At 35.4% G+C, this 230686-nt stretch carries 256 protein-coding genes, 1 tRNA gene, 2 pseudogenes, 6 riboswitches and 3 other annotated features (2 of these 268 cut by a window edge); of the genes and pseudogenes, 64 read left to right on the top strand and 195 right to left on the bottom strand.

Translation table 11 applies throughout. The annotated features are described in order from the left end of the window. On the bottom strand, window positions 1-668 hold the 5' portion of the coding sequence (locus tag ACSG5Z_RS20280; protein WP_193671426.1) for a response regulator aspartate phosphatase. Its footprint begins 427 nt before the window's first position; 668 of the gene's 1095 nt are visible here — the first part of the coding sequence; its start codon is at window positions 666-668; the stop codon falls past the left edge of the window. A gap of 238 nt (window positions 669-906) precedes the next feature. Here ACSG5Z_RS20280 and ACSG5Z_RS20275 point away from each other — a divergent pair. Continuing rightward, window positions 907-1059: pseudogene (locus ACSG5Z_RS20275) on the top strand (IS3 family transposase); the annotation flags it as partial. Between the two features lie 60 nt (window positions 1060-1119). Here ACSG5Z_RS20275 and qcrC read toward each other — a convergent pair. The 24 genes from qcrC to ACSG5Z_RS20155 all read right to left on the bottom strand — a co-directional run bounded on the left by qcrC (window position 1120) and on the right by ACSG5Z_RS20155 (window position 21907). After that, complete coding sequence (gene qcrC / locus ACSG5Z_RS20270) at window positions 1120-1887, bottom strand: menaquinol-cytochrome c reductase cytochrome b/c subunit (protein ID WP_000554601.1); 768 nt, start codon at window positions 1885-1887, stop codon at window positions 1120-1122. A gap of 43 nt (window positions 1888-1930) precedes the next feature. Then, window positions 1931-2605 (bottom strand): menaquinol-cytochrome c reductase cytochrome b subunit, encoded by a 675-nt coding sequence (gene qcrB, locus ACSG5Z_RS20265; protein WP_000932700.1) that lies wholly within the window; start codon window positions 2603-2605, stop codon window positions 1931-1933. After that, window positions 2606-3118, bottom strand: a complete 513-nt coding sequence (gene qcrA / locus ACSG5Z_RS20260; RefSeq protein WP_001290419.1) for a menaquinol-cytochrome c reductase iron-sulfur subunit — start codon at window positions 3116-3118, stop codon at window positions 2606-2608. A 143-nt stretch (window positions 3119-3261) separates the two neighbouring features. Further along, window positions 3262-3717, bottom strand: coding sequence for a YpiF family protein (locus ACSG5Z_RS20255; RefSeq protein ID WP_048543535.1), 456 nt, complete (start codon window positions 3715-3717; stop codon window positions 3262-3264). Between the two features lie 155 nt (window positions 3718-3872). After that, complete coding sequence (locus ACSG5Z_RS20250) at window positions 3873-4409, bottom strand: ReoY family proteolytic degradation factor (protein WP_001095922.1); 537 nt, start codon at window positions 4407-4409, stop codon at window positions 3873-3875. Window positions 4410-4482: 73 nt separating this feature from the next. Then, window positions 4483-5745, bottom strand: coding sequence for a tetratricopeptide repeat protein (locus ACSG5Z_RS20245; RefSeq protein WP_088062701.1), 1263 nt, complete (start codon window positions 5743-5745; stop codon window positions 4483-4485). Between the two features lie 350 nt (window positions 5746-6095). Next, on the bottom strand, window positions 6096-7208 hold the full coding sequence (gene hisC / locus ACSG5Z_RS20240; protein WP_147787258.1) for a histidinol-phosphate transaminase: 1113 nt from the start codon (window positions 7206-7208) through the stop codon (window positions 6096-6098). Between the two features lie 120 nt (window positions 7209-7328). Then, window positions 7329-8414, bottom strand: a complete 1086-nt coding sequence (gene aroB, locus ACSG5Z_RS20235; RefSeq protein WP_435712021.1) for a 3-dehydroquinate synthase — start codon at window positions 8412-8414, stop codon at window positions 7329-7331. Then, window positions 8414-9586 (bottom strand): chorismate synthase, encoded by a 1173-nt coding sequence (aroC, locus tag ACSG5Z_RS20230; RefSeq protein WP_087985544.1) that lies wholly within the window; start codon window positions 9584-9586, stop codon window positions 8414-8416. Before aroC ends, aroB begins: the two co-directional genes overlap by 1 nt. A gap of 273 nt (window positions 9587-9859) precedes the next feature. Continuing rightward, window positions 9860-10306: a nucleoside-diphosphate kinase gene (gene ndk / locus ACSG5Z_RS20225; RefSeq protein WP_000415885.1), complete on the bottom strand. Its 447-nt coding sequence runs from the start codon at window positions 10304-10306 to the stop codon at window positions 9860-9862. Window positions 10307-10430: 124 nt separating this feature from the next. Continuing rightward, window positions 10431-11393: a heptaprenyl diphosphate synthase component II gene (gene hepT / locus ACSG5Z_RS20220; RefSeq protein WP_000776075.1), complete on the bottom strand. Its 963-nt coding sequence runs from the start codon at window positions 11391-11393 to the stop codon at window positions 10431-10433. A 51-nt stretch (window positions 11394-11444) separates the two neighbouring features. Further along, window positions 11445-12158 (bottom strand): 2-heptaprenyl-1,4-naphthoquinone methyltransferase, encoded by a 714-nt coding sequence (menG, locus tag ACSG5Z_RS20215; RefSeq protein ID WP_098857580.1) that lies wholly within the window; start codon window positions 12156-12158, stop codon window positions 11445-11447. Window positions 12159-12187: 29 nt separating this feature from the next. Further along, window positions 12188-12937, bottom strand: a complete 750-nt coding sequence (locus tag ACSG5Z_RS20210) for a heptaprenyl diphosphate synthase component 1 (RefSeq protein ID WP_435712020.1) — start codon at window positions 12935-12937, stop codon at window positions 12188-12190. Window positions 12938-13154: 217 nt separating this feature from the next. Beyond that, the gene (gene folE / locus ACSG5Z_RS20205; protein ID WP_001151478.1) at window positions 13155-13724 is read right to left on the bottom strand and encodes a GTP cyclohydrolase I FolE; all 570 of its coding nucleotides are present in this window, start codon (window positions 13722-13724) and stop codon (window positions 13155-13157) included. 120 nt (window positions 13725-13844) lie between these two features. Next, window positions 13845-14117, bottom strand: a complete 273-nt coding sequence (gene hbs, locus ACSG5Z_RS20200; RefSeq protein ID WP_001043860.1) for a non-specific DNA-binding protein Hbs — start codon at window positions 14115-14117, stop codon at window positions 13845-13847. Window positions 14118-14415: 298 nt separating this feature from the next. Then, a complete protein-coding gene (gene spoIVA, locus ACSG5Z_RS20195) occupies window positions 14416-15894 on the bottom strand; it encodes a stage IV sporulation protein A (RefSeq protein WP_000416519.1) in 1479 nt (492 codons plus the stop codon). A gap of 242 nt (window positions 15895-16136) precedes the next feature. Beyond that, window positions 16137-16850, bottom strand: a complete 714-nt coding sequence (locus ACSG5Z_RS20190; protein ID WP_000755483.1) for a YphF family lipoprotein — start codon at window positions 16848-16850, stop codon at window positions 16137-16139. A gap of 64 nt (window positions 16851-16914) precedes the next feature. After that, entirely contained in the window at window positions 16915-17118 is a 204-nt protein-coding gene (locus tag ACSG5Z_RS20185; RefSeq protein WP_001288995.1) for a DUF2768 domain-containing protein, read from the bottom strand. Between the two features lie 266 nt (window positions 17119-17384). Next, window positions 17385-17636, bottom strand: a complete 252-nt coding sequence (locus ACSG5Z_RS20180) for a stage VI sporulation protein F (RefSeq protein WP_000369753.1) — start codon at window positions 17634-17636, stop codon at window positions 17385-17387. 115 nt (window positions 17637-17751) lie between these two features. Beyond that, window positions 17752-18774, bottom strand: coding sequence for an NAD(P)H-dependent glycerol-3-phosphate dehydrogenase (locus ACSG5Z_RS20175; protein WP_088062692.1), 1023 nt, complete (start codon window positions 18772-18774; stop codon window positions 17752-17754). A gap of 18 nt (window positions 18775-18792) precedes the next feature. Further along, on the bottom strand, window positions 18793-20103 hold the full coding sequence (gene der, locus ACSG5Z_RS20170; protein WP_001125888.1) for a ribosome biogenesis GTPase Der: 1311 nt from the start codon (window positions 20101-20103) through the stop codon (window positions 18793-18795). Between the two features lie 124 nt (window positions 20104-20227). Then, window positions 20228-20413: a capping complex subunit for YIEGIA gene (locus ACSG5Z_RS20165; protein WP_000979052.1), complete on the bottom strand. Its 186-nt coding sequence runs from the start codon at window positions 20411-20413 to the stop codon at window positions 20228-20230. Next, entirely contained in the window at window positions 20410-21303 is an 894-nt protein-coding gene (locus ACSG5Z_RS20160; RefSeq protein ID WP_000141603.1) for a YIEGIA family protein, read from the bottom strand. The genes ACSG5Z_RS20165 and ACSG5Z_RS20160 overlap by 4 nt, the downstream gene beginning before the upstream one ends. Further along, window positions 21296-21907, bottom strand: a complete 612-nt coding sequence (locus ACSG5Z_RS20155) for a YphA family membrane protein (protein ID WP_046955225.1) — start codon at window positions 21905-21907, stop codon at window positions 21296-21298. Before ACSG5Z_RS20155 ends, ACSG5Z_RS20160 begins: the two co-directional genes overlap by 8 nt. A gap of 116 nt (window positions 21908-22023) precedes the next feature. Between ACSG5Z_RS20155 and ACSG5Z_RS20150 the strand changes: the two genes are divergently transcribed. Next, complete coding sequence (locus ACSG5Z_RS20150; protein WP_000513900.1) at window positions 22024-22158, top strand: YpzI family protein; 135 nt, start codon at window positions 22024-22026, stop codon at window positions 22156-22158. 331 nt (window positions 22159-22489) lie between these two features. Here the strand turns inward: ACSG5Z_RS20150 and ACSG5Z_RS20145 are convergent, their stop codons facing one another. The 4 genes from ACSG5Z_RS20145 to ACSG5Z_RS20130 all read right to left on the bottom strand — a co-directional run bounded on the left by ACSG5Z_RS20145 (window position 22490) and on the right by ACSG5Z_RS20130 (window position 26014). Continuing rightward, complete coding sequence (locus ACSG5Z_RS20145; RefSeq protein WP_087985539.1) at window positions 22490-23539, bottom strand: type 2 isopentenyl-diphosphate Delta-isomerase; 1050 nt, start codon at window positions 23537-23539, stop codon at window positions 22490-22492. A 12-nt stretch (window positions 23540-23551) separates the two neighbouring features. Beyond that, a complete protein-coding gene (gene rpsA / locus ACSG5Z_RS20140; RefSeq protein ID WP_087985538.1) occupies window positions 23552-24700 on the bottom strand; it encodes a 30S ribosomal protein S1 in 1149 nt (382 codons plus the stop codon). Window positions 24701-25034: 334 nt separating this feature from the next. After that, the gene (gene cmk / locus ACSG5Z_RS20135; protein ID WP_000361262.1) at window positions 25035-25712 is read right to left on the bottom strand and encodes a (d)CMP kinase; all 678 of its coding nucleotides are present in this window, start codon (window positions 25710-25712) and stop codon (window positions 25035-25037) included. A 128-nt stretch (window positions 25713-25840) separates the two neighbouring features. Further along, window positions 25841-26014 carry a YpfB family protein gene (locus ACSG5Z_RS20130; RefSeq protein ID WP_000738047.1) on the bottom strand — a complete coding sequence of 58 codons (174 nt, stop codon included), beginning with the start codon at window positions 26012-26014 and terminating at the stop codon, window positions 25841-25843. A gap of 180 nt (window positions 26015-26194) precedes the next feature. Here ACSG5Z_RS20130 and ansA point away from each other — a divergent pair, with 180 nt between their 5' ends. After that, on the top strand, window positions 26195-27169 hold the full coding sequence (gene ansA / locus ACSG5Z_RS20125; RefSeq protein ID WP_087985537.1) for an asparaginase: 975 nt from the start codon (window positions 26195-26197) through the stop codon (window positions 27167-27169). A gap of 36 nt (window positions 27170-27205) precedes the next feature. Here the strand turns inward: ansA and ACSG5Z_RS20120 are convergent, their stop codons facing one another. From ACSG5Z_RS20120 to ACSG5Z_RS20065, 12 genes are all read right to left on the bottom strand, one after another. After that, window positions 27206-28186 (bottom strand): YpdA family putative bacillithiol disulfide reductase, encoded by a 981-nt coding sequence (locus tag ACSG5Z_RS20120; RefSeq protein WP_088608749.1) that lies wholly within the window; start codon window positions 28184-28186, stop codon window positions 27206-27208. Window positions 28187-28295: 109 nt separating this feature from the next. Continuing rightward, on the bottom strand, window positions 28296-28826 hold the full coding sequence (locus tag ACSG5Z_RS20115; RefSeq protein WP_001240648.1) for a peptidoglycan recognition protein family protein: 531 nt from the start codon (window positions 28824-28826) through the stop codon (window positions 28296-28298). Between the two features lie 79 nt (window positions 28827-28905). Beyond that, entirely contained in the window at window positions 28906-29142 is a 237-nt protein-coding gene (locus tag ACSG5Z_RS20110) for a DUF3961 domain-containing protein (RefSeq protein WP_001983018.1), read from the bottom strand. Between the two features lie 93 nt (window positions 29143-29235). Then, window positions 29236-29445 (bottom strand): hypothetical protein, encoded by a 210-nt coding sequence (locus ACSG5Z_RS20105; protein ID WP_000426773.1) that lies wholly within the window; start codon window positions 29443-29445, stop codon window positions 29236-29238. Window positions 29446-29523: 78 nt separating this feature from the next. Next, entirely contained in the window at window positions 29524-30810 is a 1287-nt protein-coding gene (gene gudB / locus ACSG5Z_RS20100) for an NAD-specific glutamate dehydrogenase (RefSeq protein ID WP_000225171.1), read from the bottom strand. 351 nt (window positions 30811-31161) lie between these two features. Further along, window positions 31162-31770 (bottom strand): genetic competence negative regulator, encoded by a 609-nt coding sequence (locus ACSG5Z_RS20095; RefSeq protein WP_001235391.1) that lies wholly within the window; start codon window positions 31768-31770, stop codon window positions 31162-31164. 77 nt (window positions 31771-31847) lie between these two features. Then, window positions 31848-32723, bottom strand: coding sequence for a MerR family transcriptional regulator (locus tag ACSG5Z_RS20090; RefSeq protein WP_435712019.1), 876 nt, complete (start codon window positions 32721-32723; stop codon window positions 31848-31850). Next, window positions 32723-33499, bottom strand: a complete 777-nt coding sequence (locus ACSG5Z_RS20085) for a metallophosphoesterase (protein WP_000637808.1) — start codon at window positions 33497-33499, stop codon at window positions 32723-32725. Before ACSG5Z_RS20085 ends, ACSG5Z_RS20090 begins: the two co-directional genes overlap by 1 nt. A gap of 58 nt (window positions 33500-33557) precedes the next feature. Beyond that, complete coding sequence (locus ACSG5Z_RS20080; protein ID WP_001231546.1) at window positions 33558-34037, bottom strand: LysM peptidoglycan-binding domain-containing protein; 480 nt, start codon at window positions 34035-34037, stop codon at window positions 33558-33560. Window positions 34038-34059: 22 nt separating this feature from the next. After that, window positions 34060-34623 (bottom strand): CPBP family intramembrane glutamic endopeptidase, encoded by a 564-nt coding sequence (locus ACSG5Z_RS20075; RefSeq protein WP_001025770.1) that lies wholly within the window; start codon window positions 34621-34623, stop codon window positions 34060-34062. After that, on the bottom strand, window positions 34623-36152 hold the full coding sequence (locus ACSG5Z_RS20070; protein WP_087985533.1) for a RecQ family ATP-dependent DNA helicase: 1530 nt from the start codon (window positions 36150-36152) through the stop codon (window positions 34623-34625). Before ACSG5Z_RS20070 ends, ACSG5Z_RS20075 begins: the two co-directional genes overlap by 1 nt. Beyond that, window positions 36142-37203, bottom strand: a complete 1062-nt coding sequence (locus ACSG5Z_RS20065; protein ID WP_435712018.1) for a YpbB family protein — start codon at window positions 37201-37203, stop codon at window positions 36142-36144. The genes ACSG5Z_RS20070 and ACSG5Z_RS20065 overlap by 11 nt, the downstream gene beginning before the upstream one ends. A 289-nt stretch (window positions 37204-37492) precedes the next feature. Here ACSG5Z_RS20065 and ACSG5Z_RS20060 point away from each other — a divergent pair, with 289 nt between their 5' ends. After that, window positions 37493-37741: a ferredoxin gene (locus ACSG5Z_RS20060; RefSeq protein WP_001151994.1), complete on the top strand. Its 249-nt coding sequence runs from the start codon at window positions 37493-37495 to the stop codon at window positions 37739-37741. 123 nt (window positions 37742-37864) lie between these two features. On the opposite strand, the gene ACSG5Z_RS20055 is transcribed toward ACSG5Z_RS20060, so the two are convergent. Beyond that, window positions 37865-38443, bottom strand: coding sequence for an ECF transporter S component (locus ACSG5Z_RS20055; protein WP_000810851.1), 579 nt, complete (start codon window positions 38441-38443; stop codon window positions 37865-37867). Between the two features lie 162 nt (window positions 38444-38605). Beyond that, window positions 38606-38745, bottom strand: a riboswitch (FMN riboswitch). A 245-nt stretch (window positions 38746-38990) separates the two neighbouring features. Here ACSG5Z_RS20055 and ACSG5Z_RS20050 point away from each other — a divergent pair. Further along, the gene (locus ACSG5Z_RS20050; RefSeq protein WP_000711800.1) at window positions 38991-39677 is read left to right on the top strand and encodes a hypothetical protein; all 687 of its coding nucleotides are present in this window, start codon (window positions 38991-38993) and stop codon (window positions 39675-39677) included. 29 nt (window positions 39678-39706) lie between these two features. Here the strand turns inward: ACSG5Z_RS20050 and ACSG5Z_RS20045 are convergent, their stop codons facing one another. The 14 genes from ACSG5Z_RS20045 to ACSG5Z_RS19980 form a co-directional block, all read right to left on the bottom strand. Next, window positions 39707-40321 (bottom strand): peptidoglycan DD-metalloendopeptidase family protein, encoded by a 615-nt coding sequence (locus ACSG5Z_RS20045; protein WP_088062685.1) that lies wholly within the window; start codon window positions 40319-40321, stop codon window positions 39707-39709. Window positions 40322-40406: 85 nt separating this feature from the next. Further along, window positions 40407-40988 (bottom strand): cob(I)yrinic acid a,c-diamide adenosyltransferase, encoded by a 582-nt coding sequence (locus tag ACSG5Z_RS20040; protein ID WP_087985531.1) that lies wholly within the window; start codon window positions 40986-40988, stop codon window positions 40407-40409. A gap of 137 nt (window positions 40989-41125) precedes the next feature. After that, window positions 41126-42901: a sensor histidine kinase ResE gene (resE, locus tag ACSG5Z_RS20035; protein ID WP_000964666.1), complete on the bottom strand. Its 1776-nt coding sequence runs from the start codon at window positions 42899-42901 to the stop codon at window positions 41126-41128. Then, complete coding sequence (gene resD / locus ACSG5Z_RS20030) at window positions 42901-43617, bottom strand: DNA-binding response regulator ResD (protein ID WP_000426862.1); 717 nt, start codon at window positions 43615-43617, stop codon at window positions 42901-42903. The genes resE and resD overlap by 1 nt, the downstream gene beginning before the upstream one ends. Window positions 43618-43919: 302 nt before the next feature. Then, window positions 43920-45077 (bottom strand): cytochrome c biogenesis protein ResC, encoded by a 1158-nt coding sequence (resC, locus tag ACSG5Z_RS20025; RefSeq protein ID WP_087985530.1) that lies wholly within the window; start codon window positions 45075-45077, stop codon window positions 43920-43922. 14 nt (window positions 45078-45091) lie between these two features. Continuing rightward, on the bottom strand, window positions 45092-46717 hold the full coding sequence (resB, locus tag ACSG5Z_RS20020; protein WP_000910540.1) for a cytochrome c biogenesis protein ResB: 1626 nt from the start codon (window positions 46715-46717) through the stop codon (window positions 45092-45094). 121 nt (window positions 46718-46838) lie between these two features. Continuing rightward, a complete protein-coding gene (gene resA / locus ACSG5Z_RS20015) occupies window positions 46839-47360 on the bottom strand; it encodes a thiol-disulfide oxidoreductase ResA (RefSeq protein WP_435712017.1) in 522 nt (173 codons plus the stop codon). Window positions 47361-47454: 94 nt separating this feature from the next. Further along, a complete protein-coding gene (gene rluB / locus ACSG5Z_RS20010; RefSeq protein WP_000440552.1) occupies window positions 47455-48183 on the bottom strand; it encodes a 23S rRNA pseudouridine(2605) synthase RluB in 729 nt (242 codons plus the stop codon). A gap of 293 nt (window positions 48184-48476) precedes the next feature. Further along, the gene (spmB, locus tag ACSG5Z_RS20005; RefSeq protein ID WP_000029511.1) at window positions 48477-49007 is read right to left on the bottom strand and encodes a spore maturation protein SpmB; all 531 of its coding nucleotides are present in this window, start codon (window positions 49005-49007) and stop codon (window positions 48477-48479) included. Then, on the bottom strand, window positions 49004-49600 hold the full coding sequence (gene spmA / locus ACSG5Z_RS20000) for a spore maturation protein SpmA (RefSeq protein WP_000247806.1): 597 nt from the start codon (window positions 49598-49600) through the stop codon (window positions 49004-49006). The genes spmB and spmA overlap by 4 nt, the downstream gene beginning before the upstream one ends. Continuing rightward, entirely contained in the window at window positions 49593-50717 is a 1125-nt protein-coding gene (locus tag ACSG5Z_RS19995) for a D-alanyl-D-alanine carboxypeptidase family protein (RefSeq protein WP_435712016.1), read from the bottom strand. The genes spmA and ACSG5Z_RS19995 overlap by 8 nt, the downstream gene beginning before the upstream one ends. A 111-nt stretch (window positions 50718-50828) precedes the next feature. Further along, window positions 50829-51743, bottom strand: a complete 915-nt coding sequence (locus tag ACSG5Z_RS19990; RefSeq protein ID WP_000082674.1) for a superoxide dismutase — start codon at window positions 51741-51743, stop codon at window positions 50829-50831. 105 nt (window positions 51744-51848) lie between these two features. Continuing rightward, entirely contained in the window at window positions 51849-52340 is a 492-nt protein-coding gene (locus ACSG5Z_RS19985; protein ID WP_000067570.1) for a YpuI family protein, read from the bottom strand. 22 nt (window positions 52341-52362) lie between these two features. Beyond that, window positions 52363-52752 carry a hypothetical protein gene (locus ACSG5Z_RS19980; protein ID WP_000583791.1) on the bottom strand — a complete coding sequence of 130 codons (390 nt, stop codon included), beginning with the start codon at window positions 52750-52752 and terminating at the stop codon, window positions 52363-52365. A 186-nt stretch (window positions 52753-52938) separates the two neighbouring features. Here ACSG5Z_RS19980 and mprF point away from each other — a divergent pair, with 186 nt between their 5' ends. Further along, window positions 52939-55524 (top strand): bifunctional lysylphosphatidylglycerol flippase/synthetase MprF, encoded by a 2586-nt coding sequence (mprF, locus tag ACSG5Z_RS19975; RefSeq protein WP_087985525.1) that lies wholly within the window; start codon window positions 52939-52941, stop codon window positions 55522-55524. 4 nt (window positions 55525-55528) lie between these two features. Here the strand turns inward: mprF and ACSG5Z_RS19970 are convergent, their stop codons facing one another. Further along, window positions 55529-56317 (bottom strand): DUF8832 domain-containing protein, encoded by a 789-nt coding sequence (locus tag ACSG5Z_RS19970; RefSeq protein ID WP_435712015.1) that lies wholly within the window; start codon window positions 56315-56317, stop codon window positions 55529-55531. Window positions 56318-56492: 175 nt separating this feature from the next. On the opposite strand from ACSG5Z_RS19970, the gene deoD reads away from it, so the two are divergent. From deoD to ACSG5Z_RS19950, 4 genes are all read left to right on the top strand, one after another. Then, the gene (gene deoD, locus ACSG5Z_RS19965) at window positions 56493-57200 is read left to right on the top strand and encodes a purine-nucleoside phosphorylase (protein ID WP_000110707.1); all 708 of its coding nucleotides are present in this window, start codon (window positions 56493-56495) and stop codon (window positions 57198-57200) included. 156 nt (window positions 57201-57356) lie between these two features. Continuing rightward, a complete protein-coding gene (locus ACSG5Z_RS19960; RefSeq protein ID WP_435712014.1) occupies window positions 57357-59168 on the top strand; it encodes a sensor histidine kinase in 1812 nt (603 codons plus the stop codon). 107 nt (window positions 59169-59275) lie between these two features. Beyond that, entirely contained in the window at window positions 59276-59806 is a 531-nt protein-coding gene (locus ACSG5Z_RS19955) for a tyrosine-type recombinase/integrase (RefSeq protein ID WP_000806236.1), read from the top strand. Window positions 59807-59925: 119 nt separating this feature from the next. Continuing rightward, window positions 59926-60120: a DUF3924 domain-containing protein gene (locus tag ACSG5Z_RS19950; protein WP_001094861.1), complete on the top strand. Its 195-nt coding sequence runs from the start codon at window positions 59926-59928 to the stop codon at window positions 60118-60120. A gap of 297 nt (window positions 60121-60417) precedes the next feature. Here the strand turns inward: ACSG5Z_RS19950 and ACSG5Z_RS19945 are convergent, their stop codons facing one another. Next, a complete protein-coding gene (locus ACSG5Z_RS19945; RefSeq protein WP_435712013.1) occupies window positions 60418-61263 on the bottom strand; it encodes a DUF72 domain-containing protein in 846 nt (281 codons plus the stop codon). 160 nt (window positions 61264-61423) lie between these two features. Between ACSG5Z_RS19945 and ACSG5Z_RS19940 the strand changes: the two genes are divergently transcribed. The 3 genes from ACSG5Z_RS19940 to ACSG5Z_RS19930 all read left to right on the top strand — a co-directional run bounded on the left by ACSG5Z_RS19940 (window position 61424) and on the right by ACSG5Z_RS19930 (window position 64654). Next, the gene (locus ACSG5Z_RS19940; RefSeq protein WP_000937261.1) at window positions 61424-62695 is read left to right on the top strand and encodes an ATP-binding protein; all 1272 of its coding nucleotides are present in this window, start codon (window positions 61424-61426) and stop codon (window positions 62693-62695) included. 222 nt (window positions 62696-62917) lie between these two features. Continuing rightward, window positions 62918-64030, top strand: coding sequence for a Gly-Xaa-Xaa repeat protein (locus tag ACSG5Z_RS19935; RefSeq protein ID WP_435712012.1), 1113 nt, complete (start codon window positions 62918-62920; stop codon window positions 64028-64030). Between the two features lie 195 nt (window positions 64031-64225). Then, on the top strand, window positions 64226-64654 hold the full coding sequence (locus ACSG5Z_RS19930; RefSeq protein ID WP_435712011.1) for a hypothetical protein: 429 nt from the start codon (window positions 64226-64228) through the stop codon (window positions 64652-64654). A gap of 126 nt (window positions 64655-64780) precedes the next feature. Here ACSG5Z_RS19930 and ACSG5Z_RS19925 read toward each other — a convergent pair whose 3' ends face one another. After that, window positions 64781-66823: a transglycosylase domain-containing protein gene (locus ACSG5Z_RS19925; protein WP_088062680.1), complete on the bottom strand. Its 2043-nt coding sequence runs from the start codon at window positions 66821-66823 to the stop codon at window positions 64781-64783. Between the two features lie 312 nt (window positions 66824-67135). Between ACSG5Z_RS19925 and ACSG5Z_RS19920 the strand changes: the two genes are divergently transcribed. The 3 genes from ACSG5Z_RS19920 to ACSG5Z_RS19910 all read left to right on the top strand — a co-directional run bounded on the left by ACSG5Z_RS19920 (window position 67136) and on the right by ACSG5Z_RS19910 (window position 69684). After that, window positions 67136-67756 carry a DUF47 domain-containing protein gene (locus tag ACSG5Z_RS19920; RefSeq protein WP_000231446.1) on the top strand — a complete coding sequence of 207 codons (621 nt, stop codon included), beginning with the start codon at window positions 67136-67138 and terminating at the stop codon, window positions 67754-67756. An 11-nt stretch (window positions 67757-67767) separates the two neighbouring features. Beyond that, window positions 67768-68766: an inorganic phosphate transporter gene (locus tag ACSG5Z_RS19915; protein ID WP_048544857.1), complete on the top strand. Its 999-nt coding sequence runs from the start codon at window positions 67768-67770 to the stop codon at window positions 68764-68766. Window positions 68767-68883: 117 nt separating this feature from the next. Then, window positions 68884-69684 carry a sulfite exporter TauE/SafE family protein gene (locus tag ACSG5Z_RS19910; protein ID WP_000455764.1) on the top strand — a complete coding sequence of 267 codons (801 nt, stop codon included), beginning with the start codon at window positions 68884-68886 and terminating at the stop codon, window positions 69682-69684. Between the two features lie 293 nt (window positions 69685-69977). Here the strand turns inward: ACSG5Z_RS19910 and ACSG5Z_RS19905 are convergent, their stop codons facing one another. Further along, on the bottom strand, window positions 69978-70205 hold the full coding sequence (locus ACSG5Z_RS19905) for a hypothetical protein (protein ID WP_000882907.1): 228 nt from the start codon (window positions 70203-70205) through the stop codon (window positions 69978-69980). Between the two features lie 169 nt (window positions 70206-70374). Between ACSG5Z_RS19905 and ACSG5Z_RS19900 the strand changes: the two genes are divergently transcribed. After that, window positions 70375-70887: a Crp/Fnr family transcriptional regulator gene (locus tag ACSG5Z_RS19900; RefSeq protein ID WP_000600574.1), complete on the top strand. Its 513-nt coding sequence runs from the start codon at window positions 70375-70377 to the stop codon at window positions 70885-70887. A 31-nt stretch (window positions 70888-70918) separates the two neighbouring features. Here the strand turns inward: ACSG5Z_RS19900 and hmpA are convergent, their stop codons facing one another. From hmpA to ACSG5Z_RS19885, 3 genes are all read right to left on the bottom strand, one after another. Then, on the bottom strand, window positions 70919-72127 hold the full coding sequence (gene hmpA / locus ACSG5Z_RS19895) for an NO-inducible flavohemoprotein (RefSeq protein WP_088062679.1): 1209 nt from the start codon (window positions 72125-72127) through the stop codon (window positions 70919-70921). Window positions 72128-72286: 159 nt separating this feature from the next. Then, window positions 72287-72805, bottom strand: coding sequence for a hypothetical protein (locus ACSG5Z_RS19890; RefSeq protein WP_000734814.1), 519 nt, complete (start codon window positions 72803-72805; stop codon window positions 72287-72289). A gap of 114 nt (window positions 72806-72919) precedes the next feature. Beyond that, window positions 72920-74017 (bottom strand): site-2 protease family protein, encoded by a 1098-nt coding sequence (locus ACSG5Z_RS19885; protein ID WP_435712010.1) that lies wholly within the window; start codon window positions 74015-74017, stop codon window positions 72920-72922. A 156-nt stretch (window positions 74018-74173) separates the two neighbouring features. Here ACSG5Z_RS19885 and ACSG5Z_RS19880 point away from each other — a divergent pair, with 156 nt between their 5' ends. After that, on the top strand, window positions 74174-74371 hold the full coding sequence (locus ACSG5Z_RS19880; RefSeq protein ID WP_001053356.1) for a hypothetical protein: 198 nt from the start codon (window positions 74174-74176) through the stop codon (window positions 74369-74371). Between the two features lie 107 nt (window positions 74372-74478). Here the strand turns inward: ACSG5Z_RS19880 and ACSG5Z_RS19875 are convergent, their stop codons facing one another. Next, complete coding sequence (locus ACSG5Z_RS19875) at window positions 74479-75330, bottom strand: YhfM domain-containing protein (protein ID WP_106101393.1); 852 nt, start codon at window positions 75328-75330, stop codon at window positions 74479-74481. 108 nt (window positions 75331-75438) lie between these two features. Between ACSG5Z_RS19875 and ACSG5Z_RS19870 the strand changes: the two genes are divergently transcribed. Next, complete coding sequence (locus tag ACSG5Z_RS19870) at window positions 75439-76215, top strand: class I SAM-dependent methyltransferase (RefSeq protein WP_088083032.1); 777 nt, start codon at window positions 75439-75441, stop codon at window positions 76213-76215. Between the two features lie 39 nt (window positions 76216-76254). Here ACSG5Z_RS19870 and ACSG5Z_RS19865 read toward each other — a convergent pair whose 3' ends face one another. Then, window positions 76255-76464 carry a hypothetical protein gene (locus tag ACSG5Z_RS19865; protein WP_000880630.1) on the bottom strand — a complete coding sequence of 70 codons (210 nt, stop codon included), beginning with the start codon at window positions 76462-76464 and terminating at the stop codon, window positions 76255-76257. Between the two features lie 271 nt (window positions 76465-76735). After that, window positions 76736-76994 (top strand) — a binding site (T-box leader). Window positions 76995-77050: 56 nt separating this feature from the next. Between ACSG5Z_RS19865 and brnQ3 the strand changes: the two genes are divergently transcribed. Then, on the top strand, window positions 77051-78406 hold the full coding sequence (gene brnQ3, locus ACSG5Z_RS19860; protein ID WP_435712009.1) for a branched-chain amino acid transport system II carrier protein BrnQ3: 1356 nt from the start codon (window positions 77051-77053) through the stop codon (window positions 78404-78406). A 23-nt stretch (window positions 78407-78429) separates the two neighbouring features. Here the strand turns inward: brnQ3 and ACSG5Z_RS19855 are convergent, their stop codons facing one another. From ACSG5Z_RS19855 to gltP, 9 genes are all read right to left on the bottom strand, one after another. Beyond that, on the bottom strand, window positions 78430-78726 hold the full coding sequence (locus ACSG5Z_RS19855) for a DUF3922 domain-containing protein (RefSeq protein WP_131932946.1): 297 nt from the start codon (window positions 78724-78726) through the stop codon (window positions 78430-78432). A 99-nt stretch (window positions 78727-78825) separates the two neighbouring features. Then, complete coding sequence (locus ACSG5Z_RS19850) at window positions 78826-79458, bottom strand: response regulator (protein WP_000598709.1); 633 nt, start codon at window positions 79456-79458, stop codon at window positions 78826-78828. After that, a complete protein-coding gene (locus tag ACSG5Z_RS19845; RefSeq protein WP_064476649.1) occupies window positions 79455-80510 on the bottom strand; it encodes a sensor histidine kinase in 1056 nt (351 codons plus the stop codon). The genes ACSG5Z_RS19850 and ACSG5Z_RS19845 overlap by 4 nt, the downstream gene beginning before the upstream one ends. Continuing rightward, window positions 80510-81250 (bottom strand): cell wall-active antibiotics response protein LiaF, encoded by a 741-nt coding sequence (gene liaF, locus ACSG5Z_RS19840; protein ID WP_435712008.1) that lies wholly within the window; start codon window positions 81248-81250, stop codon window positions 80510-80512. Before liaF ends, ACSG5Z_RS19845 begins: the two co-directional genes overlap by 1 nt. Window positions 81251-81356: 106 nt before the next feature. Further along, window positions 81357-82019: a PspA/IM30 family protein gene (locus tag ACSG5Z_RS19835; RefSeq protein WP_075308722.1), complete on the bottom strand. Its 663-nt coding sequence runs from the start codon at window positions 82017-82019 to the stop codon at window positions 81357-81359. Between the two features lie 56 nt (window positions 82020-82075). Then, a complete protein-coding gene (locus ACSG5Z_RS19830) occupies window positions 82076-82432 on the bottom strand; it encodes a lmo0954 family membrane protein (protein WP_000808634.1) in 357 nt (118 codons plus the stop codon). 229 nt (window positions 82433-82661) lie between these two features. Beyond that, window positions 82662-83978 carry a Na+/H+ antiporter NhaC family protein gene (locus ACSG5Z_RS19825; RefSeq protein WP_033659650.1) on the bottom strand — a complete coding sequence of 439 codons (1317 nt, stop codon included), beginning with the start codon at window positions 83976-83978 and terminating at the stop codon, window positions 82662-82664. 93 nt (window positions 83979-84071) lie between these two features. Beyond that, a riboswitch (SAM riboswitch) is annotated at window positions 84072-84177 on the bottom strand. A 120-nt stretch (window positions 84178-84297) separates the two neighbouring features. Continuing rightward, a complete protein-coding gene (locus ACSG5Z_RS19820; protein ID WP_435712007.1) occupies window positions 84298-84816 on the bottom strand; it encodes a ribonuclease FAU-1 family protein in 519 nt (172 codons plus the stop codon). Window positions 84817-84882: 66 nt separating this feature from the next. Beyond that, window positions 84883-86157: a glutamate/aspartate:proton symporter GltP gene (gene gltP, locus ACSG5Z_RS19815; protein ID WP_137012671.1), complete on the bottom strand. Its 1275-nt coding sequence runs from the start codon at window positions 86155-86157 to the stop codon at window positions 84883-84885. Window positions 86158-86650: 493 nt separating this feature from the next. Between gltP and ACSG5Z_RS19810 the strand changes: the two genes are divergently transcribed. Beyond that, the gene (locus tag ACSG5Z_RS19810) at window positions 86651-87922 is read left to right on the top strand and encodes a murein hydrolase activator EnvC family protein (RefSeq protein ID WP_087985513.1); all 1272 of its coding nucleotides are present in this window, start codon (window positions 86651-86653) and stop codon (window positions 87920-87922) included. A 102-nt stretch (window positions 87923-88024) separates the two neighbouring features. Continuing rightward, on the top strand, window positions 88025-88186 hold the full coding sequence (locus ACSG5Z_RS19805) for a hypothetical protein (protein WP_001096003.1): 162 nt from the start codon (window positions 88025-88027) through the stop codon (window positions 88184-88186). Window positions 88187-88216: 30 nt separating this feature from the next. On the opposite strand, the gene ACSG5Z_RS19800 is transcribed toward ACSG5Z_RS19805, so the two are convergent. From ACSG5Z_RS19800 to ACSG5Z_RS19745, 12 genes are all read right to left on the bottom strand, one after another. Next, window positions 88217-89572 (bottom strand): sodium-dependent transporter, encoded by a 1356-nt coding sequence (locus tag ACSG5Z_RS19800; protein WP_137012669.1) that lies wholly within the window; start codon window positions 89570-89572, stop codon window positions 88217-88219. Window positions 89573-89683: 111 nt separating this feature from the next. Further along, window positions 89684-89931 (bottom strand) — a binding site (T-box leader). A gap of 61 nt (window positions 89932-89992) precedes the next feature. Further along, window positions 89993-90610, bottom strand: a complete 618-nt coding sequence (locus tag ACSG5Z_RS19795; protein ID WP_098147979.1) for an NAD(P)-binding protein — start codon at window positions 90608-90610, stop codon at window positions 89993-89995. Continuing rightward, complete coding sequence (locus ACSG5Z_RS19790; RefSeq protein ID WP_098199249.1) at window positions 90585-91340, bottom strand: sirohydrochlorin chelatase; 756 nt, start codon at window positions 91338-91340, stop codon at window positions 90585-90587. Before ACSG5Z_RS19790 ends, ACSG5Z_RS19795 begins: the two co-directional genes overlap by 26 nt. A gap of 1 nt (window position 91341) precedes the next feature. Further along, the gene (cobA, locus tag ACSG5Z_RS19785) at window positions 91342-92115 is read right to left on the bottom strand and encodes a uroporphyrinogen-III C-methyltransferase (protein ID WP_435712006.1); all 774 of its coding nucleotides are present in this window, start codon (window positions 92113-92115) and stop codon (window positions 91342-91344) included. 85 nt (window positions 92116-92200) lie between these two features. Beyond that, window positions 92201-92401: a DUF3906 family protein gene (locus ACSG5Z_RS19780; protein WP_000366913.1), complete on the bottom strand. Its 201-nt coding sequence runs from the start codon at window positions 92399-92401 to the stop codon at window positions 92201-92203. Between the two features lie 10 nt (window positions 92402-92411). Then, window positions 92412-94034, bottom strand: coding sequence for a nitrite/sulfite reductase (locus ACSG5Z_RS19775; RefSeq protein ID WP_087985508.1), 1623 nt, complete (start codon window positions 94032-94034; stop codon window positions 92412-92414). A gap of 156 nt (window positions 94035-94190) precedes the next feature. Beyond that, window positions 94191-94790, bottom strand: a complete 600-nt coding sequence (gene cysC, locus ACSG5Z_RS19770; protein ID WP_097917507.1) for an adenylyl-sulfate kinase — start codon at window positions 94788-94790, stop codon at window positions 94191-94193. A 12-nt stretch (window positions 94791-94802) separates the two neighbouring features. Further along, complete coding sequence (sat, locus tag ACSG5Z_RS19765) at window positions 94803-95939, bottom strand: sulfate adenylyltransferase (protein ID WP_046955252.1); 1137 nt, start codon at window positions 95937-95939, stop codon at window positions 94803-94805. 38 nt (window positions 95940-95977) lie between these two features. Next, entirely contained in the window at window positions 95978-96682 is a 705-nt protein-coding gene (locus tag ACSG5Z_RS19760; protein ID WP_435712005.1) for a phosphoadenylyl-sulfate reductase, read from the bottom strand. 86 nt (window positions 96683-96768) lie between these two features. Beyond that, window positions 96769-96912 carry a YezD family protein gene (locus tag ACSG5Z_RS19755; RefSeq protein WP_000116163.1) on the bottom strand — a complete coding sequence of 48 codons (144 nt, stop codon included), beginning with the start codon at window positions 96910-96912 and terminating at the stop codon, window positions 96769-96771. Window positions 96913-96984: 72 nt separating this feature from the next. Next, window positions 96985-97093, bottom strand: a riboswitch (SAM riboswitch). A gap of 116 nt (window positions 97094-97209) precedes the next feature. Further along, complete coding sequence (lysA, locus tag ACSG5Z_RS19750) at window positions 97210-98526, bottom strand: diaminopimelate decarboxylase (protein WP_048544900.1); 1317 nt, start codon at window positions 98524-98526, stop codon at window positions 97210-97212. Window positions 98527-98706: 180 nt separating this feature from the next. Continuing rightward, a riboswitch (Lysine riboswitch) is annotated at window positions 98707-98888 on the bottom strand. 89 nt (window positions 98889-98977) lie between these two features. Beyond that, entirely contained in the window at window positions 98978-99373 is a 396-nt protein-coding gene (locus ACSG5Z_RS19745; protein WP_001228833.1) for a DUF3888 domain-containing protein, read from the bottom strand. A gap of 254 nt (window positions 99374-99627) precedes the next feature. Here ACSG5Z_RS19745 and ACSG5Z_RS19740 point away from each other — a divergent pair, with 254 nt between their 5' ends. Further along, window positions 99628-101514, top strand: a complete 1887-nt coding sequence (locus ACSG5Z_RS19740; RefSeq protein WP_046955254.1) for an LTA synthase family protein — start codon at window positions 99628-99630, stop codon at window positions 101512-101514. Between the two features lie 182 nt (window positions 101515-101696). After that, a complete protein-coding gene (gene pssA / locus ACSG5Z_RS19735) occupies window positions 101697-102398 on the top strand; it encodes a CDP-diacylglycerol--serine O-phosphatidyltransferase (protein ID WP_060489528.1) in 702 nt (233 codons plus the stop codon). Between the two features lie 29 nt (window positions 102399-102427). Here pssA and ACSG5Z_RS19730 read toward each other — a convergent pair whose 3' ends face one another. The 21 genes from ACSG5Z_RS19730 to ACSG5Z_RS19630 all read right to left on the bottom strand — a co-directional run bounded on the left by ACSG5Z_RS19730 (window position 102428) and on the right by ACSG5Z_RS19630 (window position 121014). Continuing rightward, window positions 102428-103399, bottom strand: coding sequence for a 2-hydroxyacid dehydrogenase family protein (locus tag ACSG5Z_RS19730; RefSeq protein WP_097889755.1), 972 nt, complete (start codon window positions 103397-103399; stop codon window positions 102428-102430). Window positions 103400-103544: 145 nt separating this feature from the next. Continuing rightward, window positions 103545-103712, bottom strand: a complete 168-nt coding sequence (locus ACSG5Z_RS19725; RefSeq protein WP_087985505.1) for a YozQ family protein — start codon at window positions 103710-103712, stop codon at window positions 103545-103547. Window positions 103713-103779: 67 nt separating this feature from the next. Continuing rightward, window positions 103780-104799, bottom strand: coding sequence for a histidinol phosphate phosphatase domain-containing protein (locus tag ACSG5Z_RS19720; protein ID WP_087985504.1), 1020 nt, complete (start codon window positions 104797-104799; stop codon window positions 103780-103782). Window positions 104800-104812: 13 nt separating this feature from the next. Next, window positions 104813-105136: a phosphoribosyl-ATP pyrophosphatase gene (gene hisI / locus ACSG5Z_RS19715; protein ID WP_000426349.1), complete on the bottom strand. Its 324-nt coding sequence runs from the start codon at window positions 105134-105136 to the stop codon at window positions 104813-104815. Window positions 105137-105146: 10 nt separating this feature from the next. Then, window positions 105147-105452 carry a phosphoribosyl-AMP cyclohydrolase gene (hisI, locus tag ACSG5Z_RS19710; protein ID WP_435712004.1) on the bottom strand — a complete coding sequence of 102 codons (306 nt, stop codon included), beginning with the start codon at window positions 105450-105452 and terminating at the stop codon, window positions 105147-105149. Further along, complete coding sequence (gene hisF, locus ACSG5Z_RS19705; RefSeq protein ID WP_088121710.1) at window positions 105449-106207, bottom strand: imidazoleglycerol phosphate synthase cyclase subunit; 759 nt, start codon at window positions 106205-106207, stop codon at window positions 105449-105451. The genes hisI (ACSG5Z_RS19710) and hisF overlap by 4 nt, the downstream gene beginning before the upstream one ends. Next, window positions 106201-106920, bottom strand: a complete 720-nt coding sequence (gene hisA, locus ACSG5Z_RS19700; RefSeq protein ID WP_098147973.1) for a 1-(5-phosphoribosyl)-5-[(5-phosphoribosylamino)methylideneamino]imidazole-4-carboxamide isomerase — start codon at window positions 106918-106920, stop codon at window positions 106201-106203. Before hisA ends, hisF begins: the two co-directional genes overlap by 7 nt. Beyond that, window positions 106893-107522 (bottom strand): imidazole glycerol phosphate synthase subunit HisH, encoded by a 630-nt coding sequence (gene hisH / locus ACSG5Z_RS19695; RefSeq protein WP_000560363.1) that lies wholly within the window; start codon window positions 107520-107522, stop codon window positions 106893-106895. The genes hisA and hisH overlap by 28 nt, the downstream gene beginning before the upstream one ends. Continuing rightward, window positions 107523-108107 (bottom strand): imidazoleglycerol-phosphate dehydratase HisB, encoded by a 585-nt coding sequence (gene hisB, locus ACSG5Z_RS19690; protein WP_435712003.1) that lies wholly within the window; start codon window positions 108105-108107, stop codon window positions 107523-107525. Continuing rightward, window positions 108107-109396 carry a histidinol dehydrogenase gene (gene hisD, locus ACSG5Z_RS19685; RefSeq protein ID WP_435712002.1) on the bottom strand — a complete coding sequence of 430 codons (1290 nt, stop codon included), beginning with the start codon at window positions 109394-109396 and terminating at the stop codon, window positions 108107-108109. The genes hisB and hisD overlap by 1 nt, the downstream gene beginning before the upstream one ends. Before the next feature lie 11 nt (window positions 109397-109407). Beyond that, entirely contained in the window at window positions 109408-110043 is a 636-nt protein-coding gene (hisG, locus tag ACSG5Z_RS19680) for an ATP phosphoribosyltransferase (RefSeq protein ID WP_131932830.1), read from the bottom strand. Continuing rightward, the gene (gene hisZ, locus ACSG5Z_RS19675) at window positions 110019-111281 is read right to left on the bottom strand and encodes an ATP phosphoribosyltransferase regulatory subunit (RefSeq protein WP_435712001.1); all 1263 of its coding nucleotides are present in this window, start codon (window positions 111279-111281) and stop codon (window positions 110019-110021) included. The genes hisG and hisZ overlap by 25 nt, the downstream gene beginning before the upstream one ends. Window positions 111282-111589: 308 nt before the next feature. Continuing rightward, on the bottom strand, window positions 111590-112171 hold the full coding sequence (leuD, locus tag ACSG5Z_RS19670; RefSeq protein ID WP_087985499.1) for a 3-isopropylmalate dehydratase small subunit: 582 nt from the start codon (window positions 112169-112171) through the stop codon (window positions 111590-111592). Then, window positions 112149-113543 carry a 3-isopropylmalate dehydratase large subunit gene (gene leuC / locus ACSG5Z_RS19665; RefSeq protein ID WP_435712000.1) on the bottom strand — a complete coding sequence of 465 codons (1395 nt, stop codon included), beginning with the start codon at window positions 113541-113543 and terminating at the stop codon, window positions 112149-112151. The genes leuD and leuC overlap by 23 nt, the downstream gene beginning before the upstream one ends. Further along, a complete protein-coding gene (leuB, locus tag ACSG5Z_RS19660; protein WP_048544933.1) occupies window positions 113543-114607 on the bottom strand; it encodes a 3-isopropylmalate dehydrogenase in 1065 nt (354 codons plus the stop codon). The genes leuC and leuB overlap by 1 nt, the downstream gene beginning before the upstream one ends. 78 nt (window positions 114608-114685) lie before the next feature. Further along, entirely contained in the window at window positions 114686-116206 is a 1521-nt protein-coding gene (leuA, locus tag ACSG5Z_RS19655) for a 2-isopropylmalate synthase (RefSeq protein ID WP_087985496.1), read from the bottom strand. 1 nt (window position 116207) lies between these two features. Next, window positions 116208-117224 (bottom strand): ketol-acid reductoisomerase, encoded by a 1017-nt coding sequence (gene ilvC, locus ACSG5Z_RS19650; RefSeq protein WP_097889760.1) that lies wholly within the window; start codon window positions 117222-117224, stop codon window positions 116208-116210. Window positions 117225-117244: 20 nt separating this feature from the next. Continuing rightward, complete coding sequence (gene ilvN, locus ACSG5Z_RS19645; protein WP_000822948.1) at window positions 117245-117754, bottom strand: acetolactate synthase small subunit; 510 nt, start codon at window positions 117752-117754, stop codon at window positions 117245-117247. Further along, a complete protein-coding gene (ilvB, locus tag ACSG5Z_RS19640; protein ID WP_435711999.1) occupies window positions 117751-119451 on the bottom strand; it encodes an acetolactate synthase large subunit in 1701 nt (566 codons plus the stop codon). The genes ilvN and ilvB overlap by 4 nt, the downstream gene beginning before the upstream one ends. 73 nt (window positions 119452-119524) lie before the next feature. Continuing rightward, window positions 119525-119752 (bottom strand) — a binding site (T-box leader). A gap of 17 nt (window positions 119753-119769) precedes the next feature. Continuing rightward, window positions 119770-120666: a branched-chain-amino-acid transaminase gene (ilvE, locus tag ACSG5Z_RS19635; protein ID WP_087985494.1), complete on the bottom strand. Its 897-nt coding sequence runs from the start codon at window positions 120664-120666 to the stop codon at window positions 119770-119772. A gap of 141 nt (window positions 120667-120807) precedes the next feature. After that, complete coding sequence (locus ACSG5Z_RS19630; protein ID WP_137036230.1) at window positions 120808-121014, bottom strand: hypothetical protein; 207 nt, start codon at window positions 121012-121014, stop codon at window positions 120808-120810. Between the two features lie 68 nt (window positions 121015-121082). Here ACSG5Z_RS19630 and ACSG5Z_RS19625 point away from each other — a divergent pair, with 68 nt between their 5' ends. Further along, a complete protein-coding gene (locus ACSG5Z_RS19625) occupies window positions 121083-121322 on the top strand; it encodes a DUF3911 family protein (RefSeq protein WP_000752504.1) in 240 nt (79 codons plus the stop codon). Window positions 121323-121408: 86 nt separating this feature from the next. Further along, window positions 121409-121648 (top strand): YkuS family protein, encoded by a 240-nt coding sequence (locus ACSG5Z_RS19620; protein ID WP_435711998.1) that lies wholly within the window; start codon window positions 121409-121411, stop codon window positions 121646-121648. A 363-nt stretch (window positions 121649-122011) separates the two neighbouring features. On the opposite strand, the gene ACSG5Z_RS19615 is transcribed toward ACSG5Z_RS19620, so the two are convergent. Together ACSG5Z_RS19615 and ytfJ are read right to left on the bottom strand one after the other, a co-directional pair. After that, window positions 122012-122101 (bottom strand): hypothetical protein, encoded by a 90-nt coding sequence (locus ACSG5Z_RS19615; RefSeq protein WP_000608225.1) that lies wholly within the window; start codon window positions 122099-122101, stop codon window positions 122012-122014. 108 nt (window positions 122102-122209) lie between these two features. Beyond that, complete coding sequence (ytfJ, locus tag ACSG5Z_RS19610; protein WP_053078521.1) at window positions 122210-122677, bottom strand: GerW family sporulation protein; 468 nt, start codon at window positions 122675-122677, stop codon at window positions 122210-122212. 202 nt (window positions 122678-122879) lie between these two features. Here ytfJ and ACSG5Z_RS19605 point away from each other — a divergent pair, with 202 nt between their 5' ends. Continuing rightward, window positions 122880-123272: an imidazole glycerol phosphate synthase gene (locus tag ACSG5Z_RS19605; protein WP_137012683.1), complete on the top strand. Its 393-nt coding sequence runs from the start codon at window positions 122880-122882 to the stop codon at window positions 123270-123272. Between the two features lie 33 nt (window positions 123273-123305). On the opposite strand, the gene ACSG5Z_RS19600 is transcribed toward ACSG5Z_RS19605, so the two are convergent. Further along, entirely contained in the window at window positions 123306-124649 is a 1344-nt protein-coding gene (locus ACSG5Z_RS19600; RefSeq protein WP_435711997.1) for a TrkH family potassium uptake protein, read from the bottom strand. Between the two features lie 1217 nt (window positions 124650-125866). Here ACSG5Z_RS19600 and ACSG5Z_RS19595 point away from each other — a divergent pair. Further along, a complete protein-coding gene (locus ACSG5Z_RS19595) occupies window positions 125867-127102 on the top strand; it encodes a dicarboxylate/amino acid:cation symporter (protein WP_000814822.1) in 1236 nt (411 codons plus the stop codon). A gap of 22 nt (window positions 127103-127124) precedes the next feature. Here the strand turns inward: ACSG5Z_RS19595 and ACSG5Z_RS19590 are convergent, their stop codons facing one another. Together ACSG5Z_RS19590 and ACSG5Z_RS19585 are read right to left on the bottom strand one after the other, a co-directional pair. Beyond that, a complete protein-coding gene (locus ACSG5Z_RS19590) occupies window positions 127125-127280 on the bottom strand; it encodes a hypothetical protein (protein WP_000184933.1) in 156 nt (51 codons plus the stop codon). Window positions 127281-127416: 136 nt separating this feature from the next. Further along, complete coding sequence (locus tag ACSG5Z_RS19585; RefSeq protein ID WP_000081442.1) at window positions 127417-127836, bottom strand: MarR family winged helix-turn-helix transcriptional regulator; 420 nt, start codon at window positions 127834-127836, stop codon at window positions 127417-127419. 162 nt (window positions 127837-127998) lie between these two features. On the opposite strand from ACSG5Z_RS19585, the gene ACSG5Z_RS19580 reads away from it, so the two are divergent. Beyond that, the gene (locus ACSG5Z_RS19580; protein WP_060489505.1) at window positions 127999-128430 is read left to right on the top strand and encodes a YrvL family regulatory protein; all 432 of its coding nucleotides are present in this window, start codon (window positions 127999-128001) and stop codon (window positions 128428-128430) included. A gap of 33 nt (window positions 128431-128463) precedes the next feature. Continuing rightward, window positions 128464-129051: a thioredoxin family protein gene (locus ACSG5Z_RS19575; RefSeq protein ID WP_097908378.1), complete on the top strand. Its 588-nt coding sequence runs from the start codon at window positions 128464-128466 to the stop codon at window positions 129049-129051. A 29-nt stretch (window positions 129052-129080) separates the two neighbouring features. Here the strand turns inward: ACSG5Z_RS19575 and uppP are convergent, their stop codons facing one another. Continuing rightward, window positions 129081-129872 carry a bacitracin resistance undecaprenyl-diphosphatase gene (uppP, locus tag ACSG5Z_RS19570; protein ID WP_060489503.1) on the bottom strand — a complete coding sequence of 264 codons (792 nt, stop codon included), beginning with the start codon at window positions 129870-129872 and terminating at the stop codon, window positions 129081-129083. A gap of 181 nt (window positions 129873-130053) precedes the next feature. Between uppP and ACSG5Z_RS19565 the strand changes: the two genes are divergently transcribed. From ACSG5Z_RS19565 to ACSG5Z_RS19555, 3 genes are all read left to right on the top strand, one after another. Next, window positions 130054-131418, top strand: coding sequence for an MATE family efflux transporter (locus ACSG5Z_RS19565; RefSeq protein ID WP_087984834.1), 1365 nt, complete (start codon window positions 130054-130056; stop codon window positions 131416-131418). Between the two features lie 70 nt (window positions 131419-131488). Further along, window positions 131489-131662, top strand: coding sequence for a hypothetical protein (locus ACSG5Z_RS19560; RefSeq protein ID WP_000343559.1), 174 nt, complete (start codon window positions 131489-131491; stop codon window positions 131660-131662). A gap of 20 nt (window positions 131663-131682) precedes the next feature. Beyond that, window positions 131683-131832 carry a hypothetical protein gene (locus ACSG5Z_RS19555; protein WP_435711996.1) on the top strand — a complete coding sequence of 50 codons (150 nt, stop codon included), beginning with the start codon at window positions 131683-131685 and terminating at the stop codon, window positions 131830-131832. Window positions 131833-131895: 63 nt separating this feature from the next. Here the strand turns inward: ACSG5Z_RS19555 and ACSG5Z_RS19550 are convergent, their stop codons facing one another. Beyond that, on the bottom strand, window positions 131896-132414 hold the full coding sequence (locus tag ACSG5Z_RS19550) for a biotin transporter BioY (RefSeq protein ID WP_435711995.1): 519 nt from the start codon (window positions 132412-132414) through the stop codon (window positions 131896-131898). An 83-nt stretch (window positions 132415-132497) separates the two neighbouring features. Here ACSG5Z_RS19550 and ACSG5Z_RS19545 point away from each other — a divergent pair, with 83 nt between their 5' ends. Next, entirely contained in the window at window positions 132498-133406 is a 909-nt protein-coding gene (locus ACSG5Z_RS19545) for an aminoglycoside phosphotransferase family protein (RefSeq protein ID WP_435711994.1), read from the top strand. On the opposite strand, the gene ACSG5Z_RS19540 is transcribed toward ACSG5Z_RS19545, so the two are convergent. The 5 genes from ACSG5Z_RS19540 to amaA form a co-directional block, all read right to left on the bottom strand. Continuing rightward, complete coding sequence (locus tag ACSG5Z_RS19540; RefSeq protein WP_046958209.1) at window positions 133403-133564, bottom strand: hypothetical protein; 162 nt, start codon at window positions 133562-133564, stop codon at window positions 133403-133405. The two genes, ACSG5Z_RS19545 and ACSG5Z_RS19540, sit on opposite strands and share 4 nt — an antisense overlap. Before the next feature lie 98 nt (window positions 133565-133662). Further along, window positions 133663-134436 carry a hypothetical protein gene (locus tag ACSG5Z_RS19535; RefSeq protein ID WP_088062612.1) on the bottom strand — a complete coding sequence of 258 codons (774 nt, stop codon included), beginning with the start codon at window positions 134434-134436 and terminating at the stop codon, window positions 133663-133665. A 24-nt stretch (window positions 134437-134460) separates the two neighbouring features. Next, window positions 134461-134907 (bottom strand): flavodoxin, encoded by a 447-nt coding sequence (locus ACSG5Z_RS19530; protein WP_098857381.1) that lies wholly within the window; start codon window positions 134905-134907, stop codon window positions 134461-134463. Beyond that, window positions 134900-135076, bottom strand: a complete 177-nt coding sequence (locus ACSG5Z_RS19525) for a hypothetical protein (RefSeq protein ID WP_016088748.1) — start codon at window positions 135074-135076, stop codon at window positions 134900-134902. Before ACSG5Z_RS19525 ends, ACSG5Z_RS19530 begins: the two co-directional genes overlap by 8 nt. 226 nt (window positions 135077-135302) lie before the next feature. Continuing rightward, window positions 135303-136472 carry an N-acyl-aliphatic-L-amino acid amidohydrolase gene (amaA, locus tag ACSG5Z_RS19520; RefSeq protein ID WP_087984828.1) on the bottom strand — a complete coding sequence of 390 codons (1170 nt, stop codon included), beginning with the start codon at window positions 136470-136472 and terminating at the stop codon, window positions 135303-135305. Window positions 136473-136800: 328 nt separating this feature from the next. Between amaA and ACSG5Z_RS19515 the strand changes: the two genes are divergently transcribed. The 5 genes from ACSG5Z_RS19515 (at window position 136801) to dltD (ending at window position 141117) form a co-directional block, all read left to right on the top strand. Next, window positions 136801-136947 (top strand): teichoic acid D-Ala incorporation-associated protein DltX, encoded by a 147-nt coding sequence (locus ACSG5Z_RS19515; RefSeq protein WP_000440293.1) that lies wholly within the window; start codon window positions 136801-136803, stop codon window positions 136945-136947. A gap of 12 nt (window positions 136948-136959) precedes the next feature. Further along, window positions 136960-138474, top strand: a complete 1515-nt coding sequence (gene dltA / locus ACSG5Z_RS19510) for a D-alanine--poly(phosphoribitol) ligase subunit DltA (RefSeq protein WP_000770525.1) — start codon at window positions 136960-136962, stop codon at window positions 138472-138474. Further along, window positions 138471-139637: a D-alanyl-lipoteichoic acid biosynthesis protein DltB gene (dltB, locus tag ACSG5Z_RS19505; RefSeq protein WP_098199230.1), complete on the top strand. Its 1167-nt coding sequence runs from the start codon at window positions 138471-138473 to the stop codon at window positions 139635-139637. Before dltA ends, dltB begins: the two co-directional genes overlap by 4 nt. A 68-nt stretch (window positions 139638-139705) precedes the next feature. Then, complete coding sequence (gene dltC / locus ACSG5Z_RS19500) at window positions 139706-139945, top strand: D-alanine--poly(phosphoribitol) ligase subunit DltC (RefSeq protein WP_000807310.1); 240 nt, start codon at window positions 139706-139708, stop codon at window positions 139943-139945. After that, window positions 139942-141117, top strand: coding sequence for a D-alanyl-lipoteichoic acid biosynthesis protein DltD (gene dltD / locus ACSG5Z_RS19495; RefSeq protein ID WP_435711993.1), 1176 nt, complete (start codon window positions 139942-139944; stop codon window positions 141115-141117). Before dltC ends, dltD begins: the two co-directional genes overlap by 4 nt. Before the next feature lie 17 nt (window positions 141118-141134). Here dltD and ACSG5Z_RS19490 read toward each other — a convergent pair whose 3' ends face one another. Continuing rightward, a complete protein-coding gene (locus ACSG5Z_RS19490) occupies window positions 141135-142229 on the bottom strand; it encodes an NAD(P)H-dependent flavin oxidoreductase (protein WP_435711992.1) in 1095 nt (364 codons plus the stop codon). Window positions 142230-142344: 115 nt separating this feature from the next. Between ACSG5Z_RS19490 and ACSG5Z_RS19485 the strand changes: the two genes are divergently transcribed. Further along, a complete protein-coding gene (locus tag ACSG5Z_RS19485) occupies window positions 142345-143265 on the top strand; it encodes a S66 peptidase family protein (protein WP_087984824.1) in 921 nt (306 codons plus the stop codon). A 27-nt stretch (window positions 143266-143292) separates the two neighbouring features. Here ACSG5Z_RS19485 and ACSG5Z_RS19480 read toward each other — a convergent pair whose 3' ends face one another. The 3 genes from ACSG5Z_RS19480 to ACSG5Z_RS19470 form a co-directional block, all read right to left on the bottom strand. Then, entirely contained in the window at window positions 143293-143691 is a 399-nt protein-coding gene (locus ACSG5Z_RS19480; protein ID WP_000435201.1) for an SseB family protein, read from the bottom strand. 85 nt (window positions 143692-143776) lie between these two features. Continuing rightward, complete coding sequence (locus ACSG5Z_RS19475; protein ID WP_435711991.1) at window positions 143777-144331, bottom strand: cysteine hydrolase family protein; 555 nt, start codon at window positions 144329-144331, stop codon at window positions 143777-143779. 10 nt (window positions 144332-144341) lie between these two features. Then, complete coding sequence (locus tag ACSG5Z_RS19470; protein ID WP_000439757.1) at window positions 144342-144752, bottom strand: carboxymuconolactone decarboxylase family protein; 411 nt, start codon at window positions 144750-144752, stop codon at window positions 144342-144344. Window positions 144753-144878: 126 nt separating this feature from the next. Between ACSG5Z_RS19470 and ACSG5Z_RS19465 the strand changes: the two genes are divergently transcribed. After that, window positions 144879-145331 carry an Lrp/AsnC family transcriptional regulator gene (locus tag ACSG5Z_RS19465; protein ID WP_001175492.1) on the top strand — a complete coding sequence of 151 codons (453 nt, stop codon included), beginning with the start codon at window positions 144879-144881 and terminating at the stop codon, window positions 145329-145331. A gap of 100 nt (window positions 145332-145431) precedes the next feature. Then, a complete protein-coding gene (locus ACSG5Z_RS19460; RefSeq protein WP_000707104.1) occupies window positions 145432-145614 on the top strand; it encodes a DUF3913 family protein in 183 nt (60 codons plus the stop codon). 29 nt (window positions 145615-145643) lie between these two features. On the opposite strand, the gene ACSG5Z_RS19455 is transcribed toward ACSG5Z_RS19460, so the two are convergent. From ACSG5Z_RS19455 to ykzS, 12 genes and pseudogenes are all read right to left on the bottom strand, one after another. Further along, complete coding sequence (locus ACSG5Z_RS19455) at window positions 145644-146657, bottom strand: CPBP family glutamic-type intramembrane protease (protein WP_435711990.1); 1014 nt, start codon at window positions 146655-146657, stop codon at window positions 145644-145646. Window positions 146658-146852: 195 nt separating this feature from the next. Then, complete coding sequence (locus tag ACSG5Z_RS19450) at window positions 146853-147629, bottom strand: ABC transporter permease (protein ID WP_435711989.1); 777 nt, start codon at window positions 147627-147629, stop codon at window positions 146853-146855. Beyond that, on the bottom strand, window positions 147629-148531 hold the full coding sequence (locus tag ACSG5Z_RS19445; RefSeq protein WP_435711988.1) for an ABC transporter ATP-binding protein: 903 nt from the start codon (window positions 148529-148531) through the stop codon (window positions 147629-147631). The genes ACSG5Z_RS19450 and ACSG5Z_RS19445 overlap by 1 nt, the downstream gene beginning before the upstream one ends. A 14-nt stretch (window positions 148532-148545) precedes the next feature. Next, window positions 148546-149340 (bottom strand): ABC transporter permease, encoded by a 795-nt coding sequence (locus tag ACSG5Z_RS19440; RefSeq protein WP_087984819.1) that lies wholly within the window; start codon window positions 149338-149340, stop codon window positions 148546-148548. Then, window positions 149337-150035 (bottom strand): ABC transporter ATP-binding protein, encoded by a 699-nt coding sequence (locus tag ACSG5Z_RS19435; protein WP_048544987.1) that lies wholly within the window; start codon window positions 150033-150035, stop codon window positions 149337-149339. The genes ACSG5Z_RS19440 and ACSG5Z_RS19435 overlap by 4 nt, the downstream gene beginning before the upstream one ends. Beyond that, window positions 150032-150412: a GntR family transcriptional regulator gene (locus ACSG5Z_RS19430; RefSeq protein ID WP_000687513.1), complete on the bottom strand. Its 381-nt coding sequence runs from the start codon at window positions 150410-150412 to the stop codon at window positions 150032-150034. Before ACSG5Z_RS19430 ends, ACSG5Z_RS19435 begins: the two co-directional genes overlap by 4 nt. Before the next feature lie 216 nt (window positions 150413-150628). Then, a complete protein-coding gene (gene nrdF, locus ACSG5Z_RS19425; protein WP_048544989.1) occupies window positions 150629-151597 on the bottom strand; it encodes a class 1b ribonucleoside-diphosphate reductase subunit beta in 969 nt (322 codons plus the stop codon). 93 nt (window positions 151598-151690) lie between these two features. Continuing rightward, window positions 151691-152641, bottom strand: coding sequence for a ribonucleotide reductase barrel domain-containing protein (locus ACSG5Z_RS19420; RefSeq protein ID WP_306295567.1), 951 nt, complete (start codon window positions 152639-152641; stop codon window positions 151691-151693). A 383-nt stretch (window positions 152642-153024) separates the two neighbouring features. After that, window positions 153025-154152, bottom strand: a pseudogene (locus ACSG5Z_RS19415) (ribonucleotide reductase barrel domain-containing protein); the annotation flags it as partial. Further along, window positions 154139-154498, bottom strand: coding sequence for a class Ib ribonucleoside-diphosphate reductase assembly flavoprotein NrdI (gene nrdI / locus ACSG5Z_RS19410; protein ID WP_000634376.1), 360 nt, complete (start codon window positions 154496-154498; stop codon window positions 154139-154141). The pseudogene ACSG5Z_RS19415 and the gene nrdI, both read right to left, overlap by 14 nt. Before the next feature lie 476 nt (window positions 154499-154974). Next, window positions 154975-155292, bottom strand: a complete 318-nt coding sequence (locus ACSG5Z_RS19405) for a hypothetical protein (protein WP_000502198.1) — start codon at window positions 155290-155292, stop codon at window positions 154975-154977. Window positions 155293-155317: 25 nt separating this feature from the next. Further along, window positions 155318-155512: a protein YkzS gene (gene ykzS, locus ACSG5Z_RS19400; RefSeq protein WP_000356682.1), complete on the bottom strand. Its 195-nt coding sequence runs from the start codon at window positions 155510-155512 to the stop codon at window positions 155318-155320. 245 nt (window positions 155513-155757) lie between these two features. Here ykzS and ACSG5Z_RS19395 point away from each other — a divergent pair, with 245 nt between their 5' ends. Further along, window positions 155758-156336: a GNAT family N-acetyltransferase gene (locus ACSG5Z_RS19395; protein WP_137011045.1), complete on the top strand. Its 579-nt coding sequence runs from the start codon at window positions 155758-155760 to the stop codon at window positions 156334-156336. Window positions 156337-156373: 37 nt separating this feature from the next. Here the strand turns inward: ACSG5Z_RS19395 and ACSG5Z_RS19390 are convergent, their stop codons facing one another. Together ACSG5Z_RS19390 and ACSG5Z_RS19385 are read right to left on the bottom strand one after the other, a co-directional pair. Continuing rightward, entirely contained in the window at window positions 156374-156976 is a 603-nt protein-coding gene (locus ACSG5Z_RS19390; protein ID WP_075308623.1) for a histidine phosphatase family protein, read from the bottom strand. Between the two features lie 88 nt (window positions 156977-157064). Next, window positions 157065-157220 carry a hypothetical protein gene (locus ACSG5Z_RS19385; RefSeq protein WP_002096778.1) on the bottom strand — a complete coding sequence of 52 codons (156 nt, stop codon included), beginning with the start codon at window positions 157218-157220 and terminating at the stop codon, window positions 157065-157067. A 263-nt stretch (window positions 157221-157483) separates the two neighbouring features. Between ACSG5Z_RS19385 and ACSG5Z_RS19380 the strand changes: the two genes are divergently transcribed. Beyond that, complete coding sequence (locus tag ACSG5Z_RS19380) at window positions 157484-157669, top strand: YkvS family protein (protein ID WP_001165081.1); 186 nt, start codon at window positions 157484-157486, stop codon at window positions 157667-157669. Window positions 157670-157724: 55 nt separating this feature from the next. Here ACSG5Z_RS19380 and queF read toward each other — a convergent pair whose 3' ends face one another. Genes queF through queC form a run of 4 tightly spaced genes read right to left on the bottom strand, consistent with a single transcriptional unit; the run spans window position 157725 to window position 160103 of the window. Beyond that, the gene (gene queF, locus ACSG5Z_RS19375) at window positions 157725-158222 is read right to left on the bottom strand and encodes a preQ(1) synthase (RefSeq protein ID WP_000918895.1); all 498 of its coding nucleotides are present in this window, start codon (window positions 158220-158222) and stop codon (window positions 157725-157727) included. An 18-nt stretch (window positions 158223-158240) separates the two neighbouring features. Beyond that, window positions 158241-158957 carry a 7-carboxy-7-deazaguanine synthase QueE gene (gene queE / locus ACSG5Z_RS19370; RefSeq protein WP_000036302.1) on the bottom strand — a complete coding sequence of 239 codons (717 nt, stop codon included), beginning with the start codon at window positions 158955-158957 and terminating at the stop codon, window positions 158241-158243. Then, entirely contained in the window at window positions 158950-159441 is a 492-nt protein-coding gene (gene queD / locus ACSG5Z_RS19365) for a 6-carboxytetrahydropterin synthase QueD (RefSeq protein WP_087984816.1), read from the bottom strand. The genes queE and queD overlap by 8 nt, the downstream gene beginning before the upstream one ends. Continuing rightward, a complete protein-coding gene (gene queC / locus ACSG5Z_RS19360; protein WP_000711595.1) occupies window positions 159441-160103 on the bottom strand; it encodes a 7-cyano-7-deazaguanine synthase QueC in 663 nt (220 codons plus the stop codon). The genes queD and queC overlap by 1 nt, the downstream gene beginning before the upstream one ends. Window positions 160104-160196: 93 nt before the next feature. Further along, window positions 160197-160240: riboswitch (PreQ1 riboswitch) on the bottom strand. Window positions 160241-160447: 207 nt separating this feature from the next. On the opposite strand from queC, the gene ACSG5Z_RS19355 reads away from it, so the two are divergent. Next, window positions 160448-161656 (top strand): ATP-binding protein, encoded by a 1209-nt coding sequence (locus ACSG5Z_RS19355; RefSeq protein ID WP_088062582.1) that lies wholly within the window; start codon window positions 160448-160450, stop codon window positions 161654-161656. Window positions 161657-161667: 11 nt separating this feature from the next. Here the strand turns inward: ACSG5Z_RS19355 and ACSG5Z_RS19350 are convergent, their stop codons facing one another. The 4 genes from ACSG5Z_RS19350 to ACSG5Z_RS19335 all read right to left on the bottom strand — a co-directional run bounded on the left by ACSG5Z_RS19350 (window position 161668) and on the right by ACSG5Z_RS19335 (window position 164859). After that, window positions 161668-161784, bottom strand: coding sequence for a DUF6254 family protein (locus ACSG5Z_RS19350; RefSeq protein ID WP_000038254.1), 117 nt, complete (start codon window positions 161782-161784; stop codon window positions 161668-161670). 100 nt (window positions 161785-161884) lie between these two features. Beyond that, complete coding sequence (locus ACSG5Z_RS19345; protein WP_435711987.1) at window positions 161885-162418, bottom strand: DinB family protein; 534 nt, start codon at window positions 162416-162418, stop codon at window positions 161885-161887. Window positions 162419-162557: 139 nt separating this feature from the next. After that, a complete protein-coding gene (locus ACSG5Z_RS19340; RefSeq protein WP_087984813.1) occupies window positions 162558-164252 on the bottom strand; it encodes a M3 family oligoendopeptidase in 1695 nt (564 codons plus the stop codon). A 160-nt stretch (window positions 164253-164412) separates the two neighbouring features. Then, on the bottom strand, window positions 164413-164859 hold the full coding sequence (locus ACSG5Z_RS19335) for a MarR family winged helix-turn-helix transcriptional regulator (RefSeq protein ID WP_087984812.1): 447 nt from the start codon (window positions 164857-164859) through the stop codon (window positions 164413-164415). 194 nt (window positions 164860-165053) lie between these two features. Here ACSG5Z_RS19335 and ACSG5Z_RS19330 point away from each other — a divergent pair, with 194 nt between their 5' ends. Beyond that, window positions 165054-166550 (top strand): sensor histidine kinase, encoded by a 1497-nt coding sequence (locus ACSG5Z_RS19330; protein ID WP_435711986.1) that lies wholly within the window; start codon window positions 165054-165056, stop codon window positions 166548-166550. A gap of 29 nt (window positions 166551-166579) precedes the next feature. Here ACSG5Z_RS19330 and ACSG5Z_RS19325 read toward each other — a convergent pair whose 3' ends face one another. Continuing rightward, window positions 166580-166861 (bottom strand): Spo0E family sporulation regulatory protein-aspartic acid phosphatase, encoded by a 282-nt coding sequence (locus tag ACSG5Z_RS19325; protein ID WP_435711985.1) that lies wholly within the window; start codon window positions 166859-166861, stop codon window positions 166580-166582. Window positions 166862-167258: 397 nt separating this feature from the next. Here ACSG5Z_RS19325 and ACSG5Z_RS19320 point away from each other — a divergent pair, with 397 nt between their 5' ends. After that, window positions 167259-168029 (top strand): divergent polysaccharide deacetylase family protein, encoded by a 771-nt coding sequence (locus ACSG5Z_RS19320; RefSeq protein WP_046958227.1) that lies wholly within the window; start codon window positions 167259-167261, stop codon window positions 168027-168029. A gap of 66 nt (window positions 168030-168095) precedes the next feature. Here the strand turns inward: ACSG5Z_RS19320 and cbpA are convergent, their stop codons facing one another. The 11 genes from cbpA to ykzP all read right to left on the bottom strand — a co-directional run bounded on the left by cbpA (window position 168096) and on the right by ykzP (window position 180622). Further along, window positions 168096-168719 carry a cyclic di-AMP binding protein CbpA gene (gene cbpA / locus ACSG5Z_RS19315; protein ID WP_048545012.1) on the bottom strand — a complete coding sequence of 208 codons (624 nt, stop codon included), beginning with the start codon at window positions 168717-168719 and terminating at the stop codon, window positions 168096-168098. A gap of 124 nt (window positions 168720-168843) precedes the next feature. Next, window positions 168844-169473, bottom strand: coding sequence for a class II aldolase/adducin family protein (locus ACSG5Z_RS19310; RefSeq protein ID WP_048545015.1), 630 nt, complete (start codon window positions 169471-169473; stop codon window positions 168844-168846). 248 nt (window positions 169474-169721) lie between these two features. Next, the gene (locus ACSG5Z_RS19305) at window positions 169722-172022 is read right to left on the bottom strand and encodes an NEAT domain-containing leucine-rich repeat protein (RefSeq protein ID WP_435711984.1); all 2301 of its coding nucleotides are present in this window, start codon (window positions 172020-172022) and stop codon (window positions 169722-169724) included. A 429-nt stretch (window positions 172023-172451) separates the two neighbouring features. Continuing rightward, on the bottom strand, window positions 172452-173234 hold the full coding sequence (locus ACSG5Z_RS19300; protein WP_435711983.1) for a DeoR/GlpR family DNA-binding transcription regulator: 783 nt from the start codon (window positions 173232-173234) through the stop codon (window positions 172452-172454). Window positions 173235-173286: 52 nt separating this feature from the next. After that, the gene (locus ACSG5Z_RS19295) at window positions 173287-174459 is read right to left on the bottom strand and encodes a saccharopine dehydrogenase family protein (RefSeq protein ID WP_435711982.1); all 1173 of its coding nucleotides are present in this window, start codon (window positions 174457-174459) and stop codon (window positions 173287-173289) included. After that, entirely contained in the window at window positions 174456-175553 is a 1098-nt protein-coding gene (gene phnW, locus ACSG5Z_RS19290; RefSeq protein WP_435711981.1) for a 2-aminoethylphosphonate--pyruvate transaminase, read from the bottom strand. Before phnW ends, ACSG5Z_RS19295 begins: the two co-directional genes overlap by 4 nt. 15 nt (window positions 175554-175568) lie before the next feature. After that, window positions 175569-176363 carry a phosphonoacetaldehyde hydrolase gene (gene phnX, locus ACSG5Z_RS19285; RefSeq protein ID WP_088062571.1) on the bottom strand — a complete coding sequence of 265 codons (795 nt, stop codon included), beginning with the start codon at window positions 176361-176363 and terminating at the stop codon, window positions 175569-175571. A gap of 21 nt (window positions 176364-176384) precedes the next feature. Continuing rightward, window positions 176385-178142 carry a putative 2-aminoethylphosphonate ABC transporter permease subunit gene (locus tag ACSG5Z_RS19280; RefSeq protein ID WP_060489478.1) on the bottom strand — a complete coding sequence of 586 codons (1758 nt, stop codon included), beginning with the start codon at window positions 178140-178142 and terminating at the stop codon, window positions 176385-176387. Next, window positions 178143-179144, bottom strand: a complete 1002-nt coding sequence (locus tag ACSG5Z_RS19275) for a putative 2-aminoethylphosphonate ABC transporter ATP-binding protein (protein ID WP_137034923.1) — start codon at window positions 179142-179144, stop codon at window positions 178143-178145. 20 nt (window positions 179145-179164) lie between these two features. Next, complete coding sequence (locus ACSG5Z_RS19270) at window positions 179165-180241, bottom strand: putative 2-aminoethylphosphonate ABC transporter substrate-binding protein (protein ID WP_000750887.1); 1077 nt, start codon at window positions 180239-180241, stop codon at window positions 179165-179167. 228 nt (window positions 180242-180469) lie between these two features. Beyond that, on the bottom strand, window positions 180470-180622 hold the full coding sequence (ykzP, locus tag ACSG5Z_RS19265; protein ID WP_435711980.1) for a protein YkzP: 153 nt from the start codon (window positions 180620-180622) through the stop codon (window positions 180470-180472). Between the two features lie 145 nt (window positions 180623-180767). Between ykzP and ACSG5Z_RS19260 the strand changes: the two genes are divergently transcribed. Then, window positions 180768-181103, top strand: a complete 336-nt coding sequence (locus ACSG5Z_RS19260; protein WP_000725963.1) for a DUF3905 domain-containing protein — start codon at window positions 180768-180770, stop codon at window positions 181101-181103. Between the two features lie 38 nt (window positions 181104-181141). On the opposite strand, the gene ACSG5Z_RS19255 is transcribed toward ACSG5Z_RS19260, so the two are convergent. The 5 genes from ACSG5Z_RS19255 to phaR all read right to left on the bottom strand — a co-directional run bounded on the left by ACSG5Z_RS19255 (window position 181142) and on the right by phaR (window position 186350). Continuing rightward, window positions 181142-182491 carry a TrkH family potassium uptake protein gene (locus tag ACSG5Z_RS19255; protein WP_001204694.1) on the bottom strand — a complete coding sequence of 450 codons (1350 nt, stop codon included), beginning with the start codon at window positions 182489-182491 and terminating at the stop codon, window positions 181142-181144. Between the two features lie 23 nt (window positions 182492-182514). Next, window positions 182515-183708, bottom strand: a complete 1194-nt coding sequence (locus ACSG5Z_RS19250; protein ID WP_060489471.1) for an NAD(P)/FAD-dependent oxidoreductase — start codon at window positions 183706-183708, stop codon at window positions 182515-182517. A 94-nt stretch (window positions 183709-183802) separates the two neighbouring features. Beyond that, complete coding sequence (gene phaC / locus ACSG5Z_RS19245; RefSeq protein ID WP_000206842.1) at window positions 183803-184888, bottom strand: class III poly(R)-hydroxyalkanoic acid synthase subunit PhaC; 1086 nt, start codon at window positions 184886-184888, stop codon at window positions 183803-183805. An 82-nt stretch (window positions 184889-184970) separates the two neighbouring features. Then, window positions 184971-185714: an acetoacetyl-CoA reductase gene (locus ACSG5Z_RS19240; protein ID WP_435711979.1), complete on the bottom strand. Its 744-nt coding sequence runs from the start codon at window positions 185712-185714 to the stop codon at window positions 184971-184973. Between the two features lie 153 nt (window positions 185715-185867). Then, a complete protein-coding gene (gene phaR, locus ACSG5Z_RS19235) occupies window positions 185868-186350 on the bottom strand; it encodes a polyhydroxyalkanoic acid synthase subunit PhaR (RefSeq protein ID WP_000566954.1) in 483 nt (160 codons plus the stop codon). A gap of 199 nt (window positions 186351-186549) precedes the next feature. On the opposite strand from phaR, the gene phaQ reads away from it, so the two are divergent. The 7 genes from phaQ (at window position 186550) to ACSG5Z_RS19200 (ending at window position 192023) form a co-directional block, all read left to right on the top strand. Next, window positions 186550-187002 carry a poly-beta-hydroxybutyrate-responsive repressor gene (phaQ, locus tag ACSG5Z_RS19230; protein WP_000903018.1) on the top strand — a complete coding sequence of 151 codons (453 nt, stop codon included), beginning with the start codon at window positions 186550-186552 and terminating at the stop codon, window positions 187000-187002. 42 nt (window positions 187003-187044) lie between these two features. Continuing rightward, window positions 187045-187569, top strand: a complete 525-nt coding sequence (phaP, locus tag ACSG5Z_RS19225; RefSeq protein ID WP_435711978.1) for a polyhydroxyalkanoic acid inclusion protein PhaP — start codon at window positions 187045-187047, stop codon at window positions 187567-187569. Window positions 187570-187670: 101 nt separating this feature from the next. Beyond that, entirely contained in the window at window positions 187671-188114 is a 444-nt protein-coding gene (locus ACSG5Z_RS19220) for a MaoC family dehydratase (RefSeq protein WP_001067917.1), read from the top strand. Window positions 188115-188261: 147 nt separating this feature from the next. Next, on the top strand, window positions 188262-188447 hold the full coding sequence (locus ACSG5Z_RS19215; protein WP_000241212.1) for an alpha/beta-type small acid-soluble spore protein: 186 nt from the start codon (window positions 188262-188264) through the stop codon (window positions 188445-188447). 114 nt (window positions 188448-188561) lie between these two features. Next, a complete protein-coding gene (locus tag ACSG5Z_RS19210) occupies window positions 188562-189881 on the top strand; it encodes a TrkH family potassium uptake protein (protein ID WP_435711977.1) in 1320 nt (439 codons plus the stop codon). 38 nt (window positions 189882-189919) lie between these two features. After that, window positions 189920-190085: riboswitch (yybP-ykoY riboswitch) on the top strand. 90 nt (window positions 190086-190175) lie between these two features. Then, entirely contained in the window at window positions 190176-190970 is a 795-nt protein-coding gene (locus ACSG5Z_RS19205) for a TerC family protein (protein WP_000383317.1), read from the top strand. 201 nt (window positions 190971-191171) lie between these two features. Then, a complete protein-coding gene (locus ACSG5Z_RS19200) occupies window positions 191172-192023 on the top strand; it encodes a formate/nitrite transporter family protein (protein WP_048545034.1) in 852 nt (283 codons plus the stop codon). Window positions 192024-192050: 27 nt separating this feature from the next. Here ACSG5Z_RS19200 and ACSG5Z_RS19195 read toward each other — a convergent pair whose 3' ends face one another. From ACSG5Z_RS19195 to ACSG5Z_RS19155, 9 genes are all read right to left on the bottom strand, one after another. Next, on the bottom strand, window positions 192051-192362 hold the full coding sequence (locus ACSG5Z_RS19195) for a cyclic-phosphate processing receiver domain-containing protein (RefSeq protein WP_098962295.1): 312 nt from the start codon (window positions 192360-192362) through the stop codon (window positions 192051-192053). A 14-nt stretch (window positions 192363-192376) separates the two neighbouring features. Further along, a complete protein-coding gene (locus tag ACSG5Z_RS19190) occupies window positions 192377-193099 on the bottom strand; it encodes a prepilin peptidase (protein WP_435711976.1) in 723 nt (240 codons plus the stop codon). Between the two features lie 112 nt (window positions 193100-193211). Next, the gene (locus tag ACSG5Z_RS19185) at window positions 193212-193922 is read right to left on the bottom strand and encodes a LutC/YkgG family protein (RefSeq protein WP_000147203.1); all 711 of its coding nucleotides are present in this window, start codon (window positions 193920-193922) and stop codon (window positions 193212-193214) included. Continuing rightward, on the bottom strand, window positions 193922-195343 hold the full coding sequence (locus ACSG5Z_RS19180; protein ID WP_000061936.1) for a LutB/LldF family L-lactate oxidation iron-sulfur protein: 1422 nt from the start codon (window positions 195341-195343) through the stop codon (window positions 193922-193924). The genes ACSG5Z_RS19185 and ACSG5Z_RS19180 overlap by 1 nt, the downstream gene beginning before the upstream one ends. A 16-nt stretch (window positions 195344-195359) precedes the next feature. Then, complete coding sequence (gene lutA / locus ACSG5Z_RS19175; RefSeq protein WP_000869144.1) at window positions 195360-196079, bottom strand: lactate utilization iron-sulfur protein LutA; 720 nt, start codon at window positions 196077-196079, stop codon at window positions 195360-195362. 168 nt (window positions 196080-196247) lie between these two features. Then, entirely contained in the window at window positions 196248-196937 is a 690-nt protein-coding gene (locus ACSG5Z_RS19170; protein ID WP_255256195.1) for a FadR/GntR family transcriptional regulator, read from the bottom strand. A 227-nt stretch (window positions 196938-197164) separates the two neighbouring features. Then, window positions 197165-198565 carry a sensor histidine kinase gene (locus ACSG5Z_RS19165; protein WP_000494801.1) on the bottom strand — a complete coding sequence of 467 codons (1401 nt, stop codon included), beginning with the start codon at window positions 198563-198565 and terminating at the stop codon, window positions 197165-197167. Window positions 198566-198568: 3 nt separating this feature from the next. After that, window positions 198569-199240 carry a response regulator transcription factor gene (locus tag ACSG5Z_RS19160; RefSeq protein ID WP_000049878.1) on the bottom strand — a complete coding sequence of 224 codons (672 nt, stop codon included), beginning with the start codon at window positions 199238-199240 and terminating at the stop codon, window positions 198569-198571. Continuing rightward, a complete protein-coding gene (locus tag ACSG5Z_RS19155) occupies window positions 199233-200207 on the bottom strand; it encodes a YncE family protein (protein WP_001234162.1) in 975 nt (324 codons plus the stop codon). Before ACSG5Z_RS19155 ends, ACSG5Z_RS19160 begins: the two co-directional genes overlap by 8 nt. A 136-nt stretch (window positions 200208-200343) precedes the next feature. Between ACSG5Z_RS19155 and ACSG5Z_RS19150 the strand changes: the two genes are divergently transcribed. The 4 genes from ACSG5Z_RS19150 to ACSG5Z_RS19135 all read left to right on the top strand — a co-directional run bounded on the left by ACSG5Z_RS19150 (window position 200344) and on the right by ACSG5Z_RS19135 (window position 205607). After that, window positions 200344-201459, top strand: coding sequence for a PucR family transcriptional regulator (locus tag ACSG5Z_RS19150; protein WP_435711975.1), 1116 nt, complete (start codon window positions 200344-200346; stop codon window positions 201457-201459). 117 nt (window positions 201460-201576) lie between these two features. Then, window positions 201577-202989, top strand: coding sequence for a glycolate oxidase subunit GlcD (gene glcD / locus ACSG5Z_RS19145; protein WP_046957068.1), 1413 nt, complete (start codon window positions 201577-201579; stop codon window positions 202987-202989). After that, window positions 202986-204314, top strand: a complete 1329-nt coding sequence (locus ACSG5Z_RS19140; protein WP_097890405.1) for a (Fe-S)-binding protein — start codon at window positions 202986-202988, stop codon at window positions 204312-204314. Before glcD ends, ACSG5Z_RS19140 begins: the two co-directional genes overlap by 4 nt. Window positions 204315-204779: 465 nt before the next feature. Further along, window positions 204780-205607, top strand: coding sequence for a CAP domain-containing protein (locus tag ACSG5Z_RS19135; RefSeq protein WP_000747605.1), 828 nt, complete (start codon window positions 204780-204782; stop codon window positions 205605-205607). Between the two features lie 39 nt (window positions 205608-205646). On the opposite strand, the gene ACSG5Z_RS19130 is transcribed toward ACSG5Z_RS19135, so the two are convergent. From ACSG5Z_RS19130 to inhA1, 11 genes are all read right to left on the bottom strand, one after another. After that, complete coding sequence (locus ACSG5Z_RS19130) at window positions 205647-206252, bottom strand: DUF1648 domain-containing protein (RefSeq protein ID WP_060489453.1); 606 nt, start codon at window positions 206250-206252, stop codon at window positions 205647-205649. 91 nt (window positions 206253-206343) lie between these two features. After that, window positions 206344-207267, bottom strand: a complete 924-nt coding sequence (locus ACSG5Z_RS19125; RefSeq protein ID WP_137012001.1) for an RluA family pseudouridine synthase — start codon at window positions 207265-207267, stop codon at window positions 206344-206346. A 100-nt stretch (window positions 207268-207367) separates the two neighbouring features. Beyond that, window positions 207368-207784 carry a YodN-related protein gene (locus ACSG5Z_RS19120; RefSeq protein ID WP_060489448.1) on the bottom strand — a complete coding sequence of 139 codons (417 nt, stop codon included), beginning with the start codon at window positions 207782-207784 and terminating at the stop codon, window positions 207368-207370. A gap of 101 nt (window positions 207785-207885) precedes the next feature. Then, window positions 207886-210078: an MMPL family transporter gene (locus ACSG5Z_RS19115; protein ID WP_087984790.1), complete on the bottom strand. Its 2193-nt coding sequence runs from the start codon at window positions 210076-210078 to the stop codon at window positions 207886-207888. A gap of 109 nt (window positions 210079-210187) precedes the next feature. Further along, the gene (locus ACSG5Z_RS19110; RefSeq protein ID WP_435711974.1) at window positions 210188-210835 is read right to left on the bottom strand and encodes a phosphatase PAP2 family protein; all 648 of its coding nucleotides are present in this window, start codon (window positions 210833-210835) and stop codon (window positions 210188-210190) included. Window positions 210836-210894: 59 nt separating this feature from the next. Continuing rightward, window positions 210895-211944, bottom strand: a complete 1050-nt coding sequence (gene potD / locus ACSG5Z_RS19105; RefSeq protein ID WP_000772499.1) for a spermidine/putrescine ABC transporter substrate-binding protein PotD — start codon at window positions 211942-211944, stop codon at window positions 210895-210897. Window positions 211945-211982: 38 nt separating this feature from the next. Further along, a complete protein-coding gene (potC, locus tag ACSG5Z_RS19100) occupies window positions 211983-212783 on the bottom strand; it encodes a spermidine/putrescine ABC transporter permease PotC (RefSeq protein ID WP_000714201.1) in 801 nt (266 codons plus the stop codon). A 6-nt stretch (window positions 212784-212789) separates the two neighbouring features. Then, window positions 212790-213638, bottom strand: coding sequence for a spermidine/putrescine ABC transporter permease PotB (gene potB / locus ACSG5Z_RS19095; protein ID WP_000715495.1), 849 nt, complete (start codon window positions 213636-213638; stop codon window positions 212790-212792). Further along, complete coding sequence (gene potA / locus ACSG5Z_RS19090; protein WP_000720323.1) at window positions 213635-214618, bottom strand: spermidine/putrescine ABC transporter ATP-binding protein PotA; 984 nt, start codon at window positions 214616-214618, stop codon at window positions 213635-213637. Before potA ends, potB begins: the two co-directional genes overlap by 4 nt. Window positions 214619-214851: 233 nt before the next feature. Beyond that, window positions 214852-216237 carry an aldehyde dehydrogenase gene (locus tag ACSG5Z_RS19085; protein WP_435711973.1) on the bottom strand — a complete coding sequence of 462 codons (1386 nt, stop codon included), beginning with the start codon at window positions 216235-216237 and terminating at the stop codon, window positions 214852-214854. A gap of 152 nt (window positions 216238-216389) precedes the next feature. After that, window positions 216390-218777: a M6 family metalloprotease immune inhibitor InhA1 gene (gene inhA1 / locus ACSG5Z_RS19080; RefSeq protein ID WP_001035922.1), complete on the bottom strand. Its 2388-nt coding sequence runs from the start codon at window positions 218775-218777 to the stop codon at window positions 216390-216392. Window positions 218778-219119: 342 nt separating this feature from the next. Between inhA1 and ACSG5Z_RS19075 the strand changes: the two genes are divergently transcribed. Continuing rightward, window positions 219120-219254, top strand: coding sequence for an anti-repressor SinI family protein (locus tag ACSG5Z_RS19075; RefSeq protein ID WP_087984789.1), 135 nt, complete (start codon window positions 219120-219122; stop codon window positions 219252-219254). A 79-nt stretch (window positions 219255-219333) separates the two neighbouring features. Further along, window positions 219334-219657, top strand: a complete 324-nt coding sequence (locus tag ACSG5Z_RS19070; RefSeq protein ID WP_088062549.1) for a helix-turn-helix domain-containing protein — start codon at window positions 219334-219336, stop codon at window positions 219655-219657. Between the two features lie 72 nt (window positions 219658-219729). On the opposite strand, the gene calY is transcribed toward ACSG5Z_RS19070, so the two are convergent. From calY to ACSG5Z_RS19040, 6 genes are all read right to left on the bottom strand, one after another. After that, window positions 219730-220323 carry a biofilm matrix protein CalY gene (calY, locus tag ACSG5Z_RS19065; RefSeq protein ID WP_000053730.1) on the bottom strand — a complete coding sequence of 198 codons (594 nt, stop codon included), beginning with the start codon at window positions 220321-220323 and terminating at the stop codon, window positions 219730-219732. Between the two features lie 409 nt (window positions 220324-220732). Further along, window positions 220733-221530 (bottom strand): DUF4047 domain-containing protein, encoded by a 798-nt coding sequence (locus ACSG5Z_RS19060; protein WP_435711972.1) that lies wholly within the window; start codon window positions 221528-221530, stop codon window positions 220733-220735. A 161-nt stretch (window positions 221531-221691) separates the two neighbouring features. Then, complete coding sequence (locus ACSG5Z_RS19055; protein WP_000172834.1) at window positions 221692-222279, bottom strand: CalY family protein; 588 nt, start codon at window positions 222277-222279, stop codon at window positions 221692-221694. A 62-nt stretch (window positions 222280-222341) separates the two neighbouring features. Then, window positions 222342-222911, bottom strand: a complete 570-nt coding sequence (sipW, locus tag ACSG5Z_RS19050; protein WP_087984786.1) for a signal peptidase I SipW — start codon at window positions 222909-222911, stop codon at window positions 222342-222344. Window positions 222912-223104: 193 nt separating this feature from the next. Continuing rightward, a complete protein-coding gene (locus ACSG5Z_RS19045) occupies window positions 223105-224391 on the bottom strand; it encodes a D-alanyl-D-alanine carboxypeptidase family protein (protein WP_435711971.1) in 1287 nt (428 codons plus the stop codon). A gap of 155 nt (window positions 224392-224546) precedes the next feature. Continuing rightward, entirely contained in the window at window positions 224547-224774 is a 228-nt protein-coding gene (locus ACSG5Z_RS19040; RefSeq protein WP_000251865.1) for a hypothetical protein, read from the bottom strand. A 407-nt stretch (window positions 224775-225181) separates the two neighbouring features. On the opposite strand from ACSG5Z_RS19040, the gene ACSG5Z_RS19035 reads away from it, so the two are divergent. Both ACSG5Z_RS19035 and ACSG5Z_RS19030 read left to right on the top strand, forming a co-directional pair. After that, window positions 225182-225397 carry a hypothetical protein gene (locus ACSG5Z_RS19035; protein ID WP_048526759.1) on the top strand — a complete coding sequence of 72 codons (216 nt, stop codon included), beginning with the start codon at window positions 225182-225184 and terminating at the stop codon, window positions 225395-225397. Window positions 225398-225576: 179 nt separating this feature from the next. Beyond that, window positions 225577-225649 (top strand) — tRNA-Val (locus tag ACSG5Z_RS19030). A 63-nt stretch (window positions 225650-225712) separates the two neighbouring features. Here ACSG5Z_RS19030 and ACSG5Z_RS19025 read toward each other — a convergent pair. From ACSG5Z_RS19025 to ACSG5Z_RS18995, 7 genes are all read right to left on the bottom strand, one after another. Then, complete coding sequence (locus ACSG5Z_RS19025) at window positions 225713-226309, bottom strand: hypothetical protein (RefSeq protein ID WP_435711970.1); 597 nt, start codon at window positions 226307-226309, stop codon at window positions 225713-225715. Window positions 226310-226466: 157 nt separating this feature from the next. Next, window positions 226467-227012 (bottom strand): hypothetical protein, encoded by a 546-nt coding sequence (locus tag ACSG5Z_RS19020; protein ID WP_435711969.1) that lies wholly within the window; start codon window positions 227010-227012, stop codon window positions 226467-226469. Between the two features lie 81 nt (window positions 227013-227093). Continuing rightward, on the bottom strand, window positions 227094-227360 hold the full coding sequence (locus ACSG5Z_RS19015) for a hypothetical protein (protein WP_142291692.1): 267 nt from the start codon (window positions 227358-227360) through the stop codon (window positions 227094-227096). A gap of 18 nt (window positions 227361-227378) precedes the next feature. Then, entirely contained in the window at window positions 227379-227738 is a 360-nt protein-coding gene (locus ACSG5Z_RS19010; protein ID WP_435711968.1) for a hypothetical protein, read from the bottom strand. Between the two features lie 134 nt (window positions 227739-227872). After that, window positions 227873-228055: a DUF3976 domain-containing protein gene (locus ACSG5Z_RS19005; RefSeq protein WP_001178300.1), complete on the bottom strand. Its 183-nt coding sequence runs from the start codon at window positions 228053-228055 to the stop codon at window positions 227873-227875. Between the two features lie 28 nt (window positions 228056-228083). Continuing rightward, on the bottom strand, window positions 228084-228461 hold the full coding sequence (locus tag ACSG5Z_RS19000; RefSeq protein WP_046957056.1) for a hypothetical protein: 378 nt from the start codon (window positions 228459-228461) through the stop codon (window positions 228084-228086). Window positions 228462-228463: 2 nt separating this feature from the next. Further along, window positions 228464-228673, bottom strand: coding sequence for a helix-turn-helix transcriptional regulator (locus ACSG5Z_RS18995; RefSeq protein WP_000428506.1), 210 nt, complete (start codon window positions 228671-228673; stop codon window positions 228464-228466). An 822-nt stretch (window positions 228674-229495) separates the two neighbouring features. On the opposite strand from ACSG5Z_RS18995, the gene odhA reads away from it, so the two are divergent. Further along, window positions 229496-230686: the 5' end (the start) of a 2-oxoglutarate dehydrogenase E1 component gene (odhA, locus tag ACSG5Z_RS18990; protein ID WP_435711967.1), read on the top strand. The gene runs 1677 nt beyond the window's last position; 1191 of the gene's 2868 nt are visible here — the first part of the coding sequence; its start codon is at window positions 229496-229498; its stop codon lies beyond the right edge, outside the window.

Raw genomic sequence — 230686 nt, 5'->3', positions numbered from 1 at the left:
TTCGAATAGAAAACACCTAAATTATAACGAACCGTTAGGGCTGCTTTCGATTCCTTTTCATCCTCTAGTATACTTAAGGCAGATATTAGATATTCTTCTGCCATACCATGCTGATCAAGTGTAATAAGGGACATCCCTATTGTATTTTTACAGGCTCCAACCTTCGCATGAAACGAATGTAACTCTTTATCTTTTTCGAAGTATGCTAGGGCATTCGATGTATGTTTCACCGCTAAAGTGGGTTGTGATAAATAATAATGGTACAAGCCTACTCTATATTGAAACTCTGCATTTTCTAATTCGTCATTAAGGACTGGTAGTAATTCTTCTGCAAGTCTCAAATGATGTTCTGCTTTTGGATACTGTCCCATTTCTGTTGTATAGATGAATTTAAAAAAGTGATAATAGTATTGCAATCTTGAATCTGCTTGCTCCTGAAGATGTGAAAGACTTCCTAGATCATGTTCAAAGTTACCGATTAACATTTGGAAACGACAATTAAATAAGGTGTAATAATCTAAAAGATCGTCATATGCTTTCATACTATTAAATTTTTCATCTATAACTTGTTTCAAGGCAATCGTTTTTTCTGTATGCTGCGAAACCATTTCAAGATACCATTCTTGTAATAATGCATATCCTGTATTTGTGAAATCCCTTGTTTCCATCGCCCGTCACCCTCTCTTTATATACTATCTACATATTATTTAAATATTAACACAATTCCTTTAACCACAAGCGATTTTTAATGTTGAGAAAATTTTTTAGGGTCAAACCTTATTTTACATATATAAAAAACCTATAATATAAGTATCAATTTATAAAATTACTAGCGATACGGTACGTGGAATTATATAAAGATTGGAGTGTCCTCATGGATATATCACCAAAAATAAGAAACCCCATAGTGAAGCTGTCTACTCACAAAAGATAACAAAAGTATCCAACACAACTGTGCGAAAGATTGTGCTAGAATACATTCATTACTACAATTGTGTGCGAATTCAAGAAAAATTAAACCACCTATCCCCTAAAGAGTTTAGGGAACAAGTGGTTTAGGTGTTTTGATAGGTGTCCCGTTTTCTGGGTTCACTTCATTTTTTTGTAGTCAGCTTTTCATTATTTTTTATTATACTTTGCAACGAATTCCGAAAGTTTCTTCAGTTCCTCATCTGTACCTTTAAATACACCTTTAGGCATTGAACCTTTTCCATCTTTCGCAATTTTAGCAATTTCTTCTGGCTTTAAAGTTAAGTTTTGCAGTGCAGGCGCTGCTGCCCCGCCTTGTAAATTGTCACCGTGACATGTTAAACAAGTATTTTTTTGCATTAATTTATAGCCGTCATCATTTTTATCAACTGGTGCTGTTTTTACAATTGCTCCTTGTTTTTTTGCAGCTTCCCAGTCGTGGTGTGCTACAGATTCCCAAGTTAAAAAGATAATCGATGCAATTGCTAAAAGCATAAATCCAGTTGCTACAGGACGCTTCAATGGGCGTCTTTCTGGGCCTCGATCAAGAAATGGAGCTAACAATAATGCGCCAAACGCAATCCCTGGCATAATAAACGCTCCAATTACAGTAAATGAACCAGAAGCATAAGAATACTTTAATAACTGATACAAGAATAAGAAATACCAATCTGGAAGTGGTATATATCCGGCATCAGTTGGATCCGCCATTCTCTCAAGTGGTGACGGATGCGCCACTGTTAAACATAAATAACCGATTAAAAAAACTGCACCAACCATCCATTCTTTTAACAAGAAGTTCGGCCAAAACGCTTCTGTTTTTCCTGGGTATTCAGAATAGTCTTTTGGAATATTTGGTTTCCGAGCTACTGGTACCCGAGAATCTCCTACAAACTTCATCCCTTTGCCTCGATGCATAATCTCCCTCCTTTAGTTCTTTCCCCTTTAATTTAGCAATCTCTTATAGCGGACCGGAAATACCTTGTTTGCGAATCATGATGAAGTGGAAGGCCATTAAACCTAGAAGTGCTGCTGGTAAGAAGAAGACGTGAATAGCAAAGAAGCGAGTTAATGTTTGAGCGCCAACAATTTCGGAATGACCAGCGAGTAATGTTTTAATATAAGGACCAATGAGCGGCGTTTGCTCTGCAATTTGAATCCCTACTTTCGTAGCAAATAATGCTTTCATATCCCACGGTAATAAATATCCGGTAAAACCAAGACCTAACATAACAAAGAAAATAAGAACACCAACAATCCAGTTTAACTCACGAGGCTTTTTATACGCACCCTGGAAGAAAACTCTAAGTGTATGTAAAAACATCATTACAATGACGAGACTAGCGCCCCAGTGGTGCATACCACGAACAATTTGCCCATATGCAACTTCATTTTGTAAATAATAAACCGATTCCCAAGCATTTTTAATATCAGGCACATAATACATCGTCAAAAACATTCCTGATAAAATTTGAATTACAGTAACGAAAAAGGTAAGTCCTCCAAAGCAATAAACGAATGCAGAAAAGTGATGTGCCGGGTTTACATGTTCAGGTACTTCATGATCAGCGATATCACGCCATATTGGTGTAATATCTAACCTTTCATCTACCCAATCATAAATTTTATTTAGCATCTACTTTGCACCCCCTTTTGGCTTCGCTTTGCCTAAATACAGCGTTCCATCTTTTACTTTGGACTCGTATACATCAAGCGGAGCAAGGGGCGGCGTGCCTTTAATGTTCATCCCGTCTTTTGTGTAACGGCCCCCGTGACATGGACAAAAGAATTGATTCGGATGTGCTTTGTCCGAATTCCAGTTAACTGTACATCCTAAATGTTTACATACTGGAGAGAACGCAACAATGTCTCCGCTTTCATCTTTATGAACCCAAGCTGATTTTGGCTCTTCGGACTTGTACCAACCATCAACCTGCTTCACCTTAAAGTCGAAACGTTTCGGCTCTGTTGTAATATCCTTTACTTGTGCAACAGCAACCATATCCGTTCCCGCTTCTTTTCTTAACACCGGATCAAGCGCAAATCGCGTCATCGGCATTAAAATACCCGCTGCCATAAAGCCTCCTACCCCTGTAAGGGTGTAATTTAAAAACTGTCTTCTTGATACACGATGTTCTTTCTCGCTCACGAAAATTTCCCCCCTCTATCAGAAATTGTCCCCTCGTGATAAATTATATAAAAAATAAAAACTAGGACACTATCATGATATAATACGCTTAGGTACAGGTCAATATCATACTACTCATAATAATAAGAACTTTCTGTTTATTACTACTTTCCCCATTTTTCTTCTAACATCACCATTATATTTTTTATATGTGCATGAATAACTTCTCTTTTCGCTTGATCACTAAATTGTTCTAACGCTAATGAAGGAAACCAAAATAAATCTCCTTGTAACTCTTGCATATCTTCTTTCCATGAAAAATCACTTGTAACATAAGCAATATGCTTAAAACCTTGCTTTTGCAAATGATTTGTCCATTCTTGCAAACGACCTTTTTCATTTTTTTGACTTTCTACTAAATACGTAAATGCAGGTAGTAAAAGTACTCTTCCTTTATATTCTCTTTCCAACTCCATACTCAACAATTCGATAAATTCACCTTGTTCTACTACCATTTTCATTTCTTTTGCTGCCGAAATTGATAAAAGTGGTATAACACCAGTATCTACATAATCTCTTGCTTGCTCAAACTGCTCCACATCTTTTACACTCCACTTCAAATGTCTTCCCTCCCTTCATTTTCAAATGACAGAACTTTCACTTTATATATATTAAACCATACTAAAAGAGGTAAAAAAAGAAAAACTACCTATATTAAGGTAGTTTTTCTTAAAAAAGTCTGAAATTTGTAAAATTTTATGAATCCAAATGAATTCTATAACATCTTTAACTCAGCTGTTAACTTATGAAACGCTTCCTTATCTTGCTTATCCAGCGCTTCATCAATTTGTTTCAAAAGACGTTCTCTTCTAAAAGAAAATACACTTTCTTCTAAAAATCTTTCTGCAAGTAAACGATCTTTTTCATTTACTTCAATATGCTTTGGTAAATACGGGTTTTCTTCTAATACAGCTACATAATTGGCATTTTGAAACGATGATTTAAAATTGAGTTGAATATAAATATCTTCATCTCGATTTAAACGAATATCATGAAACGATTTTTCAGCATCTGTTGTCATAACATTTTGTTTAAAAAAGTGAAATGGTGTGTCTTTCACACAATTCGCGGACATCACTAAACCACGCGGACAATATTTTGCATGCTCTACGAAGTGGACTTTATGCATCAATTGGTCATGACTCATTAAATAATTCAAAATCCATACACATTCACGCTGTTTCAGTTGGTAATTATTCAAAAACCATTTTACAAAATCCTTCTTCTCGTTTACAGAAACAGGGGTATTCATAGCAATTAAGTCCCTCCTCTGTCTTTCTCTTTTCTTTTTAGATTCAAGAAGCGGTATTCAGTTTCCTTCCAACTTATGAAAAATCCTCTAAATTATATAACAATTCTTCAATATGAATTTGTGTCGGGTCTAGTTGTATTAACTGAGTAAATACTTCTTTCGCCTCTTTTCGCATACCTTCTTCCAATAAGAAATAACCGTACTCTTCCAAGAAGTCTGGATGATTCTTAAAAGAAGTATATGCACTTTCATAGTGTTTTAATGCATCCGAATACATTTCTAATTGTTTTTTTGCAAACGCAAGATCCCAAAGTAGTTGTGTATCTGGTTCTCCGCTATCAATCGCACGCTCTACAACTGCAATTAACTCTTCATATTTTTCTTGTTCTTTTAAGATATACGCATATTTTAATATCGCACCTAAATGTCCTGGATCTAACTCAAGCGCTTTTTGAAGCACTTCCTCTGCTTCCGCTATTCTTCCTAATTTCGCCGCAATGTTCGCTAATTCTACATAAAATGGTACAGAAAGCTCATCTACTTTAATTCCTTCTTGAAGTGTTTCATAGCTTTCTTGAAGCATTCCTTCTTTTTCATAGCTTTTCGCCAAATACATGTACAGCGATGCATACTCCGGATCTAATTCTTTTAGTTCTTGCCAAGCACCAATTGCTCTTTGATATTCTTCACCTTGGTATAATGTGAAGGCATATCCAAATAATGAGTGGATATCTTTTTGTTCCTCTAAACCTGCTTCATAGTAAGAGATCGCTTCTTCCCAATTTCCAATCGCACTTAACGTTTCTGCGAGGCGAAGTGCAATGACAACACCACCCATGACTTTATGTTCTGCTAATAGCGACTCATAATGAGTGATTGCCTTTTGTTCTTCACCTTTACTACTATATAACTCTGCTAATCCAAACGTAATAACAGGTTCGTCAGGCATCATTTCTTTCGCCTTTAATAGTTTTTGTTCTGCTACATCATCGAAACCTTGCATTTGGAATAAATCTGCAACAAGTAATAACGATTGAACATATAAGTCATCATTTTCTGGAATATCATGAAGCACTTCAATCGCTTCATCTTCTTTGTCTAGATCAATATATAATTCTGCTAAAAATACAGTGAATTCACTTTCTTCCGGATACAATAAACGCAAGTCTTCTGTAATAGCTAACGCTTCATCCGTAAATCCAAGTGTATGATAATAGCGAGCGATATCATACTTCTCTTCATCATTCGCAATTTTTAATTGTTCTTTTAATAATTGTAATCCTTTTTCCGCTTCACCATTTTCAATATATGAAACAGCTTGTTCAAACTTTTGCATAAACGTCTCCTTTAATTCTAACAAATATTATTTTCTGTTCATTTACCCCGATTGGTGCGGGCTAATAATCAGTGAGGGGATGAGCATCCCCTCACTGATTAAAGTTTCACTTTATCATAAGCAACTAGGTGTACGAACGCAACCTTTAGAATGAGCATACTTCATCTTGTACTTTCACTGACAACGATTCAAACATGACACCGATACCGCATTACTACTTTCTATTGTACCGTTTTCTTTCATTACCGTGCAAATAACTTCCCTTATTAATTATTAACACGCACGGATCAAGCTTTACAGGCCTTCATTTAAATAAAAAAGACTCCTATATTAGGAGCCTTCACAAACTCTTAAGAGTATGTTTCTTCTTTCTTTACTTGCTCGTTTACAAGCTCTTTCAATAATTCTATAATTTCATCATTTTCTTCTTTCAAACCGACAGTAATACGAATACCATCATGTATACCAAATGCAGCACCAGAACGAACAATATATCCTTTCTTCATTAATCGTTCGAAAGCCTCATTACCAGGAATACCGAGTTTTAAGAAAATGAAATTTGTTTGAGATGGATAATAGAATACGTTATATTCCTTACAAAATGCGTAATATTGATTTAATCCTTCTTCATTCTTTTTCACACATTCTTGTAAAAATACTTGATCTTCTAATGCAGCGAGTGCTACAGCCTGCGCTACAGTCGATGTATTAAATGGTAACCTTGCTACTTCTAGCTGCCCGATTAAATTCGCATTACCAACCGCATATCCGATACGGAAAGCAGCTAAACCATATGCTTTTGAAAACGTGCGTAAAACCATAAGATTTTCATACTGTTCAAGAAATGGTAATGTTTGCGGATAGTCTTCTGCCCCAGCATATTCATAATATGCTTCGTCCATAATAACGAGCGCTGACTTAGGAACTGATTCTAAAAATGAAAGTAAATTTTGTTTCTCTACATATGTACCTGTCGGATTATTCGGGTTACAAATCCATACAATCTTCGTTTTATCATCTACTTGCTGTAACATCGCATCTAAATCGTGAATGCCATCTTTAAGTGGTACTTCACGAACTTCTGCTCCTTCAATAACAGCATGGTGATGGTATTGCGAGAATGTTGGATTCGCCATTACAACATTTGTTCCTTCATGTAGTAATGCACGACTAATCATTTGAATGACTTCATCTAATCCACTACCAAATAACAGTTGTTCTGCTTTGACACCTAACTGCTCTGCTACTTTTGTCCGAAGTTCAAATGCATATCCATCTGGATAAAGAGCGTATTGACTCGCTAAAGAAGTTAATGCTTCTGTTACGCGTGCTGAGCAACCGAATGGATTTTCGTTCGATGCTAATTTCACAATTTTTGATAATCCATATTCCCTTTTTACTTCTTCAATATTTTTCCCAGGTACATATGCTCTCAAAGTTAACAATTGCTCTTTCACTCTCATTTTTCTTCCCCCAGTCGTTTTATTCAATTCAATTACAATAAGGTTGTAATTTCTCACTGCAATCGTTTATCTTAACCGTCACTATTACGAGGATACCTTTAAACAAGCACTTCTTAGCTTTTAAACCATATCCTTTTGAAATGCCTCTAACGCAATATGAACAGTCTCATCTGGAATAGATACGACATTCACTACCCCATATTCCTGCATTAACACCATATGAATTGCTCCAGCGTTCGCTTTCTTATCTTGTTTCATCAATTGAACGAGACGCTCTACATTCAAATCTCTTGGCATTTTTGGATATCCGTACTTTAAGAACCACTGCTTCATCTCTTCATAAGAAAGATTAACCTTGTACACTTGCTCACTTAAAAACAAGGCAAATAATATTCCAACCGCTACTCCGTCACCGTGAGTAATATTTCCATATCCTAGTTCTTTTTCAAGAGCATGGCCTAACGTATGTCCAAAGTTCAAATGGGCACGTACGCCTTTTTCTGTTTCATCTTGTGATACAATATTTGCCTTTACAGGAATTGCCTTCGTTAATATATGGATTAGCTTCTCATCACGAAGATCCGCTAATGTTTGCACTTCTTCTTTTAACCAATGATACAGCTTTACATCACCAATAAGAGCATGTTTTATCACTTCTGCATAACCTGAACGCCACTCTTTTTCAGGAAGTGACTGTAAAAACGGCGTATGATATACAACTACTTCCGGTTGATGGAATGCACCAATCATATTTTTACCTAACGGATGATTGATCGCTACTTTCCCACCTACTGCGCTATCATGAGCTAATAAAGTCGTTGGAACTTGAACGAAGCGAATTCCACGCATAAATGACGCAGCAACAAAACCAGCTAAATCTCCAATCATCCCGCCTCCAAGTGCAATAATTAAAGAATTTCTATCTAATTTATTTTCAAGAGCTGACGTATGAGCCGCATAGAAATTTTCAAAAGACTTCTCTTTTTCGCCACTCGGTACAACGAATGAAAATACTGTTTGCTCTATTTGCAACGCGTCTACAACTGTCTGTAAATGTAAAGACGCAACAGCTTCATCTGAAATGATCATGATGTTTGATACAGATGGCTGCATATTTTGAACAATCGTTGTCAACTTTGACAACGATTGTTTTCCTACATGTACATCATATTCTTTTGATTTCGTTTGAATATGTATGTTTCCCATTAAAATCCCCTCGCATATTCATTATGTTTCTCAATATTTTCACGAATAAGGTCCATACGATCTAATCCGAATTGTTCTATTAAAGCTGTCGCTAATTCCCAAGCCACAACCGCTTCTGCAACGACACTAGCTGCTGGAACAGCACAACTATCTGAACGTTCAATACTTGCTGTAAAAGGCTCTTTCGTATCAATATCTATACTTTGAAGAGGTTTATATAGTGTAGGGATCGGTTTCATCACACCACGCACAACAATTGGCATTCCAGTCGTCATACCGCCTTCTAATCCACCTGCATTATTTGTTCTTCGTGTATATCCATGTTCCTCATTCCACAGAATTTCATCATGAACTTCACTTCCCGGTCTATGCGCTGCTTCAAAACCAATTCCAATCTCGACACCTTTAAAAGCATTAATGCTCATAATTGCAGCTGCTAATTTCGCATCCAGTTTTCGATCATAATGCACATAGCTACCGACCCCAATTGGCATTCCTTCCACAATCACTTCAACGATTCCACCTATTGAATCACCATTTGCTTTCGCATCATCAATTGCTTTCATCATTTGGTTACCTGCTGCTTCATCTAAGCAACGTACTGGTGATGCTTCTGTAATACTTTTTAATTCTTCAATTGAACTATAGGTAAATTCCTGAGCCTGTACACCGCCAATTTCAATTACATGGCCCGCCACTGTAATACCAAGTTCTGCTAACACTTTTTTAGCAACCGCACCAGCAGCAACACGCACTGTCGTTTCGCGTGCTGAAGAACGCTCCAGTACATTTCTCATATCTCTATGACCATATTTAATCGCACCATTTAAATCAGCATGCCCAGGTCTTGGTTTTGTTACTTTCCTTTTCATTTCTTTTTCTTCTTGTTCCGTTAAAGGCTCTGCGCCCATAATTTTTGTCCAATGTGCAAAATCACGATTTTCAACAACAAGTGCAATTGGAGAACCTAATGTCTCTCCATGTCTAACACCACTTACAATTTGCACTTGATCTGTTTCAATTTGCATGCGTCTACCACGCCCATGCCCCTTTTGCCTTCTAGCTAACTCTTCATTTATATCATCCGCTACTAAAGGCAGTCCTGCCGGAACACCTTCTATAATCGTTGTAAGTTGTGGACCATGAGATTCACCAGCTGTAATATATCGCATACGTTATTCCTCTTTTCGTATATGTATTTATCCCGCTATATTAAGCAATGATATTATCTTTCCTTACTCTAAAAATATGAAAGAAATTATATATTTGATTAGCCATTCGCTTATTCTCCGATAGGCCTTTTACTTTACATATCAATATATCATAACAGCTCTAACTTCGTAACTAATTGAAACAAAAAAAGTGCAAGAAGAATACCCCTATTCTCCTTGCACTTTCTACTATTATCACAGTGATTAAAGCGTTTACAAATTATTTCAAAATAATTAGTAAATCCATTCATTCATTAATTTTGAGTAGTCAACTAATTCTTCTTCCTTAAAGAAAATAGCAATCTCGCGCTCTGCACTTTCTAACGAATCAGAACCATGGATAATGTTTTTCGCAACAGTTACACCGAAATCTCCACGAATTGTTCCAGGAGCTGCTTCATGTGGTCTTGTTTTACCCATCATGTTACGAGCTGTATCTACTACGCCTTCACCTTGCCATACCATTGCGAATACAGGTCCAGATGTAATAAAGTCTACTAATTCACCAAAGAAAGGTTTCTCTGTGTGCTCAGCATAGTGTTGTCCAGCAATTTCCGGAGTGACTTGCATTAATTTTGCACCAACTAATTGAAAGCCTTTTTTCTCAAAACGAGCTACGATTTCCCCAATGAAGGCACGTTGTACACCGTCTGGTTTTACCATTAGAAATGTTTTTTCCATAAAAAATCTCTCCACTTCTGAATTATGTATGTAATTGTATATCCCCACACACATATTAACACCCTTATCACAATTGCGCAATAGTTTTGAAATAGAGAGATTATTTTATTTTTTAGAAAAAACACTAAAATTTTCGTTTCCCAATATACTTTGCTACATTTTGTAATGCATACTTCGCTTGTCCACGCGGAAGTGGTTTTATGATTTCTAATGCTTTATGTAAATAACGTTCACTAAACGCAAATGCTTGATCAATAGCGTCACTATTTTTTACAGCCTCAATAATTCCTTTCATTTCGTCCGCTGTTGTATTTTCATGTACAGATGTGATTTTCTTACGAAGCACGGGATCTTCCATAGCGTATAGGGCAGGAAGCGTAATATTCCCTTGTAACAAATCACCACCAGCAGGTTTTCCAAGCTTCTCTTCTGTGGAAACGAAGTCTAAAATATCATCAATAATTTGATACGACATTCCTACAAAATACCCATACCAAAATAGTCGATTTACCGTATCACGATTAGCGCCAGCAGCAATTGCTCCTAGTTGACAACTCGCAGCAATTAATAAGGCTGTTTTTCGCTTTATTCTTCTTAAATACGTTCGTAAATTTTGGTCATAATTGTACTTATCTTTAATTTGTTCAATTTCACCTTTACACACTTCTAAAATGGTATGCGATAGCGCCTGATGCGCCTCTGGAATTTCGATATTTGTTATACATTCAAGAGACTTAGCGAACAAATAGTCCCCTGTATACATTGCAATACGATCTCCCCATTTCGCATTCACAGTTGCACTACCACGTCGTAAAAATGCAGCATCAATAACATCATCGTGAACAAGAGAAGCCATATGAATAAGTTCTAACGCAACAGCTACATGTTTAATTGCATCTAACTTATAATCTCCAAATTTTCCCGCAAGCAACACAAATACAGGACGAATTCGCTTCCCACCAGCTTCAATAAGTTGTAATGCCGCCTCTTCTACCAATGGCTGTTCAGAAGCAACTGTCTTTTTTAATTCTTTTTCTATCACATTAATATCCGATCGTAAAAAAGAGTACATAAGTTGTAACTTCATATTGTTCACCTTAACCTAAAACTTCTTTTTTCTTTTTCTTTTTTCTTTTTTCTATTTTGATTCTGGTTTCATACCTAAGTGCATCGCTGCTACCCCAAAAGTAAACGGCTTCACTTGTACACGTTCAAGTCCAGCTTTTTCGAACATATTAGCCAATTCTTTCATACCTGGGAATGTACTAGCAGATTCTTGCAGCCATGAATATTCTTTAAAACTTTTCGCAAATAACTTTCCAAATAACGGCATGATATATTTAAAGTATAAAATATACCCTTGTCGAAAACCAATCATTGTTGGTTGAGATGTTTCTAAACAAATCACTTTTCCACCTGGTTTTACTACACGCGTCATTTCTTTTAATACGTGCATATAATCCGGTACGTTACGTAAACCAAATCCAATCGTTACATAATCAAACGTGTTATCTTCAAATGGAAGTTCCATTGCATTCCCGTGTAAAAGTTCTACTTGTTTTAATTGTAACGCCTCTACCTTTTGCTTACCGACAGATAACATATTTTCACTGAAGTCTAGACCAACAACCTCGCCCTGTTCACCTACCGCTCCAGCTAGCGCAATTGTCCAGTCTGCTGTCCCGCAGCATACATCAAGAGCTTTGCTACCTGATTTTACATCCATAATGCGCATCGTCTCTTTACGCCACGCTTTATGTCTTTGAAAACTAATAACAGAATTCATCACATCGTATTTATCAGAGATTTTCTCAAATACATCATGTACTCTTTCTTCTTTTGATTGTTGCATGCTCGTACCTTCTTCCAATGTAAAATTGCTTATGTCTTCGATTTATCTCTTAACACAGAGTTTATTTCGCTTATATCTGTGTGGTTTTCCAAATATTGATTTTCTTTCTTTCTGAGTTCCATCATCCATCCATGAATAACTGTTTCTACCTCCGCTTTATCCTTCACAATCCCTTGAACTGCTTGAAAAACAGGTGAATGTTGTTTATCAGCGTGCAGTTCATATTCTTTTTGAAGACGGTTTTTTCCTAGTACATACGTTATAAACGGCTTCCAATGCGATAAATGAAAATGATCACATGTTTTTTGCAAGAGTGCAGACTCAATCGTTACTACACTTTCCATTATGTCATCCATCGTTTCATGCGCTTTTTGATATAACATTATTTTGTGTTCATTAATTTCTTTAATTCCTTCAGCAAGTGCACGAATTAAAACAATATCACAATTCATAGACAGTAAGTAATAATATAACCCGCTATAGTAATCACCAGCAAGCACTGTTAACTGGCGACGTTTATGCGATTCATTTGCTTCTTCCCCTGCTTTATTTGATACTCTTTCATGTGTATCAAGCGCAATTTGCACAAGCATAATCGTTACTACATAATGCTCAATTTGTTCTATATGTAAATTTTCACTTTTTAAAGCACCATATAACAATGCTATTTTTTCTTCATCAATAAATGGTTCTTCAATATAGTTTATAAAATAAGGATGGCGTAATTTCTCCATCAATTTCTCTCTTATACCCGCATACCCTCCGTAGATGTCACACACAAAAATCACCCTTGTTTTCTAATTCATAAAACTTATTATAACACATACATTCTATTTTCTATAACCAAAACTTGGCTACTCTTTCCAAACTTCCACCGAACTAAATAACATCTTCCATTCTTTTTAGTAGTCTTTCTATTCTCACTCTGCCTTGCTAAAACTATATCATTTATTTACATAAAAAAAAAAAAAAAGAAAAGCAGTTTCCTACTTTTCTTTACTTTGTTTTAATAAAAGATAAAATTTCACTACGTGCCGCTGCATCATTTTCTAACACACCACGTACTGCTGTTGTTACAGTTTTCGCGCCCGGCTTTTTCACACCACGCATCGTCATGCACATATGTTCCGCTTCTACTACTACCATTACACCATGCGGTTCTAGTACTTCCATAATAGAGTTCGCTACTGTTGATGTAATACGTTCTTGCAGTTGTGGACGACGTGCAATAGTATCTACAGTTCGAGCTAATTTACTTAACCCTGTCACTTTTCCGCCTTGCGGAATATATGCAACGTGAGCAACTCCATAGAATGGAACTAAATGATGCTCACACATCGAATAAAACGGTATATCTTTTACTAGTACAAGCTCCTCGTGATCTTCTCCGAACACTTTATGCAAATGTTCTTTCGGATCTTCATGCATACCCGCGAACACTTCTGCGTACATTTTTGCCACACGCTTTGGTGTATCAAGTACTCCCTCACGATTTGGGTCATCTCCGATTGCCTCTAAAATAAGGCGTACTGCATGTTCAATTTGTTCTAAATTAACTTTTGCCATCCGCTAGCCCTCCCGAAAACCTAAAAGTGATACGAACACATTCTAGCATATTTATGTTTTTAAAAGCAAAAAGAAGAGTTCCCAAAAAGGAAACTCTTCTTCCCTGTTAATATGTAAGGATTATTTAACCGCATCTTTTAACGCTTTACCAGGTTTGAATGCAGGTACTTTACTTGCAGCGATTTCAATCTCCTCACCTGTTTGTGGGTTACGACCTTTACGAGCCGCACGCTCACGAACTTCGAAGTTACCGAATCCGATCAGTTGTACTTTATCACCTTGTTTTAAAGCTTCTAAGATAGAATCAAAAACAGCGTCTACTGCTTTTGTTGCGTCCTTTTTAGAAAGGGAACTTGCTTCTGCAACAGCATTGATTAAATCTGTCTTGTTCATGCCATTCACCTCCTCCCAAAGATAAGACTGTATAATGATCATAAAATGAGTCTTACTTTCATTTGTAGGCAATTTTTACAAATTCTATACTACAAAGATGTAGATAAATCATTATCAACGCCTATATTATACGATTCTCCTTTATAATTCAATATTTTTAAGGAAATTGTTACTCTTAAAATGTGAAAATCTGATGAAACTTGACAATTTACAACAATATATTAGATAATGACTGTTTATTTTGCTATTCTATACGCGAAAATCAAAAAAATCCCTCTACGATGAGAGGGATTTTTTCTTATAATATAATCGCAATTAATCCGCCAGATCCTTCATTAATAATTCTTTCTAGCGTTTCTTTTAATTTATATCTTGCATTTTCTGGCATTAAAGATAGTTTCGCTTGAATGCCTTCTCGAACAATAGAGCTAAGTGAACGTCCGAATATATCAGAATTCCAAATTGATAATGGGTCATCTTCAAAATCCTGCATTAAATAACGAACTAATTCTTCACTTTGCTTTTCAGTACCAATAATTGGCTCAAACGTTGACTCCACATCTACTTTAATCATATGAATAGACGGAGCTACAGCTTTTAGTTTCACACCAAACCTTGAACCGTGACGAATAATTTCTGGCTCATCTAAGCTCATGTCAGCTAACGCAGGCGCTGCTACACCATATCCTGTTTGCTTTACCATACGCAGGGCATCCGCCACTTGATCGTATTCTATTTTCGCATGAGATAAATCGAGCATAAGCTTTAATAAATGATCTTTCCCTCGAATTTCTACTCCTACTACTTCTTTTAAAATTTGATCATATAATTCATCTGGTGCATATAAATCAATCTCTGCTACACCTTGCCCCATATCAATGCCAGCTAAGCTCGCTCGATCAATAAATTCATACTGACTAAACTGCCAAACGACACGGTCCACATCACGAAGACGTTTTATATCCTTCACAGTCTCTTGAACAGCTTCTTGATAACTTTGGCGCAACCAATGCCCTTCATTTAACACCATCACCCAGCTCGGAAGGTTAACATTCACTTCTAAAACCGGGAACTCAAATAAAGCCTCTCGAAGCACATTGTACACATCTGTTTCCCTTAAACTTTCTACACTCATCGCAATGACTGGGATATCATATTCTTCAGATAAACTTTGGCGCAATTGCTCTGTATCTGGATGATACGGCTGTACAGTGTTAATGATCATAATGAAAGGTTTTCCGACTTCTTTTAACTCATTTACTACGCGTTCTTCTGCCTCTATATAATCTCTTCTTGGAATTTCACCAATCGTTCCATCTGTTGTAATTACAACACCAATTGTGGAATGTTCTTGAATTACTTTACGTGTTCCGATTTCTGCAGCTTCATGGAATGGAATAGGTTCTTCATACCAAGGAGTATTAATCATGCGCGGGCCATTCTCATCTTCATAGCCTTTTGCTCCTGGAACCGTATATCCAACGCAATCTACCAATCGAATATTCACTTCAAGACCTTCATCTACTTCGATAGAAACCGCTTGGTTTGGAACAAACTTCGGTTCCGTCGTCATGATTGTACGACCAGCAGCACTTTGAGGCAGTTCATCTTGCGCCCTTTGACGGTCAGACTCATTCTCAATATTAGGAATAACTACAAGTTCCATAAATTTTTTAATAAATGTTGATTTCCCTGTTCGAACAGCTCCTACAACTCCAAAATAAATATCACCGCCTGTGCGTTCCGCAATATCTTTAAAAATATCTACCTTTTCCAAGTGATTCCCTCCCTCAATATTTTTGGGAATAATTCCACATTTATAGTCAACTAATACCTTCTCTAACGTTGCCTATAATATCTGATATAATATAATGGTATTCTAGAAGTTCGGACAATATATCATATAATTTTGTCCAATTTCATATGACTATTAAAAAATACCTTTTGTTTGCATCGCAAGTTGTGTAACATAAAAAACCTTTCTTCTAGAACTTATTCACTAAAAGAAAGGTTCATGACTTATGATTTTAAAAAAATTGGTTCTCCATTCTTTACCGTATACGGTAAAGAATACGCAGGTACAAATGGAGAATCTTTCGAAAGTATATTCCGAATATCTTCCCCTTCCTTAAATTGCCCTTCATTTTTTTTCAACGCTTCATATAAGTCGATTCGATAATCAACATAAATTTCTCCCTTTTCATTGATTACAAAAGGAAGCCCTTTACCAGAATACGGACTTGTCACTTGCGGCACATCTTTATATCCTAGTTTTTTGAAATCTAATTCATATACACCATCTGAAATTACCTTTTTAAAAGGCGGATATTGATGTTCATCCCGATACATCCTAAGCTTTAATGATAATTCCTGGATTTGTTCAGCCATCCTAACATCAATTAACTTTACTGTCGGGTTTGTTTCAACGTCTATTAATACGTATTGGTATACTCCTCCGCTTTCATACGCATTTCCTGGCGCCTCCTGTATGTAACGCGGAGCAATCTTTTGAAAATCGATTGGATACTTTTGATAAATAGGCGTACTCATATCCCGCGTCTTAATTGGCAATATCCCCTCATTTTGCTCCTTAAATGTCACTACAGCTTTTTGAACAACCTGTACCTGATCTTCATAAGGAACGGCATTTTGTTTCATATTTTCTTTCGGATACAGACATCCTGTTAAAAGGCTCATACAACAAAATATTAAAATAATATGGACTTTTTTCACTAGCAATCACCTTTTCATACTAATATAACTTGCTCCGTATGTAGCATTTTCGAGACCATTCCCTTTACTGCTGTACAGGTCCACTAAATACAACAAGAAAAATAACAATTCCTGACACAATCATAAGGGTGTACGCTACTAACGCTGTAATCCCTTTCAAAAATTTATTCTTTATTTTGTATCTACTTAGTAAAATAAAACTTACTGCAAAAAACATAAATCCAATTGCTCCTAAAGCAAACCACATTTTTATGAGCCCTTCTGACATATACACACCCCTTTTTATTAATCTATTTTTATACTATTTTAACAAATTAAAATCTTTAAACAAATACAAAAAGAACATTTTACTACAAATTAAGAATATATAACTTTAATCAACAGGTTTTTTCGCATCTTCCACTAATCTAAATAAAAATAAAACCGAAGCGAGTGTATCTCTCGCTTCGGTTGACCAAATATGCCCAAAACAGCTCTATTCCCATACTTTCATGGCTATCATATGCAATCTACAAACTCTTTGTTTCTTATATCTTATTTTTTAAACATTTTGCTTAACGAACCAAAATCAGCGGGCATATTATTGTTAATAATCGCTTTTACAATTTGATCCTCTTGTTCTTTCGGCACTTCACGTCCTGCCATAAGAGCCACTTGATGAATCAATTGACGAAGCACAGTTTCATCACGTAAATTCGCATTCTGTACAGATGATGCTAATTTAAAAATATCTTCTTTATTCACTTTCGCTTCTTTTTCAATGTTATTAAAAATGTTATTATCCATTCTTTTCACCCTCTCCTCAAGTTACTCTTCATCCTATGCAAAATTAAAAAAATGGTGAAAAGACCCATAAAAATAAAAAGCGACAGAAGTACAAATGTACTTCTGTCGCTTTTCTTTAAAGTAAGTCAGGTATAGCTTCCACTTCATGTTTTCGAACACGTCCCATTAATGAGCCTACTGCATCTTTCACATTATTCCCATTGAATAGCACGTCATATAAAGCAGCTGTAATCGGCATTTCAACTTCCATTTTCTCTGCTAATTCGTGAGCAGCTTTCGTTGTTCTTACACCTTCTACAACCATACCCATGCTTTCTAACACCTCTTCTAAAGAGTGTCCTTTTCCAAGCATATTTCCAGCGCGCCAATTTCGGCTATGAACACTTGTACAAGTTACAATTAAGTCTCCCATACCAGTTAGACCAGCAAACGTTAATGGATTTCCGCCCATTTTTCTTCCTAAACGAGCAATCTCCGTTAAACCACGTGTCATTAATGCCGCTTTCGCATTATCACCTAATCCAAGTCCATCAGTTATCCCAGCAGCTAATGCGATAATATTTTTTAACGCACCACCAAGCTCAACTCCAACGATATCTGGATTTGTGTATACACGGAAGTAACTATTCATAAACAAATCTTGTACTTCCTCAGCCGCTTCCATACGCTTTGCTGCAGACGTAACAGTTGTCGCTTGACGCAAACCAACTTCTTCAGCATGACTCGGTCCAGATAGTACAACAACATCTTTAATCAAGTCCTCTGGAATTTCTTCCTCAATCACTTCCGAAATACGTTTTGATGTACCAGGTTCAATCCCTTTACTTGCATGAATCCAAGTAGTCGGACCTGCTACATATTTCTTCATATCTTGTAATACCTCTCTATACGCTTTCGTTGGTACTACAAGAAGTACTACATTTACATCTACTAATGCTTCTTCTAAAGAAGAGTAGGCTGCGATTGTGCTTGGCAATGTAATTCCTGGAAGGTATCGACTATTCTCATGTGTTGTATTAATCTCATCCATAAGTTCAGAACGATTTCCCCAAATACGTACATCATGTCCATTGTCAGCTAATACCATCGCTAACGCTGTTCCCCAGCTACCTGCTCCAACTACTGTGATTTTTGTCATAAAATCACATCCTCTCCATTAGTCTCTTGCTCTAGCGATAATGTGAATCGGCGTTCCTACAAAACCGAACGCTTCACGTAAACGATTCTTTAAGAAGCGCTCATATGAAAAGTGCATTAATTCTGTATCGTTTACAAATATAACAAATGTTGGTGGTTTTACCGCAACCTGTGTCGCATAGAAGATTTTCAGACGGCTACCATTATGAGTTGGTGTTGGATTCATCGCTACCGCATCCATAATTACATCATTTAATACGTTCGTTTGAATACGGATACTATGGCTTTCATTTACTTCATTAATAACTGGTAATAATGTTTGTGTACGTTTTTTCGTTTTCGCAGATAAGAATACAATCGGCGCGTACTCTAAAAATTGGAAATGAGCACGGATGTTTTCTTCAAATGCTTTCATTGTTTTTTCATCTTTTTTCACTGCATCCCATTTGTTTACGACGATAATAACAGCACGTCCTGAATCATGAGCATATCCAGCAATTTTTTTATCTTGTTCAATAATTCCTTCTTCTCCGTCTAAAACGACTAAAACAACGTCAGAACGTTCAATCGCTCTAAGTGCACGAAGTACACTATACTTTTCTGTGCTTTCGTATACTTTCCCTTTTTTACGCATACCAGCTGTATCGATGATTACATAATCTTGACCATCTTTACTATATGGTGTATCAACAGCATCACGTGTTGTTCCCGCTATATTACTTACAATTACACGTTCTTGACCAAGAAGTGCATTTACAAGTGATGATTTCCCTACATTTGGACGTCCAATTAAAGAGAAACGGATTGTTTCATCATCATACGCTTCTTCTTCAATCTTTGGAAAATGATTTGCAGCTTCATCTAACAAATCACCAAGTCCTAAACCGTGTGTACCTGAAATCGGGAATGGCTCGCCAAATCCTAATGCATAAAAATCATAAATATCACTACGCATTTCTGGATTATCAACCTTATTTACCGCAAGTACAATTGGTTTTTTAGAACGATATAAAATTTTAGCAACTTCTTCATCTGCTGCAGTTACACCATCGCGACCATTCGTCATAAAAATGATAACATCTGCTTCATCAATCGCTACTTCCGCTTGTTGACGAATTTGTGTCAAGAACGGCTCGTCTCCAATATCAATTCCACCTGTATCAATAATGTTAAATTCATGATTTAACCATTCTCCCGCACTATAAATACGGTCTCGCGTTATACCTGGTATATCTTCTACGATTGAAACTCTTTCTCCAACAATTCTATTGAAAATAGTAGATTTTCCTACGTTCGGGCGGCCTACTATTGCTATTACTGGTTTCGGCATATACTTTCATCCTTTCAACTTGCTTCTGTTTATTATGTAAAAAACCCTTCTTTGTGCAAGAAGGGATTTGCATTCCAGAATATTTCTCAGCGTATCAAAACACCTCACATTATACCACACGTTACTAATGTTTCACAATAATATATACATTCTCTTGTAAGCGATGCGCAATACCATCTAAAATTGCCTCTAAATTATTTGCAACAAATTCTAACTCATCTGTCGATTCACAAGTAAACAAAGGGGCACCACCAGCAAATTTCTCCGGCGTTGTTGTAATAACCGCGAGAATTACACTTTCTAACATCATCTTTTATCTCCCCTTCCTTTCGGGGCTTCCGATGACATATGAACAGCACTTTCTAACGTCGGCACATTCCCTATGACACCTATCGCTTTCTCTGCATCTTGATCTTGTGGCAAGACAAAAATCCCAACCCTACCATCTTCTAAATCACGCTTTGCTAGCGGCACAAGCGCTGGCGTACCAGAATCTCTATAAATCCCTAAAGCAACAGAAACATCATGTAAAATAGCTTGTCGTTGTCCTAAGTTTGAGATTGTCACCATCGCATCAATTGTTTTCGGCCTTAAAATAAAGCCCATTCCATATTTCATAATTTCCTCTTGCCTTGCTGGTAATCCAATATTCATAATGTAAATATTATCAATATACAGCCCCGCTCCTTCAAAACGAAGTGGAACATGCTCGATATCAACAAGATCATGTAACCTTCTGCCAGACATTAATTTTTTCGCGATAATAAATGCGATTATAGCCATAATTACTCCAGCAATCCATGAATGGAATCCTATATACGCAAACGTCGTTGCAAACGACGTTAACATCGCCAAATAGTTTCGACTTTCAAAAACTAATGCAATCCCTTCAATATATGTATTTCCACGCGGTACGAGCTCATATCCATCTAATTGTTGAAGGGTATTTCTTTCCATATTACGCACATCACGAAACTGTGTTGCTGCTAATGTAAGAAATGTAATAGCAGAAAAATCTTTTTTCAAAATTGACGGAATTGCAATCGCTCCTAAAGCCGCTGCAATTAACCCCATCGCAACGTGAATAATTTTCCCGTGGAGCCTCGTCGGATATTGACGCGTATCTGTCCGGAGCATTAGCACTCTCGTTACTGTCCCCGCTATTACTCCGCATAAAATGGCCGGTGTATATTCAGTCATGTATTACCCTCGCCTTTCTTTTACGTGATTTCCTCTTGAACTGTTCCATGTATACTGATGCTTTTGCAATCCAAAACAAAATTGCCATGAAAAATGTAGCAACGGCGACGATATCAAAAAACGCTAAACTTCCGTAATCATAAGGGAAATGTAGTTTTCGAAAAATAAGTGTCACTAACAATTCCCCCTGTAACATTCCTATATAAAGAGAACATAATCGTAATATGCGATCCTCATGCAATAAAACCGATGCATACACAAGAGCACCACTTACCAAAAACAACCTGTCCACCACAATCCAAATCGGATCATATACTTCTAACAAATGAAAACTTGTATATAACATTGCAATAATAAGTGCCGAAAGTAAGCTATATAATTTTTTCCAAATAGAATATAGTGCGATTCCTATAAAAGCAACAATACAAAGCAAAAGTGCATTTACTGATACCGTGAATGAAGCAATCGTTACATGTAACGGAGAGCAAATAATAAAAATCAATATACAAGCGCTTATCTTCCACCGCATAGAGTCCTTTTTCATAAAAAAAGTTACAACAATCCACCCTATCCAAGCTAAAAAATAAAAAGTACTCCCTTCCATCATTTCACCTCCTATGTTTTCCATTATGGGAACTTTTTATGAAAGTTAATCCACTTTCTTCGCGCATAGTTTTTTCATATAACAGCAACACTTTTAATAAGGAGGTGCTATTCATTATGGGTAAAGATCGTCAAGAACGAAAACTAAGAGAATCACGACGCGTTGAATCTGATCGTGACCAATCACTACAATATCCGGGTGCAACTGGACTGGATACACCAGAGCAAGCCCGAAAACAAAATCAGCACTAATGAACACAAAAAGACGGTTTCGATATTGTACGAAACCGTCTTTTACATAATTATTTTAATGATTTTTACTTATATCAAAATAACATTTAACATCCGAATTTTTCTATAGTTTATTTTTATCTCCACCTATTTTTCCTTCGCGAAATTAAACCCTCCCCAATAATTCAGTAGCAAACTATCTACATTTTCCAGCCTCTTTTTCAGTCGCAACTTGCACAAGATAGTGTTTATATAGGAATAATTTTATTTTGATAGAATATTAATTCCATTCCTCACTTTATATTACTAAAACGAACAAAAAACAAAAAAATCAACCAAACGGTTGATTTTTTTATCTTCTACTATAATGCGTCGTATCAATACCACGCTGCGTTAACCAATGATACGTTTCGCCCTTTACAACAAGAGGTACAGCCTGTAACTCTTCTATCGTCTTTGCACCAAGAGCTGTCATAATAAATTTCAAATCTGTATGTAAAAGATCAATTTCATCCACTAACTTCTCGATACCATCTTGCATTAAAATACGTAAAAAGTATCCAGCAAACGCAGTTGTATTCGCCCCTAATGCGATTGCTTTCGCTACGTCAAGCGCTGTTTGTATACCCCCAGATGCAATAAAAGAGAGGTTATTATTTGTAGAGGTTGCTTCAATAATCGAGGTTGCTGTTTGTATGCCCCAGTTATTAAAATAAGAAAGCATTCGCTGTCTTCTTTCATTTTCAACAGCAGCAAAATTTGTACCACCTTGTCCACCAATATCAATTGCCGTTACACCTATGCTCGCTAGCTGTTGTATTGTTTCCTTACTCATCCCAAATCCAACTTCTTTCACAATGACAGGAACTTTACTATTTAATACAATTTTCTCAATGCGCTGAAGTACACCAGTAAAGTCACGGTCTCCTTCTGGCATCGTTAACTCTTGTATGACATTTAAATGAATTTGCAATGCATTCGCTTCAATCATATCAACGGCACGCTCTGCTTGTTCGATAGTTGCCTCACTACCTAAATTAGCAAAGAAAATACCATTTGGATTTACCTTTCTGATAATCGTATAAGAAGCAGCCTCACTTTCATCTTTTAACGCCGCCATTTGCGACCCCACAGCCATAGCAAGATTATGATGTTTCGCTACATATGCTAATTGCTCATTAATATGTAACGTTTTCTCTCCCCCACCACCAGTCATCGCATTGATAAAAATCGGCGAACTTAGTGAAAGTTCGCCGATTTTTGTTTCACATGTTATTGTGTCATAACTTGAATTTGGCAATCCTTGATGCACAAAATCAATATCATGAAATCCATGCGTACGAGACTGACCAGTAGAAAGAGCGTATTCAATATGATCTAATTTACGTTTTGCCCTTACCACTTGTACCCCTCTTTATTTCTTTAATTTTTTCAGTTGTTCACCAATAATATCACTTAATTGGAAAGTAGCAGAATCAGCATTTGGTTCATACTGACTGTAATCCTCAATTACATTATTTTCCTCAAGCGTTTCTTTTATACTTAAAGAAATACGTTTCTCTGCAACATGGACTTCAAGCACTTTCACTTTTACTTCTTGTCCCATTTCCAATACTTCATTTGGATTTTTCACGTGACGATTTGCAATTTGAGATACATGCACAAGACCTTCAACGCCAGGTAAAATTTCAACGAATGCACCGAATGTAACAAGACGTTTTACTACTCCCTCACGAATATCTCCAGCTTTTATTTCGCCAGCAACATTCTCCCAAGGTCCTGGCTGAGCTGCTTTAATTGATAAAGAAATACGTTGTGTATCAGCATCAACAGATAATACCTTTACCTTTACCTTTTGACCTTGCTCTAATACTTCAGAAGGTTGCTCTACACGTTCGTGTGAAATTTGTGAAATATGAACTAAACCGTCCACACCACCAACGTTAACGAAAGCACCAAAATCCGTTAATCGTTGCACTGTTCCTTCAACAACGTCTCCTTCTTTTAATGAAGAAATCGCTTCTTTTTTCTTAGAATCTAGTTCTAATTCTACTACTGCTTTATGCGAAAGGATTACACGATTTTTTTCGCGGTCTAATTCAACAATTTTCACGGCTAATGTTTTGCCTTTATAGTCAGTAAAATCTTCTACATAATGTACTTCTACAAGTGAAGCTGGGATAAAACCACGAACACCAAGGTCCACAACTAATCCACCATTCACGATATCTTTTACAGTAACATCAAACACATGACCAGAAGTAAATTTATCTTGTAATTCTACCCATGCTTTTTCTGCATCAACAGCACGTTTAGATAAGACAAGATCATCTTCTTCTAATTTAATAATTTTCAATTCTAGTATTTGATCTAATTCTACAACATCGCTTGCTTTTTCAATATGAACGTTAGCTAATTCACTAATTGGAATTACGCCATCTGTTTTGTATCCAACATTTACAAGCACTTGTTTCTCTTCAACTTTCGTTACAGAACCTGTAACAACGTCACCAACTTGTAATTCTTTTGAATCCATAACTTCTTCATTCATTTTCTCTACCATGGAAATACCTCCCTACAGAATTGACAAAGCATTTTTTATGTATATACGAAATGAAAACATATGTTTTCATTTGCATGTTTAAGAATTTATCATCACATACTCAGTTTTCATACATTTCACTAGAAAATATATTAAACCTATATAAATAGTATACAGCAAAATCATCTTGAAGAAAGTATGTTTTGAAATATAATAGCGAATATATTCTGAAAGTTTCATCCTTCTTTTACTAACTTCTTACAAATCCGAGCATTTGTCAAGGAAAGAGACTCACAATTCACGCATCCTTTACATTTCTATATAAACAAAAAAAGAAAGAGGTTATCCCCTTTCTTTATTTTGCAAACACTCCTGAAACAATACTCATAATTTTTTGGACAACTTCTTCAATTGATAAAGAAGTTGTATCTAATTCCAATGCATCATCAGCTTTCTTTAGAGGAGAAACCTCGCGTTCTGAATCTAATTTATCACGCTGAGCAATTTCTTTTTTTAACTGCTCTAAATTAGAATCGAAACCTTTATTTATATTTTCTAAATGTCTTCTTTCTGCTCTTTCTTCAACAGAAGCAAGCATAAAGATCTTCACTTCAGCATCTGGTAACACATGTGTACCAATATCACGGCCATCCATTACAACGCCGCCTTTTTCCGCTAACTCTTGTTGACGACGTACCATTTCTTCACGAACAAGGCGATGTTTCGCCACAATAGATACTCGATTCGTCACCTCAGGTGTACGAATTACTTCAGAAACATCTTGTCCATTTAAAAATACAAGTTGTGTATTTTCTCCTTGCTGAAACTCAATATTTACATTCTTTACAACTTCCATTAACTTCTCTTCATTTTCAATGTCCACTTTTTGTTCAAGGGCTGCATATGTAATCGTGCGGTACATTGCGCCTGTATCAATATAAACGTAAGAAAGTTTCTTTGCCACAACTTTTGCAACCGTACTTTTTCCAGCAGCTGCTGGACCATCTATAGCAATTGAAATTCGTTTATCCATTGTAACACCTCATTTTTTCACTTATAAAACAAAACGAAAAGCAGGTATTCTCCTGCTTCTTCTCATTTGCTTCACGTCATTAAATCCTCAATTATTGTAGCATAATCCTTCATAGAAGAAAATGAAAACTACCTATTCACCTGTAAGATTTCTGCTTTGTTTTTTACCATGACACCTTCATAATAAACAATTTTAGATAAATATTTCACTGATGACTTATGTATAAATAACAATTGCACAACAGAAAGACAAATGAATTGTATTACTAATATACGAATAAAAATTTTCTCCATCTTTTTCAATGTAATTGCTCCCTCCTATCCTACATTTACACATTTCGTTTCGTGATTTTATACATCGTATATATAGCAGCTAACTTTATTGTCATTTTCGAGGCATACTTTTATACATTTCCATTGTCGAATTTACTCAAAACATGTTATGTTCTAAATGTATTTTTCAACTTGAAAGGGGTATAAGCATTGAAAAGAATCCTAGTTTTACACACAGGTGGAACAATTGCAATGGAGGAAGATAAAGAAACTGGGGTCGTACAACCAGGTGAAAAAAATCCTCTTTTAAAATTTATTCCTGATTTAGAAGGCGATGTTGATTTAATCGTTGAAGACGTGTTCCATCTACCATCTCCTCATATGACACCGAGCGAAATGTTACAATTACAAGTCATCATTGATGAAAAAGTAAAACAAGACAACATTCATGGCGTAGTCATTACGCATGGTACGGATACATTAGAAGAAACAGCCTATTTCTTAGATTTAACAGTGCAAGCAACTATTCCAATCGTTGTAACAGGTGCAATGCGTTCTAGTAATGAATTAGGTGCTGATGGTCTATATAACTTCTTATCGGCTGTAAAAGTAGCTAGCTGTAGTGAAGCTGCTGAAAAAGGTGTTTTAGTCGTATTAAACGACGAAATTCATTGCGCTACAAATGTAACGAAAACACATACAAGTAACGTGGCAACATTCCAGAGTCCACAGTATGGACCAATCGGTATGGTAACAAAGCGCGGCGTTGTATTCCATCACGCTTTAGTACACCATGAAACATATTCAGTAAATAAGGTTTCTAAAAACGTAGTTGTTCTAAAAGCATACGCTGGTATGGACGATACATTGTTAGCAGCAATTGAAAACCTTCCAGTAGACGGGATTGTTATTGAAGCACTTGGACAAGGTAATTTACCTCCAAGAACACTTCCTAGTCTAGAACGATTAATCGACAAAGGAATCCCTGTCGTATTAGTTTCTCGCTGTTTCAATGGCATCGTGCAAGATGTATATTCATATGAAGGTGGCGGCAAACAATTAAAAGATATGGGTATTGTATTCACATACGGTTTAAATGCTCAAAAAGCACGTATTAAATTATTAGTTGCATTAGAGAATACAAATTCTCATGAAACAATCCAAAATATGTTTATGCACAATTAAAAAGAAGCTGTCGAAGTTTATTTCGACAGCTTCTTTTTATATTTCCCTTGACGCAATGGTTTGCGCAATCGCATCCCCATGAAATCGACCGTTCTCAATAAATATTTCATTCGCATTATTTCCAGCAGCAATTACACCTGCAATGAAAATATTTTCAGCGTTCGTTTCCATTGTATCCTCTGCATAAATTGGACGTCCTGTTTCTACATCAATCCGAACACCCATCTTCGTTAAGAAACTATGATCAGGATGGTAACCAGTCATCGCAAATACAAAATCATTTTGGATTGTATATGCCTCATCATCGACTGTAAACGTTAATGTATGTTCAGTAATTTCTTTCACGTGAGCCCTGAAATGCATTTGAATTGTGCCGCTTCGTACTAACGCCTCAAACTCCGGCAAAATCCACGGCTTAATGCTTGGTGAATACTCACTTCCGCGATATAAAACCGTTACACGCGCACCGGTTTTAACAAGTTCTAACGCGGCATCTATACTCGAGTTTTTCCCACCTATAACTACTACATCTCGATCAAAATAAGGATGTCCCTCTTTAAAATAGTGAGCTACTTTCTTCAGTTCCTCGCCGGGAACATTCATATAATTTGGATTGTCATAATATCCAGTTGCTACAACAACATATTTCGCTATATATATTTCTGTACTTCCGTCACGCTTTGTTGTCTCAACATGAAAAACTTCTCCATCTTTTTGTACTTTCTCCACTCGCTCAAAAGCATTTACACGTACAGATTTACGCTTTACTACTTCACGATAATACGCAAGCGCTTGATTTCGAACTGGCTTACGATTTTCTGTAATAAAAGCTACATCACCAATTTCTAATTTTTCACTAGAAGAGAAAAATGTTTGATGAGTTGGATAATTATAAATCGCATTTACAATGTTTCCTTTTTCAATTACTAACGGATTTATCCCTACCTTTTGCAACGAAATTGCTGCTGCTAATCCGCACGGACCGCCTCCAATTATGATAGCTGTTTCTTTCTGCATACTCAACTCACTCCTAGTCTTCTACCAATACGCTATTTATAAAAACAAGAAAAAACCTACTTACAGCAGTAGGCACCTATCTTTATTGTATTCATTTTTCATATATTTGTCATCTAAACGAAACGTACATCCGATAGACATCTGCTAAAAACTGCTGAAATTTAATACCTTGTTTCCCTAATACATTTTCAGGATCAATCTTTCTAGCTGGGTCAAGTGTTTTATGTGATACGATATCTTTCTTCGGATTCAAGCCGAAGTTTTGACATAAATACGCATGATACCACGTAAAACGGGTATATGCTTCCCAAAAGTTAACATCACCGCCATAACAAAGTTCCACTCCAATGGCAGCCTTATTAGCATCATAACCATATAAGTCATTATCTGTCGGCACACCATATCGAACGTGATAGGCAACTTCATTTATAGGAACAATTTCCAATATTGTTTTATCATCTATAAATGTATGTGCCGAAGCTTTCGGTTGTATTTCATTAAAATAATCCCGATTCCCTATCGCATTGCTACCAGGGTTCCCCGTATCATGACTTACAATAAACCTTACTTTAGAAAGAGGAATTCCCGGTCGTGAACTTCCATACCCAATATAGTTACGCTCTATAGGAAACATCGCCATTACTACCAACTCCCGCTTCAGAAGATTACCTTACTTCTTTATATATGTATTCGGTAGCAATGTCCTTATCGCATATTTCTTACGCGAAGAGAAAATCGAAAATATTTGATGTGAACACCATAAATAATAAAATACTTACAGCAACTCCATAAAAACCGTAAAACCAAACACAATCTTCTTTCGTATCTAAACCGAAAAATTTATTTACAGATTGTAATAATGTGCCGCGCTTACTTTGTTTGTTTCTTAATACTTCCACTCGTTCTACAACATCTGCTGGCATCATAAATCTTTGGTCTACTGTCATTTTCATCATTTATCTCTCCTTAAAATCATTTCCGCTTTGTTTATCTAAGGAAAGTATAGCACGTTTGTTCGTGTAGAACAAGCGTTCTTTTTTGTTTTTATTTTATTTTTCAACAATCCAAGTAAGAATTGAGATTACAAAAGCGATAATCGGCCCTACTACAACTGCACCAAATATTAAAAACAGTAGTCCTTCTCCGAACATCCGAACGTTACTTGTTTTTCGGGCTTTCATCGTTCTTGAGAGTTCTCCCTCTAACCTCTTAACCTTTTCTTCTAATTGTTCTACTCGTTCCATCATTTCATTTTCCATATACAACACCTCACACTAATACTTCAACAAAAAAACGTGATTCCCTCGAAAGGAATCACGTTTTCTCACGATATAATATTATACCCAACCTCTGAAGCGACTTGCTTCAGCCATTTTACGAACACCGACCATATACGCAGCTAAGCGCATGTTCACTTTACGAACTTGTGCTGTTTCATAAATAGAATCAAATGATCTTACCATTACTTTTTCTAAACGTTGTTCTACTTCTTCTTCAGTCCAGTAGTAACCTTGGTTATTTTGTACCCACTCAAAGTAAGATACTGTTACACCGCCAGCACTTGCTAATACGTCTGGAACAAGTAAAATTCCGCGATCTGTTAAAATTTTAGTTGCTTCTAATGTTGTTGGACCATTTGCAGCTTCAACAACGATTTTTGCTTTAATATTATTAGCATTTTCTTCTGTAATTTGGTTCTCAATTGCAGCTGGAACTAAAATGTCGCAATCAAGTTCTAACAATTCTTTGTTTGAAATTGTATTATTAAATAGTTTTGTTACTGTACCGAAGCTATCACGACGGTCTAATAAATAATCAATATCTAATCCGTTTGGATCATGCAATGCACCGTAAGCATCCGAGATTGCAATAACTTTCGCGCCTGCATCATGCATAAATTTAGCTAAGAAGCTACCAGCATTACCGAATCCTTGAACAACAACGCGTGCACCTTTAATATCAATGTCGCGTTTTTTTGCAGCTTCGCGAATACAAATTGTTACACCTTTCGCCGTTGCTGTTTCACGTCCATGTGATCCACCTAATACAAGTGGCTTACCTGTAATAAATCCTGGTGAATTAAATTCATCAATACGGCTATATTCATCCATCATCCATGCCATGATTTGAGAGTTTGTGAATACATCTGGAGCTGGAATATCTTTCGTCGGTCCTACGATTTGGCTAATTGCTCGTACATAACCGCGGCTTAATCTTTCTAACTCACGGAATGACATTTCACGTGGGTCACAGATAATTCCACCTTTACCTCCACCGTATGGTAAATCAACAATACCACATTTTAAACTCATCCAGATTGAAAGTGCTTTCACTTCATTTTCTGTTACATTCGGATGGAAGCGAATTCCACCTTTCGTTGGACCAACAGCATCATTATGTTGTGCACGATATCCTGTAAATATTTTAACAGTCCCGTCATCCATACGAACTGGTATTTTCACTGTCATCATACGAATTGGTTCTTTTAATAATTCATATACTTCGTTTGGATAACCCAATTTTTCTAATGCTTCACTAATAACAATTTGTGTCGAATTCAATAGTTCAAAATGTTGTTCCCTTTGTTGTTGTGTTTTTGTTTGAGTTCCCTTTTCGGCTACCATAGTAAGTAAACCCCCTGTAATTTCACTTGTTTAGTAAACCTTCATTGCCTAGTATACACCGTTAAATTTGGAATGCAATAGAAAACGCTAACAAATATATACAAACTATTTCCTGTTGCAAGCGTTTTCACTATCATTATAGTCCTTTTATTGCTTTTAGAAAAGTAAAATACTTAAATATTTAAATATTTTTTATTTCACTTATATATAACAACTTAAGAAGATATTTTTAAGTATAGTAAAGAGCGCCCAAATATTTATGATTCCCGCTATACCATTAATCGTTTTGACATTTTCAGACCAACATTTTAGGTTTCTCCAAATAAAAAACAAAACCTTAGCTTTGTTATATTAGCTAAGGTTTTGTTTTTTCACAAAGTAATTGTGTATTTGTTCAATTGCTTGAGAAGCCATTAATTCTTTACCATACTCCATTAGACGATAAATAGTTGCTGTAGACGGATTACCATATTCCGCTAAAATAGCTATAAAATCTGCCTTCAGTAATTGAACCTGCTCCTCTTCTTCCATCCAAAGATAGAAACGCCCATCCCACGTATATAGTTTTCCGCCAGTTACATCAAGGTTATATAAACGATTCGACAGGTTAATTACGTCATCTAGTGTAGCAAACTCATAAAGTATATGCTCGCTTTCATCTAGAGTCACTTGCATTTCAATAAACTCGTCACGGAACTCATCATCTGTATCCACATCTTGATGTTCTTTCGTTACAATTACGACCATTCCTTGCGCTTGTAGAGAAAATACTTCAACTGCAATTGGACCATCCGCTTCAAACCCTAGTTCCTTATTTGCTTCTTGCATCATATCACGAAATAATTGCTGTACTTTCGGTGCATTTCTCCACAAATCTTCTTTCGTTAATCCTCGTTCAGATAAATCATCAAATGTTAAGAAAATTTTTATCTTATTGTAATTTAATCGTTCCAGCCTCATCTCATACCCTCCCTACGTAACCAATGAATATAATTTTTATTATATGAAATAGAAAATAGATGGTTCTTTTCGAACAACTATTCTAACATTTTTAACCAATCATCCCATTCTTCTTTCGTATCACCAATTAGGCATGTTTGAATGTTCAACTGATCTCGAGCACCTATTTCTCCTATAAACCCAACAGAAAGTTTCTCACTTTTTTCTTGCAACAAATTCATGTCCTTCATCGCGTTCTTAAGTTCTCGTTCCTCATCAAAAGAGACTACTACATATGTAGGTTGTATTTGCTCAACAGCTAACAAAATACCATCTTCCGCTAAGCTTGACCTAATATATATCACCTCATATCCTTTTAAGCGTAAATACGTTGAGAAAACAAACCCTTTCAACATATTATTTTCTAACACGACAACTTTGTGTATAGAAGAAAATGATGATGCATTATGATACACCATTCCTAGACGAGTTTGTAAAAATGATACGACATATTGGAATTGCACCATTGTAACTTCATTATTATTTTTTAACGTTAACAATTTATTTGACACTTGAAGAACAATACTTGCTATGACTTTTTCTGTTGCATAAATACTGAAAGCCTCGTTTAACAATGCAGAAGTTGTAATTTCATCAAATTTTAACAAAGTTTGCAGTAAATCGTCCACTAAAACAACTTCTCTATCGTAATGTATTTCTTTTTGAACATTACTCTGCAAACGATTCCCTTCTAGTAATTGAACTGCTTGTCCAATCATCATGCCGGAAGAAACCTTGTCCATTAACCATTTCAAAATTTGAATATGCTCTTCTGTATATAATCGATGCCCCGCATGATTCCGCTTCGGGGCAATAATTTGATATCGTCTTTCCCATGCACGAAGCGTACTCGGCTGAATTCCAATTATATTCGAAACAGCTTTTATGTTATATTTCCCGTTTAGAGTTGGCATCATTTCCCTCCGCATAACGTAATAATATGTGTTTGAGCAGGTGCTCGGAAGCGAAGTGGAATCAACGTTGTTCCATACCCATTACTAACAAAAAGAGTCATATTTGAATGCTTATATACGCCACCTTTTAAATATTTTTTAGATGGGAATAATCGGATCTGTCCTCCATGTGTATGTCCACTTAACACAAGTGAAATTTGTTCTTTTCCAGACATTTTATTTATTATATCAGGGTTATGGCTAATTAATATGCGAAAACCATCTTCTTTGCAATCAGCCAAAGCTAAATCTAAACGATCACGCTTCAAACCAACATCATCTACACCGAGCAAACAAATTTTTTCTCCTAGTTCAGACTCAAATACAACTCTTGTATTATCTAAAACTTTCACATTATTCTCTAATAACAAAGCATCTAATTCATGATATTCAATCTCATAATCATTATTTCCCCACACAAAATATACAGGAGCTATCGCTCTTAACTTTTGTATATTTGCAGAAATTTTAGATAAAGGGACGCCTCTTTCCGCTAAATCACCGCCAATAATTACAAGGTCTACTTTTCCTTTTACTTGTTCAATTAATGAACTTGAAATGACCCTTCTATGAATATCAGAAATAAAAAACACCTTTACTTTTTGAAAACTTTTCGGAAATTCTTCAAAAAGTAAAGTATGTTCTAACACAGTATTACGCATCGCTTCTGTATACATTACAAGAAGAAATATAATACCAATACATATGAGAGCACTTAATAAGATAATCCATATCATATATTTTTCACTCCCTTCCGCATAAAGATAATCCTCAGTTTTTATAGTAGGTATGTTACTAGCTATCCTGTTTTGCGGACTTATCTTTTATCGGAATTTTTATTTCTTGACCTACATTCACTTCATCTTCTTGTAAATCATTATACTTTTTAATCACTTCAATCCCAGTTTCATCTGAAAAATATTGCTTCGCTATACTTTCTAAAGTTTCTCCTTCTTTTACCGTATGCGTTACTACTTTCTCAGATGTTGCCTCAGACTCAGATTTAGCTGAATCAAAGAAAATGACCTCAAACGCACTTTTCCCAGCGTTATTACCATCACTTTTCACCTGAATATATTTATCTGTATACCATAAGATACTAATTGGTAGTAATATGAATAGAAATGTTAAAACTCGGACGAAAATATGATTCATTTTAAACTTTTCTTTTTTCTCTTTATTTCTATGAATTTCACTACGCGGCGGTAAACTTTCTTTTTCTTCCACTCGCTCAACTTCTAATTCCTCTTCGAAATCAGGAATTCGTTTTCTCATGTTGTTCACCACCACCTTCCATTTATTTTCTTAATTGGAGTCCCATTATAAAATCAACAAGAAAGTGTGCAAAGATTGTTATAAACAAATTTCCTGTCCATTCAAACACATAACCAAAGACAAAACTAATGAAACAGACGAAACAAAACAAAAATGGCTTTGTTATATACCGAATATGTAACACTGCAAATACTAAACTCGCTATTACAATTCCAAAGTGCGTCTGCACTACACCTCTAAATAAAAATTCTTCTGCAAAGCCGATAATGAACGTAATAACGAGTAGGTGCATAACTGACATTCCTTGAAACATCTTATCGTTAATACCACCATCATCAAACCAAGACTCTGGAAATACTCGCATTGCAACATAATCTAATAACACAATACCAATCGCCAACAAGCCACCTATTATAAGTATAGACACCGGTTCCCACTTCCACAGACTATACACCGATTTTATATCTCGGAATAATACATATGCTAGTAAACAACCGATACCGATAATAATGAACTGTGTGATATACAGATTCAGCCTTATTTCTTTCGGACTCATATCTTCAATATTATGCCTTTGAATGTTCATCATTCCCCCATCTTTTCTAGACCGAAAAGCTTTTGTAACTCTGTTTCCCAATTATAGTCGAAATCCGATTGTTGCGCTTGTCTTTTTTTATAATCTGTTTTTGTAATACCACAATAGTCACAGCAATTTTTCAACTCGTTCTCTTTTCTATAACCGAACTGTTGTAACAAATATTCACGCCTACATTCTTTCACTTGTATCCACGATTTCATGTTTTCTAGCTCACTATATTTATTACGTAGCCTTATTTCTACTTCAACTATTAATCTGTTCATAATTTCATCTGACAAGCTCTCTAATTTTAATTTTCGCTGTTGTATGATTCCAAGCTGTTCAAGATGATAGCGGATGAAACGCCAATATTGTTCATTAAATCTTGCTGCATTATAACAAATTTCTTCTACCTCTTCTATTGGTAATTCTTTCGTTTGAAACATTCTTTCTTGTAGTAAAGAGAATAAAAATTGTATTTGCGACTGACTTGGCAATTCATCTTCAATTATCGAAATTGGTAAATCGTGATCTAACGGACTACATAGTAAGATAGCTATACTCGGTTCACCATCTCTCCCAGCTCTTCCGATTTCTTGTAAATAGGAAGCTATATTAGTCGGATAATGAAAATGAATAATATAGCTCGTATTCGACTTATTTACTCCCATACCAAAAGCACTTGTACATATTACAAGCTGCAACTGGTCATTCATAAACTGCTGTTGAATTAACATACGCTCTTCATGTTCCATACCACCATGATAAAAAGCGACACCAGTCACGCCTTTTCCTCTTAAATACTCCGTTAAACGTTCTGTCCACGCTCTGCTTGAACAATATACAATCCCTGGCCCTTGTAAATACATCACCTGGTCCAAAAGCGCTTCTTTCTTCTCTTCTATCGTCTCCACAAATTGTACTTCCATCGCAATATTTGGACGATCAATAGAGTATACATGCTGCGTCACTTTCTTCAAATCTAAACTCTCTGCTATATCTCGGAGTACATCTTTTGTCGCTGTTGCCGTTAATGCTAGCACCGTAGGAGACCCGATATTTTCAATGACTACATTTAGTTTTTTATAGTCTGGCCTAAAATCATAACCCCATTGTGAAATACAATGAGCCTCATCCACAACAAATAATGAAATATGAACTTTCTTCAATTCTCTTATTAACACTTCCGACTGCAACATCTCTGGTGAAACAAAAATAAATTTATATGAAGCTAATTTTTTCATCGCTTCTCTTTTTTCATGTAATGTCCGAAAACTATTAAGTGCTATTACTCGGTTTTTCACAACATACTTTAATTGTGTAACTTGATCTTCCATCAAAGATAATAATGGTGATACAACAAGCACGGTTCCTTCTTGCATTAGCCCTGGAAGTTGATAGCACATAGACTTCCCTCTTCCAGTCGGGAGCATTGCTATAACATCTTTTCCTTCTAATAAATCTGTAATTACCCCTTTTTGCCCTGTACGAAATTCAGAATATCCAAACCATCTATATAAATATTCCTCAAGCTTCATTTATACCCTCCATCCGCGCCAATACAAGACGAACTTCAAAATAAGAGATACCCTCTCCAACCGCTTGTTTCAACTCACGCAACTTACGTGTTTGTAATGCCTCAATTACTTTTGTTACTTTATCTATTTTGTCTTTTTCCATAAACATCTCGATTGAAAACTCTTTTTCCCGCAAAGCAATTTCAACAAAATGATCTTCTATCGTTGCAACCTTTAAATTTCTAATTGTCGCTATTTCATCTAAAGAACGTCCTTGTCTCCAAAAATTATATGTTTTTTTCGTTGATAAACTAAATAATTCAGCTCTCTCATTTGGATAAGAGATAATCTCAGCCAATAGCGGAAATTCATTTTCTTTATCGTGAACTTCTTGTATAAAGAAGTGAATCGTACCCCAAAATAAAAAATACACCCGGAATATATCTTGTTTCGTAATTTCCGCTAATTGCTGCAATGTACAACCGATACGTTTATATCCTGTTAATCTATATGTTACAATCGTCGCTTCTACTACATCACCTTTTCCTAAAAGATTATGTATTTCTTTCCATAATCTTTTAGCCAATTCACTTCGCCTATATGGTATACCTGTTAAAAAGCGTTTTACCCACATCATTATTTCTGTATCTTGTTGAATGGGAATAAATTTCGTATTATTCTGTTGTAAATTAGATATAGTTTGAATAATTAATGATAAACGTTTCCAAAATGTTTCACCTAATTCACCATAGTGTAAACTATGTAAATGCGCGGGAAAAGCATACACTTCCTCCCATGTATGTAACTGCATTTTACCTTTAGATGTTAACAAATATGTATTTTCATGTATTTCTCGAATCAAATCTGCTTGCAACAACTTTGCAACTTCACGATCATAGTCTGTTCTATTTAACGATTTATATATTCCAAACAAAAATGAAATTCGGAACATGTTTCCATCTTGTAACGTTTGCGAAGATCGTTTTCCTTTTAATAAATAATAAATAGAAGAAACGGTCCTTTCACCATTCAATTGTTTTAAACAATACAATAAAGTATATTGTAGTTGCATTACCGCTTCCACCTTTCAATCTAGCTTAATTACTTTTTAGTATGATTGCACTTACTCATTAAACTTATCATATCGGCACTATGTACTTGTATATAGTATATTGTACCAAACGAAATAACATTTACGTATTTTGAAAATCTTATGACATAATGCAAAAATTAGTTGACACTCTAATTGATAAGGATTATCATTATAATTTTATGTTGAAAAGTTTTAAAAACCGTTTTACAATAAGGTTATAATTTTTATGGCGAGCTTTTCACATACATATTATCAGGAGGGAAAAAAGATGGCAAAATATACAATCGTTGATAAAGATACTTGTATCGCATGTGGTGCTTGCGGCGCTGCTGCACCAGACATTTATGATTATGATGATGAAGGTATTGCATTTGTAACGTTAGACGATAACCAAGGTATCGTTGAAATTCCAGATGTATTAATTGAAGATATGATGGATGCATTCGAAGGTTGTCCAACTGACTCAATTAAAGTTGCTGATGAATCATTCGATGGCGACTCTTTAAAATTCGAATAGTCTTTTATTAACTTCAAAAAATATCCCTCATTCATATGAGGGATATTTTTTGTTTTCTATTTTCATTCTACTTAATAAAAAACCACTAGTAGTTCCATACTACTAATGGTTTTATTTTATATTTTATGCATTTTTCATTTTTGCAAACACCCATACTTTCAGGCGTGAGAATAACGCTACAAATACAATTGTCACAACAATTCCTTTAATCAAATTAAATGGTAAGATTGCCGTTACAACCGTTGTTCTTATAGCCTCGCTAGACATAGCTGGTGAATTTAAAAACCAAGTGTAAGCTGGGAATATAATGATGTAATTTAATACACTCATAATGAGCGCCATTGTAATTGTCCCTAGCATTAATCCTGTCGTTAAACTCTTAACAGTACGATACTTTCTAAATAAGAAAGCTGCCGGTCCAATAAATAAACATCCTGCAATAAAGTTAGCAATTTCTCCAACTGGCACTCCCGTTAAACTCCCTTGAATTCCATAATGTAAAATATTCTTTATCGCCTCTACAATTATCCCTGCAACTGGCCCGAAAATAATTGCTGCAATTAGAGCTGGTACATCACTAAAATCAATTTTTAAAAATGGCGGAAGCCCTGGAAACGGGAAATCCAACATCATCAGTAAATATGCAATACTACTTAGCATCGCTACACTCACCATCTGCACTACACTGTTTTTTTGTTTCATCTTTCTCTCTCCTTTTCCATCGATCTTCTCATGGAAAGTGGAAAGGTTCTGCTATGCCTACTTTTTCATAGAACGAAAAAACCCTTTGTGTTTTACACAAAGGGAGAATTTAAGGCACATCAAACAGACGTTCAAATCCATATCTTTTTTGAACGCTTGAACCTCCATCTTCTCCCATCCAGACTATACTGTCGGCTTTGGAATCACACCAAATCCTGCCTTAACGGCTCGCGGGCTTAGAACAAAATCACATATAGTTCATCACCGCCGGTCGGGATTTTCACCCTGCCCCGAAGATAGACCGATATTCTATTTTCCACTTTATTATACAACAACATAATCGTATTGTGAACAAAAAAAGTGTAACTTATTAAAAATAAGTTATTAATTTTATATAATTAAAACCAATCACTATATTTTACAATACACCCCAGATTTTTTAGTATTCGGCATTTCCCCTATGAATCCCCTAGTCATATATAATGAAAAGTGATAAGATGTTGAATTGTTAAGATAAGAACATTTTCTGGATTATGGAGGAAATGTCATGAAAAAAGAAAAGAGACACTCTATTCGAGAAGCAATGAAAAAAAACTTAAGAAAAGAATACTTTTACTTAAAAAAAGAATTACTTTTCTACTGTCCAATTGATTTAGGCACATTCTCAAGCGAGACATACTATGCTGCTTTCGATGAAGATGGCATCAGTATTTATCAGTATGATAAAAAAACAGAGAGTAAATTAAAACTGTGTGAGCGTCACCCATGGAAAAGTTGGAATAAAGTGAAGGTGGATCATTATTTGACAACTTCTCAATTTATTTTTCAAGGTGAGCGAAACTGGATATTATCCCTTTTCCAAAAAGGAAAAGAAGCTCAAAAAATAATTGAAGAGCACACATCTTTACAAACTGAAGTTGTTTCCCGCTCCTTCTTGAAAAAACTTCCAGGGTTCCGTTCTAATGCACCGTTGAATAAATACATCGGCAGCATTTGCTACACTGCACTTATTGCATTTTTATTAAAATGGATGATTCCATTTCAAGCACCACAAATCGCCCTGTACTCCATTTCAATCGGTTGTATGCTTCTTGGTTTACTTTGTTTGACAATCGGTTTAATTGAACCGACTATTGTACTATTTCGAACGAACGAAAAAACAAGAACGAAAGTATTTTACTTATATAGCTACTTAGCTATTTCTGGATTTATATGTGTCTTTATTTTTTGGTAAAAAAAGAGCTAGTTTAACTAGCTCTTTTTTTACTTTACGTATAATTGTTGATTTGGATAAATCCTATCTTGCTGCAGTCCATTTTTATCTTTAACTTCCTTAACTGACATACTAAATTTCCGTGCAATACTAACTAAAGTGTCCCCTTTTTGGACGACATATAAGGATGAGGAAACAACTTCATTTCTCTGTTCATTTAGAACAAGCAATGGATTCATCGCATTCTTTTTCGCCATCGTCCATCTTCCTTGATGAACTTCTAAATGTAAGTGTGCACCTCTCGATTCTCCTGTATTTCCTACTTCTCCAATTATTTCTCCTTTTGAAATATAATCCCCTTGAACTACATATCTCTTATTTAAATGCGCATACACGGCCTCATATTCTCCATGTTTAATAAATACAACGTTTCCATAACTACTTGAATAGTAAGACTTTGTTACCTTACCTTCTTGAATAGCTGCCACAGGCGTGCCAATCGGTGCCGCTATATCTATACCGTAGTGTTTTCCATGCCTTGTCCCAAAATAATCACTTATCTGCCCTTCAACAGGCCATGTCCATTGATTTCCCTCTGCGTACACATGTAATTGAGAAAAAAACAATACCGTCAATAACATGACGCCACATTTTAACACTTTCATATACATCCTCCGTTTTCTAATTAACACCATACCTTCTCTTATTTTGGTATATTACAGAAAAAAGTATACAAAAAAAGAAAGTGAATCACTCCACTTCCTTCTCGTTTTTATCACGAAAAACGATTGCACTGCGATTATACTCCACATCTTTTACTTGTAATCGAGCGTTTATTACTCTAGCTACCGCAAACAAATAATCAGATAATCTATTTACATACTTTAGAACAACTTCATTTATTTTCCCTTCTTTTTGCAAGGACACTACACATCGTTCTGCTCGCCTTACAACTGTACGTGCAATATGAATAGCAGCTGCCGCTTCGCTTCCACCTGGTAAAATAAAACGCTCTAACGGCGGTGCTTCTTCTATATACGAATCAATCCTTCTTTCTAAGCTTTCAACCATTTCAACCGTTACTTTATAAGGAATTTTCCCCTCTACTATCGCCAAGTCTCCCCCGCAATCAAATAGTTCATGTTGAATATTTTCAAGTTCATTGTAAATATCTCCAAAAGATCCGCCTTGTAGCTTAGTCATTGCATATCCAATATGAGAATTCGCCTCATCTATCGTGCCATATGCTTCAACTCGGATATTATCTTTATCCACTCTGCCGCCTATTACACTTGTTGTCCCTTTATCTCCTGTTTTCGTATATAATTTCATCGCTTCACGACACCCCTCTTGCTATTCTTCATTCGACTAAGACAGAAAAAAAGTTCTACTATTATTTATTTAATTGATTTTACAAAAAAATAAAAAACAGTAGAACTTTATTCATTATCAACTTTAAAAACGTATATCTAAATTATACGATTCGGTAAATATACAGAGAATGTAGTTCCCTCTCCAACAACACTTGAAACAGCAATTTTACCATCATGGCCTTGCACAATATTTTTTGCAATCGCAAGCCCGAGCCCCGTTCCACCTTTTTTCCCACGTGTTCTTGCTTTATCAGCTTTGTAGAAACGATCAAATAAAAATGGAATATCTTCTTCTGGAATACCAGCGCCCGAATCTTGTACTTCAAAAGTAAGACCATTATTTTTCGTATTAATTACAAGCGTTACATGTCCGCCTGCATTCGTATGACGAATTGCGTTATCAATTAAATTCGTCAATACTTGTTCCATACGATCTGCATCAAACGGGTATTGTTCAATTGGATTCTGGAAATCAACCGTTAATGCGACTTCTTTATCCTTTGCAATTCCTTGGAATTTACGACCTATTTTTTCAACGAAAGGATGAATATCAACTTCACCTATATGTAACTCTACATTACCACTTTCCATACGCGCTAAATCTAATAGTTCATTTACAAGTTTACCTAAACGAACGGATTCATCATAAATAATTTGAACAAACTCATTAATTTCTTCTTTCGTTTGCACAATATCATCTAAAATCGCTTCACTATACCCTTGAAGCATTACCATCGGTGTACGAAGTTCATGTGATACGTTCGCAATAAAGTCTTGACGCATCTTCTCAAGACGGCGCTCTTCCGTCATATCACGTAATACAGCTACAGCACCACGAATTTTCGTTTGATTGTAAAGCGGCGTCATAAGAACTACATAGTTCCCTTTTTGTAAATTAATTTCAACCACTTGTTGTTGTTCACTTTCTACAACGAGATGGAATAGTTCAACAAGTTCAGAAGGTAGTTTTTTACTGAGCTCTACTTCCTTTTCCTCTTGCCAAACTTGTAAGAAATGTTCAGCCGGCGGATTAATTACAACGACTTCACCTTCTTGATTTAACGTAATAACCCCATCTGCCATACTACTTAAAATACTAGCTAACTGTTCTTTTTCTTGCTGCAGGGCATTCATATTAAACTTCAACTGTTTCCCCATTTGATTTAAGGCCGTTGCAAGCTCACCAATCTCATCCTGAGATACCATAGGTGCTTTCGCATCAAACTTCCCACGCGCGACCTCAAAAGCAACCTCACGCATTTTACGGAGTGGTGCTGTAATTCGAGTAGATAAGAAGAATGCAAAGAACGTTGTTAATATAATCGCAATCCCTGCTGATAAGAATATAAAATCAGTCGTTCTCTCCATACCTTGTATCGGTACTTGTAAAGATTCGTATACGAACACTGCACTTTGATTTTTTGAATGCACTGGTTTTCCGACAATCATAATATCATTTTCAGTGTTTTTATTCTTTCTACTATTAGAGGCTTTTCTAATGTTATTCTTAATTTCTTTTTTGTCTGTAAAAACAGCCGCTAATTCTTTGTCTTCTTTCAAATCATCCATTGTAAGAGTGACTAATCCTTCTTGTTTCGGCGAAGAAGATATTTCTTTACCATCTTCTACAATAATGATCCTTGAAAGTGGATCAGAGAATTTGTACGCGATATTCTCAATCGTTTTTACATCGGCACCTTCCTCAATTAACTCTGAAACACTTGTTGCAACTTTTTGAAGCCTAGCTTCACTCATATCAACATAATATGTTCTAAAAAACTGTGAAAGTAAAATCGCAACAAATCCGAGCACAAACGAAACGAGAAGTAATATAGTCATCCATAACTTCCCTACTACACTTCTCCAAAGCATCAGTCGTTCACAACCTCAAATTTGTAACCTACGCCCCAAACGGTAACAATCATCTTCGCAGCATCTGGTGATTTTTTGCTTAACTTCTCACGTAAACGCTTTACATGCGTATCAACTGTACGTAAATCTCCGAAGAATTCATATTGCCATACTTCTTTTAACAATTGCTCACGATCAAATACCTTATCAGGCGCTTTCGCTAAGAATAATAGTAATTCGTACTCTTTCGGTGTTAAGTTTACTTCATTACCATCTGCTGTAACACGGTGTGCATCATTATCAATTGTTAAATGAGGGAACACAGTAACATCTTTTGTCGTTGTATCTTGTGTAAAGAACGTTGTTGGTACAGAACGGCGTAAGACCGCTTTCACACGAAGCACTACTTCACGTGGGCTAAATGGTTTCACAATATAATCATCAGTTCCTACCTCAAACCCTTGTACTCGGTTTACTTCTTCACCTTTTGCCGTCAACATAATAATTGGCGTCGCTTTCTTCTCACGAACCCCTTTACACACTTCAATACCATCTTTACCTGGCATCATAAGATCTAATAGGATTAAATCGTAATCATTTTGCAGTGCCATTTCTAAAGCTGTATCACCATTGTCCGCTTCTTCAATTGTGTATTGTTCTCTTTCTAAATACATTTTCAACAAACGACGAATACGATCCTCATCGTCTACAATTAAAATTCTTGATTCATTTTCCATTTCTACCCGTTGCGTACTTTTACCACAACGGTTTACACCTACCCTTCTACACTAGTATGTTGCGCTATTCTCGTTTATTTAAGCAATCTTCTAAATGTTTCACTTCCCATATTATGCTTCACAAGAATAATAAAGTTTGTTCAATTTTTTTCCAAAACTATGTATTTTTTTTGAACAGGATATAATGTCCTCGACATCATTTTACAAAATCAACCGCTACTTTGTCATGTTTTTCTCAAAAAAGAAGAAAAATTGACAAAAATAAAATAGGAAAGTGACATTCACTCTCCTATTTTATTTCTCTATGCGTATGAATGTAAACCCGCGATAATTAAGTTTACTACAATAAAGTTAAACATAATGATTGCAAAACCAATTACCGCTAACCACGCTGACTTCTCTCCGTGCCACCCTTTTGATAAGCGTAAATGTAATACTGCCGCATAAAAGAGCCAAGTAATAAGCGCCCAAACCTCTTTTGGATCCCAACCCCAAAAACGTGTCCACGCTATTTGAGCCCAAATCATGGCAAAAATTAATGCACCTAATGTGAAAACCGGGAATCCAATTGCAATAGAACGATATCCGATTTCATCCAGTAAATCACTATTTGTATTCTTTACTAACGGCTGAAGTGCTGCCGATACTCGTTTGCGTAAAACAAGTCTTAATACAATATAAAGTAATGTCCCAACTAACACTGACCAAATAACAGTATTTAATTTTTTCGCATTTACAATCGCTGGAACTTCAACTGTCGGTTCTAATTTATTTTCTGTCAATAACTTTCCTTCGTGCGGTCCTACTAAAGCTGGAAGATTGTACTTCATTTCCACTTGTTGTTCATTTTTATCAACCCATTGAAACTTCGCTTCATATTTCATACTAGAAAATAACGTTGTCACTCCAATAAAACCAACTGTACAAACAAGTGTGAACACTACCGTTTCTAACCAAAATGTACGTTTGCTTCTCGTTGATTGGTCTACATTTTTCAATAAATACATAACGCCCGTAATAAAACTAATTGCTAAAATTGCTTGTCCTGCTGCTGCAGTCGTCACGTGAATATGCAACCAATTACTTTTTAAAGAAGGAATAAGCGGAGATATTTCCCTCGGAAACATACTTGCATAGGCAATTAATAAAAGTGCAACTGGTAATGCAAAAAGTCCGATTATACTTACGCGATACATAAAATACATGACAATAAATGCTCCGACAAGCATCATGCCGAAAAATGTACCGAATTCAAAAAAGTTACTAACTGGTGCATGTCCTGATGCAATCCATCTTGTAACAAAATATACTGTTTGTGCAATAAACCCTAAAATTGTAATCGTTATTCCTATATTTGCCCATTTATGACCTTTTTCTTTAATTGCTCCCCCGAAAAATAGAGTTGCAATTAAATATAAAATAAATGCGGTAAAGAGAAAGTTACTACTTATTTGCACCATATCGTTTCCCCACCTTAACTAATTTTTTTATCCACTACTTTATCGCTTGGCTGCGGAATTGCCGTACCTTCTAGTACTCTTTCAATATCTTTCTTTAAACCGAACCAATTTTTATTCGTGTGTCCTGCAATCCACCATTCATCATTAACGCGTTGTATCCAAATACGACGATGATTCCAATACATCCCTTGAATGACACCAACCATAAATATAAATCCTCCAATACCGAGAATCCAAAGCGTTAAATCTTTCCTTACAGTAAGTGCTGTTGCATTTTGCATTTCCACACCTGCAAACGACATTTTATATTTATTATTTCCATCAGGTTCTATATTTTGCTGAATACCAACAAAACTCACTTCACCATCTGGTGTTTCAGGCGTAAACATTTTAAACACAAATGCAGGGTTGTTTGGTAATTTCGTTTTCGTATTTGGTCTTCCACTCTCATCAAAATAAAAGTCAGGGAAATAGCTTAATAGTTCTAAAGAATAACCATTTCCTAAATCATATTTTTCTGTAGGGTTCGTTAAATCAACTTTGATCGGTCCCCACTTTTGATTATTTTCTTTGTTTTGCAAATGGAATGACATGCTTTTAAATTCACTTTCTTTGTAATCCACTTGATATATAGCAAATTGATCAAATTTCAGCGGTTCATTCACTCGAATTTCCGCTTCTTTTACTTTTTCTAATTTCGGTTTTTGTCCTGCTATATTTTCGCCGACCGCTTTATATAATACAGCATTCGTTTGGAAGTTTTTCGCAATCATTTTATCGCCTACACGATCAATCGCTTCATCAAAAACTTCCTTGTCCTTACTTTTATCATAAACTTCCTTAATAAATTTCTCGTTTTTTAAATAGTATTGACCATCCGTTCCTGGTATTTCTTTCGTTTCACCGTCACGTAACCAAAGGGCTTCGTCTACGTACATACTCGGTAAAAAACGGAGCATTGCACCGAATAAAAAGATAATGAGACCAATATGATTCACATATGGACCCCAGCGTGAAAACCGTCCCTTTTCCGCCAAAATATTTCCGTCTTCCACTTTCACGTTATAGTTTCTTTTCTTTAAATTCTTTTGCACTCTTTCAAGATCACCATCTTGCGGTGTACCAGTACCGTATAATCTTTGTCTCTTTAAGAAGCTAGGGTGTCTTTTCACCCCTTGCTTCTTTAAAGCTTTATAAAGTGGAATGACACGGTCTAAGCTACATATCACAAGTGAAATACCAATTGAAGCAATTAAAATCATATACCACCATGAACCGTATAAATTATTAAATCCTAATTGATAGTATAGTTGCCCTAAAAATCCGTATTCTTGCTTATAATATTCAGCTGGTGCAATTCCTGGAGTTATGTACATTTCTTGCGGAAAAATAGTTCCTATTGCTGATGCAGCTAAAGTGATTACAATGAGCCATACACCCACTTTTACAGAAGAGAAAAAGCTCCAAATTTTATCGACTATCGTTTTTGTTTGTGTGAGAGATCTCCGAGCACTCCCCTCATAACGCATATCCAATAGTTTTATATTTTCATTGCTTTCAAATGGTTTCCCACATGCTTCACAAAAAACAGTTCCTATCGGATTCACATGTCCACATTCACACTTAATTTCTTTCAACACTCTCACCGCCCCTATATCTATATGTACTATTGTATATTCTACCATCAAGTTACCGCAATACTCAGAATTTTTAAATCAGAGGCACTATAAGGATGCACCTCATATGTAAAGGCTTTCTTTATTACGGAGTAATTTTCTTTAAATATCCTTCTAACTGTTCTTTCGTTTGTTCACCTATAATTTGTTCGACTACTATTCCATCTTTATTAATCAAAAAGCTTGTCGGTAATGGTCCTACCCCATATGTGCTTATGATTTTTGTTCCTTTATCAATAGCAACTGGGAATTTCAAATCATATTGTTTCACAAAGTTCTTAACCGCAATATCTGTTTCATCTGCATCTAACGCAATAATTTCAACGCCTTGTTCTTTATACTTTGGATATAATTCGTTCATATAAGGCATTTCTTTTTCACACGGTTTACACCAAGTGCCCCAAAAGTTTAAAAATACACCTTTTCCCTTTAAATCTTTCAGTTCAATTTTCTTTCCTTCTAAATCTGTTACAACAAAGTTAGGTGCTTCTTTTCCAATTTGCATTTTCTCTTTATCATCAAAAAATCCTTGATAAAGTGTAAATCCTACAGCACCGCATAAAATGAGTAGAATAATAACACGAAATAATAAGCGATTTTTTTTCATATTGTCTCCCCTCTCTTCGACGAGTGATAAATATATGTATTTTTTAATAAATCACCAGCGGAGCATTCCACTGGTGAAAGTTTCACACTATCGATTAGCGCGGCTTTGTAGAAGCCAATGCACGTAATTGTTTCACCTCATGTGGTGACAATTCTCTCGCATCACCAGGTCGCAAGCTACCCACTTCTAAAAAGGCGTAGCGTTCACGCTTTAGTTTCACTACTTTACAATCTAACGCTTCAAACATGCGGCGTACTTGACGATTACGTCCTTCATGAATCGTTAATTGTACAATCGCAGTCTCTTTACGCTTGTCCCAAGAAATAATTTTCACTTGTGCTGGTGCTGTTTTCCCATCTTCTAATGCAACACCTCGTTCTAACATGCGAATTTTCTCACCTGTTAATGGCCCTTTAATTTTTGCAACATACGTTTTTTCAACTTTATATCTTGGATGCATTAATACATTTGCAAATTCCCCATCATTTGTCATCAATAATACGCCAGACGTATCATAATCTAAGCGTCCGATTGGGAATAAACGTTGTCTAATTTCAGGGAAAAAGTCTGTTACAACACTTCTTCCTTTATCATCTGATACACTTGAAATTACGCCAGTTGGTTTATATAGTAAAAAATAAACAGGTTCTTCTTTTTCAAGAGGGATGTTATTTACTTCTACTTTATCTTGAGGAGTTACTTTCGTTCCTAACTCCTTCACTATTTTTCCATTCACTTTTACTTTTCCTTGCTGAATTAATTCCTCAGCCTTTCTTCTCGATGCAATACCTGCTTGCGCAATCACTTTTTGTAATCTTTCCATTTCTTTTTTTCACCTCGAATTTATCTTACCTTACATTAGAAAGACTTGGCAACCGCATACGCTTGACGGCTATTCGCTTCATCTTACTTAAACAACATAGCGATGATAATAAACATATAAAGGGCAAATCATGTTTTTTACCTTTTATTATTGTCCATATTCTTCATATTGCTCACAATAAAAGTTCATCATTTTGTCAAAAATACCGCATAAAAAAACCACTATTAAGCAACACCTTAATAGTGGTCGTATACGTATTATAAGCGAAATAGCATAAAAAATGAATAGCCGCCTTACTTAAACATTAAAGAAACAAACACAATTGAACAAATAATCCCGATTAAATCGGCAAAAAGTCCTACTTTTAATGCATCTCCCATTTTTCTAATTCCAACAGCTCCGAAGTATACTGTTAAAATATAAAAAGTCGTATCTGTACTCCCTTGCATCGTAGAAGCCAATCTTCCAATAAACGAGTCTGGCCCATATGTGGCAATTAAATCGGTCGTAATACTTAAACCAGCAGAGCCTGAAATAGGGCGTATAAGTGCTAGTGGAACAATTTCTGCTGGGACATGAATTAAATCTAACATCGGCTTCATTACTGATATCATTGCATCTAACGCTCCAGACGCCCGAAAAATCGAAATAGATACAAGCATTCCAACCATAAACGGTAAAATAGAGATCGCAATTTGAATCCCTTCTTTTCCCCCCTCAACGAACGATTCATACGTCGGCACTTTCTTTATTGTGCCATATAAAAGGATAAAACCAATTACACAAGGGATTACCCATAATGATATCGTATTGACAATACTCATTTTTTCCGCCCCTTCCTACTCCTTCTTCGGTAAAAATAGCGGTCAATCCAAATCGCTCCGATCATAGAGAGTACTTGTGCAATGAATGTTACCCCAACAATTTCAGTAGGATTCGCTGATTCATACGTCATTCGAATCGAAATGACAGTAGTAGGAATTAAAGTAATCGCTGATGTATTTAACGCGAGAAACGTTACCATAGAACGGCTCGCCGAATCCTTCCCTCCATTTAACTCTTTCAATTGTTCCATCGCTTTAATACCAAGAGGGGTTGCTGCATTACCTAACCCAAAAAAGTTCGCCATCATATTCGATAAAATAAATCCCATTGACGGATGATCTTTCGGTATTTCTGGAAACAACCTTTTTACTATCGGCATAAAAAGTGACACTAACTTTTTTAACAACCCTGCTTCCTCTGCAATTTTCATTAAACCGAGCCAAAATACTAATACACTAATAAGTCCTATACAAATTGTTACTGCATCTTTTGCTCCGTCAAATACGGCTTTATTTATTGCTTCCATCGTTCCATTTATCATGGCATATACAATCCCTATGACTGCCATCGCTACCCATACGAGATTAACCATCGCTCCCAACACCTATCATATGAGAAAAAATTTCTTTCACATTATTCCAATACATTCCCGTTGTAGCTACTAACTTTCGTTTACTATAAAATAAATTCCGTTCTCCAACTTTCTCATTGCCAACATAAATTTCCGTCTTCCCAACCTTTACTCCATCTTTAAGTTTTGCACTTTTATCAAGTTCAACTTTTAATACGACATTCTTTCTTTCCTGCTCAGTTAATGGCACCGCAAAACTATTTTTTGTATATACATGATTGGCATATTTCTTTTCAGTTATTTCAGCAAGAGCTCCTTGTCCTACAACGTTCGTTTGCTTGAAACGTTCAAAACCTTTATCAAATAAATTCATATGATCATCCCAATCGCTAGAAGCGCTCAAAGTTACGACAATTAGATCTAGTCCATCTTTTGATGCTGTTGTAACAAGTGTCCGTCCTGCTTTCTTCGTAAAACCTGTTTTTCCTCCTGTCGCAAATTCATAATAAGATGTCACGAGTTTATGTTTGTTTTTCCACGGATAATCCCACGAATCTGATTTATACGTTTTTGTCCCAAAAATCTTCTTAAAGGTTTCGTTCCCCATTGCATACTTTGTTAAAAGTGCCATATCATAGGCTGATGAATAATGGGATCCATCTCCATCCAAACCATGTGGGTTTGAAAAGTGAGTATCTTTCATTCCAATTTGTTTCGCCTTTTCATTCATTAAATATACGAACCCTTCTATACTTCCTCCTACATTTTCAGCAATTACTTGTGCTGCATCATTACCAGATCTAAGCATGAGTCCGTATACTAAATCCTCTAACTTCACTTTCTGTCCAGCCTTTAAATAAATTGCTGATCCTTCTACTCTCACCGCTTCATTACTAACCGATACCATTTCTTTCATTTTTCCTGATTCAGCAGCTAACAAGGCTGTCATAATTTTTGTTATACTAGCAATTTTTTGTGGCTCATGTTCTGCTTTTCCGTATAATACACGACCGGACTGTTGCTCCATTAATACAGCATTTCGAGCACTGACATTACTGTTCATCTTTGCATATGTAGGAATTGGTATAACGGTTGCGCACATAATAAGAAGCGTGATTATTACACAAATTCGTCTCATATTTCCCCCCACGTCCTTTTGGCACTTTTTGTACAAGTGTATGCTTGGCCTTTTAAAATATGAACGAAATCTCTTTCTCCTTCTAATAAAAAAGACGCAGAGAACCTGCGTCTAATACGGTGTCCATTCAATTTGTTTCGCACTTTCAAATCTTTTTTCTACATCAGGCCAATTTACAACATTCCACCAGTTTTTAATATATTCATCTTTTCGATTTTGGTATTGTAAATAATACGCATGTTCCCACACGTCTAGCACGAGGAGCGGTATCGTATCCCATTGTGTAAATAATTGATGAAGTGTACTCTGCAAAATTTCTAATCTTCCAGATCGTGGCACCCAAACGAGAAGCGCCCAGCCTGATCCTTCCACTTTAGAAGCTGCTTCTGTGAAATGTTTTTGAAAACGTAAAAAACTCCCAAAATCTTGTTCAATCTGTTGCGAAAGAGCCCCTCTTGGACTTCCGCCACCATCTTTTTTCATGTTATTCCAAAATATCGTGTGTAAGTAATGACCTGATCCATGAAAAGCCGCTTCTCTTTCCCAATGCTTAATTAAATCAAATTGATTTGTTTTTCTCGCTTCTTCCATCATTTTCTCTGCCTTATTTAACCCTTCCACGTAACTGCGATGATGTTTATCATGGTGTAACATCATAATTTCTCTAGAAATATACGGTTCTAACGCATTATACGGATAAGGTAATGGTGGAAGTGTATGCCCTCCAATCGGAACAGCTCGTTCACTATCCCCTCTTTCATATAGTTCATATTCCTCTTCTCCTTGCACGAATACTTCCTGCAAATGATGCTGAATATGTTCTACATCATCACTTATTTCATACATAAACTCTGCATCTGTATCATACTCATGCTCTTTCATACGATCTAATAACGTTTGAATTTTATAAGCAAGCATATGGACATCATACACTTCCATTGCACGGCTATCTAATACGTGAAGAACACTTTCACACCAGCTTTCTACTTCATGAAAGTAATCTGTAAATACACCTTGCTGACTCATGTTACACCTCCTTAATGCTATCCCCATAAATATATTCAAAGGAAATCCCTTATATAACTGTACAAAAGGAAAAGAAGCTAAGTCCCCTTAGCTTCTTTTTCACAATTAATATTTGTGTAACATCTTTGTTTGGTAATCCGTCTCATAATATTCTAGTTCTTCACGCATCAATTGAAATTTTCCTTCTAAACTCTTCATCACTTGCTCTATAGATGCTGGTGGCGTTTGTTGAAAAACGATGGAGTTTTTCCCTGTATAGGCAGACCGACTATTTTCATACCAATGATCACTCTTTGGTGAGAAAAACTCTGCAATTACTTGATGATAAATTTTATATAAAATTTTCTCAGCTGCTGTTTTTCGAAATGGCTGGCTATTTAACAAAACAAAACATGCATCATGTCCTTCTTCACAAAAAACGAGAAGACGTCTTATTGATGCTAATAACCCTTTATAATATTGCTCGTTCCCTGCTGGTTTTTCTTCTAATAAAGAAGGCAACGTATGATAATTTACATAATTGGTTATTAAAGTAATAACATCTTCTAAAAACATAGAAACTTGTTCTGTTTGATTTTCAACCATTAGATTAGACATTTTTTCCCTCTCCTTTGCCATTTCACGCTATTTCTACTCTTTTATTTTTATGTAATTCAGCTAATATTTCTTGTACTTTCACCACTGTTTCCTCATCAAAATATTGTTGGAATGCTTCTATATTATTTAAATATAAACGTTTTTGCATGCGATGCTCATTCTCTTTCAGTAAACAACATATCGCTACAATATCCCGTAAATATATGTCTTGTTCTTCTACTTTACATACTGGATTTCCTTCAAAAGGAGTAATTTCTTGTAAAACTTCTTCAAAATATCGAACGTATAAAACGGAAAAAGTTCTCTCTTTATTATTTAATATATATGTCACTTCAGATCTATTAAAGAAATCTTCTGATGTATTAGGTTTCGCTTTCTCTAACTCATATCCCGCATAACCTATTATAATCATCTACTTCCCCTCTCTTCCTTCTTTCAATTCATTTTAACTTAATTTTCTGACAAACGAAATACTCTTTTAAATATAACCCATATAAAAAATAGCTTCCCTATACAGGAATTTACCTTTTTATTTTTCTTGAAGTTTGTCATAATAATATTATTGTCTCAGTTTTCTTATACAAGGAGAGTTGTATTTATGTCGTTTTCATGGAAACGTTTCTTACAAATCGGGAAAATTATCTTCCCATTTGTTGTATTAACAATTGTATTCTTTCAAGCAAAAAAAGAATTAGCAGGCATTTCTTTTTTAGAAGCAATCAATACAATTAAAAACATTCCAACCGGAGGAGTCTTTTTAGCAATTACACTTGGTGCATTTGCCGTATCAACAATGTTCTTTTATGACTATGTTATGCTTCGTTATTTAAAAGCTGATATACCAGTCCAAAAGATTTTTCGTATCTCATGGATTGCTAATACTTTAAATGGATTTATTGGGTTTGGTGGTCTCGTTGGAGCTGGTGTACGCACAATGCTTTATCGTCCATACATAAAAGAAAATGGCAAACTTATTAAAAGTATCGCCTGGATGACAACTGCTTTTATTAACGGACTCGCAATTCTTTCTTTCCTCGGTCTTATTGGAATATTAGACACAAGTTTTATTTTGCATGAAAAACCGTGGCTATGGCCTGTTCTTATTTTCTTCGCCCTTTTCGTCCCTATATACATTGGCTTTTCTAAACTAAAAAATAGAAAACCAAAGCAAACCGAAGGGCAAGAAGACGGGGAAGAAGAAAAAAATCCAACTGTTTTATACTCATTAGTTTCATTAGTTGAGTGGGTATCTGCCGGTATTGTTATGTACGTCATACTAATATTATTTGGTATCGATATCGAATTTCAAAAGTTTTTAGGTGTGTATGTAATTGCTGCTTTAGCTGGTGTTGTTAGTCTTGTTCCTGGTGGACTTGGTTCATTTGATCTTGTCTTTTTAACTGGGCTCGGACAATACGGCATTGATACAGGCGTATTACTACCTGCTATGTTATTATATCGCCTCGTCTATTACATTTTACCTTTCTGCCTTGGTCTTATTTTTGCAGCTTTTGAAATGACAGGCGTGGCCATTAAAAAGTTTGAAGATAAACCTTTTATTGCGCCTGCATTAGAAACAACTGGTGTTATATGGACTTTGCAGCGTGATTTTCTAGGAAAACTAGGTTCATGGGCCTCTGCTGCTTTAACAGTATTTGCTGGATTAATGGTTATTTTATCGACCATTCTACCGACAAGTATAAACAGGGCACACGCCTTACATATTCTAGCTCCAAAACATCTTATTCAATTTTCTTTTAGCTTATCACTAACATTTGGTATTCTCCTCCTGATCCTTTCGCGAGGGATATATTATGGAACAAAGCGTTCTTACTATATGACGATTATTTCTTTAATCGGAGCAGCCATCTTTAATACGCTAAAAGGGATTGATATTGAAGAGACGTTTATTTTATTAATCGTACTCGCTGTATTATATATGCTTCGTAAAAGATTTGTACGCGAGAAAATGGAAGTCTCACTTTCTGATATGGTAAAAGTTTTTATATTCTTACTCATAACTTTATATTTATATAAAAACTTAGGTATTTTATTTGCAGGTGCAAAAGAAGCTTTTAAACCTGATTTTGTCGTTCGTAATATTACACAAGTGAAACGAAGTGCATTAGCAGCTGCCTTTTTCGTTCCTACATTTTTACTGATTGGCTCACTCATTGCCAATCGTTATCGAAATGAATTTCCCGGGCAACCAGCCAATGATAAAAGGTTGCAAAACTTTTTAGATGAACATGATGGTAATGTACTTAGTCATTTAGGATTTTTAGGAGATAAACAATTTTTCTTCAGTAGTGATGGGAAAGCGCTCCTTCTCTTCTCTATAACTGGAAAACGTCTCGTTGTGCTAGGTGATCCAATTGGGGATCCTTCCTCCTACCGTACTGTGTTACAAGAGTTTTTAGCTGAGGCTGATCGATTTGGATACATTTGTGTATTCTACCAAATAGAAAGTAAATGGATGAGTTTATATCATGATTTTGGTTACAACTTCTTTAAACTTGGTGAAGAAGCTGTCGTTGATTTAAACACATTTACAATAACAGGAAAAAAACGAGCCGGTATGCGAGCGACTTTCAACCGTTTCGAACGAGAAGGCTATACATTCTCTATTCATCAGCCACCATTCTCAAACGAATTATTTGAAGAGTTAAGAAAAGTTTCAGATGCGTGGCTCGGCGGAAAAAAAGAGAAAGGTTTTTCACTCGGATACTTTGATCGTGAATATATTAGCCGAGCACCTATCGCTACATTATGTGATGCTGATGGAAAAATCATTGCATTTACAACCTTTATGCCCGTATATCAAGACGGATCATTGTCTGTTGATTTAATGCGCTATTATCCAGATGCACCTAGCGGCATTATGGATGCAATTTTCATCCACCTATTCCAGTGGGCAAAAGAAAATGAATACCACTCCTTTAATATTGGTATGGCACCACTTTCAAATGTAGGTTTATCGACACAATCTTTTTGGTCCGAACGAGTTGCTGCTGCCATCTTTAATAATGTTCGTTACACGTATAGCTTCAGCGGGCTACGTCATTTTAAAGAAAAATATAAACCAGCATGGAGCGGTAAATATTTAGCATTTAGAAAGAATCATTCTTTACCAATTACAATGCTCTCTGTAACAAAATTAATAGGAAAAAGAAAAAACAGCTAAACATTTAGCTGTTTTTTCTTTTTTGAACTTGTACAATAAATTCTTTTTCATATTTCTTACTATTTATATAGAAATCTCCCCATATTTTATACGTTCCTTCTATAGGAAATGTAATACGGTATTGTAATTGCTCATCTGTATCAACAGGTATTGCGTATAAAAAGTTTTCTCTCGTTTCGTCCACGATATAGAGCGCTTCCACTTCTCCTCTCTCTGAATGTAATTTCAATTTCTCACCCTTTTTCGCTTGGAATTGAAATGTTAACGTCGCTGGTTCATTCGGATGCAATGCACCAAATAATAGAGAAACTTCATACTCCCCTATTTTTTTTGTAAGCACACTATCAATTGGAAATTTTACTTTTTTCTTATTTTTCTCCTCTATTTCTCTCCCAAAATCATTCTTCGCAAATGATTTCACAGACTTGTTTTTGTCTTCATATAAAAATATTGTATACCTTTCATCTTTCGCTATTTTGGAAGATACCTTATATGATCCATTCCCTGCAAATGTAGGTTTCATTTGTTGTACATGTTTTAATTGTCCGTCTACAATAACTGCCCGAATTTGATCATTCACACCACGAACTTCGTTATTTTTATTATTTAGCAATTGAAACAAAATATCTACTTTCTCATTTCCTTTTCCATTTGACACATCCCATTTTACTTCCTGAACATCACCTACAGTCTCTGTAGTTTCCTGATACTTTTTTATGTAAAATCCGCCTACTACAATAAATAGCAAAGCAACAAGTCCAATGACAAGATTTTTCAAAACATCACCTACCATTTTTATTGTCTCTGTTCATACAAAACTTCTTACATATATATTCTAGATTATGATTTATGAAATCCTCCTACTTTGCACATATTACAAATAATTAAAAGATTTTAATTGAAAGGATTGATAGTGTATAATGCAAATGATATTGATTTCTATCAATACATTATAAGGAGGACTTTTCATGAGTGTACATATTGAAGCAAAACAAGGCGAAATTGCTGAATCTATTCTATTACCTGGTGATCCATTACGTGCAAAATATATTGCTGAAACATTTCTAGAGGACGTTACTTGCTATAATAACGTGCGTGGTATGTTAGGTTTCACTGGAACTTATAAAGGAAAACGCGTATCTGTTCAAGGTACAGGTATGGGTGTACCTTCTATTTCTATTTATGTAAACGAATTAATCCAAAGCTACGGAGTTAAAAATTTAATTCGCGTTGGAACTTGCGGTGCGATTCAAAAAGACGTAAAAGTACGTGACGTTATTATTGCAATGACAGCTTGTACAGATTCTAATATGAACCGTTTAACATTCCCAGGTTTTGATTTTGCACCAGCTGCAAACTTTGACCTTTTAAAGAAAGCTTACGATGCTGGAACTGAAAAAGGCTTACACGTTCGTGTTGGTAATGTTTTAACAGCAGATGTATTTTACCGCGAAAGCATGGACATGGTTAAAAAACTTGGAGATTATGGTGTACTAGCAGTAGAAATGGAAACAACTGCTCTTTATACATTAGCAGCGAAATACGGTGTAAACGCGTTATCTGTATTAACAGTAAGTGACCACATCTTCACTGGTGAAGAAACAACATCTGAAGAGCGTCAAACTACATTTAACGAAATGATTGAAATCGCTTTAGATGCAGCAATTCAACAATAATACATTAAAGAACTCGTCATACGTCTGTCGAGTTCTTTTTATGTGACTTTTTATTAAAAACTACTTTCGGAAGAGACAGATTTTCTCCTCTACTTTTTTGTAACGTTTGTTATAATAAAGAAATCATTTACAGTATTTCTCACAAGAGGTGACGCAGTGAAAAACAGAAGTATCGTCTTTAAACTATTTTTATTAACATCAACATTATTTACAATCATATTCCTCCTTTTTTTCTTAGGACAATCTCTATTTTTAGAGAAATTTTATATTAATAAAAAAGTAAAAACAGTTGAAACTGCTTTTGAGAAGTTTTTAGATGCTTACGAAAAAAGTGGGAAAAGTTATGAAGAAATTCGAAAACTAAAACAAGAATTTCATGATAAAACAAATGCTGATATGCAACTTTTAAATCCTGAGGGCATTATTAAAAGTGACAACAATTACTATATTGATGTAATTAACCCTAAAAATAATGAAACATATTCCATTCCGCTCAATAATCTTTTAACGCCCGAAGAATATAAGAAATTCGAAAACTTAGGATTGAAAAAAGATGGCATGATAAACGTCGTCGGTTTGCTACGAGACAAAACAATAACACCACTAGAATTGACAACAAATTATAATCGATGGCAAAACGAACGTTTCAATTCAGATTTTTCATCTATTAATGGCAACTCTTCTAAAAATAGACTTACAAGCCGTTACAAAGCTGTGACTCAAATTGAGTTTACTGGTATTGTATCTAAGTTACAGCTTCCATCGAAAGCCGAGGTTCGTCTTGCAAATGATATTGAAACATTACAAGCCGTTCAATACTTTGCAGAAATTATTAGAGATGGCACTTCTAACCCGCAGCAATTAAACCATTTTCTACTAGATAGCGGAGAGAATATAAAGAATAGTATCTTTGTAAAACCTATTATGGAGGATGGACAGATTACAGAATATGCATTTGCGATAGCATCTTTGCAACCTGTTAATGAAGCGATGCTCGTTTTAAAGGACTATTATGTCTATGCCTTAATCATCGTATTTCTCGTCATTATTTTATTATCCTTCTACTACTCAAAAATCATTGTGAAACCATTAATTAAAATGAATCGCGTTACAAAGAAAATGGCCAATTTTGATTTTAGTGAAAAATTACCCGTGACAGCAGACGATGAAATTGGCGGGCTTTCCGGTAGTATTAATACGTTATCTGTAAACTTAAAAGACCGAATCGATCGATTAAATGTTGCCAATACAAAATTACAACAAGATATTGAACGTGAACGTCAATTAGAGAAAACGCGAAAAGAATTCATTTCTGGTGTATCACACGAATTAAAAACTCCACTTAGTGTAATTAGAAGTTTCGCAGAAGGAATTAAAGATGGCGTTAGTAAAGATACGACGTATTACACAGATGTTATTTTAGAAGAAACAGAAAACATGAACAGACTTATTGTTGAAATGTTAGAATTAGCAAAACTAGAATCTGGTACGTACAAACTAGATATGACGACATTCTCAATCGGTGAATTAATTCAACAAGTCTATACAAAGTTACTATTTAGCATGGAAGAAAAGCATTTACAAGTGAACATAGATGTAGACTCTTCTATATTCGTTAACGCGAATCGTAGCCGTATTGAGCAAGTCGTTGTGAACTTACTTAGCAATGCAATTCGCTATACGCCAGATGGAGAAAAAATACAAGTCTCCGTTATAGCAATGGAAGATACAGTAAAAGTCGAAATCGAAAACACAGGAAACCCTATCCCAGAAGAAAGTCTTGAAAAAATTTGGGATCGTTTCTACCGTTTAGATGCATCCCGTAGCCGTCATACTGGAGGTACCGGTCTCGGTTTATCTATTGTAAAAAACATTTTAGATCTCCATCATGCCGAGTACGGTGTATATAATACGACTAATAGTGTTATATTCTACTTTAATTTACAAAAAGTAAAAGAAGTCAAATAATTTGTCTTAATTTCACTAGGAGTTCACATGAAATTCACACTCTCCCTTTATAGTTAGAAACAAGTTAATCCTTTCCTTTACACACATAAAAGAGGAGAGTGCGTGAAATGAAACAAGCAGGACAACCTATTCAAAATGAAAAACAATTAGAAACTATCAAAAATATACTTTTACAATCTTCGAAACGTGATGGCTTATTATTCGTATTAGCTGTAAATTCTGGCTTAAAAGTAAGTGAAATCTTACAATTAAAAGTTAGTGATGTAATCGATGAAAATGAAAATGTTCGCCATTCCATTTTATTTTACAATGAAAAGGTAAAGAAACATAAATGGTTTGCTGTAAATGAAGACTTGCAGCACGCGATCGAAGACTACATGAAAGAACGTAAAACTTGGAAACGTAATGAACCATTATTAAAGTCTCAAAAAGGAACAAAATCTATTACGAGACAACATGCATGGTACATTTTAAACAAAGCTGCAAAAGAAGTTGGATTAGAAGGGATTAGCTCACATACACTTCGAAAAACTTGGGGATATTGTGCATACAAATCAGGTGTTGATATCGCATTTTTACAACACTTCTTTGATCATAGTACTCCATCAAAAACTTTAAAGTATATCGGTATTGCTTAATAACTCTTATACATAAAAAAGGTTACCATTTATAAATGGTAACCTTTTTTATGTTTCACATTCTCTTTTCTTGTCTCTCCTATATTGTAGTGGTACTCTAATAGTAAGGGGGAGAAATTATGAACACATTAACAATTGAATTACCGAAAGAAACGGCTGAAAAACTTGATTTATTAAAACAAGCTTATGAAAAGAAAACAGGTGCTTCCATTTCTGAAAGTACTCTTGTTCAAACACTTATCTCAAAAGAGTTTATCCAAGCGATAACTCCTTTTGATTTACAACAATTCGTCACTGGAAAAGAACAGCATTAATTGCTGTTCTTTTTTTTGATACTTTATTAGGAGTTTACTAGCATTCTGCCCCGAAAAACTTCTTTGCTTCAGCCAAACCTCTTATCAGGAACCTTTCTACCCGTTAATGTCTCATAAAAAGTTTTTTATTTATTTTTCGGAAAACTATTGACAATGATAATGATAACCATTATCATTTATTACGAAGCCAACAATTGATGAATCAACCAAACGCTCAGTAACATTGTTACCCCTCTTTTTCATATAGAAAGGCACTGTACATTCCCCCTGTTTGTACAGTGCCTTTCTTGTTTATTATCATTCAAACAAATTTAATTGCTCGGGCTTCGGCTCACCATATGTAATGTCCATCATTTTCATAAGCTGTTTCGCATTATCCGCTGCATCTCCGCCCGAATTATTGTTAAATAGTACATATATGTCCTTTGTCCTCTTTTTTAATTGCTCTAATCTTTCTACCCATTCTTCCAATTCTTTATTGTTGTAACGATATAAGCAACGAACCGCTCTCCAATTTTCCCCTTTATCAAGCCACCCATGAACATTCCTACCGTGAAAACGTATAAGTGCCATGTCTGAATTCGTAGCCTCTAACACGAGGGGTACCGAACCTATTCCAGCCTGTGGTTCATCACAAATTGTATGAATCCATTTCCCATGTTTTAGAAACTGTATCGTCTTATCTTTCATTTCGGGATAAAACCATGTTTGATTTCGAAATTCTATGGCACACGGTAAACCTTCCATTTTTTCTTTCGTATATCGAAGAAAATCCACATTCTTCTTTTTACAATCAAACCATGGTGGATATTGAAATAAAATCATTTTTAATTTATCAGCTTCTATTAAAGGCAGAATAGATTGTTTGTACACATCAAACATTTCGTCAAACGTAGAAAAAGGAATTTCACCTTTCATATGTCCCGTCATCCCTTGATATGCTTTTACGACAAAAGAAAAATCTTTCGGTGTTTCCATTGCCCATTTTGTATAGTTTCGTGCAGGTTGCATCGCATAAAATGAACTATCTACTTCCACAATAGGAAAATGCTCACTATATGTTCGTAATTTATTTCTATTTTCATAGGGATCTATATATAAAGAATCATGATCTCCCCACCCTGTCACTCCAATGAAAAGCAAATATATCCCTCCCTTTTTAACTTCACCTTCTATTCATTCTACTCACTTCCCGAACACTTCAGCTAATCAATTTTATTAAGTAGCCCCTTCTTTAAGAGTATCCGTATAAAAATATGATATACTAGATGGAAGAATTTTTAAATTGAGGGGTTATTTATTTATGCTTCCAAACGATGATATTGTATCTCATGAAAAACGAATAGAAGAATTAGAAAATAAAGTACGTTTTTATGAAGAACTTGTGAATCAATTACCACATCATTTCACATACAAAAATCCACATATTGGTTTACAAATAAAGAAAACGAGAACGACTCATTCCATTCAAAACATAAAAAAAGAGAATAAAGAGGCTGATTTTCAACTTACTTGCGATTCATTATTTTTATTTGAGCAACTTGAAACATACTTCATTCATATTTTTGATGCTTTTTCACATCATGTAACCTTTGTTGATGCTAAAGGAAATATCACTTTATGTAACCAAGCTGCAGCAGATGATTTTGGTGTAGTACGAAATGATATAATCGGAAAGCCAATTCAACAATTACTACAATTGCCAGAAGAAAAAATTAAAGCTCTTGAAACATTAAGAACGGGAACAGAAATATATAATGAAGAAGTTTTAGACAAAAACTATGGCATTTTAAATAACCGAATTATTCGTGATTATAACGGAGAGATTTTTAGAGTTATTAGTGTCTTTCATTATTTAAACACAGAACGTGATGCAGAGAAATTTTCTTTAGCAGGGCGAATTGCAGCTGGGATTGCACATGAAGTACGTAATCCTCTTACAACCGTACGAGGTTATTTACAATTTTTACAAGAAACTGTTTCTCCATCTAATAAAGAATTATTTGAAAACTTACTTATTCCTGAATTAGACCGCGCAAATAGTATTATTACAAAATTTTTAGCTATTTCAAAAACACGCGAATTTACAAGAGAACCGTTTCCTATTAATACATTTTTACGTGAGTATATTCAACAGTTACTAGCTAGTGAAGTCTTTTTACATAATATTTCAATTGATTATAATTTTTCTACCGAATTAGATGATGTATTAGTCCATATTGATCGTCATGAACTTGTGCAAGTTTTTTTAAACCTATTTCAGAATGCTGTCGATGCTCAAGGTGAAAAAAAACTTTCTATCCAAATTACTAGTTATCGCCTAGATAATTTTGTTCGTATTACTTTCACTGATAATGGAATTGGTATTCCAACAGCCATTCAAGAGTATATCTTTGATCCATTCTTCTCAACAAAAGATTCGGGCACAGGACTGGGCTTGTCAGTAACGAAGAAAATTATTCAAAATCATAACGGTACATTAAAAATGACCAGTAATCAAGATGGTACAACTTTCACTATTTCAATTCCAATTTTACCTAAAACAACCCTTGAAAGATTAAATGACTACAAATGAGGTACTCTTCCACAAACTGCATGCCAATTGTTAGATACTCCTAACAATTGGCATGCAGTTTTTTATGTTGAACTTTTCGTCTTTACATTATATAAACCTTCTCTTTATCTTACTTATTTTTGCTAAGAGGGCCAATTTCTTATTTTTTTTAGAAATGGTAGTTTGTCCATCACGAATTTAGTATAAATTTCATTTTAATATATAGTAACGACTATTGATTCTATGAAAGAAAGGAATGAAAAGGTGAACAATAAAAATAAAGGAAAAGTATTTTATGGTAATGATTGTTGCGAAGTCAGAGCTTGTAGTTATATTAACATCTCTAAGTCCGAACTTACAGAATTCGTTAGACTTCTTCAAGCTCTTGGCCAAGCTATTCAAGCTGTCTTTCAAAACCCTTCTCAAAATAATATCGATAACTTGATTGCTGCCCTAAATAACCTACAAAAATTCCTCAATTGCTTAGATTTATCTCCAGCACAAAAACAAATTGGAAATTCTATTATCGCTAATCTATTAACTATTTTAAAAACAAAACCTTTCTCATGCGGAGCATTGTACGTTGAGCTACAAAGCTTGCTTAATTATTTATTGTATATCGCTAAGTTATTCAAAGTAGATTGCTGCACTATCGACAAACTAGTTAAACTCATAACAGAGATCCAAACTATCCTAGTTCAATACGGGTCAGGTTGCCTTGGAGGAGGAGCAACAGAAGCTACTGGGGCTACTGGACCTCAAGGGGCTACTGGACCTCAAGGACCAGCTGGCGCAACAGGTGCTACTGGCGCTCAAGGACCGGCTGGCGCAACAGGTGCTACTGGCGCTCAAGGACCAGCTGGCGCAACAGGTGCTACTGGCGCTCAAGGACCGGCTGGCGCAACAGGTGCTACTGGCGCTCAAGGACCAGCTGGCGCAACAGGAGCAGCGGGTACTCCAATTCCTGTAACTATCGCAGCTATCGGAAACTCAAATCCACAAACTATATCCCCTGGAACAAACATCCAATTCAATCAAGTTTTTGAATTAACTAATATCTCTTTCAACGATACTTCAGATACTTTAACAATTTTAGAAACAGGCGTATATGATATTAGTTTCTCAGCGCCTACAACTTTCCCAGGATCTTCACCATTCGGATTCGGTATTTCATTCAATGGCCAACCACCTAATCGTAACTTCTCGACTAACGTTATCGGTAGTGCTGTTTCTTTCTCTACAATCGTTACTTTACAAGCTGGTACAACGATCGCTGTACAGCCTACAGCAAACACTATTTCTATTCCTAACACAGGCGATACAACTGCAACACTATCCGTATTCCGAATTTACTAATTTTCAATCAATAAGTATATTTATAATAATATGTATCGTTTAACCGTGCATTAAATCTCTCTTTATATAGAAAGGAGCACTTATTTGGGAGGATAAGTGCTCCTTCTTTACGTTTCTTTACCTCAAATTTACTCTGTCTTAATCCTCATTTTGTATGATAAATAGTGAAGTCAAAGATATGAAAGAGGGATGAAAATGAGAGTTATGACACTAATACGCATTTGGGTTGCTCTTATGGTATGCATTATTTTATGTGTAGGATTTTTTTTAACTCTAAAATATTCCACTATATCAAAAGCAGAGAGAAAAACTGTTCCATACAAACTTTTGTATGCAAAACAAAGCAACATCCCTTATTCCAATGCCTCAAATAATGAAAAAAAAGTTATAAAAGGAATGCTTATTACGAAAGCTGCTAGTTCCGAAGCGTTACTTCAAATTGCTGAAACGATTAAAGTTCAGTATACAAATAAAGAAATTGATGAAATCACGCTTTCTATCCATAATGAAAATAATGGTAATTACGAAGAAGAATTACCTTACGAACCTATTAGTAAAGGAAAAATAATCATCACATACGATTCTCAATCCTTTGGCAGTACAAATGTTACACTTAACGAGTAATACTATTTATCCCAATTAATATGGGCTAACAACTCGTAGGGATAGATACAGCTCCTCCCACCGATTAAAAGTTCACTTAATTTCTCATACGAAAAAGAGGCGAATTTCGTTATTCGCCTCTTTCTTTTACCAAAGTGAAGGAATCCATTCTTTCACTTTGTCGAGCCACTCTTGTTGCTCTTTTTTTCTTTGCTGTTCCTCTTCTTTCCTTCTCTTCTCTTCTTCTTTTCTTCGTTTTTCCTCTTCTATTGTATTCAATTGTTTTTTATAATCAGCCTCAGATATGAGCGATAACTGGAATGCTTTTTGAGCTGGATTGGCATTCGCTTTTTTCATAATATCCCGGAACATTGTCGTCGTAATTTGACTCCCCCCTGGAACATAATGATCGCTATCTGTTTTATCAAATCCTACCCAAATCGCACCTACTAAATCTGGTGTGTATCCAACAAACCATGAATCCTTTGCACCGGTGCTTGGTCCATTTACAATTTGAGTAGTTCCTGTCTTACCGGCCGTATCAACATTATTAACTTTCGCCTTTTCGCCCGTTCCCTTTTCGACAACACCTTTTAATAAATATGTCATCTTTTGAGCAATTTTCTCGCTCGTCACTCGTGTCTCTTTCTTATACCACTTTCCAATTGTTTCACCTTCAGCATTTTGTATCTCTCTAATCGCATGAGCTTCCACTTGGACACCGTCATTTGCAAATGTACTGTATGCTTGAGCCATTACAAATGGAGAGGTCCCAACATGCATCCCGCCTAAAGCAATTGGATACGTACGATCTTCTGGCACTAATGGAATACCAAATCGCTCTAAAGATTTCAATCCTTTATCCAATCCAATTTGTTCCAATAGCCAAACAGCCGAAACATTGTACGACTTTGCCACGGCTTCATACATTGTCACATCACCGTGAAAAGTGTGATCACTATTTTGCGGTTTATATTCTTTAATATTAAATGGTTCATCTTTTAATATATCGTATACTTCATACCCTTGCTCTAAAGCTGGTACATATACAGCCAAAGGCTTTAACGTTGAGCCAGGTTGTCTTTTTAATTGGGTTGCATGGTTAAACTGTAAAAACTGATACGGTCCTCTACCTCCAACTAAAGCTGGTACACCACCTGTTTTTGGATTCATAAGAACTACACCCGTTTGCATAAGCTGGTCTGAGCCATTATCTTTGAAATAACTCTCATTATTCACAACGTCTTCTACAGCCTGTTGTTTTTTCGGATCAAGCTCTGTGTAAATACGATAACCACCTGCTAAAATTTCATTTTGTGTTAATTCGTACTTGTCCATAGCTTCCCTAACAATATAATCTACATATTGAGAGTATTTCCCCTTGTATTTATCATCCACACCACGTTTTAACACAAGACCGCTCTCTTTTTCTTTATTATACTGTTCGTCAGAAATATATCCTTGCTCTTTCATTAAACTTAATACAACATTACGTCGTTCGATTGACTTATTAAAGTTTTTATATGGTGAATATGCAGACGGTGCTTTAATCAAGCCAGCAATCGTTGCAGCCTCTGAAACCGTTAAATCTTTTACATCTTTATCAAAATAAGATTTAGCTGCCCTTTTTATACCCCAAGCACCTTCGCCAAAATAAATTTGGTTCATATACATTTCAATAATTTCATCTTTCGTATACGTACGCTCTATTTTTTTTGTCAAAAAATATTCCTTTATTTTTCGAGAGTATGTGCGGTCTTGTGTCAGAAATACATTTTTCGCAAGTTGTTGTGTAATTGTACTTCCCCCTGCTACAACTTCTCCTGCTGTAATATTTTTAAAAACTGCACTTATAATACCACTATAGTAAATACCGTGATGGTTAAAAAACTCCTTATCTTCTACTGCAACAATTGCCTGAACCATAATGTCAGGAATATCTTTCCTTTTAACACCTTCTGTTTTAGAAGAAGCTAATTTAGTCGCAACTTCATTATTTGCATCATAAATTAAGGTCGGTTGCGGAACAGCTTGTTTTAATTCAGATATGTCTTGAATGGAAATTATTATATTTATAGCAACAAATAGAGTAGCGAGTAAACTCCCTAATACAATTAATGAATTACGAAGTTTCTTCCTCTTGTTGAACCACTCCTGCATTTTTTTTAAGTGAGTGTTCTTCAATTTCATTCGTTCACTTCCTTCGTTTGTTTACACTCTTCTTTTTAAAAGGAAGAATATACCTCCTTTTAAATTTATTATAATAACGTAGTCGTTCCTATAGTGTAAAGCTTTTCTTTCACATTCATACTTTTTGCAAGAAAAGGACATTCTACAAGTAAGATATTCACTATTGATTATTAATATTATTAATACAACAATGAGAGTTATGTTAAGTTTTTGTAAACTTTTCGATAAAATGTTTTAAAAAACGACAGTTTTTTGTTAGAATTGATTAGCCAATATATTTTACATATATTACTTTTGTGGGGGTAACTAATAATGGTATTTAAATCAAAAAAAGATAAATTTTCTGAAATGTTAATGAATGTTTCAGAAAATTTAAAAGAAGGCGCGCAGTTTTTCGTGGAGTATAAAATTAAAAATGCTAGCGATTTAAAAGAGTTTTCTATGCGCATGAAAGAGTATGAGTCAAAAGGTGACTCATTTATTCACGAAATCATTATGGAGCTAAACAAAGCGTTTATTACTCCAATTGAACGTGAGGACATCCTACAACTTGCAATGAGTATGGATGATGTATTAGACGGATTAGATCATAGTGCTGGTCTATTCGAAATGTATTCTATTACAGAAGCTGATGAATACATGATTAAATTCGTTGAAGCAATTAATCAATGTGCGATTGAGATTGCAAATTCTGTTGAACTACTGTCTAAAAAGAAGTTAGTCGACATTCGTACGAACGCGATTAAGATTAAGGATTACGAATCACAATGTGATGATATTCGCCGTCATGCAATTAAGCACTTATTCTCTCGTGAGAAAGATCCGATTAAGATTATTCAATACAAAGAGATTTACGAAGAGCTTGAAGAAGTAGCGGATAGCTGCCAAAGCGTTGCAAACGTATTAGAAACAATTATTATGAAGAACGCGTAAGGAGTTTGATCATGGATACACTCTTGATACTGACCGTTTTAGTAGTCATTTGCGCTTTAGCTTTTGACTTTATCAATGGATTTCACGATACAGCAAACGCTATTGCAACGGCTGTTTCAACGAAAGCTCTAAAGCCTAGACATGCAATTATTATGGCAGCTATTATGAACTTTTTAGGTGCGATGACATTTACAGGTGTAGCAAAAACGATTACAAAAGATATCGTTGATCCATTTGCCTTGCAAAATGGTTCTCTTGTAATTTTAGCTGCTTTGCTTGCGGCAATAGCTTGGAATTTAATTACTTGGTACTACGGTATTCCAAGTAGTTCTTCGCATGCAATTATCGGCTCAATCGCAGGTGCAGCTATCGCTGCTGCCGGTATTAGCTCATTAAATCTTAAAGGGTTCATAAAAATTCTTGAAGCTTTAATCATTTCACCGATTATCGCTTTTGTTATTGGTTATATCGTATACAGTATTTTTAAAGTGGTCTTTAAAAACTTTAATTTAACGAAAACGAACAAAAACTTCCGTTTATTCCAGATTTTCACTGCAGCATTACAAGCTTATACACATGGTACGAATGATGCACAAAAAGCAATGGGAATCATTACGATGGCTCTTATGGCCAATAACTATCATACTTCTGACGACATCCCGTTCTGGGTACAATTATGTTGTGCAATCGCAATGGGTCTTGGTACTTCTGTTGGTGGATGGAAAATTATTAAAACTGTCGGTGGACAAATTATGAAAATTCGTCCTGTAAATGGTGTAGCTGCTGATTTATCATCATCACTTGTTATTTTCGGTGCAACATTCATTCACTTACCGGTTAGTACAACGCACGTTATCTCTTCTTCTATTTTAGGGGTTGGTGCTTCACATCGTGTGAAAGGTGTAAAATGGGGAACTGCAAAACGTATGTTAATTACATGGGTTATTACACTTCCTATTTCAGCTTCGTTAGCTGCATTATTTTACGCTTTATTACACTTAATCTTTTAATTAAAAGTCGTCTTCCTTATTTTTCTAGGAAGACGACTTTTTTGTGAACAAACCTTTTTCTTATTAAAAAGCGTGTATAATAATTGGTGGATAAGTTATATAGAGGAGTTGGAAATTTTGGAATACATCATGTTACTTTTCATCGGGTTAATCGCCGGGACAGTCGGGAGTCTAGTCGGGCTTGGTGGCGGAATTATTATTGTTCCGTTATTAATCGGATTACACAGTCTATCACCACAACTTGCAGTAGGAACTTCAATGGTAACAGTCGTTTTTACAGGACTATCTTCCACCCTTACTTATATGAAGCATAAACGAGTAGATTACAAAAGTGGACTTATTTTATTTATCGGGAGTGGCCCTGGTGGTATCATCGGCTCGTGGGCAAACAAATTTTTAAACCAAGATACATTTTCTTTATATTTTGGGATTTTCCTTATTTTTGTCTCCATCCTTCTTATGTTACGAGACAAATTAAACCCCCTTTCTTTATCAAATATGACGGTAATTAAGCGTTCTTTTACAGATAACGAAGGAAACACTGTACACTATCAATTTCCACCGCTTCTCGCTATCTTTATCGCCTTTATAGTTGGTTTTATATCTGGATTATTTGGAATTGGCGGCGGTGCCTTACTTGTTCCAGCAATGATGCTACTTTTTGCATTCCCAGCACATATTGCTGTAGCAACTTCGATGTTTATCGTTTTTTTATCAGCAATTGTAAGTTCTGCAACTCACATCTCCCTTGGAAATGTCAGCTGGGTTTACGCATTAATTCTTATTCCTGGTGCATGGATTGGCGGGAAAATCGGGGCTTATATTAATACAAAATTAAGTGGTAATGCCGTAATTAATTTATTACGTATCACATTAATCATTCTTGGAACTAGATTAATCATTACTTCTTTTTTATAACGCGTTCTTTTTAGAATGCGTTTTTCTTATACACATGAATATAAAAATCCTCCTAAGAGAACAAATAAAATTAAACAAACACATAATAACATATAATTGGAAATATGTACTTTCTTCACGTTGACCACTCCTATAACTGCGACTGTTATCTTTATGATAGCGAAAAAATAATTCACTTGCAGTTACAAAGTGCTAACAATGCAAAATCATTTATTACAAATTTTATCCTTATATTTCATTTCTTTGTATATTCTATCGTTTTAATAAAAAAAGATGTCATATTGACATCTTTTTTAGTGAAGAAGTGACCATCCCATAAAATCCTCATGTACTTGGCACGCCCTCTTATCGTTTCGATCATATAATTCAGCATAACTATCTGTTTCTTCATCATAAGCCATCGTATAAATAATTTGGCCGTCTACTTCAACGGATAACACGACTCCACCTTTCATCTCTTCTACATGAATGATAGCATTCGCCGGAATTCTCATATCCGTCATTTTTATCGCATCTAACAATATACTAAACCCCCTACAGCGTATTCATTGCTAGTACTATTACACACTAAATAGTATACTACTGTAATAGCATATATTTCGTCAATGAAATTGCTATTTAAAAGCATATTGTCTTTATACATATACGCTAAAATAGAAGAAATAGAAATGTTTAAATGGGGGGCTAACATTGATTCTACACAAAGGAGATGTACTATTCCGTCAAGGCGAGGACGGTCCTTTATATTTTATAAAAACAGGTTTATTAAAAGTAGTACGGATAGAAGAAGATGGAACACCATTTCTATTCAACATTATCGTTCCAGGTGAAACGATACCTCACCATTCTTTAATTTCACCGAAGGAATATCACGGTACAGCAATCGCTTTAATGAAAACAGAAGTTGAACCTATAATTAGTAATGAATGGTACGATCAACTTCAGGCAAATCCTGCATCATATGCAAATATTGCTATGCAACTACAATCAAAATTAAGAATGATGCAACAGCGTATCGATCAATTGACAACCGTCTCTCCGAAAGAACGTCTACATCGTTTACAAGAATGGTTCACACTATATTTAGGTGACATTCCTATATATGAAATATTGACACAAACTGAAATCGGTCAACTCATAGGTATACGCCGTGAAACGGTAAATCGGCTGTTACGAGAACAAATAAAAAACGAGGTAAAATAATACCTCGTTTTTTACTTATTTCAAACTTCATCTATTGTAAGCTTGCTGCTGGACCGAAAAATTCATAATGAATATGCTCTTGTTCCACACCTAAATTAGTTAGTGCAGCATTTATATGCTTCATAAATGGTACGGGACCACAGAAATAAAATTCTGCTTCAGTTGTCGGAATAATAGTTTGTAACCATTCAGCTTCAATGAAACCTTCTTTATCAAAGTTCTTCATTTCCATATCTTTTTCAGTTGGTGCAGAATAGCAAGTGTATGCTTTAACTTGTTCGTATTCATTATCTACTGTCTCAACGTGTTCTTTCATTGCATGTGTATTACTATTTATCGCTGCATGAACAAAACATACATTACGTTTTGAGTTTTGTTCAATTAACGTATTTAGCATACTCATCATTGGTGTAATACCTACTCCACCACTAATTAGCACAACTGGTAATGTTGAATCCATATTTAATACGAAATCTCCTGCTGGTGCACTTACTGGTAACATATCCCCTTCTTCTACATGATCGTGTAAGTAGTTAGATACTTTACCGTCCGGTGTATCTACACCTTTTTCTTTCTTTACACTAATACGATAATATTCTTTTCCAGGAGCATCTGATAAACTATATTGACGATTATGTGTATACGTTTCACCTTCTATATTTATTTGAATCGTTACATATTGTCCTGGGATGAATGAAGAAACTTGTCCACCATCTTCAGGTTTTAAATAAAATGATGTAATAACGTCGCTTTCCTTCACTTTTTTAACAACCACAAAGTTACGGAAATCTTTCCATCCACCTTCTTTATGTGCCGCTTCTTCATACATCTCTGCTTCAATGCTAATGAATGCATCAGCAATGACACCATAAGCTTCTCCCCATGCATTTAAAACTTCATCAGGTGCACCTGCGACCTCTTTAATTGCACGTAGTAAACATGTACCTACAATCGGGTAATGCTCTGCTTTAATACCTAAACTTCTATGCTTATGACCAATTTGTTTTACAACTGGAATAATAGCTTCTAAATTATCAATATACGTTGCAGCTGCATAAACAGCATTCGCTAGCGCTTGTTGTTGTCTTCCCTTTTTCTGATTTGTATGGTTGAAAATATTCAATAACTCCGGATGTTCCGAAAATAAAATTTGATAAAATCTCGTTGTAATTTCAACGCCTTTTTCTTGTAATAATGGTACTGTTGACTTTACGATTTCAATTGTTTTTGCACTTAACATTGTATCCCACTCCTCTATTTCCTTAACTGTTTTTAGTTTAACTGAATTGTATAGTACATATTGTGATTTTAATCACTATTAACACGGTGTTTTTGTGAATAATATATGAACATTGCACTTACAAAAGAAAATAAGCCAACTAGAATTCTAGCTAGCTTATTATTTGGACTGTATAGCTTGTTCAATTACCCTTATATCTTTTCCATCTCCAAACTCTGTATACCCCCAGATGTTCGTTTCACCTCTATATTTATTTACAATAATATCTAAGTCATGGTATACACGATGTGCATAAACTACATACTCAATATTTTGAAGTTCCACACCTTTTTTTACAATTTCATAGCTTCTATTTACATCACGTTTTATTTTTTCATTCTTTATTTCTGTATGTATATTTTTTAAAGACGATTCTTGTTGTTGAAACCATTGTTTAAATTGGTTCCAGTCCCCTTCTGTATAATTCTCTGCTTTACCGTAATTTAAGAAATTATTATAACTTTCATGCGTCATACGAATAAAATCTAGCACTTTTGTCTCCTCTTGCACATCTTCTATTTGAGCTATTGTACTTACCTCAGCAGGCTTATTCGCATAATGTAATAGCAATTTCATAAGACTATAGCTCGCAATGATCATTACGATAATAATCCCGAATACAATTAACAATTTCTTCATATACAGAACTCCTTCTCTACTAAAGATATTACAAAGTATGACTATACTTGTAACATTCTCTCGTAGAAATATAATTCCTGTATAAATTCTTCCTATCATTTCGACAATATTTTTCTATACATTTCTCGTTGGTAAATGTTCTTGTAAAACAATGTACCCTTCATAAGCTGTGTAACCGAGTATAGCCATTAATCCGATATAACAAGCAAAGACTGTCCATTTTGTTTTCATATCAACTTTATAATAGTTTTCCTGTTGTCTCTTTTCCGTCTCCCATTCCTGTAATTTTCTTTCTGACATTTCAAATGCCTCTCTTATATGAATTGTATGCGTTTCTTTTTCATCTTCATATGGAACGTAATCAAGCGGCTCAAACTTTGGTAAAAGATGCTCTAACACTTCAATCTTTTGAAGTTCTCCTACTTTTAATTCTTTCTCTCTTTCTTTTTGCCTTAATATATTTATTTCATGTTGCATCATATATATATTTCGATGCACCGCACCTGTTTCTTTTAACTCCTCTTCAAGTCTTGCAACATATTCTTTCATTCCATCAATTCTATATCCTAATTCCTTAATTGGCTCATCTCTCTTTATTACTCTATATAATTCCATACAGCCGATAATAAAAATAAATCCTCCCAAAATACTTTTAAAGTAAATGGCATAACCGAGCAATACAATAAGACCCGCTCCCCAAATCTTTGTACTTACAACTGAGATAATTCGTCCACCATCTAATGGAGAAACCGGAATCAAGTTAAAGAAGTTAATAATACTTCCAAGTAAAATAATTAATGCCCAAAATGGCTCTTTCGTTATTATATAAAGTGGAATCGCAGGTAAAAATGACAACAATCCGAAAAGAGGTCCCATGAAGGCGATATAAGCTTCATCTTTTGCATTTTTCGGCATCTCTTTCATCCCAATAAGAGCGCCCATAAATGGAATAAATATTGCTGGCGATGTTGGTATACCTTTTCTTTTCGCAGCCCATAAATGGCCCATTTCATGAATAAACAACAAATAAATGAGCGCTACCCCAAATTTCCAACCATATATAACCGCGTATGCACCAAGTGATAGAAACATACTAAATACCGTTGAAAACTTTGCTAGTTTAAAAATTGCAAATACCCACTTTAACTTAGAAAGTAAAAATAGCCCTATTGCAACAATAATTCCCCATAATCCTTTTTTATTATTTTTCATATTCCTCTCCTTTATCTCTCATTAATGAATCATATTTATTCATCAAAACTATTCTTTTCTCTATTATGACATATTTTTTTCTATCGTTAGAAATAATGTTTATTTAATCCATTTTTAGCCAAAAATATAAGTATAAATATAAGGAGGTGTTTGCAAATGAATTTACAATCTCTCATAATAGGCGCTCTATCGTTTTTAGCTTCAACTCTTATTTTTTATACCGTTAGTTACGTATTATTATTAGATTTGTTGCCCAATCACGTATTTATTGCCCTTGTCATCCTTTCCGCTCTTATGATTTCTTTTCTTATTACACGAAAATCAATGAATGAGCCATCTGCAAAAGCAAAATAATAGAGAGGGGGTGTTTTCCCCTCTCTATTATCATTTCCTAGGAAAGGCCATATAAACTTTACTAATTACCTTCATCCCGATCTGTCAGGGCTAATTAAAGTTTCATTTTATCTTTGTAAATCCATTTTTTCACCATACTCTTTAACAATTTGAATGATATTTTGAAAAACACCTATTTTTTCTTTTTTGCTATTTAATATTTTCAAATCATAATTTTCATAATATGTTTCTAATGACTTTAATTGTGATTCTGAAGCATCTTTTACCGGAACAGTAGCATGCAATTCATATTGTTTATACCCTTCCTTTACCTTTTCACCTGGAATTTTTTCACTCTCTTTTGCTCCAATTAATTTTTGAACTTTTTCTGGGAAAACGACTTGTAAATAATACTCTTGTTCCTTCTCTAACTTGTTGTATAGTGATTGTGAAATCGTATACCGCACCGTATAATTCACTTTTTGATCGCCTGCTTTAATATGAAACGCAGTAATCTGCAAATCTTTTTTTGTTACTTCCGTTAAAGGACCTACCTGCATCTCATCTTCTTTTTGTTCTAAAACATTTGGAAATATAGCCAAAAGCTTTTCTGTATCTTTTTTATTCAGCATATACATAGCTTTTTTATATTGTATCCATCCTCTTCTGTCTTCTCCTCTTAGCCATGCATAATATGTTTCTTTTTTTCCACCCCTATTAATTTGTATTTCATATTCCGGTTCACCAAAACTACCTGTTACTTCTTGTTTTTCCGCTTTATCTATAATGTCTATTACTAACTTAGCTTCTGATTCCTGTAACTTTTTCTCTTTATGTTTTTTTTGTATAACGGTTACCCCTATCGTTTCTTTCACTTCATTCACCGTCTCTTCCACTTTTTTTGTTTCTTTTTTTTGCTCTACTTGACCACAAGATGCTAGTAACATAGCAAATAACAACAATACATATTTCCTTTTCAACTTAATCCTCCTTTTACAATAAGAAATTCTTATACTCTTCATATAAAAAACAAAAACGTGACACACTATAAAATACGCTATACTAAGTATTGAAAGGAGGTCTTTTTCATGTCCATTAATTTTCACGATGCAAATAATAAATACACATACGCACAGCGAAACGCCCATATTTCTTGGGGAGAAATGATAAAAAGTATTACAAATGTACAAAACAAGCAAATAATTGATATCGGCTGTGGTGGCGGGATTTATACGAAAGAACTTGCTCTTATGGGGGCCAAAAATGTCATTGGACTTGATTTTTCAAAAGAAATATTACAAGCTGCAAAAGAAAATTGTAGCGGCTTTCCAAATATTTCATTCATTCACGGTGATGCACATAGCGTCCCATATCCTAATGATACATTCGACATTGTTATTTCGCGCGCAGTGATTCATCATTTACAAGACATTCCTACATTTCTACGTGAAGCTTCTCGTATATTAAAGAAAAACGGTGTACTTATTGTACAAGACCGAACCATTGAAGATTGTACAATTCCTGGAAGCCCCGAACACATTCGTGGATATTTTTTCTCTACCTTTCCAAAACTCATTGAAATAGAATCAAAAAGGCGGCCAAAAACCACCACGATACAGCAAGAATTACAAAAACATTTTCTTCACGTGTTCCCCTCTCAAACACAATGGGAAGTACGAAAAATACATGATTCTGTAGAAGCATTGCTACAAGATTTATCACCTCGAACAGGTCGATCTATTCTATATGAATTAACAGATCATGAACTTTCTCAACTTCTACAACAGATCCAGACCGCATTACAAAGTATCTCTCCTATTATCGAAAGAGATCGGTGGACAATTTGGAGCGCCATGAAATTGTAAGGAAGGAAGCCTCACAACATAATGTGAGGCTTCCTTCTTTCATAATCTAATTTTGCAACACTCTTGATATCCTCCACTTCTGGCCTGTGCACTTCCACACTTCGGACATACTAAATATCTAGACTGATTTGTCAACAAACTACCTTTTTGAAAGAGTAAAACTTCTGCTTGTTTAAACGAACGCGAATAATATAACCACATAAAACCAATTATAGCAATAATGCCAAATAATACTCCCATCGCAAGCATTCCAGTCACCTCTTTTGGTTTGTTCTTTCCAGCAAGTGGATTGTTGTATTATTCTCTGTAAATTCAAACAATACCTTCTTTACTCCTATAAATATCAACTTTCTCTATAAGTTTTACAATTCTCTACAAATTTTTACTCCCGTTTTACAATTCACCATTCCCTTTACAATAACGAATATCATATTCGATATTTCCATATATAAATATATCTTTCAAAAAAATGTTGACTTTCAAAAAAAAACATGTGACAATACTGTCAGAATACTTGAATAAAAATTCATTGACGAGAACGAGTACGTTATAGGACTGTCCCCCAGAGAGTTGGCGATTTGCTGAAAGCCAACGTTCAGTGCGTAACCGAAAATCATCTCCGAGAAGTAGAACCGAATGTTACAGTAAGTTCTTACCGGCTGTCCCCCGTTACAAGGAACACGTATCATGTTGTACGTTGTAAAGCCGTATACATATAGACTCATTTCTACATGTATAAATTAGGGTGGTATCGCGGGTAAATATAACTCGTCCCTTTCTTTAGGGACGAGTTTTTTGTGTTCTTACAAATGAATTTAAAAAAGGAGGAAAAACAATGAACACTGTATCAAAAAAACATATTTTTTTCACGGGTCTTATGCTATTTTCTTTATTTTTTGGGGCAGGTAATTTAATTTTCCCTCCCATGCTTGGACAAAATGCAGGTGAAAACTTTTGGCCGGCAATGATTGGATTTTTACTAACAGGAGTCGGTTTACCATTATTAACTGTTATTGCAATTTCTTTATCAGGAAACGGCATGCAACAACTCGCAAGTCATGTTCACCCATTATTCGGAATTTTCTTTACTGTAGTTGTATACATCGCAATCGGTCCTTCTATGGGAATTCCACGCGTTGCAAATGTCGCTTATGAAATGGGTGTTAGTTCTTTCTTACCAGAAACAATTCGTTCTAGTAACCTAGCACTACTTTTATACACAGTCGTCTTCTTCGCTATCGTATTTTGGCTTAGTTTAAATCCATCTAAACTTGTCGATCGCATCGGAAATATTTTAACACCTATTTTATTACTCTCTATTCTCTTACTATTTGTTAAAAGTGTATTTACACCACTCGGGCAATCAGGACCAGCAATGCAAGAGTATCAAACTTCTCCAATCTTCAAAGGCTTTATGGAAGGATACTTAACGATGGATACCATTTCTGCGCTTGCATTTGGAATTATCGTTGTAAATGCCATTCGCTCTAAAGGTGTGAAGGATCGTAAATCCATTGCCATCGCAACAGCGAAAGCAGGACTTATTGCCGCTACTGGTCTCGTACTTGTATATGGTGCACTTGGCTGGCTCGGTGCAACTAGCGTCTCGCTCGGATATGCACAAAATGGCGGACAATTACTTACTGTTATCGTACAGCAATTATTCGGTCCATACGGTTTACTTCTATTATCTCTAATCGTTACACTCGCTTGTCTAACAACTTGTGTTGGACTTGTATCTGCGTGTAGTCAATATTTCTCAACATTATTGACTACATTTTCATACAAAATGTTCGCGAGTATCATTTGTGCATTAGGATTATTAGTTGCCAACTTAGGTTTAACGAAAATTATTGCCATCTCTGTTCCAATTCTACTTGTTGTATATCCAGTTGCAATTGTACTCGTTCTACTATCGTTACTTCATAAATATTTCGGTGGATATCGCTCTGTTTATGTAGGTGCTTTAATTGGAGCAGCAATCGTAAGCGTATTTGACGGATTAAAACAAGGTGGCATTTCAGTTTCATTTATCACACCATATTTTGAATTTATTCCTTTATATAATGAAGGAATTGGCTGGCTAATACCAGCATTAGCCGGGGCTATTATCGGCCTTACAATCGCTAAGTTAAGCGGTGCGAAAAAAGTTCCCTTAATAACCGATTCCCACGAAGTAAAAGCATCCTAAAAAACTCCCGAAAGGGAGTTTTTTTACTTTTGATAAGCAGTATGATTAAAACTGCTTATTTTATACGCTTTCGTATAATATTCGATATTTGTATCCACTGTTTCTACTTTGATAACATCGTAGCAATCTTCTTGCTTTACTAAAAATAAATAGTACTCTTCTGTCGCCTCAACAATTGCAATTTTATCTGTTTCAACATTATATTGTTCACAAAGCGCTTGTAATGCGTTCACATAATCCCCTAATTTTTTAGACTTATCCATGCCAAATATCGTTTGAACTAACATACACTCTCTCCCCTTTGTATGTACTGTTAACAACTTAATGATAACGCTTACATTTGTTAACGTCAATAAAAAGATTTGGCGTAAACTAATAATCAGTGGAGATACCCCCCACTGATTATTAGTTTCACTTTATCATTTCGTCAATTGATGTCTAAACGCATAAATAACTGCCTGTGTCCGGTCACTTACATTTAGCTTATTTAAAATATTACTCACATGTGTCTTTACTGTTTTGAGGGCAATAAACAATTCATCTGCAATCTCTTGGTTACTTTTCCCCTCTGCAATTAATAACAAAATTTCAGACTCTCTTTCTGTTAACTCCTCATGCAAAGGTTGTTCTTTCTTCTGACGCATACGAGACATCATTTTACCAGTAACTTTTGGCTCTAATACAGTTTCTCCATCATAAGTAGCTCGTACAGCGTCTGCTATATCACTTGCTCTTGATGTTTTTAATAAATAACTTGTCGCTCCCGCCTCAATAACAGGGTACAATTTCTCATCATCTAAAAAGCTCGTTACAACTACAATTTTCGCTTCTGGCCATTCCTGAATAATAGCACGTGTTGCTTCAACCCCATCCATCTCGTCCATGACAAGGTCCATCAAAATAATATCTGGTCTTAATTGCAGTGCTAACTCTGAACCTTTTCTTCCATTTTCAGCTTCTCCAACTACTTCGATATCTGGCTGCGTTGATAAATATGCTGATACACCCATTCGAACCATTTCATGATCATCGACAAGTAACACTTTTATCATGATTCTCCCCCTCTCTCAATCATAATCGGTACTTTTACTTCTATTTGTGTCCCTTTAGCGGGGAAACTAAGTACTTTTAATGTCCCACCAATTTCATGAACACGCTCTTGCATTGATCTTAAACCATATGAACCAGCCTTATTCACTCCGACTTCAAATCCAACGCCATCATCAATAATTTTTAGAATTGCATATTGATCAATTTTCCGAAGACGTACTTCCGTTTTCTTCGCTTTCGCATGTCGTAAAGTATTGGATAAAGCTTCTTGCACAATACGAAATAAATGATCTTCTACACCTTTTTTCAATTCTATTGGCTCGATTAGCCATTCAATTTTCATATGTTGCTTTCGCGATAATTCCGTCAATAATTCCTCTATACCTTGTGTCAGTTTCTTACCTTCTAATTGTACAGGCCGTAAATGAAGAAGCAACGCTCTCATTTCTGATTGTGCATTTACAACCATATTTTCAACGAGCTGCAACTGCTTTTTTGTCGTTTCTGGAATTTCAGCTACTTGTTCATTAATAGCCGACATCATCATCGACATTGCAAAAAGCTGCTGACTTACAGAATCATGCAGCTCCCTCGCCAATCGATGCCTTTCTTGAGATATCGCTTCTTGTCTCATCTCTTCATTCCAATGAGCTCGTTCATTCGTTACTTTTTGAAAGAGTCCAGCTTGCTCCTCTAATCGACGAGCAAGACCGATTACTTTTCGTTCTACTTCATGAAATTCATCATCTGCAGTAAACGAAACATCACTCGGAAAATTCCCTCGCTCCACTTCAAATAGAAAAGTATTTAATCCTTGTATACGCTGCTCTATATAGTAACCGATTGCATATCCTACAATTCCCCCGATAAGTAAACTTGTAGTCATAATAAACAAGCCAATTGGAACAGAAGCGATGGATTCCTTCCATAATAAATCATACACTTGTTGCTCGCTTTTCCATACATATACAATTGTACAAATGAGTGCAATACTAACAGAAGACAACATAGAATAACGAATATACATCCACGAAATATTTTTTTGTTTCTTCATTATACTTTCCTCACTTCCGTATCGCCTACGACAAGCGAAGAAATAATTTTAATACGACGAGGCGCTTCTTTATACTGCTCTGTTCTAAATGTAACATTGCGATTAAATCCTGTCTCTTCATGTCCTGGCAGGAGCACACGTCCGACAATAACAGAATGATTTAAAGACAATTCAATATCATATGGCACATATAAACGAATATTACCAACGACACCTCGGATAACAATTACCGTTTCTCCTTCTGGAATCATAGCAGTTGTTAAATCTATTTCCACATCACAAGCACCATATTGAACATTAATATCCTCAAGTTCATAAATATGATCCATCATTCGTATATTCCCTACAAACATATTTTTTAAATATGATTCTGTACGATATATTTGCTTCTCTTCGTCTATAATCCCTTTTTCTTTAATTTCAACCTTCATTGCTTTTTGCTGATGTCCTTGTTGAATCAGTTGATAACCAATTAAAGCTAAACAAGCAAATACGACAAGAACAAATGCTGCTGATGAAAATAAGAAGAATAAAAATACGATACCACCAACAAATAAAAAGACATTTCCCCTTACATAACGATTCTTCTTACGATAATGCCTTCCAAACATAAGCATAATAAATGCAAAAATGAGACCACCTGGTTCAAAATGTCCAAGTATCATATCAAGAAAAAGACCGAATCCAAATATGATGAGGAGCATCCCCATTAATTGTGTTTTTGAAAATTGTTTCTTCATTTCAGCTCCCCCCTTCTTGTTACATATACATAGAAGAAAAGGCATTGCTTTCCAACACCTTTTCTCCTATCACTATATCATAAGCCTGTTTTATAATATACTACTATTATTTTGTTAACTCTTTCGTTAACGATACATCATTCTTCTCTTTCATTTCACGCTCAAGCTTTGCAATCTTCATATCAAATGTGTCACGTTCATGCTCCTCATTTATACGAGATTCTAAGTCGCGAATATGATCTTCAATTTCCTCAAAGCGTAAGAACGGGTTATTTTCATCCATTTTATGCATCGCTGTATTCATACGACGATTTGCATGTGCCATATTTTCACGTGCCATTAATTCCATACGTTTTGCGTGCATTTCTTTTAATTTATTTTTCATCTCAGCAAGACGACGCTCTAACTCATCAATTTGATCTACAACACCTGCATACATTTCTTCTAATCGAGTTACTTGCCCTTCATAATACGCTACTTCTTCTAACGCACGCTCATGTAGCTGTAATTCGCCTGCTTCTTGAGCGACAATCGCTTGCTTTGATCTTTTATTAACGAAATAACGTGCTTGCTCAAGCTCACGAGCGAAATTAGATTTTAATGTTTTGTGGCGCTCAATTAACTTCTCAATTTTTGTTATTTCACGCTCACTATCGCGTAAATATTGGTTTAACATCGCGATTGGATTTTTTCTTTCTTTCTCATCTAACACATTATGAAAATCTGCTAAAATTGCATCGCGTACACGTCCGAATAAAGATTGTTTCATTATAATCTTCCTCTCTTCTACTTTATCAATTTGATTTGGTTTTTATTAATTTTTTATTAGTTTTTCATTAACTTGTTCCACTCATCTTCAAAGTTGCTATATGGTTTAGAACTTTCTGGTGCAGAATCAACAACTACATTTTTTTCTTTTTTCCACTCACGGTATCCGTAGTATAAAACTACTAATGCTGCGATACCGATTAATGCTGGGGAATGAGAAAGGGCGATGGACAAGCCGATCAAACCAACAATACCCCAAGCTAACTTTCCAAAAAATGATTGTGCTCGCACAAATGATTTATAGCTCCAGTACACAACTCCTGCTCCAATTGCGAATCCTATAATACCAGCAAGACTGCCAAGAGCAATTAAAGCTAAAATACCAGCCGCGATAAACGCTAGAAATTGTTTCATCTTGTGCTTGCCTCCCTTCGATTTGATACTCTTATCTTAACTATTTTTTCACTTTTCCATAACGAGCTTAAGAACCGTTTTCGACTCAGACTTAAGACTGAGTTGCATTCAGCCTTTTGTAAAAATATGCGGTAGGATAGGATGATTCACTCTTTTATCGCACATAAAAAGCCGTACAGAGAACATTCTCTGTACGGCTTTCATTACTATTCATAAACTTCATTTTAAATTATGCTGTTTTGTGATACTCTTTCTTTCCCGCTACTTTAGAAAACCTCGGGAAACCAATTAATATAGAAATAATTCCACATACTCCAACTAAGATCGGATAAAACGCATATGGTAACAATTCAATCGGAGATAACGCCGCAAATCCTGCTGCCGTTAACATTTGCGCACCATACGGAATTAACCCTTGCACACAACATGAGAAAAGATCTAATACACTCGCTGATTTACGAGGATCAATTTCATATTGATCTGCAATGTTTTTCGCAAGTGGACCTGTAAAAATAATAGAAATCGTATTATTCGCTGTACACATATTCGTCATACTCACTAAGCCAGCGATACCGAACTCTGCTCCTTTTTTCGAACGAATGTTGCGAGTTAAAATATTCATTAAATATTGAATACCACCATTATATTGAATCAGTTCGACCATACCACCAATTAAAATAGCAAGTAATACTAACTCCATCATACCGCCCATTCCAGTCGTTACACTTTTAAAGAAACTCTCTAACGTGTAACTCCCATCTAAAAGACCTATAACGCCGGATAGTACAGTTCCACCAGTTAACACAATAAGTACATTCCAACCAAGCAATGCTGTAATAAGTACTCCTGCATACGGTAAAATCTTTATCCAGTCAAAGCTATGCGCTTTAATCTGCGTGTCACTTCCTAAAGTAACGATTACTAATAGTACAATTGTAATAATAGCTGCTGGTAATACAATTAAAAAGTTCGTTTTAAACTTATCTTTCATTTCTGTTCCTTGTGAACGTACAGCTGCGATTGTTGTATCTGAAATAAATGATAAATTATCCCCAAACATCGCCCCACCAACAACAGTAGCCATCGTAAGTGCAATAGAGATATCAGTTTGCCCACTAATACCTACAGCAATTGGTGCTAATGCAGCAATTGTTCCCATTGAAGTTCCCATCGCTAATGAAATAAATGCCCCTATAACAAAAATTCCAGCTACGATAAATCCTTGCGGTAAAATGGATAACGCTAAATTAACTGTAGAATCAACGCCACCCATCCCTTTTGCTGTTTCAGAAAATGCTCCTGCAAGTACAAAAATCAGAACCATAATCATAATATCCGGGTTCCCTGCACCTTTAGCAAATCGTTCTACTTTTACATTAAAACTTTCTTTACGATTCATCGCTAAAGCGACTCCTACAGCAATTGAAATTGCTACAAGTATCGGCAATTTATAGAAATCACCTGTAATAATTCCAGAACCAATAAATAGCGCCAAAAATATCCCAAGTGGTAATAAAGCCAAACCATTTCCTCTCGTTTCTTTCAAAGTACCATCTCTCCCTAGTTTCAACCTTTTCTAATGAATAACAAAAGACCTCTTCCAATGAGAAGAGGTCTTATACATCTATAAGGAACGCTCTTCTCATCTTTCAAGCACATGCTTGCTGGATTTGGCACAGCACTCTGAAATCGAGTCCGCTGCCGAGGCATCGTAGGGCCAGTCCCTCCGCCTCTCTTTATAAGAAGGTTTCATATTTATTTTTTAATAATAATTTCTTCCCTAACTTTACTCGCTTACAAAACAAAAGTCAATTATTTTTTGTATAGATTTTTTTGGTAATTATACAAAAATTTGAATACAACAATCATTTTAACTTTTTGATTTCTTCTTCCAATATTGAAATCCAATAAAATTCACTATTTTTTATTGCATCTATTATCCATTTCGTAGTGTACCAAGCTAACTCATACTCTTCTTTTGTAACATCGCCACTTTTATAAGCATCCTCTAGCTCATCTTCATCCAATATATACATTTTACCATTCGGTAATAACACTACATCTAAATATAAATCATCAAAATACGGTAAAACACGGTCGTCAATTTTATGTTCTTTCGCCACATCGATATAATATTGCACTAATTTTTTCTGATCATCTAACATAGCTGTAATCGCAAAGTTTTTCCCGTCTATGAAATATTGAATCCACGTATATTGATTCCCTGCGATACAAAGTTCTTTACCATCATATTCTTTACAACTAGGTTCTCTTACCTTTTTTATTTCTAATATTCCTAGCATTCCTTCTTCCACTTGCTTAACCGTATAATCCTTCTCTATTAGTCGCTTCCACGAAGAACCGTCACCATATTTACGTTTCATTACGTCCGCTCCCCTTCTATATAGAAAAGCCCCCACATATTATGTGAGAGCTTGTTCAAATTATAATTAAGCTGCTTGTCCTTTTTCAGAAATCTCTTTCAAATAAGCTTGTCCTTTTTCAGCGTCATATTGACCTTCCCACTTAGACATAACTACAGCTGCTAAAGAGTTTCCTACAACGTTAACTGCTGTACGAGCCATATCTAAAATACGGTCAATACCAGCGATGAAGGCTAAACCTTCAGCTGGAATACCTACTGTACCAAGTGTCGCTAATAATACAACGAATGATACGCCCGGTACACCCGCAATACCTTTTGATGTAAGCATTAATACTAGTAATAATGTAATTTGTTGTGTAATGGATAAATCAATACCGTACATTTGCGCTAAGAAAATAGCTGCAATTGCTTGATATAAAGTTGATCCATCTAAGTTAAATGAATAACCTGTCGGAATAACGAAAGATGTAATTGCTTTCGGACAACCGAACTTCTCCATTTTCTCCATGATTTTCGGTAAAACTGTTTCTGAACTTGCTGTAGAGTATGCTAAGATCAGTTCGTCTTTTAAAATCTTAAAGAATTGGAAAATGTTAATTCCAAATATTTTCGCTGTAAGTCCTAATACGACTACAACGAAGAAAATCATTGCCCCGTATACTACAATTAATAATTTCCCCAATGGAATTAATGAAGAAAGACCAAATGTAGAAACTGTAACTCCAATTAGTGCAAACACACCAAATGGTGCAAATTTCATAACTTGGTTTGTTACGTAAAACATTGCATCAGCTACACCTTGGAAAAATTGAAGAACCGGTCTTCCTCTTTCACCAATTGCTGCTACACCTAAACCAAATAATACAGAGAAGAAGATAATAGCAAGCATATCTCCGTCAGCTAATGACTTCATAATGTTCGTTGGAACAATATTTACAAATGTATCTGCAAATGAGTGACTTTGTACTTGCTCTGTCGTATGTGTATATTTCGAAATATCTGTCTTTGTTAACTGCTCCATATTTACGCCTTTTCCTGGTTGGAAAATATTCGCAATTAATAGACCGACAATAATTGCAATTGTTGTAATTATTTCAAAGTAAATAATTGTTTTTCCGCCTAGTCGACCTAATTTTTTAACATCGCCAACACCAGCAACCCCAACAACAATACTTGCTACAACAATCGGTACAACGATCATTTTAATTAATCGGATGAAAATATCACCAATTGGTTGTAAGTAACTCACCACTGCCGGATTGCCAAAGAAAATCGCCCCAACTGCAATACCAAGCGCAAGTCCTATTAATATTTGCCATGCAAGTCCTATTCTTTTCATATTTGTTGTAACCCCCTCTTCGATGTGTCACTCTACCTCTCATTCTATATCTATAAAACTTGAAATTAAGAGTATTACATATTATTCGACAATTCACTACATTTTGTCCCTGTTAAAAATCATAAATCAAAAAATTAAATCTGACAACAAAATAACTTTTCCTGAACACAAATAATTTTCTTGACAAAAATAAAACCCATGTCAGAAAACCTAACATGAGAACGATTCCTCACTAGTATTTTAGTGGGTTTTCAACTTGAATTTCACTATATAAAATCACGATTTTCTCCCTTTATTTTACAGATAAAATCTAGAATACACCTTTGTTGCACAAACTAAAAAAATAAAATCACCATTACAGATACTGTTGAAAAATGATAAATTCCGACAAAACTTAGCAACTTTATAAAATTTTCTTTACATTATGGTTACAACGATAGACACTCTTCTTCTTATGATATATAACATTCATAGGGAAAGGAGCCAGACAACCATGAAAAAGAAATTTGCAGCGTTTAGTGTTTTAGCAGCAGGAACACTTTTTGTTTCTCCGTTACTTTCACCCGTATACGCTGAAACGAATCAAGATAAATTATCTAATATTCAATCTGAATTAGAAGGAAAACAAAATGACTTACAAAATAAATCAGTTGAGAAAGAACAAATAGAAAAAGAAATTCAAGAATTACAAAAGAAAATCGACGATTTAACTACTTCTATTAATAAAAACGAAGCTGAATTAAACGATACAAAAAAAGAAATTAGTAAAACACAACAAATAATTACTGAAAAAAAGAAACATATAGAGCAATTACAAACAAACATAGATACGCGTCAGGAAGTTATTAAACAACGTTTACAATCTATGCAAGAAAAACCTCGTACAAACATCATTACAGAGGTATTAACAAATTCTACAAACATTGCTGATCTTGTTGATAATATGTACTCTGTAAGTTTAATTTTAAACAATGATACAGATATTGTTAAAAAGCAAACAACTGACCAAAATGCTGTGACGAAAGAAAAAGAGGCTGTTGAGAAAAAAGAGCAACAACTGAAAGAATCCGAGCAAAAATTAGAACAAAAACAGCAAGAATTACAAAATAACCAACAACAGCAGCAAACCTTTATTAGCGATCTACATGCAAAAGTAGCAAAAGTAGATTCAGAGATTGAAGGATTAGAAGAATCTAAAGGCATTTTAGAAAATCAGCGTCAAGCTGTTCAAAAAGCAATTGAAGAAGAAAAACGTGCCGAAGAAGCTCGTAAAGCTGAAGAAGCTCGCAAGGCAGAAGAAGCTCGTAAACAAGCCACTACATCTGCTCAAACAGCTCAAGCAGCTCCAACACCACACGATACAAATATTGGCGGGTTTATTAAGCCAGCAGCTGGATCAAAAACTTCTGGGTTTGGCGTGCGCTCTATAGATAACCATAAAGGAATCGATATCGCAGCCTCAGGAACCGTTCCAATTATTGCCGCTGCTGATGGTGTTGTTATTCGCTCAGAATTATCATCTAGTTACGGAAACGTTGTGTACTTATCTCACCGTATAAACGGAAAAACATATACGACAGTATATGCTCATATGAGTAGCCGTTCTGTATCAAATGGACAAACTGTAAAACAAGGCACTCAACTTGGATTCATGGGAAATACTGGCCAATCATACGGGCAGCATTTACACTTTGAACTTCACCTTGGAGAATGGAATGTCGGTAAGACAAACGCAGTGGATCCATCTCCTTATATCGGATTATAGAAAAAACTCGGTTCATACCGAGTTTTTTTATTTCCACTTCACACACTATAGGCATTCCACATAGACTACAACTAAATGCCCATATTTTACGAGGTGAATCATATGAATACACAATTACAACAGAAAATAGAAGAAGCTAGAGAAACTTACATTGGCCGGTTATTTACATTTGGCGGCTCAGCATTATTTTTAATCGGATCATTCATTGCAGTCGTCACAGCCTATAAAGCGTATAATCGTTTATTGAATACACCTACAACATAATAAAAAGACGAAGAAATCTCCGTCTTTTTATTATGCAAACATTTTAAATACGCCTATCGCATTTAAAAATACAATAATTACCGTTACTGGAATAACATAACGAAGCAAGAAAAACCAAATATTAAATAATGTTTTCCCTTTCGTTTCCGTAACTTCTAATTCTTTCATTAACATTTCTTTACTCATTTTATTTGGTACGAATAGTGAAATGGCTAGTACTCCGAGCGGCAGTAATATATTACTTACCGAAAAATCGACGAAATCAAAGAATGTCTTACCAAATATTTTCACATCACTCATAATTCCAAACGATAATGCTGACGGGATTCCAACTGCAAAAATAAGAATACCAATTAATAATGATGCTGACGGACGCTTTTTCTCATTATCTTTCGCAACAGATGCTACTACAATTTCAAGCATGGAAATCGCAGATGTTAAAGTTGCAAAGAAAAATAAAACTAAAAACATAATGAAGAAAAATTGTCCAAATGGTATTTTCGCAAATACTGCTGGAAGGACGATAAACAGTAGTCCTGGTCCTTCAGTCGGCTTAACGCCTAATGCGAAAATCGCCGGGAAAATTGCTAATCCTGCAAGTACTGTAATAAAAACAGTTAAACTTACAATAGACGTTGCTGATTTAGCTAAATGTTCTTCTTTCTTCAAGTACGAACTATACGTGACCATTACTGAGGCACCTACTGTTAGCGAGAAGAACGATTGTCCCATCGCGTATAAAATCGTATCTGCTGTCAGCTTTGAAAAATCTGGTTTCAAAAAGAACTCTACCCCAGCAAAAGCACCATCGAGTGTTAACGCACGAATAATGATTGCAATAAACAAAATAAATAATAGTGGCATCATATACTTACTTGCCTTTTCTATTCCCTTCTCTACACCTTTACTTACTACAAAAATAGTACAAAGCATAAAGATAAATTGCGCTCCAATCGCACTTACTGGATTTGAAATCGTTTCACCAAATAATTTTCCATAATCAACAACACCATTCCAAAAGCTTCCTGTAATACTATAGTATAAGTACAGTAAAATCCATCCACCTACGACACTATAGAAAGAGAGTACACTAAAACAAGTTACAACTCCCATACGACCAATCCAAGGATATAATTTACTATTTGGTACTAGTACTTTATAAGCTGTAACTGCCTCTTTTTGGGTGCTACGTCCAATGACAAATTCCGCTATTAGAAGAGGCATACCTATAAATAAAGTTAATAGTAAAAATACAAGGAAGAATGCGCCTCCCCCACCATTACCTGCAACATATGGAAATTTCCATATGGCACCAAGACCTACTGCGGCTCCGGCTGCTGCGAGTACAAAGCCTATTTTCGATGTCCATTGCTGTGTTTCTTTCATCATAAATTCTCCTTTTCTGAATATTTAAACTTTTGTTAATTATACACTTTCATTTCATACTCGCACACCTCCTTTAGAAAATAAAAAAGTCCCCTACACGCAAATATGCATGTAGAGGACGATATATGTAATGTAAATACCGTGGTACCACCTCAATTGGATTGATAAATCCCACTTGTTCAAGTACAGGAAAATTCCGATACTCTATCCTTTTAACGGCGGAACCCGGGTTGCCTACTACAATGTTCAACATACCTCTCGCAAGCCCATTCTGTATATTTTATCGTACCGGGCTCACACCTTCCCCCAGCTCTCTGAACGTATCAAATATACATACTCTTCTTGCTCATCGATTTCATCTATTGAAGTTACTTGTGATTATAAATTATATTTTTATAGTTGTAAAGTACAATTTATTCATTATCCTATATGAACTCTTCTCTCTAATTCTTGTAAAAACAATTCTCTTTTTTGTTCATTTTGAACATATACCGACTTTAATACTTCTTGCAACAATATATTTCTCTCTCTTTTCTCTATTTGTAGTTCTTTCACTTTTATTCTAACTTCGGATAAAAAATCAAGATACGGTTCATACGCCTCATCATATTTATTTGCGATATCATCACGAATTTTTTTTGCAAGTTTCGGACTCGCTCCTCCGGTAGAAACAGCCACATTCAATAATCCACGATGAATTGCCGCTGGAAAATGAACATTACCACTTTCCGGGTTCGTAATAACATTTACTAACTGATTTTCTGCGCTATCTTCAGCAACTTGTTCATTTAATACGGCATCACTACTCGCTGCAACGACTAAAAAAGCACCTTTAATGTCACTTTTTTCATACTCCCTTTGATACCAACGAATTTTCTTTTCTTCCACAAGTTTCACTAAATTCGCATCCAATTCAGGACTTACCACAACTATATCCGCACCTTGTTTTAGTAAAGGAATAATTTTGAATCCCGCGACTTTTCCTCCACCAATGACAACAACACGTTTCTTCTCAACTCGCACTGTAAGTGGATACATATTGATCTCCCTTCAATAATTTCTTCGTTTTCTGAATTAACATATATTGAAATGCTTCATTCTTTCCTAAATACGGACTTATTTTTATCTCATCCAACTCATATTGGCGCACTTCTTTTTCAATATGTTTCATAAGTAAACCTGTAAATAATAAGTAAGGCAGTACAACGATATTCTTTTCTTTTCGTTCAACAACTTCCTTTAACTTCTCCTCAAATTTCGGCTCGGCAGCCGCTAAATAACAAACCTCTACTTTTTTAATTTTCTCTTCATGTTGAAATAAAGAAGCAATCCAGTTTATATCTCTTAATACTTCAGGATCACTACTCCCTCTTGCTACGAGAAGTAGCGTCACTTCATTCTTATCTTCCTGTTCAATGCCACTTCCACTATACACCGATTTCACAAGTGTTTCTGATACACCAAACGGGTTACCGTAGGTCACTTTAACATTCGAAAATTGATTATTTAACTTCTCCAATTCAAACGGTATATCTTTTTTCACATGACCTGCCGCTAATAAAAAAACTGGAATAACAATAATCTCTGTAGCACCACGCTTCACACATGTACGGAACCCTTCATTAATCGTTGGGCTCGCTAACTCTAAAAAACAAACTTCTTGAATACTTGCCTCTACACGGTTCATGCATGACGTAATAAATGCAACCGCTTCTTCTTTAGCTGCTTTCAAACGACTTCCATGGCATATATATAAGATGGCTTTCATTTTATAACACTCCACTTACTTGATAGGTACTTTCTGTCTGTTTCTCAAACCAATGGATTTTTTCTCGAAAACGGACCACTTCTCCAATTACAATCATGCTCGGATTTTGAATTTGTTCTTTTTTTGCAACATCCACAATTGTTCCTAACGTCCCAACAACTGTGCGCTGCATTGATGTCGTTCCCCGTTCAATAATAGCAGCAGGTGTACTTTTGTCTTTTCCATGCTTCATCAGTTGTTCACATATGTAGGGTAAATTGCTAACCCCCATATATACAGCTAAAGTCTCTACACCTTTCACTAAATTTTCCCACTTCACTTCTTCAGCACCTTCTTTCCTATGCCCTGTCACAATAGCAAAACTTGCACTTGCATCACGATGTGTCACTGGAATGCCAGCATAAGCAGGAGCAGCTATTCCAGCTGAAATACCAGGAACGATTTCAAATGGTACCCCTTGCTTTGCTAACGCTTCAGCTTCTTCTCCTCCTCTACCAAATACAAATGGATCCCCGCCCTTTAGCCTCGTTACAACTTTTCCCTTTTTCGCATATTTAATAAGAAACGTGTTAATCGTCTCTTGCTTCATCGTGTGATAATTTGGTAGTTTTCCGCAATAAATTAAATCCGCTTCAGGCTTTGCATGGGAAAGCAACTCTTTATTCACGAGACGGTCGTATAAAATAACATCTGCCTTCTTAATACATTTCAACCCTTTCACAGTAATTAAATCTGGATCACCAGGACCTGCACCAACGATATAAACCTTCCCCATCATCTCTCCTCATTTCTACTATTAAAGTGAAACTTCCATCCTTATATACGAATGGAAGTTTTCATTATTTCGTATTACCTTTTTCCTACTCATGAATAACAAATGCTGCACCTTTTCGAATCTTCTTTTTTTCAAATAGAGAAATCTCCTTTACTTCTGGTAACGGTAAAAAATGCTTTTCAAGCTCTATCTCCGCGAGCTTAAATGCCTGTTCTTCACTTTGAGCAACAACAACAATCGGAACAATACTATTTACTAACACAGCTTCAAATCGATATAAATCCATATTGTCCCTCCTAAGACGCTATTACTTCTTCTAACACAGTATTTAACGCTATTTGTAATGTCTCTATACCAACACGGCTGACAAAATCATAAAATGTTTCAGCTGGTAATTTATTCTCTTTGAAATAGCTTATAAATGATGCAAGTACATCAGGTAGATCCTCGCCATCTATTTTCCCTTTTAACTTTTGGTTATAAGCACCGCCATCTAACAGCGTTCCACCTACGTATATTTCAAATGCTTCAACAATTCCTTTTTCCTTCGTTTTCATTTTCACCCCTTGCAATCCAATATCAGCAATTTGACGTTGCCCACATGAATTCGGGCATCCTACCATATGAATACGAACTGGAACATCGAGTGCAATTTGTGTATCTAAGTACTCTGCGATTTTGCGTAATCTTTCTTTCGTTTCTACTAAAGCAAGATTGCAATACTCAATACCGGTACAGGAAACCGCATGACCAATAAATGATTTAGGACTTGCTGATATGGCTTTAAACAACGGCTCATTTAGTAAACCTGTTACATTTTTTGGCGGAACATTCGGAATAATGAAGTTTTGCGAATTACATGTACGAATCTGTCCATTTCCATACTGCTTAGCAATTCTTGCAATCTCAAACATTTCTTCTGCATGTAGACGTCCTACCGGCACATTAAAACCTACATATTTTAGTCCATCTCGTTTTTGATCTTGAACACCATAAAAGTATCCCGCATTCCATCCTTTGAGAGCACTTTCTCCTTTACTTTGCAATGGTCCTATATACTCTATTAGTTTCTCTTTAAATTTCTCTGCTCCCCAGTCTGCAACTAGAAATTTCAAACGAGCTAAATGACGTTTTTCACGGTATCCAAAATCACGGAATATCGTAGCAATCGCAATTGCTACCGCCTTCACTTCTTCTGGTAAAACGAATACATCTAATTCATCAGCTAGATATGGACGGGCTGATAATCCACCGCCTACTTTTATATGAAAACCAACTTTTTTCTCACCATCTATCTCTTTCGTTGCAGGTGTAAATGCAACACAGTTAATCTCTGCGTTTGCTGAATTATAAATGTTAGAACTAATAGACATTTTAAATTTACGCGGTAAGTTAGAAAACTCTTCATTATGTTGGAAATAATCATATACCTCTTTCACAATACCCGTTGTATCAAACAGTTCATTTGCATCAATACCAGCAAGTGGATTCCCTGTAATATTACGCGTTATATCACCACACGCCCCCGCTGAAGATAACCCAACTCTTGCTAATCTTTTAAAAATATCTGGAATTTGATGAATTTCTAACCAATGAAACTGAATCGCCTGTCTTGTCGTAATATCTATTACGTCACGCCCATAATCCTCAGCGATAGAAGCAAGCACTTCTGCCTGTGCATTCGTAATAATTCCTGAAGGAATATTTACACGCATCATAAAATATCCAGCTTCTTTCGGTCTTTGTAAATATAACCCTGCCCATTTGAATGCGTCCCACTCTTCTTTCGGAATAGATTCGAAGCCATTTTCTGCATAGTAAGGAATATCATTAAAGATTTCCAATCCATCTTTTTTCAATTTATTTTTCTCAGTCTGATTTAATTTTTCATTGTTAGCCCATACTTTTTCATAACTCATTTTTTAATCCCCCTATATAAAGTGAAACTTTAATCAGTGGGGAGTGTTCATCCCCCACTGATTATTAGTTGAACCAATCGGGCATTTACGGGCAGTTCATCTCCCACCTAACTTCTTTGCCCTAGCCAAATTTTGAGATGGGAGTTTTACTGCCCGTTAATGCGGGGTAAAACTACGCTCTTGTAAGTACTTCACGATTTGTTCTGCACATTCTTCAATAGAATACTTGTGCGTTTCTACAATTAACTCTGCTTTCTCTGGCTCCTCATACGGTGAATCAACACCAGTAAACTCTTTAATATCACCCTGTCTTGCCTTTTTGTATAACCCTTTTGGATCACGTTTTTCACACTCTTCAATTGGACATTTTACAAACACTTCTATAAACTCATCTGCTGCTAATAGATCTCTAACTTGTTTTCGGTCTACTCGAAACGGTGAAATAAACGCTGTAAGAACAACAGTACCTTGATCTACAAATAGCTTCGCCACTTCACCAATCCGTCTTATGTTTTCCATACGATCACTTTCAGAAAAACCTAAGTCTTTATTTAAACCGTGGCGTACATTATCTCCATCTAGTACATAGTTTCCAATATTCTTTTCAAATAGTTTACGAGCAACCGCGTTCGCCACCGTAGATTTACCTGAAGCTGATAGACCAGTAAACCAAACTACAAAACTATGATGCCCATTTCTTACTCTTCTCTCATCTTTTGAAACAGATGCTGTATGCCAAGTAATATTCGTATCCATGTCATTCTCTCCCTATTCTGTTACTACTTCTTTTTTCAAACCTTTAATTAGCACTTCCACTACTTCTTTACGACTAAATGTACTCGGCGGAACCTCACCGTTTCTTAATAGTTCTCTTACTTTCGTACCTGATAAAATGACATGATCCTCTTTTCCGTGTGGGCATGTTTTCGTCGAAGCCATCGCTTCACATTTCGTGCAGTAAAAGCTATGTTCAAAAAATAACGGTGTAATCCCTAACTCTTCCACTGTAAAGTTTGTAAAAATTTCTTGTGCTTCATAAGTCCCGTAATAATCTCCTACTCCTGCATGATCGCGCCCTACGATAAAGTGGGTGCATCCAAAATTCTTTCTGACTAATGCATGGAATATCGCTTCCCTCGGTCCTGCGTAACGCATTGCTGCAGGAAATACACCTAAAAAGACACGATCTTTCGGATAATAGTTTTGAAGTAATACTTCATAGCTTTCCATCCTTACATCAGCAGGAATATCGTCCGACTTCGTTTCCCCAACGAGTGGATTTAAAAAGAGACCATCTACAATTTCAAGGGCAGATTTTTGAATGTATTCATGGGCACGATGTACCGGATTTCTCGTTTGAAATCCAACCACTGTTTTCCAACCACGCTTTTTAAATTCTTCTCTCGTTTCAATTGGATCTAAATGATAAGAAGGAAACGGATTATTTTCAAAGCGTTTTGTAAGAATAATGGCTCCCCCGACATAAACGTTCGGTCGTTCATATAATTTTTTCACTCCTGGATGAGCCTCATCCGTCGTTTTATACACAAGTAACGCTTCTTTTTCCTTGTCAGGTACAAAAATATCTTCTATTTGAATGACACCATATACATTTTCAGCATTAACAAGTTTTACTTCCTCTCCAGCTTTCAGACTCTCTGCTACTTCCTCTGTTACTGGTAATGTAATCGGTATACTCCATACGCTCCCGTTTGCTAAGCGAAGCGTTTCTACGACCGAATCATAATCTTTCTTTCCTAAAAAACCAGTAAGTGGGCTATATGCCCCTGTCGCTAATAGCTCTAAATCACTTAACGCAATGTTGTCTAGTTCAATTTCTTTTTCGATTTGTGATACGTCGTATGTCTCGTCTATACGATTTATTAATTCGTTTCTTGTACTCATTTTCTATTTCCTCTCTTAGCTTTATTTTCAAATTCATCTTATTGGTAATGAAGACCACATTCTGTTTTCACTTTCCCAGACCACCTACCATCTCTCGAATCGCCACCCTCACCTACAGGTAACGTACATTTCTCACACCCAATACTTGGATATCCAACATCATGCAGCGGGTTATACGGCAAGCTATGTTTGTATACATATCGCCACACTTCTTTCCCCGTCCAATGAATAAGTGGACAAACTTTAATAGATTGAAAGCGATGATCTTGATTTATAAACTTTGTATGCTTACGCGTTTCTGATTGTTCCCTCCTTAAGCCCGATATCCACGCTTTTTCCGCTGCTAATGATTTTTCTAACGGTAAAATTTTTCTAATTTTACAACAAAGGTTCGGATTACTTTCCCATAATTTCTCACCATGCAACTTCGCTTGTTCATCAAGCGTAAGTTCCGGCTGTTTTTCTATAATATTTAATGAAGGAAATCGTTTCCGCACTTTTTGAATTAATTCATACGTTTCTTGAAAATGAACATTCGTATCTAAAAATACAACTTTAGCAGATGGATTTACTTGGTTTATAAGATGCAGCAATACCATCCCTTCCACTCCGAAGCTACATGCGTATACAATTTCACTTTTATATTCTTTATAAGCCCAACTTAATACTGATAGCGCGCCTTTCGTTTCATCTTCTTCTGAAAATGAAACATTATTTTCTTCCCACGTTTCATACGTCAACATGTTCTTTCCCCCTGTAAAAGCAAAAAGACGGTTTTAACCTAATATAATAGGTTAAAACCGCCTCTAGTTTTTCTAGTCAGCGCTTTTTACTTTAAACGTACCTTTTCACTTTTCTCTAATTGAATGACTTTCCCATCTTGCACAACAATTGTAATTGAACCATATTTCATATCAGCAAGCATCGCTTGAATTTTCTCAGATACTTCCTCAAAATGTTCCCGTACACTCACGCGAACAGCCCCCCTTTTTATTCATAAAAAAAATCTTTCCCATTTCGAAAAGACTGTTCGGTAATATATTTTACCTTATCTTTCAAAATGGATTCCATTTTGCTGGATTTAGCACCTTGCTTTCTATAAGCAGGTTGCCGAGCTTCTTCGGGCCAGTTCCCTCCGCTTCTCTTGATAAGCTTTGTATTTGTATTTTATCACAATTCTGATTTTTTTCAATCCTAGTTTTCCGATATATTTTAATTATTTTATTTTATAAAAAAGGAATTGCCCATCCGAACAACTCCTTTTTCCCATTCACACAAGTTCTTTAATACGTATGCGATCGTTCCCAATAATATTTTCATATGTTTCACGCTCTACAACAATTTGTGATGTGCCGCCTTTCGCGAATACGACAGCTGGTCTACGAATCCGATTATAATTATTCGCCATCGAGTATCCATATGCCCCTGTACAAGAAATTGCTAATAAATCGGCTGAAGCAACTTTCGGTAGAGTGATATCCCAAATTAACATATCTCCACTCTCACAGCACTTCCCAGCAATCGAGACAAGTTCCTCATTCTCATCATTCCCTCGATTCGCTAACATCGCTTCATAACGAGCGTTATATAAAGCAGGTCTTAAATTATCAGTCATCCCACCATCCACTGATACATATTTCCGAATACCAGGAATGTCTTTCACAGATCCGACTGTATAAATTGTCGTTCCAGCATCCCCTACAATACTACGGCCTGGTTCAACCCATATTTCTGGCAGGGGATAATTACATACTGTAAATTGTTCCCTCACAGCACTTGTTACAGCTCGCACATATGTCTCAAGAGTTAATGGTGTATCTGACTCTGTGTAGCGTATTCCGAATCCTCCGCCTACATTTAGCACTTTTACTACATAGTTTGTTCGCTCTCTCACTTCTTCTAAAAATTGACGAAGAACTTCAATCGCTCGCACAAAGCCGGCCGTTTCAAATATTTGTGATCCGATATGTGAATGAATTCCTAACACATTATAATTTGATTTTTGTAAAGCAATCTCAATCACTTGCATCGCTTGACCATTTGACACGCCAAATCCAAATTTCGAATCATCTTGGCCTGTTGTAATATATTCATGTGTGTGCGCCTCTACTCCGGGCGTTACACGAATTAATATGTTCACAAATTTCCCATGTTGCACTGCTAAATCATGCAAAATTTCTAATTCCAAGAAATTATCTACGACAAAACAACCAATATTCGCCTGAAGAGCCATCACAATTTCTTCTTCTGTTTTATTATTGCCGTGAAAATGAATGCGTGATGCCGGAAATCCTGCTTGCAGCGCAGTATATAATTCTCCTCCAGAAACAACATCTAATGACATATTCTCTTCACGAGCCACTCGGCACATCTCCATGCACAAGAACGCCTTGCTTGCATATGCTACTTGATAAGAGAAACCACTTTCTTTAAACGCACGATGAAACGCGCGGCACTTTCCTCGAATTGACTCTTCATCGTATACATAAAGTGGTGTTCCGTATTGTTTTGCTAGCTGCGTCGTATCGCACCCTCCAATTTCTAAGTGTCCTTGCCCATTGATTCGGCTCGTGCCGTGTAAATACATTTGAATTCCTCCCTTATTTCCTCTAAAACTCATAACCCCAATCTTCTATTCATTGCAGCACGCTTTTAGATAGACAAAAAACGCGCGGAACAATGTTCACACGCGTTTCTTATTAGGAAAAATATATATTGAAAAAATAAACGAGTTGTTATCTCCTCAAAATAAGAAACCGCATCAACATCTCCAAATAGCTCTCCATAAAATAAATATTATGACAGTACTACATTTATTCAATGCAGTCCCAATATATGAATAAGATGGTTATTCTTATATTTCGGCAATAGTCCCTTTCAACCTATGATCACAGATTCCATTAAATCTCCCATAGCTTACTCTTTCCTATCGCGGCCTCTACCTTTGAGAGTAGATGAGGTAAGTCTATTTAATTTTCAAACATCTAATTGTTGCTATTAACAATACCAAAGGACCATTTTATTTGTCAAACAATTTTTTATATTGTTTTTTTACAGTTTAATTTCGTATCATTTGGTAAGCGCTTTACTGAAATCTTTGACACTTCCCATTCGCCTTCTTCATTATTAAATGTAATCGTTACCTTCTCAAATGGTGGAGCAATTTTCCCAGCAACTCGTTCATACTTCGTTACTTCAATACTTGCTTGAAATAAATATGTACCGCTATACACTTTTTTTAAACTAATAATTTTAGGACATTGATAAGGCTTCAAGCTCCCATATTGTTTTTCAATTGCTTTATTTATTTTCGGAAATAAAACAGAATAAAGGGCATCTTCCATAAGAGGTGCATCATATTGGGCTACCGACACACTCGGTGAAGCAAAAAGTATAACACTACTGCATACTATAAAATATAATAATTTTCGCATTATAACCTCCGTATTATTACACGATTCTTTCTGCGCACGATAATTATCATACATAGAAACTCCGTTTTATTGTCTCCCACTGCCCTTTTTCTACTCAATTATTATAAAAAAGTCCACAACTCTCTTTTATTTTCGTATAATGATACTCATAGTATAATAAACATAATAACAAAGGACTGTTCGTATATATAAAATGAGGCGCTAATCAAACCGGCTCACAAGAACTGTCATGCTTTTTAGGAGAGGAGTATATTATGCTACAACGTCTGTTTCCAAAACTGCGATTTGCACTCGTTGCAGTCGTTTTATTATGGATAAAAACATATATTGTGTACAAGCTAGCATTTGATATTAAAATTGATAACTTCTTTGAAGAATTTATGCTTTTTATTAATCCACTAGCTGCGTTACTTTTATTTTTCGGTTTTGCTTTACTTGCATCTAAACACCGAAACCGCATTATAGTTGGAATCAGTTTTATACTGTCCTTTATTTTATTTGGAAATGCAATGTTTTATGGGTTTTATAACGATTTCGTTACGTTCCCAGTTTTATTTCAAACAAATAATATGGCTGATTTAGGGACAAGTATAAAAGAACTCTTTACGTACAAAACATTACTTTTATTTGCAGATGCAATTATTTTAATGTTTCTTTCACGTAAATTCCCAGCATTTTGCGACAAGACGCCACTTTCTCGCTCTGAGAAGCGAACTTTCTTTAGCGGTGTAACAGCTCTATTAGCATTACAAATTGTCGTTTCAGTTATTTATAAGCCACAAATGTTCTCACGCTCATTTGATCGTCAAACTGTCGTGAAAAATTTAGGTTTATACACATATCATCTATTTGATATTACACTTCAATCTAAATCTTCGGCTGAACGTGTATTTGCAAGTGGTGACGGGTTCTCTGAAATTAAAAACTATACAGACTCAAAAGATAAGCAAGTTGATAAAAACTTATTTGGAGCTGCAAAAGGTAAAAATGTAATTTTGATTTCAATGGAATCTACACAAAGTTTTGTTATTAATAAAAAAATAAATGGAAAAGAAATCACTCCATTTTTAAATGAATTTATTAAAGATAGTTTTTATTTCGATAACTTCTATCATCAAACGGGACAAGGTAAAACTTCTGATGCTGAATTTATCGTTGAAAATTCACTTTATCCGTTAGACCGCGGTTCTGTATTCTTTACTCACGCAACAAATGAATATACAGCTACACCAGAACAATTAAAAAAATACGGATATTCTTCTGCTGTCTTCCATTCAAACGATAAAACGTTTTGGAATCGTGATGTAATGTATCCTGCACTTGGATATGATCGTTACTTTAATTTAAATGATTACGTAGGCACAGAACAAATGTCTGTCGGTTGGGGATTAAAAGATAAAGGGTTCTTTGAACAATCGATTCCAAAGCTAAAATCTTTACCACAACCGTTCTATACAAAATTTATTACTTTAACAAATCATTTTCCATTTCTTCTAAATCCAGAAGATCAATATGTTGATGAGTTTAATTCGGAAAGTGGTGTTGTAAACCGCTACTTCCCAACCGTTCGTTACACGGATGAAGCTCTTAAACTATTTATTAAACAATTAAAAGAGGAAGGACTGTATGATAATTCCGTTATTGTCATTTATGGAGATCATTACGGTATTTCTGAAAACCATAATGCAGCTATGGCTCAGTTCCTTGGGAAAGATGCTATTACACCGTTTGATTCTATGCAATTACAACGCGTCCCTCTCATTATTCATGTACCTGGTCAAGAAGGAAAAGTCATTTCTAAAGTATCTGGTCAAATTGATATTAAACCAACGCTACTTCATTTACTTGGTATTAAAACAAATCAATCAGTTGAATTTGGAACTGACCTATTTATTAAAGAAGAAGATCCACTTATGGTAATGCGTGATGGTAGCTTCGTTTCGGAAAACTATGTTTATACAAAAAACATGTGCTATAAACGAAATACAGGTGAAGAAGCGGACATTTCATTATGTCAACCAAATATTGAAAAAGCAAAAACTGAATTGAAACTCTCCGACAAACTCATTTATGGAGACTTATTACGTTTCGATCCTAACAATCGTTATAAAACCGGAACAATGACAACGAAATTTGAATAGCGCCAGAAGCAACTTTTATAAAAGTTGCTTCTTTTTTTACTTATTTTTCAAATCATTCCGCTATGAAATCTTTCACAAATTGGGAATTTTTTTCGTATGAGGAAGAAATTTATGGTATGATAAAATAAGTAAAATTTCATAAACTAATTAAGAATTTATTACAGAAAGCAAGGGATCAGATTTTGTATAGAGCAGCTATTCCAAACTTATTTACGCTCGGAAATTTATATAGTGGATTCTTGTCAATCGGCTATGCATCTTTAGGATATTATAAATCAGCTGCTATTTTAGTACTTATCGGGATGATGTTAGATAGTCTTGATGGGCGTGTTGCTCGTTTATTACGTGTTGATTCACAAATGGGAAAAGAGCTTGACTCACTGGCGGATGTCGTAACATTTGGTGCAGCACCTGCTGTTCTCATGTATTACACATCTTTCTCCAATTACGGAATCATCGGACTATACATAGCGGGACTATTCCCTCTTTTCGGAGCATACCGTTTAGCACGATTTAATGTAACACCATCTTCTACTTCAATGAAATATTTCACTGGCGTACCGATTACAGCAGCGGGAGGGCTTGTTGCTTTCTTAACATTATTTTCACATACCATTCCAAAAATCGTTCTTATTACAGTATTTGTAACGTTCGCATTTTTAATGGTGAGCCGCATTCGTATCCCAAGTTTAAAAGATGTACCAATTCCACGATATAGCATCATTATTACACTATTTTTAGTTGGAATCATTATCACAATGTACCAAACAGGGTTCGGTAATTTTTCTGTTTTCTTATTCATTGCTATTCCACTATACATTTTGTATATGCTATCTCAATTTCTTAGACAAATACCATCTAAAAGAGCAAATAAAGACAAATAAGAAACCTTCCGGAACCGGAAGGTTTCTTTTTATTTTGTAACGAATACTTTTTGATTTACAGGTGTTACAGGCTCTTCACCGTTTAATACTGCTAAAATATTTCTTACTGCCATTTCAGCCATCGCATCACGCGTTTCGAATGTTGCATTTCCTACGTGAGGAGCAAGTACTACATTCTTTAACCCTTTTAGCTCTTCAGTAATTTTCGGTTCAAATTCAAACACATCAAGAGCCGCCCCTTCAATTTCATTCGTTTTTAATGCATGAGCTAGTGCTGCTTCATGCATGATTGGTCCACGTGAAGCATTTATAATATAAGCTGTTTTCTTCATCATTTTGAACTGTTCTTCATCAATCATATGGTGCAATTTCGGATTATACGCACAGTTAATTGTAATAAAGTCTGCTGTTTGTAATAATTCTTCTAATGTTACATATGTTGCTTCCAGCTCACTTTCAGCTTCAGGCTTTCGGTTTGGTCCTGTATATAAAACATTCATTCCAAACGCTTTCGCACGCTTTGCAACTGCCTTTCCGATTTCTCCAAGGCCAATAATTCCAATTGTTTTACCGTGTACTTCGCGGCCTAAGAAAAATAATGGTGCCCATCCATTAAATCCAGTTGTACGACATAATGTATCGCCTTCAGGAATTCTACGTGCAGCTGCTAAAAGAAGTGCAAATGTTAATTCTGCTGTCGCTTCAGTTGATACTTTCGGTGTATTCGTTACCGCAATCCCTTTTTCTCCAGCATACGAGTAATCAATATTATCGTAACCAGCACCGTAGTTTGCAACAATCTTCAAATTAGGTGCCGCATCAATCACTTCTTTTGTCACCTTTGTAGAAAGTAGGCTTAACAATGCATCTTTGTCTTTTACACGCTCTGTTAATTCATCTAAAGAAATTAACGCCTCTTTATCGTACATTTCTACATCATGATCCTTTAATAGTTCTAATCCGATTGCTGGAATTTTCCCTGCTACTAATATTTTTGCCACTACTAACACCTCTTCTATAGAAAATAAGATATCTCTTATCTTTTATTGTAAGAAATCCACATATAAAAACCAAGGAATTTGATTATAGTTTTGAAAATCGACACTTTTCCACAAAAAAAGAGGAGATGCAAGTCTCCCCCTCTTCTTATGCTTTTTCTTGCGATTGTTTTCCAAGCTTCACATCGATCGTTCCCTCTGCAACTGTATCACTAATTTGTTCCTCAATAACGGATTGAGATGTAGCATTCGTTTCAGAAGTATAAGCTTGTTGTTGTGCACCTTGTACATTTTGTTTATTTTGTTGTTTCGCCATTTCTTACCCTCCTTTTTATTCTTTCTTATTTTGAACAAAAAGGGTGGTTTTCATCAAAAAATCGTGATCATTTTGAAATTGTTACTTCTTCTTCCAGTAATCTCATCGTTCTTACTCGTTTCGTAAATGTAGCTATGTGAGAAATATCATGATTACGTAATGTCTTTATATTCTCTTCCACATATTTCCCTAAATCATTCGGATAATGAGCATCTGAGGAGAGAGTAACTGGAACGCCATGCTTAGCTAGTACTTGTAAATATAGCGGACTCGGACACATTTCGCGTACAGGATAGCGATAGTACAATCCTGCATTTATTTCCGTTGCCGTATTTGTTTCTACTAACGCACGCGCAATTTCCTTATAATAAGAAAGTTGTTCATTTTCATCTAACCGATAATTAAATACTTTTATGTTATCAAGATGAGCTATAATATCAAATAAATTAGAGCGAACTGCACACTCAACCGTTTTGAAAAACGTATCATATAAAGCATATAAGTCATGTTCCTTAAAATATTCTTTCGTATCTGGATTATCAAATCCCCATCCATTTAAAAAATGAACAGAACCAATTACATAATCAAAATCTCCTAATGCGAGTAAAGATTGTAATTCTTGTTCACCACCAATAAAATAATCCGCTTCAATTCCAAGTTTAAGCGTAACACCTCTTTTACTCCACCGTTCTTTCGCCTCTTCAATTGCCTTTGTAAAATCATGCAGTGATGTTACCCTTACTTGGTCTAACCATTCCTTCTGTAAACGACCAAGCCTCGAATCACTAATATCGACATATCTTTCATAGTATTCTCTCGCTTCATAAAAACGGTATAAATGATCAACAATACCAACTTCTTTTATACCTTTTTGCAAAGCTTCTTCTAAATATAAATCAATCCATTTCATTGTAAATGGCCCTTCTTTCACACGTCTTTGCAGGCGTTCTTGTGTTTTCACAAGCCATTCCATAGAATGTTTCTCTTCTTTAAGTGGTTCATAATGTTGTAACACTTCATTTATTTTAGCTAGCCATCCTATTGAATATGGCCCTTCTTCTAAATGAATGTGATAATCCACCTTCATCTACATTTCCCCCTTATAATGTATCTATTTCACTTCTGTCCCCTACTCGCGAAAGCTTCCCATTTCTTTCTGTCACTTCCTCCATAACATCTTCTAATGATATATTTTTTTCAGCTAATAAAACAAAGCAGTGATACAATACATCAACCATTTCTTTCACTAATTCTTCTTTGTCATTATTTTTAGATGCGATAATTACTTCCGTGCATTCTTCACCAATTTTCTTTAAAATTTTATCTTCGCCTTTTGAAAATAAATAATTTGTATACGATTCAGGAAGTGGATTTCCCTTTCGTTCTTCAATTGTTTCAAATAGTAATTTAAAGGCATTTTCCATATGTATCCCCCTATATAATTTGGTAGTGAAAACATGTTTTCTCTCCTGTATGACAAGCAGGTCCCACTTGCTTTACGACAACAACAATTGAATCTTGATCACAATCTAAATAAAGAGATTGCACATATTGGACATTTCCTGATGTTTCTCCTTTATTCCATAACGATTGTCTTGAACGAGAATAAAACCATGTTCTTGTCGTTTCTAGCGTTTTTTCATATGCTTCTTCATTCATATAAGCTAGCATTAAAACTTCTTTTGTCCCTTCTTCAATTACAACTGCTGGTAATAATCCTTTTGAAAAGTTAGGTTTCATAACCGCACCTCAACATTTGCATTTCTTAATTTTCTCTTTACGTCCTGCACTGTCGCCTCACCATAATGAAAGATGGATGCCGCAAGTGCTGCATCAACTGTTGTCTTTTGAAAAACTTCTATAATGTGATCAACGTGACCACATCCGCCTGACGCGATGACTGGTACGGAAACGCTTTTTGAAATTTCTTCTGTTAAACGAAGATCATACCCGTTTTTCGTTCCATCTGCATCCATACTCGTTAACAAAATTTCGCCTGCCCCTAGCTCGGCAACGCGTTTTGCCCACCCGATTGCATCCATACCCGTATCAACTCTTCCGCCGTTCACATAAACATTCCACTTTTCTTCTGCTACTTTTCTAGCATCAATTGCTACGACAATACATTGTGAGCCAAAGTGTTCTGCCCCTTCTTCGATTAGCTTTGGATTTCGCACTGCCGCTGAGTTGATTGAAACTTTATCCGCTCCAGCTCTTAGTAAATTGTACATATCTTTAACACTTGAAATTCCCCCGCCAACTGTAAGAGGAATAAATACTTTCGAAGCTGTTTTTTCTACAACATCTAGAATTGTTTTTCGTCCTTCATGCGTTGCCGTAATATCTAAAAATACAATTTCATCTGCTCCCGCCTCATTATATAAAGCGGCTATTTCAACAGGATCACCGACGTCTTGTAACCCTATAAAATTTACACCCTTTACGACTCGGCCCTCTTTCACATCTAGACATGGAATAATGCGTTTCGCTAACATAACTTTGTTACCTCTAACACTTCTTCTAAATCAATCGTTTTCTCATAAAGAGCCTTACCAATTATGACGCCGTATATATTCATATCATTTAATTTTTTCACATCTTGAATAGATGCCACTCCTCCAGAAGAAATAAGACGAATGCTCACGCTTTTTTGTAGTAACTCCAATTGCTCTAAATTCGGTCCTGCAAGTGTCCCGTCTTTCGAAATGTCTGTAAACACAATCGTTTGAACACCTACATTCTCCATTTGCTTTGCTAAATCAATGTAAGAAATTTCAGACACATCAAGCCAGCCTCTCGTTGCTACGAAACCATTTTTCGCATCAATTCCAACAATGATTTTCTCTTTATATAGAAGAACTGCTTCTTCTAAAAATTCCTTATCATAAAGAGCAGCTGTTCCTAAAATCACTTTATCTACACCCACTGACAATAACTTCTCTACCGCTACAAGTGATCGAATTCCTCCTCCAACTTGCACAGGAATACGTACTGCCTTGCAAATTCTTTCAATAACGAGCAAATTTACTGACTCGCCAGCAATTGCGCCATCTAAATCAACAATGTGCAACTTTTTCGCTCCCAATTTTTCGAATATAATCGCTTGCGCAACCGGATCTTCATTCATTACTGTTTCTTTACTAAACTCTCCTTGATAAAGTCTAACGCATCGCCCCTCTTTTAAATCGATAGCTGGGAAGATTTCCATGCCTCTACCACCCCTTTGAAATTTTTCAACATTTGCATTCCAATGTCACCGCTTTTTTCAGGATGAAACTGTGCGCCGTATATATTTCCTTTTGCTACAAAACCAGGTACTTTCACTCCATATTCACTTATCCCATACACAATTTCATTTGGACAATCTGCATAATAAGAGTGAACATAATATACGAAAGAACCGTCCTCTACTCCATTCCAAAGTGCTATTTCTCCCTCTTTCTTTAACTCATTCCATCCCATATGTGGAATTTTATAAGGAACCTTTAACTTTCGAATAACACCTGGCAATAAACTTAATCCGTTACAGTCTTGTAGTTCCTCACTTTTTTCAAATAAAAGCTGCATCCCTAGGCAAATGCCCAGAAGCGGTTTTCCTGAACGCCCGACTTCTTTTAACACACGCACTAAATTTTTTTCTTCCAATACATCCATCGCTTTCGGAAATGCACCTACTCCTGGTAAAATTACTCCATCACTTCTAAAAATCTTTTCTTTATCACCCGTTACGATGTACTCTGCTCCAATATATTGTAATGCTTGTTCCACACTGCGAATATTTCCCATTCCATAATCTATAATAGCAATCAATTACAACATCCCTTTCGTGGAATTTACACCAGTAATGCTGGCATTTCTTTCGACTGCTTCTCTAAGCGCTCTACCAAACGCTTTAAATAACGCTTCAACTTTGTGATGTGTATTGCTTCCGTATAAAATGCGAGCGTGTAATGTAATATTGGCAGCATGAGCAACTGCTTTAAAAAATTCTTCTGTTAGTTCTGTATCAAAATCCCCTAGCTTCGGATTCGTTAATTCTCCTTGAAATACAATATATGAGCGCCCGCTAATATCAATTGCGACAAAACCTAAAGATTCATCCATCGGTACATATGCGGAGCCATAACGGTTAATCCCCTCTTTATTTTGCAATGCTTCTTTCAAACAATTTCCGAGTACAATTCCAACATCTTCAACTGTATGATGCGCATCAACGAATACATCGCCTTCCGCCTCCACTTGTAAACCGAATCTTCCATGCCTTGCAAATAAAGTTAGCATATGATCAAAAAATCCAACTCCCGTTTGTACAGAAACGTTCTTGCCTTCATCAAGCTGCAAACTTAATTTGATTTTTGTTTCTGTCGTCTCACGTATTTGACTGCACTCACGCATTATTCTTCCTCCTCAAATCTTATTTGAATTGCTCTCGCATGCGCATGTAATCCTTCTTTATTGGCAAGTTCTACAATATGATGTTGTACATCTCTTAACGCTTCCTCCGTATAAGACAGAAAGCTTGATTTTTTCACGAAATCATCGACTGATAACGGTGAGAAAAACCTTGCCGTTCCACTTGTCGGTAACACGTGATTCGGTCCTGCTAAATAATCACCGAGCGGTTCCGGTGCATATGGACCAAGAAAGATAGACCCTGCATGTTTCACATAAGCTAGAGCATTCATCGGTTCTTTTATATGTAATTCTAAATGTTCTGGAGCGATTTCATTCGATAATTGTAGCGCCTCATCTAAAGAAGGCACGATAAAGATAGCTCCATTTCTATTTATCGATTCACGTGCAATTTCGCTTCTTGGTAATGTTTCTAACTGTCTTTCTATCTCTCTTTCTACTTCTTTTGCTAACTCTATATTCGTTGTAATACAAATTGCTGTTGCTCTCTCGTCATGTTCTGCTTGTGATAATAAATCAGCAGCGATATATTTTGCATTACCGGTTTCATCAGCAATAACTACAATTTCTGACGGTCCAGCAATCATATCGATATTTACTATTCCGTATACTTCTCGTTTCGCCAGAGCAACGTACAAATTTCCTGGTCCAACTATTTTATCCACTTTTGGAATCGATTCCGTCCCATATGCTAAAGCAGCAATTGCTTGCGCACCACCTATCGTATAAATTTCATCTACTCCTGCAAGGCTTGCAGCAACTAAAATATGTGGATCAATCCCCCCTTGCCTTGGTGGTGTTACCATTACAATCTTTTTCACACCAGCGAGTTTTGCTGGCAATACATTCATTAATACTGACGAAGGATACGAAGCAGTTCCGCCCGGCACATATACCCCTATATTTTCTAACGGCCGAATGATTTGCCCTCTAATAATGCCTTCACTCGTGCAATCGAACATGGATTGCCTTTTTTGCTTTTCGTGATGAGAAATAATGTTTTTCTTCGCCTCTTGTAACGCTTCTAAAAATGAATTCTCTACAAACATACCCGCTCGTTTTATTTCTTCCTCACTTACACGAAACTCTTTAATCTCCACACCATCAAACTTTTTTGTATAAAAAGATAGAGCCTCATCCGTACTCTTCCTTACCTTTCGAACGATTTCGCTTACACTTCTTTGAACAGTTTCTTCTATTATATTAGCATTTTCTCGTAGCAATTTTATTTTCGATAACGCCTTTTGAAAATCTTCACAAACTATCTCCATTACAAGTCCCCCTATTTTCCTGACAAAATTTCTTGCTCCATCATATTTATAATACTGAATATTTCGTCTTTTTTAGTTTTTAATGCAGCCTTATTTACAATCATCCGAGCAGATATAGAACACATTTCCTCAAATACAATGAGCCCATTTTCTTGTAATGTTTTTCCTGTTTCCACAATATCAACAATTGCATCTGCCAATCCAAGAATAGGAGCGATTTCTACAGAACCTTCTATTTTAATAATTTCTACATCCTCCCCTTTATCATGAAAATAGTTAGAAGTAATATGTGGATATTTCGTCGCAATGCGTTTCTTTCGGTAGCTCTTCGGATTATACGTAGGAATAGAAGCAACACAAAACTTACACACGCCCACTCCTAAATCTAACATTTCATAAATATCTTTCTCGTTTTCCATTAAAATATCTTTTCCAACGACCCCAATATCAGCTACTCCATGTTCTACATAAGTAGCAACATCTACTGCTTTCACTAAAATAAATGAGATATCTGTATTTTTACTTTGAAAAACAAGCTTTCGTCCTTTATTTTTGAGCTCCGAACAATCAATTCCAATCTGCTCAAAGAGCGGAATCACATGTTTTTCTAATCTTCCCTTCGTTAACGCAATTTGAATGTTACGCATGAAGTTTCTCCTTCTTTCTGGACTACCCATTTCTCTTTCCATACATATTCCACTAATGATTCGTTCTTCGCCTCAACGACCGTTACTATTTGATTTTTTCTTGCAAATTGAAAGGTGTCATTTACATTAGAGAATAAGGATAGCTCTACTTTTTTCCCGTCCTTTTGAAGTAAATTTCGTAATCTTTCCGCTTCTGCTAATCTATTTAACTCATAATGAATAATAATATCTATTCCCTTTCGTTCATATGGTTCTTGTTGCTCTTGCAGCGCCTTCACAATTTGATTGACTTGCACCGCGAGTCCAACAGCCGGCAGCATTTCTCCAAAATTTCCAATTAACTCATCATACCTTCCGCCACTAACAATTTCTTCTCCAATTTCGTATATATACCCTTTGAAAATAACTCCCGTATAGTAATCTAAATGTTGGATCATACCTAAATCAATTGATATGTAAGATCCATAGCCTAGTTTTTCAATTGCTTCATATATTTCTTTCACTCTTGCAATCGCCATTTTCATTTCATTACTTGAGGCGAGTTTTTCTGCTTCCTCAATCACTTCTAAGTTCCCAAATAGCCTTGGTAACTTCTCAAGTAATCTTACTGTTTCATCACATCGATCTAATTTCTTTTCTCTAATAAAATTTGATAGAGCCGCATAATTTTTACTTTCAATGTATGTCCTAAGTACTCTCTCTTCTTCCTCATGAATGGAGAGTTTTTTTACAATACATTTATATAATTGCACTTGCCCAATCTCTATTGTAAAAGATTGTACCTTCACCTTTTGAAGTGATTGAATGACGCTTATGACGCATTCAATTTCAGCTCTTACATTATCAATACCTATAATTTCAATACCACTTTGTACAATTTCATTATATTTTCCAGTAAGGGACTCATTCGCCCGAAATACATTCCCGCCATACGTCAGTTTAAGCGGCGTATCCCACCTCTGCGTTCCCATCACTCTCGCTAAAGGAATTGTCATATCTGGACGTAACACGGTAATCCGTCCCTTTTCATCAAAAAATTTATACATCTTTTCTTCATCTATCGGCCTATTTTGAAAGGCAAAAACATCATAAAATTCAATTGTAGGTGTCCTTATTTCCTCATAACCTCGCCCTAAAAAAGTACGTCTTAATTTTTGCTCCACCTCTTCAATTAACGTACATTCTTCGAATAAATAGTCTCTCGTTCCATTTGGGTTTGCCCGTTTCCATTTTGTCATCTAAATTCTCACACCTTTCCCTTTCTAATGTATGCCCATTTCATTCACCTAAACCGAAAATAAAAAGAGCCTTGTAGACAAAATACCTACAAGGCTCTTTAGTAGAGTGTAGGTACAACGGGAATAACCCTTGTGCCTACACGTTTTCACGCTAGGTTCAAGGGCTTTATGTATGATGATGTAGTTGTGTAAGCATTTTAATAGATTGCATGATATTCATAATACTTACTCCCTTTCTCCTCTGATTTTTACATAGTATATAATACTTAATTCTGAATGTAAATACTTTTTGAACATTCCGTTATTTCTTAATGTAAAGCTACTCTCCTTTCATACTCTACAATTTCTTGTTCATATTGCATCGTAATACTAATTTCGTCTAGACCATTTAATAATTTCTCTTTCCACATTTTCTCGATTGTAAAATGAAACCTGTGCGTACTTGTTTTAATTACCTCATTCTCTAAATCTACTTCTATTTGTTCTCTCGCATCCGTTTTGGCAAGTTGTTCTCGCATTTCTTTATCCATTACAATTGGTAACATACCATTTTTCATACAATTCATATAAAAAATATCTGCAAACCCGCCGGCGATAATAACGCGAAAACCATAATCAGCAAGCGCCCACGGAGCATGTTCTCTTGAAGAACCACAACCAAAATTATCACCTGTAATTAATATACTTGCTCCTTTTCTATTTTGTGCATTAAGCGGAAAATTAGGGTTTTCATGGCGGTTATTATCATAACGCCATTCATCGAATAAATATTTTCCAAATCCCGTCCTTTCAATTCTCTTTAAATATTGCTTCGGAATAATTTGATCTGTATCAACATTATCATTCATCAGTACTGCAGCAGTACCTTTATGAATACGAAATGGCTCCATCATAACTCTCCTTTCTAGTATCAACAAAATGACCGTATAACGCAGCTGCTGCCGCCATTGCTGGGCTAACTAAATGTGTTCGTGCCCCTTTTCCTTGTCTTCCTTCAAAATTACGATTTGAAGTCGAAGCACAATGTTCTCCTTCAGGTACTTGATCTGGATTCATTCCAAGACACATTGAACATCCAGGTTCTCTCCATTCAAATCCAGCTTCTTCAAATATGTGATGTAGCCCTTTTTGCATCGCAGCTTCTCTTACTCTTTTCGATCCAGGCACAACGAGCGCTCGCACACCTTCTTTTACCTTTCTCCCTTTCACAACAGATGCAGCAATTTCTAAATCAGAAAGCCTGGAATTTGTACAAGATCCAATGAAAACATGCTGAACAGGAATGTCATACGTGCTTTGTCCAGGGCTTAATCCCATATAAGAAAATGCTCTTTCGTCATTTGCATCCTGCTTGTCTGGCAATTTTTCATCAATACGAACACCCATACTCGGGTTTGTTCCCCATGTAACGTACGGTGCTAAATCCGTCACATCTATCGAAATATGCAAATCATAAATTGCATCTGAATCTGTATAAAGTTCAGACCATTTCTTCTCGAATGTTTCAAAGTCTTTCGGTGCATATTTACGTCCTTTTACATAAGCAAATGTTTTTTCATCTGGTGCTATAATACCAGCCTTTGCTCCTCCTTCAATTGCCATATTACAAAGCGTCATTCTCTCTTCCATCTCCATAACCTCAATCGTATCTCCGTAAAATTCCATTACATATCCAGTTCCAACTGCTACACCGTACTTTGAAAGGAAATGCAAAATAATATCTTTTGCGTAAACACCTTTCTGTAATTTTCCTTTTAACTCAATACCCATCGCTTTCGGCTTTCGTTGCCATAACGTTTGCGTTGCCAATACATGCTCCACTTCACTCGTACCAATGCCAAATGCTAGTGCGCCAAACGCACCATGCGTTGCTGTATGACTATCACCACAAACAATTGTTTTTCCTGGTTGTGTAAGTCCAAGTTCTGGTCCGATAACATGAACAATCCCTTGCTCTTCATCCCCGATATCCGCTAACGGCACCTGAAATTGTTTACAATTTTCCCGGAGTGTATCTAGTTGCTGCTTCGCAATGCGATCGGTAATATTCCAAACATCTTTCGTTGGAATATTATGATCCATCGTTGCGAATGTTAAATCCGATCTGCGAACCGTTCGATTTGTAAGCCGCAAGCCTTCAAAGGCTTGCGGTGACGTTACTTCATGAACAAGATGAAGATCGATATATAATAAATCTAATCCATTTTCGTTTGTCGTAACTACGTGTCTTTCCCAAAGTTTATCTAGCAGCCTTTTTCCCATTATCTCCCTCTCCCTACTAACGCTTGCTCTTCCATCTCTTGTATAACTGCCTTCGTAAATGAAGTTGTCGTCTCATCTCCTCCGATATCTGCTGTACATTTTCCTAATTTAAGAACTGCAGATATCGCAGATTCAATTGCATTCCCTTCTCTCGTTAATTCAAATGATTGCCCAAGCATCATTGCAACAGAGCGCATCATTGCAATTGGATTTGCCTTATTTTTCCCGGCAATATCCGGTGCTGATCCGTGAATAGGCTCGTATAATGAAGGTCCCTTTTCCGCATGACTTGCTGATGGAAGCATTCCTAATGATCCTGCTAATACTGAAGCCTCGTCACTCAAAATATCCCCAAATAAATTTTCCGTTACAATTACATCAAACCGTCCTGGATTCCGAATTAACTCCATCGCAGCTGCATCTACTAAAATATGTTCTAGTTCAACGTCTGGATAACGAAGTGCTACTTCTTCCGTAACAGTTCTCCATAGTTTACTAGATTCTAAAACATTCGCCTTATCAATAGATGTTACTTTTTTCTTCCGCTTACTCGCTAATTGAAAGGCATAAGAAACGATCCGTTCAATTTCATGACGATGATACGTAAGTGTATCTGTTGCTACTTCGTCCGTTCGTTCTTTCGGATAAGAAAAATAAATTCCGCCTGTTAATTCACGAACAACAACGAAATCAATTTCATCAGCGTTTTTTAATGGCGATAAATGTGCCGTTGCGCTTTCTACCGTTACAGGGCGAACGTTCGCAAATACTCCAAGTCCTTTTCTTAGAGCTAATAATCCTTTCTCCGGTCTTTCTTTCGCGCTATCCCACCTTGGTCCACCAACCGCTCCAAGTAAAACCGCATCACTTGCTAAACAAGCGGCAAGCGTTCGTTGTGGTAATGGTTGCCCATTTAAATCGATAGCACTCCCGCCAAAGTACTCATCTTGTAAGTGAAAATGATGTCCATATAACCTTTCTACCATATGCAATACTTCTTTCGCACTTTCCATAATTTCTGGGCCAACACCATCACCAGCTAAACAAACGATACGTTTTTCCAATTTCAACACTCCTTTTAACTGAATTTTCAGAACTTTAATTTGATAGGTAAGGAAACTTCTCCCTCACCCATCAAACACTTATTTCACAAGCGCTATCAGAGATTTTAATTTCCCTGCTGCATGGACATATGCTCTTGCCGACGCTTCCAATACATCTTGCGCAACACCAAAACCTGATACTTGATGCGTTCCTTCTTTTAATTCAACATGAACATGAGCCAGTGCGTCTTGACCTTGTGTAATAGATTGTATGCGATAATCCACCAATTCACATTCTAATCCTAAAATTCTTTGGATTGCATTATAGATCGCCTCAATACTACCAGAACCAGTGGCTGCATCTTCGTATGCATTTCCTTCTTCGTCTTTTAGTACAACTGTCGCGCATTGTGTACTATTTGATACGAAATGAACTTGTAGTTGCGTAATGTTATATTGCTGAGCTGCAAATGCTGCTTCACCAAGCATAAGCGCACGTAAATCTTCCTCAGTAATTTCCTTCTTACGATCAGCTAATTTTTTGAACGCTTCAAACACCGCATCTCGTTCTTCCTTTGTAAATTCATAGCCAAGCTCTTTCATTTTTTCTGTAAACGCGTGACGTCCAGAATGTTTTCCAAGTACGAATAGATTTTGAGATTCGCCTATTAGCGCTGGTTCAATAATTTCATATGTTGTCACTTCTTTTAAAACACCATCTTGATGAATTCCGGATTCATGAGCAAAAGCATTCGCTCCAACGATCGCTTTATTTTTCGGTACAACCATACCTGTTAATCTGCTTACTAATGTACTCGTCGTTTTAATTTCTTTTAGCGTCATAGAAGACTCCGCCTTATAGAAATCTTTTCTAATATGAAGAGCAACTGCGACCTCTTCTAGCGCCGCATTACCTGCTCTTTCTCCAATTCCATTAATTGTTCCTTCTACTTGCAACGCTCCGCCTTCAACCGCAGCTAATGAATTTGCTACTGCCATCCCAAGATCATCATGACAATGACAAGAGAAAATTGCTTTTTCATATGAAGGAACGGATTCTTGTAAGTATTTAAAAAGAGAATAATATTCTTCTGGATTCGTATATCCAACTGTATCTGGAATATTAATTACATTCGCTCCTGCACGAATCGCAACTTCAACTGCTTCAGCTAAAAAATCTCTTGCTGTTCTTGTCGCATCTTCTGCAGAAAATTGTACTGTCGGAAATAATGATTTCCCGAGTGTAACCGAGCGGTGAATACTATCTAATACATCTTCTTTTGACATACAAAGTTTATATTTCATATGAATATCACTTGTAGCTAAAAATACGTGTAAACGAGGAGATACAGCACCTTTCACCGCTTCATATGCTCTTCGAATATCACTTTCTTTCGCTCTAGCTAAACTCATAACTGTAGCATTTTGAATGGTATTTGCGATGCGTTTTACCGATTGAAAATCCCCTTCGGAAGCTGCTGCAAAACCAGCTTCCATGACATTAATACCTAGTCTCTCTAATTGCCTTGCAATTTGCAATTTCTCTTGTTCATTTAAATTTACTCCTGGTGATTGTTCGCCATCACGTAGCGTCGTATCCATGAACAAAATCTGTTTCATATTATTTGACCCCTGCCTTTACTCGCGGCTGTACAAACGGCATCATTTCACGTAATTTACGTCCAACTACTTCAATTTCATGTTCATTCTCTTTCTCATTTGTCGCATGGAAATTTGGTTTTCCTGCTTTATGCTCTGCAATCCAGCCTCTTGCAAATGTACCATCTTGAATTTCTGCCAGCACTGCACCCATCGCTTTCTTCGTATCTTCCGTTACAACGCGTGGTCCTGATACGAAGTCGCCCCACTGCGCTGTATCTGAAACTGAATATCTCATATTTTCAAGTCCGCCTTCATACATAAGGTCAACGATTAGTTTTAGTTCATGTAAACATTCAAAATATGCAAGTTCCGGTTGATAACCAGCATCAACTAACGTTTCAAATCCAGCTTTTACTAGCGCAGTTACTCCGCCGCAAAGCACAGCTTGCTCTCCAAATAAATCTGTTTCTGTTTCTTCTTTAAATGTCGTTTCTAATACACCAGCTCTCGTCGCTCCAATCCCATCAGCATAAGAAAGTGCCTTTTCAGTCGCAACTCCTGTTGCATCTTGGTATACTGCAAATAATGCAGGAACAGCTGCGCCTTCAGCAAATGTACGGCGCACAAGATGACCTGGCCCTTTTGGCGCTACTAGAAATACATCTACATTAGCTGGTGGTTTCACTTGATCAAAGTGAACATTAAATCCGTGTGCAAAAACGAGAGAATTTCCTGCCTTTAAATTTGGCGCAATTTCCGCTTCATATACTTCTGGCTGGAGTTCATCTGGTAGTAGAATCATTACTACATCAGCTTTTTCCGCTGCTTCTGCTACTGTATATACAGAAAATCCATCTTCTTTCGCTTTATCCCAAGACTTCCCTTTTCTTAAACCTATTACTACATCAAATCCGTTATCACGTAAGTTTTGCGCATGCGCATGACCTTGCGAACCATATCCAATGATTGCTACTTTCTTTTCTTTTAATACATTTACCGTTACATCTTTCTCATAATAAACTTTTGTCATTTTCATTTCCCCCTATATTTAAATGATTATTGAATTAACATAACTTGCTTATCTTGTTTTTTCATACTACGCGTAAATGCTGTTACACCTGTTCTAGCAATTTCTTTCAAACCATACGGACGAAGTAATTCAATTAATGCTTCTACTTTCTCCTGCGTACCAGTTACTTGCACAACTATGGAATCCTTCCCAACATCTATTACAGCGGCTCGAAACGGTTCAATTAAACTATATAATTCTGCTCTTGCTACTGATGTTGCTACTTTAATAAGTGCAAGTTCTCTTGCGATCATCGCTTCTTCTGTAATATCTGATACTTTCAGAACATCAATTTGCTTATGAAGTTGTTTAATTAACTGCTCCACTTGCTGTTCATTTTCAACGTGTACAACAATCGTCATCCGCGATATGTCCGATGATTCCGTATGACCTACTGAAATACTTTCAATATTAAAATGTCTTCGTGTCATAACACCCGTAATTCGGTTTAATACACCACTTTGATTTCGAACTGTCGCTGTAACAATTCTCTTCACCTTTTTTCCACTCCCTCCATTTGGTGAACACCTTTCCCTGGCGCAACCATCGGCATTACCTTTTCTGATTGAAGTACACGGCAATCAATTACGACCGGTTCTTGTAATTCAATCGCCTGCTGTATTTGCTTCTTTGCAAGAAGTGGATCCTCTATACGAACTCCTTTTATGCCATACGCATTCGCAAGAGCGACGAAATCTGGTTGACACGACAGTAAAGAGTGCGAGTATCTTTGATTATAAAATTCATCTTGCCATTGTCTTACCATTCCTAAAGCTTCATTATTTAAAATAAATACTTTAACAGGCAATGAGTGTTCTTTTAACACACTTAATTCTTGCAAGGTCATTTGAAATCCAGCGTCACCTACAATTGCAATAACTAGTTCCTCAGGCTTTGCAATTTGCGCACCAATTGCTGCTGGAAACCCAAATCCCATCGTTCCTAATCCTCCTGAAGTTACCCATTTATCTGGATTTTTGAGCGGATAATATTGTGCCGCCCACATTTGATGTTGCCCAACATCTGTTGTTACAATCGCTTCTCCTTTCGTAATTTCATATAACATATCAATTGCGTATTGAGGCTTAATACTTTCCGAATTTCGTTTATAAGAGAATGGATACTTTTCTTTTCTACTCTTTAGTAAAGAGATCCATTCATGATGATTTTCTTTCTTTCCTTCTGGTTGAAGTAATACTTCCAAAGCTCGCTTAGCACTTGCAACAATAGGAATTTCAGTCGGCACATTTTTTCCGATTTCGGCTGGATCAATATCGATATGCGCAACAGTCGCCTTTTTAGCAAAATAAGCTAAATTCCCAGTAAGACGATCGTCGAATCTTGCACCTATATTAATAAGTAAGTCGCATTCATATAACGCCATATTGGCTGTGTAAGAACCGTGCATTCCTCCCATCCCTAGAAAAAGTTCATCATCTGGCGGAAACCCACCAAGACCAAGTAATGTATGCACAACAGGAATTTCATATTTACGAGCAAAACTTGTTAACTCTTTCGAAGCCTTCGCATGCAATACACCTGCTCCAGCTAAAATTAACGGCTTGTTTGCAGCCCTAATTGCTTGTAATAATTTGTTTATTTGGAGTAAATTTGGTTCATAATTAGGGTTGTATCCTGGTAAATCCATTTGTACGTCATTACAGCGTTCTCCTTGCTCTACTACCATATCTTTCGGAAGGTCAATAACGACTGGGCCTGGTCTTCCTGTTCTAGCAATATGAAATGCTTCTTTAATAATTCGAGGTAAATCTGAAGCCTTTCGCACTTGATAGTTATGTTTTGTCACCGGCATCGTAAGCCCCATAATATCCGCTTCTTGGAAAGCATCACTTCCAATTAACGTCGTTGCTACTTGCCCTGTAAATACAACAAGTGGTAATGAATCAATCATCGCATCTGCTAGACCGGTAATAACATTTGTAGCACCTGGCCCACTCGTTGCAATGACAACCCCTGGATTGCCAGTAATTCTGGCATACCCTTCCGCGGCGTGAATAGCTCCTTGCTCATGCCTTGTTAAAATATGCGGAATTTCACAGTCATAGAGTGCATCATAAAGAGGTAAAACAGCACCACCAGGATAACCGAAAATCACTTCTACTCCTTCCTTTTCTAACGCTTCTAACAATAGCTGTGCACCAGTTGCCAGTTTCTCTTCCGTTTTTGAAGACATTGTTCTTATAAGCCCCCTTTTTGAAAATTTTTATCAATAAAAAAAATCCTACGTCCACACTCCAGCTATGTGCTGAAGGGACGAAAGATTTCGCGGTACCACCCTTCTTCGCAAGAATACTCTTGCCTCAGTGACCCATAAATGAGTCTAGCTAATAACGGAGCTACCGTCTAAGCCTAGACAAATGCTTCAGCTTAGCACTCAAGGGCGATGTTCGTCGACGTGAACCATCGGTTTTCAGCAACCACCGACTCTCTGTGAGGCTTCACAATCAACTACTCCTCCCTCTCAACGCTTTCTTATTGTTATAAAGAGTTGTTATCCAACTTTATTTTCTTCGTAAATCTTCTCTCCATCTTCTACAACTAACTTTCGGAATTCTTCTAATAAACGATTCGTATGTAGACCTGTTTGCCCTAAACCAATCGTTCTACCATCTACTGTCGTAACAGCAATTACTTCAGCAGCCGTCCCTGTTAAAAATACTTCATCAGCTACATATACATCATGCCTTGTAAATAACTCTTCTCTAACGTCATATCCAAGTTTTTCACCGATTTCTAATATAGCGTTTCGTGTAATGCCTTCTAACGCTCCAGCAGAACTTGGTGGTGTAATTAATTTATTTCCTTTTACAATAAACACGTTATCTCCTGAGCCTTCAGCTACGTATCCTTGATCATTTAACATAAGTGCTTCTTGTACTCCAGCTAATTTCGCTTCAATACGAACTAAAATATTGTTTAAGTAATTTAAAGATTTTACTTGAGGCGACAAAACATCTGGACGGTTTCGGCGCGTTGCAACTGTTACAACTGGAATCCCCTTTTCATAATATTCTTGCGGGAATAAAGATAGTTGTTCTGCAATTACTACTACATTCGGTTTCTTACAAGAATCAGGATCTAATCCAAGATTTCCTGCTCCTCTCGATACAACAAGGCGAATGTATCCATTAGATAATTTATTTTGTCGAATCGTCTCAACAACAATATTCGTTACTTCATCTAAAGAATATGGAATTTCTAACATGATGGATTTTGCTGATTCATATAACCGGACAAGATGCTCTCTCAAACGGAAAACATTACCGCTATATACTCTAATTCCTTCAAATACTCCATCGCCATATAAATAACCATGATCATATACTGAAACTTTTGCCTCGTCTTTTGGAACAAATTCTCCATTTAAGAAAATCCATTGCTCGTTCACTGGAAAGCGCCTCCTATGTTCTATGAATTTTTTATTGTTTCCTAGTTTACTCTCCTTTCTAAATAAATCAAGTGAATTTTTAGAAAATTTATAATTTTTAATCGTACGTACATCTTTGATTATATTGATTTAACAGCATTGTTAACGTTTACAAAAAGTCAAAAAATTTTTTTCGTCAATTTCCACTAAAAAAAATATTTGTTTAAAAGAAGGATTTTCATCAATTGATACGAATCTATTGTATTCAATAAACGGACGTCCGTTTTTATAAATTCGGTAATATATAACGACTTTTGCTGAAAAAGGGGGAAAATAATAAAAATAACGCTGTCTAAAAATAACATTCATATTTTTCGTTTCGTAATCATAATCCTATTTTTAAAAAACAATTTGTCAAAATGAAGGAGGAAATCAATATGGCGTGTGTACAAATTAAAGGAACGAGACAAGAGGTAGTAGAAATGCTTCAACTATTTGATCTAATGGATACGAAAGGTTTTTGTAAATTCGATAATTATGTAGAGGTAGAACCAAATAATAAAGAACATAATAATTTTATTGCTTCAATTGACATTCATTCAAATACTTCTTCTGCCCAAGATACTTTAAACGATCAATTCGTAAGTCAAATGCTTACTGGTGTATATAACGACTAAACAAAGATTTACTTCCTACCGTCTTTTCATAAATATATGCAGTGGACTTGAGCATACTAGCAACTAGATGGTAGGAGGTGAGAATTATGGCTAGAATTGGCGTTGAAAACTCATTAACAGATGTTCAACAAGCTCTTCAGCAACAGGGACATGAAGTTGTTACCCTGGGCTCCGAACAGGATGCACAAGGGTGCGATTGTTGTGTTGTAACTGGGCAAGATTCTAATATGATGGGTATTGCAGATGCATCAATTAAGGGATCGGTAATTGCAGCTCATGGTTTAACAACAGATGAAATTTGTCAGCAAGTAGAGAGCTGCACTTAAATGTATTATACAAAAAGAAAGAGGACTCCTTTTGAAAAGGAGTCCTCTTTTTTATATTCACCTAACGGGAAAGTAACATATACTGGATGAAAGCCCTACCTCTCTCTCATCATTACGGTTCCACTGACCGCTCCTTGATTCACTAGTATACATATAAAGCCTACAATAATAATTTATAGGGTTTGTTCACAAAAGTTGTTGGTAAGACTACCCGATCTTTCGCAAACTTTTCGTATTATATTTATAAGATTTATTTACTTTACACTAGCTGTAACCGAGACACGAATTAAAATTTTAACACTAATACAATAACTTGTCAACGTTTTTTGTAAATTAAAAACAGACAGTAACGGTTTGTCTGTTTTAGAATGGAGCTTTTTCTTTTATTACATATACAACAAAACCGCTTACTAACATACATAAGCCAACTACTAAGTTTTTGATATTAATCATAAATTCCTCTCCCTTATTCCACACATCATATATATTTACAGTTCAATTATTCCGATCATCTTAAAGCGCACTTTTTCTAATATATCATAATTCCTAAAAAATGCAAGTTCACTTTTGGCGACCATTTACAAATTTATCTACAGTGCTTGGTACCGTATTTAAAGCCTTTTCAATTAAATGTGTACTACTATTGAGGTGTAATACTTGCACACCGTTAGAACCGACTACTAAAAAAGCAACTGGGCTAATAGAAACCCCAGCCCCGCTTCCGCCTCCAAATGGATGGCTTTGCTTCTTCTCTTTATGCTGCCCTTGTCCGTTATTATGCTTTTCGGAAATGAAATCACCTTTAAAGTCACTTCCGCCGGCACCAAAACCAAAAGCCACTTGAGATACTGTTAATACTACATTTCCATCAGCTGTTGAAACTGGACTTCCGACAATCGTATTTACATCTACCATCTCTTTTAAATTTGTCATTGCTGTTTTCATTAAATCTTCAATTGGATGTTCCATTATGTATTGCACCCTTTCCTCATTATTCTTTTTTATACTTTCCAAAATAGAGGAAGTCATACTAACTTTTCCTATTTCAAAAAAACATTTTTACTCTTCTAAGTGGAATTACGCCTTGTACTCGTTCGGATAAAGTGAAACTTTAATCAGCAGGGCTTTGTTCATCCCCCACTGATTATTAGCCATCAGCAATCAGATATTTACGGGCTACAATAGCGGGATAAAAAAGAAAAAGAGATGCATACTACTATTGAACCTTGTTATGAAAGGAGCCATGACTTTGACTGAGAAATTTGATGAGTATAAAAAAAGAGATAGAATAGATAGTGATTATAGTGACTATAAAGAAGAATATGCAGCTGAGGTTGCACCACAGCGCATTGATTATGATTACGATGAGAAAGATAATAAAGATGATGTAAGATCGTCCGCCGCTGGATCAACTGCTGGCTTTATCGCTCTTGCCTTATCTATCTTATCACTCTTTACCTTCCCAACATTATTTGGTCTTGTTTCTGTATTACTAGGAATTTACGCTTATAATCGCGGAGCTACTGTAACTGGTGGTATCGCTGCGATTGTCGGCGGAATTGCAGCACTCATTGCAATTTTATTCCGAGTAGCACTTGTCGGATTATTGTTCTCCCTTTTTTAAAAAGAAAAAGGTATCTCGCTTATGCGGGATACCTTATCCTGTAAATACATCTTCCGATGGATATTTAATTTTTTGTTTTGCTGGTCGCGCTAAAGAAAAAACAAGTGTTAACGGTCCAATTAATCCACAAAACATAACAAACATAATAATACATTTTCCAAATGCTGATAACTTTGCAGTAATCCCCATCGTTAACCCTACTGTTCCAAACGCTGAAATTGTTTCAAATAGTAACTGAATAAAACTAAAGTTTTCTGTAAGCATTAATACAAATACTGCTGCAAAAATGAGTATTTGACTGGCAACAGCAATGGCTAACGCTCTCGTTACTGTTGACATTTTTATCGTGCGCTGAAATAAAACGATTTCCTCTTTTTTTCTAAAGAAAGAAAGGACGGATGTAACTAAAATAACAAACGTTGTTAATTTAATCCCTCCACCTGTCGATACACTTCCTGCACCAATAAACATTAAAACCATCGTAAATAATATAGATGATTCTTCCATCCCCCCGTAGTCAACTGTATTAAATCCAGCAGTACGAGGAGTAATACCTTGGAAAAAAGAAGCCCATAACTTTTCATTTAAAGGTAAATTCCCCAACGTCTTCACATTATTATATTCCAATACAAAAATCACAATCATCGCTATCACATTTAGCGCTACTGTTCCAACAATCATGATTTTGGAATGAAGCGATAATTTTCGAAAACTACGGCTATACCATATATCAATTAATACAGTAAAACCGAGACCACCTATTACGATTAAAGAGCAGATCCCAATATTAATAATAGGATCTCCTACATACCTCGTTAAATTATCTGGCCATAGAGCAAATCCGGCATTATTATATGATGCGATCACGTGAAAAATACTATAGTATACACCTTTTCCAAAGCCAAACTCTGGAATAAAGCGAAATGATAAAAAGATAACTCCAATCAATTCAATACAAATTGAAAATATAAAGACACGTTTTACTAACTTTACAAGACCACCTATATTTGTCTGATTAAATGCCTCTCCGATTAATAATCGATGGCGTAACCCGATTTTTTTACCTAATACCCAAACAATTAAAATGGCAATTGTCATAAGACCTAAACCACCTGTTTGAATTAAAAACATAATAACAATCTCGCCAAACATCGTAAACGTACTTGCAGTATCTACTACTCCTAATCCGGTTACAGTTGCTGCTGACGTTGCCGTAAAGAAAGCATCTACCCAACTAATATGTACTTTCGTTGCGAATGGTAACTTTAATAACAAACCGCCAACCACAATTAAGCAGAAAAAACCTAGTGCTAATATTTGTGGTGGATTTAATCGTATAAAACGACTATACAGCCCTTGTCTTTTTGTTACTTCCATATCACTAACTCCCTTAATAAAGTGCAGCTTTTCCTTCATAAATAAAGGCTTTTAAGAGCCCTCAAATAGTCGGATAAACCTCATATTCTTATAATATAGTTGAGCATAATCCTTTTTTTCATAGATTACAACTTTTATTTATATTCGGACTTCACTTCATTTTATGACAAGAAACTTTCTATTATATTTATTCGTACTCTACAACTCTCGCAACAATCATTTTATATGTATCATTTCTCAAATTCTCATACCTTTCACTCTATGTTCACATCAAGGTCACATCCAACTTTTATAGTATATATATCGAAGTTGTTCCTCCCTAATTTATAAGACATTCCCCAGTGTCTTGAACAACTTCCATCCCTAATTAAATTGACATAAATTGTCCCCTTCCTTAGGCCATCATTTGTGATGGTCTTATTTTTGTTTACTCTACCTCTTACTTAAAACTCCCTCTCTCTTTCACTCTATGTTCACATGGGGGTCACATCCAACTTTTATAGTATATGTATCGAAGTTGTTCCTCCCTAATTTATAAGACATTCCCCAGTGTCTTGAACAGCTTCCATCCCTAATTAAATTGACATAAATTGTCCCCTTCCTTAGGCCATCATTTGTGATGGTCTTATTTTTTTGTTTACTCTATCTTCTATTTAAAACTCCCTCTCTCTTTCACTCTATGTTCACATGGGGGTCACATCCAACTTTTATAGTATATGTATCGAAGCTGTTCCTCCCTAATTTATAAGACATTCCCCAGTGTCTTGAACAGCTTCCATCCCTAATTAAATTGACATAAATTGTCCCCTTCCTTAGGCCATCATTTGTGATGGTCTTATTTTTTTGTTTACTCTATCTTCTATTTAAAACTCCCTCTCTCTTTCACTCTATGTTCACATGGGGGTCACATCCAACTTTTATAGTATATGTATCGAAGCTGTTCCTCCCTAATTTATAAGACATTCCCCAGTGTCTTTGAATGGCTTCCATCCCTAATTAAATCGACATAAATTGTCCCCTTCCCTAGACCATCCTATGTGATGGTCTACTTTGTGTTCTAACTAGATTCCCCAACTTTTTTGCTTACTTTAGCAAAAGCAATCTATATTTAAATACATATTTTCATACAAAATATTCAGAAAATACTGTCAAAATAGGCGGTTTTTCTGTACAATTAATGTAGAAAGTAATTTCACAAAAATAAAGGGGGGGTTTTATTGAAACAAACAAAAGCAATCTTAATCGCATTATTTCTCGGTTTAGTCGTCGGACTCACTTTAAATTTAGCTGCACCATCCATTTTTGAACCATTAAATCAATATGTGTTCAATCCACTTGGTCAATTATTTATTCGCCTCATTAAAATGCTAGTTGTTCCTGTTGTATTCATTTCTATCGTGCTTGGATCTGCTGGGCTTGGAGACCCGAAACAACTTGGAAGAATCGGCTTAAAATCAATTTCATTCTTTCTTGTAACTACAGCCGTTGCCATCTCTATTGCAGTTACATTTGCACTGATTATACAACCAGGATCTGGCGGTAACTTTAAAACCGAAGGGCTTAAATATGAAGGGGCAAAAACCGAAACATCTTTCGTCGATACATTGCTAAATATCGTACCAGATAACCCAGCAAAAGCGATGGCTGATGGAAACATGTTACAAATTATTGCCTTTGCCGTATTAATCGGACTCGGTATAGCTATTTTAGGAAAACGGGTTCAAGGTATCCATTCATTACTTGAACAGGGCAACGAATTAATGATGTATCTTGTTAATCTCGTTATGAAATTAGCTCCAATCGGAACATTTGGATTGCTCGCTTCATCCGTTGGTAAAATGGGTCTTGCAGGCGTCGCTGCGATGTTCAAGTATATGATTGTCGTTATGCTAGTACTTATTATTCACGGCGTCTTCGTCTATGGCGGATTATTAAAGGTATTAGCAAAAGAAAGTATTGTCCGTTTCTTTAAACATTTCGGACCGGTAATGGCAATTGGGTTTAGTACATCTAGCTCTAATGCATCTCTTCCGTTTGCAATGAAAACAGCACAAGAAAAACTTGGCGTTCCAAAAGCGATAAGTTCTTTTGTACAACCACTAGGTGCAACAATTAATATGGATGGTACTGCCATTATGCAAGGTGTAGCAACTGTGTTTATCGCTCAAGTATACGGAGTTGAGCTTACTATGTCCCAATTAGCTGTCGTCGTATTAACTGCTGTACTAGCTAGTATCGGTACTGCTGGTGTACCAGGTGTTGGACTTGTAATGCTTACGATGGTTTTAAATCAAGTAAATCTACCGGTAGAAGGTATTGCCTTAATTATCGGTATTGATCGCATTTTAGATATGTCAAGAACAGCTGTAAATATTTCCGGTGATGCAATTTGCGCAATGATCGTCGCAAAATCAGAAGAAAAATATAATACGGATCAATCCGCAGCATCTTAAATCAAAAAAGGAGTGAATTATTTCACTCCTTTTTTGATTTACTTCCTTTTTTCGAACGATATTCTTTTCCTTTATTATCATTACCAGTCTCAAATTCAGTACTAAACTCTTGCTGAAATTGTCCTGATTTTGGTGAGCCTTGATTTCCGCTCCCTTTACTACCATTTCGATTTGTCATATGTCTGCCCCCTTCCTTTACTAGTAGTATGTTACATATTTTCTTTTTTATAATCTTTTACATACGAAAGAAGACCTTCCTCTCATAAGGAAGGTCTTCTCCTTTATTACGTAAGCGTTTTCTTACCTGTGATGAATTAAATAAGTTTTTTAGAAATTGATATCATTATATTCATTTCTTCTTCTGAAAGCGCGGAGAATCTTTCCTGTAAATATTTCTTTTTCTCCCCTTCCATTTTTGCAACTAAATCTTTTCCTTGTTCTGTAATCTCCAAATATACAACTCTGCGATCTGACGTAGAACGTGAACGAGTTACAAAACCTTTATTAATTAATTTTTCTGTAACAGCTGTAATATGACTATTCGACACATTTAACTCATTGGCTACACGTGATACCATTTCTTTATTCGTACGATTCAATATTCTAAGGACGATGAACTCATTCCACGGTATGTAACCACCAAATATCTTTCCAATATCATTACGCAACGTGCGGAACATAGCAAAAACATTTGTCGATAGTTCTTCCATTAATTGCTCTCGATTTTGAGACAACTTTGACAGCCCCTTTTATTTCATTTAGTTAAATAAAAACCTTATTAATAATTTTACATGAAATCTTACTTTTTGTCACCTTATTTTCCCACAATTCGTAGTTTTTTAATAGATATTTCATGATACAATAAAGTTGATTTTCCAGAAAAAGGGGATGGAATAGTGAGTGAAGAAGAAAAATTTTTTAATCTCAATCTAAAAGATAAGACTTTGATTATTGGTTTTGTTATTCTGTTTCTCATTATAATTTTTGCATTTATATTCTTTGTTTATGTAGGAATCTTTCATATTACAGGTATAGAGTATAGATCACGCACTGCTTTACTTCTATTTTTTCTATTAATTACTTTCTTAGACGGTATTACATTCTTTATCTTCGGTTTCCTCAAGGCGTTGCTATATCCAATGACAAAAAACATGCCAAATTGGCTGGCTATTACTCTTTTTGCAATCATTGAAATTACGCTAGATTGGTTCGTCATTCATACTGCCGATGATTGGATAGAGAGCGTACAACTGTCCAATCTTACTGAATTATGTGTCATACTATTCCTTTTCCTATTAAATCAATTATTAAGTGACAAGAAAGAGTAAGAATGCAAGCTTTTCTATATAAAAATTGGTACAATGAAAACAAATCATACTAAAGAGGTGTTACTTATGAACTTACAACAATGGGCTGATAAAGGTATGTCCTTTGATACATATGTGAATGAAATGAAAGTAAATCAATATGAGCTACTGCACATTTATAATAACTTTTCAATTCCAAATGAATTACTTCCTGTATTAGAAGAACGCCAAAATGATGGCTGGCGTGTTATCGTATTAACAGCTGATTGGTGTGGTGACGCTCTTTTATGCGTACCTGTTATGAAACGAATTTCTGAAGTTGCAAATATTGATATGAGATTATTAATTCGCGATGAAAACTTAGAATTAATGGATCAATATTTAACAAATGGAACAGCACGTGCCATTCCAATTTTTATTTTCATTGATAAAGATGGAAATGAACAAGCCGTTTGGGGACCACGCGCTCCAAAAGTACAAGAGTTAGTAACTTCAATGCGCGCTACATTGCCTGAAAAAGAAAATCCAACATTCGAAGAGAAACAAAAAGAAATGTACGCTAATTTCCGTGCTACATTAGCTGATGATACTTCTCTTTGGGAACATGTAATGGAAAGCATGATGGAAAAAGTAGTAAAATAAAAAAACTGCCGAACTCGGCAGTTTTTTTATTACATAATGAAGAAATAGAATACCGCAGCTAAAATGAAACGATAGTAAGCGAACGGTGTTAGTTTTACACGACCTAATAATTTTAAGAATGAAACAATTGCAAGCATCGCAACAACGAATGCTGTAATAAACCCTGTTGCAAATAACGGGATATCAGCCGCACTTAATATATCCCAGCTTTTAATTAAATCTAAACCACTTGCAGCTACCATCATTGGTACTGCTAAAATAAATGTATATTCAGCCGCCGCTGTATGTGACACGCGAGCTAATAAACCACCACTTATTGTAGAACCAGAACGAGAAAATCCTGGCCAAAGCGCTAAACATTGGAACATCCCAATTGTAAATGCTTGCTTATATGTGATTTCATCTAATGTTCTTGCTGTACTTGGTTTCGAAAACTTCTCAGCAACAATCATTAAAATACCACCAGCCACTAAACTGATGACAACTGGGCCTGGCCCAAATAAAACTTCTTTAATCGCACTATGGAACAATACGCCAAGTACGCCGGCAGGAATCATCCCGATAATAATATGTAATAAATTTAACGATGGTCCATCTGTTACTTTCCCAATACCTACTAAAGACCATAGACGCTTCCAAAATATAACAACAACTGCTAAAATCGATCCCAATTGAATAACAACTTCGAAAACTTTCGCTCTCTCGTCGTCAAATCCAAGTAAATGACCTGTTAAAATCATATGTCCTGTTGATGAAACTGGTAAAAACTCTGTTAAACCTTCAACAGCACCCATGATTATTCCAATTAACCAATCAGCCACGAGTAGTGCCTCCTTAATAACAAATATGTAATTTTTCACACCTTATCATAATACCTTATCCCCTTTTAAAGTGCATCCTTTTTTTATTGATTGTACATGTTGTATGCGCGTATTTCTTTTCTATTTTTTGATTAAATTGTATGATAGTATGAGTTTGTTTTTTTAGCGGAAAGGGGATTTTATGAAAGAAACTAATTCATTCTCACAAAAATTAAAGCAATTTGTATTACTATTTTTCCCGATTTTCGTAACGCAAATGTCATTATTTGCAATGAGTTTTTTCGATACGACAATGTCCGGGCACGCAAGTCCTATTGATTTAGCGGGTGTTGCTATCGGAACAAGTATATGGCTTCCCGTTAGTACCGGATTAACAGGAATTTTAATGGCTACTACTCCAATTGTTGCGCAGCTAGTTGGATCAAAGAAAAAAGAGGATGTTCCCCAAGTTGTCATACAAGCAGTATATTTAGCAATTTGTGCTAGTTTCGTGGTCATCCTTATCGGTTTCTTCGCTGTTTCACCTATTTTAAACGGCATGCGCCTGGAAGAACCAGTGGAACGTATTGCGGCACAATTTTTAAGTATTATTGCAATTGGAATTATCCCTTTATTTACTTACACTGTTTTACGCGGCTTTATTGATGCATTAGGAAAAACTCGCACAACGATGATCATTACATTACTATCATTACCAATTAACGTAGTATTAAATTATGTATTAATTTTTGGTCATTTCGGTTTTCCAAAACTCGGTGGTGTTGGAGCGGCAATTGCTTCTGCAGCAACCTATTGGTGCATTTTAATCATTACCGTTATTATTATTCGTACGAAAGAGCCTTTCGCATCTTTCAATATATTTAAACAATTATATCGTCCTTCTCTTTCAAGTTGGACTGAATTCTTAAAACTTGGCGTCCCTATCGGATTTGCTATCTTTTTTGAAACGAGTATTTTCGCTGCGGTGACACTTATGATGAGTAATTTTAGTACGACAACAATCGCTGCTCATCAAGCAGCTATGAACTTCGCTTCCTTGTTATATATGACTCCTTTAAGTTTAGCAATGGCAATGACCATCGCTGTTGGATTTGAAGTTGGAGCAAAGCGATACAATAACGCAAAACAATATGGATTTATCGGGATTGGCTTAGCACTTGCATTCGCCCTATTATATTCAATTCTTCTCTACTTCTTTGATGATGCAATTGCTTCAATTTATACGACAGATATACAAGTTCATCATTTAGCAAAAGAATTTCTTATATTTGCGATTTTATTTCAAATTTCAGATGCAATTGCAACTCCTGTACAAGGGGCACTACGTGGTTATAAAGACGTAAATGTTTCCTTAATTATGACATTAATCGCTTACTGGGTAATAGGTCTCCCTCTCGGTTACATATTAGCAACTTATACTGACTGGGCAGCAAAAGGATATTGGATCGGTCTTATTATCGGTCTAGCATTTGGCGCTATCTTCCTCCTTGTCCGTCTCTTTCAAGTTCAAAGAAAATATACAATAGAAAACCGCCGCTCACGATAGAGGGGCGGTTTTCTTTATGCATATTTTTTCTTTGAACGTATAACATAATGAAAAAGAAAGGTGGATACATATGGACGAAAAAGAAAAAAAGCAATCATTCGATGAAGAATTCGCCCCTGAAATTTCACCTGGATATCGGCAAGATGTACATAAGCCACCTAAATATAAAAACACCTCGTTTTTAATGGGCATTACCATTTTTGCTGCGGTGTTACTCGTACTCATCATTTTCGTTTATTTTTAAGGAAAGGTGACATATTATATATGAAGAAACAAGATTCCAATCGTTCAAAAAGAACTGTGAAAACAGAAAAAGGGTATGCAGGTGATTCTGTTCTTACACAGAAACAAATCGAGCAAGGAAATTTATATATTGCTCAAAAAGAACTTGGTCAACAAAATGAAAACCTTTAGAATCCCTCAAAGAACTGGGGGATTTTTTTATCCGCTATTTGTAGCACTGATTCATGTTTCACTTTATTGTACATACTGTTTTTGTTCTAACACCTTAAATATATTATTAACCTTTACAATTTTTATTTCATAATTCAATTTCATTTCGCTTCTCTTACCATTTTCAGTACCCGTAACGTACGCTACAGTTTGATAACGAAAACTTTCATCCGTCACTTCACGTATGTCCTCGTTTGTAAATTTATACTCTAAATCCCGAAACCGATTTGGATAATAATTTCCTATTAATTGTTCATACCCTCTATTTACAAATAGTACTTCACCTTTTCGTTTCACATCTTCTTTATTATTAAGCTCAAACACTGATAATTGCTCTGTTACAAAATGTTTTCCTACCTTTTTCATTTCATTATGAGTTAAAGTTTCTATACTTTTGTTCTTTAATTCATTATTTAATCCGTACTGATTAATCAGTTTAAAGCTAGCAAAAACCTCTTCTTTATATGACCAAAACAATCCAAAAGCGATACATAGAGAAATGATGAATAGTCTTTTCTTCGTAATACTCCCGCCCTTCTTCATAATGATAGTTATATTTTAACATATAGAAAGAAAATTCTGATATCATAAAGTGGAATAACTTAATTCAGAAACGAGGAACAATTATGGACTCTTACAAACAGTATATAAAAGAAGCTTTGCCTAATCTTTCTATACATTCATATAAACAAAATGAAGAAGGATGGGATAATGTAGCAGTTATAGTAAATGATGAGCTACTGTTTCGTTTCCCGCGAAAACAAGAATATGCAATGCGAATTCCTTTAGAAAAAGAACTGTGCATAATTCTCTCTCATTTGCTACAAGAAATCGAGGTTCCAAAGTATCACCTATTCTATAAAAAGGATACTGATACTATTCCCCTCTGTAGTTACTATACTCTCATTCATGGTGAACCGTTTAAAAAAGAAATAGTTACCAAGCTAGAGAAAAAAGAACTTGAAGTAATTATTACACAATTAGCGACTTTCCTTGCGGCTCTACATAGTATTCCTTTAAAGCGTGTGAAGGCATTAGAATTCCCTATAGAAAAAACACTCACCTACTGGAAAGAGCTACAAACAAAATTAACTCAATATCTTACTAACAGTCTTACTTCATACCAGAAATCAGCGTTAAATTGTTTATTCGAAAATTTCTTTACATGTATCGATACATCCACTTTTCAAAAAACAATTATTCACGCTGACTTTACACATCATCACATTTTATTTGATCACCAAAATAAAACCATTTCAGGTATTATCGATTTTGGTGATGCTCAAATTGGAGATCCCGCCTTTGATTTTGCTGGGCTATATTATGATTTTGGACATGAATTTACTACATCAGTATATGAACAATACAGTACGCTTATTTCACACCATGATCCATTATTCATTCATCGCATCACGACCTTTTATCAATACAGTCCTTTATTACATAATATGATTTATAACTTTGAAACAAAGAATGAACTTGAATTCCTAGCAGGTACAGAAAAACTGAAAGTAATACTACAGGGCCGAGATTAAATTCTCTCCCGATATTCTCTCTCTTCATACATCATTAACTTTTTATCCATTTCAACAATAATTTGATACAGTTGAAACGCTTGTAAAATTTGCAGTTGAATTCCAAAAGGAGCATTCTGTTCTTTTAACCATTGAAATACTTTCGTTTCATCTTTCATTGATTATTCCTCCCTTTATTAAAATCTGCTACAAATATACGGTAAATGATGAAAAGCTTTTCATGTCAATAACAAAAAAGGATGCAAAATTGCATCCTTTAATGTACGATATTTTTCTTCTGCTTTGCTTCTTTCTTTACTTCTTCCCTTTGGCATTCACTACGAAACGCACAACTCATACATTCAGAACGAAAATGACGCTCTGTATAATGCTCAGGTTGTTGCAACATTTCTTTCATTCTAGATAAATCAGCCATGCCAGTTATAATATCTTCCTGTTTCGGAATGTACTCATACTTAGTTCCTTCTATTAAATTAATAACTTCAATTTTTCCTGGAAGAATGCCGAAAGCTTTATAACTGAATACTGTCATTAACTTTTGACAAAGAGCAAGCATTTCCTCATCCGCATCGACAACATACTTTTTAATTACAAACGACTCAGTACTCCACTCACCAACTTCTAATGTCAATGACATGTGGACACCTAACTCTTCCATATATGTTTGAAATTTTTCATACAAAAATAACGGCGGTGTCTGACTATCATCTCTTTCAACAAACTGTAATAAGTGATCTGTTAGCTTCGCTAACACAATATAATACTCCGCCTTCGAAGCAAACATATTAACCCTTACTTTTTTCCAATACTTTTCTATTAATATTAAAAGTACAATTTTCGTTTGTTGGCCCGCAGGTAGTGTGTAATATTCGTTAATAATTCGATTCACAATCATTTGTGCGATTTGTTGCCATTCAAACGAAGAAGGTTCTCTTCTTTTTATATGACGAAAATAAAATTTATGCGGGCAACGCATAAAATCATACAAATGATAATCTGTCATCGTTTTGATTGCGATTTTCTCATGCACTTGCTCTCCATCTCCCTTCTGCCATTAAGAAAGGTGTTTTACAAATTCAGCTCCAAACTGTAAACATTTTTCTACATCTTCATCTTCTGGCGTTAATTCTACTTTTAGTCCTTCTAACACAACTGCAGCTCCGCGCTCTTGTAGCTTTTCTATTAAAATGTCAACCGCCACGCCGTATTTCGGATAAGCCGAATCACATGATCCGAATACTGCTGCTTTTTTCCCATTTAAATCAATAGAATCCATTGCGTCATAAAAATCTAAGAAATCATCAGGAAGGTCACCATCTCCCCAAGTGTAAGCACCTAAAATAATTCCATCATACTGTTCTAGTATAGAAGCCTCTGGTGAATCCATAATATCGATCACTTCAATTTCATTTTCTGTTGCACGAATTGCACCCGCAATATGATCAGCCATTTCCTCTGTATTTCCACTCATACTTGCAAATATCATTACTAACTTACTCAACTGAATCTCTCCTTTTACCTTGTATCTCTTTTTCTGTTGGAAGTGTACTCTTCTCATCTACATATTCAGATCGAATTACATTTCGTTGCCATTCCATATGCTGATCAACATCTTTATTTTTATCTTTTAATCCCCTCCGCAGAAGGTGAAATTTTTTTCTCATTAACATGTCGTATCCACCCTATTGATAATAATTATCAATTTCAACTACTTTTAGATTAATTGATATTGATTATCAATGTCAACAACTATTTTTTAAAAAATGATTAAAATGTACAAGCTTGTCCGTTAGCTATTCATATACTATAAATGAGCATAGTTCTTTCTCAGCCCTCTCTGACGGAAAGAAATAAAAGCAACTGCGATAGAGCGCAGTTGCCTTTTTTTATACTTTTTTACGATTTTAGTAATCTTATCGCTGTCTCTAGAAATAATTCCACTCCATAAATTAAAGCTGCTTCATCTACATCAAATTTTGGATGATGATGTGGATAACAAGTATCGATCTTTTCATTCCCCGTCCCCAATTTAATGAAGCAACCCGGTGCTTTTCTTAAATATGCTGAAAAATCTTCTCCTCCCATAGAAGGTTCAAGCTTCACAACACGCTCATTCCCAAACAAATGTAGTGCACTTTCTTCTACTACTTTCGTAATATATTCATCATTAATAACCGGATCATATCCATATCGATACGTATATGTATACTTCCCTCCATGTGCTTTTGTAATTCCTTTCACGATTTGCTCAATTTTCTCTTCTGCTTCTATTCTTAACGCTTGATTAAAAGAACGCACAGTTCCCATTAAAGTTGCTGCATTAGGAATAATATTATCAGCCATTCCCCCATGAAACTGCGTAACTGAAACAACTCTTTGCATGAAAGCACTTGTATTTCTTGATACGATATGTTGTAAATTTGTAATAATCTGCGCTCCGATAGCAATAGGATCTATCGTTTCTTCTGGCCTCGCCGCATGCCCTCCTTTCCCTTGAATTTCAACTGTAAATACGTCCGGTGCCGCCATCATCGGTCCATACGCAATTCCGATTTTCCCGCTCTCAAGTCCTGACATAACATGTAAACCTATTACATAATCAACACCATCCATCACGCCTGCCTCAACCATTTCTTGTCCCCCGCCAGGATACACCTCTTCTGCGTGCTGAAAGAAGAGACGAATCTCACCTACGAAATCTTCCTTTATATTTGATAGCACCTCTGCTGTACTTAACAAAATAGCTGCGTGAGCATCATGCCCACATGCATGCATCATTCCTTTATTCACAGACGTATAAGATTTCCTTGTCTCTTCTTGAATTGGTAAAGCATCTATATCAGCTCGAATCGCTACTACTTTCCCTTGTCCCGTCCCTCTTTTAATTGCTAGTACACTATACTTCGTCGGTCTCGTTACTTCAAAAGAAGAAAATGAACATAATGTATCATATATAAATTGAGAAGTTTCTTTTTCATGAAATGATAATTCCGGATATTTATGAAAATGCTGTCTCCACTTAATAATGTTTTCTTCTGAAATAAGATCCTTCCACATCCTCTTCATCAGAAATTCCTCCTCTTATGAAACTTTAACAATTCATATATTAACTATGAAAAACTCAAACAAATATTACATTTCTATACATTCTCCCAGACCACTTTTATACATTCACACAATCCACTTCCTATTTACATGTCAAATCCATTACAAATTCATGCTGAATGTAATATAATTGCTAAGTTAGGGATTTTCTTTTTTAGTATTTAGTGCTAATATCAGAAAAGAGCCTTTTGACTTATTTTTACCTAAAATGTGGAATTTTGTTTTTTTCACAATAATGTAGGACATGATACCTACAAAGAGCTATCATTTCATTAAGAGAGGGAAAGACATGGAAAGATTAAAAGAGATATGGTCTCGACCACTCACACAATGGGTTGCAAAGACGGTTTATTACCTTGCAATTTTATTTGCATTGCTTTGGTTGTATGGATTCCATGATACAAACACAAGTACATTTATTTACAACGAATTTTAGGGTGGGAACGTTATGAAGTTATTAGAACAAATTGAAAAGTGGGCTATTGAAACGCCTGATCAAACTGCTTTTGTTTGGCGAGATGCGAAAATTACGTACAAACAATTAAAGGAAGATTCTGATGCGTTAGCACATTGGATTTCTTCTGAGTATCCAGATGATCGTTCACCAATTATGGTGTATGGCCATATGCAACCTGAAATGATTATTAACTTTTTAGGATGTGTAAAAGCTGGACACGCTTATATTCCTGTAGATTTATCTATCCCAGCTGATCGTGTACAACGTATCGCTGAAAATTCTGGTGCGAAACTACTTTTATCAGGAACTGAAGTAACTGTAACTGATTTACCAGTTCGCATTGTAAGTGAAGACAACTTAAAAGATATTTTCTTTACTCATAAAGGGAACACTCCAAATCCTGAACATGCGGTAAAAGGTGATGAGAACTTCTACATTATTTACACATCAGGAAGCACAGGTAATCCGAAAGGGGTTCAGATTACTTATAACTGCCTTGTAAGCTTTACAAAATGGGCTGTAGAAGATTTCAACTTACAAACAGGACAAGTATTCTTAAACCAAGCACCTTTCTCATTCGATTTATCTGTCATGGATATTTACCCATCCTTAGTAACAGGTGGTACACTTTGGGCAATCGATAAAGATATGATTGCACGTCCAAAAGACTTGTTTGCTTCTTTAGAGCAATCGGATATACAAGTATGGACTTCAACACCATCTTTCGCAGAGATGTGTTTAATGGAAGCATCTTTCTCTGAGAGTATGCTACCGAACATGAAAACATTCTTATTCTGCGGTGAAGTGTTACCAAATGAAGTAGCTAGAAAATTAATTGAGCGTTTCCCGAAAGCGACAATTATGAATACGTACGGTCCAACAGAAGCTACTGTCGCTGTAACAGGTATTCACGTTACAGAAGAAGTGCTTGATCAATACAAATCACTTCCAGTTGGCTACTGTAAATCAGATTGCCGCCTTCTTATTATGAAAGAAGATGGCACCATTGCACCTGATGGTGAAAAAGGTGAAATCGTAATTGTCGGTCCAAGCGTAAGTGTTGGATATTTAGGAAGCCCGGAATTAACAGAAAAAGCATTTACTATGATTGACGGTGAGCGCGCCTATAAAACAGGCGATGCTGGCTATGTTGAAAATGGTCTTCTATTCTATAATGGTCGTCTTGATTTCCAAATTAAGCTGCATGGTTATCGAATGGAATTAGAAGAAATTGAGCATCACCTTCGTGCGTGTTCTTACGTAGAAGGAGCAGTTATCGTTCCAATTAAAAAAGGTGAGAAATACGATTATTTATTAGCGGTTGTTGTTCCTGGCGAACATTCATTTGAAAAAGAATTCAAATTAACATCTGCAATTAAAAAAGAACTCAATGAGCGATTACCAAACTACATGATTCCACGTAAATTCATGTATCAATCTTCTATTCCAATGACACCAAATGGAAAGGTAGATCGCAAAAAATTATTGAGTGAGGTTACAGCATGACCGCATATGGATCATTTTATTTTTTCGCTATAGTGGGCATTTTATTAATACCTACTATCATAGCTGGACTAAAAGGTAAAATGTTGCGTAAATATAATGCCGTTTTAACATTAGTAATGCTCGTTATTATCTTCTCGGATAAACCGAAGCAAGCGATTATGTTAGCCGCATTTATTATTTGGCAATATGCCCTTATTAAAGGCTATTTAATTTTAAGAAAACAAAATAATAGTACATTCATGTTTTGTATAGCTGTTATTTTGTCGATTTTACCGCTCGTTTTAGCAAAAATTGCACCGTTTGTACCTGAGCTAAAGTTTGTTGTATTTTTAGGAATGTCCTATGTAACATTTAGAGCAGTACAAATGGTATTTGAAGTTCGTGATAACTTAATTAAAGAACTTTCCTTCTTTAATTTTTGGGAATTCATTTTATTCTTCCCAGCTATCTCAACGGGACCTATCGATCGTTACCGCAGATTCCAAAAAGATATTCAAAAGCCACCTAGTGCAGAAGAATATCAAAATTTACTATATACAGGGCTAAACCGTATTTTCCAAGGTTTCTTGTATAAATTTATTATCGCTTACTTAATAAAGCAATATTTTATGGATCCGGCATTCGCTCAGCAAGATACAATCCTATCAAATATGATTTACATGTATAGCTATAGCTTATATTTATTCTTTGACTTCGCTGGTTATAGCTCATTTGTAATTGGTGTAAGTTATATGATGGGAATTAAAATTCCAGAAAACTTTAATAAACCATTCATTAGTCGTAACATTAAAGACTTCTGGAATCGCTGGCACATGACCTTATCATTCTGGTTCCGTGATTTTATTTACATGCGTTTCGTCTTTTTTGCAACGAAGAAAAAGTTAATTAAAAACCGTTACACAATTTCGTATATCGGTGCATTTTTAAACTTTTTCATCATGGGAATATGGCATATTACTGGTGAGCATGTGTATCAATACATTATTTATGGTCTTTATCATGCCGCACTGTTTATTTTATTCGATATTTTCGAGCGAAAAAACAAGAAGCATAAGTTTTGGCCAAACAATAAATTTACACACGTCCTTGCGATTGTAATTACGTTCCACGTTGTATGTTTCGGTTTCCTAATTTTCTCTGGACACCTTAACAGATACTTTTAATGCACCCTTCTTATACTAGTAAGAAGTTGCACATATAATATATTTCGGATATAAAGGAGATTTTAAAAATGGCAGAATTTAAAGAGCAAGTATTAGATATTTTAGAAGAAGTATGTGAGAACGATATTGTGAAAGAAAACTTAGATGTTCAATTATTTGAAGAAGGTATTCTTGATTCTTTCGCTGTAGTATCTTTATTAGTTGAATTCCAAGAGCGTTTAGATATTGAAGTTTCTATTTCTGATTTTGACCGTGACGAGTGGGCTACACCAAACATGGTTATCAAGAAGTTGGAAGAAATCCGATGAACAAAGCAAAATTTGGTCCGATGCTTTTAGCATTGGCCCTTTTTGCTGTATTCTTACTTATTCCAACGCGCTTTCTACTTCCACTTTTAAGTGATGAAAAAGTAGAACAAGCTGCCACTTCTTTAAAAGAAGAAAAGATTCAAAGTATGATATTACAGCAAAAAATGTTAGCAGACCCGAAATACCTTCCGATGTACGGTTCATCGGAATTCGCACGTATGGATGCTTTCCATCCATCAAATTATTTCAAAGTAAAGCCTGAAGGGTTCACACCATTCCTACTTGGACGCGGAGGAACACAAGACCTTGTACATGTGTTAAACTTTGCATCTACAATGGATCAATTGAAGGGTAAGAAAATGGTATTCGTTCTTTCTCCTCAATGGTTTGTACCACAAGGTATTGATGAAACACACTTTGCACCTAACTTTTCAAAACAACAAGGCTATCACTTGCTTTTCAATGATGACTTAAAGCCTGAAATGAAAAAGCAAATTGCAAAACGTTTATTAAACTTTGAGATCGTCAAGAAAGAAACTTTACTAAAAATTTCGCTTGAAGGTATCGTTTATGATGATACAAAGCATAAAGTAAAAGCACTTGCTGCTAAACCTTTCGCTTATATTTATCGTAACATTTTAGATCGTAAAGATTTATTTACAGCAATGTTTGATATTAAACCGCATAAAGAAAAACTTGACCCTTCATTAAAACAAATGAATTGGGAAGAAGCTCGTAAACATGCAGATCAAACTGGTGCAGTAGAATCAGGTTCTAACGAATATGGTATCGAAGATGATTACTTCAACAGCAAAATCAAGAAGAAATTAAAGCAACGTGAAGGCTACTTAAAAAATGATGCTTATGATCAATCGCCAGAATATGAAGATTTACAAATTGTACTTGATTTATTAAAACAATCTGGTGCAAAACCAATCTTCATTTCTGTTCCTGTAAAAGGTCCTTGGTACGATTACGCGGGCTTCCCGAAAGAACGCCGAGAATTGTACTATAAGAAAGTTCATGAGCAAATTGAGAAAGCTGGCTATCCAATTGCCGACTTCTCAAATCATGAGTATGATAAATACTTCTTAAAAGATCACATGCACTTAGGTTGGAAAGGCTGGGTTTATATCGATGAAGCCATCCAACAATTTTATAAAGCAAACTAAAGAAAAGACCGCTTGAATTATTCAAGTGGTCTTTTTCTATATACACTTTGCAATTGTTTGATTACGTTATCTGCTTCTTTCATCACTCGCTCCACTACATGCTGAGCTGATTCTATTCGCGCTAATGATGACGCTTGTCCTGCCCAAAGTGACATATATTCTCCTTTATTTTGTTTTGCTGCTTCTTGGCGTATTTTAGAGGTTAATACATTTTGCACTGGATACATCGGAAGCCCTTCTTCTTTCCCTTCATGTCTCTCTATAAATTCATTACGAATACCCCGCGCATATTTCCCGGAAAACGCACGGGTCACAGTTGTACTCGTATCTGTACTATGTAACACTGCTTCTTTATACACATCATGCGTAATACTTTCTTTACTCGTTAAAAAGGCTGATCCCATTTGAACAGCTTCTGCCCCCAGTGTAAATGCCGCAACAAGCCCTTGTCCGTTCATTACACCACCTGCTGCAACAATTGGGATATGCGGGACTGCTGCTACTAACTGTGGAATTAATGCAAACGTCCCAATCATAGCGTCCTGTTCTTTCCCAATAAACGTTCCTCTATGCCCTCCTGCCTCGCTACCTTGACCGACAATAATGTCTACTCCTAATTCAGCAAGCACCCTCGCCTCTCTCACATGAGTAGCTGTTCCGATGACTTTTATTCCTCTTCTTTTTAAGTCATCTATTTCTTCTTTTTCTAACGTTTGAAATGCAAAGCTAACGACTGGTACGTTTTCTTCTACTAACACTTGTAATTGTTCTTTATAGCTTTTTGGAAGCTTTATCGTCTCTTCTTCCTCTATACCGAATTCTCTATTCACTCCGCTAAGCAATACCTTTGCCAAGTTTACTTTCTCTTCTTCTATCTGTATCTCTTTCGTTAACAGTAAATTAACACCGAAAGGCTTATCAGTTCGTTCCCTTATTTTATAAATTGCTTCACGAATTTGCTCTGGGCTCATATAGCCTGCTCCAAGCGTTCCTAGTCCTCCGCTATTACTTACAGCTGCAACAAGCTCAGGCGTCGTAATTGCACCTGCCATACCTGCTTGAATGATGGGATACTTAATTTGTAATGTATCTATAACTCGACTTGTAAACATCATTTCTCCTCCTATTCCCCTTATATCTTCTTTATTTGACAAACTTTCCCCTTCTTTTACAAGGGTTGAACTTCCTATGAAGCGAATATATTGAAAGTGAAGGAGGCTGAAAACAATGATATATCCAAATGCGTTACAACAAGGTGATACAGTAATGATTATTGCACCGTCCGGCCCACCAACAATTGAAAATGTATTAAAAGGGGTAACCCTATTACAAGAAATGGGTTTATCTGTAGTAATTGGGAAGAGTGTTTATGAGAAATATGGATATTTAGCTGGAAGTGATCAAGTTCGGCTCGATGATATACATGAAGCATTTACAAATAATGAAGTAAAGGCCATTTTCTGTGCACGAGGTGGTTACGGAAGTGCTCGTCTCCTCCCTCACATTCAATATGAAATCATTCAGCAGAATCCAAAAATCTTTTGGGGATATAGCGATATTACAGCTTTACATACGGCCTTTTCACGTTATGCAAAGCTTGTTACTTTTCATGGTCCAATGGTTGAAGAATTAGGTAAAGGTGTAGATTCTCTTTCTTTATCTTCTTTCAATCAACTATTCCATCCGTATTCAACCATCTTATCTGCTTCAGAATGTATCGTACCTACCTCTCCATGTACAGTTACAGGCACATTGGCGGGAGGAAATTTAACTGTATTAACGAGTATAATTGGCTCACCCTATGAGATAATTACGGCTAATAAACTTTTGTTGCTTGAAGACATTGGGGAAGAACCGTATCGCATTGACCGTATGTTAAATCAGCTACTTATATCTGGAAAGTTTAATGAATGTAGCGGTGTTATTTTTACAAGTTGTCACGACTGCACTCCTTCTAAACCATCTCAATCATTGCAAACAATACTATATGAATTTTTCGCACCATATCATATACCTGTCCTATTCGGTTTACCGATTGGACATATAAGCCCAAACATCGGGATTCCTCTTGGAGCTACAGCGACAATAAATACAAATAATAAAACAATCTCTATTTCTTCTGGCGTAGCCAATCCGTATTCAAATTAAAAAGGAAAAGCGATTCCGCTTTTCCTTTTATTTATAATAATTAAAAATTCGTCCAGATGCGATATCTGCAACTTCTTCTGGAATAAATGTTTTACTTATATCAGTGCCAACATTTAATACTGCTGTAGCATCTTTCTCAATGCTACCAAATAATTCTTTTCCACGTATCGTAATAAGGGGCGTTCCTTCTGGCAACACGTCTTTTACAAATTCCATTTGTGTAAAGAACGGAACGATCCATCTACCCTCTCCTTGGAAATGACGCAAACGAAGTATTCCTTCTGTTGCCCCGTCCTCTGCTTCTAGTGAACCAGCAACATAAAACTCAGTAGATAAGAGCAATTCATAAAATTCCTTTTGCTTCTGTTTATCGTCCCCTGCTACAACAAGTACTTCTTCTATTCTCTTTACCGGAATTTGCTCCATATGATGCCACCCCTATTTCAAAATGATTGTACTTAGATTATACGAAATATTCTTATTTTTTTCTACATAATTCGCAATTATTTTCTTAAAATAATTTTAACACTTCTTTTGTCGTTACAATCGTAGCAAACTCTTCATGTAAATTTACAAGTGTCATATTGTGAATATCCTCTGCATTATACTCTTTACCATCTAGACCTTTACGGTTAAAAGTAGCCGTTGCATCACTCACTAAATACGTTGTAAATCCTAAATTTCCTGCCATTCGTGTCGTAGTCTCCACACAATGATTTGTCGTTAATCCTACAACCACTACTGCATTACATTTGTTCTCTCTTAATTGCTCTTCTAAATTTGTCCCAATGAACGCGCTATTAACGAATTTATGAATAACCACTTCACCAGGTAGTGGTTGCACTTCTTCTTTAAAGTTTACCGTTTCCGCTCTCTCATAAAACATTGACTGAGCATTTTCTTTATTTACATGTTGAATATGAAAAACTGGTCGTTTCCTTTTTCTCCATTCTGCTAACAAAATTCTCATGTTTTCTTCAGCAAAAATATTATTTCTCTCGCCCCAATCTGGTAATTGAAATGCCTTTTGTACGTCGATTATGATAAGGGCTATTTGATTTGTCATCATTTCCCCCTTAATTTGGCTGTAATTGAAATAGAAAACCAAGTTGTTGTGACGCAGTAATAAAGCAAACATAGGCGCAAAGCTCTACAATTTCTTTTTCTGTCCAATATTGTTTTAATACGTGAAACATAGTATCATCTATTGCTTTTCGGTCATGAACAAATGTATGCGCAAAAGTAACAGCTACACCAATCTCCTCTGCCTTTTGCACATCATCAGGTCTTCCCTTTGCCATACAGTACGGACATTCATTCCCATACGCTAATGTTCTTCTCACTTGCTCCTTCAACTCTGCTGAAAGAGTTCCTTTATTGTACAGTGTATCTTCTAACGTACTCCACGAATGTAATATATCCGAATTATGCCCTAATAACTTTTGAAACTTTGTATCTCCTACATTTGATAATGAAATTCTCTCCATCATTTCCCCTCCTATTTCCTTCCGTTTTATTGTAAAATAAATAAAGTTCACTTTACATTTCATATGAATCTTAATTTATATTTTTCCTTTACAAAAATTATTATTTTACTGGAGGTATATTTACAAATGCAACTAGACCGTGTCGATCGAAAGATTTTAAATGAATTATATAATGATAGTCGCCTTTCCATGCGTGAATTGGCGAAACGAGTAAACTTATCTGCTCCGTCTACTGCAGAGCGTGTTCGCAAACTTGAAAGTGAAGGCGTGATTCAAAAGTACACAATTGATATCGATTATAAAAAAGCAGGACTTGTTTTAGATTGTATTTTAGAAATCACTTTAAAAAATGGTGATACAACACGTATGCAACAGTTTATTCAGTCTTATCCATCTGCAAGTTTTTGTTACCGCGTAACAGGAAGCTTATGCTACATTGTAAAAATTTCTGTTCCTTCACTCGTTGAACTTGAAGATTTTATCAATGATGTTTCTTCATATGCAACGACAGTTTCTCATATCGTATTATCAGAAGTATCTCTTACTCCTGATATCGAACACATCTTCCCAGAAGATTAATTTATTTTTATTCATAAAATACAAAAAAACCCCTTACAATAAGAATAAAAATAATATATTATGTATTAAAATACATAAAGTTCGAGAAAGGGGCTTTACATTGAAAATCTGGTTTTATGAAAAAACGGCACAATTAGATGATTTACTTGGCATTTGGGATAATGTTCCGACTATCCCTCGAATTGGTGAAAAAGTGGAGATTTTAAAAACAGTCCGTATCGTTACAGATATTAAATATGTAAAGAACGGTAATAATTTTCGTGTAGAAATTATTACAAATTAAAAAGTAGCTCTTTAGGAGCTACTTTTTAATTATCTATCCTGTGCTTTCTTTATTACAATTTTATCTTCTTCTACAGATACTGTTACATAATCATTTTCTTCTAATCGAAGCTTATTTACTGCTTCATCTGGTAGCTCTACAGCCATCAGTCTATCTGTTACGATCACTTGACTATACACTTCATTTTCTTGTAATGCACTCACCACTTTTTCCTCATTTATAAAGCGCACTGGTGGCACACCCACTTCTTTTACTGTACGCCATTGTTTCCAAACGTAAGGAATTAACCAAAGTAATCCAACAACTGTCAGACCGATACCGATCCATAAATTACTTTGCGCTTGTAATTCAGTAATTGAGATTGCGCTACTCTCTTCTCCACCGACAAATTGCATACTTGTTGCAATCAAATTATTTAGAGCGTGTACAGCGATATTCGTCCATATATTTTTCGTCTTTATGTATAAAAGACACATTACAACACCAAACATAAATGCACCAATAACATCAAAATGTCCTAAACCAAAAATAAGTGAAGATATGATTACAGCTTTTTTAATTCCCCATTTATGAGCCATTCGCTGTAAAAAGAAGCCTCTAAAAATAACCTCTTCCATAATAGGTGCTAATACACATGCTGAAATGAAAGTAAATATCGTCATATATATGTTACTCGTATTAATAACATTTACGTCTTCTAACATGGTAACTAAGAAATTCGGTAACGTATGTGCTAATATGTAAAATTGAATATGAGATATACCAACTGAAAAAATCATTCCCATTATCGTTGCTAATACAATTAATCCCCACGGTAAACGTCCTGGCTTATCAAAAAAACTGTTAAACACAACATTATTTTTATTTGTTTTTACGTATAACCAAAATAACGGAAATACAAAAAATACAGTTATTTGTGAAATAACCTCCATCGTATTCTCAGAAACATTTGCTAGACTTAATGGGATCATCGTAAGGAACAATCCTATAATCATCCATCCAAAAAAACTGCGTAGCCTTATACGTGAAAATGCATAGTGCATAATAGAACACCCCCAAAGATAGTAAAATAAATGGTGTGATAATTAAATTATCATATGAATATAGTTGAAATTCTCCCTATTTTTCTCAAATACTTTCGAACAATATATATAGTAATCATTCTTTTCTTACAGTTGAAATATACGAGAAAGTTATGTAATAAAAATCCCCGTTTTTACAAGCGGGGATTTCTTTTATTATAATACGTCACGTTTTTGGAATAATGCACTTGATACTACAAGTAATACAACAAAGTATACAGCTACAAGTAATAAGGAAGTTGTAAATGTAAACTCTGTAAATGTTGGTTCCGTTCCGCCACTTACTAGTTTATTGCTATCGTACACACTTAAATTTAAATGGAAAAACACTACAAATTTCGCTACACCTTTTGCAAACATCATTAATACCATATTAATTGCTCCTTGTAAGAAGAAGAGAAACATCGTAATAATTAATGGTAATACAGACTTTCTAAATACGTTTGCTAAGAAAAATGCAAGCGTCGCAAAGAAGAACGGCGAAAGTACTTGATATAAAGTAGATTTCATTACGATTCCTACCGTTAATTCTGTTTTACTACCATCCATTACAATTCCGCCAATAATCATTGCAATTAACGTGCTAGCAAATATGATAAATACTATAGTAAGTAACACTGTAATATATTTAGAGAATAAAACTGTAATTCGCTTTCTTGGACGGATTAATAACTGCTTAATTGTACCTTTTTGGAACTCATCAGTAATCATACGAGAAGCAATCGTAATCCCAAAAATTGTTGCAAACAAAGTAATTAAACCAATCTCTGAACTTGCAAAATCTAAATATGATCCTTTAAATTCACTTCCGTCTCCCCATTTCAGCATCGCTAAAACTCCCAAAATCTCCAATACTGCAATGACACCAATTAAAATATACATACCTTTTTTCGCATGTAACTTTAAAAATTCATTTTGAATTAATTTAAACATTACGCTTTCACTCCCCCTGTAATCGCTAAGAACTCATCCTCTAACGTTTTATTTTGAACAGTAACTCCGTATACAAGCACATCGTCATTTACAAGTCGTTTTACAAGTTGTGGGATTTCCTCTTTCATTACAGATACTGCAATTACATTTCCTTGCGTCTTACCTTTAATGATTTCATTTGCTTTCTGTACTTGATCTACTTCAAACGCTACAACTACTGTCTCATCATGTTTCGCTTGTTCGTGTAAGTTGTACTCTTGCACAAACTCACCTTGCTTAATAATAACGACGCGATCACACATGAGTTCAATTTCACTTAATAAGTGACTTGATACGATTACAGCAATATTCTCTTCTTTCGCTAAACGTTGTAAATAATCACGAATTTGGCGAATACCAGCTGGATCTAATCCATTTGTCGGCTCATCTAAAATTAAGATTTTCGGCTGATGAAGTAATGCCTGTGCAATTCCTAAACGTTGTTTCATACCAAGTGAATATGTTTTCACCTTTTTATGAATTGCGTGCTCTAATTCGACAAGCTTTACAATTTCAGCAATGCGCTCTTTACTAATTGGTGTAATTGCCATGTTCGCAAAATGCTTTAAGTTTTGCATGCCAGTCATATAATCATATAGTTCAGGATTTTCTACAATTGCCCCAATTTGCTCTAGCGCCTTTTCACGCTCCGTGCGAATACTATGACCGCAAATTGTAATATCGCCCTCTGTCATTGATATAAGACCTGTCATCATACGAATTGTCGTCGTTTTACCACTACCGTTCGGTCCAAGAAACCCGTACACTTCCCCTTCACGAACTTCAAATGATAAACCGTGGATAATTTCCGTTCCACCAATCTTTTTTCGAACATTCTCTAACTTTACTACTACATTTCCCAATGTTGATTCCTCCTTTAGGCTTCTAGTTTCTTATCGATTATGCGACCTGTTATATAAACAAATAAAACAAATATACCGATTGAAAAAGCAATACTATATAAATTCATAAGCTTTTCTGGATAAAGAAACACATTTGCTTCTGATGATTCATCTATATACACTAACTTTGTTATAAAAGCAGGTGTAGGTGCAAGTCCACCTAGCATTTCATATATCATATTGATTACTTTCGTTACTAGTAAAAATAAGAAGAAAATAATTACATACTCCATTTTTTTCTTTTTCAAAGAAAATACTTTAACGCCAGCTACTGTAAAAAGTAAAACTAACAATACACTTGATAAATTAAATACATATAACACACTGCTAAATAATTGTTTTACTATATCTAACGTAAGTGTACTTTCGGTAAATAACAATCCATAGAGTTCTGTACCTTTTATTACTTTCATCGAAATGCTATAGAAAAACATAGTACCTATTACTTCAAAACACATTAAGCTAATTGCCGCATATGACAATATTGCTAAAACAATTTTTTTACCAGATATCGGTGTTAATCGAAATAATGTACTTTCGGTCATTTTCCCAAACGCAGACATCGCCTGCAGAAATACTAATACCGCAAAAATTATATAAACTAAGAATACTAAGGCAACTATAATCATTTGCCTTACTTCTCCTGATTCTTGTTTAATATAATTCCCCATACTTACAAAAGCGACAGCTGCAATAAATATGAATGACAATAACGAAATGAAAATTTGTTTTTTATTCGCATTGTACATATATATTAAACTGGCCTTCATCTACTAAACACCTCCTTAAACAAATCCGTAACAGCTTTTCCTCTTTGGAAACGTAATTCCTCTACATTTTCATGCAATACACTCTCACCATCTTTTAAAAAGATTACTTCGTCAAAAATATTTTCCACTTCTCCAATTAAATGTGTTGCAATTAAAATAGTACAGTCTTCGCGATAAAACTGTAAAATAAGTTCCAGTACATGCTCCCTAGAAACGAGATCAATCCCGCCCAATGGTTCATCTAGTACGTATAACCTCGCTTTCCTCGAAAATGTTAAAATAATTTGTAGCTTTTCAACCATACCTTTTGATAAAGCTGTAATTTTTTCTTCTAACGGTATTTTAAATTCCGCAATTGTATCTACCGCTTTTTGAATGTCGAAGTCTTTATAAAAATCTCGATAGAAGAATAAAGAATCTTTTACCGTCATCCAATCATCAAATACTGGTTTATCCGACATAAAAGAAACAATTTCTTTCGTTTCTAATCCTACCTTTTTACCAGCGATTGTAATACTGCCTTCAGAAGGATGCTGCAGACCGGCAATCATTTTCAATAACGTCGTTTTCCCGCTCCCGTTATCTCCAACGAGTCCTATAATTTTCCCTTCCGTAATCTCTATGTTTAGTTCACGGATCACTGCTTTCAATCCGTATCGCTTCCATAAGTTTTCTATTTTTAATAACTCTGTCATTCGCTCTCCTCCCTCTTCTCGTGTAATGAAGAGCGAAGGATTGTAAGAATTTCTTCTTCTGAAAAACCTAAATTGTCCATTCCATCTATAAAAGAATGAAGTAATTCTTTCGCCATCTCTTTTCGCAGCTCCATAATTTTCTCCCCTTCATTCGTTACATATCGTCCCATTCCTCTACGTGTGACAACAACCCCATCCCGTTCTAGCTCTTGAAATGTACGCTGAATCGTATTTGGATTTACTTGTAATTCACTCGCTAATTCACGTACAGAGGGAATTTTATCACCCGGCAATAAATGTCCTGTTACGATTTCTTTTTTTATGTATTCCATTACCTGAATGTAAATTGGTGTATTTGGAGAAAACTCTATTTTCATTTCTTCCCTCCTTTTGTATCGGTGTACTAGTTAAATAATACACTGATACAAATATTTTGTAAATACCCATTTAATTACAAAAAAGTTCTATCCATTTGCTGGATAGAACTTTTTAAACAGAACTCGTTATACAAAAATAATAGTGTTATGTAAACAAATCCATAAAGAAAAGCTGTCTTATCAATGAATAAGACAGCTTTTCTTTATGAGTATATATTAAAAATCAAACACGAAGTCATCATCAGCTAACTTTTCAACGTTCGTTGCTTTTACGTAACCATTCCCTTTTACAGAGAAGAAATCATGGTTTTTCGTATCTGTACGTAAACCATTTAAAACGATTGGGTTAATTTCTTCTTCTTCAAACTTCGGCTCAAGTCCTAAGTTCATAAGTCCTTTATTCGCATTGTAACGAACGAAACGATTTACATCCTCTACAAGACCGATAGAAGTGTAAATTTCTTCTGTGTATGCCATTTCAATTTCATATAGTTCCATTAATAACTCTTGTGTTTCTTTTTGCACTTCTTGTTGATCTTCTGCAGAAAGTTCTGCGAAGAGTTGTTGTGCTAAAATACCGACGAATACGCCGTGAATTGACTCATCACGAATTATTAGGTTAATAATCTCACCACTTGCTGTCAATTTACCTTGACCTGCTAAGTAAAGTGGGTAGAAGAATCCACTATAGAATAAGTAACTTTCTAAGAATACACTTGCTACCATCGCCATGTATAACTCTTTTTTCGTTACTTCAGGCTTTAATAAACGACGATAGTAACTAGTAACAATACCAGCTTTTTTCTCAAGTAATGGATGATTGTCTACCCATTCAAAAATATCATCAATTTCTTCTTCAGTAGCTAACGTTGTGAAAATATGACTGTAACTCTTCGCATGTACTTCTTCCATAGCTCCCATGAAAGCTAATACACTTTTCGCTTGTAAATTTTCAAGATGAACAAGTACAAGTGGCATCCCTTCGCCACCTTGTTTCGTATCTAAAAGTGTTAAACCACCTAATACACGCTTATAAGCAACCTGCTCTTCTTTTGATAATTGTGCCCAAGTATTTTTGTCAGAAGATACTGCGATTTCTTCTTCTGTCCAAAACTGAGCGATGTTTTGCTTCCAAAACATTAAACTAAAATCATCTTCTTTTTTGTTCCAGTTTACCGCACGCATTCAATCGCCCCTTCTCTAAATAAACATGAAAAATTGATAACTAAGCATGAGCAGGGTTCAGAAAACCCTGCTCATGATGTCTCACTTTTTATATTAAACGGTACAAGCTACGCACTCTTCCACGCTTAACTTACGTGTTCTCGTATAATAAAGACTCTTTAAGCCTTTTTTATGTGCATAGATGTAGTAACGTGCTAATTCACGTGTTGAAATATCACTATTAACGTAAAGAATTGTACTAATTCCTTGGTCAATATGTTCTTGGATTTCTGCGATTAAATCAATTAATTTAAACTGATTCATATCGTAAGAAGATTTATAGTACCAGAACGTATCTTTTGATAAATACGGCATTGGATAATATGTCGTCGCATTCGCATATGTTCTTGATTCGATTTGACTTACGATCGGCATTACGCTTGAAGTTGCATTTTGAACGTAACTGATAGATTGTGTTGGAGCGATGGCAAGACGGTATGAATTATATAATCCATTCTTCTTCACTTGCTCTTTTAAACTTGTCCAATCTTCTTTTGTTGGAATATGAATTCCTTCAAATAGTTGCTGAACTTTTTCAGTTACTGGGCTGTAATCTGTCGTTTCGTACTTTTCAAAGTATGTGCCATTCGCATAATCAGACTTATCGAAGTCTTTAAATGTTTCGCCTTTTTCTTTAGCGATTTCCATACTTTTCTCAATAGAGTAGTAATTTAACATCATAAAGAATGTACGAGCGAACTCTTTTGCTTCTGCACTTTCATATGCGATTTTGTTTTTTGATAAATATCCGTGTAAGTTCATTGCGCCAAGTCCAACTGAATGAAGCTCATCATTTGCTTTTTTCACAGTTGGTGCATTCGGAATGATCGTCATATCAGACACAGCTGTTAAAGCTTCCATTCCCGCATGAACAGCTTCACGAATTTCTTTATTTTCCATTACATTTACGATATTTAACGATCCTAAATTACAGTTAATATCACGACGGATAATATCATCTGTACCGTAATCATTTATTTCAGAAGTTTCTTGAAGCTGGAAGATTTCTGTCTCGAATGTTCAACCGAGTCCGCTACTCCTCAGTCCGTTGCTCATGCAACTGCTGTATGTCACCATACAGGACAGACTATATCATCACCTACAGCATTACCTGATTAGGTGCTCCGCTTTTCGAACGCCAATCGCTTGCGCTCTACTCCCATAAGGGATAGTCGTTAGGCTTTTACTTATCTTACATACTTCAGAAAGTCTCTTATTACTTTATGTTGTCCCATAACTCTGCTATACAAAATAATAAGATACATTCTGAACTTTTATATTTTCATTCTAAGATAAGATTTAGCACGGTAGGTTACCTCAAATTTGAGGCTTTCCCCGTTTAACGGAGTTTTCGACTAGCATTTCTACTAGAAGGTGCTACATATTTAACACAAGTTCGACATCTTCACAGTTCCAATATCCTTCAGTGGATGTTGGTTATTTGCATTTGATTTAAACATTAAGTATGGGTAACCAGACTCAAGCTGAATCATAGCAATTTTAATAAGCATATCACGTGCACTAATATCTAGCGGCTTCTTCTTCACTTTCGGATTGCTCATTAATTCATCGTACATTTCATCAATGTCTATATCATCTAAATGCTTTCCGTATTCTTTATACACCGTATAAGGCGCGAAAACATGGAAAGGTTCGTTTTTCTCAGCAAGCTCAAAGAACTTACTTGGAACGATAATTCCGATTGATAGAGACTGAATACGGCTCTTCTCATCGGCATTTATTTTTTTTGTATCAAGGAATTCAATAATATCCCAATGGAAAATGTTTAAGTATACTGCGCCGGCACCTTTTCGTTGCCCAAGTTGATTTGCATATGAAAACGAATCTTCAAGTAATTTCATAACAGGTACTACACCACTTGCAGCGTTATCGATACCTTTAATTTGCTCACCGCGTGCACGTAGCTTAGACAAGTTTAAAGCTACTCCACCGCCGATTTTTGATAATTGCATTGCAGTATTAATGTTAAAGCCGATTGAATTTAAGCTATCATCCATCTCTAACAAGAAACAAGACACCATTTCTCCTCTTCTGCTTCGTCCCGCATTTAAAAAGGTTGGTGTCGCTGGTTGGTAGTTTTGTTTTACAATCATGCTTGCGAAGTGTTTTGCCTTCGCAACATCACCGCGTCCTAAGTATAATGAAACAATTGCTACACGATCTTCATAGCTTTCTAAGTATTGTTTTTGATCATTTGTTTTTAACGCATAATCTTTGTAGAACTTAGATGCTGCCATATAAGATTGGAACTCGAAGTTTTCACCATAAGCGATGTTATATACCTCTTCTACTTCCTCCAAGCTATACTCGTCCAGAACGTTGTAATAGTAATCATATTCTTTCATATACTCCATTCGCTCTGCCACGCTATTAAAATGAACGGTATTTTCTCTAGCTTCTTCCATAAAGACTTCTAATGCCTCTTTATCTTTATGAAGCTGATAAAAACCGTCCTGCATTTGCGTGATTTCATTATTCAGTTCAATGTGTCGCAATCTCCCGCACCCTTTCCTTAAAATATTCTACATCATTATTTGTTCCTGATAACTCAAATTTTGATACAATAGGCACTTCATATTTAGCAGAAATTTTGTCAGCACTTGCACCGAACATGTCTCCCCAGTTACGATTGCCGCTTGCAGATACGCCTTTTAATTTTTCATTATTGCGCTCTAAAAATTCTAAAACACGTTCTGGTACATTGCCAAAACCTGTTGTATACGTAATTAAAACAAAGTCTTCATCTATTACTAGATCTTCACCAATTTGAACGGCCGGCATATTTAATTTGTGAATGAAACGCTTCACGTTTCCTGTCATAGAATCATATGCAACTATCATTTCCGACCCTCCCTCTCCAATCTATACTCTCTGTATGTTGTTTCTTGATTTCTCTATATATTGTATTACGTTTCAAAATAAGACACAAGATATATGTATAAATTCTTTCTTTTTTTAAATTTTACTTTTCGACAAGACAGTCGATTTTTTTCAATACAATGACTATGAAACAACATTCTAAAACTCATGTCAATAAAGTGCTTTTCAAAAAAGTTGTCAACGAATTTAACCTTATTTTTAAAAAAGTTACCAATATATTTTGTCATAAAACGGCAAATGCTGGAGGAATATATTTCTCCAGCATCACGCAAAAAAGAACAGACATGAAACGATAATCTGTTCTAAAAAACGATTACATTTATCAGTGTTACTTTATTAAATATTATACATATACTTTCGGTTCGCGTTACATACTAAAAGATAACTATTATAGAAAAAGATTATTATTATGGAAATTCAACTTATTTATGAAAAGATTATTCTGAGTGCTCAATGCGCAAAATATCTTTTACAAATATATGATGTGGATTTTCATCTTTATCAATCATTGTACATACAGGAGCTTCTTCATCAAAGTACACAATCATTCCTTCTACGTACTGATATGTATGTTGAACTTGTACGGTTACTTTAATTTCTATAGCCTCTTCATATGCTCTTTTTATTTTCTGAAGCATTTTTGCCGAACACTTTCGTTTCTCTGGATACATGACCATCCCCATAAACCTATTGCCAGCTCTATCTTTCCACATATAATCCCAATGCGGTAATATGCCTTGTTTAAAATCGCCCATAATTCCCCTCCCTATATTCTTCTAGTTACGAACGTGGCGTTTCTGAATATGTATAAATTACTTGTCCGCCGCGCTGTGCGTTCCCAATAATATGTTTAAAATCTTCTCGACTTACTACAACTTCTCTGAACGTATAAAATACATCTTTCGTAACAACATACTCCTTTATTTCACCATTTTTCAGCTGATCCAAAATTGCATTTGCTAATTCTTTATCCATGTATTTCACCTCTATGCAATATTTTATTTTATCGTATATTCTATAGGTCAACAACTGTAAAATTATCCAGGTGCTATACCTTCATTTCATTTTCATTATTTTTCAAAAAAGATCTCTTTAGTATATGTCCACTAAATATCATATACTAACATAGCTACTTCTCTATATCAATCATTTCAGCATTCAATTATGCAAAGTTCCATACCACTATGCTACAATATATAAATAGAATTAGGAGGGATACTATGATTCGGAAAGCAAAAAAGACAGATGCGAAGGCAATTGCACCTTTATTATATAACGCTCTGCACGAAATTGCTGAAAAAATCACAGGCAGCAAAGTTGAGACAGAAGTATTACTAGGACTTGAAACATGGTTCTCAAAAGAGAGAAATCGACTGAGCTATGAAAACTGTTTTGTATATGTACAAGACGGGGTTGCAGTTGGGGTTATTGTCGCTTATCACGGTAGTGAAGCAACAAGTCTTGATGCACCAATTGTACATTACTTAAGAGAATTACATAAAGATGAATCAATTACATTAGAAAAAGAAGCTGAACTTGATGAATATTACATTGATACATTATCAGTTTCAAGTGCATATGGCGGAAAAGGAATCGGTTCTCAATTAATTGAAGCTGCTGAAATCCATGCAACTGAAAAGGAGCATGAAAAAATCGCATTACTTGTTAATTTAGAAAACAAACGTGCCTATTCACTATATGAAAAACTAGGTTATAAAAAAGATCAAATCGTTATGCTTGTAGGCGAACCTTATGCACACCTCGTAAAAACATTAAACATCAAAATTTCTATATCTTAAAAAGAAAGCACACGATTTATATATAAATCGTGTGCTTTTATGTTAATTTTGTATTTAATATATTTCCATCCATCGCTTCGTGGAATGTATAGGTTGTACATCCCCATGGCTTCCTATGTAAAATAGGAGAACCAGACCATCCCATCGCTCTCAGCTCCGCACCAACCATTGCATTAATGTAATTATGACCTACAAGAGCAATACTTCCATGTACGAGAGCATAACGGTGTAATAAGTAAGCCGCTTGCCTTGCCCTCTCTCTTACTTCCTTATAAGACTCAACACCTTTATGGTAACCAAGTATCCATAATGTTCGCCCGATAAACATCCATACGTTAGGTTTACATTTCAACCATGTTGGAGCATAAAAATTCGTCGGAATTTCAGCTTCCCTAAAAAGAGAATTTTGCATAAAAGATAAAGAATTCATTAATTCAGCTGCTGACTGTATAGCACACCTTTGATCACTCGTTACAATCAACTTTGCTGCTTCAACCGCTTCCATTGTTTCCATTGGTATAGGTGCTTTTTCTGTTATAGTATGTAAGTCATATCCTTTCATCCATTCATGAAAGGATGTAACCGTCATTGGTTCTATAGTACGATCTAAGCGGCCATGACGAATAAAAGAAATCTTCATTCTTTCCACTCTCCATTCATCACTTACGAACTCTATTATGTACTATTTTTACATATCATACCACGCAAAAAAAGAAAGTTATACACCTTTACATATCCCCACCACTCTCATGTGTGACCCCAGCATGTATACCATCCATCCCATCAAAATATGTAGTCGTTTCATGATGACGAATCTTTTTTAAATTTATATAAGAAAATACAAATAAAGTTAATGCTATAACACTCCCCACAAATTCAAACATCATTTTACCGCCTCTAATTTCTCCCACTTTAGTAGGTTATTGTATTTTTTCATTATACCCCTATATAAAGATGCGCGCATTTAAACCGTTCTTTTTTTCTAATAACTTGGAGTTCTTGCATATTTTCTTACAAAATGTGAATATTTTTCGAATTTTTACTTTGGAAACATTTACAAAATAGACAATATGGTTCAAAATAAGAGGAAATAAAAAAAACCCAAAATTATTCTTTTTTTGGAAAACTGTAACAAGGAGAGTTGCTTATGCAGATCGCAGAAACTGGAGATATCATTGAATTTAAAGGTGGAATGCAAGGCCGTGTTCAAAAAGTAAATCAAAACTCCGTTATTGTAGATATAACAATTATGGAAAATTTTAGAGAACTAGATATGGAACCTCTTACAGTTGTAAGTCATAAAAACTATACTGTCATTAATCAAAATGCATAATATAATAGAAAGAAAGGATCTGTATGTTATACAGATCCTTTCTTTCTATTATATATTAACGATTATCAATTGTTTCTGGATATAGATCATGGTTCATCATACGGTAGTCTGCCATTTGTTCATACTTCGTGCCTGGGCGACCGTAGTTGCAGTAAGGATCAATTGAAATCCCTCCACGTGGTGTGAATTTCCCCCATACCTCAATGTAACGCGGATCCATTAATTTAATTAAATCATTCATAATAACGTTCATGCAATCTTCGTGGAAGTCACCATGATTGCGGAAACTAAATAAATATAGCTTTAAAGATTTACTCTCTACCATTCTTTGTTCTGGAATGTAGCTAATATAAATTGTTGCAAAATCTGGTTGACCTGTTTTCGGACATAAACTTGTAAATTCAGGGCAATTAAATTTCACAAAATAATCACGGTTTGGATGATTGTTATCAAATACCTCTAAAATTTCTGGGCTATATTCAAATAAATATTTTGTATTTTGATTTCCTAATAAAGTTACATCTTTTAAATCTTCATCTAATCTTCCTGCCATTTTAAACATCCCTTCTCATTATACTCCGCGTTTATTTCCCCATACTAACGCATGAAGCTGTGGCAATACTTTTGCATTATTCATTTCTTTACAGTTAACCGCTTTTTCAATAAGCCACTCGTATTTATCTAATAATTTTTTAATCAACATCGCATCATCCACAGTTTTTGTATCATCATTCCCTACTTGTAAGAAGAATGGAACATCTGGATAACGTTCGTGCATCTTAACTGCATACTCAAAGTCATAATCGTCAAATACTACTACCTTTAAACTAATATCTTTTCCTGCTAGTTTCTGAATAACAGCATCTAACTTCTGAAAATCAGTATTCATCGTCGAACTTGGTGGTTTTGGAGAAATCGTTATCTCATCAATTTGAAGTAGCCAATCTTGCCATTTACTCCCTTGCGTTTCGATTGCCGTCCGCATTCCATTCTCTTTTAATATAGAAAGAAGAAACTCAATATTTTTCAACAATGCTGGATTTCCACCTGAAATCGTAACATGAGAAAAATTTTCGCCACCAATTTCTACAAGCTCGTTCCAAACGTCCTCTGCTGTCATCTGTCTAATTTGTTCCTTAGCCGATCCATCCCACGTAAAAGCAGAATCACACCATGCGCAACTATAATCACAGCCAGCTGTACGGATAAACATCGTCTTTTGTCCCACAACCATTCCTTCACCTTGAATGGTCGGACCAAATATTTCTAAGACAGGGATTTTACTCATCGAGCATCCACTCCCGTCTTACTTCCGCATAACTAGTTGGCGTCTCGAAAAGACGAACAAATTCAACACGAGCTCCTTTATATTCGTTCGCACGATTATCTTTTAGTAATGCTTCTGCCATCTTTTCATAAATCCAAACGACCATGTTTTCTGCAGTCGTATTCATTGCTGGTAACGTTTCGTTTAAATAACGATGGTCTAAATAAATTTCTATTTCATTCTTCCAAATTTCTTTTATATCTCCAAAGTCAATCGCAAGACCTATTTCATTTACATATCCACTAATCCCAAATACAACTTTATATGTGTGACCATGTAAGTTTTTACATTTCCCTTCATAACAGTGTAAATGGTGTGCTGCATCAAATGTAAATTCCTTGCTGACCATTACTCTTTTATTATGATATTTGAGCTGTTTACGCTGAATATCCTTGTCCATTTTTTGCAAATTTTCTACGATGCGAAATCCAAATAAATTATCCATTAGTTATTTGCTCCTTCGCGTTCTTGTAGGTACGTATCTAATCCTGCTTTACGAAGCTGACATGCTGGACATTCACCGCAACCATCACCAATGATTCCGTTATAACATGTTAATGTTTTTTCTCGAACAAACTCGAATGCTCCAAGTTCATCTGATAATTTCCATGTTTCCGCTTTATCAATCCACATAAGTGGTGTATGAATTACGAACGGATAATCCATGGATAAATTTAAAGTAACGTTTAACGATTTCACAAACACGTCACGGCAATCTGGATAACCACTGAAATCAGTTTCACATACACCAGTTACAATATGACGTGCTCCAACTTGTTTTGCTAATACAGCAGCAAATGATAGGAATAGTAAATTTCGTCCATCTACAAACGTCGATGGCAATTCACCTTCTTCATGTGTAATCTCCATATCCGTTCTCGTTAACGCATTTGGAGCGAGTTGATTTAATAGACTCATATCTAGCACCGTATGTTTAATTCCTAGCTCTTTCGCAATTTCCGCTGCACAATCAATTTCTAGTTTATGACGTTGATTGTAATTAAACGTTACAGCTTCTACTTCTGCAAACTGCTCTATTGCCCAAAATAAGCATGTCGTACTATCTTGTCCTCCACTAAAAACAACAACTGCCTTTTCTTTTTTCATTTCACTCATTCTCCTTCTCTACTACGAATAAGAAGAAAGAACGTTCTTGAACTGTCACAATAAAAAAACAAAACAATACCTAAAGATATTGTTGTTTCCATAGTTTTTTATAGAGGGAGTTCGCGAACCTCTCCCGTGCAATGCACGGAATTCCTTCTTTCATTGACAAAGCTTATTGTAACATATTGTATACTACCAGAAAAAATTTCTGATTTTTCCGCTATTTTTCATTTCATTTCTTTCATTTTATAGTATGATGAATTTAATGCGAGAAGAGAGGAGGCACCCCACTGAAACCCTTTATTATTTATCTCTTTCTAAATATATTATTCATCCTTGTTACAATGCTCGTATACCATTTATTTTGGAATCAAAAAGGGAAACGTTCTCCTAAATTAAATTCAGCTATATTTATTGCATTATGTTGCCTCGCTACCATACTATGTATTACTTTCGGAGCAAAAACAAATTATGGATTTCAATTTGATATGCGCCATATCGTATTAATTGTCGGTACATTAACAGGGGGCCCTATTGCTGGTGCTTCCATCTTAACTGTATTAAACATATACCGCTTCTTATTAGGGGGAATAGGTGTTTTTCCATCCCTTATCGCTTCGGTTCTACTGTTTATTGTTCTACTATTAACATACAAACTCTTTAACCGAAGTTCTAATCGAATAAAAATAGCACTCGCTATCTTTTACAGTCTCATATTTAGCTTGGGCTGGGTACCTTCTTTCCTCTCAGAGGTTACAAATAGCGCCGATTACATACCCCATATTATCGTGTACGAAATATGTACAATAATTGGAACAATCCTTATTTTATATTTGCTACACATACTACAAATGCAAGTTCGTCTTCAAAACGAACTTATGAATGCCGAAAAATTCCATTTAATTGGAGAAATGGCAGCGTCCATCTCTCATGAGATTCGCAATCCATTAACTTCAACAAAAGGATTTTTACAACTCTTGCAGTCAAATACATGCACTGAGCAAGAGCGAAAATTATATATCGACATAGCCATCAACGGAATCGAACAAGCAAATCATGTTCTTACAGACTACTTAACTTTCGCAAAACCAAGTATTGAAAAAGAACAACAGTTACAAGTAGAGGAAGAATTATTGCATGCCTTATCTTTAATCACACCTCTTGCTAATTTAACAAATGTTCGTATCCACTATATCAAACAAAGTACATCTTTCTATATCGCTGGTGAAAAACAGAAACTAAACCAATGTTTATTAAATATTTTAAAAAACTGTATTGAGGCAATGCCTACAGGCGGTGATCTCGTACTCACTTTAGTTCCAGACCATAAGCATATACAATTGTATATAAAAGATACAGGAGTTGGTATGGATCAAGAACAAGTAAAACGCCTTGGATCCCCTTTCTACTCAACGAAAGAAAAAGGAACTGGTCTTGGAATGATGGTCGTATTCAGTGTTATTCAAGCTATGAACGGAAAAATTGATATTATAAGCGAAAAAGGTACAGGTACAACCTTCTTATTAACTTTTCCACTCATACAAAAAACGTGATGAAATACTCATCACGTTTTTTCTGTTCCTTCAACTAATTCAGCAAAGGCTTTCACTTTACCATGTGGTTTTTGATTTTCTTTACGTGCTTTCCACGCGCGCTCTTCTTCTTTCTTTTTCTTGGACATACTTTTCAACTCCTTCTGTTCTTTCTCCATGTAGTATTCCAAAATAAGAAAGAAAACTATGCACGTATCAAAAAAGAAGTGGTCTCCCACTTCCTTCTAATTATCGTTGCAAAATTGCGTGTTTCGCCTCTTTTAACTGCGTAAGATGTCTTTGTTCATGCAAATCAAGAAATTGAATCCACTGATACAAATTCAAATCGTTAAAAATAGGATGCTTTAATCCATTTTCAAATAAATCTTTTTCATCTATCACACTATGAAGCGCGTGTAATAGTTCTTGTCGTGAATGTTCTAGTAATTGAATTCCTTGCTGTTTTTTCATTAACGTTTCTGTTGGTTCCATTTGCTGAGGAGCTTCTCGTTTATGTGTGCGATCAAGCGTAAGTTGGAGGTCTTTAAATGGAGTCGTGTTTCTTTCATTTTTTTGTAAAGCATATACAAGGGCAGATGTAACTGATTGTTCAACTAAATGCAAGTGATGCAAAATTTGAATAATACTCCATTTATCACGGCGTGGCTTTACATTCACTTCTGTATCATTTAACATTTCAATTTCTGATAATAGCGTGCTTCGAGTAGACTGTAATGAGTTCACCAAACTTTCTAAACTCACATCCATATTAGATTGAAGCATACTTCTTTCCCCCCTTTTTGTTGGTGAAAAGAGGTGCTCCTTATTAGAAACACCTCTTTAGTATTCTGAATTTTCTTTTATTATCTCATCATTTTCTCGTTATGTCGATGTTAAACATGTGAAAAAAAGCGCATGTTTTTTACAATTTTGTGTCGTCAATCGCACGTAGCCACGCTTCAATTTCTGTAATGACACTTTTCACACAGCCTTCAGCAAATGGTGATGTTAAATTTGCAACTTCTACTAATTCCAAGAATGATTTACTTCCACCTTGTTGACACAGATTCACATAATCTTCCCATGCCTCTTGTCTATTATCTCTTGCACGTTTCCAAAATTGCAGTGCACAAATTTGTGCTAATGTGTAGTCGATATAGTAGAACGGCGAGCTATAAATATGTCCTTGACGTTGCCAGAATCCACCGCGCTCTAAATAATCATTATCTTCATAATCACGATGCGGCAAATACTTTTTCTCTATATTACGCCATGCTGTCTTACGCTCTTCTGGTGATGCTTCTGGATTTTCATATACATAATGTTGGTATTCATCAACAGATACACCATACGGTAAAAACAGAAGTGCTGAACTTAAGTGAGAGAAATAATATTTATCTGCATCTTCTTCAAAGAATGACTTCATCCATGGCCATGTAAAGAATTCCATACTCATAGAATGAATTTCACATGCTTCATACGTTGGCCAATTGTATTCTGGAATTTCAAACTTACGACTTTCATATACTTGGAAAGCGTGACCAGCTTCATGTGTTAATACATCAATGTCGCCAGATGTTCCGTTGAAGTTTGAGAAAATAAATGGTGCTTTATAATTCTCAATATATGTACAATATCCGCCACCAGCTTTTCCTTTTTTCGCAACTAAATCTAATAAATCATTATCTAGCATGAAATTGAAAAATTCATCCGTTTCAGCCGATAACTCTTTATACATCGTTTTCCCATGATTAACAATCCAATCCGCATCTCCTTTTGGAGTTGGATTACCAGTAGCAAACTCAAAGTTTTCGTCGTAATATGCTAACTTCTCTACACCAATACGTGCTTGTTGTCGTTTTCTTAACTCCGTTGTAACGGGAACGATATAATCTAGTACTTGCTGACGATAATTCGCCACCATTTCCGCATTATAATCTGTACGGTACATTCTTGCATATCCAAGTTCAACAAAGTTTTTGAAACCTAAAGATTTGGCGATTTTCGTTCTCACTTTAACAAGCTCATCATAAATACGATCTAACTCTTCCTCATTCTCAGCTAAAAATCCGTAATATGCTTCACTTGCTGCTTTACGTTCACTTCTTTCTTTCCCTTGCATAAACGGAATCAGTTGCGATAACGTTCTTTCTTCTCCTGCAAAGTCAATTTTTGCAGATGCTAATAACTGTGTATATTGTGAAGACAATTTATTCTCTAATTGTAAATCTTTCACAACTTCATCAGAGTATGTTTTCAAATCACACTCCGCTAAAGCAAATAATTGCTTTCCATAATACGCTTCTAATTCTTCACGGAATGGAGAATGAATTAACGCATTATAATACTTTGTACCATATCCTTGTACAACTGGAGAGAATTCATCAAAGAAATCTTGCTCTTCCTTATAAAAAGCATCTGTCGTATCAACAGAATGACGAATGTAACAAAGGTTCCCCATTGTACCGAAGTCGTTGCGAATTTCGTTAATTGAATTGATGACTTGTTTTTGTTCTTCTACCGTTTTTACGTTATCAAACTTCTCTAAAGCAACGGTAAACTTTTCTTTTAATTCTTCAATATTTGGCCGTTTATATTCATAGTCTTTAAATGACATGAACGAGCCTCCTCTCCATTATGTGCATCCTTACTATAATTCAATGCTTACTTACAAATCTCCTCTTATTCTTTAACAAAATACGGCAGATGCTGTCATAATTACATGTAAACAAAAGAACCTTGGATTTCTTTATCCAAAGCTCTTTTGGAACATACTATTATTTTTCATATTTTCCAATCTTTTTTAATAGAGCAAGTAATTCATCCTTTTCCTCTTTCGTTAACATTTCAAAAGAATGATGTATAACTTGCTCATGCCCTGGAAAAATAGAAGCAATAAAGCTCTCTCCAGATTCAGTTAGTTGTGCATAAATAACACGTCTGTCATTCGGGCACGGAATTCTCTTTACTAGTCCCTTTTTCTCTAGCTTATCTACAACATATGTAATGCTGCCACTAGCTATTAAAATACGCTCACCAATTTGCTGAAGTGGTTGACCGCCTTTATGATATAACAGTTCTAATACAGCAAATTCAGTTGGATTTAACCCGTTACTTTGTATAGATTTATTTGTAGTATCCATAACAGAACGATGTACACGAGATAATGCAATAAATACTTTTAAAGATTGAGAAATATCTTCTCGTTCATTATTTGATGTCATACAACTTTCAACCCTTCACTTAAATTCTCAGTAATAAATAGAAAAAACAACTTAGTACTTCATGTGAATTCCGAATGAGTATTCACTCATTCATTTCCTCTCCCCAAATATAGTATGAATGATTCTTGAATAAAAACATGACAATTTTAACATAGTTTATATATAATGATAATAAAAAAGAAGGAGTACCAAATTTGAAAGTCAAATTCCACAGCATAGTTTTATATATAGTTCTTGTTATCCTACCAACGATAGGGATTGGTGCTACATTTTATTCATATCATTCTTATAAAATGAAGCAGGAAAACAAACTATCTGCTCACACGGTTCTCTTTTTATATAGAGACTATTTAGATCATCACCTTGGTGAAGCAATTTCCGCATTAAAAATGCTCTCAAAGGTCGTAGGAACCGAGACTGGAAATATAAATGAAGTTAAACAAATTGTACATGATACAGATGGAAACGATGCACGTTTTTCTGGTTTATATTACGCTACACCAGAAGGAATCATTACAATCGCATCTGAAGGCGACCGGCCACCTGTTGATGTCTCAGATCGCAAATATATTCAAGACGTATTGCAAACGAAGAAAACAACTGTATCATCAGTCATTACAGATCGTGTTCTTGGACATCAAGCTATTATGATTGCTTCTCCCATTTTCAATAAACAGAAGGAAATCTCAGGCTTATTGTTAGCAAGTTTACGCTTTGACTACATTTCAGCATCTTTAAATGCCATTAAGCCACAATATCATTTTGAAGTAACTGATAAACATGATGTAGTTTTTCTCACCGATGATAATAACGAAACAAGTGATGCGCATTCTAATATGCTTACTACCCCACTCAAAAGATTAAATTGGAAGGTCTCTGTTTCTCCATTGCCTATCCATCAAAAAACTTTATATCAGTGGGTTGCAATAGAGTGTATAGCTACTTTATTTTTAATGTCTATTTTATTTTTACTTGCTCAATATATGTTGTTAAAACGTCAAACAAAACTGGAAAGACAACAAAATGAACTACAAAAAATTGAATTAGTTGGAACTTTTGCAGCTAGTACAGCCCACGAAATCCGTAATCCTCTTACCGGAATTAAAGGGCTCGTCGCTCTATTAAAAGAGAAATATAAAGATGAACAAGATCAGTTTTATTTTTCCATCATCGAACAAGAAATAGAACGGATTAATGAAATTGTAAGCGAATTTCTTATTCTTGGAAAGCCAACTGCTATCATTGAACAAACATATGATGTGAGAACCATTCTAAATGAGGTAGCATTAATTATTCAATCTGAGGCGAATCTACATAACATTGTATTCCATTTACATTTGCCAGACCATCCTGTTCATATCCGTTGCTCAAAAGACCATATGAAACAAGTGGTTTTAAACATTACAAAAAATGCAATTGAAGCCATGAATTCTGGTGACACACTGACCATTTCCGTAACAAACAATGAGACACACGCACAATTGAAAATTACAGATACTGGAAAGGGAATTCCGAAACATATTCAAAAACACCTCTTTCATCCGTTCTTTACTAATAAAGATACTGGAACCGGTCTTGGACTTGTCATATGTAAACGAATTGTAGAGATGTACAATGGGCATATTTTTATTGATAGTATAGAAAATGAAGGAACGACAGTTCATATCGAAATTCCGTTACACCTAGTATAATTATCCTTATCCCAAAAGGGTAATTATACTTATTTCATAAAACCAGCCACAAGCATTCGCCAAAAATTACTTGATTTCCCTTCATACCCAATTTGAAAAATAGGTACCTTTATAATTGATAACCATTTTGGTGTTTGTTCTTCTTTATAACACTGGTACTGTAAAATAAGCTTGTCCAATTCTTGACTCACTTGAATTGTCTCCATACTATTTAACCCACTTGTTAAACCTAATTGAATCATTTCTTCACGTTTCATATGAATATCACGTGAAAGCTTTTCTAATGTGTACTTCCTTTTTACAGTAAACATCCATATCCCCCTTATTATACTTCCGTGCTCTCGACTTTACTTCTCCATCGGCCTTTTAACTACTTAATCATATTTGAATTTGAAGAATCAGAAAATTTAACATTTTCTCCCTGTAATTTACAAATCTTTACCCTCACTTTGAGAATTATTACAAATTATTCTATCTTTGTAAATACATTCGCAATAATAGACATTTTTTTCATCTTCTTTTTTTACAAATACCAATTAAATAGCGGATTCTCTATTTTCCATATACTTTTCTTCGACATTTTTTGTTTAATTTATATAAAAACGCAAAACATAATGATGATTGATAAATTGAAATTTAATCATTGAGGATTTTGTCCATTCCTCACTGCTCGCAAATAGCGGGATAAAATAGAAAGGAAATATTTATATGCGCAAATATACGATTGCATTGCTTATATTTACTATGTTTTTACCATCCTTCTTGTTTCCTGTTCAAGCAAAGGCCCATACAAACAAAGTCGCTATTGTCATTGATGACTTCGGCAATAATATGAAGGGGACTGATAAAATGTTATCACTTCCTATTCCACTGACTGTTGCCGTTATGCCTTTTCTCCCTTCCACAAAGGAAGATGCGATAGCGGCTCATAAGAAAGGGCACGAAGTTATTATACATATGCCAATGGAACCTATTAAAGGTAAAAAAGAATGGCTTGGACCAAAAGCAATTACAACTGATTTAAGCGACGAAGAAATAAATAACCGACTCGAACAAGCGATTCAAGAAGTACCGCATGCAATTGGCATGAACAATCATATGGGATCAAAAGTGACCGCGGACGAAAGAATTGTACGACTTATACTTGCAGCTTGTAAAAAACACGGTTTATTTTATTTAGATAGCAAAACAAATCCTAAGAGTGTTGTCCCAAAAATCGGGAAAGAATTAGGAGTGCCTATTATTGAAAATCAATTATTTTTTGATGATGTATATACGGCGGCACATATTTCAAAACAAGCCCAATTACTCATTAAAAAACTTCAAGAAAAACCGATTATGGTAGCTATTGGACACGTTGGACCTCCAGGTGAAATTACATCACGTGTTATAGAAACTTCTATTCCTAACATTCGCGCGCATGCAGATTTTATTTTTTTATCTGATTTAGCACTATCTCCACCTCCTGTTTCAAAATAAGATTCATTACTCACACTAAAAAGGTACCAATCTGCATATAGCAAATTGGTACCTTTCCTTTTCACCTTAAATATAATCTACATGACTCACCCTGAATCCTTTTTTCTCTATTTTTTCGATTAATTGCTTTAATCTTTTTTCATTTAACTCATCTGCTATATTTACGATAACGCGGCGAATATATTGATCACCGTTATCTAGTGTAAATAATCCACCGATATTAAATGCTTTCAACAATGTCCCAAGTTCTTTAATCGTTCCCTTACAATCTTGTGTTGCAATTGTTAATATATAACCACCCGTCCGCATACCGAATGAATCTTCAATAACATCAAAGATATTGGAATGCGTTAAGATACCGACAAATTCATTATAGTCATTTAGCACAGCTAAAAATGGAAGTCGACGAATAACATAAAATGCTCTAAAAAAAGAATCCTTTTCAAAAATAAATGCGGAGGAATCTCCCAGCATATGTTCCGCACTTAATTTCTCTAATCCGCTATTACACTTCTTTTCTAAAAGATCTACTTTATAAATAATCCCTATGAATTTCTTTTCATCTTCTGCTAATACAGGGATTGCTCGAAATCCCGTTTCATTCATAATGTGCAAAGCCTCTTCACCTGAATCGTTCATTTTGCAAAATGTTACTTGCTGTTTTGGCAGAAAATGATATTTAACTCGCAAAATATGTTCCTCCTTACATGTCAACATGTAATCTATATATAATAAGGAGACCTATATTTTATGAGTGAAATTATTTTTAAAACGCCTTCATTTTTTATTGACTTGTAACGACATCACAAACATTTTATATAACAGAGCTCTTTGCACCTTTTATCATTAACAACTTTACATGGTAATTCATTAAATATTCTATACCCTCTAGCCATTTTTTCGCTTCTTCTGGAGTTTTCCCCCACACAATCATGCCATAATTATGAACAAGAACTACTCCTCCACCTTCAATAAAATTCGGTACATTATTTTCTAATAAATCAGCAAATTTCTTCTCATCTTCTACAATGGGAATTGTCATTTCTGTTATACCTTCTTTTCCAAAAACACGTTCCACACTACGTTTATCGAATGTTACTTCCCCTTCTTCTCCATATAACTCTGATATTAAATGACTATCTACAGTCTGCACTTGTAAAATACATTCTGCACTACTTTTTTTATAAATATCCGCATGCATAAACGATTCTGCAGCTGGTTTTTCTTCATTTTCAAATACTGGCTCACACATACAATTAACAACAATAAAGTCTTCTTCTGAAAATAACCCTTTATCTCTTCCCTCAACGTTTATTAAAAAAGTTAACGGCTCTTTTGACGTACAGAGTGATAAACTAATTTTTGTACCATAAAACCAATCACGAAGTGCCAATTCAGATTTCACATCTTTTAATTCATTCCATTTTTTTAGAAAAAATAACATTTCGTCACCCCCGGCATAATATTTATATAATGTTCGAATCCTTTCTATGTAAAAGGAGTATTTTTTGATTATTCTAAAAATTTAATTGAATTATCACATGATAACGCCTTTTTGTCAATATAGTTTCATAGCTCTTCTTTAAAATGGGCCATCCATATATCTATACTTCTGTCTATTCCCTATTTCATTTTGTACATAAAAAATACGTTATTCTTTTTAAATCAAAGAATAACGTATTTTCTCATCTTTTATTTCTTTATTGCGTTATATAAAAACTGTGCATATTGTTCACGTGTTACGAAATCATCACCTAAAAAATTTCCTTTTCCATCACCTTTTGATATATTATTATCCGCTAAAGCTTTCACATAGCCTTCTGCCCAATGACCTTTTGGCACATCAGTAAAGCTCTCTACACTCTTTTCATTTCCCTTTAACTGAAATACTTTTTGTAATACTACTGACATTTCGTATCGAGTTAATACTCCATCTGGACGGAACTCCCCAGTACCATCTCCTTGCATAATTCCAGCTTGCGCAACTGTGGCAATCTCTTGCTCAAACATATGCCCTTTCGTATCTGTAAATCTCTCTTTCTGCTCTACTTTATTTTCTAATTTCAAGTACCTTTGTACTAAAGACGCAACTTGTCCACGAGTAATACGATCCCCAAATCCAAATTGTCCATTTCCATATCCCTTGAAAATATTTTCTTTCGCTAAATAATGAATTGCTTCTTCTGACCAATGTCCTTTTGGTACATCTTTAAATTCTACTACTTCTACTTTTTCATCTTCTTTAGAAGTATTGTTTTCTTTAGAATTGTTGTCCCCTTTACTTTCTACTACATTTTGAATTACAGATCCTGTAAAGAAAATACCTGTATCTGCAAATGGATCTTTCACTCCAAATTCATATACTTTCTCACCTGGTGTACTCCATTTCACTACACCATTACTATACGTACCACCATCACTCTTCAGACGGATTTTTGTAGATACCTCGCCGTCTTTTTCGTATATAGGTACTTTTACTTCTTTATTTACTTCTGTATCCTCTAGAAAGACTTTTTGGTTTTGAACATTAATATAAGCCTTCTTACTTAGTTCTATTACTGGTCTAACATCGCGGATTTCATTTGCAACAAAACTTAAATATACTAACTTATTCAACTTACTAACTGGCGATAAGTCTGAAATATAATTTGCTTCTAAATCAAGTTTTTGTAAGTTTACTAGATTTGATAATGGAGTAATATCCTTTAACTCATTATTAGGTACATCTAATTCTGTAAGCTGAGTCATTTTAGCAAGTGGTGTCACATCTTCAATTTGATTTTTACCGATAAATAATTTATTTAATTGATTCATTTGATCAATACCCGATAAATCTTTAACTTTATTACGCGTTAATACTAAATCTTTTAAAGGTAATGAATATAACGGTTTAATATCTTCAATTTGATTACCTGCTAAAGTTAAGTATGTTACATTTTTCAACGCGCTTAATGGAGCAACATTCGTAATTTTATTATTTGCTAAATTCAAGTAATCTAGTTGTTCCATTTTCGCTAATGCTGTTACGTCTTCTATTTGGTTGCCTGATAGATATAAACTTTTTACATTTTTCATTTCAACGAGTGGTGCAACGTTTGTAATTTTATTATTACTCAAATCAAGAGATGCTACATTATCCAACTTAACAAGTGGTGTTACATCTGAAAATTCATTACCACGCAAAGCTAAATGATTTAATTGCTTTAAATTCGCAAAGAACGACGGATCTGTTATCTTCGCATTCGCAACTGTTAAAGATTTTAAATTTGGCATATATTTTAATGCACTATAATCAAGAATCTCATTCGTGTTTAAAAACAAGTCCTTTACTTGTAATAACTCCTCTTTCGTAATTGGTGTATTTAAATCTTTTCTATTAAATACTTTTTTATTAACAAGTTCTCTTAATTTGTTATCTGTTATCATATTTTGACTATCAACTGGATGATCCGTTTCCGTATTGCCTGAATTAGAGTTATCATCTGGTTTCTCTGTTTCTTTGTCACCTACAGTTGGATCTTTAATTTCAAATTGAACTTGATATTTGTGATCATATCCGATGGCCGGAATAAGTATATGCATTTGCATATTATGCTTCTTCTCAAATTCGCCAATTTCAAATTGGACCACTTTCGTTCCATTTTTCCTCTTATCTTCTGATAAAACTTTCACATCTTGAAATACACCAGGTTGGTTTTTATCCTCTATTCTAAGATATTGAAAATAATCGCTATCTTGTATTGTTACAGTAACGATTTTTTTCCCATCTTCAATTGCTACTTTAGGATTTTTTATGTACTGAGAAACCATAGATGGCTCATCTTTTTGATCCTTATATATTTTAATCTCAGTATCGTATGTACGTTCACTAGCTGCTGCCACCGACTGGTTTGCTTCAGCTTTTAGTGCTGCTAATGCTGGAGTAGAGTATGTAGCAAATGGAATTGCTAATGTTGTGGCTACTACTAGCGCCTTAATATAACTTTTTTTCAAAATAATATCCCCTATCATATATAATTTTCATAATTGATAAATGTTATCAATTATCTACAAATAAATGATAATGAATATCATTATCAATGTCAATGGTAATATTACACTAAGTTTATATTTCCAAAGATAAAAAATAAAAAACCCTTTAATCAAAGGGCCTTTTTACCTAGCGTATGAAGAATTTCACTTTTTTCTTTTTCATTAATAAAACCAATTTTTTGCAAAATATTTGCATACAATACAAGTTTATTATATATCCGTTCTGACATGCTTCTCCCTTCTTTCCTTCGACCAACTTTTTTTGTATTGGTAAATTATATGAAAGAGATGAGAAAATGTGTCCACTTTTTGCATACATACAAATCTTTTATCCCGCTATTTGCGGACAGTAAAACTCCCACCTCAAAAACAGGTGGGAGTTCAATTTATTTAGCAAATTGTCCATTGAATATTATGATTTTTGACTTCCTCTTCAAAACTATAGGGCATTTTCTTATCACAAATTACATGTTGAATACGTGAAAATGCTGCTATTCGATAATTTCCTTTTACCCCTACTTTTGTATGATCACATAAAATATATGTTTTCTCCGCTAATTTCAGCATCGCTTCTGACAGTTTCGCCTTTTCTAATTCAAAACTAGAAACCCCAAAACCAGGTAACAATCCATCAATCGAAACGAATGCTTTATGAAAATGAAATTGCTGGATTACTTGCTGTGAAATAGAACCTGACACACGTGAATGCTTTGGAGATACTTTTCCACCAATAAATAAAACTTCACCGTGAAACATCTTTTTATTAATAGAAGAAATTAATTGTGTAGCTACTGGAAATGAACTTGTTACAATCGTTAAATTTTTACGATGAACAAGATATGGCACCATTTGAAGTGGTGTACTTCCATCATCAATCGCAATCACATCCCCATCTTCCACAAACGTTGCTGCTTTATACCCAATTCTCTTCTTCTCTTCTATATGCAGCATCTCTCGTTCTAACATTGGTGCCTCTATTCTAGCTCCCGGAAGTTGGACGGCTCCACCATACACTTTCTTCAACTTCTTTTCACGATCCAATTCTTCTAAATAACGACGAATCGTCTCTGTTGATACAGCAAACTCTCTCGCTAACTCTGAAACTTTTACTTTCCCTTTAAACTCTACCTTCTCAAGAATGGTTCGCTTTCTTTCTTCACCTACTACAGACATAGCTTCACCCCATTGATTTCTACCTCATACACTGCCTTACTTATACAAAGTTCTAACTTTCTTTTTCAGTTAAAATTTCTTCATGAATATGAACACCACGCTTTTTTAGTTCATCAAAAATAATTTGTGGATTTACAAAAGCTTCCTCAGGTGTCACAACACCAACTTTATTTACATTCCCTTTTGCGATTAACTCTGTAGCAATCCCAAATGGAATACCGACGTTTCTCGTATAAGCTCTTAATTTTTCCCACCCTACAACAGAACCATCAGATAACGGGTGTGTATGATATAATATGTGCCTTTGTTTCTCATTATTTTTCATACCTATTACTTCTACATGAAGTGCATAACCGTAAATTTCTGTTTCTTTCCCTTCTTTCGATTGCAATAAATACTTCGAAATACAATCCATAATACCAATTTCTTTCCCATTTATGTCAACCAGATCATTACGCAATATACCATAATCATATAAAGCACGTACGAGCTGCATATTTTGCTTTGGCCAAGTTCCTCTCGTCTCTATCAGTTTGACGCCTTTATTTTCTAGTGCTTTTGCTAACGTAATCGTTTCAGAATGCGGTATTATATACTGCGTTGCCTTACCATAAGGCGCCGGTAATTCAATTTCTCTTGGACGTGCAAACGGAGGTACTTGCTTAAACTCACCATCTTCATATACTGTACGCGATGGTAAATGTGGATCATATTCATATGTCGTTGTTTCTGTAATTGATGCAGAAAAAGCAATTGGACGGTACGAGCCATGACTTACACGTACTGACTCTACAGTATCTAGCTGATTTGCTGCATGCATTGCCATCATTTGCGTTACACCTGGCGTCATACCAAAACCAGGTAAACACGTTTTTTCATTTTGAGCAAATATAGAATGAGATTCATTTTCTTCACCAAATCCATTCAAATTCACACCGTGACAACCCGCTTCTGCAATACATCGAGTAGACAATCCATTTAACTTAATTGTCGTACCGTCCATTACAATGTCATAACCTTTCATTTTTGCAACCGTATCCTCGTGATTCGTTACATCTACTTTCACAAAATCAACACGAGGATCGTTGAGCCATTCTACTACTTTCAGGCCCTCTTCTTCATTAAAATCAGCTACTGTAATCGCCTCAAAAGATGAAAATTGCACTAAATCTAAAATTGCTTCACGACAAATTTTACCTGCTCCCCCTAAGCAAAATACTTTCAACCTATAACAACTCCTTTAGCAATACTATCAACTAAGCGATGGATATCTGCCTCATGTACATCACCGATATTTCCAATGCGGAATGTATCTACTTTTGAAATTTTACCTGGATAAATAACAAACCCATCGCACTTTAATTCATTATATAACTGCCCAAAATCAAACCTCTCTTCTGGATAAATGAAGGATGTAATAATAGGCGATTGATATTTTTCATCTACTAGTGGCTTAAATCCGATTTCTCTCATTCTATTCACTAATATTTTTTGATTGTTATAATATCGATTGTAACGCGCTTCTACTCCGCCTTCTTTTTCTAATTCAAGTAGTGCTTGATAAAAAGCGTGTACAACATGTGTAGGTGACGTAAAACGCCATTTCCCATTTTGATTTTCCATCGTTTCCCACTGATCAAATAAATCTAATGATAATGAACGTGCCTGCCCTTTACATTTCACCAATTCATCGCGCTTTGCAATAACAAAGCCGAATCCAGGAACCCCTTGAATACATTTATTCGCACTACTAATTAGAAAGTCAATTTGCAACTCAGCGATATTTATTTCAATACCACCAAAACTACTCATTGCATCAACTAGTGTTACTTTTCCGTATTGCTTCCCTAATTTACATACATCTACAATTGGATTGATAATACCTGTTGTTGTTTCACAATGAACAACTGCAATATGTGTAATCTCTTTATCTCGTTGCAATATCTTTTCTACCTCTGCAATATTAGTAGGCTCCCACTCTTCTGTTTGACTGACCACGACATCTATATGTAACAGCTCTGCCATTTGTACAATTCGCTTACCGTACGCACCATTTGTACATACGAGCAGCTTTCCATTTTTAGGAACGACAGATCCAATCACTGCTTCAACTGAAAACGTACCGCTTCCTTGCATGAGAACAGTTGTATATGTCTCTTCTTCCTTCGTTGCTAACGATACAAGCTTAGCTCTTACCTCTTGTACCATTTTGTTATATTCAGCATCCCACGTACACCAATCGTATAACATAACTTCTTTTACTGTTTTGGTTGTTGTTAATGGTCCAGGCGTTAATAATAAATAGTGATTTTCAGTCATGATCCTATTCCCCTTTTATGAAATAATAAGTTCTTGTTTCTCGATATGTTCCATTACGTTTTCGAGTTCCTGCATCGTTTCTATCGTAAAGTGCGCCCCATTTTCAACGAAACGATTGCGAACTACTTCTATTTTTTCACGAAGTTCTACCGGATCCATATTCTCCACTTCCTCTTCAGTTAAGCCGAGTTCGCTACTGCCGAGAATTACACCCACTGTCCACATACCAGCATTTCTTCCCTCTTTCATATCTGATACCGTGTCTCCAACTTTTATCATATGATTCATTGGATATACACCAAGCTCCATCGCATTTTTATAGCACATCCACGGATACGGACGACCTGCTGGAACATCATCTGGTGTTACAAGAAAATCAGGTTTATACCCTTGTAGTGCTGCTTCTTTTGCTACAATGTCCATCATTTCTCTCGTATAACCAGTCGTTGAACCAATTTTAATTCCTCTTTCACGTAAAGAAGCAATCACTTCTTTTACTCCATTAACCGGCGACGCATAGCGCGGTAAAATAGTGAAGAGAATCTTTTCGAATTCTTCATACATCTCCTGAATGTCTGCTTCTGTTGGTAATTGTCCGAAAATACGATTCCACTCACTCGCAATACGAGGCATCTCTGTTAATGCCCTAACATGATCAATTTTCAATAATCCCATTGGCTTACGGGCTTCTTCTGCAGTAATTGCAACACCTCGTTTATGGAAAATCTCCATAAATACTTCCAGTGGTGCAAAACATCCGTAATCAACTGTTGTACCTGCCCAATCAAAAATAACTGCTTCTACTTTCATCCAATCCATCACCCTTCTTATTTATCTTTTTTGCCATTGTGACGTTCGGTTACGAAGTGCTTTCGTTCCCCATTCATATACAACTCTCACTACAATATTTGTAACAACAATAAGTACACTCATTGCAGCTGCTGGTGCTACATTTCCTGCATCATCCATATTTACAATTGATACGGCAGCTAGTTTAAAATCAGCTGCATACAGGAATACAACTGCTGAGACAGTTACCATTGAATTTACGAAGTAGTACATTACCATTTCTAAAATGGCTGGTAAACACATCGGTACCGTAACTCGAAAGAATGTTTTATAAAACGGTATCCCCATCGACTGTGAAACAAGTTCAAACTCTCGGTCCAATTTCTTTAAAGCTGTCGTTGCCGTAACAAATGTTACAGAATAAAAATGAATGATATTGACTAGTACTAGCACAGCAATTGTTCCGTATAGAGAATGGAACGGGTTCGTTACGGAAAGTCCAAAGATTTGTATTGTTGGTTGACTAAAGAAGAAGACGTAGCCTAACCCAAGTACTAAACCTGGTATCGCTAAAGGGACGATAGAGAAAAAGTAACCTGCTTTTCGGAAAAATTGTAGCTGATCTATTTTCTCAATCGCATAAGCGAACATAAATGTTAAAACCGCTCCAATAACCGCAGTAATTGCTGAAACAATTACGCTATTTTTAAATGCTTCAAGTCCATCTCCTGTTAAACTGGAAAAATTAAAATGCTCAAATGTAAAGCTCATATTATATGGCCATACTTTCACACTTGCAGCAATACCAACTGCCACAAATAATAGAATGATCATAAGCGTTACTACGCTACAATATACGAACGAAATAACATCTCGTTTCTTATTATTTATTATTCTGTAAGGTACTGATTTGGAAGATAAGAGATTCGCCTGCTTTCTTTGCGTAATGCGATCAACTGCAAAGGCAAATATAGCTGGGATTAATAAAATCATTCCAACAGTTGCACCCATCGGCATATTTTGCTGCCCAATTACTTGCTTATATACGTCAGTAGCAAGTACATTATATTGCCCACCAACAATTTTTGGTGCCCCAAAATCAGTGAAACTAAGTGTAAACACAACGAACATCGCACTAATTAATCCGTACTTTACACTAGGTAAAGTAACAGTGAAAAATTGCTTTGTTTTACTCGCTCCTAACATATTAGAAGCTTCATATAAACGATAATCAGAGCCTTGAAAAGCAATTAATAATATAAGAAATGCTTGCGGAAATGTATACATGACTTCAGCCATTACAATTCCTACTGGTCCATATAAAGGGATTTGTATCCCTTCAAACAAACCAAACATTCCTTTCGTTACTAACCCTTGATTACCAAATAAATATGTAAGTGCGATACCATGCATCATCGTTGGTGCGAATAATGGTAACAACGCAATATATTGAAATACACGCTTTCCAAACACATTCGTACGAGCGATCGCATAGGCGTAAGCGAAAGCGAGTGTCACTGCAATAATTGTTGTCGCGCCCGAAATCCATATCGTATTTTGTAATGATTGAACTAGCGTTGGTGTTGTAAAATATTTACTGAAATTCGCAACACCAATGAAAGCTCCATCTTTATCGTAAAAAGCTTGTGTAAACAATTGTAATAGAGGTAATACAAGCATGATCAAAAACGCGAGAAGCATACCAATAATTAATAGTCTTTGTATCCACTCTTCTTTACCGATACGTCTCTTAATCTTTTTTTTCGTACTTTCTACCTTGAAATCTTCTAACATCTCCATCTATACAATGACCTTCTTTCCATATGACAACATATGATTTTCTGAGAAAGAGATTTGAATCGGCTTTCCTTTTCTAATTGCAGTTGCTTCTACTTCTGATGCCAATATATCCACTACAATTTTCTCGTTATAAAGATGTGTTTTTTCTTCTACGACCCGCACTTCCGTCCGATATACAGATCCGCGAAATTCCATGCTTTCCACAACCGTTTTAATACCATCCTTTTGTACAACTGTTACATGCTCAGGACGAATTGCATGTTCTTCATTGTTTTTCGAAAAGAAATTAATAGAACCAATAAAATCTGCCACAAATGGATTGGCTGGTCTTTGATAAATCTCCTCTGGTGTGCCAATCTGCATAATTTCCGCATGATTCATTACAACAATTTTATCGGCCATCGTTAATGCCTCTTCTTGATCATGCGTAACCATAATAGTTGTTACTCCTACTTTTTCTTGCAAATCACGCATTTCTCTACGTAACTTTTCACGCACTTTTGCATCTAAAGCAGATAATGGCTCATCGAGTAACAAAATATCCGGAGACAGAGCGAGCGCACGTGCAAGTGCTACTCGCTGCTGTTGTCCACCAGACATTTGAGCAGGATATCTATCTTTTACATTCAGCAAATCTACAAGTTCTAACGCCTCTAGCGCTTTCTCTTTTACTTCTGCTTTTCCATATTTTTTTGTCTTTAAGCCATATTCAATGTTTTCAAGTGCTGTTAAATTCGGAAATAATGCATACGATTGAAACACCATTCCGAAATTCCTCTTTCCAGGAGGTAATGCTGTAATATCTTTTCCATCCACAGCGATACTACCTGTTGTTGCCTCTTCTAGCCCTGCTAAAATTCGAAGCAATGTTGTTTTCCCACAACCACTTGGGCCTAATAAACATACAAACTCATTTTTTTTCACAGTAAAAGAAATATCTTTTAACGCTGTAAATGCATCAAACTGTTTTTGAATGTGTTGAATTGATAAATATTCGCTCATTTTTTCTCTCTCCCACTCACTTACTTTTTCGGTTCTGCTTTTTGGCCAAACTCTTTTTCCCATTTTTCTAAAATTTTGTCACGATTTTCTGCTGCCCATTTAAAGTCATTCTTTTTGTATAACTTTTCTGTCACATCTTTAGGGAATCCATCTGGAAGTTTATAATCATTTTTAATTGTCGCGAATCCATTTTTCTCGAAGTATAACTTCATTACATCATCAGTAATTGCCCAATCTAAAAATGCTTGCGCTAATTTTTCATTTTTTGCATTATCTTTTTTAATAAGTGCGTTCGCTTCTACTTCCCAACCTAACCCTTCTTTCGGCAATACAACTTCAACTGGTGCACCTTTTTGTTTCTCTTTCAAAGCACTATAAACCATTGATACGCCAACTGGATATTCACCTGCGCCTGCTAATTTCGCTGGTTTTGAACCTGAATGAGTATAAGTTGCCATATTATCATGAAGTTTCTTCATGTAATCCCAGCCTTTATCTTCACCCATAATTTGTAACCATGCAGAAACTGTTAAAAATCCTGTTCCAGAAGAAGCTGGATGTGGCATAACAAGCGTTCCTTTATATTCTGGTTTCGTTAAGTCTTCGTATGATTCTGGCATCGGTAAATTTTTCTTCTTTAATTCTTCTTTATTTATAGCAATCCCCGTCATAAATGCCGTATTACCTACCCATTTTTCTGGTTGCTTATCATCTTTAAATTGCGGAAGAACACGATCCGCTCCTTTTGGAGAGTATCCTTTTAACATATCTTTTTTATCTAAAGCTAATAGACTAGACGCTGCTGTTCCCCATACAACATCTGCTTGTGTATTTTTTCCTTCAGCTAGCAATTTCGCTGTAATAACTCCAGTTGAATCACGAACAATGTTCAGTTTCACATCTGGATATTTCTTTTTAAAAGAATCAAGATAAATTGGTACAAGTTCTTCTTCAATCGCTGTGTAAACAGTTAATGATCCAGATAATTTATCATCCTTTACTTTTGCCCCAGCACTTTCTTCTTTCTTTGCACCACACCCCATTAATAACGAAAATACCATTCCAGTTGCTACAGCTTTAAAGATTGTTTTTTTCACTGTCTCTCTCTCCTTTTATAAATCTTATGTACAACTCTAATATAAACAACTAGTGTAAAAGCAGTATTAAACCAACATTAATCTTTTGTTTGTTGTTTGTTTTTGTGTAATACGTTGCTACTTCTATATTTTTTCGCATTTTTCTGCTAATAGTGAACACTAAATTTACAAATAATTAAAAAAACCTTTATAATCCCACAAAAAAATGAGGCGTTTGTAAAAAACGCCTCATTTTTGTTTACCTTTTTTTGAATTACGATTTGCATACTTCGCGCTATTTTCTCCTTCATACTCTAATGCAAATTCTGCATCTGGTAAGCTTTCTTTCGGAGTTTTATTATTGTTGTTTGCCGCATTTTGTTTCACTTTTCTTTTTACCAATACATTCACCTGCTCTCAAGAATTCACTTTCTACTCTAGTTTGAAACAACATTAAATAATTATTACTGGCAAGTGTTAACAAGTACATAAAGCCGCTAGATGGAAATACTACCTATGAAAAAACATTAGAAAAGGGGCGATTATTTTGAAGAAGAAAGATAAAATCCAGTCACCAATTTTAGATGAAACGCTCCCGCATCAAATGAATTTCCCATCTTTTAAAGGAACAGGAAAGAAGATGCAACAACCTTTCATAAATCAATATGACGTCGTAATCGGAGACAGTAAATATGATTCCGAGAATAGTCCACTTCACAATTGGACTGATGAAGTAGACCCTGCCATTATGGCTGGAGAAGAATGGATTCATCCTACAAATGATATTGGGTGGATTTCAGAAGAAAATCAAGAGTTGCTAAAAAAAGAAGTGGATAATAAGAATGAGGCTTTTATGCATCCGCAATTTGGCATTAACGACTAAAAAACCATTCTACCTCACATAGGTAGAATGGTTTCATACTATCCAATAATAATTCTCTCTTTCGGGTATTTATAGCGAGGTGGCTGTTCTCTTCCCCCACTAGCCAGTATAAATGTTAAAATACCGACACGCCCAATAAACATAAGTACAATGAGTACAAGTTTACCAACAGTTGTTAAATCTGGCGTAATACCTGTCGATAGCCCTGTCGTTCCGAAAGCAGAACACACTTCAACAATTAAACTCATAAGCGGTACATTTTCCGTAATAGATAAAATAAAGAGTGCTGTGGCACATAATAAAATCCCCATCGTCATAACGACAGATGCTTTTAGCACGTCTTCTTCATGTAACTGACGTTTGAAGACTCTAACCGTTCTTCCACCTCTTGCAAAAGTGTATAACGATAATATACTAACAGCAAATGTTGTTGTACGTATTCCGCCCCCAACCGAACTTGGAGATGCCCCTATAAACATTAATATACTCATAAATAAAAGCGTCGGTTGTGACAATTCACGTATATCCATTGTAGCAAGTCCACCGCTTCGCGTCGTCACAGATTGGAATAATGTATAGAAAACTGTTTCATGCCATGACTTTCCTGCTAAAAATTGATTTCGTTCTAGTAAAAAAATCATAATGGTTCCAACGATAACGAGGGCAAAAAATGTTGTTGTCGTCAATTTTGTAAATAACGAAAAGCGGAATAGTTGCTGTCGCCTTTTACTAAAGAATTGCTTTATTTCCATTAACACCGGGAAGCCAATCGCTCCTAAAATAATAAGTAACATATGAATCATTTGCACAATATAATCTTTTTTGTACGGAATTAATGATTGTCCAGTTAAATCAAATCCGCCGTTCGTGGTTGCACTAACAGCGGCAAAGAAACCGTGAAAATAAGCTTCTTGCCAAGTTGGAAAATAAAGTAGAAATCTTGTACCTAATAGTATCGCTCCGATAAGTTCTATCGAAATAATTACAATTAAAATAGAACGCATCAATTCTACAAGGCCTGATAAATTCCCTTGATTATGGTCTGCCATAATGAGTCTTCTTCTCTGCAAACCGATCTTTTTCCCCGTTATAATCCAAACAAACGTACCAAGTGCCATAATTCCTAAGCCGCCTAATTGTAAAATAAGGGCTAACATAATAATTCCTGCCGTAGTAAATGTATCTGAAATTGTAACAACAGACAGTCCCGTAACACTTACCGCACTAACAGATGTAAAGAGGGCATCGATAAATGTCCATTTCACACCAGACTTCGTAACAAACGGGAAACTAAGCAATATCACCGATACAACTACTGCTAATAAATAAAACAAAACAATGAGTTGTACAGGACGTAATTTTTGTAAAAACTTTTTTATATCTCTCATTCCATCACTTCGCTACCTTTTTTCTATCGATTAAATAAAGAAAAATCTTCACTTTCTTTATTTGTAAATAACTGCTCAAATAATTTGGCAAATACCATTCCATACACAGTTCCATTACCTCCATATGGCAATGCGTAAAATAAATTATGTATCTCTTTGTCTTCTTTTAAAATAGGGAGACCATCATGACTACCGCCAAATGCTGCCGCCCAATAGTACTCTGCCTGTATATTCTTATACTGCGGGAACATCTCTTTTACAATGTTAATAAGGATATCACGCTTATGCAATAATTTCGTATCACCAATTGTTTGAATTTGCATCGCTTCATCTAATCCGCCTACAATAATACGGTTTTGATACGTTCGAAAATATAAGTAAGGCCGTGCTGTTTCCCAAATTAATGATTGTTCATGCCAGCCTTCAAATGAATCTACCTTATTTGTCACCACTGCATATGATGTTTCCACCGTTGTATTTTTTTCTTTCTTTCCGAAAAGTACTTCATAACCTGTCGCCATAATAATATTCTTTGCTACAATTTGATTTCCTGTTTTCGTGTAACAAATTAAATCATTTTGGCGTTTTTTTATATGTATGGCCTCTGTATGCTCAAGTATAGTAGCTCCCATTTGATTTGCTTTATGCAAAAGGCTATGCGCTAATAAATACGGATTCACTTCGGCATCACCATGCGTATATAACGCTGCTTGTTTTATAAATGAATACTTCTTCTTCATATGTGAATCGGTAAAATATTCAACCGGGAATCCATAATGGCGTAACGTATTATATTCTTCTTGTAAAAACGATACATCCTCATTTCTACTTGCATAATACAAACTACTTCGCGGAATAAACTGGGGATCAATATCGAGAGTCGGTACAACTTGCTCCATTGTTCGTAGCGCTTCGTAACAAAGCTTATATGCTCGTACCCCCTTTTTTTCACCAAATGTATGGATAAGTGAGGTTAGCGATTTATCATGAAGAAATTGTAGTAAACCTGTATTAGCAGCTGTGCTACCACATGCGATTGCTCGTTTTTCAATGAGCGTAACACGCATTCCAATTTTCGCTAACGAATACGCTATATGAGCACCTGCTTCTCCGCTTCCGACTACAAGCACATCACATATCATATCATTTTCTAATGATGGATAACAAGGTATAGAAACTCCTGTATTCCAAAACAACTTACCAGTCATAAGTTTCATAATTATACTCCTAAAATATAAATTTCTCCTTTCTATCTTTTGTTATTTCCCATAAAAAAATCCAACTAACATACGCTAGTTGGATTTTTTATTTTTAATTAGAACGCTCCTCCAGCCAATTTCCAACCGTCGGATATGTTTGTTTTACCGCTGTTCCACCGTAAACGATCGACATATGTCCCGTTGGTAAACATACATATTGTTTATCTGTGCTAGAAATATGGTCTAGCAAAGCTTCTACTTGGCATGGCAGGGCGATATGATCACGTTTCGCAGAAATATTTAAGACATTCGCCTTAATATTTGCAAGGTCTACCTTTTGTCCACGAATAACGAGTTCACCTTTCACTAATTTATTATTTTGATAAAAATCACGAATCCATTGTCTATACGATTCACCCGGGAATGGAATACCGTCACCAACCCACTTTTGAACTAATTTCCAGCTTTCGACGAAGCGCTCATTTTCTGAACGATCAAGTAAAGCGACATACGGACCTACAAAGTTTGTAATTGGTTTTAACATCTTATTTCCGAAATCAATCATTTCTGGCGGAATATTTCCGAATGTATCAACCGCTTTATCTAAATTGAAGTATTTCTCATCTAATAAAGGACCGTATAATCCTGTTTCAGAGAAATCAAAAGGACTTGTCATAAAGATTAAGTTGCGAATTGGCATGTGCGGATGAAGTGCTGCATAAATAGAAGTTAGCGTTCCACCCATGCAATAACCAAGTAAAGAAATCTCGTCCGATTTCGCAGTTCTCATTACTTTCTTCACTGCTTTTGCAATATAATCAAACACGAAATCATCAAATTTCAAATGACTATCTTCTAAACCAAATGTGCCCCAATCAAGCATATACACATCAAAACCACGATCTACTAAATATTCCACTAAACTATTTCCTGGAGTTAAATCCATAATATACGGTTTATTAATAAGCGCGTATATTAATAGGATTGGAACTCTCTGTGTTTTTTCTTGTTTTGGAATGTAACGATACAGCTTCGTTTTATTCTTCGTCCAAATAACTTCTTTTGGTGTTAAACCAACTTGTGGTTCTGGTTCGCGCAATAAAACTTCGCTCGCTCTTTTCACACGGCGATATGCTTTACGATATTCTTCTGGGTACAACTCCAATTGCTTTTCCCATTCCGTTACGAATGTAGTCATTTTTCTATCTCCTTTTCGGTCGATTTATTTCTAAAAAAAGAAGTGCATTCCTGCTATGGATATGCACTTTTTTCTCGATTCATTACATGTATAATCCACCGTTAATGTTTAATTGCTGACCTGTGATATATGCACCGTCACGGCATAGGTATACTACACCTTTTGCAATTTCATCAGCTTGACCAAAACGTTTTTTCGGGATTTTCGCAACGATTTTTTGACGTACTTCTTCTGGTACTTCTGCTACCATTTCAGTATCAATAAATCCTGGGCAAATTGCGTTTACAGTTATATTTGTTTTTGCAAGCTCTAATGCTAATGATTTTGTAAATCCTAACATACCTGCTTTTGCTGCAGAGTAGTTTGTTTGTCCAAATCCACCAGCTTGGCCAATAATAGAAGAAATACTAATGATTCTTCCTTCTTCTGCTTCCGATATGTATGGAAGTACCGCGCTTGTTGTATTAAATACACTGCTCAAGTTCACGTCAATTACGCGCTCCCAATCTTCACGATTTAATTTTTTGAATGTACGATCTCTTGTAATACCAGCATTATTAACAAGAATATCAACTTTACCAAAATGATTCACAGCTTCTTCTACAAGTCGGTTTGCATCTTCTACTTTCGAAACATCCGCTTGAACTGCATAAACGTCATGTCCTTCTTTTTCTAATTCATTTACTAAGTTTTCAGCTGCTTCTTTACTGCTGTTATAGTTAATAACTACTTTTGCTCCCTCTTGTGCTAATGCTACTGTAATTGCTTTTCCAATTCCTTTTGCCCCACCTGTTACGATTGCTACTTTGCCATTTAATTGAACCATTTCTTTTCCCCCTTAAATGAATTTGTGAACGATTGTTATGAATCATTTTGGTACTCATATTAATAGAGTCCATATATTAATTATGTTTCGTTGTTTATACATGAAAAAGAGATTCTCCCTTTCCCTTTTACACGTTATAAACAAACGCTATTATCATTTTTTATTTTCCGGCTTATTCGCAGGTTTTACTTCTTCTTTTGCAGGTACTTGTAGTTTCGCTAGTACTGCATTTTGCTTTTCTAGTAACTCTAAAATTTGATCAACTTTCGTTTCTAGCGTGCGAATATCTTGTTTTACTTTCGTAACATCACGTTTTAATGTAGGAGCTTGTCCTAATGAATCCACTTTCTCTTCTAGAATTTCCTCAATGTTATCAACTTTATTTTCTAAATTGATAACAAGCGTAGCTACTCTAGCGATATCCTCTCTCGTCGGCACATTAACTTGTTCTAAATAATTTTTTGTCGTATCATTTAATGCTTTTTGATAAAACAAATTCAAATCTAGAACGCTGCCCATCCAAGCAGAATATTCTTCTGTTTTAATTGTTTCATTGAGCGCTTTTCCCCAAAATGTTTCGGTTTGTTCATAAGCATTTTTCCATGCTTGCAATGGATCGAATTTTTGATCAATCACTTCGCCTACACTCCCTTTTTCGTTTTTGAAACAATTCAACCTATTCACTATTTTCTAATATTCTGAATAAAACTTCAAGTCTATATTTTATTTTTCTTTATTTTCCGATAAATGTGTTGACATTAAAAACAGATAGGTGTAAATTGCACTTATAAGCAAAAAAATTCCATCTAACTGATTCATGAGGTGATGCACAATCATGCTACATAATGAACCAGAACACCCAGAAAGTTTGGAAAAAAACCAAGCGAAACAACCAAACTCCATGCCCAAAAACTTCTTAGTTCCTTTCTTACTTCTCTGTCTAAAAGACTGGAGTCTTCATGGTTACAAACTCATTCAAATGCTAATGGACATCGGCTTTTCTTCTGTTGACCAAGGTAATGTGTATAGAACATTGCGCAAGTTAGAAAAAGAAAATCTCATTTCTTCCACTTGGGATACAAGTGAAGGCGGGCCAGCGAAACGAATTTATTCTTTAACAGAATATGGAGAGCAATATTTAACAACATGTGCAACTTCTTTTGAACATTATCAAAATATGTTGCGGACGTTTTTTACGTTATACACCAATGCGTTCTTTCCATTTTCTACTTCTCCAGAAAAGGATGAAAAGGATTCTTCATCTTCACCTGGTGGTACAGCAGAGTAATCTGCGTTCACAATATGTAAAAAAACATTTGGAGGTCAAACAATGGAAATTAAGCCATACGAATTAGTCGATGCATTTTGGAAAAACTGGTCTCAATCTCTTTCCCTCTTCTCTTCAGCTGGGAAACAATTAGAGCAACTTACTTTAGAAACTTTAAAGCAACAACAAGACGCTTTGCATAAATTAACATCAGGAGTAGATGAACTAGAAAAAGAACTACAACAATTCACTGCTCAGTTCAATAACCAATATACAGATTACGTGAAGCAATTAACTGGAAACTCCTTAAATGATCAAATTAACGAGTGGCAAGGGAAATGGAATGAACTTTCTAATCAAATGCACCAACTGACTGTTTCTCCTACGAAAACATCTTTGTCTATTCTTACTCAAACTAGCGGTCAATTTGAAGAAACAACAAAACAATTTATTGAACAACAACAATTACAACGTGAAGAGGTTCAAAAACAGTTAGAAGTTTTTTTGGGAGAGTTCAAGTCCAAACAACTAGAACTCGCAAAGCAGTTCGAGGAAAACTCAAAAAATTTATTTACTTCCATCAAGTAAGAAAAATGTGGGAGCTAACTGCAGCACAAACAAAACTCTTTCTTCCTCCTACTACATCAAGATGGCTAGCATTTTTCGATATGGAAAAGAAGGAGGCCAAAATGAATCCATTTCAAGAAGCACAAACTGTTCCGGAGCTTCGTTATGATGAGATTCAAGTCGGTGATCAAGCATCCCTTACAAAAACTATTACGGATGAGGACGTTATTAATTTTGCAAAATTAACTGGAGATGTGAATCCTATTCATATTTTAGATTCTTTTGCAAAAACGACAATGTTTAAAGAACGTATTGCTCATGGCATGCTCGTTTCCAGTTTCATTTCGACGATTCTTGGAACGAAACTCCCTGGCAAAAACACGATTTATTTATCTCAAAACGTTTCATTCCGTGCTCCTGTCAAAATCGGTGATACACTTCGCGTTGTGGCAGAAGTCATTAAAAAACGAGACGATAAAAAAATCATTACGTTGCAAACAAACATATATAATCAATCCGGTGATATTGTCGTGGAAGGTACAGCGACAATACTGAAAAAAGAGTAGCAAATTTGCTACTCTTTTTTCTATCCAATAACTTCTAATCACACCGATTACTTCCGCGTATGAGTACGTCGTTTCCACATAAAATAACGTTACCAGTTTAGATAAGTATTTAGCTGAACTGGACTACTCATAAGGATGTGTATCAACATGGTAAAAACAAACAAATTACTAGTTCCAGGTGCAGAACAAGCGCTTGAACAATTTAAATATGAAATCGCACAAGAATTCGGTGTTAGCTTAGGTTCTAATACAGCATCTCGTTCTAACGGTTCAGTTGGCGGTGAAGTAACGAAACGACTAGTCGCTTTAGCTCAACAACAATTACGTGGATAATACAATAACCTATGGCTTAGAGGCAGATATTCTCTGCCTCTTTCTATTTTTAACATACATAATCGTGCTTTTTCACATACTAGTAAGAGCAAACTGAAAGGAACGATATGTGACATGAAACGGATTAATATTAGCATGAGTCCTCCCCGTGTTCTTACTTTGTCTTTTATTATGTTATCAGTTATCGGTACATGCTTATTAAAACTACCAATTGCTACAACAACTTCTATTTCATGGATCGACGCTTTATTTACAACAGTTTCTGCTTGTACTGTTACTGGGCTTGGTGTTGTAGACACCGGAAAAGTATTTACTTTGTTTGGACATTGTGTCATTTTAACGCTTATACAAGTAGGGGGACTTGGCATTATGAGCTTTGCCGTTTTAATTGCGATTATGCTCGGCAGAAAAATTGGTCTTCAAAACCGAATTTTACTACAACAAGCGTTAAACCAAACGAACATTGGTGGTGTCATTCGTCTTGCCAAAGCATTATTTTTATTCTCTTTTACAGTCGAATGTATCGCTACTTTGATTCTTTCTTTTGAATGGGTACCAAAATACGGGATTGCTAAAGGGATCTATTATAGCTTTTTTCATTCGATCTCTGCTTTTAACAATGCTGGTTTTTCTGTGTGGAGCGATAATTTAATGTCCCATTCTCATAGCATTCTTGTCAATTTCGTTATTTCCTCCCTCATTATTTTAGGTGGGATCGGCTTTACAGTAATCGTAGATATAAAAAGAAAGAAAAATTTTAAAAACCTTACATTACACTCAAAACTTATGCTCTCTTCTACTCTAATCGTCAATATTATTGCGACTGTTTTTATTTTTATATTCGAGTTCCACAATTCCCTTTCTATGAGAGGATTTACCCCATTTGAAGAAGGAATGGCCGCTTATTTCCAGGCGGTTTCAACTCGTACTGCCGGGTTTAATACAGTTGATATTTCTGCATTATCAAAGCCTTCCCTACTATTAATGATGCTCCTTATGTTTATTGGCGCTGGTAGTGCTTCAACCGGTGGCGGAATTAAGTTAACAACATTTTTAATCATGTTTTTTGGGGTATTTAAATTTTTACAAGAACAAGATGATATTGTCGTGTTTAAAAAATCTATTAAAGATACTCTCATTGTCAAAGCATTAACCATCACTATTATTTCCATTTCATTTATCTTTTTTGCTATTTTAATTTTAAGTATTACTGAACGAGTTCCTCTATTAATGAGTGCTTTCGAAGTATTTTCAGCATTTGGGACTGTCGGTCTCAGTATGAATTTCACACCACACTTAACTATGATCGGAAAAGCTATTATCATCTTTATGATGTTTTTTGGGAAAATGGGACCTTTAACATTGGCTTTTTCATTTGCACGTAAAAAGAACCGAAAAATAAAATATCCGAATGAAGATATTTTAACAGGTTGACAACCGTATACATTATCCATATAATGAGAGTACAATAGCATATCTCCAAAGGGGAGTAGCGTCCAAGAATATTTCTTGGAAACAAAGTCGTCATTACGTAGAACTTAGTTCTTCCGGCTTTGTTGGCATTTTCATTACATATGTCTAGCAAGACCTTTGCCTATTAACGGCAGAGGTCTTTTTTGTATTAATTTCCAAATTCTTCCAAAGTTAATAGGCAGGAGTATGGGGAAACTAAATAGTGGGGAAATTCTTCACTTATTTAGTACTTATAGAAATGAGAGGAGAATGTACATGGATGTATCATTATTATTGGAGTATGGTTGGGTATTACTCATCCTAATTGCACTAGAGGGGATTTTAGCGGCTGATAACGCTCTCGTTCTTGCAATTATGGTAAAACATTTACCAGAAGAAAAACGAAAGAAAGCATTATTTTACGGATTAGCGGGGGCATTTGTTTTCCGATTCGGATCGTTATTTATGATCTCGTTCTTAGTCGACGTATGGCAAGTGCAAGCAATCGGTGCCATTTACCTTATGTTTATCGCTGGTAATCACTTATTTAAAACGTATGTTAAAAAGAATACGGATGAAGAAACAGAAGAAAAAGAAGCAAAGAAAAAACAAGAGAACTTTTGGTGGACTGTATTTAAAGTTGAGGTTGCTGATATCGCCTTCGCAGTTGATTCAATTTTAGCTGCAGTTGCATTAGCAATGACTTTACCAAAAACAGGATTAGGTACAATTGGTAGTCTTGATACTGGGCAATTCGTTGTTATCTTTGTAGGTGGACTTATCGGGTTAATCATCATGAGATTTGCAGCAACTGCTTTCGTACAAATCTTAAAACGTAAACCAGGACTTGAAACTGCAGCATTCTTAATTGTAGGTTGGGTTGGTGTGAAACTAGCAGTTTATACATTAGCACACCCTGCATTAAATGTAATTCCGCATTCATTCCCAGAATCTACACTATGGAAGCTTACATTCTGGATTGTATTAGTCGGAATCGCAGTTGGCGGTTGGTTCTTCTCGAAAGAAGTAGAAGTAAAAGTAGAAAAGAATTTAGACGAAAAAGCGCTGTAATTACAGCGCTTTTTCTTTTTCCCTTCCCCTCTCAATGTCCAGAAAAAATTCTATTATACTACCGTTTGTAAGCGTTTTCCAAATATATGTATGTCCTTTTTGTGAAACATTGCACAAACTTATTGAAACTAAGAACAATTCCATGTACTTTATTCATATAAGGAGTATTTATAGATGATGTACTAAAGGAGCGTATTACTCATGCTAGAGCAAGGAATAGATTATGTTGTCAAACTGGCTAAGAGCAAAAAACAAATGCTAGATACAAACCCGATGCAATATTTCATTCGTGCCGCACTTGCGGGTATTTATATCGGTTTTATTATTGTACTATGTTTTAAATTAGGTAACTTTTTTCACATTGCAGATTCACCGGCAACTTATTTAGCTGCTTCTATGTTTTTCGGAATTGCCCTCGTACTTATTATATATGGCGGTGCTGAATTGTTTACTGGAAACACAATGTACTTTACTGTAGCAACTTTAAGAAAAGAAACAACGATTTCTGATACACTTCGTAACTGGGTCGCTTGTTATGCAGGGAATTTAGCTGGAGCTTTATTCTTTGCCTTACTATTTTATGCAACTGGAATTTTCGAAGCAATTGATCACGGCCATTTCATGAATAAAGTAGTAGAAGGAAAAATGAATACACCTACAATGCAATTATTCTTTAAAGCAATTTTATGTAACTGGCTTGTATGTCTTGCGTGTTTCTTACCTTCTCAAGTTAAAGGTGATACAGCAAAAATTATGATGATGATGCTACTCGTTTTCACATTCTTCTTATCTGGTTACGAGCATAGCATTGCAAACTTATCACTGTTTGCTCTATCTTTAGTTTCACCGCATCCGGAGACAATTTCTTTTGCAGGTGCTATTCATAACTTAATTCCAGTTACAATCGGTAACATTATTGGCGGGTCCGTCTTTGTCGGCATGGTATACCATTACTTAACAAAGAAAGTACCTGACGTGAAACAAGAAGAAACTGAATTAGTAGCGGCTCAACAAGAAGAAATCATTCCGTTACAAGCACATATGAAACATTAAAAACTCCAAAGTAAAACTTTGGAGTTTTTAGCTCCCCACATATTTAACAACAAGGTGCGGATTAATTTCGCCTTCTTCCTTTCCCTTATTAATTCTCTGTTTCATCTTGTGCATACCGATGAAATCATTCGTATGAAGGTGAATTTCATTTACATATAAACCCTCTTTACAAAAAGCCTCTACAAAATCTAATCCATTTCTTTTCCCCCATCCCATATTAAAATCAAGGGAAAGAATATTCACATCATAATCCCGAACCATTTGCAAGGCACATTCTACTGTAGTGGCGGGCACATACCCGTACGGACAACTTCTTTGATCATCCATATATACATTCATGTTCTATCCTCTCTCTATTTTGTATACGTGAACAACATGTAACATATTGCCCCAATGCTAATAAAAGGACCGAACGGAATTTGGCTCCTCATTTTCATACGTTTTAATACTATACCAACTCCAAAGAAACAAAGACTAAAGCAAGATGCTAAAAATAAGATCATAAAAATCCCTTTCAGTCCCACTATAAATCCAAGTAACGAAAGTAATTTTATATCTCCTCCACCAAGCCCTTCTGGATATATCTTTTGCATACAATATAACAAAATGAATATAACGCCACTACCAACTATACTATCTGTCCAAGTCACTAACGGCACAAAAACACATTCTAAAATGAGTAAACAGGCAAACCAAGCTAAAATACGATTGGGGATTAACATATATATGTAATCTGTAACTGAAATAATAAGAAGTAGAGAAAAAAGCGATAAAATGATGATAAGCTCCCGTTCCACCCCAATCATATATACAGTAAGAAGAAATATCATTCCTGTTACAAGTTCAAATACTACGTACAAAATTGAAATTTTCCTCTTACAATTCGTACAACGTCCTCTTTGTATACAAAAAGAAATGATTGGAATCAATTCTTTTGGCTTTAGCACATACTTACAATAATGACAATGTGAACGCGGGGTAATGATAGACTCACCAAGTGGTACTCTCATCGCAATTAACATAAAAAAAGAACCAAACACCATCCCCACTAACAATGCATATAAATAAGTGAACATCCCTTCCTCTCCTTTCCAGAAGAACATAGCAAAAAAAGGAGAGAAATTCTACTTCATATTACTTCTATTCTATTAAAAAAGCAGGCCATTTTCTGGCCTGCTTTCCCCTCTTTTATACGATGAAATATACTGCTTTTAATGGTCCGTGTACTCCGACAACAAGATTCATTTCAATATCTGCCGAGTTACTAGGTCCTGTAATAAAGTTAATACAAGATGCTACTGCCTCGCCATTTTCTACACGTGTGTTCATATCCTGAACTGCTTGTGTAATACGAGGCACAAGTGTTTCACGTGGAATAATAGCAAAGTATACAGTCGGTAAAAAGTGTAAAGAACGACCTTGGCCTTTATGACTTTGTACAACAATCGTACCAGATTCAGCTAAAGTATAATCACTAAATGCGATTCCAATATTCGCTCTTTCTGCGATACGCATATTCTCTTCTTTTTTCTCAGGATCCCATACATTCACTTCAACATTTTGCTTTGGAAGCTCTTCTTTAAATAAAGAAGTCAATCCATAAGAATCAAAACGTTCGTCTGCCGATAACATAATAGGTCCCCCGCCGTTTTCCACGATTACTTTTTGAATATCTTCACGTAAACGGTCGTTTGTCGTTTCCACTACAGTTGTATGAATGTTTGTACATTGATTTTTAAATACTTCTAACAATTCTTCTTTTGAATAATCTTTTAGCGTTTCTACATTCACATTACTTTTCCATGCTGGACGCTTTACGCCTTCCGTTTTCCGCTCACGTCCAAGTTCTTTTGCAATATTATCTAGAAAGGACTCACGGTTTTGAATTAATCCTGTCATTATTTGTCCCCGCCTTTCTTATGATCTTTATACCAATCACGGAATCGTTCTTTACTTGGAGCCGGGAATTCACGAATATCTGTCCAGTTTTTAAGTGGCCCAACACCTTTTGATACACGGTTGCCCGATGTAAATGGACTCATTGCTGCTGGCGCCATTTTTGATCCCATTTTATATAAAGCTGCTGAAGATGCACCCATACTAAACATTTTCATTGCTAATTTTTCTGCAAGTGGTGCACGTCCTTCTTGCTCAACAATTACTTGACGATGTTTTAATAATAAATCATGCAATGGTATTTTTACTGGACAAGCTTCTGTACACGCTCCGCATAAACTAGAGGCATATGGAAGCTCTTTGTAATCATCGTATCCACCTAAAAGTGGTGTTAATACCGCACCGATTGGTCCTGAGTATATAGAACCATACGAATGTCCACCAACGTGACGATATACAGGACATACGTTAACACAAGCAGCACAACGAATACATTGCAATACTGAGCGGAATTCAGACCCAAGAATTTGAGAGCGGCCATTATCAACAACAACTAAGTGGAATTCTTCTGGTCCATCTACTTCCTCTTCTTGGATTGGTCCCGCTACAGTTACATAACTTGTTAATTTTTGCCCTACTGCACTACGACATAGTAAACCAACTAAAACATCTAATTCTTCCATTGTCGGAACCATACGTTCCATACCCATTACTGCAATTTGAGTTTTCGGAATCGACATAACAAGATCGGCATTACCTTCGTTCGTTACTAAACAAAGAGAGCCAGTATTTGCAACTGCAAAGTTACAACCTGTCACACCAATTTCTGCATCCATAAATTTCTCACGAAGTTGTTTACGAACAAACTTTGTCATTTCATATGGATCATCAGAATTTTCATAGCCAAGCTTTTCTTTAAATACATCACGAATTTGCGTTCTGTTTTTATGAAGTGCGGGCGCAATAATATGTGAAGGTGGATCGTTATCTACTTGCAAGATATACTCTCCTAAGTCACTTTCTAACACTTCACAACCAATCTCTTCAAGGGCATGATTCATACTAATTTCTTCAGTTACCATTGATTTTGATTTTACAACTTTCTTCGCTTGTTTCTTTTTTGCAACGTCTTGAATATACTTTGCTGCTTCCTCTTTCGTTTTCGCAAAGTACACATGTCCGCCTCTTTTTGATACATTTTCACTTAACTGCATTAAGTAATAATCAAGATTTTCTAACGTATGTTGGCGAATTTGTTCACCTAGTTCACGCCACTCTTCCCAATTCCCTAATTCTTCCGCTGCTTTTAAGCGATTCGTATATAAGCGCGTTTGCGCAGAAGATACTGCTCCGCGCATAAAAGAATCTTGAATTCCATCGCCAACGCGATCATTAAATTTTTTCTCACTGATTTTCATAGACATAGCTTATGTTCCCCCTTCATGAGCGACTATTTAGTACCTCAGCAATATGCATTACTTTTATTTCTTTTCCTAAACGCTCAATACGTCCGCCAATGTTTAACAAACACCCACAATCTGCACCGATTAAATAATCAGCACCTGTTTCCATTGCACTATCTACCTTCTCATCTACCATTTGCTCGGAAATTGGAGTCATCTTCACTGAAAACGTTCCCCCAAACCCACAACAATTTTGTTCGTTTGGCAGTTCTCTCACAGTTAATCCTTTTACGTTTGATAATAAAATTCCTGGTGCCTCTTTTACTCCAAGCAGGCGTGTCATATGACAAGATTTATGAATAGTAGCTATCCCTGGTAAGCTTGCACCAACATCTGTCACTTTTAAAACATCTACAATAAATTGTGTAAATTCATATGTTTTATCAGCAACCTTTTGTGCACGTTTAGCCCACTTCGGATCATCTTTAAAAACATGCGGATACTCATGAAACATTGTCGCACAAGAACCAGATGGTGTAACGATATATTCTGCATCTTCGAAAGTTTCAATCATATGTTTCATCGCTTCTTTTGCTGCTTCTACATGGCCGCTATTATAAGCAGGCTGACCACAACAAACTTGTGCTTCTGGAAATTCAATTTCACAACCTAAACGCTCCAACACTTCAACTGTTGCTTTGCCGACGTTTGTTTCAAACATATCGACTAAACAAGTAACAAATAAAGTAACTTTCATAATTATTACTCCCCCTTTTTACAACTCCACCAACAAACATATGGTCATCAGATGACTAAGAAAAGAAGAAGTAGGCTCAACCATGGCCTATCCTCTCCCTCTTCTAAAGAAAACGCTTACTTAATCTTTCTCTATTTTATCAAAAAATTTGATTTTTAAAAGATTAAATTACGAATTTATATCGTTTTTACCTGTGACAATATGTTCTACATTTGTTAAATGATCTAGCATTGCTTGCTGCGCTAATTCTACATCTTGCTTTAACACTGCATCATATATAACTTGATGCTCTTCTATAAGTCGTTCTGATGTTGTTTGTTCACCATATAAAATAATGCGTCTTGATTCACCAATCGTTTCAGCAATCATCTCTGAAACGTGATTCATGAGTTCAAGCAAAATGTTGTTATGCGAAGACTCCGCAATTCCCATATGGAACTGAAAATCTGCTTTTTCGCCAGCCTTTTCATCTCCAATGCTCTTTACCATTTCATCTAACCAATGCTTCATATTTTGCAAATTATCTTCCGTACGTTTTGCCGCAGCTGCTCGAACTGCCCCCACTTCAAGCACCTTTCGTACTTCTAATAAGTTTAAAATATCTTCTTTCTTCATTAATAATTTATTGTTTAATGATTTTGTTAATGAAGAAGAATCGAAATTCTTCACATATGTACCTTCTCCTTGTTTCATCTCAATTAAGCCCATTGCTCTTAGCGCACTTAGCGCTTCACGAACAGCAGATCTACCCACTTGAAACTGCTCAGCTAATTGATGTACAGGAAGTAGTTTGTCACCAGGTTTTAACGTACCATTTTTAATCATTGTTAAAATAGCTTCAGATACTTCTTCGTAAATCTTTTTCGGTTTAATAGATTTGTACTCCAGTTAAATCACCTCAGTATCTTCCAAACAACAATTGAAACGATTTATAAGAACTTTGCATCATAACTATTTTAGAACGAATTGGTAAGAAGTACAAATGTTTTGTTCATAAAATCGTCAAATTTTTAATATTTATTTGATATTAATTTATATTTATTCCTCTATTCATTGTACTCATGAAGAAAAGCATGTCCTTCACGTTAGAACATGCTTTCTTCAACTTGTATTTTCAATTTAATACTAACCGTCGTTCCATGCCCTTTTTCACTTTCAATTCGCCACTGTCCATCATGTATATGAACAATTTGTCTGACAATGGCAAGGCCTAAACCTGTTCCACCATGTTGACGACTTCTCGCTTTATCAACGCGGTAAAAACGTTCACCAAGATTTTCTAAATGCTCTGTTTCAATACCGATTCCTGTATCTTTTATGTTTAATTCACAGTAATCATCTATCTGCCTGAGTGTTATCACAATATCCCCATTTTGATTTGTATACCGTATCGCATTATCTAACACGTTATGAAGCACTTGTTGCATACGATCCTCATCAATCATTACAATGATTTCTGGATTTAAATTTGTTGAAATACGAATTTTCTTTTCTATAAACTTAATCTCATACGTATCTAACACATCTTCAATCAGTTGTGAAAAAACGATAGGTTGTTTCTTTAACGGAAAATGTTCACCTTCTAATTGTGCTAAATCTAATAAATCATGAACGAGACGCTGCATACGACCCGCTTCTTTATGAATGAGCTGTGTTACTTTTTCCTGCTGTGGTCCCTTCGCTACACCATCTAAAATAGCTTCACTATATCCTTTTATATAACTAAGCGGTGTTCTTAGTTCATGCGAAACGTTAGCTAAAAATTCCTTACGCTTTACGTCTTCTGTCTCTAAAGAATTTGCCATTTTATTAAATGCTTTTCCTAATCGTCCAATTTCATCTTCGGAAGAAATTGTAATCCGTTCTGAGAAATCTCCCGTAGCCAAATGATTGGCAACTCGTTCCATTTGCGAAAGCGGTCTCGTAATAGCAATAATAATCTTTCTACCAATCCATATTGTCAGTAAAGTCATAGCAAGTGCTAATGGTGCTAAAATAAGGCCCATATCATATATTAAGTCTTTTATACTTTTTAAAGGAATATAAGAATATACAATGCCAACTAACTTTTTATTTTCTAAAACAGGGATGACAACCCCCATAATATTTCGGTCAAAATGTTCCTCATACCCTATCTTTGTCACAGTTTTTCCATCTAATAATGCTTGCCTGTCCCCTTCACTTATAAGAGAATGATGATGCACATCAAAAGGTAAACACGCGCTTAAATCACGCGGATTAGATACGAAAAGAACATCTGAACTAGATATTTGATCAAATGCTCTTACTTTCTCTTCAAAAGTTGCTATTCCTTCACGCTTATCATATTGCGCAGCAAGACGTTTCCCTTCCATTACTAATGAATCTTTTAAATTATCAACGTATAGTTTTTCATACGAGTATAAAGATACAAAATAAAGAAAGGAAACTGTTACACATACTGCACATACTACTGTAAGCCAAAGCTTCTGTACCATCGTAAACATACGTTACACCTCAAATTTATAACCTACACCCCAAACCGTTTGAATGTAGTTTCCACTTTCTCCAAGCTTCAAACGCATCGTTTTCACGTGCGTATCCACTGTTCTTGTACTTCCGGCATAATCATATCCCCATACCTTTTCCAGCAATTGTTCCCGGCTAAATACTTGTCCCGTATGTTGGCAAAGAAAATAGAGTAAATCAAACTCTTTTACTGTAAGAGAAATCGGCTCACCATCAGCCTCAATCTTCCTACTTTTTTCATTAATAAGTATCGGTCCAAACTGAATCTCTTCTTGTTGCTCTTGCTTTGTATAACGTCTTAGCACAGCTTCCATACGAGCAATTAGTTCTCCAGGACTAAAAGGCTTTACAATATAATCATCTGCTCCCATACGCAAGCCGTTCACCCTATTCCACTCTTCACCTTTTGCTGTTAAAAATATAATTGGTACATCCGACGTTTTTCTAATTTCTTTACAAACTGAAAGTCCATCCATCTCTGGCATCATAATATCTAATACAACGAAATCATAATGATCAGTCTCTAATTTTTTTAGAGCCTCTTTTCCATTTTCAGCTTCTCCCCACTCATATCCGAAATTATCTAAGTACATTCCAACAAGCTGCCTCATATCACTTTCATCATCTACAACTAGCACCCTATATTTACTCATTGTCCTTCCCTTCCCTCTCTATGAGTTGAAACGGCCCTTTTCCGACTTTAATTGTTTGTTTTATTTTCAAGCTCTTCATATCCATGACACACACTTCATCACTATCATAGCTTGCTACGTATCCTTCTGCTCCGCTCTTCAAAAATGCAAATGGATTCGATCCTACTTCTACAGAAGCCACCTCTTTATACGTGCTAACATCAAACTTTCTAAGCGTATTCGAACCGTGACTTAATGCATATACATTCTTATTATCCTTCGTTATATTCACAGGCATAAACGGAGCGTGTAAAGAACGTACCATTTCTCCGCTCTGCAATGAATACACTAATACTTTTTCATTGACTTGATTTCCATCACCATGTCCACCAATCCATATTTCTTTCCCATCTGGGCTAATTGTCGCTCCCGTTGATGCTGGGGGAATCATAAAGGATTGTATCACTTCTTTTTTCTTTGTATCAATGGTCGTTAGCTTCGTATCATAAAAGTTTAATACAGATAACTGGTTATCGTGCTCTACCATCGTAATTGGTCCTTTTCCTGTTGATACACTCCCTGTCTCTTTCCCTTTTATCGTAAAGAACCTTACCTTTTGGGCAGTTTGATCGGCAGCAAATAATTGTTTTTTATCCTCGGATACAATCACATTTACAATGCCTTTTCCCGTTTTATATTTGTCCACTTGCCTTCCTTCTGCTAGTGAATATACATACATGTACTCTAACTGCTTGCCATATACAAGTATGTCCTCACCGTTTGGAAGTAGTGCAACTCCTGCCATTGGTTCATTAAGTTCCCATGTCGTAATTAACTTTTTAGTTTTTTCATCAACAAAACTAATACTACCTTCTTTTATATTCGTTGTTATAATAACACTTTTATCTTTAGCAATTGGTGTATATGAACTTCCTTGACACCCTACTAATAGAAATAAAAAACAGAGAAGAAAAACATACTTTCTCAAAAGATTCCCTCCATCTTCGGATGATTTCGTTATAATTGTAAAATAACAAATAAATGTGTGGAAAGTGTGAAATTTTCCTTTCTTACTTCAATTACATATATAATGTACAACAAATAGAATTTGAGGTGTGCAAATTATGCTTTTTCCTGATTTAGCGAATAAAATTGTACTAGAAGTACGCAGATTAATTAAAGAAAATATCATTATCATTAATATACAAGGCGTTATTATCGCAAGTACAGATGTAGAAAGAATCGGCCAATTTCATGAAGGTGCACTCCGATGCGCGAAACAAAAGAAAACTGTCATTATTACAAAAGAAGATGAACGACGTTTGCAAGGCGTAAAGGCGGGTATGAACCTCCCCTTACTATTTCATGACGAAGTAATTGGTGTCATTGGAATTACAGGAGCACCTGAAAACATTTCGCAATACGGAGAAATATTACGTAAAATGACCGAACTACTCATTCATGAAAACTACTTTTTAGAACAACTGGAACTTGAACACCGTTCTTATGAAGCATTTGTCTTTGATTGGCTTCAAAATACCGACTGGTCTCCAAACTTTCTCGATCGCGCAAAAACACTTGGTATTGATTTATATAAGAAGAAACAACTTATTTTGTTCTCTATCGATCAAAATGACACGATGCTTCAGCGTAAGATTTGGCAACACGTACGCAATCTATTAACAAAGGAGCATCTATTTGTTCGTTGGGGAAATGATCGATTCATTTTATTTACAGCCACAAACTCCAAAGAGCAAACGTATCAATTTTTAAAAAGATTAAAACAAGACTGTGAAACTTTGTTTTCTATTCCTTTATATATTGGGATTGGACAATCCGTTACACCAAGCAATATGAACTTATCGTACGAACAAGCATTACAAGCTCTTTCCGTATCACTTGAAACGAAAAAAATTGTATTTAATGAAGATTTACGTTTAGAAATGTGCTTACAAGATATTTCTGCTGAAACGCGGGAACAGTTTCTAAGGCGTACTATCGAAAACTTACTATCATCTCCTGAGCTTATGCACACTTTACGCTTATTTATTGATTATAACCAATCCTATAAACAAACAGCTGAACAATTACATATACACATTAACACATTGCATTACAGACTTAAAAAGATTGAGGAGCATACAGGACTTGATCCGAAACAATTCAAAGACTTAAACATTTTATACTTCTCGCTCCTCTTATTAGATAATCATACAAAAAAGAATGATAAAAAAGATTAATCTTTAGATGATTATACATAGAAAGAATCCCCCAACTTTTTTATCATTATAATGAAAGCACTGTTACAACGTTTTTTATGATGACTAAATACGTTAACAGTTTGAGGGGGATTTCCAATGTTAGAAAAGCAAATTATTCATTCATTCGTATCCATTGTTGGCGAAGATAATGTAGATACATCCAATATGGGGCGTTTAACGTATAGTTATGATGCCACTCCAAACTTCCAAGCAATGCCTGATGCAGTCATTGCGCCTCGTAATACAAATGAAGTAGCTGAAGTGTTAAAAATATGTAACACTCACAAAATTCCTGTATATGTTCGTGGTTCTGGAACAAACCTTTGCGCGGGGACATGTCCACTTGAAGGCGGTATCGTCCTTATCTTCCGCCATATGAATAACATTTTAGAAATTGATGAAGAGAATTTAACAATTACTGTACAAGCTGGTGTAATTACACTTGATATTATTAAAGCGGTAGAAGAAAAAGGTTTATTTTATCCACCAGATCCAAGCTCGATGAAAATTTCTACAATCGGCGGTAACATTAATGAAAACTCAGGTGGATTACGCGGATTAAAATATGGCGTAACACGTGATTATGTGATGGGTCTTGAACTTGTCTTACCAAATGGCGATATTATTCGTACTGGCGGTAAATTAGCAAAAGATGTAGCCGGTTACGATTTAACTCGTTTATTTATCGGTTCTGAAGGAACACTTGGCGTCGTAACAGAAGCAATATTAAAACTTGTTCCTATGCCTGAAACGAAGAAAACGATGCTTGCACTATATGAAGATATTAATGAAGCTGCACGTGCTGTTTCTTCTATTATTGCAAATAAAATCATTCCAGCGACACTTGAGTTTTTAGACCAGCCGACAATTGAAGTAGTAGAAGAGTTTGCACAAATCGGTTTACCAACTGATGTAAAAGCAATTTTATTAATTGAACAAGACGGTCCACCTGAAGTTGTCAATCGAGATATTGAAAAAATGGCTAACGTTTGCCGCTCTATGAATGCAGTCGATGTTCGCATTGCAAAAGATGAAGCGGAAGCAGATGCGCTTCGGACAGCTCGCCGTAGTGCACTATCAGCACTTGCAAGATTAAAACCTACTACAATATTAGAAGATGCAACGGTACCACGCTCACAAATAGCTCCGATGGTTGAAGCTATTAATGCCATTGCAAAAAAATATAATATTCCTATTTGTACATTTGGGCATGCTGGCGATGGCAACCTACACCCAACTTGTATGACAGATGCTCGTAATGAAGAAGAAATGCACCGAGCTGAACAAGCTTTTGCTGAAATATTTGCGAAAGCAATTGAACTTGGTGGCACAATTACTGGTGAACATGGTGTTGGTGCGATGAAAGCTCCTTATTTAGAAATGAAATTAGGTAAAGAAGGTATTGCTGCCATGCAAGGAATTAAACAAGCCTTCGATCCAAATAACATTATGAACCCTGGCAAGATGTTCGCGAAAGACACTCGCAAAAGAGTGGTGGTTGAGCGATGACAACATTAAATAAAGAAAACATTCAAAAAGAATTTAAAGAAAGATTAAGTGAAGATGAACTACTAAACTGTATGCGATGCGGTTTCTGTTTACCTACTTGTCCTACTTACATTCAATCTGGATATAAAGAATCACATTCACCACGAGGACGTATTGCATTAATGAAAGCGGTCGTTGACGGTTTAATTGAACCAGATGAAGATGTTGAAAATACATTGAATGTTTGCCTTGGCTGCCGTGCTTGTGAACCTGTTTGTCCATCAGGTGTAAATTACGGACATTTATTAGAAGAAGCTCGTGATATTATAAATCAAAACAAAAAGTTCTCGGTGCCAGTGAGAGCCGTTCGTAAAGTCGTTTTTGAAGGGCTCTTCCCGCATCAAAATCGAATGAGAACATTAACAGGGTTAATCGGATTTTACCAACGTTCTGGTTTACAAACACTAACACATAAAATGGGTATTATGAAGTTATTCCCTGAAACACTTGCAACAATGGATCTCGTTTTACCAAAAGTCCCTAAAATGAAAGCAATGAAAGATCGTCCTGCATTTTTACCTGCTGAAAGTACAAAAAAGAAACAAGTTGCATTCTTCACAGGCTGTTTAATGGATACGATGTTTTTAGAAACAAATAACGCAACGATGAAACTTCTTCAGTTAGCTGGTTGTGATATCGTTATTCCGAAAACACAAAGTTGCTGCGGTGCATTACATGGGCATGCTGGTGAAAAGAGCGGAGCGAAAGAATTAGCGAAACGAAATATAAAAGCATTCGAAGATTTAAATATCGACTATATTATTACGAATGCAGGTGGTTGCGGCGCTTACCTCGTAGACTACGATTATCTTTTAAAAGATGATCCACAGTGGGCTGAACGCGCAAAGCAGTTTGTTTCTAAAATTAAAGATATTACTGCTATTCTAGTAGAACTAGATTTCCATAAACGAAATGACTTACGACTTCCATCGCAAATTATTACGTATCAAGACTCTTGTCATTTACGCAATGTTATGCGAACATCTTCAGAACCTCGTATGTTACTAGAAGCAATTCAAGGCGCAACATATCGTGAAATGAAAGATGCGGATCGCTGCTGTGGTTCTGCTGGTATTTACAATATTGTTCATTCAGAACTATCCATGGAATTTCTAGATTATAAAATGGACCGTGTACATGAAACAGAAGCAGCAACTATTGTTACTGCAAATCCAGGTTGTCTACTACAAATGAAATTAGGCATTGAACGAGAAGGACTTTCTCATAAAATGAGAGGAATTCACATTGTAGATTTATTATTAGAAGCAATTGAAACCAACTCGTAATAACTCGTAACATACGTAATAATAGGAAAACGGCTATCTCCTTCGTCTATGTAAAGAGATAGCCGCTTTTTTGTCCGCTACAATATTAAAAATATGTTACTTTATTATAAAAAAGAACAACAGATACATTACAGTTTTGTAAAAATCAATCCAGTATATTCCTAAAAAAAACTCTCAAACCATTGATACAATAGGATTCTTCATTTTCCGTTTAGGTAAATTCATCCAAAATACCCCTCTTAAAACCAAGTATAAAAATGCTGAAAATTCCTTTTATACTCTATGTTTCTCTTATTTTTCCTCTTTTCCCCTCTTAGGATAAATTAGGTAAATTTTAAGTCTATGAATTTTTTTCCATCTTTTTTCTCACAAAATCTATGCTACGATGAATTTGTCAGTCAGACAGGCTGTCAAAAACAAATCGTGTGAAAACAAATTAAAACTTTATATAGGGGGACACACATCATGAAAAAGCGTGTTTTATTATCTGTAGCTGCTGCGACGGCTCTTACTTTAGGAGTATCTTCTCTAGATGCACAAGCTGCAACAGTACAACCATCTAACGTAAAGGTTCAAAATATTCAGCATTCAAAAGTGATGATGAAGCAAATGAGCCAACAAGAATTACAAGCATTCTTACAATCTATGGGCGTGGAATCATTAGCACAATGGCAACAAGGAAACTTCCAACCAAATTGCATTATTCCTGGTCAACAACCAACTGAAAATGTTGTAACTGAGCAACCAACAGCTAAGCCAGAAACTCAAAAGCCTGCTGAGCAAAAACCAGTTGAACAAAAGCCTGCTGAAGAAGTTCAAAAACCAGAAGCTCAAAAACCTGCTGAAAACAACAATACTCAAAAACCAGCTGAACAAAAACCTGCTGAGCAAAAGCCTGCTGAAGAAGCAAAATCTTTAAGCGAATTCGAACAACGTGTTGTTGAATTAACAAACGCTGAACGTGCAAAACAAGGCTTACCAGCACTAAAAATCGATACTGAATTAAGCAAAGTAGCACGTGTTAAATCTGAAGATATGCAGAAGAATAACTACTTTGATCATAACAGCCCTACATACGGGTCTCCGTTTGACATGATGAAGAAATTTGGTATTTCTTATACATCTGCAGGTGAAAACATCGCTCAAGGCCAACGTACACCTGAAGAGGTAGTACAAGCTTGGATGAACAGTGCTGGACACCGTGCAAACATCTTAAATAACGGCTTCACTCACATCGGTGTTGGCTATGTAGAAAGCGGCAACTACTGGACACAACAATTTATTACGAAGTAAATAGATTAAAAAAGTCTTCTCATAATGAGAAGACTCTTTTTATGTTTCATAACTTTCTATTATGTATGAGTATAAAATGTAAAACATGAACAAAATAGAACCACTACTTATTACACTAAGTAATACATAAAACCCCCACTTCAAGTTCAAAAATAATGAAAATAATATACTACATGCCATCATTTGAAAAATCCGCCTACTCACTAAACGGATCTTTTGTAATTTGATTGGGTCTTTTTCCGTACTCTGAACTTGTTTAAACAACTTACTAAGCATAAAAAGAAACATACTAATCCCAATTGTTAGTCCTGTTTGAAAGGATATCATACTTCCAAAATTAATAAAGAGAATGAGCATATGGATAAACAACATAAATAAAGTAATCGTCTTTAGAAATCCACTTATAATGACATGCTCGCCTTCATTAAACTTATATATATTATGTGAAATAATATACATCAACCCATGTAAAAAAATAAGAAAAAAAGGAATAAATGCTATAACAACTTGTTTACTCATAAAATCGTTCGGCCCACCATTTTCATCCCAATGTACAGCCATCTCATTTGGTAAATATGGATAGAGGCATAGAGTAACTAAAAGACAAACGAAAAATATTCCTAGTATGTATTTATATTTGACCAAGCAATTCTCACCTCTCTTTTCTCTTAACGGCTTCGCTTCTTTTAGAGAAATTCCTGCAAGAATCTACTTTTCTCAAATTTAAACTTAAACTTTACGCATTCATTCTTTGAAATTCTTTCATTGTATCATTTAATTTTGCAGGGAATGGTACATCCACTTCGATCTCTTCTTTCGTAATTGGATGTAAGAAGTTTATCTTCATCGCATGTAATGCTTGCCTGGACATATATTGCGTTTGCCCACCATATAATACATCCCCAACTAATGGATTACCATGATAGCTCATATGAACACGAATTTGATGGGTTCTACCTGTCTCTAATTGTAACGTTACGAACGTAACATTTTGGTTTTTAAAATACTTCTCTACTTTATAAAATGTGATAGCTTGATCTCCCTTTGGAGAAACACGTCGTCTCGTCGCATGATGACGATCTCTTCCAATAGCTGCGTCAATTGTTCCTTGCTTACCTTTTACTTTCCCTTCCACAAGCGCCGCATATGTTCTTTTAATTTTTCGTTCCATTAATAAACGATCCATAATTGCACCAGCAATTCTATGCTTAGCAAACAAGACACCACCTGTCGTATCTTTATCTAACCGATGAATATGACGAACCTTCGTCTCTAAACCTTGCATTTGAAAATGAAAAGCAACAAGGTTTGCAAGTGTTCCCATCCCGCCTTTTTCCGCAGGATGCGTATCCATCTTCTCAGGCTTATTTACGATGAGTACGTGATCGTCTTCATATACTACATCTAATTCACCATATTCAGGATCTACATCGTATTCTTCTTCCATAAACATATGCACTTGTAACTTATCGCCTTCTTTTAAAAGCTCATTCCATCTTCTCTGTTCTCCGTTAACGGTAATACCTTTTTCCATACGAAGCTGATGTAACAACTTTTTCGGTATTTCCCATTCTATTTTTAATAACGAATCAATACTTATGCCATTCCATTTCGCTGGAACAGTAATTTCGCACCATTCGCCCTTCTTCTTCGTTTCCATACTGTATCACCTTATTTCTATTGATTCTCTCATTGTAACGGAAAACACAATTTGATGCACCGTCAAAAATAGAGGCCAGTCTTATAGTAGACTGGCCCCCTCACGCTCTACGCCGTTTCATTTCCTGCAATACTTCTTCCGCTTTTTGCTCATACGATAAATCTTTAAAGAAATCCGCCAATCTTTTATAATCATTATACGTATCTAATAAGTCATCAATTTTTTCTACTTTCATCACTTGTTGTTTTTGCTTCATTTTTACTGGATAACGATAGCCCGATACCTCTTGTATTTTGTAATACTCATCCTCTACTTGAATGACCTTTACAAGTTCCTCCTCTTCCGCATCCATCGTATACCCATCAAAATCTCTAAGTAATTCATAAATGATATGAGTCCATTCATCTTTTGGATAATATCCTTTTTCTAACCGATAACCGACAATGCGATACATATGCCCATCGTTTTCTGCAAACTGTACTGTATCATTTAGCTTAAACTTAAAATAACGAAACATTGCCTTCACCTACTTATATGTAATGTTCTTATCACATACTATTTGCAAAATGTAGGTCTTGCTATTCATAAAAAAATACTCATCTATAAGATGAGTATTTTTTACGATGATTTTTCTCTTTTCTTTCGGAATGGTAACCACCAGTTCCAATCTCCAAACAGTTTCATTAAACTTGGTACAAGCATAAGACGAATAATTGTTGCATCAAGGAATATTGCTAATGCAACACCAAGCCCCATTTGCCGTACTGGTAAAATATCAGTAAAGGCGAACGCACCTGTTACAACAATCATAATTAACGCAGCTGATGTAATGATCCTACTTGTTGACACAAGTCCTTCTAACGTTGCTTGATCATTATCTCCTGTTTCTTCATATAACTCATGAATACGTGAAATAAGAAAAACTTCATAATCCATACTAAGCCCAAATACGAGACCAAAAATAAAGATTGGTAAGACAAATAGAACAGGACTCTCTTCTAAACCAAAATGCCCACCTTCAAATAACCAAACAACAATTCCAATTGTTGCGCTTAAACTAAGTATATTCATAATAATCGCCTTAATTGGAATGAGTATAGATCGGAATGCAAATAATAATATAACAAAGGTCGATCCAAATATAACAGACATACCAATTGCAACTTTATCTTTAATTTCATCTTCTAACTCTTGTTGGAACGTCGTCATCCCGCCTAAATAATACGTAACATCTGTTTCTTTATAATTTTGTTTAAAATCACGAACCCACTGTTTAGCAGTTTCAGTACGTGGTTTTGTTTTCAAAAAGATTTCTATCGTCGTCTTATTTCCTTTCGTATACGCTTCAAATATAGGAGCTAGTTTCGCCGCTTCTGGCGACTCTAACATTCCAGCAACTTGATCTGCTTTCATACGAGTTAACGCGTCGTATAAGCTTCTAACTTCATATACTTTCTTATCATCTTTTAACTTTTGAACGACTTCTTCTATCTTTTGTAAACTTTCTTTTTCTTTCATATCTTTTTTCGTCTCTACCACTAACGTAACATCAGCATGTTTTTTTGCAGTTTTATTAAATGCCTCTTCGTACTTCTCATATGCAATTCTTGTATCACTTTGTTTAGGTAGAGCTTCTACGTCAGGGAACTGCAAATTAGCTGTACGTAACGGTAATAAGCAAATAACAATAAATGTTGTAACAACAATAATCATTGCGATTGGATGTTTCATTACAAATTGCGCAAATTTACGCCACGCCTTTGCCGGCGTATGTGCTACTTGATTCTTTTTTAATATTCGTTTCCCAATTAATGATAATAGCGCTGGAAGAAGTGTGAGTGAGAATAAAATACTCATAATCACAACAATCATTCCGCTAATTGCGACAGACTGAATATAATCGATTTTAAAGAAAAACAAGCCGGATAATCCAACAAATACACATAATCCTGAAAATACGATAGCGCGCCCTGCTGTTTGATATGTAATTGCTATCGCTTCTTTTACCGCTCGCTTTGCAACTTCCTCTCGAAAGCGATTTACAAATAATAGTGCAAAATCAATAGATAGTGCAAGTCCAATCATCGGTGCAACATTTAACACAAAGATAGATAGTTCCTTATCGCTACCTATAAAGTATAATATGCCCATCGTACTAATAACACTAAGTGCCCCATTTACAATTGGTAAAATAGATGCCAAAAGACTACCAAATGAAAATAGTAATACGAGAAATGCAATTGGTAACCCAATCATCTCTGCTACTTTCAAATCATTTTGCGTTCTTTCATTAATCTCTTGATTAATTTTTGGAAACCCTGTAGGCGTTACTTTTAATGCGGCATTACTTTCCTTTTCGATTTTATCAGCAAATTGCAATGTCTTTTCCATTCGTTCTTTATTTGTTTTCCCGGAAAATAAAATTGTCGCATAGCCGATATCATCTTGTAACATTTCTTTATTTTGCACTGGGTGATGGAAAGATTCATATGTCTCTTTCTCTTGTATATTCTTTACAATTCCCTCTACTTGCTTTTGAAATTCCTCATGTGAAACACCCTTATTTTTTTCAAAAACGAGTAGAAGTGTGTCTTGAGACCTCTTAAAATCTTTATCTAAAATTTCTTTCGTTTTTTGATAGTCCCCTTCCGTTTGGAAACCATCACCGCCTAATACTCCCGGCAGCTTTGGAGCGAAAATACCGAGTGCGATCGCAACCAATAGTAATGCTACAATTACTGTATAACGAAACTGATACAAAAAAGCTCCTAATTTCCCCCACTTATCTACTTTATGTACATTTGTTTTCACACATTTTCACCTACTTTAAATAATTCAATTGTCATTTATACTGTATCACATCTTCGTACAAACAAAAAACGTCTGGAAACACTATAATGATAGTTTTTCCAGACGTTTTTTATCTCTCTTTATTAAGTCCCCATCTCTTGGTAAGTAAACGATGGCAGTAAATCGCCATAATTAACAAAATACCACCTACGCAATAACCAGCTAAAATATCAGTTGGATAATGTACATTTAAAATAACTCTACTTAATCCAATCGATACAATTACAATTCCCATCAAAATCGTTATAACATATTTTCCAGTTACACTCTTCAAATTTGCCGCAATAATATAAGTAAGAAACCCGAATGTCATAATAGATAACATTGCATGTCCACTAGGGAAGCTATACCCAAGCGCATCCAACGTTTCATTTAACGATGGGCGCTCCCTTTTCACAATTTCTTTTATCCCTTTATTAACAAGATGTGTTATTAAAATGCCCATTGGATACACGATCATCGCAGCATAATAACGTTTTCTCCAAAAAACAAATAAACTTATAGCCAGCGTAGTTACGATCCCGATAGCAGAACCTAATTTTGTATAGTGTGAGAAAAATGTAAGCGAACCTTCTGTTTGTAATCCTTTTACTAATGCTCGGACATATGTATCCATCACTGTAACGCCACCCGCATGTACGCGCCAAGCAACAATGCCAAATACAGCAAGTAATAAAACGATACATACTACCTCATATTGATGCAACTTCTTTTTCAAGCGATTTCCTCCTACTATGAAAAAATGCGATTTCTATTTTAGAAACCGCATTTCCTTACTTATTTACCTTTTGTTTTTAACTCTGTCCAGTAACGATCATAGTCTTTTAGCTTATCGTCTACATCAACAAGCCATTCTGTACGATCTAATTCTTCTTTCGTTAAGAAGATCATATGATTATCACGATATTCTTTACTATGAAGAGGATGAGCTTTTTCATTAGGATTACTGTATCCAATTGACTCGTAGTTTTTCACACTTACTTTTTCATCTAATAAGTAGTTCATAAACTTCTCTGCAAGCTCTTTGTTTTTCGCACCTTTTGGAATTGCTAACGTATCAGCCCAAATTGTGCCGCCTTCCTTTGGTACAACGTACTCTACATCTTTATTATCTTTTGCGATAAATGCTGCATCTCCAGACCAAACTGTTCCGATCCAAGCATCTTCTGTAATGAATTTTTGTTTAATATTATCTGTATCAAATGCTAATAAGTTTGGAAGCAGCTTCTTTAAATCATCTGCTGCTGTCTTTAACTGTGTATCGTCTTTCGTGCTGTTTGAGAATCCATGCTTCTTAAGACCCATACCTAATACTTCACGAGAATCATTTAATAAAGTTACATGCCCTTTATATTTCTCATTCCATAGGTCAGCCCAGCTTGTAGGAGCTTCTTTCACATACTTTTTATTGTATGCAATACCTGTTACGCCCCAAGTATATACTAAAGAATATTTATTCTCCGGATCAAACGCCGGTGTTTTGAAGTTAGAAACCATATTTTCGATATTCGGGATATTCTTTTTGTCTAACGGCGCTAATAAATCCATTTTCGCCATTGTTTTAACCATGTAATCAGACGGCTGAATTAAATCATACTTCGCGCCACCTGCTTGTAATTTCGCAAGCATTTCTTCATTACTTGCATACTTATCATAGTTAATTTTCACGTTATATTTCTTTTCAAAATCTCTTAGCACTTGCTCATCAAAATTGTCAGCCCAGCTATAAATGTTTAACTCTTCTTTCTTTTCACCACAACCAGCAAGTACACCAGCAACAAGGCTAAAGCTAATTGCTGCGCCGGCTAATCTTTTCATTAATTTCATCGGTTTATTACCTCCTCGTACTTTCTATATTGTTCGTATTATAAAGGAAGGTGTCCTCCAGAGTTTTCTTCACCATCTGCACCTTTGTTACGGAAGATTTCAGATAGAACCATTAATCCTACGATAGCCACAATTAAAATTGTAGAAAGTGCATTAATTTCTGGTGATACTCCGCGCTTAACCATACTGTAAATGTATAATGGCAATGTTGTTGATCCTGGTCCTGATACAAAGAAACTAATTACAAAATCATCAATTGATAATGTGAATGTTAATAATGCGGCTGAAATAACCCCTGGTGCAATTGCTGGGAACGTTACATAACGAAACGTTTGCCACGGCGTTGCTCCTAAATCATTCGCAGCCTCTTCTAAATCACGTCCCATACCAGAAAGACGCGCTGCTAAAATAACGACAACAAATGAAATACTAAACGTAATGTGCGCAATAATAATTGTTGTTTTGCCAAGTTCCATACCTAATTGACTAAATAAGATAAGTAAAGATAATCCCATTAAAATATCAGGAATTAAAATTGGTAAATACACAAGACCGTTAATAGCCCCTTCATAACGATATTTATAACGATGTAATGCAATCGCGAAAATCACACCAAGAACTGTCGTTACAACCGTCGTTACGATCGCAATCGTCATACTATTTACAAACGCATCAATAACATCTTGCTTTTGAAATAAATCTGTATACCAATGGAATGTAAAACCTTCCCATTCCGCATTAATGCGAGAATCATTGAAGGAATATACCATTAAAACCATCATTGGAAAATACAAGAACAATAAAATTAACCAAGAATAAGAAACTAAAAACTTCTTCATCTTTGCCTATTCCCCTCCGTTCCCATCATATTTATATACTTTCGTTGCACGATAATATAAGTAAATTAACAGAACAGAGAATAGAACAACAATCATAGATAACGCAGATCCAAACGGCCAGTCACGCGCTCCTAAGAATTGATTTTGAATTACGTTTCCAATTAACGCTACTTTCGATCCACCCATAACGTCTGATACAACAAACATTCCGATAGAAGAAACAAACACTAAAATAGAACCAGTAGCAATCCCTGACATCGTCATTGGTACTGTTACATTCCAAAATGCCTTTGCTGGTGTTGCTCCTAAATCATAAGCTGCTTCTAGCTTACGCTTATCAAGCTGCTCAATCGCTGCATACACCGGTAAAATCATAAATGGTAATAAAGAATAGACCATTCCGAGTATTACAGAAGGTGTGTTATATAGTAAATTTAAAGGTTCACTTATAATACCTAGTTTCAATAGCAATGTGTTTACAAGACCTTGTGAACGTAAAATAACAATCCATGCGTATGAACGAACAAGGAAGTTAATCCAAAACGGGATCGTTGCCAATAATAAAAGAATTGAGCGGTATTTGCGATCAACAATTGTAATTGTATAAGCAAATGGATAACCAATTACTAAACAGATTACTGTTGTAATAACTGCAATCTTAACAGTTTCCCATAACGTTCCCATGTATAGTGGATCAAACACACGAGCTATATTCTCTAACGTAAATTGCATTTCCACTGTCCCATATGCCCCGCGCTGCATAAAGGCAAATGCCAATACAAACAGAAGGGGAATTAGGAAGAAGATTAACAGCCACGCGACTGTCGGTAGTGCGAGTAATTTCCCTTTTTTCAATTTAAGGTCACCTCGTCCTCTTGCTCCCAGCCTACGTATACATTATCTCCAATGCTCCACTGCGCTGCTTCTTCAGCAGTTTGATATGCCATTAGTAATTCTGATGTTTTCTCGTCACGTACATACAGCTTTTCCATATTTCCAACAAACTCAACGTCTTCAATATGTCCAAGATGGTATTCTTTTAAAATCGGCTCTTCAACCGAACGTACTTTTACGTTTTCAGGGCGAATTGCTACATAGCCTTCCCCGTTTTTCACAATATTATTTTCACCGATAAATGTCGCAACGAACATTGTTTTCGGCTTATTGTAAATTTCTTTCGGCGTTCCAATTTGTTCAATATGTCCTTTATTCATAACGACAATACGATCACTCATGCTCATCGCTTCTTCTTGATCGTGCGTTACGTATATGAATGTAATTCCTAAATTACGTTGTAAGTTTTTCAATTCACGTTGCAAATCTTTTCTTAACTTAAAGTCTAACGCCCCAAGTGGCTCATCTAGTAATAATACACGCGGGTTATTTACAATCGCTCTCGCAATTGCTACACGCTGCTGCTGTCCACCAGAAAGCTTTGCAGGTTTACGATTACGGAACTCAAGTAACTGCGTTAAACGCATTGCCTCTTCAGCACGCTCTTTCTGCTCTGCTGCCGGTACTTTCTGCATTTTCATACCGAAACAAATATTTTTCTCCACATTCATATGTGGGAATAGCGCATAATGTTGGAACACTAAGTTCATATGACGCTTATATGGTGGCAAATCGTTAATCTTTTCATCATCTAATAAAAGATTCCCTTTAGTTGGCGTTTCAAAGCCTGCGATCATGCGAAGTAACGTTGTTTTCCCGCAACCACTCGGCCCTAAAATCGTTAAAAATTCCCCTTCTTTAATGTCTAAAGAAAGAGGTGGGATAATCACTTGATTTCCAAAATGTTTTTCTACTGCTTCAACTTTAATAATCTTTTTCATTTTCCCGTCCTATCTACCTTAAATTTTAATTTTTATATTCATGAATAAATATTTATGTTCTATAGACTATTTTTTGTTTCGATCCAAACAAAAATGGTTGTTTAGCGTTCTCTTCTATTCTTTATGTAGTATGTTTGATTCATTTTTGCATGATACATATGTCGAACAGAAAAACCCCTTCCATTACGAAGGGGCTATTATCATACGGCTACGCCTACTGATAAACACCATCATCATTTTAACAACTTTCGTATGAATTTTAAAGCACTTTTTGTAGAAGAGTAACGAATTTTCATATCGAATGCCGTAGATTGGGCTAAAATGCTTTTATAATGTGAAAAAGTCCGAAAACTTTCTTCCCCATGATAACTACCTAATCCACTACTTCCAACACCACCAAAAGGTAAATATGGCGTTGCAAGATGATAGACAACATCATTAATACAGCCTCCGCCATATGAAATATTACTTGTCACTTTCTTTTGTACTTCTTTATCTTCAGAAAATACATATAACGCTAATGGCTTCGGATGTTGCTGAATTGTTCCAATTACCTCTTCTATGTTGTCGTATTCTACAATTGGTAAGATCGGACCAAAAATTTCATCTTCCATAACAGTACTTTGCCATGTAACATTTGTTAACACTGTTGGTTCTATATGTAAAGTTTCTTTTTTATAGTTCCCGCCGATTACCGTTTTACCATCTTTCAAAAATGAACATAAACGTTCAAAATGACGTTCAGTCACAATTCGTACATAATTGTCATTGTTTAGTGGATCTTTTCCATACTGCTCCGCAATTTCGTGTCGTAATGCCTCGATTAACTGTTCTTTCACCGAAGCATGCACATACATATAATCAGGCGCTACACACGTTTGCCCTGCATTTAAAAACTTACCCCAAACAATTCGTCTTGCTGTTACATCTATTTTTGCATCTTTATGTACAATACATGGGCTTTTTCCCCCAAGTTCTAACGTGAGTGGCGTCAACCGTTTCGCTGCTGCTTCCATCACAACTTTTCCAACACCGACACTACCTGTAAAGAAAATATAATCAAACGGTTCCTTTAACAATTCCGTACTCTTTTCTACACCGCCTTCTACTACCGCTACAAGCTCTTCTTGGAATAATTCCTCTAACATCCTCGTAAGTACTTTGGAAACGTTTGGCGTTAGCTCTGACGGCTTTAAAACAATTGTATTTCCAGCCGCCAACGCTCCTACAAGAGGTGCAATTGCTAATTGAAACGGATAGTTCCACGGTGCAATAATAAGTGTCACACCGTACGGTTCAGGAACTACTTTCCCCTTTGATCCAAAATGAGTGAGTGCTGTTCGAACCCGCTTCGGTTTACTCCACGATGAAATATGCTTCAATTGAAAGGAAATTTCTTTTAATACATATCCAACTTCCGTTGTAAACGACTCATGAACTGACTTATTTAAATCTAATTTCAATGCCTGAAATATTTCTTCTTCAAAACGCTGAATGCCTTCATAAAGCTTCTTCAAATTATTCTTTCTCACTTCTACACTTCTCGTATGGCCATTATAAAAATATGCTTTTTGTTTATTTACAATAGAAGAAACACTCATTCGTTCACCTTCTCCCACTATTTTTATCCAATTCTTTCATTATTTATATAGACTTCATATATAATAAATTTCTATTCGTAAAGTTACATTATATATAATTTCTTCTTGCATATAAAATTCATTGCTCACAAAAAACTACCGAAAGAAAATCTTTCGGTAGTTTTACTGTATTAACGATATAAACGAACAGCACCAGCAGAATTATCATCAGCTTGTCCTACTACTTCAAACTTCAGGCCAAGATTCGGTAAAATACGTCCTGCATCTGGAATCTGTTTATTAATATACGTTTTCGAATCATCAAACTTCGGTACGCCTGCTAAGCCATTATACGTATACGTTCCGCGCGTTGGAGATACAACTTTCCAAGCTGGCGTTTTATCAAATGAGAACGCCGCATCAGCGATTTGGAATCGTGTACTACTTGCTACTGTTGGTTTACCATTTAAAGTTCCAACAATTGCTTCTGGATGAGAATCAACTACGCCAAGGAAACCATGTCCTGGATGTAAACCAACCCAGTTATCTGTATAAGCTGAGTCTGCATACCATACAACCATACCTGTGTTGTATTCTGGACCGCGAGCATATTTCAATGCGTTATCCGAACCAGCATAGTTTCTCCACTCTACATAATAGTTATGTTTTTTCTTCTCTGTTCCATTAGATACAGCGAATCCATCTAATTTGAACTGCGGTGTACCTTCTGCATCATCAGAGAATACTACTTTACCGTCTACATTTAGTGATGCATTATCAAGTAGGAAACCGTTTAATGCTAAACCACCATCTGTAATGTACTCAAATGTTAATTTTACTTTCTTACCTTTGAATTGGCTTAAATCGTATGATTTGTCAATCCATTTTCCATTTGTTGAATGTGCATTTCCACTATTTGCTTTCTCACCAAGTTTTTCGATTAATGTTTGCTGACCATCTTCTGTTACAGCATGTACTTCAAGGAAATCATACTCTGCTTCAATTTCATACAATGACTTGAAATCAAATTTCGCAGTCGTTGCATTTGTTAAATCGAACAGTGGCGTCTCCATTTTTGTGTGAAGATTGTCACCTTTTGTGCTGTAGTAATACTGCTTACCAAATGCTGGAGCAATTGTTTTTATATCTTTATCTGGCAAGTTAACACGAATCATACCTGGGCGGTTAGATTTCGTAACACTTTGGTCTAAATATGTTGCTAGACCGATACCTTTATTTAATTTCTCGTAATCTACTTCTACGATATTTGCCCAGTTACCACCGATTGTTTTTTGGAAAAACTCTTTATTTTGTGGTGAGAAACTCGTTGGCGTTGTTCCTGCAATGTTACCAGCCCAGCTTCCGCCACTCATAACAGACCAAGCTTGAATTGGTTCACCGTCACCAGTATAGTCTGTATCATACTCATCTGGAAGACCTAAATCATGACCATATTCATGTGCGAATACACCAACTGCGCCATCTTCTGGTTCAATTGTGTAGTCGAATGCTGCGATCTTTCCGCCCCAATATGGAACTTTCGCTTGTGTGCCTTCAATTGGGAATGGTTTTGGTCCAACAGTCCAGCGATGTGACCAAATTGCATCGTCACCTAATTTACCGCCGCCTGCTTCTTGTCCAACACCCGCATGGATAATCATTAAGTGATCGATTAAACCGTCCGGTTGTTTTTGATTTCCATCGCCATTTACATCATATTGATCGAATTGGTCAAACTCTGATAAATCAATACCGCTATCTACAGCTGCTTTTAATGCATCTTTTACTAAATCACGTGGTCCTTTTGGTCCTTTATTATCATGACCTGTCGCACCATCTGCACCGTAATCAGCAGCTTTACCAGGAACTGTTAACCATTTTGTAACTGTTCCGTCTACTGTATAACTACCGCCAGATTGCTCTTCGTAATATTGTTTAAACGTTTCGATTTTGCTGCCATCCTCTAATGCGAATGGCTCATTACCGAATAACATTTTTTCATAATGTTCTTTGTTAAAATCGTCAGTATACATATAACCAGGTTCTTTATCGATATTGTTATGTTTAAAGTCAGCGTACTCTACAAGTAAAACGAGTACTTTATCTTTACGAACTTCACCGTTATATTCTTTTCCCTTTGCTGGAGAAGTTGGTACTTTACCATTTAGACCACCCTTAACTGGGCCTGTCGCTGCAGGTGTTCCTGTTGCTGGTTTGTCTAACTTTTCTTTCGTATCAGCTTTCGCATCTTTCACTTTCTTTAAAAAGTCAGATGCTTCTTTTGTAAGTGGGTCCCCATTTGATACTTCTTTCCCAGGATTTTCACCCTTTTTGTTCTCTACGTATTTTTCGACGGCTTTCTTTGTTTCTGTCTCTGAAGCCTTCGAATCAATTACCCCACGGTTTTTTAGCGCATTTGCTAAACGTTCTTCTGGAATTAAATGATCATCGACTGGACTCGTAGCTGTCTTATTCACAGGTGTTTCAGCATATGCAGACTGGCCACCCGCCCCGAATGAAAGACCTAACACAGCTGTCAAAGCGATTGATGACAAAACTTTGAACGGTTTCTTGTTCATCCCTTATTTCCTCCCCTAATAAAAAATATGTATTACAAATTGAATTTTATTAAAAATTCAATATTTTTTCAATATTTAGTTATATTATGTAATTTTTTTAACATATTTGTAAAAATTCCATAGTTAGCATACGAATATATCACAATTCAACAATGTTTTCTGAAAATATTGAAAATATTTGTCAGAAACTTTATAATCGCCATAGAGGGAATTTAATGGGGATTTTATCTTTGTTTTATCTACAAAATATTTGATAATTCACTATATAAAACACAAAATGCGATTGCATTATCATATATTCTGTAGCAGCAGTTATGACCGATAATTAGGGAGGAATTACATTTGTACAAAGATAAGACTGACGCACTGGACCAAGAATGGATTGATTTAATACTTGAAGCTCTAGACGCTGGTATCGCCCTGCAAGATATCGAACATTTTTTAAAACGTATGAAGCCATCCAGTCAGGCTCAATAGCCTTGTTCTTTTTAACGAAGTTTATGTTATAATAATGACATCATAAGACGACTACATATTGATAGAAAGGTGCGCAAATATGATTGGAGAACGTATAAAACGCCTTCGCTTACAAAAAGGTATTTCATTAACTGAACTTGCCGAAAAAGCTGGTGTTGCTAAATCTTACATTAGTTCTATAGAGCGAAATTTACAAAAAAACCCTTCCATTCAGTTTCTTGAAAAGATCGCAGCAGTTCTACAAATTCCAGTTGATACTTTACTTCATGATGAAACAACAAAGGAAACTAACCTAGACTCCGAATGGACACAGCTTGTTAAAGATGCAATGAACTCTGGTGTCTCCAAAGAACAATTTCGTGAATTTCTTGAATTTACAAAATGGAAGCACGATCAAAAATAATAATAGAAAGAAGTGCTAACAACCAGCACTTCTTTTTCTTTATAAAAAAAGCGGGGGTTACCCGCTTTTTTATTATTTTTCTTCGCCAGCTTCTTGGTTAGCATTGAATGTCCATTCTAAATTCAATGAATCACCTTGGAAGATATTTTGGTCTTTTCCATCATCTACAAATTCAAATTGTACCCATAAATAATCCTCTGTACCAGCTTCTAATCCACCCTTTTCTCCCCACTCAGGAGCAAAGATGTCTTTAGCTAAAAGATCTGGATCAGTTTTTTGTAAATCAGCTAAAGTTGTTTCATATACAGGCTCACTTTGTTTATCCCAGTTCCAAAGGAATTTCACTTTAACGTGCTTACCAAAGTCTTCACCAGCATTATCGCCTTTTGCATCTTTCACAGTATACTTTGTTGCTAGTTTAACGTCTTTAATTGTTAATGAACCGCTATTCTTTAATAAGAACTCTTTCTTAACAGAATCCCCTGGTTTTAAATCTTTAATATCTACAAGCGTTTTAGGGTCTAATGTAAGATCTAACGTCCCAGCTGCAAATGTATTATTTGATACTTCTTTATCGCTAAAGTATGCAAACGTTCCTCCACCAATTAAAGATAACCCCAGTGCCGCTGATGCAACTCCCATACCTAATTTCTTTTTCAGACTCACAATCAATTCCCCCTAGCTGTTTTTTATATTTTTCCCCCTATAATTTTTCAATAAGGGACATAAAGAAAACTATATTAGCTTAGCTAATATTCGTTCTCTTTTAAAAACCTTAAGTTCATTATAACGAACAACTCTATATAAATACAACATTTTTTTATTAGTATTTTCAGTTATTTTTATTTCTCAATATCATTTTAAATTTTCGGGAATTTATTGAGAAACAAAGAAAAACGTAATTAATTTTCACTATCTATACTAATTAGTATCTTTCACCATCATGCTGCCAACCAGTTTTCTCGTATATGACGTGTATTGTTAAAATAAAGAAGACACGCCGAATAGGTGAGTCGCAATGCTCTCTCACCTATTCGGCTTTATAACCTCTATTCGCTCTGAAATGTTGCTGTATTTACTTGCTATCTTTATTTTTCTGTTCTTCTTGTTTCTTCTTCTCTTCCAGCTTTTTTGCTTCTTCTTGTTTCTTCTCTTCTAGTTTTTTCGCCTCTTCTTGCTTCTTACTCTCTTCTAGTTTTTTCGCTTCTTCTTGCTTTTTACTCTCTTCTTGCTTTTTCGCTTCTTCTTGTTTCTTACTCTCTTCTAGTTTTTTCGCTTCTTCTTGCTTTTTCGCTTCTTCTTGTTTCTTAGCCTCACTTACTTGTTTTGCTGTTTCCTCTACTAGTAATTTCTCAAAATCTTGAATTTGTTTATCAATCACCTGTAACTTTACCTCTTTATCAACATACTCACAATTGTCTTTCACTATATGAAAACCAGCATTCACATATGAGAATACTTGCTTATTCGATTCGCTTTTATTTCCTTTTAACTCTTCTTGCACTTGATTATAAGGACCCTCTATTGATACATATACTTTTTGTAACAATTCTCTTTCCGCAACTATTTTCTCACGCCCTTGCTTCCACGTAGCAAGCACCTGCTCTAACTCTTGAATGGAAGTAAAGGTTAATTTCAATTTCATCCCTTCATACTCACGCAAAATAACTTCCTTATGCTGCTTAGCTTGTTCTGTTAATTGATCAACTGTTTTTGGAAAAATACTTGCTGTAGAAATAGTAGCCTCAACTTTCGTTTCATAAATGAAAGCTGCTTCTGTATAAGTCATCATTTGAGAGCCTAAATAAAAAGTAATAGAACACAAACATGGCAGTATAAGCATCCTTTTGAATTTGCGAGGTGGCTTCAGCATTTTAATCTCTCCTATCGAACAACTTGTTCTTTATCAAGAACTATATCTTTATTATAATAAAGTGAATTACAAAATGATATAAAAATTATCTTTCTTTTTACATTTCCCTTTTAACAGAAAAAGAGACTATCATTTTTGATAGTCTCTTTTTCTCGTCCTTATTATTTTCCTTCAGCTTCACCTTGTTGTGCATCAAACGTCCAAGTTAATTGTAGCTTATCCCCCTGGAATTCATTTTGATCTTTTTTATTATCAACGAACTCAAATTTCACTTTGAATTTATCAGATTTACCTGCAGAAATACCTTTTTCATCCCAGAACCAAGCAGCTAAATCGTTATTTACCGCAGTAAGTGTGTCACCCTTCAATTTATCTAGCGTTGTTTCCTTTACGATTGTTTCATGCTTGTCTACATTTTTTAAGAATGTTACTTTAATATGTTTACCAAAATCATCTTTATTATCTTTCTTCACATCTTCTACATTATAATCTGTTTTTAGTAGTACTTTTTTAATATCTAATGTTCCTTTATTTTCTAATTTAAATTCTTTTTCAACTGTATCACCAGGTTTTAAATTCGATACATTAACAACTGTTGATGGATTTAATGCTAAATCAAGCGTACCAGCCGCAAATGTATTGTTTGACACTTCTTTATCACTGAAAAATGCAAACGTTCCTCCGCCAACTAACGCTGCTCCTAATACTGCTGATGCGATACCCATTCCTAATTTTTTCTTTAAAGTCATGTCCATATCCCCTTGATTTATATATTTGTCAACTCCCTAAATGGAAAGTATAACCAAATGAACTAGACAGATTGTTCTACTTTTTTCTCTTTCTTTTCTCCGTCTATGCTACGAATAGCACCAAAAATAGTAATAGCGGAATATCCTAATAAAAAGACTCCTGGAATAATAAGAAGTAAAGCAGCTCCAGCTTTTGAATTTGCATAATTTAATGCATACCCTGCATAAGGAACTGTAATATCCGCGTATTTTCCAATGACATTCTCCGCAAGTACTGGTTCTAAATCAGCGCCGTTATTGTTATCCCCTTTTGTTTCATACATTACTTTTCCATTTATATCTTTCACACCGATAATACGGTGAGTGATAATTTTTTGATCTTTCTCTTTAAAAGTAATAACATCGCCTTTTTGATATTTAGAACCATCTTTCGTCGGTTCTATCGCAATGATTGATCCTGTTAAAAATGTCGGTTCCATCGATCCTGATAACACTGATTTAAATTGATATCCCATCACTGTTGGATCCCCACCGCTCGCTTTTGAAGAAATAACTACAAAAGCTAAGCAAATCATCAATGCAAATAAAACAAATGAGATAACGTTGCTAATCACCTTCCAAATTAATTTCATCGTTTCTCTCCCTCTCCGTTGTTTTATATTATTTGAAGTATGCAATATCCACTCTTGCTCTTTAACAAGAACACAAGTAAATAATATAACGAACAAAACAGAAATGCAATAATAAAATTTACAATTATTAGTTATTTTTAATATATATAAAAAGACTGTGACAAAGTCTCTTCACAGCCTTTTAATTAGTAATTTATTTTTCTTCTGATTTCATTCTTGTTGTATTTCGGCGTAGCACTACAAATAAAATAGCTCCAAATAATAGAGCGGCACCTATCCCAATGCTTATTATTTTCACATTTGATTCGTTTACTTCAGGCGTAGCCGTATCTTTTTTAGGCATCGCAAAAGTAACATCTTCTTTAGAAAGAACATTTATCGTCGCAATTATTTGATTATTTTTCGTGATGTCAACTGCACCAACTACCTCACCACGATGAATTCCTTTATGATACAAAGAATCTTTATCTAATGAAGCCGCACGGAAAATCGTCCTCACATTTTTACCTTCATCTTTCTTAAGCATAAGCTCTGCACTTTTTTCAAGCTCGCTATCAATATCTTTATTTAAATACGTTGCCTTTTGATGCCAGCTATGTTTATCTAATACAGTTTGCTTCACAAATTGACCGAAAGAATAGTCCGCCATCTGCTTCAAATCTTCATAAATTTCAGGTCTTTGAGAAGCCATTACTACATTTATAATGCGATTGCCATCCTTCTCATTTAATAGAACGAGTGTATTACGCGCTTCATTTGTAAAACCTGTCTTCCCGCCAATACTATATGGATTTTCAAAATAATTAGACTTATTAAAAATAGAAACCGTCTGGCTAGATGTCGTAACCGTCGTCCTTTTCGTATTCATCGCTTGTAAAATCTCAGGATACTTTTGTACACCTCTCGTAATCATTGCCATATCATACGGCGTCGTATAATGGTTTGGATCATGCAAGCCATTTGGCGTTACAAAGTGACTATCTGTAGCCCCTAATTGCTTTGCTTTCTCATTCATCATATGAGCGAAATTCTCAACATTTCCGCCAATACGCTCCGCAATCGCATACGACACATCATTTGCACTCAGCACCATTAAAATCATAAGCGCAGTATTTCTATTAATCGTCTCACCAGGTTGAAATTCAATTTGATAATTACTCTTCTCTTGATCTAATGCTAATTGTGAAAACGTAAATTGATCCTCTGGCTTCGTATGCTCCATAAGTAAAATCGCTGTTAACACTTTCGTCATACTAGCTGGAAATGCACGATGATGTGCGTTTTTGTTATACAAAACATCTCCCGTTTTCCCATCAATCGTAGCTGCAAACTGACTAAAAACATTTGGTCCTTCCGCAGGTGGTGGTGCCACTTGTTCTGGATTCACTCCAACATTCGTCTCAGCACGTAACGTCATAGGTGTCAAAAAAAATACACAAATAACGGTAACAACAGCCAAAATTTTCTTAAAGTTTACCATATGACTCTCCCTTTTCACTATACTCTCACAGCTTAAAAACTGAATCTACCAATCTATATGTAAATTGTATTAAATTGGAAGGGCATTCACTGTTTTTTACTATATCATACTTTTACGATAAAGAACATAAATATACAATAAAAAATAAGAAGGAATTATTCTTTCTTATCCTTCTCATCAATCAATGAATCTATTAAATTTTGACTAGCTTCCTCGGGTGTAATCTCATCTGTCATCCCCATAAACGACCAGCCTTTAGAATCGACCCACTCAACAAACTCTTGTAAAAACTCATCATGTGTAACATCCACATCAAGAATCGAGCCATTAATCGAAATCGTTCTATTTCTAGATACACGCATCTTGAACGTTTTCCTTACCATTACAATAATTCTCCCTCTACTACTGAATATTTATAAAGTGAAACTTTAATTAGCCTTCACCAATCGGGCTTTTACGAGCAGCCTGCCACCACCTAACTTTTTTGCTTTCGCTAAATTTTGAGGTGGGGATCTTACCGTCCGCAAATAGCGGGGTAAAATAATCTTGTATCTCTGTTATACATGATTTTAAGTAAATTGTAAAAAGGATATATTGGCCAATTTGCATATTGAAGCTGAAAATCTATCATCCTGCAAAAACATGAAACGATATGTAATTGATCATAAATGACTAAATAAATCCACATAAAAAAACAAAACAACTTACATTTTATCACACCAAATACAAATGACTTTCGTACAATAAAATGGAATATACTAGAAGAAGACTTAAAATGAGGAGGAACTCTATGGCACGTTGTACGTATTGTAAAACGAAGTGGACAATAAAAGATGTATGGTCAATACTCGTGACATTTGAAAAAGATTGTCCGTATTGTTTCGGAAGGCAGTATCTATCAAATGACACCTTTCATCATGCTAATGCCGCTCTACCTTTATTATTCTTATGTCCTTTACTTGTTGATTTAAGCGATGAAAACCCTTTGGATAAATACATTAAATAATATGACCGCTACATTCTACTAAGTCTTCTTCTCATCATTATCCCTTCAGACACTACTCGCATAATTGCATATGATTTCCCTTTTAAAACTTACCATAAAAATATTGTAAAATTTCAGTTAATTATATATAATTGCTTTAGCATAAAGATTAAAGATGCTGTTACATACGCATTTTTGAAGATCCCGTAGCTCAGCAGGGAGAGCGCCACCTTGACAGGGTGGAGGCCGTGAGTTCGAGCCTCTCCGGGGTCATAAAAAAAGAGAAACCGTATCAACCTTCTACGTGATATGGTTTCTCTTTTTTATCTAAATCAATCACTTCCCACCAAACATCTTCTCCAAAGACTTCGCATTAGCAAACAATACTTCTTTCAAGTTATCATCTGCAACGATTTTATAGTCGCCATCTTTGTTTTTCTTTAAGTTCAATGTAACTTCGCGAGTTGCCATGATTGCATCTTTATCTGATAAGTGTTTGACGATAGATGATGTCATCGTTTTTTCAATCGCTTTTTCAGATTGTTCTTTGTCTTCGCTAAAGGCACTAGCGAAGGCCATTGGCATAACTTCTCCCACTGCTTTTGTTACAGCAACGGATAGATCAGCAGATGTAATTTTCACTTTCACTTCTGCTTTGTCATCTTTTTTCGATACTTCTTCTAGCTTTTCAAATTTAAAGTTTTTCGTAATCGCACTCAGCATTGCTTTTGCCTCAGCATCATCTGTTTTTTCATTTAGTTTATTAAATTCTTTGTCACTCTCAACAAATGTACGAGCTTTTTCTACATCACCTTTTTGTATCGCTGTTAAAAATTCTTCTGTCGTTTCTTTCGGATTTGCACATCCTGCTAAAATACCTACTGTTAATCCCACTACCATCATTAACAGCAATAATTTTTGTATCTTTTTCACTTTCATTCTCCTCTTATCTTTTCTAGTAAGTCATCACTATATAATAGTATGAAACTGACATTACAAACATTTTTTAGTATAGCATTTATATGATTTATTTTCTATTCATTCCCAAAATATTAAGAGCCTTGCAGCTTTCCTACAAGGCTCTTTTCTATCAATCCGTATCCGTAGCACAGATGAACCACATTTTCTGCTCCTTACTATCTAACACCATCCAAGTAACATCCCACGCAACATCATAAAACCAATCTGTCCAAGGGCTATAGCTTTCAAAAACTTTAATATCTTCGTATCGATCTTGGAACATATATTGACATAGATTAACTGCTAATTGTTTTGCGATAACTGGTCGTTTCTTAAATGTTTCATATGCTCCACCCGACAAAATTTGAGCGGCAATGCTACCATCAAGCATGACTGCCCATTGCTCTTTAAAATGAAACTTATATTTTTCTGACGTATGTATTTTTAACTCTTCTAAGCTATTGATTATATCTAAAGAGTTACAGATTCTTCTAAAGAAGTGTTCGTGTCCATCTTTCCAATATGGTATTTCTTTGAAAAAATTTTCGTTATTTACTTTAAAACAGCTTATAACCGCTCCGCCATTTACGTTTTGTTCCTTGAATGTATGTATGAGTTTCTCAATAGATAAGTCATTCGTGTCTATTTTTTCAAACGTCCCCTCTTTCCATCTCATAACGCCCACTACTCTCTATTAAAAATTTATTTCCTCATTATAAATAGCAAAATTAAAACCAGCAACTTTAAGGTTGCTGGCTTATCTCTTATTCATATTCGAAAAAACAATAACAATTGCTCCGAACACATAATGACCCGCTACCATCCACACGCTCCGATCGAGGATCATAAGTGATAACCAAAGCGATATATTAATAGCAGCAAATAATACATATAAAATGAAGTCTCTCTTTTGTAGCGCTTCTCGATTCATCAAAATATAAATTGCGCCGATTGGCGGAAGGATGAAGCAAAGGAAAAAAACAAACATTTTTCTTAACGACCATGGATAAGTTACTGTCTGCATATGAGTCTCCTTTTCACTTTATAGTACATGTAACATCGGTCTTACTACTCTATATTCGTCACTATAAGGCTCCTTTATGATTAAAGATGAGTGAGGATTTTTTTCTTCCTCTATCATTGTGAATACTTCTGTTTTTTCTTGTACTATGTTGGATTCACTGTTTTTAGTAGGTTTTTTACTTGTTTCAATTTTCTTCGTTACTTCTCCGAGCCTTTGTCCAACTTTTTCAGCTTCGGCAGGTTCATTCGTAACATAGTATTCTTGGTGCTCCCATACTAACATAGGTGGCACTTGTTCTCGTTTGTTACATATTATATAAGTAATACTAGCTATAAGTAGTAGGCATGTTAATAAAAAGAAGATAGTGTTTTTATTCATATACTATGCTCCCTATCTATCATTTTATTAAATTATATAATATCCATTATATGTAGTAAATGGATGTCATGGGAATTTTCAGATTTTACATCAAAAAGAATAACCTTACTACAGTAAGGTTCCATTTTTATATTCTATAGTGATTGATTTATTAAAACGATCATTACGATAATCGCTATAAACATAACAACTAAACAGCCGATCATTTTATAAAAGCCTCTTTTCGTTAACGTCCCACCTTGAACGTCTTTTCGAATAAATAAGAATACGGCTAAAAATAATACAAGTCCAATGCCAAAAGCATACATCATTTGCATATGTTAATCTTCCTTTCTCTCTTCCATCTTAATATCTTTTCGATAAAACAACAAATGAGATAAAAACTGTACTCATCGTAAGTGCCATAAGTATGTTTAATAGTTCCACCGCAGATAGTGTAATTACGTGTAGATTTAAACCGAAAGAGAAAAGAAGGTAATATGCCGTTAGCGCAAAAAAGCTGAAGAACATTCCTTTATAACGAATAAGTTTCATTCGCTCATCTTTTTCTTTAAATTGCGGGTGTAAGTAACTTAAGCAGAAACACATAATCATCATCGCAAGTACTGTATACGTTGGAGCCGGTGGTGCGGAATGCGTCATTATGCCCGCTAATACCATGGTTCCACTCATAATAAAGAAAATAATTCCCATAATTAAAAAGTACTTTTGTGAATAATTCATCCCTATTCCCCCTCTTCTTTTCCTTCATAAATAAATACATGTTCTATCGTTGTCTGAAATGTTTTTGCTATTTCAAATGCTAACGGAAGTGATGGATCATATTTTCCCTTTTCAATTGAAATGATGGTTTGTCTGGAAACTCCAAGTTTCTCAGCCAATTTTTCTTGAGATAGTCCAAATTTTTTTCGGTATTCAACCATTTTATTTTCCAAGGAAATTTCTCCCTCCTTCCTTATAGTGAGTATATATGTAAAGCAACCTTTACGTCAAGTTTCCTTTACATGCATTTTAGTTTGTTTCACTCTATTTATATAGAAGAAACTTTTCAATTTTAGCACGTCTATTTTGAAGCACAACACGGAACACTGTAAATAACCGTTACTATATCTCCTCCTCTCTTTTTTTAAAATTTAATATCTCCCTATTTGTTTTATCCTTTTAAAATATTTCATTTATCTCTTTATTCCACAAAATGCGTTATTGGTTTTACGGTGTTTTTCGGCATATTTATAGAAACTAACTGTTTATGAAGCATTTTTTATGTTTAGCAACTTTTTTTGTAGAAATCCTTCGCTTTCCTTTCAATATTTAACACTATCTAAATAAAGTTTACGATAAATTCATAATTTTTTATTTTTTATACTATATTCCGTTATATTGTTGTATAATATCAATGAAAGCGCTTATTATTTCAATATACATAATTCGAACTCATTTTTATCGAAACATTCTAATTATTATGCTTATATCTACATGCAACAATTTTAGTTATTCGTGTAGGTATACCAAATATATCCACCCCATTTTTCTGTGAAATTACTTTATAACATGAAAGATTAACTTGGGTGATAAGTTATTGTGAATGTTTTTTTACAAAACAGATAAGTAATAGTGTTTGGTATTATGTAAATTATTGTAATAACATAAGAATAAAGAAAACATTTACATTGATTGTTGGTTCATCAATTATTGAAAAGAGCAAAATGCACCTTTTGTTTGGAAAAAGGATTATATGCATTGGGAGGTTTAAACAAATGACGAGGAAGAATACAACGACAAACCCTTGGGCCAAGTTCCATGGTCCGAACCTTGGTTATGTTATTGAGCAGTATGATCTTTACGTAACTGGAGCAGGTTCTGTTGATCCGGAATTACAAGAGCTTTTTGAAATTTTTGGAGCTCCTTCGTTTCAAGATGATGTCGTAACAAGGGACAACACAGCAACACATTTTTCTCCTCAAAACACAGGGAACATTGAAAAAATTCTTAAAGTCGTTCAGCTTGTTGAACAAATTCGTTCATTCGGGCATACGTTGGCTCACATCAATCCGATGGAAGATGCTGCTAATGGACAATCTCTTCTTGAGAAAGCAATGAACGAACTGAGCGATGCTGACTTGAAAGCGATTCCAGCGAAAACAGTATGGCAAGATGCACCAGAAGGTATTCACACTGCACTTGATGTAATTCATAGATTAAAAGACGTTTATACAAAATCTTTAGCTTATGAATTTTCTCATATACAAGATAGTGAAGAACGCGCGTGGTTGCATCAAATGGTGGAATCAAATTCATTGCGTCAACCACTATCAAATAAAAAACGAACTGCTCTTTTAAAACGTTTAACAGCTGTTGAAGGTTTCGAGCAATTCTTGCATAAAACATTCGTTGGGCAAAAGCGTTTCTCTATCGAGGGCGTTGATATGCTTGTACCTGTTCTAGATGAAATTGTTCTCGAAGGTGCAAAGGGCGGCGTAGAAGATGTCATGATTGGTATGGCTCACCGCGGTCGTCTAAGCGTACTTGCACACGTATTAGAAAAACCATATAGTCACATGTTTGCTGAGTTCAAACATGCAAAAATAGAAGGCGCAGTGGCAAATTCTGGCTGGACTGGTGACGTGAAATACCATTTAGGTAGAGAACAAGTCGTTAGTAACGAAGAAGTTAGCACTCGCGTTACATTAGCAAATAACCCAAGTCACCTTGAGTTCGTTAACCCTGTTGTAGAAGGTTTTGCACGTGCGGCTCAAGAGAATCGTAAAAAATCTGGTCTTCCAGAACAAGATACTTCAAAATCATTCGTAATTTTAGTTCATGGTGATGCTGCATTCCCTGGTCAAGGTATTGTATCTGAAACGTTGAACTTAAGCAGATTGAACGCGTACCAAACAGGCGGAACAATTCATGTTATCGCAAACAATGCAGTTGGCTTTACGACTGAT

Source organism: Bacillus pretiosus (assembly GCF_051294775.1).
Classification (GTDB): domain Bacteria; phylum Bacillota; class Bacilli; order Bacillales; family Bacillaceae_G; genus Bacillus_A; species Bacillus_A wiedmannii.
The sequence above is the reverse complement of the archived record's forward strand: the minus strand, read 5'-3'. Positions and strand labels throughout refer to the sequence as shown.

Coding starts and splice junctions, on each gene's coding strand:
- ACSG5Z_RS19925 (WP_088062680.1), bottom strand. CDS start 66,823: ATGAAATTGAAGAACACTCACTTAAAAAAAATGCAGGAGTGGTTCAAC.
- ACSG5Z_RS20090 (WP_435712019.1), bottom strand. CDS start 32,723: ATGCCAACTCTAAACGGGAAATATAACATAAAAGCTGTTTCGAATATA.
- spmB (WP_000029511.1), bottom strand. CDS start 49,007: ATGAGTATTGTCAATACGATATCATTATGGGTAATCCCTTGTGTAATT.
- ACSG5Z_RS19810 (WP_087985513.1), top strand. CDS start 86,651: ATGAAAAAGAAATTTGCAGCGTTTAGTGTTTTAGCAGCAGGAACACTT.
- mprF (WP_087985525.1), top strand. CDS start 52,939: ATGTCGTTTTCATGGAAACGTTTCTTACAAATCGGGAAAATTATCTTC.
- ACSG5Z_RS19135 (WP_000747605.1), top strand. CDS start 204,780: ATGAAAAAGCGTGTTTTATTATCTGTAGCTGCTGCGACGGCTCTTACT.
- ACSG5Z_RS19780 (WP_000366913.1), bottom strand. CDS start 92,401: ATGGATTTATATCGATTTGAAGCTGTGTTAGTAAATAGTATTGTTCCG.
- phnW (WP_435711981.1), bottom strand. CDS start 175,553: ATGACTGAAAATCACTATTTATTATTAACGCCTGGACCATTAACAACA.
- dltB (WP_098199230.1), top strand. CDS start 138,471: ATGACCGCATATGGATCATTTTATTTTTTCGCTATAGTGGGCATTTTA.
- ACSG5Z_RS19430 (WP_000687513.1), bottom strand. CDS start 150,412: ATGAAAATAGAGTTTTCTCCAAATACACCAATTTACATTCAGGTAATG.
- phnX (WP_088062571.1), bottom strand. CDS start 176,363: ATGAAAGTAGAAGCAGTTATTTTTGATTGGGCAGGTACAACAGTTGAT.
- ACSG5Z_RS20165 (WP_000979052.1), bottom strand. CDS start 20,413: ATGATGTTAGAAAGTGTAATTCTCGCGGTTATTACAACAACGCCGGAG.
- resD (WP_000426862.1), bottom strand. CDS start 43,617: ATGGAAAATGAATCAAGAATTTTAATTGTAGACGATGAGGATCGTATT.
- leuC (WP_435712000.1), bottom strand. CDS start 113,543: ATGGGAAAAAGGCTGCTAGATAAACTTTGGGAAAGACACGTAGTTACG.
- ACSG5Z_RS19345 (WP_435711987.1), bottom strand. CDS start 162,418: ATGCTTCAATCTAATATGGATGTGAGTTTAGAAAGTTTGGTGAACTCA.
- leuD (WP_087985499.1), bottom strand. CDS start 112,171: ATGGAGCCATTTCGTATTCATAAAGGTACTGCTGCAGTACTGATGAAT.
- ACSG5Z_RS19470 (WP_000439757.1), bottom strand. CDS start 144,752: ATGGAGAGAATTTCATTATCAAATGTAGGAGATACAAAGTTTCAAAAG.
- ACSG5Z_RS19405 (WP_000502198.1), bottom strand. CDS start 155,292: ATGGGCGATTTTAAACAAGGCATATTACCGCATTGGGATTATATGTGG.
- ACSG5Z_RS19455 (WP_435711990.1), bottom strand. CDS start 146,657: ATGCACTATGCATTTTCACGTATAAGGCTACGCAGTTTTTTTGGATGG.
- resC (WP_087985530.1), bottom strand. CDS start 45,077: ATGGTGCAAATAAGTAGTAACTTTCTCTTTACCGCATTTATTTTATAT.
- ACSG5Z_RS20180 (WP_000369753.1), bottom strand. CDS start 17,636: ATGGATAATAACATTTTTAATAACATTGAAAAAGAAGCGAAAGTGAAT.
- spmA (WP_000247806.1), bottom strand. CDS start 49,600: ATGGTTAATCTCGTATGGGTAGCGATGGCAGTCATAGGGATTGTATAT.
- ACSG5Z_RS20115 (WP_001240648.1), bottom strand. CDS start 28,826: ATGGCGATGTTTCCTATAGAGCGTAACTATATTGGGTATGGAAGTTCA.
- sipW (WP_087984786.1), bottom strand. CDS start 222,911: ATGAAATTAATTTGGAAGGTGATTAGCAACGTTATCTCATTTGTTTTA.
- ACSG5Z_RS19800 (WP_137012669.1), bottom strand. CDS start 89,572: ATGAAAGAAACACAGCAATGGACATCGAAAATAGGCTTTGTACTCGCA.
- hisF (WP_088121710.1), bottom strand. CDS start 106,207: ATGTTAGCGAAACGCATTATTCCATGTCTAGATGTGAAAGAGGGCCGA.
- ACSG5Z_RS19885 (WP_435712010.1), bottom strand. CDS start 74,017: ATGAAAAATAATAAAAAAGGATTATGGGGAATTATTGTTGCAATAGGG.
- ACSG5Z_RS19915 (WP_048544857.1), top strand. CDS start 67,768: ATGGATACACTCTTGATACTGACCGTTTTAGTAGTCATTTGCGCTTTA.
- ilvB (WP_435711999.1), bottom strand. CDS start 119,451: ATGTCTTCAAAAACGGAAGAGAAACTGGCAACTGGTGCACAGCTATTG.
- ACSG5Z_RS19550 (WP_435711995.1), bottom strand. CDS start 132,414: ATGAAGAAGGGCGGGAGTATTACGAAGAAAAGACTATTCATCATTTCT.
- cysC (WP_097917507.1), bottom strand. CDS start 94,790: ATGGATACGAATATTACTTGGCATACAGCATCTGTTTCAAAAGATGAG.
- ACSG5Z_RS19465 (WP_001175492.1), top strand. CDS start 144,879: ATGCAACTAGACCGTGTCGATCGAAAGATTTTAAATGAATTATATAAT.
- phaQ (WP_000903018.1), top strand. CDS start 186,550: ATGCTACATAATGAACCAGAACACCCAGAAAGTTTGGAAAAAAACCAA.
- ACSG5Z_RS19335 (WP_087984812.1), bottom strand. CDS start 164,859: ATGACATCAAATAATGAACGAGAAGATATTTCTCAATCTTTAAAAGTA.
- leuA (WP_087985496.1), bottom strand. CDS start 116,206: ATGAAACAGATTTTGTTCATGGATACGACGCTACGTGATGGCGAACAA.
- ACSG5Z_RS19745 (WP_001228833.1), bottom strand. CDS start 99,373: ATGCGAAAATTATTATATTTTATAGTATGCAGTAGTGTTATACTTTTT.
- ACSG5Z_RS19940 (WP_000937261.1), top strand. CDS start 61,424: ATGCTTCCAAACGATGATATTGTATCTCATGAAAAACGAATAGAAGAA.
- ACSG5Z_RS19920 (WP_000231446.1), top strand. CDS start 67,136: ATGGTATTTAAATCAAAAAAAGATAAATTTTCTGAAATGTTAATGAAT.
- ACSG5Z_RS19630 (WP_137036230.1), bottom strand. CDS start 121,014: ATGAATGTTATTTTTAGACAGCGTTATTTTTATTATTTTCCCCCTTTT.
- ACSG5Z_RS19565 (WP_087984834.1), top strand. CDS start 130,054: ATGAAAGAAACTAATTCATTCTCACAAAAATTAAAGCAATTTGTATTA.
- ACSG5Z_RS19820 (WP_435712007.1), bottom strand. CDS start 84,816: ATGAAACGTAAATATGGTGACGGTTCTTCGTGGAAGCGACTAATAGAG.
- ACSG5Z_RS20085 (WP_000637808.1), bottom strand. CDS start 33,499: ATGATATGGATTATCTTATTAAGTGCTCTCATATGTATTGGTATTATA.
- ACSG5Z_RS20160 (WP_000141603.1), bottom strand. CDS start 21,303: ATGACTGAATATACACCGGCCATTTTATGCGGAGTAATAGCGGGGACA.
- ACSG5Z_RS19015 (WP_142291692.1), bottom strand. CDS start 227,360: ATGCAGACAGTAACTTATCCATGGTCGTTAAGAAAAATGTTTGTTTTT.
- ACSG5Z_RS20250 (WP_001095922.1), bottom strand. CDS start 4,409: ATGAATACCCCTGTTTCTGTAAACGAGAAGAAGGATTTTGTAAAATGG.
- ACSG5Z_RS19055 (WP_000172834.1), bottom strand. CDS start 222,279: ATGACTTTAAAGAAAAAATTAGGAATGGGTATCGCATCAGCAGTATTA.
- ACSG5Z_RS19995 (WP_435712016.1), bottom strand. CDS start 50,717: ATGAGACGAATTTGTGTAATAATCACGCTTCTTATTATGTGCGCAACC.
- glcD (WP_046957068.1), top strand. CDS start 201,577: ATGTTAGAAAAGCAAATTATTCATTCATTCGTATCCATTGTTGGCGAA.
- ACSG5Z_RS19625 (WP_000752504.1), top strand. CDS start 121,083: ATGGCGTGTGTACAAATTAAAGGAACGAGACAAGAGGTAGTAGAAATG.
- hisG (WP_131932830.1), bottom strand. CDS start 110,043: ATGCGTAACATTCAAATTGCGTTAACGAAGGGAAGATTAGAAAAACAT.
- ACSG5Z_RS20095 (WP_001235391.1), bottom strand. CDS start 31,770: ATGAGGCTGGAACGATTAAATTACAATAAGATAAAAATTTTCTTAACA.
- ACSG5Z_RS19020 (WP_435711969.1), bottom strand. CDS start 227,012: ATGAGATGGAAAGAGGGGACGTTTGAAAAAATAGACACGAATGACTTA.
- ACSG5Z_RS19320 (WP_046958227.1), top strand. CDS start 167,259: ATGCGCAAATATACGATTGCATTGCTTATATTTACTATGTTTTTACCA.
- ACSG5Z_RS19220 (WP_001067917.1), top strand. CDS start 187,671: ATGAATCCATTTCAAGAAGCACAAACTGTTCCGGAGCTTCGTTATGAT.
- ACSG5Z_RS19760 (WP_435712005.1), bottom strand. CDS start 96,682: ATGTTGACGTATGAAACGTGGGAAGAAAATAATGTTTCATTTTCAGAA.
- ACSG5Z_RS20110 (WP_001983018.1), bottom strand. CDS start 29,142: ATGATGAAAATGACAGTAGACCAAAGATTTATGATGCCAGCAGATGTT.
- resE (WP_000964666.1), bottom strand. CDS start 42,901: ATGCTTTGGAGAAGTGTAGTAGGGAAGTTATGGATGACTATATTACTT.
- potA (WP_000720323.1), bottom strand. CDS start 214,618: ATGAAAAAGATTATTAAAGTTGAAGCAGTAGAAAAACATTTTGGAAAT.
- ACSG5Z_RS19870 (WP_088083032.1), top strand. CDS start 75,439: ATGTCCATTAATTTTCACGATGCAAATAATAAATACACATACGCACAG.
- ACSG5Z_RS19880 (WP_001053356.1), top strand. CDS start 74,174: ATGAATTTACAATCTCTCATAATAGGCGCTCTATCGTTTTTAGCTTCA.
- ACSG5Z_RS19435 (WP_048544987.1), bottom strand. CDS start 150,035: ATGACAGAGTTATTAAAAATAGAAAACTTATGGAAGCGATACGGATTG.
- queE (WP_000036302.1), bottom strand. CDS start 158,957: ATGAGTAAAATCCCTGTCTTAGAAATATTTGGTCCGACCATTCAAGGT.
- resA (WP_435712017.1), bottom strand. CDS start 47,360: ATGAAAAAAAATCGCTTATTATTTCGTGTTATTATTCTACTCATTTTA.
- hisI (WP_435712004.1), bottom strand. CDS start 105,452: ATGAAACCTAACTTTTCAAAAGGATTATTACCAGCAGTTGTAATTGAA.
- ykzS (WP_000356682.1), bottom strand. CDS start 155,512: ATGGATAAAGAATTAGCAAATGCAATTTTGGATCAGCTGAAAAATGGT.
- ACSG5Z_RS19310 (WP_048545015.1), bottom strand. CDS start 169,473: ATGTTATTTTTTCTAAAAAAATGGAATGAATTAAAAGATGTGAAATCT.
- ACSG5Z_RS19555 (WP_435711996.1), top strand. CDS start 131,683: ATGAAGAAACAAGATTCCAATCGTTCAAAAAGAACTGTGAAAACAGAA.
- ACSG5Z_RS19560 (WP_000343559.1), top strand. CDS start 131,489: ATGGACGAAAAAGAAAAAAAGCAATCATTCGATGAAGAATTCGCCCCT.
- sat (WP_046955252.1), bottom strand. CDS start 95,939: ATGAGTACAAGAAACGAATTAATAAATCGTATAGACGAGACATACGAC.
- ACSG5Z_RS19325 (WP_435711985.1), bottom strand. CDS start 166,861: ATGTTTACTGTAAAAAGGAAGTACACATTAGAAAAGCTTTCACGTGAT.
- lutA (WP_000869144.1), bottom strand. CDS start 196,079: ATGAAAGTTACTTTATTTGTTACTTGTTTAGTCGATATGTTTGAAACA.
- ACSG5Z_RS19035 (WP_048526759.1), top strand. CDS start 225,182: ATGGCACGTTGTACGTATTGTAAAACGAAGTGGACAATAAAAGATGTA.
- ACSG5Z_RS19930 (WP_435712011.1), top strand. CDS start 64,226: ATGAGAGTTATGACACTAATACGCATTTGGGTTGCTCTTATGGTATGC.
- hbs (WP_001043860.1), bottom strand. CDS start 14,117: ATGAACAAGACAGATTTAATCAATGCTGTTGCAGAAGCAAGTTCCCTT.
- ACSG5Z_RS19255 (WP_001204694.1), bottom strand. CDS start 182,491: ATGAGAGATATAAAAAAGTTTTTACAAAAATTACGTCCTGTACAACTC.
- ACSG5Z_RS19620 (WP_435711998.1), top strand. CDS start 121,409: ATGGCTAGAATTGGCGTTGAAAACTCATTAACAGATGTTCAACAAGCT.
- ACSG5Z_RS19180 (WP_000061936.1), bottom strand. CDS start 195,343: ATGTCTATGAAAATCAGTGAGAAAAAATTTAATGATCGCGTTGGCGAT.
- qcrC (WP_000554601.1), bottom strand. CDS start 1,887: ATGCATCGAGGCAAAGGGATGAAGTTTGTAGGAGATTCTCGGGTACCA.
- phaC (WP_000206842.1), bottom strand. CDS start 184,888: ATGACTACATTCGTAACGGAATGGGAAAAGCAATTGGAGTTGTACCCA.
- queD (WP_087984816.1), bottom strand. CDS start 159,441: ATGGATAATTTATTTGGATTTCGCATCGTAGAAAATTTGCAAAAAATG.
- ACSG5Z_RS20050 (WP_000711800.1), top strand. CDS start 38,991: ATGAAAAAAGAAAAGAGACACTCTATTCGAGAAGCAATGAAAAAAAAC.
- ACSG5Z_RS19740 (WP_046955254.1), top strand. CDS start 99,628: ATGCTACAACGTCTGTTTCCAAAACTGCGATTTGCACTCGTTGCAGTC.
- lysA (WP_048544900.1), bottom strand. CDS start 98,526: ATGTATTTACACGGCACGAGCCGAATCAATGGGCAAGGACACTTAGAA.
- ACSG5Z_RS19890 (WP_000734814.1), bottom strand. CDS start 72,805: ATGAAGAAATTGTTAATTGTATTCGGGATTATTATCGTAATGATCATT.
- potC (WP_000714201.1), bottom strand. CDS start 212,783: ATGAAGAAGTTTTTAGTTTCTTATTCTTGGTTAATTTTATTGTTCTTG.
- hisD (WP_435712002.1), bottom strand. CDS start 109,396: ATGGAGATAGTTTGTGAAGATTTTCAAAAGGCGTTATCGAAAATAAAA.
- ACSG5Z_RS19210 (WP_435711977.1), top strand. CDS start 188,562: ATGAAACGGATTAATATTAGCATGAGTCCTCCCCGTGTTCTTACTTTG.
- ACSG5Z_RS19385 (WP_002096778.1), bottom strand. CDS start 157,220: ATGTTTGAATTTGTGGGGAGTGTTATAGCATTAACTTTATTTGTATTT.
- hisZ (WP_435712001.1), bottom strand. CDS start 111,281: ATGACAAAATGGAAACGGGCAAACCCAAATGGAACGAGAGACTATTTA.
- ACSG5Z_RS19955 (WP_000806236.1), top strand. CDS start 59,276: ATGAAACAAGCAGGACAACCTATTCAAAATGAAAAACAATTAGAAACT.
- ACSG5Z_RS19140 (WP_097890405.1), top strand. CDS start 202,986: ATGACAACATTAAATAAAGAAAACATTCAAAAAGAATTTAAAGAAAGA.
- amaA (WP_087984828.1), bottom strand. CDS start 136,472: ATGAAGAGGATGTGGAAGGATCTTATTTCAGAAGAAAACATTATTAAG.
- ACSG5Z_RS19195 (WP_098962295.1), bottom strand. CDS start 192,362: ATGAATGTATATATGGATGATCAAAGAAGTTGTCCGTACGGGTATGTG.
- ACSG5Z_RS19185 (WP_000147203.1), bottom strand. CDS start 193,922: ATGACAGGATTAATTCAAAACCGTGAGTCCTTTCTAGATAATATTGCA.
- ACSG5Z_RS19440 (WP_087984819.1), bottom strand. CDS start 149,340: ATGAAGGCCAGTTTAATATATATGTACAATGCGAATAAAAAACAAATT.
- ACSG5Z_RS19725 (WP_087985505.1), bottom strand. CDS start 103,712: ATGGCGAAACAACAAAATAAACAAAATGTACAAGGTGCACAACAACAA.
- ACSG5Z_RS20075 (WP_001025770.1), bottom strand. CDS start 34,623: ATGAACATTCAAAGGCATAATATTGAAGATATGAGTCCGAAAGAAATA.
- ACSG5Z_RS19790 (WP_098199249.1), bottom strand. CDS start 91,340: ATGAAAGCCATCTTATATATATGCCATGGAAGTCGTTTGAAAGCAGCT.
- ACSG5Z_RS19150 (WP_435711975.1), top strand. CDS start 200,344: ATGCTTTTTCCTGATTTAGCGAATAAAATTGTACTAGAAGTACGCAGA.
- ACSG5Z_RS19795 (WP_098147979.1), bottom strand. CDS start 90,610: ATGTATCCACTTACAGTGCGAGTTGAGAAGAAACGTGTTGTTGTCATT.
- ACSG5Z_RS19000 (WP_046957056.1), bottom strand. CDS start 228,461: ATGAATTATTCACAAAAGTACTTTTTAATTATGGGAATTATTTTCTTT.
- ACSG5Z_RS19125 (WP_137012001.1), bottom strand. CDS start 207,267: ATGGAAACGAAGAAGAAGGGCGAATGGTGCGAAATTACTGTTCCAGCG.
- ACSG5Z_RS20060 (WP_001151994.1), top strand. CDS start 37,493: ATGGCAAAATATACAATCGTTGATAAAGATACTTGTATCGCATGTGGT.
- der (WP_001125888.1), bottom strand. CDS start 20,103: ATGCCGAAACCAGTAATAGCAATAGTAGGCCGCCCGAACGTAGGAAAA.
- ACSG5Z_RS20080 (WP_001231546.1), bottom strand. CDS start 34,037: ATGAGAAAACGAATTCCTGATTTCGAAGAGGAATTAGAAGTTGAGCGA.
- dltD (WP_435711993.1), top strand. CDS start 139,942: ATGAACAAAGCAAAATTTGGTCCGATGCTTTTAGCATTGGCCCTTTTT.
- ACSG5Z_RS20040 (WP_087985531.1), bottom strand. CDS start 40,988: ATGAAATTATATACGAAAACAGGAGATAAAGGGACAACAAGTGTAATA.
- ACSG5Z_RS19240 (WP_435711979.1), bottom strand. CDS start 185,714: ATGGTTCAATTAAATGGCAAAGTAGCAATCGTAACAGGTGGGGCAAAA.
- ACSG5Z_RS19070 (WP_088062549.1), top strand. CDS start 219,334: ATGATTGGAGAACGTATAAAACGCCTTCGCTTACAAAAAGGTATTTCA.
- ACSG5Z_RS19990 (WP_000082674.1), bottom strand. CDS start 51,743: ATGAGTCAGCAAGGTGTATTTACAGATTACTTTCATGAAGTAGAAAGC.
- ACSG5Z_RS19480 (WP_000435201.1), bottom strand. CDS start 143,691: ATGGAGCAAATTCCGGTAAAGAGAATAGAAGAAGTACTTGTTGTAGCA.
- ACSG5Z_RS19980 (WP_000583791.1), bottom strand. CDS start 52,752: ATGATTATAATAGGTTATGCGGGATATGAGTTAGAGAAAGCGAAACCT.
- ACSG5Z_RS20150 (WP_000513900.1), top strand. CDS start 22,024: ATGGGTAAAGATCGTCAAGAACGAAAACTAAGAGAATCACGACGCGTT.
- ACSG5Z_RS19045 (WP_435711971.1), bottom strand. CDS start 224,391: ATGGTAAACTTTAAGAAAATTTTGGCTGTTGTTACCGTTATTTGTGTA.
- liaF (WP_435712008.1), bottom strand. CDS start 81,250: ATGAAGAAACAATTTTCAAAAACACAATTAATGGGGATGCTCCTCATC.
- ACSG5Z_RS19590 (WP_000184933.1), bottom strand. CDS start 127,280: ATGACAAATCGAAATGGTAGTAAAGGGAGCGGAAATCAAGGCTCACCA.
- gudB (WP_000225171.1), bottom strand. CDS start 30,810: ATGGTAGCCGAAAAGGGAACTCAAACAAAAACACAACAACAAAGGGAA.
- ACSG5Z_RS19350 (WP_000038254.1), bottom strand. CDS start 161,784: ATGTCCAAGAAAAAGAAAGAAGAAGAGCGCGCGTGGAAAGCACGTAAA.
- hisB (WP_435712003.1), bottom strand. CDS start 108,107: ATGCGTGAGTGCAGTCAAATACGTGAGACGACAGAAACAAAAATCAAA.
- ACSG5Z_RS19850 (WP_000598709.1), bottom strand. CDS start 79,458: ATGATAAAAGTGTTACTTGTCGATGATCATGAAATGGTTCGAATGGGT.
- ACSG5Z_RS19380 (WP_001165081.1), top strand. CDS start 157,484: ATGCAGATCGCAGAAACTGGAGATATCATTGAATTTAAAGGTGGAATG.
- inhA1 (WP_001035922.1), bottom strand. CDS start 218,777: ATGAACAAGAAACCGTTCAAAGTTTTGTCATCAATCGCTTTGACAGCT.
- nrdF (WP_048544989.1), bottom strand. CDS start 151,597: ATGCGTGCGGTAAACTGGAACAAAAAAGAAGATGATTTTAGTTTAATG.
- ACSG5Z_RS20155 (WP_046955225.1), bottom strand. CDS start 21,907: ATGGAAGGGAGTACTTTTTATTTTTTAGCTTGGATAGGGTGGATTGTT.
- ACSG5Z_RS19160 (WP_000049878.1), bottom strand. CDS start 199,240: ATGAGTAAATATAGGGTGCTAGTTGTAGATGATGAAAGTGATATGAGG.
- ACSG5Z_RS19540 (WP_046958209.1), bottom strand. CDS start 133,564: ATGAAAGATGAAACGAAAGTATTTCAATGGTTAAAAGAACAGAATGCT.
- ACSG5Z_RS19845 (WP_064476649.1), bottom strand. CDS start 80,510: ATGAAGAAACAAAAAAATATTTCGTGGATGTATATTCGTTATTCTATG.
- ACSG5Z_RS19775 (WP_087985508.1), bottom strand. CDS start 94,034: ATGAGTTATGAAAAAGTATGGGCTAACAATGAAAAATTAAATCAGACT.
- ACSG5Z_RS20045 (WP_088062685.1), bottom strand. CDS start 40,321: ATGAAAGTGTTAAAATGTGGCGTCATGTTATTGACGGTATTGTTTTTT.
- ACSG5Z_RS19485 (WP_087984824.1), top strand. CDS start 142,345: ATGATATATCCAAATGCGTTACAACAAGGTGATACAGTAATGATTATT.
- queF (WP_000918895.1), bottom strand. CDS start 158,222: ATGGCAGGAAGATTAGATGAAGATTTAAAAGATGTAACTTTATTAGGA.
- ACSG5Z_RS19355 (WP_088062582.1), top strand. CDS start 160,448: ATGCTCGTATACCATTTATTTTGGAATCAAAAAGGGAAACGTTCTCCT.
- ACSG5Z_RS20070 (WP_087985533.1), bottom strand. CDS start 36,152: ATGAAGCTTGAGGAATATTTATATAGATGGTTTGGATATTCTGAATTT.
- ACSG5Z_RS19835 (WP_075308722.1), bottom strand. CDS start 82,019: ATGAAACAATCTTTATTCGGACGTGTACGCGATGCAATTTTAGCAGAT.
- ACSG5Z_RS19515 (WP_000440293.1), top strand. CDS start 136,801: ATGGAAAGATTAAAAGAGATATGGTCTCGACCACTCACACAATGGGTT.
- menG (WP_098857580.1), bottom strand. CDS start 12,158: ATGCAACAATCAAAAGAAGAAAGAGTACATGATGTATTTGAGAAAATC.
- ACSG5Z_RS19865 (WP_000880630.1), bottom strand. CDS start 76,464: ATGCTTGCGATGGGAGTATTATTTGGCATTATTGCTATAATTGGTTTT.
- ACSG5Z_RS19970 (WP_435712015.1), bottom strand. CDS start 56,317: ATGGTAGGTGATGTTTTGAAAAATCTTGTCATTGGACTTGTTGCTTTG.
- ytfJ (WP_053078521.1), bottom strand. CDS start 122,677: ATGACTTCCTCTATTTTGGAAAGTATAAAAAAGAATAATGAGGAAAGG.
- ACSG5Z_RS19215 (WP_000241212.1), top strand. CDS start 188,262: ATGGTAAAAACAAACAAATTACTAGTTCCAGGTGCAGAACAAGCGCTT.
- phaP (WP_435711978.1), top strand. CDS start 187,045: ATGGAAATTAAGCCATACGAATTAGTCGATGCATTTTGGAAAAACTGG.
- ACSG5Z_RS19950 (WP_001094861.1), top strand. CDS start 59,926: ATGAACACATTAACAATTGAATTACCGAAAGAAACGGCTGAAAAACTT.
- ACSG5Z_RS19395 (WP_137011045.1), top strand. CDS start 155,758: ATGATTCGGAAAGCAAAAAAGACAGATGCGAAGGCAATTGCACCTTTA.
- ACSG5Z_RS19165 (WP_000494801.1), bottom strand. CDS start 198,565: ATGTTTACGATGGTACAGAAGCTTTGGCTTACAGTAGTATGTGCAGTA.
- ACSG5Z_RS19605 (WP_137012683.1), top strand. CDS start 122,880: ATGAAAGGAGCCATGACTTTGACTGAGAAATTTGATGAGTATAAAAAA.
- ACSG5Z_RS19525 (WP_016088748.1), bottom strand. CDS start 135,076: ATGTTAATGAGAAAAAAATTTCACCTTCTGCGGAGGGGATTAAAAGAT.
- hisC (WP_147787258.1), bottom strand. CDS start 7,208: ATGAGAGTGAAAGAGCAATTGTTAACTTTGAGAGCATATGTACCTGGG.
- ACSG5Z_RS20185 (WP_001288995.1), bottom strand. CDS start 17,118: ATGTCAGAAGGGCTCATAAAAATGTGGTTTGCTTTAGGAGCAATTGGA.
- rpsA (WP_087985538.1), bottom strand. CDS start 24,700: ATGGTAGAGAAAATGAATGAAGAAGTTATGGATTCAAAAGAATTACAA.
- ACSG5Z_RS19390 (WP_075308623.1), bottom strand. CDS start 156,976: ATGAAGATTTCTTTTATTCGTCATGGCCGCTTAGATCGTACTATAGAA.
- queC (WP_000711595.1), bottom strand. CDS start 160,103: ATGAAAAAAGAAAAGGCAGTTGTTGTTTTTAGTGGAGGACAAGATAGT.
- ACSG5Z_RS19280 (WP_060489478.1), bottom strand. CDS start 178,142: ATGGAGATGTTAGAAGATTTCAAGGTAGAAAGTACGAAAAAAAAGATT.
- ACSG5Z_RS19720 (WP_087985504.1), bottom strand. CDS start 104,799: ATGAAGGTGGATTATCACATTCATTTAGAAGAAGGGCCATATTCAATA.
- hisI (WP_000426349.1), bottom strand. CDS start 105,136: ATGGAAAATGCCTTTAAATTACTATTTGAAACAATTGAAGAACGAAAG.
- deoD (WP_000110707.1), top strand. CDS start 56,493: ATGAGTGTACATATTGAAGCAAAACAAGGCGAAATTGCTGAATCTATT.
- ACSG5Z_RS19275 (WP_137034923.1), bottom strand. CDS start 179,144: ATGAGCGAATATTTATCAATTCAACACATTCAAAAACAGTTTGATGCA.
- dltA (WP_000770525.1), top strand. CDS start 136,960: ATGAAGTTATTAGAACAAATTGAAAAGTGGGCTATTGAAACGCCTGAT.
- ACSG5Z_RS19005 (WP_001178300.1), bottom strand. CDS start 228,055: ATGCAAATGATGTATGCTTTTGGCATTGGACTTGTATTATTTTTAGCC.
- folE (WP_001151478.1), bottom strand. CDS start 13,724: ATGGCAAAAGTTAATTTAGAACAAATTGAACATGCAGTACGCCTTATT.
- ACSG5Z_RS20065 (WP_435712018.1), bottom strand. CDS start 37,203: ATGCAACTACAATATACTTTATTGTATTGTTTAAAACAATTGAATGGT.
- ACSG5Z_RS19985 (WP_000067570.1), bottom strand. CDS start 52,340: ATGTCTAATCTAATGGTTGAAAATCAAACAGAACAAGTTTCTATGTTT.
- ACSG5Z_RS19575 (WP_097908378.1), top strand. CDS start 128,464: ATGAAAACAAATCATACTAAAGAGGTGTTACTTATGAACTTACAACAA.
- ACSG5Z_RS19205 (WP_000383317.1), top strand. CDS start 190,176: ATGGATGTATCATTATTATTGGAGTATGGTTGGGTATTACTCATCCTA.
- ACSG5Z_RS19010 (WP_435711968.1), bottom strand. CDS start 227,738: ATGAATAAAAACACTATCTTCTTTTTATTAACATGCCTACTACTTATA.
- aroB (WP_435712021.1), bottom strand. CDS start 8,414: ATGGGAAACATACATATTCAAACGAAATCAAAAGAATATGATGTACAT.
- cobA (WP_435712006.1), bottom strand. CDS start 92,115: ATGGGGAAGGTTTATATCGTTGGTGCAGGTCCTGGTGATCCAGATTTA.
- ACSG5Z_RS19250 (WP_060489471.1), bottom strand. CDS start 183,708: ATGAAACTTATGACTGGTAAGTTGTTTTGGAATACAGGAGTTTCTATA.
- gltP (WP_137012671.1), bottom strand. CDS start 86,157: ATGAAAAGAATAGGACTTGCATGGCAAATATTAATAGGACTTGCGCTT.
- ACSG5Z_RS20120 (WP_088608749.1), bottom strand. CDS start 28,186: ATGCAGAAAGAAACAGCTATCATAATTGGAGGCGGTCCGTGCGGATTA.
- hmpA (WP_088062679.1), bottom strand. CDS start 72,127: ATGTTAAGTGCAAAAACAATTGAAATCGTAAAGTCAACAGTACCATTA.
- potD (WP_000772499.1), bottom strand. CDS start 211,944: ATGAAATTAATGAAAAGATTAGCCGGCGCAGCAATTAGCTTTAGCCTT.
- ACSG5Z_RS19120 (WP_060489448.1), bottom strand. CDS start 207,784: ATGTTTCGTTATTTTAAGTTTAAGCTAAATGATACAGTACAGTTTGCA.
- ilvC (WP_097889760.1), bottom strand. CDS start 117,224: ATGAAAATGACAAAAGTTTATTATGAGAAAGATGTAACGGTAAATGTA.
- aroC (WP_087985544.1), bottom strand. CDS start 9,586: ATGCGATATATTACAGCTGGTGAATCTCATGGTCCACAACTTACAACG.
- ACSG5Z_RS20245 (WP_088062701.1), bottom strand. CDS start 5,745: ATGCAAAAGTTTGAACAAGCTGTTTCATATATTGAAAATGGTGAAGCG.
- ACSG5Z_RS19545 (WP_435711994.1), top strand. CDS start 132,498: ATGGACTCTTACAAACAGTATATAAAAGAAGCTTTGCCTAATCTTTCT.
- ACSG5Z_RS19300 (WP_435711983.1), bottom strand. CDS start 173,234: ATGTCTGTAGTAGGTGAAGAAAGAAAGCGAACCATTCTTGAGAAGGTA.
- ACSG5Z_RS19600 (WP_435711997.1), bottom strand. CDS start 124,649: ATGGAAGTAACAAAAAGACAAGGGCTGTATAGTCGTTTTATACGATTA.
- ACSG5Z_RS19340 (WP_087984813.1), bottom strand. CDS start 164,252: ATGTCATTTAAAGACTATGAATATAAACGGCCAAATATTGAAGAATTA.
- brnQ3 (WP_435712009.1), top strand. CDS start 77,051: ATGAACACTGTATCAAAAAAACATATTTTTTTCACGGGTCTTATGCTA.
- ACSG5Z_RS19935 (WP_435712012.1), top strand. CDS start 62,918: ATGAAAGAAAGGAATGAAAAGGTGAACAATAAAAATAAAGGAAAAGTA.
- ACSG5Z_RS19040 (WP_000251865.1), bottom strand. CDS start 224,774: ATGGTAAGGAAAACGTTCAAGATGCGTGTATCTAGAAATAGAACGATT.
- nrdI (WP_000634376.1), bottom strand. CDS start 154,498: ATGATAGTTGCATATGATTCTATGACAGGAAACGTGAAGCGTTTCATT.
- ACSG5Z_RS19190 (WP_435711976.1), bottom strand. CDS start 193,099: ATGTTCACTTATTTATATGCATTGTTAGTGGGGATGGTGTTTGGTTCT.
- ACSG5Z_RS19450 (WP_435711989.1), bottom strand. CDS start 147,629: ATGTTTAAATTAATTCAAAATGAATTTTTAAAGTTACATGCGAAAAAA.
- ACSG5Z_RS19830 (WP_000808634.1), bottom strand. CDS start 82,432: ATGAAACAATTTCTAGCGTTTATCGCGGCTGGTATTTTAGCTTTAATT.
- hisA (WP_098147973.1), bottom strand. CDS start 106,920: ATGGAAATCTTCCCAGCTATCGATTTAAAAGAGGGGCGATGCGTTAGA.
- ACSG5Z_RS20105 (WP_000426773.1), bottom strand. CDS start 29,445: ATGGAAAATGAAATGATGGAACGAGTAGAACAATTAGAAGAAAAGGTT.
- cmk (WP_000361262.1), bottom strand. CDS start 25,712: ATGGATAAACGAATTTCAATTGCTATAGATGGTCCAGCAGCTGCTGGA.
- ACSG5Z_RS20055 (WP_000810851.1), bottom strand. CDS start 38,443: ATGAAACAAAAAAACAGTGTAGTGCAGATGGTGAGTGTAGCGATGCTA.
- dltC (WP_000807310.1), top strand. CDS start 139,706: ATGGCAGAATTTAAAGAGCAAGTATTAGATATTTTAGAAGAAGTATGT.
- qcrB (WP_000932700.1), bottom strand. CDS start 2,605: ATGCTAAATAAAATTTATGATTGGGTAGATGAAAGGTTAGATATTACA.
- ACSG5Z_RS19060 (WP_435711972.1), bottom strand. CDS start 221,530: ATGCTGAAGCCACCTCGCAAATTCAAAAGGATGCTTATACTGCCATGT.
- ACSG5Z_RS19490 (WP_435711992.1), bottom strand. CDS start 142,229: ATGTTTACAAGTCGAGTTATAGATACATTACAAATTAAGTATCCCATC.
- ACSG5Z_RS20175 (WP_088062692.1), bottom strand. CDS start 18,774: ATGACAAAAATCACAGTAGTTGGAGCAGGTAGCTGGGGAACAGCGTTA.
- rluB (WP_000440552.1), bottom strand. CDS start 48,183: ATGGAAAGATTACAAAAAGTGATTGCGCAAGCAGGTATTGCATCGAGA.
- ACSG5Z_RS19805 (WP_001096003.1), top strand. CDS start 88,025: ATGAATACACAATTACAACAGAAAATAGAAGAAGCTAGAGAAACTTAC.
- hepT (WP_000776075.1), bottom strand. CDS start 11,393: ATGAAGTTACAACTTATGTACTCTTTTTTACGATCGGATATTAATGTG.
- ACSG5Z_RS19200 (WP_048545034.1), top strand. CDS start 191,172: ATGCTAGAGCAAGGAATAGATTATGTTGTCAAACTGGCTAAGAGCAAA.
- ACSG5Z_RS19475 (WP_435711991.1), bottom strand. CDS start 144,331: ATGACAAATCAAATAGCCCTTATCATAATCGACGTACAAAAGGCATTT.
- ACSG5Z_RS19615 (WP_000608225.1), bottom strand. CDS start 122,101: ATGATTAATATCAAAAACTTAGTAGTTGGCTTATGTATGTTAGTAAGC.
- ndk (WP_000415885.1), bottom strand. CDS start 10,306: ATGGAAAAAACATTTCTAATGGTAAAACCAGACGGTGTACAACGTGCC.